The 230,686-nt window shown below is 63.2% G+C and carries 191 protein-coding genes, 4 tRNA genes and 1 pseudogene (1 of these 196 cut by a window edge); 90 read left to right on the forward strand and 106 right to left on the reverse strand.

Annotated elements, in window-relative coordinates:
• From iolE to VPH40_RS21950, 3 genes are all read left to right on the forward strand, one after another.
• The coding region (gene iolE, locus VPH40_RS21940) for a myo-inosose-2 dehydratase (protein ID WP_328574497.1) at window positions 1-739 on the forward strand (739 nt) is incomplete at its 5' end.
• Window positions 736-1,530 carry a 5-deoxy-glucuronate isomerase gene (gene iolB, locus VPH40_RS21945; RefSeq protein WP_328574498.1) on the forward strand — a complete coding sequence of 265 codons (795 nt, stop codon included), beginning with the start codon at window positions 736-738 and terminating at the stop codon, window positions 1,528-1,530. The genes iolE and iolB, both read left to right, overlap by 4 nt.
• A gap of 13 nt (window positions 1,531-1,543) precedes the next feature.
• On the forward strand, window positions 1,544-3,043 hold the full coding sequence (locus tag VPH40_RS21950) for a CoA-acylating methylmalonate-semialdehyde dehydrogenase (RefSeq protein WP_328574499.1): 1,500 nt from the start codon (window positions 1,544-1,546) through the stop codon (window positions 3,041-3,043).
• A gap of 30 nt (window positions 3,044-3,073) precedes the next feature.
• Here the strand turns inward: VPH40_RS21950 and VPH40_RS21955 are convergent, their stop codons facing one another.
• The 12 genes from VPH40_RS21955 to VPH40_RS22010 all read right to left on the reverse strand — a co-directional run bounded on the left by VPH40_RS21955 (window position 3,074) and on the right by VPH40_RS22010 (window position 17,733).
• Window positions 3,074-4,642, reverse strand: coding sequence for a histidine-type phosphatase (locus VPH40_RS21955; RefSeq protein ID WP_328574500.1), 1,569 nt, complete (start codon window positions 4,640-4,642; stop codon window positions 3,074-3,076).
• Between the two features lie 91 nt (window positions 4,643-4,733).
• On the reverse strand, window positions 4,734-6,353 hold the full coding sequence (locus tag VPH40_RS21960) for a histidine-type phosphatase (RefSeq protein WP_328574501.1): 1,620 nt from the start codon (window positions 6,351-6,353) through the stop codon (window positions 4,734-4,736).
• A 79-nt stretch (window positions 6,354-6,432) separates the two neighbouring features.
• Window positions 6,433-7,833 carry an alkaline phosphatase family protein gene (locus tag VPH40_RS21965; RefSeq protein ID WP_328574502.1) on the reverse strand — a complete coding sequence of 467 codons (1,401 nt, stop codon included), beginning with the start codon at window positions 7,831-7,833 and terminating at the stop codon, window positions 6,433-6,435.
• A 232-nt stretch (window positions 7,834-8,065) separates the two neighbouring features.
• Window positions 8,066-9,052 (reverse strand): LacI family DNA-binding transcriptional regulator, encoded by a 987-nt coding sequence (locus tag VPH40_RS21970; protein WP_328574503.1) that lies wholly within the window; start codon window positions 9,050-9,052, stop codon window positions 8,066-8,068.
• Window positions 9,053-9,234: 182 nt separating this feature from the next.
• Entirely contained in the window at window positions 9,235-11,715 is a 2,481-nt protein-coding gene (locus VPH40_RS21975; RefSeq protein WP_328574504.1) for a TonB-dependent siderophore receptor, read from the reverse strand.
• Window positions 11,716-11,793: 78 nt separating this feature from the next.
• Window positions 11,794-12,798, reverse strand: coding sequence for a FecR family protein (locus VPH40_RS21980; protein WP_328574505.1), 1,005 nt, complete (start codon window positions 12,796-12,798; stop codon window positions 11,794-11,796).
• Window positions 12,795-13,322, reverse strand: a complete 528-nt coding sequence (locus tag VPH40_RS21985) for a sigma-70 family RNA polymerase sigma factor (RefSeq protein ID WP_099666593.1) — start codon at window positions 13,320-13,322, stop codon at window positions 12,795-12,797. Before VPH40_RS21985 ends, VPH40_RS21980 begins: the two co-directional genes overlap by 4 nt.
• A 184-nt stretch (window positions 13,323-13,506) precedes the next feature.
• Window positions 13,507-13,583: transfer RNA gene (locus tag VPH40_RS21990), tRNA-Met, on the reverse strand.
• A gap of 59 nt (window positions 13,584-13,642) precedes the next feature.
• Window positions 13,643-13,719 (reverse strand) — tRNA-Met (locus tag VPH40_RS21995).
• A 91-nt stretch (window positions 13,720-13,810) separates the two neighbouring features.
• Window positions 13,811-14,770 (reverse strand): tRNA (adenosine(37)-N6)-dimethylallyltransferase MiaA, encoded by a 960-nt coding sequence (gene miaA, locus VPH40_RS22000; protein WP_328574506.1) that lies wholly within the window; start codon window positions 14,768-14,770, stop codon window positions 13,811-13,813.
• A 78-nt stretch (window positions 14,771-14,848) separates the two neighbouring features.
• Window positions 14,849-16,756 (reverse strand): DNA mismatch repair endonuclease MutL, encoded by a 1,908-nt coding sequence (gene mutL / locus VPH40_RS22005; protein WP_328574507.1) that lies wholly within the window; start codon window positions 16,754-16,756, stop codon window positions 14,849-14,851.
• A gap of 38 nt (window positions 16,757-16,794) precedes the next feature.
• Window positions 16,795-17,733, reverse strand: a complete 939-nt coding sequence (locus tag VPH40_RS22010; RefSeq protein ID WP_305053110.1) for a peptidylprolyl isomerase — start codon at window positions 17,731-17,733, stop codon at window positions 16,795-16,797.
• Window positions 17,734-17,981: 248 nt separating this feature from the next.
• Between VPH40_RS22010 and VPH40_RS22015 the strand changes: the two genes are divergently transcribed.
• Window positions 17,982-18,632 carry a VTT domain-containing protein gene (locus VPH40_RS22015; protein ID WP_071075583.1) on the forward strand — a complete coding sequence of 217 codons (651 nt, stop codon included), beginning with the start codon at window positions 17,982-17,984 and terminating at the stop codon, window positions 18,630-18,632.
• 99 nt (window positions 18,633-18,731) lie between these two features.
• Here the strand turns inward: VPH40_RS22015 and VPH40_RS22020 are convergent, their stop codons facing one another.
• A complete protein-coding gene (locus VPH40_RS22020) occupies window positions 18,732-18,923 on the reverse strand; it encodes a hypothetical protein (RefSeq protein ID WP_251351786.1) in 192 nt (63 codons plus the stop codon).
• Between VPH40_RS22020 and VPH40_RS22025 the strand changes: the two genes are divergently transcribed.
• Window positions 18,922-19,821 (forward strand): carbonic anhydrase, encoded by a 900-nt coding sequence (locus tag VPH40_RS22025; RefSeq protein ID WP_305055851.1) that lies wholly within the window; start codon window positions 18,922-18,924, stop codon window positions 19,819-19,821. The two genes, VPH40_RS22020 and VPH40_RS22025, sit on opposite strands and share 2 nt — an antisense overlap.
• Before the next feature lie 98 nt (window positions 19,822-19,919).
• On the opposite strand, the gene VPH40_RS22030 is transcribed toward VPH40_RS22025, so the two are convergent.
• The 3 genes from VPH40_RS22030 to tsaE are packed head-to-tail and all read right to left on the reverse strand — an operon-like array spanning window position 19,920 to window position 22,623.
• Complete coding sequence (locus tag VPH40_RS22030) at window positions 19,920-20,756, reverse strand: D-hexose-6-phosphate mutarotase (RefSeq protein ID WP_328574508.1); 837 nt, start codon at window positions 20,754-20,756, stop codon at window positions 19,920-19,922.
• Window positions 20,757-20,770: 14 nt separating this feature from the next.
• Window positions 20,771-22,171 (reverse strand): N-acetylmuramoyl-L-alanine amidase, encoded by a 1,401-nt coding sequence (locus VPH40_RS22035; RefSeq protein WP_328574509.1) that lies wholly within the window; start codon window positions 22,169-22,171, stop codon window positions 20,771-20,773.
• Window positions 22,135-22,623 (reverse strand): tRNA (adenosine(37)-N6)-threonylcarbamoyltransferase complex ATPase subunit type 1 TsaE, encoded by a 489-nt coding sequence (gene tsaE, locus VPH40_RS22040; RefSeq protein WP_034780043.1) that lies wholly within the window; start codon window positions 22,621-22,623, stop codon window positions 22,135-22,137. The genes VPH40_RS22035 and tsaE overlap by 37 nt, the downstream gene beginning before the upstream one ends.
• A gap of 78 nt (window positions 22,624-22,701) precedes the next feature.
• Between tsaE and queG the strand changes: the two genes are divergently transcribed.
• Window positions 22,702-23,793, forward strand: a complete 1,092-nt coding sequence (gene queG, locus VPH40_RS22045) for a tRNA epoxyqueuosine(34) reductase QueG (RefSeq protein ID WP_099666599.1) — start codon at window positions 22,702-22,704, stop codon at window positions 23,791-23,793.
• A 7-nt stretch (window positions 23,794-23,800) separates the two neighbouring features.
• On the opposite strand, the gene VPH40_RS22050 is transcribed toward queG, so the two are convergent.
• Complete coding sequence (locus VPH40_RS22050) at window positions 23,801-24,145, reverse strand: DUF3052 family protein (RefSeq protein WP_328574510.1); 345 nt, start codon at window positions 24,143-24,145, stop codon at window positions 23,801-23,803.
• A 146-nt stretch (window positions 24,146-24,291) separates the two neighbouring features.
• Between VPH40_RS22050 and VPH40_RS22055 the strand changes: the two genes are divergently transcribed.
• A complete protein-coding gene (locus VPH40_RS22055; protein ID WP_305055854.1) occupies window positions 24,292-24,951 on the forward strand; it encodes a PadR family transcriptional regulator in 660 nt (219 codons plus the stop codon).
• Window positions 24,952-24,973: 22 nt separating this feature from the next.
• Window positions 24,974-25,801, forward strand: coding sequence for a siderophore-interacting protein (locus VPH40_RS22060; protein ID WP_328574511.1), 828 nt, complete (start codon window positions 24,974-24,976; stop codon window positions 25,799-25,801).
• A gap of 46 nt (window positions 25,802-25,847) precedes the next feature.
• Here VPH40_RS22060 and VPH40_RS22065 read toward each other — a convergent pair whose 3' ends face one another.
• A complete protein-coding gene (locus tag VPH40_RS22065; RefSeq protein ID WP_034780029.1) occupies window positions 25,848-26,432 on the reverse strand; it encodes a response regulator transcription factor in 585 nt (194 codons plus the stop codon).
• Window positions 26,433-26,464: 32 nt separating this feature from the next.
• Complete coding sequence (locus tag VPH40_RS22070; protein WP_251351766.1) at window positions 26,465-28,483, reverse strand: sensor histidine kinase; 2,019 nt, start codon at window positions 28,481-28,483, stop codon at window positions 26,465-26,467.
• Between the two features lie 145 nt (window positions 28,484-28,628).
• Between VPH40_RS22070 and VPH40_RS22075 the strand changes: the two genes are divergently transcribed.
• The 6 genes from VPH40_RS22075 to VPH40_RS22100 all read left to right on the forward strand — a co-directional run bounded on the left by VPH40_RS22075 (window position 28,629) and on the right by VPH40_RS22100 (window position 33,738).
• Entirely contained in the window at window positions 28,629-29,621 is a 993-nt protein-coding gene (locus tag VPH40_RS22075) for a TRAP transporter substrate-binding protein (protein WP_251351784.1), read from the forward strand.
• 128 nt (window positions 29,622-29,749) lie between these two features.
• Window positions 29,750-30,322: a TRAP transporter small permease gene (locus VPH40_RS22080; RefSeq protein WP_251351765.1), complete on the forward strand. Its 573-nt coding sequence runs from the start codon at window positions 29,750-29,752 to the stop codon at window positions 30,320-30,322.
• Window positions 30,319-31,599, forward strand: a complete 1,281-nt coding sequence (locus tag VPH40_RS22085) for a TRAP transporter large permease (RefSeq protein ID WP_099666605.1) — start codon at window positions 30,319-30,321, stop codon at window positions 31,597-31,599. Before VPH40_RS22080 ends, VPH40_RS22085 begins: the two co-directional genes overlap by 4 nt.
• A 425-nt stretch (window positions 31,600-32,024) precedes the next feature.
• Window positions 32,025-32,537, forward strand: a complete 513-nt coding sequence (locus VPH40_RS22090; protein WP_099668372.1) for a methylated-DNA--[protein]-cysteine S-methyltransferase — start codon at window positions 32,025-32,027, stop codon at window positions 32,535-32,537.
• On the forward strand, window positions 32,534-33,451 hold the full coding sequence (gene xerD / locus VPH40_RS22095) for a site-specific tyrosine recombinase XerD (protein WP_251351763.1): 918 nt from the start codon (window positions 32,534-32,536) through the stop codon (window positions 33,449-33,451). Before VPH40_RS22090 ends, xerD begins: the two co-directional genes overlap by 4 nt.
• Before the next feature lie 80 nt (window positions 33,452-33,531).
• Complete coding sequence (locus VPH40_RS22100; RefSeq protein ID WP_070257461.1) at window positions 33,532-33,738, forward strand: hypothetical protein; 207 nt, start codon at window positions 33,532-33,534, stop codon at window positions 33,736-33,738.
• 65 nt (window positions 33,739-33,803) lie between these two features.
• Here the strand turns inward: VPH40_RS22100 and VPH40_RS22105 are convergent, their stop codons facing one another.
• The 3 genes from VPH40_RS22105 to VPH40_RS22115 are packed head-to-tail and all read right to left on the reverse strand — an operon-like array spanning window position 33,804 to window position 39,289.
• Entirely contained in the window at window positions 33,804-35,081 is a 1,278-nt protein-coding gene (locus VPH40_RS22105) for a TolC family protein (RefSeq protein ID WP_328574512.1), read from the reverse strand.
• The gene (locus VPH40_RS22110; protein WP_328574513.1) at window positions 35,068-38,172 is read right to left on the reverse strand and encodes an efflux RND transporter permease subunit; all 3,105 of its coding nucleotides are present in this window, start codon (window positions 38,170-38,172) and stop codon (window positions 35,068-35,070) included. Before VPH40_RS22110 ends, VPH40_RS22105 begins: the two co-directional genes overlap by 14 nt.
• Window positions 38,165-39,289, reverse strand: a complete 1,125-nt coding sequence (locus VPH40_RS22115; RefSeq protein WP_328574514.1) for an efflux RND transporter periplasmic adaptor subunit — start codon at window positions 39,287-39,289, stop codon at window positions 38,165-38,167. The genes VPH40_RS22110 and VPH40_RS22115 overlap by 8 nt, the downstream gene beginning before the upstream one ends.
• A gap of 235 nt (window positions 39,290-39,524) precedes the next feature.
• Here VPH40_RS22115 and VPH40_RS22120 point away from each other — a divergent pair, with 235 nt between their 5' ends.
• Together VPH40_RS22120 and VPH40_RS22125 are read left to right on the forward strand one after the other, a co-directional pair.
• On the forward strand, window positions 39,525-40,205 hold the full coding sequence (locus tag VPH40_RS22120) for a response regulator transcription factor (RefSeq protein ID WP_328574515.1): 681 nt from the start codon (window positions 39,525-39,527) through the stop codon (window positions 40,203-40,205).
• On the forward strand, window positions 40,198-41,595 hold the full coding sequence (locus VPH40_RS22125) for a sensor histidine kinase (RefSeq protein WP_328574516.1): 1,398 nt from the start codon (window positions 40,198-40,200) through the stop codon (window positions 41,593-41,595). The genes VPH40_RS22120 and VPH40_RS22125 overlap by 8 nt, the downstream gene beginning before the upstream one ends.
• Here VPH40_RS22125 and VPH40_RS22130 read toward each other — a convergent pair.
• The 4 genes from VPH40_RS22130 to VPH40_RS22145 form a co-directional block, all read right to left on the reverse strand.
• On the reverse strand, window positions 41,587-41,898 hold the full coding sequence (locus VPH40_RS22130; protein ID WP_328574517.1) for a hypothetical protein: 312 nt from the start codon (window positions 41,896-41,898) through the stop codon (window positions 41,587-41,589). The two genes, VPH40_RS22125 and VPH40_RS22130, sit on opposite strands and share 9 nt — an antisense overlap.
• Window positions 41,898-42,620: an MgtC/SapB family protein gene (locus VPH40_RS22135; protein ID WP_328574518.1), complete on the reverse strand. Its 723-nt coding sequence runs from the start codon at window positions 42,618-42,620 to the stop codon at window positions 41,898-41,900. The genes VPH40_RS22130 and VPH40_RS22135 overlap by 1 nt, the downstream gene beginning before the upstream one ends.
• Before the next feature lie 360 nt (window positions 42,621-42,980).
• Window positions 42,981-46,097, reverse strand: coding sequence for an efflux RND transporter permease subunit (locus tag VPH40_RS22140; protein WP_328574519.1), 3,117 nt, complete (start codon window positions 46,095-46,097; stop codon window positions 42,981-42,983).
• Window positions 46,098-46,100: 3 nt separating this feature from the next.
• Window positions 46,101-47,333: an efflux RND transporter periplasmic adaptor subunit gene (locus VPH40_RS22145; RefSeq protein WP_328574520.1), complete on the reverse strand. Its 1,233-nt coding sequence runs from the start codon at window positions 47,331-47,333 to the stop codon at window positions 46,101-46,103.
• A 393-nt stretch (window positions 47,334-47,726) separates the two neighbouring features.
• On the opposite strand from VPH40_RS22145, the gene VPH40_RS22150 reads away from it, so the two are divergent.
• On the forward strand, window positions 47,727-50,258 hold the full coding sequence (locus VPH40_RS22150) for a sensor domain-containing protein (protein WP_328574521.1): 2,532 nt from the start codon (window positions 47,727-47,729) through the stop codon (window positions 50,256-50,258).
• Between the two features lie 8 nt (window positions 50,259-50,266).
• On the opposite strand, the gene VPH40_RS22155 is transcribed toward VPH40_RS22150, so the two are convergent.
• Entirely contained in the window at window positions 50,267-51,229 is a 963-nt protein-coding gene (locus tag VPH40_RS22155; protein ID WP_328574522.1) for an endonuclease/exonuclease/phosphatase family protein, read from the reverse strand.
• 37 nt (window positions 51,230-51,266) lie between these two features.
• On the opposite strand from VPH40_RS22155, the gene ybaK reads away from it, so the two are divergent.
• From ybaK to eutC, 21 genes are all read left to right on the forward strand, one after another.
• Entirely contained in the window at window positions 51,267-51,758 is a 492-nt protein-coding gene (ybaK, locus tag VPH40_RS22160) for a Cys-tRNA(Pro) deacylase (protein WP_251351753.1), read from the forward strand.
• A 132-nt stretch (window positions 51,759-51,890) separates the two neighbouring features.
• Window positions 51,891-52,508 carry a glycerol-3-phosphate 1-O-acyltransferase PlsY gene (plsY, locus tag VPH40_RS22165; protein WP_442906682.1) on the forward strand — a complete coding sequence of 206 codons (618 nt, stop codon included), beginning with the start codon at window positions 51,891-51,893 and terminating at the stop codon, window positions 52,506-52,508.
• Between the two features lie 90 nt (window positions 52,509-52,598).
• A complete protein-coding gene (locus VPH40_RS22170; protein ID WP_289898859.1) occupies window positions 52,599-53,264 on the forward strand; it encodes a DsbA family oxidoreductase in 666 nt (221 codons plus the stop codon).
• Window positions 53,265-53,334: 70 nt separating this feature from the next.
• Complete coding sequence (locus VPH40_RS22175) at window positions 53,335-53,625, forward strand: DUF427 domain-containing protein (protein WP_328574524.1); 291 nt, start codon at window positions 53,335-53,337, stop codon at window positions 53,623-53,625.
• A 35-nt stretch (window positions 53,626-53,660) separates the two neighbouring features.
• Window positions 53,661-54,626, forward strand: coding sequence for a DUF2157 domain-containing protein (locus VPH40_RS22180; protein ID WP_328574525.1), 966 nt, complete (start codon window positions 53,661-53,663; stop codon window positions 54,624-54,626).
• Window positions 54,623-56,284, forward strand: coding sequence for a GDYXXLXY domain-containing protein (locus VPH40_RS22185; RefSeq protein ID WP_328574526.1), 1,662 nt, complete (start codon window positions 54,623-54,625; stop codon window positions 56,282-56,284). Before VPH40_RS22180 ends, VPH40_RS22185 begins: the two co-directional genes overlap by 4 nt.
• 61 nt (window positions 56,285-56,345) lie before the next feature.
• On the forward strand, window positions 56,346-57,590 hold the full coding sequence (locus VPH40_RS22190) for a metal-dependent hydrolase (protein WP_328574527.1): 1,245 nt from the start codon (window positions 56,346-56,348) through the stop codon (window positions 57,588-57,590).
• Between the two features lie 159 nt (window positions 57,591-57,749).
• Entirely contained in the window at window positions 57,750-59,447 is a 1,698-nt protein-coding gene (locus VPH40_RS22195) for a cation:proton antiporter domain-containing protein (protein WP_328574681.1), read from the forward strand.
• Window positions 59,448-59,539: 92 nt separating this feature from the next.
• Complete coding sequence (locus tag VPH40_RS22200; protein WP_099666624.1) at window positions 59,540-60,448, forward strand: ion transporter; 909 nt, start codon at window positions 59,540-59,542, stop codon at window positions 60,446-60,448.
• Between the two features lie 49 nt (window positions 60,449-60,497).
• The gene (locus tag VPH40_RS22205) at window positions 60,498-61,478 is read left to right on the forward strand and encodes a 3-oxoacyl-[acyl-carrier-protein] synthase III C-terminal domain-containing protein (RefSeq protein ID WP_328574528.1); all 981 of its coding nucleotides are present in this window, start codon (window positions 60,498-60,500) and stop codon (window positions 61,476-61,478) included.
• A gap of 10 nt (window positions 61,479-61,488) precedes the next feature.
• Window positions 61,489-62,526, forward strand: a complete 1,038-nt coding sequence (locus VPH40_RS22210; protein WP_328574529.1) for an NAD-dependent epimerase/dehydratase family protein — start codon at window positions 61,489-61,491, stop codon at window positions 62,524-62,526.
• Window positions 62,519-63,349, forward strand: a complete 831-nt coding sequence (locus tag VPH40_RS22215; protein WP_328574530.1) for an MBL fold metallo-hydrolase — start codon at window positions 62,519-62,521, stop codon at window positions 63,347-63,349. The genes VPH40_RS22210 and VPH40_RS22215 overlap by 8 nt, the downstream gene beginning before the upstream one ends.
• Complete coding sequence (locus tag VPH40_RS22220; RefSeq protein ID WP_328574531.1) at window positions 63,346-64,650, forward strand: F390 synthetase-related protein; 1,305 nt, start codon at window positions 63,346-63,348, stop codon at window positions 64,648-64,650. The genes VPH40_RS22215 and VPH40_RS22220 overlap by 4 nt, the downstream gene beginning before the upstream one ends.
• On the forward strand, window positions 64,647-65,285 hold the full coding sequence (locus VPH40_RS22225) for a phosphatase PAP2 family protein (protein ID WP_328574532.1): 639 nt from the start codon (window positions 64,647-64,649) through the stop codon (window positions 65,283-65,285). The genes VPH40_RS22220 and VPH40_RS22225 overlap by 4 nt, the downstream gene beginning before the upstream one ends.
• Complete coding sequence (locus tag VPH40_RS22230; protein WP_328574533.1) at window positions 65,282-66,397, forward strand: sterol desaturase family protein; 1,116 nt, start codon at window positions 65,282-65,284, stop codon at window positions 66,395-66,397. Before VPH40_RS22225 ends, VPH40_RS22230 begins: the two co-directional genes overlap by 4 nt.
• Window positions 66,394-67,518, forward strand: coding sequence for a fatty acid desaturase family protein (locus tag VPH40_RS22235; protein WP_328574534.1), 1,125 nt, complete (start codon window positions 66,394-66,396; stop codon window positions 67,516-67,518). Before VPH40_RS22230 ends, VPH40_RS22235 begins: the two co-directional genes overlap by 4 nt.
• Window positions 67,519-67,704: 186 nt before the next feature.
• Window positions 67,705-68,265 carry a GbsR/MarR family transcriptional regulator gene (locus tag VPH40_RS22240; RefSeq protein ID WP_257218865.1) on the forward strand — a complete coding sequence of 187 codons (561 nt, stop codon included), beginning with the start codon at window positions 67,705-67,707 and terminating at the stop codon, window positions 68,263-68,265.
• Window positions 68,262-68,903 (forward strand): DUF4166 domain-containing protein, encoded by a 642-nt coding sequence (locus VPH40_RS22245; protein ID WP_099666633.1) that lies wholly within the window; start codon window positions 68,262-68,264, stop codon window positions 68,901-68,903. Before VPH40_RS22240 ends, VPH40_RS22245 begins: the two co-directional genes overlap by 4 nt.
• Window positions 68,900-70,363 (forward strand): TIGR01777 family oxidoreductase, encoded by a 1,464-nt coding sequence (locus VPH40_RS22250; protein WP_328574535.1) that lies wholly within the window; start codon window positions 68,900-68,902, stop codon window positions 70,361-70,363. Before VPH40_RS22245 ends, VPH40_RS22250 begins: the two co-directional genes overlap by 4 nt.
• A gap of 34 nt (window positions 70,364-70,397) precedes the next feature.
• A complete protein-coding gene (locus VPH40_RS22255) occupies window positions 70,398-71,786 on the forward strand; it encodes an ethanolamine ammonia-lyase subunit EutB (protein WP_328574536.1) in 1,389 nt (462 codons plus the stop codon).
• A gap of 9 nt (window positions 71,787-71,795) precedes the next feature.
• The gene (gene eutC / locus VPH40_RS22260) at window positions 71,796-72,569 is read left to right on the forward strand and encodes an ethanolamine ammonia-lyase subunit EutC (protein WP_328574537.1); all 774 of its coding nucleotides are present in this window, start codon (window positions 71,796-71,798) and stop codon (window positions 72,567-72,569) included.
• On the opposite strand, the gene tsaD is transcribed toward eutC, so the two are convergent.
• The gene (gene tsaD, locus VPH40_RS22265; protein ID WP_251351735.1) at window positions 72,570-73,610 is read right to left on the reverse strand and encodes a tRNA (adenosine(37)-N6)-threonylcarbamoyltransferase complex transferase subunit TsaD; all 1,041 of its coding nucleotides are present in this window, start codon (window positions 73,608-73,610) and stop codon (window positions 72,570-72,572) included.
• 209 nt (window positions 73,611-73,819) lie between these two features.
• Between tsaD and VPH40_RS22270 the strand changes: the two genes are divergently transcribed.
• Window positions 73,820-74,230, forward strand: a complete 411-nt coding sequence (locus VPH40_RS22270; RefSeq protein WP_099666638.1) for a nitrite reductase (NAD(P)H) small subunit — start codon at window positions 73,820-73,822, stop codon at window positions 74,228-74,230.
• Window positions 74,231-74,275: 45 nt separating this feature from the next.
• On the opposite strand, the gene VPH40_RS22275 is transcribed toward VPH40_RS22270, so the two are convergent.
• Both VPH40_RS22275 and VPH40_RS22280 read right to left on the reverse strand, forming a co-directional pair.
• The gene (locus VPH40_RS22275) at window positions 74,276-75,337 is read right to left on the reverse strand and encodes a 3-deoxy-7-phosphoheptulonate synthase (protein WP_099666639.1); all 1,062 of its coding nucleotides are present in this window, start codon (window positions 75,335-75,337) and stop codon (window positions 74,276-74,278) included.
• 150 nt (window positions 75,338-75,487) lie between these two features.
• On the reverse strand, window positions 75,488-76,165 hold the full coding sequence (locus VPH40_RS22280) for a hypothetical protein (protein WP_328574538.1): 678 nt from the start codon (window positions 76,163-76,165) through the stop codon (window positions 75,488-75,490).
• 147 nt (window positions 76,166-76,312) lie between these two features.
• On the opposite strand from VPH40_RS22280, the gene ybiB reads away from it, so the two are divergent.
• The 10 genes from ybiB to VPH40_RS22330 all read left to right on the forward strand — a co-directional run bounded on the left by ybiB (window position 76,313) and on the right by VPH40_RS22330 (window position 87,492).
• A complete protein-coding gene (gene ybiB, locus VPH40_RS22285; RefSeq protein WP_328574539.1) occupies window positions 76,313-77,305 on the forward strand; it encodes a DNA-binding protein YbiB in 993 nt (330 codons plus the stop codon).
• A gap of 56 nt (window positions 77,306-77,361) precedes the next feature.
• Entirely contained in the window at window positions 77,362-78,576 is a 1,215-nt protein-coding gene (locus VPH40_RS22290; protein ID WP_289898840.1) for an NAD(P)/FAD-dependent oxidoreductase, read from the forward strand.
• Between the two features lie 183 nt (window positions 78,577-78,759).
• A complete protein-coding gene (rpsU, locus tag VPH40_RS22295; protein ID WP_008451879.1) occupies window positions 78,760-78,972 on the forward strand; it encodes a 30S ribosomal protein S21 in 213 nt (70 codons plus the stop codon).
• A 195-nt stretch (window positions 78,973-79,167) separates the two neighbouring features.
• Entirely contained in the window at window positions 79,168-79,620 is a 453-nt protein-coding gene (locus VPH40_RS22300) for a GatB/YqeY domain-containing protein (RefSeq protein ID WP_076567823.1), read from the forward strand.
• Between the two features lie 130 nt (window positions 79,621-79,750).
• The gene (gene dnaG, locus VPH40_RS22305; RefSeq protein WP_099666643.1) at window positions 79,751-81,547 is read left to right on the forward strand and encodes a DNA primase; all 1,797 of its coding nucleotides are present in this window, start codon (window positions 79,751-79,753) and stop codon (window positions 81,545-81,547) included.
• 464 nt (window positions 81,548-82,011) lie between these two features.
• Entirely contained in the window at window positions 82,012-84,252 is a 2,241-nt protein-coding gene (gene rpoD, locus VPH40_RS22310) for an RNA polymerase sigma factor RpoD (RefSeq protein ID WP_099666644.1), read from the forward strand.
• A 109-nt stretch (window positions 84,253-84,361) separates the two neighbouring features.
• A tRNA-Ile gene (locus VPH40_RS22315) sits at window positions 84,362-84,440 on the forward strand.
• A 558-nt stretch (window positions 84,441-84,998) separates the two neighbouring features.
• On the forward strand, window positions 84,999-86,255 hold the full coding sequence (locus VPH40_RS22320; protein WP_328574540.1) for an AAA family ATPase: 1,257 nt from the start codon (window positions 84,999-85,001) through the stop codon (window positions 86,253-86,255).
• Between the two features lie 2 nt (window positions 86,256-86,257).
• Window positions 86,258-86,899 carry an RloB family protein gene (locus tag VPH40_RS22325; RefSeq protein WP_328574541.1) on the forward strand — a complete coding sequence of 214 codons (642 nt, stop codon included), beginning with the start codon at window positions 86,258-86,260 and terminating at the stop codon, window positions 86,897-86,899.
• Between the two features lie 257 nt (window positions 86,900-87,156).
• Entirely contained in the window at window positions 87,157-87,492 is a 336-nt protein-coding gene (locus VPH40_RS22330; protein WP_099666646.1) for an FKBP-type peptidyl-prolyl cis-trans isomerase, read from the forward strand.
• Between the two features lie 16 nt (window positions 87,493-87,508).
• On the opposite strand, the gene VPH40_RS22335 is transcribed toward VPH40_RS22330, so the two are convergent.
• Complete coding sequence (locus VPH40_RS22335) at window positions 87,509-87,985, reverse strand: DUF2726 domain-containing protein (RefSeq protein ID WP_328574542.1); 477 nt, start codon at window positions 87,983-87,985, stop codon at window positions 87,509-87,511.
• Window positions 87,986-88,082: 97 nt separating this feature from the next.
• Window positions 88,083-88,796 (reverse strand): YjjG family noncanonical pyrimidine nucleotidase, encoded by a 714-nt coding sequence (locus VPH40_RS22340; protein WP_328574543.1) that lies wholly within the window; start codon window positions 88,794-88,796, stop codon window positions 88,083-88,085.
• Window positions 88,797-88,927: 131 nt separating this feature from the next.
• Here VPH40_RS22340 and VPH40_RS22345 point away from each other — a divergent pair, with 131 nt between their 5' ends.
• On the forward strand, window positions 88,928-89,653 hold the full coding sequence (locus VPH40_RS22345) for a pyridoxine 5'-phosphate synthase (protein ID WP_328574544.1): 726 nt from the start codon (window positions 88,928-88,930) through the stop codon (window positions 89,651-89,653).
• The gene (locus VPH40_RS22350; RefSeq protein ID WP_305053071.1) at window positions 89,641-90,171 is read left to right on the forward strand and encodes a DUF2947 family protein; all 531 of its coding nucleotides are present in this window, start codon (window positions 89,641-89,643) and stop codon (window positions 90,169-90,171) included. Before VPH40_RS22345 ends, VPH40_RS22350 begins: the two co-directional genes overlap by 13 nt.
• A 67-nt stretch (window positions 90,172-90,238) precedes the next feature.
• On the opposite strand, the gene VPH40_RS22355 is transcribed toward VPH40_RS22350, so the two are convergent.
• From VPH40_RS22355 to VPH40_RS22365, 3 genes are read right to left on the reverse strand one after another with little or no spacing between them, the layout of a single operon-like run.
• A complete protein-coding gene (locus tag VPH40_RS22355) occupies window positions 90,239-90,631 on the reverse strand; it encodes an STY0301 family protein (RefSeq protein ID WP_328574545.1) in 393 nt (130 codons plus the stop codon).
• Complete coding sequence (locus VPH40_RS22360; protein ID WP_328574546.1) at window positions 90,628-91,089, reverse strand: BPSL0067 family protein; 462 nt, start codon at window positions 91,087-91,089, stop codon at window positions 90,628-90,630. Before VPH40_RS22360 ends, VPH40_RS22355 begins: the two co-directional genes overlap by 4 nt.
• A 32-nt stretch (window positions 91,090-91,121) precedes the next feature.
• Window positions 91,122-91,616: a DUF4265 domain-containing protein gene (locus VPH40_RS22365; RefSeq protein WP_328574547.1), complete on the reverse strand. Its 495-nt coding sequence runs from the start codon at window positions 91,614-91,616 to the stop codon at window positions 91,122-91,124.
• A 120-nt stretch (window positions 91,617-91,736) separates the two neighbouring features.
• Between VPH40_RS22365 and VPH40_RS22370 the strand changes: the two genes are divergently transcribed.
• Window positions 91,737-92,153: a GFA family protein gene (locus VPH40_RS22370; protein WP_328574548.1), complete on the forward strand. Its 417-nt coding sequence runs from the start codon at window positions 91,737-91,739 to the stop codon at window positions 92,151-92,153.
• Between the two features lie 11 nt (window positions 92,154-92,164).
• Here VPH40_RS22370 and VPH40_RS22375 read toward each other — a convergent pair whose 3' ends face one another.
• Window positions 92,165-92,770: a glutathione S-transferase gene (locus tag VPH40_RS22375; RefSeq protein WP_328574549.1), complete on the reverse strand. Its 606-nt coding sequence runs from the start codon at window positions 92,768-92,770 to the stop codon at window positions 92,165-92,167.
• Window positions 92,771-92,838: 68 nt separating this feature from the next.
• Window positions 92,839-93,558, reverse strand: a complete 720-nt coding sequence (locus VPH40_RS22380; protein WP_035828139.1) for a Crp/Fnr family transcriptional regulator — start codon at window positions 93,556-93,558, stop codon at window positions 92,839-92,841.
• 550 nt (window positions 93,559-94,108) lie between these two features.
• Here VPH40_RS22380 and VPH40_RS22385 point away from each other — a divergent pair.
• A complete protein-coding gene (locus tag VPH40_RS22385) occupies window positions 94,109-95,794 on the forward strand; it encodes a methyl-accepting chemotaxis protein (protein ID WP_328574550.1) in 1,686 nt (561 codons plus the stop codon).
• Between the two features lie 12 nt (window positions 95,795-95,806).
• Here VPH40_RS22385 and VPH40_RS22390 read toward each other — a convergent pair whose 3' ends face one another.
• Entirely contained in the window at window positions 95,807-96,025 is a 219-nt protein-coding gene (locus VPH40_RS22390) for an oxidoreductase-like domain-containing protein (RefSeq protein WP_328574551.1), read from the reverse strand.
• Between the two features lie 375 nt (window positions 96,026-96,400).
• On the opposite strand from VPH40_RS22390, the gene VPH40_RS22395 reads away from it, so the two are divergent.
• Window positions 96,401-97,951: a DEAD/DEAH box helicase gene (locus VPH40_RS22395; RefSeq protein WP_328574552.1), complete on the forward strand. Its 1,551-nt coding sequence runs from the start codon at window positions 96,401-96,403 to the stop codon at window positions 97,949-97,951.
• 213 nt (window positions 97,952-98,164) lie between these two features.
• On the opposite strand, the gene VPH40_RS22400 is transcribed toward VPH40_RS22395, so the two are convergent.
• The 17 genes from VPH40_RS22400 to VPH40_RS22480 form a co-directional block, all read right to left on the reverse strand.
• Window positions 98,165-99,403, reverse strand: a complete 1,239-nt coding sequence (locus tag VPH40_RS22400; RefSeq protein WP_251351718.1) for a lipopolysaccharide biosynthesis protein — start codon at window positions 99,401-99,403, stop codon at window positions 98,165-98,167.
• Between the two features lie 404 nt (window positions 99,404-99,807).
• Window positions 99,808-101,754: a polysaccharide biosynthesis protein gene (locus VPH40_RS22405; RefSeq protein ID WP_099666660.1), complete on the reverse strand. Its 1,947-nt coding sequence runs from the start codon at window positions 101,752-101,754 to the stop codon at window positions 99,808-99,810.
• A 100-nt stretch (window positions 101,755-101,854) separates the two neighbouring features.
• A complete protein-coding gene (locus VPH40_RS22410) occupies window positions 101,855-102,415 on the reverse strand; it encodes a sugar transferase (RefSeq protein WP_305053064.1) in 561 nt (186 codons plus the stop codon).
• Between the two features lie 10 nt (window positions 102,416-102,425).
• Window positions 102,426-103,403, reverse strand: a complete 978-nt coding sequence (locus tag VPH40_RS22415) for a UDP-glucose 4-epimerase family protein (protein ID WP_328574553.1) — start codon at window positions 103,401-103,403, stop codon at window positions 102,426-102,428.
• Window positions 103,387-104,460 (reverse strand): DUF1972 domain-containing protein, encoded by a 1,074-nt coding sequence (locus VPH40_RS22420; protein ID WP_099666663.1) that lies wholly within the window; start codon window positions 104,458-104,460, stop codon window positions 103,387-103,389. Before VPH40_RS22420 ends, VPH40_RS22415 begins: the two co-directional genes overlap by 17 nt.
• Window position 104,461: 1 nt before the next feature.
• Complete coding sequence (locus tag VPH40_RS22425) at window positions 104,462-105,673, reverse strand: O-antigen ligase family protein (protein ID WP_328574554.1); 1,212 nt, start codon at window positions 105,671-105,673, stop codon at window positions 104,462-104,464.
• A gap of 62 nt (window positions 105,674-105,735) precedes the next feature.
• Window positions 105,736-106,875 carry a glycosyltransferase family 4 protein gene (locus tag VPH40_RS22430; RefSeq protein ID WP_289898820.1) on the reverse strand — a complete coding sequence of 380 codons (1,140 nt, stop codon included), beginning with the start codon at window positions 106,873-106,875 and terminating at the stop codon, window positions 105,736-105,738.
• On the reverse strand, window positions 106,872-107,564 hold the full coding sequence (locus tag VPH40_RS22435) for an acyltransferase (RefSeq protein WP_099666666.1): 693 nt from the start codon (window positions 107,562-107,564) through the stop codon (window positions 106,872-106,874). The genes VPH40_RS22430 and VPH40_RS22435 overlap by 4 nt, the downstream gene beginning before the upstream one ends.
• Window positions 107,557-108,819 carry a glycosyltransferase family 4 protein gene (locus VPH40_RS22440; RefSeq protein ID WP_328574555.1) on the reverse strand — a complete coding sequence of 421 codons (1,263 nt, stop codon included), beginning with the start codon at window positions 108,817-108,819 and terminating at the stop codon, window positions 107,557-107,559. The genes VPH40_RS22435 and VPH40_RS22440 overlap by 8 nt, the downstream gene beginning before the upstream one ends.
• Before the next feature lie 45 nt (window positions 108,820-108,864).
• The gene (locus VPH40_RS22445) at window positions 108,865-109,899 is read right to left on the reverse strand and encodes a glycosyltransferase family 2 protein (protein ID WP_289898817.1); all 1,035 of its coding nucleotides are present in this window, start codon (window positions 109,897-109,899) and stop codon (window positions 108,865-108,867) included.
• A 3-nt stretch (window positions 109,900-109,902) separates the two neighbouring features.
• On the reverse strand, window positions 109,903-111,279 hold the full coding sequence (gene wzx, locus VPH40_RS22450; RefSeq protein ID WP_305053059.1) for an O-unit flippase-like protein: 1,377 nt from the start codon (window positions 111,277-111,279) through the stop codon (window positions 109,903-109,905).
• On the reverse strand, window positions 111,276-112,193 hold the full coding sequence (locus VPH40_RS22455) for an NAD-dependent epimerase/dehydratase family protein (RefSeq protein ID WP_218965306.1): 918 nt from the start codon (window positions 112,191-112,193) through the stop codon (window positions 111,276-111,278). The genes wzx and VPH40_RS22455 overlap by 4 nt, the downstream gene beginning before the upstream one ends.
• A 13-nt stretch (window positions 112,194-112,206) precedes the next feature.
• Entirely contained in the window at window positions 112,207-112,740 is a 534-nt protein-coding gene (locus tag VPH40_RS22460) for a dTDP-4-dehydrorhamnose 3,5-epimerase family protein (RefSeq protein WP_328574556.1), read from the reverse strand.
• An 8-nt stretch (window positions 112,741-112,748) separates the two neighbouring features.
• Window positions 112,749-114,074 (reverse strand): lipopolysaccharide biosynthesis protein RfbH, encoded by a 1,326-nt coding sequence (gene rfbH, locus VPH40_RS22465; protein WP_077408253.1) that lies wholly within the window; start codon window positions 114,072-114,074, stop codon window positions 112,749-112,751.
• Between the two features lie 30 nt (window positions 114,075-114,104).
• Window positions 114,105-115,172, reverse strand: a complete 1,068-nt coding sequence (rfbG, locus tag VPH40_RS22470; protein WP_099666290.1) for a CDP-glucose 4,6-dehydratase — start codon at window positions 115,170-115,172, stop codon at window positions 114,105-114,107.
• The gene (rfbF, locus tag VPH40_RS22475; protein WP_099666671.1) at window positions 115,172-115,942 is read right to left on the reverse strand and encodes a glucose-1-phosphate cytidylyltransferase; all 771 of its coding nucleotides are present in this window, start codon (window positions 115,940-115,942) and stop codon (window positions 115,172-115,174) included. Before rfbF ends, rfbG begins: the two co-directional genes overlap by 1 nt.
• A gap of 883 nt (window positions 115,943-116,825) precedes the next feature.
• Window positions 116,826-117,725: a sulfurtransferase gene (locus VPH40_RS22480; protein WP_099666672.1), complete on the reverse strand. Its 900-nt coding sequence runs from the start codon at window positions 117,723-117,725 to the stop codon at window positions 116,826-116,828.
• 213 nt (window positions 117,726-117,938) lie between these two features.
• Here VPH40_RS22480 and dnaE point away from each other — a divergent pair, with 213 nt between their 5' ends.
• On the forward strand, window positions 117,939-121,478 hold the full coding sequence (gene dnaE / locus VPH40_RS22485; protein WP_328574557.1) for a DNA polymerase III subunit alpha: 3,540 nt from the start codon (window positions 117,939-117,941) through the stop codon (window positions 121,476-121,478).
• A gap of 63 nt (window positions 121,479-121,541) precedes the next feature.
• Here dnaE and VPH40_RS22490 read toward each other — a convergent pair whose 3' ends face one another.
• The 4 genes from VPH40_RS22490 to VPH40_RS22505 form a co-directional block, all read right to left on the reverse strand.
• Window positions 121,542-121,772: a DUF6139 family protein gene (locus VPH40_RS22490; RefSeq protein WP_092713976.1), complete on the reverse strand. Its 231-nt coding sequence runs from the start codon at window positions 121,770-121,772 to the stop codon at window positions 121,542-121,544.
• A gap of 177 nt (window positions 121,773-121,949) precedes the next feature.
• Window positions 121,950-122,948 (reverse strand): VirK/YbjX family protein, encoded by a 999-nt coding sequence (locus tag VPH40_RS22495; protein ID WP_328574558.1) that lies wholly within the window; start codon window positions 122,946-122,948, stop codon window positions 121,950-121,952.
• A gap of 54 nt (window positions 122,949-123,002) precedes the next feature.
• On the reverse strand, window positions 123,003-123,542 hold the full coding sequence (locus tag VPH40_RS22500; RefSeq protein WP_143451469.1) for a universal stress protein: 540 nt from the start codon (window positions 123,540-123,542) through the stop codon (window positions 123,003-123,005).
• 103 nt (window positions 123,543-123,645) lie between these two features.
• Window positions 123,646-124,467, reverse strand: coding sequence for a MipA/OmpV family protein (locus VPH40_RS22505; protein ID WP_251350538.1), 822 nt, complete (start codon window positions 124,465-124,467; stop codon window positions 123,646-123,648).
• A 157-nt stretch (window positions 124,468-124,624) separates the two neighbouring features.
• Between VPH40_RS22505 and VPH40_RS22510 the strand changes: the two genes are divergently transcribed.
• From VPH40_RS22510 to VPH40_RS22525, 4 genes are all read left to right on the forward strand, one after another.
• A complete protein-coding gene (locus VPH40_RS22510; RefSeq protein WP_289911354.1) occupies window positions 124,625-125,311 on the forward strand; it encodes a response regulator in 687 nt (228 codons plus the stop codon).
• Window positions 125,308-126,696: an ATP-binding protein gene (locus VPH40_RS22515; RefSeq protein WP_328574559.1), complete on the forward strand. Its 1,389-nt coding sequence runs from the start codon at window positions 125,308-125,310 to the stop codon at window positions 126,694-126,696. The genes VPH40_RS22510 and VPH40_RS22515 overlap by 4 nt, the downstream gene beginning before the upstream one ends.
• Window positions 126,697-126,814: 118 nt before the next feature.
• The gene (locus VPH40_RS22520) at window positions 126,815-128,410 is read left to right on the forward strand and encodes an ATP-binding protein (protein WP_251350540.1); all 1,596 of its coding nucleotides are present in this window, start codon (window positions 126,815-126,817) and stop codon (window positions 128,408-128,410) included.
• Window positions 128,397-129,008 (forward strand): response regulator transcription factor, encoded by a 612-nt coding sequence (locus tag VPH40_RS22525; RefSeq protein WP_077408234.1) that lies wholly within the window; start codon window positions 128,397-128,399, stop codon window positions 129,006-129,008. The genes VPH40_RS22520 and VPH40_RS22525 overlap by 14 nt, the downstream gene beginning before the upstream one ends.
• A 15-nt stretch (window positions 129,009-129,023) precedes the next feature.
• On the opposite strand, the gene VPH40_RS22530 is transcribed toward VPH40_RS22525, so the two are convergent.
• The 4 genes and pseudogenes from VPH40_RS22530 to VPH40_RS22545 all read right to left on the reverse strand — a co-directional run.
• Window positions 129,024-130,124: a glycosyltransferase family 9 protein gene (locus VPH40_RS22530; protein ID WP_099666679.1), complete on the reverse strand. Its 1,101-nt coding sequence runs from the start codon at window positions 130,122-130,124 to the stop codon at window positions 129,024-129,026.
• Window positions 130,125-130,159: 35 nt separating this feature from the next.
• Window positions 130,160-131,893 carry a lipid A export permease/ATP-binding protein MsbA gene (gene msbA, locus VPH40_RS22535; protein ID WP_077408230.1) on the reverse strand — a complete coding sequence of 578 codons (1,734 nt, stop codon included), beginning with the start codon at window positions 131,891-131,893 and terminating at the stop codon, window positions 130,160-130,162.
• A 51-nt stretch (window positions 131,894-131,944) separates the two neighbouring features.
• Window positions 131,945-133,156 carry an O-antigen ligase family protein gene (locus VPH40_RS22540; RefSeq protein WP_305062692.1) on the reverse strand — a complete coding sequence of 404 codons (1,212 nt, stop codon included), beginning with the start codon at window positions 133,154-133,156 and terminating at the stop codon, window positions 131,945-131,947.
• Between the two features lie 252 nt (window positions 133,157-133,408).
• A pseudogene (locus VPH40_RS22545) lies at window positions 133,409-134,647 on the reverse strand (malic enzyme-like NAD(P)-binding protein); the annotation flags it as partial.
• A gap of 207 nt (window positions 134,648-134,854) precedes the next feature.
• On the opposite strand from VPH40_RS22545, the gene VPH40_RS22550 reads away from it, so the two are divergent.
• Both VPH40_RS22550 and VPH40_RS22555 read left to right on the forward strand, forming a co-directional pair.
• Entirely contained in the window at window positions 134,855-135,880 is a 1,026-nt protein-coding gene (locus VPH40_RS22550; RefSeq protein WP_099666682.1) for a LacI family DNA-binding transcriptional regulator, read from the forward strand.
• A gap of 73 nt (window positions 135,881-135,953) precedes the next feature.
• Complete coding sequence (locus VPH40_RS22555; RefSeq protein ID WP_077408222.1) at window positions 135,954-136,493, forward strand: hypothetical protein; 540 nt, start codon at window positions 135,954-135,956, stop codon at window positions 136,491-136,493.
• Here VPH40_RS22555 and VPH40_RS22560 read toward each other — a convergent pair.
• From VPH40_RS22560 to VPH40_RS22610, 11 genes are all read right to left on the reverse strand, one after another.
• Window positions 136,469-137,095 carry a LysE family translocator gene (locus VPH40_RS22560; RefSeq protein WP_328574560.1) on the reverse strand — a complete coding sequence of 209 codons (627 nt, stop codon included), beginning with the start codon at window positions 137,093-137,095 and terminating at the stop codon, window positions 136,469-136,471. The genes VPH40_RS22555 and VPH40_RS22560 overlap by 25 nt on opposite strands.
• 79 nt (window positions 137,096-137,174) lie before the next feature.
• Window positions 137,175-137,963 carry an AraC family transcriptional regulator gene (locus VPH40_RS22565; protein ID WP_328574561.1) on the reverse strand — a complete coding sequence of 263 codons (789 nt, stop codon included), beginning with the start codon at window positions 137,961-137,963 and terminating at the stop codon, window positions 137,175-137,177.
• Window positions 137,964-137,965: 2 nt separating this feature from the next.
• Window positions 137,966-139,429: a ribonuclease G gene (gene rng, locus VPH40_RS22570; protein WP_099666686.1), complete on the reverse strand. Its 1,464-nt coding sequence runs from the start codon at window positions 139,427-139,429 to the stop codon at window positions 137,966-137,968.
• A 41-nt stretch (window positions 139,430-139,470) separates the two neighbouring features.
• Window positions 139,471-140,091, reverse strand: coding sequence for a Maf family protein (locus VPH40_RS22575; protein ID WP_328574562.1), 621 nt, complete (start codon window positions 140,089-140,091; stop codon window positions 139,471-139,473).
• Window positions 140,092-140,098: 7 nt separating this feature from the next.
• Window positions 140,099-140,569 (reverse strand): 23S rRNA (pseudouridine(1915)-N(3))-methyltransferase RlmH, encoded by a 471-nt coding sequence (rlmH, locus tag VPH40_RS22580; RefSeq protein WP_034747108.1) that lies wholly within the window; start codon window positions 140,567-140,569, stop codon window positions 140,099-140,101.
• A gap of 6 nt (window positions 140,570-140,575) precedes the next feature.
• Complete coding sequence (gene rsfS, locus VPH40_RS22585; RefSeq protein ID WP_099666688.1) at window positions 140,576-141,268, reverse strand: ribosome silencing factor; 693 nt, start codon at window positions 141,266-141,268, stop codon at window positions 140,576-140,578.
• Window positions 141,269-141,916: a nicotinate (nicotinamide) nucleotide adenylyltransferase gene (nadD, locus tag VPH40_RS22590; RefSeq protein ID WP_257218867.1), complete on the reverse strand. Its 648-nt coding sequence runs from the start codon at window positions 141,914-141,916 to the stop codon at window positions 141,269-141,271.
• Between the two features lie 20 nt (window positions 141,917-141,936).
• On the reverse strand, window positions 141,937-142,851 hold the full coding sequence (gene hemF, locus VPH40_RS22595; protein ID WP_328574563.1) for an oxygen-dependent coproporphyrinogen oxidase: 915 nt from the start codon (window positions 142,849-142,851) through the stop codon (window positions 141,937-141,939).
• 103 nt (window positions 142,852-142,954) lie between these two features.
• Complete coding sequence (locus VPH40_RS22600; protein WP_328574564.1) at window positions 142,955-143,743, reverse strand: hypothetical protein; 789 nt, start codon at window positions 143,741-143,743, stop codon at window positions 142,955-142,957.
• Window positions 143,744-143,868: 125 nt separating this feature from the next.
• Window positions 143,869-145,137 carry a phosphoribosylamine--glycine ligase gene (purD, locus tag VPH40_RS22605; protein ID WP_099666692.1) on the reverse strand — a complete coding sequence of 423 codons (1,269 nt, stop codon included), beginning with the start codon at window positions 145,135-145,137 and terminating at the stop codon, window positions 143,869-143,871.
• A gap of 70 nt (window positions 145,138-145,207) precedes the next feature.
• A complete protein-coding gene (locus tag VPH40_RS22610; RefSeq protein ID WP_077408206.1) occupies window positions 145,208-145,933 on the reverse strand; it encodes a YebC/PmpR family DNA-binding transcriptional regulator in 726 nt (241 codons plus the stop codon).
• A 155-nt stretch (window positions 145,934-146,088) separates the two neighbouring features.
• On the opposite strand from VPH40_RS22610, the gene VPH40_RS22615 reads away from it, so the two are divergent.
• The 4 genes from VPH40_RS22615 (at window position 146,089) to VPH40_RS22630 (ending at window position 151,005) form a co-directional block, all read left to right on the forward strand.
• Window positions 146,089-148,560 carry an alkaline phosphatase D family protein gene (locus tag VPH40_RS22615; protein WP_328574565.1) on the forward strand — a complete coding sequence of 824 codons (2,472 nt, stop codon included), beginning with the start codon at window positions 146,089-146,091 and terminating at the stop codon, window positions 148,558-148,560.
• Between the two features lie 83 nt (window positions 148,561-148,643).
• On the forward strand, window positions 148,644-149,564 hold the full coding sequence (locus tag VPH40_RS22620; protein WP_328574566.1) for a DMT family transporter: 921 nt from the start codon (window positions 148,644-148,646) through the stop codon (window positions 149,562-149,564).
• A 29-nt stretch (window positions 149,565-149,593) separates the two neighbouring features.
• Window positions 149,594-149,983, forward strand: a complete 390-nt coding sequence (locus VPH40_RS22625) for a methylglyoxal synthase (protein ID WP_034786684.1) — start codon at window positions 149,594-149,596, stop codon at window positions 149,981-149,983.
• A gap of 92 nt (window positions 149,984-150,075) precedes the next feature.
• Window positions 150,076-151,005, forward strand: a complete 930-nt coding sequence (locus VPH40_RS22630; RefSeq protein WP_251350740.1) for a quinone oxidoreductase family protein — start codon at window positions 150,076-150,078, stop codon at window positions 151,003-151,005.
• 308 nt (window positions 151,006-151,313) lie between these two features.
• Here VPH40_RS22630 and VPH40_RS22635 read toward each other — a convergent pair whose 3' ends face one another.
• A complete protein-coding gene (locus tag VPH40_RS22635; RefSeq protein WP_305053042.1) occupies window positions 151,314-151,943 on the reverse strand; it encodes a DUF4136 domain-containing protein in 630 nt (209 codons plus the stop codon).
• A 198-nt stretch (window positions 151,944-152,141) separates the two neighbouring features.
• Here VPH40_RS22635 and pepN point away from each other — a divergent pair, with 198 nt between their 5' ends.
• From pepN to VPH40_RS22650, 3 genes are all read left to right on the forward strand, one after another.
• Entirely contained in the window at window positions 152,142-154,796 is a 2,655-nt protein-coding gene (gene pepN, locus VPH40_RS22640) for an aminopeptidase N (RefSeq protein ID WP_328574567.1), read from the forward strand.
• A gap of 44 nt (window positions 154,797-154,840) precedes the next feature.
• Complete coding sequence (locus VPH40_RS22645) at window positions 154,841-155,842, forward strand: class 1 fructose-bisphosphatase (protein ID WP_328574568.1); 1,002 nt, start codon at window positions 154,841-154,843, stop codon at window positions 155,840-155,842.
• Between the two features lie 115 nt (window positions 155,843-155,957).
• Window positions 155,958-156,033, forward strand: a tRNA-Thr gene (locus VPH40_RS22650).
• A gap of 69 nt (window positions 156,034-156,102) precedes the next feature.
• Here VPH40_RS22650 and VPH40_RS22655 read toward each other — a convergent pair.
• From VPH40_RS22655 to VPH40_RS22670, 4 genes are all read right to left on the reverse strand, one after another.
• A complete protein-coding gene (locus VPH40_RS22655; protein ID WP_328574569.1) occupies window positions 156,103-156,516 on the reverse strand; it encodes a cupin domain-containing protein in 414 nt (137 codons plus the stop codon).
• 77 nt (window positions 156,517-156,593) lie between these two features.
• Window positions 156,594-157,421 carry an AraC family transcriptional regulator gene (locus tag VPH40_RS22660; protein ID WP_328574570.1) on the reverse strand — a complete coding sequence of 276 codons (828 nt, stop codon included), beginning with the start codon at window positions 157,419-157,421 and terminating at the stop codon, window positions 156,594-156,596.
• 84 nt (window positions 157,422-157,505) lie between these two features.
• Window positions 157,506-158,600, reverse strand: a complete 1,095-nt coding sequence (locus VPH40_RS22665; RefSeq protein WP_328574571.1) for a porin — start codon at window positions 158,598-158,600, stop codon at window positions 157,506-157,508.
• 4 nt (window positions 158,601-158,604) lie between these two features.
• Window positions 158,605-160,479 (reverse strand): amidohydrolase, encoded by a 1,875-nt coding sequence (locus tag VPH40_RS22670; protein WP_328574572.1) that lies wholly within the window; start codon window positions 160,477-160,479, stop codon window positions 158,605-158,607.
• 243 nt (window positions 160,480-160,722) lie between these two features.
• On the opposite strand from VPH40_RS22670, the gene VPH40_RS22675 reads away from it, so the two are divergent.
• Window positions 160,723-161,421: a YoaK family protein gene (locus VPH40_RS22675; RefSeq protein WP_305053038.1), complete on the forward strand. Its 699-nt coding sequence runs from the start codon at window positions 160,723-160,725 to the stop codon at window positions 161,419-161,421.
• 15 nt (window positions 161,422-161,436) lie between these two features.
• Here VPH40_RS22675 and VPH40_RS22680 read toward each other — a convergent pair whose 3' ends face one another.
• Window positions 161,437-162,069, reverse strand: coding sequence for a response regulator transcription factor (locus VPH40_RS22680; protein ID WP_099666702.1), 633 nt, complete (start codon window positions 162,067-162,069; stop codon window positions 161,437-161,439).
• 209 nt (window positions 162,070-162,278) lie between these two features.
• Between VPH40_RS22680 and VPH40_RS22685 the strand changes: the two genes are divergently transcribed.
• Entirely contained in the window at window positions 162,279-162,965 is a 687-nt protein-coding gene (locus VPH40_RS22685; RefSeq protein ID WP_305053036.1) for a hydrolase, read from the forward strand.
• Between the two features lie 71 nt (window positions 162,966-163,036).
• Entirely contained in the window at window positions 163,037-163,318 is a 282-nt protein-coding gene (locus tag VPH40_RS22690; protein ID WP_099666703.1) for a XapX domain-containing protein, read from the forward strand.
• Between the two features lie 11 nt (window positions 163,319-163,329).
• Here VPH40_RS22690 and VPH40_RS22695 read toward each other — a convergent pair whose 3' ends face one another.
• The 3 genes from VPH40_RS22695 to VPH40_RS22705 form a co-directional block, all read right to left on the reverse strand.
• Window positions 163,330-163,977, reverse strand: coding sequence for a response regulator transcription factor (locus VPH40_RS22695; RefSeq protein WP_328574573.1), 648 nt, complete (start codon window positions 163,975-163,977; stop codon window positions 163,330-163,332).
• 8 nt (window positions 163,978-163,985) lie between these two features.
• Entirely contained in the window at window positions 163,986-164,729 is a 744-nt protein-coding gene (locus VPH40_RS22700) for a sensor histidine kinase (RefSeq protein WP_328574574.1), read from the reverse strand.
• A 175-nt stretch (window positions 164,730-164,904) separates the two neighbouring features.
• Window positions 164,905-165,879, reverse strand: coding sequence for an alpha/beta fold hydrolase (locus VPH40_RS22705; RefSeq protein ID WP_328574575.1), 975 nt, complete (start codon window positions 165,877-165,879; stop codon window positions 164,905-164,907).
• Window positions 165,880-166,064: 185 nt separating this feature from the next.
• On the opposite strand from VPH40_RS22705, the gene VPH40_RS22710 reads away from it, so the two are divergent.
• Window positions 166,065-166,478 (forward strand): DoxX family protein, encoded by a 414-nt coding sequence (locus tag VPH40_RS22710; RefSeq protein ID WP_328574576.1) that lies wholly within the window; start codon window positions 166,065-166,067, stop codon window positions 166,476-166,478.
• Here VPH40_RS22710 and VPH40_RS22715 read toward each other — a convergent pair.
• A complete protein-coding gene (locus tag VPH40_RS22715; protein WP_328574577.1) occupies window positions 166,475-167,875 on the reverse strand; it encodes an aminotransferase-like domain-containing protein in 1,401 nt (466 codons plus the stop codon). The two genes, VPH40_RS22710 and VPH40_RS22715, sit on opposite strands and share 4 nt — an antisense overlap.
• Window positions 167,876-168,251: 376 nt before the next feature.
• On the opposite strand from VPH40_RS22715, the gene VPH40_RS22720 reads away from it, so the two are divergent.
• The 5 genes from VPH40_RS22720 (at window position 168,252) to VPH40_RS22740 (ending at window position 175,732) form a co-directional block, all read left to right on the forward strand.
• A complete protein-coding gene (locus tag VPH40_RS22720; protein WP_328574578.1) occupies window positions 168,252-168,605 on the forward strand; it encodes a DUF883 family protein in 354 nt (117 codons plus the stop codon).
• A gap of 246 nt (window positions 168,606-168,851) precedes the next feature.
• Window positions 168,852-171,263 (forward strand): catalase, encoded by a 2,412-nt coding sequence (locus VPH40_RS22725; protein WP_328574579.1) that lies wholly within the window; start codon window positions 168,852-168,854, stop codon window positions 171,261-171,263.
• 197 nt (window positions 171,264-171,460) lie between these two features.
• On the forward strand, window positions 171,461-173,155 hold the full coding sequence (locus VPH40_RS22730) for an MFS transporter (protein ID WP_328574580.1): 1,695 nt from the start codon (window positions 171,461-171,463) through the stop codon (window positions 173,153-173,155).
• Window positions 173,142-174,326 (forward strand): HlyD family secretion protein, encoded by a 1,185-nt coding sequence (locus VPH40_RS22735; protein WP_328574581.1) that lies wholly within the window; start codon window positions 173,142-173,144, stop codon window positions 174,324-174,326. The genes VPH40_RS22730 and VPH40_RS22735 overlap by 14 nt, the downstream gene beginning before the upstream one ends.
• The gene (locus VPH40_RS22740; RefSeq protein WP_328574582.1) at window positions 174,323-175,732 is read left to right on the forward strand and encodes an efflux transporter outer membrane subunit; all 1,410 of its coding nucleotides are present in this window, start codon (window positions 174,323-174,325) and stop codon (window positions 175,730-175,732) included. The genes VPH40_RS22735 and VPH40_RS22740 overlap by 4 nt, the downstream gene beginning before the upstream one ends.
• Before the next feature lie 531 nt (window positions 175,733-176,263).
• On the opposite strand, the gene VPH40_RS22745 is transcribed toward VPH40_RS22740, so the two are convergent.
• On the reverse strand, window positions 176,264-176,476 hold the full coding sequence (locus tag VPH40_RS22745) for a hypothetical protein (protein WP_251350580.1): 213 nt from the start codon (window positions 176,474-176,476) through the stop codon (window positions 176,264-176,266).
• Between VPH40_RS22745 and VPH40_RS22750 the strand changes: the two genes are divergently transcribed.
• The 3 genes from VPH40_RS22750 (at window position 176,475) to VPH40_RS22760 (ending at window position 190,604) form a co-directional block, all read left to right on the forward strand.
• Complete coding sequence (locus tag VPH40_RS22750) at window positions 176,475-185,237, forward strand: SdrD B-like domain-containing protein (RefSeq protein WP_328574583.1); 8,763 nt, start codon at window positions 176,475-176,477, stop codon at window positions 185,235-185,237. The two genes, VPH40_RS22745 and VPH40_RS22750, sit on opposite strands and share 2 nt — an antisense overlap.
• A gap of 14 nt (window positions 185,238-185,251) precedes the next feature.
• Window positions 185,252-189,697, forward strand: a complete 4,446-nt coding sequence (locus tag VPH40_RS22755; RefSeq protein ID WP_328574584.1) for an OmpA family protein — start codon at window positions 185,252-185,254, stop codon at window positions 189,695-189,697.
• A gap of 166 nt (window positions 189,698-189,863) precedes the next feature.
• Window positions 189,864-190,604 carry a tetratricopeptide repeat protein gene (locus VPH40_RS22760; RefSeq protein ID WP_251350585.1) on the forward strand — a complete coding sequence of 247 codons (741 nt, stop codon included), beginning with the start codon at window positions 189,864-189,866 and terminating at the stop codon, window positions 190,602-190,604.
• A 22-nt stretch (window positions 190,605-190,626) separates the two neighbouring features.
• On the opposite strand, the gene VPH40_RS22765 is transcribed toward VPH40_RS22760, so the two are convergent.
• The 13 genes from VPH40_RS22765 to VPH40_RS22825 all read right to left on the reverse strand — a co-directional run bounded on the left by VPH40_RS22765 (window position 190,627) and on the right by VPH40_RS22825 (window position 208,077).
• The gene (locus tag VPH40_RS22765) at window positions 190,627-191,598 is read right to left on the reverse strand and encodes a hypothetical protein (protein ID WP_251350586.1); all 972 of its coding nucleotides are present in this window, start codon (window positions 191,596-191,598) and stop codon (window positions 190,627-190,629) included.
• Window positions 191,599-191,729: 131 nt separating this feature from the next.
• Entirely contained in the window at window positions 191,730-194,846 is a 3,117-nt protein-coding gene (locus VPH40_RS22770) for an efflux RND transporter permease subunit (protein WP_328574585.1), read from the reverse strand.
• A 9-nt stretch (window positions 194,847-194,855) separates the two neighbouring features.
• A complete protein-coding gene (locus tag VPH40_RS22775; RefSeq protein ID WP_328574586.1) occupies window positions 194,856-196,031 on the reverse strand; it encodes an efflux RND transporter periplasmic adaptor subunit in 1,176 nt (391 codons plus the stop codon).
• Between the two features lie 13 nt (window positions 196,032-196,044).
• The gene (locus VPH40_RS22780; RefSeq protein ID WP_328574587.1) at window positions 196,045-197,460 is read right to left on the reverse strand and encodes an efflux transporter outer membrane subunit; all 1,416 of its coding nucleotides are present in this window, start codon (window positions 197,458-197,460) and stop codon (window positions 196,045-196,047) included.
• On the reverse strand, window positions 197,457-198,185 hold the full coding sequence (locus tag VPH40_RS22785; protein WP_328574588.1) for a CerR family C-terminal domain-containing protein: 729 nt from the start codon (window positions 198,183-198,185) through the stop codon (window positions 197,457-197,459). Before VPH40_RS22785 ends, VPH40_RS22780 begins: the two co-directional genes overlap by 4 nt.
• A 264-nt stretch (window positions 198,186-198,449) precedes the next feature.
• Window positions 198,450-199,811: a hybrid sensor histidine kinase/response regulator gene (locus tag VPH40_RS22790; RefSeq protein ID WP_099666722.1), complete on the reverse strand. Its 1,362-nt coding sequence runs from the start codon at window positions 199,809-199,811 to the stop codon at window positions 198,450-198,452.
• Between the two features lie 142 nt (window positions 199,812-199,953).
• The gene (locus tag VPH40_RS22795; protein WP_099666723.1) at window positions 199,954-200,688 is read right to left on the reverse strand and encodes a 2OG-Fe dioxygenase family protein; all 735 of its coding nucleotides are present in this window, start codon (window positions 200,686-200,688) and stop codon (window positions 199,954-199,956) included.
• 105 nt (window positions 200,689-200,793) lie between these two features.
• Window positions 200,794-202,830 (reverse strand): TonB-dependent receptor, encoded by a 2,037-nt coding sequence (locus VPH40_RS22800; RefSeq protein WP_328574589.1) that lies wholly within the window; start codon window positions 202,828-202,830, stop codon window positions 200,794-200,796.
• Window positions 202,831-202,852: 22 nt separating this feature from the next.
• Window positions 202,853-203,341 carry a DUF6702 family protein gene (locus VPH40_RS22805; protein ID WP_328574590.1) on the reverse strand — a complete coding sequence of 163 codons (489 nt, stop codon included), beginning with the start codon at window positions 203,339-203,341 and terminating at the stop codon, window positions 202,853-202,855.
• Complete coding sequence (locus VPH40_RS22810) at window positions 203,338-205,713, reverse strand: M1 family metallopeptidase (protein ID WP_328574591.1); 2,376 nt, start codon at window positions 205,711-205,713, stop codon at window positions 203,338-203,340. Before VPH40_RS22810 ends, VPH40_RS22805 begins: the two co-directional genes overlap by 4 nt.
• A gap of 165 nt (window positions 205,714-205,878) precedes the next feature.
• The gene (locus VPH40_RS22815; RefSeq protein WP_099666727.1) at window positions 205,879-206,340 is read right to left on the reverse strand and encodes a MarR family winged helix-turn-helix transcriptional regulator; all 462 of its coding nucleotides are present in this window, start codon (window positions 206,338-206,340) and stop codon (window positions 205,879-205,881) included.
• A 79-nt stretch (window positions 206,341-206,419) separates the two neighbouring features.
• Window positions 206,420-207,238, reverse strand: coding sequence for a sugar phosphate isomerase/epimerase family protein (locus VPH40_RS22820; RefSeq protein ID WP_099666728.1), 819 nt, complete (start codon window positions 207,236-207,238; stop codon window positions 206,420-206,422).
• Entirely contained in the window at window positions 207,238-208,077 is an 840-nt protein-coding gene (locus VPH40_RS22825) for a phytanoyl-CoA dioxygenase family protein (protein ID WP_328574592.1), read from the reverse strand. The genes VPH40_RS22820 and VPH40_RS22825 overlap by 1 nt, the downstream gene beginning before the upstream one ends.
• A gap of 109 nt (window positions 208,078-208,186) precedes the next feature.
• On the opposite strand from VPH40_RS22825, the gene VPH40_RS22830 reads away from it, so the two are divergent.
• A complete protein-coding gene (locus tag VPH40_RS22830; protein ID WP_251350599.1) occupies window positions 208,187-209,146 on the forward strand; it encodes a LysR family transcriptional regulator in 960 nt (319 codons plus the stop codon).
• 25 nt (window positions 209,147-209,171) lie between these two features.
• Here the strand turns inward: VPH40_RS22830 and VPH40_RS22835 are convergent, their stop codons facing one another.
• The gene (locus VPH40_RS22835) at window positions 209,172-210,242 is read right to left on the reverse strand and encodes a hypothetical protein (protein ID WP_328574593.1); all 1,071 of its coding nucleotides are present in this window, start codon (window positions 210,240-210,242) and stop codon (window positions 209,172-209,174) included.
• A gap of 301 nt (window positions 210,243-210,543) precedes the next feature.
• Here VPH40_RS22835 and VPH40_RS22840 point away from each other — a divergent pair, with 301 nt between their 5' ends.
• Window positions 210,544-210,963, forward strand: a complete 420-nt coding sequence (locus VPH40_RS22840) for a hypothetical protein (protein WP_077408133.1) — start codon at window positions 210,544-210,546, stop codon at window positions 210,961-210,963.
• A gap of 200 nt (window positions 210,964-211,163) precedes the next feature.
• On the opposite strand, the gene VPH40_RS22845 is transcribed toward VPH40_RS22840, so the two are convergent.
• Both VPH40_RS22845 and VPH40_RS22850 read right to left on the reverse strand, forming a co-directional pair.
• Complete coding sequence (locus tag VPH40_RS22845) at window positions 211,164-212,678, reverse strand: hypothetical protein (RefSeq protein WP_328574594.1); 1,515 nt, start codon at window positions 212,676-212,678, stop codon at window positions 211,164-211,166.
• Entirely contained in the window at window positions 212,675-213,550 is an 876-nt protein-coding gene (locus VPH40_RS22850) for a hypothetical protein (protein WP_328574595.1), read from the reverse strand. Before VPH40_RS22850 ends, VPH40_RS22845 begins: the two co-directional genes overlap by 4 nt.
• A 168-nt stretch (window positions 213,551-213,718) precedes the next feature.
• Here VPH40_RS22850 and VPH40_RS22855 point away from each other — a divergent pair, with 168 nt between their 5' ends.
• Entirely contained in the window at window positions 213,719-214,642 is a 924-nt protein-coding gene (locus VPH40_RS22855; RefSeq protein WP_328574596.1) for a hypothetical protein, read from the forward strand.
• A 65-nt stretch (window positions 214,643-214,707) separates the two neighbouring features.
• On the opposite strand, the gene acpA is transcribed toward VPH40_RS22855, so the two are convergent.
• Window positions 214,708-216,828, reverse strand: coding sequence for an acid phosphatase (acpA, locus tag VPH40_RS22860; RefSeq protein WP_328574597.1), 2,121 nt, complete (start codon window positions 216,826-216,828; stop codon window positions 214,708-214,710).
• Between the two features lie 166 nt (window positions 216,829-216,994).
• Between acpA and VPH40_RS22865 the strand changes: the two genes are divergently transcribed.
• Complete coding sequence (locus VPH40_RS22865; protein ID WP_328574682.1) at window positions 216,995-218,269, forward strand: cytochrome-c peroxidase; 1,275 nt, start codon at window positions 216,995-216,997, stop codon at window positions 218,267-218,269.
• 137 nt (window positions 218,270-218,406) lie between these two features.
• Window positions 218,407-218,736 (forward strand): hypothetical protein, encoded by a 330-nt coding sequence (locus tag VPH40_RS22870; protein WP_077408123.1) that lies wholly within the window; start codon window positions 218,407-218,409, stop codon window positions 218,734-218,736.
• Window positions 218,737-218,793: 57 nt separating this feature from the next.
• On the opposite strand, the gene VPH40_RS22875 is transcribed toward VPH40_RS22870, so the two are convergent.
• The 4 genes from VPH40_RS22875 to VPH40_RS22890 all read right to left on the reverse strand — a co-directional run bounded on the left by VPH40_RS22875 (window position 218,794) and on the right by VPH40_RS22890 (window position 225,601).
• Entirely contained in the window at window positions 218,794-220,917 is a 2,124-nt protein-coding gene (locus tag VPH40_RS22875; protein ID WP_328574598.1) for a sensor domain-containing diguanylate cyclase, read from the reverse strand.
• A 120-nt stretch (window positions 220,918-221,037) separates the two neighbouring features.
• On the reverse strand, window positions 221,038-222,846 hold the full coding sequence (locus tag VPH40_RS22880; protein WP_328574599.1) for an ABC transporter ATP-binding protein: 1,809 nt from the start codon (window positions 222,844-222,846) through the stop codon (window positions 221,038-221,040).
• The gene (locus VPH40_RS22885; protein ID WP_305053010.1) at window positions 222,836-224,587 is read right to left on the reverse strand and encodes an ABC transporter ATP-binding protein; all 1,752 of its coding nucleotides are present in this window, start codon (window positions 224,585-224,587) and stop codon (window positions 222,836-222,838) included. Before VPH40_RS22885 ends, VPH40_RS22880 begins: the two co-directional genes overlap by 11 nt.
• 165 nt (window positions 224,588-224,752) lie before the next feature.
• Window positions 224,753-225,601, reverse strand: a complete 849-nt coding sequence (locus VPH40_RS22890; RefSeq protein ID WP_305053009.1) for a phasin family protein — start codon at window positions 225,599-225,601, stop codon at window positions 224,753-224,755.
• A 390-nt stretch (window positions 225,602-225,991) separates the two neighbouring features.
• On the opposite strand from VPH40_RS22890, the gene VPH40_RS22895 reads away from it, so the two are divergent.
• The 5 genes from VPH40_RS22895 to VPH40_RS22915 all read left to right on the forward strand — a co-directional run.
• Window positions 225,992-227,266, forward strand: coding sequence for an amidohydrolase family protein (locus tag VPH40_RS22895; RefSeq protein ID WP_305053008.1), 1,275 nt, complete (start codon window positions 225,992-225,994; stop codon window positions 227,264-227,266).
• Between the two features lie 36 nt (window positions 227,267-227,302).
• A complete protein-coding gene (locus VPH40_RS22900; RefSeq protein WP_099666740.1) occupies window positions 227,303-227,821 on the forward strand; it encodes a GNAT family N-acetyltransferase in 519 nt (172 codons plus the stop codon).
• On the forward strand, window positions 227,818-228,348 hold the full coding sequence (locus VPH40_RS22905) for a GNAT family N-acetyltransferase (protein ID WP_328574600.1): 531 nt from the start codon (window positions 227,818-227,820) through the stop codon (window positions 228,346-228,348). The genes VPH40_RS22900 and VPH40_RS22905 overlap by 4 nt, the downstream gene beginning before the upstream one ends.
• A 135-nt stretch (window positions 228,349-228,483) precedes the next feature.
• Complete coding sequence (locus VPH40_RS22910) at window positions 228,484-229,755, forward strand: ABC transporter substrate-binding protein (RefSeq protein ID WP_435526496.1); 1,272 nt, start codon at window positions 228,484-228,486, stop codon at window positions 229,753-229,755.
• Window positions 229,756-229,869: 114 nt separating this feature from the next.
• On the forward strand, window positions 229,870-230,686 hold the 5' portion of the coding sequence (locus VPH40_RS22915) for a carbohydrate ABC transporter permease (protein ID WP_328574601.1). The gene runs 80 nt beyond the window's last position; the window shows 817 of its 897 coding nt (coding positions 1-817); the start codon lies at window positions 229,870-229,872; its stop codon lies beyond the right edge, outside the window.

A 230,686-nucleotide genomic window follows, 5' to 3' on the forward strand; every position in this document is an offset into this window, starting at 1 on the left:
CGTGCTGGGCAAATACCATCTCGCCTGTGTTTCCGGCTGGTATTCGGGACGGCTGGCGCACCGGTCCGTGGAAGAGGAGATTGCCGCCGTCGGGCCGCATCTGCGCTTGCTGGCCGACAGCGGCGCCACCGTCATGGTGTACGGCGAAGTGGCGGACGCCATCCAGGGCGAAGCCCGCCCGTTGTATAAACGTCCGCGTTTCCAGTCGCCGCAGCAATGGCAGGCGTACGCCGACAAATTGACGGCGTTTGCGAAACACTTGCTCGACCACGGCGTGCGCCTGGCCTACCACCACCACATGGGTGCCTACGTGGAAACGCCCGCCGACGTGGACCAGTTGATGGCCTTGACGGGACCGGAAGTCGGTTTGCTGTTCGACACGGGCCACATCACCTTTGCCGGCGGCGACGCGCTGGCGGTCTTGAACAAGCACATCGATCGCATCTGCCACGTGCATTGCAAGGACGTGCGCCCCAATGTGGTGAAACTGGCGAGAAATGGCCACTGGAGTTTCCTGCAGGCCGTCATCAATGGCGCCTTCAGCGTGCCCGGCGACGGCAGCATCGATTTCCCCGCCATCCTGACGCGCCTGTATCTGCACGGCTACGAGGGCTGGCTGGTGGTGGAGGCGGAGCAAGATCCGGCCGTGGCCCCCAGTTATCAGTATGCCAAGATGGGCCACGATTACCTGGCGCGTCTGGTCGACGCGATTCCGCGATTGAAACGGGAGGCGGCATGAGCCCGCTGCTGGTCAAGGCGAGGGCCGGTTCGGCCATCGTCGAAGTGACGCCAGAGTCGGCCGGCTGGACGCACGTGGGCTTTGCCGCGCACCGTCTGGCGGCAGGCGAACAGCTCACTTTGGAGACGGGTAGCCGCGAATTGTGCCTCGTCGTGCTGACGGGCACGGTCACCGTGCAGGCGGGCGGGCAGACCTGGGAAGCCATCGGCAATCGCCAGAGCGTGTTTGAAGACGTCTCGCCCTACGCCGTGTATGTGCCGCTGGAAACCACGGTCGGCATCACGGCCGTGAGCGCCGCGGAAGTGGCGCTGTGCAGTGCGCCGGCCACGACCCATCGCCCGGCGCGCCTGATCGACCCGCAGTCGATGACGCGTTCCGTGCGCGGCAAGGGGGCGAACACCCGCTATGTGTGCGACATCTTGCCGCAGACGGCCGAGGCCGATGGCTTGCTGGTGGTCGAGGTGGTCACGCCGTCCGGCCATTCGTCCAGCTATCCGCCGCACAAGCATGACGATGACAATATCCCGCTGGAAAGTTCGCTGGAAGAAACGTACTACCACCGCTTGAACCCCGAGCAAGGCTTTGCGTACCAACGCGTCTACACGGACGACCGCAGCATCGATGAAGCCATGGCCGTGGAAAACCACGACGTGGTGATGGTGCCCAGGGGTTACCACCCCGTCACCGTGCCGTATGGCTACGATGGCTATTACCTGAACGTGATGGCCGGCCCGAAACGCGTGTGGCACTTTAAAAACGACCCGGCCCATGACTGGCTGATGACGAAATAACAAGGACAAGACAATGACTACCCCGATGATCGGCCACTTTATTGGTGGCAACCCCATGGCGTCGCGCTCCGAGCGCACCAGCGACGTCTTCAACCCCGCCACGGGTAGCGTCACGGCGAAAGTATCGCTGGCGACGCCTTCCGAACTGAACGCGGCCGTGGCCGCCGCCCACGCGGCCTTTCCCGCCTGGTCGCAGACCTCGCCCCTGCGCCGCGCCAGGGTCATGTTCAAGTTCAAGGAGTTGCTGGAAGAACATGCGGATCAATTGGCGGCCCTGATCACGGCCGAGCACGGCAAGGTGTTCACGGATGCAAAAGGGGAAGTCACGCGCGGCATCGAAGTGGTGGAATTTGCCTGCGGCATCCCGCAGCTGATGAAGGGCGAATATTCGGAGCAAGTGGCCGGCGGCATCGACGCCTGGTCGATCCGCCAGGCATTGGGCGTCTGCGTCGGCATCACGCCGTTCAATTTCCCCGTGATGGTGCCGATGTGGATGTTCCCGATGGCGATCGCCTGCGGCAATACCTTCGTCTTGAAACCGTCGGAGCGCGACCCGTCGGCCAGCCTGCTGCTGGCGCAGCTGTTGACGGACGCGGGCTTGCCGGACGGCGTCTTCAACGTGGTGCAGGGAGACAAGGAAGCCGTGGATGGCTTGCTGCACCACCCGGACGTGCGCGCCGTCAGTTTCGTCGGTTCCACGCCGATTGCCGAGTATATCTATGCCACCGGCTGTGCGCAGGGCAAGCGCGTGCAAGCCTTGGGCGGGGCGAAAAATCACATGGTCGTCATGCCGGACGCGGACATTCCGCAGACGGTCGACGCCCTGATGGGCGCCGCCTTCGGTTCGGCCGGCGAGCGCTGCATGGCCATTTCCGTCGTCGTGGCGGTCGGCAATGTGGCGGATCAATTGGTTGAGGCGCTGGTGCCGCGCATCGCGGCCCTGAAGATCACGCAAGGCATGGATTTAACAGCGGAAATGGGCCCGGTGGTGACGCAAGTGCACAAGGACAAAATTGCCGGCTACATCGCCACGGGCGTCAAGGAAGGCGCCAAGCTGGTCAGCGATGGGCGCGGTTTCGTCTTGCCCGGCCATGAACAGGGCTTTTTCCTCGGCGGCAGCCTGTTCGACCACGTCACGCCGGACATGACGATCTATAAAGAGGAAATCTTCGGTCCCGTGCTGTGCATCGTGCGCGTGCCCGATTTCGCCACCGCGCTGGACCTGGTCAACGCGCACGAGTACGGCAACGGCACGGCGATCTACACGCGCGACGGCAACACGGCGCGTGAATACACGCACCGGGTGCAAGTCGGGATGGTGGGCGTGAATGTCCCGATCCCCGTGCCGATGGCCTTCCACAGCTTCGGCGGCTGGAAGCGCAGCCTGTTCGGTGACCACCACGCGCATGGCCCGGAATCGGTGCGCTTCTACACGAAACAGAAGGCCGTCACCCAGCGCTGGCCGGCTTCGACGGCGGCGGGAGCGGAGTTTGCCATGCCGACCTTGAAGTAAGGTGCGATGGCGGCGCGCAGCATCAGCGCGTCAGGGCGCCGCCACGTGGCCGTAGCAGCTTTTCAGCTTTGCGTAGTCATAGAAGATGCTGTCCGGCGCGATGCGGGCGCCGTCGCAACTGGCCTGGAAACCGGTTTCCTTTTCGTTGTACAGCAGGCGCACGATCAGTTGTCCTGCGCTGTTGCGGTACACATCCCACTGCATGTTGGCCGCCAGCGGCGAGACGTTCTGGCCGCGCCATTGATTGCTTTGATAACTGTCGCTGGCCGATACCGGCAAGGGGGCCAGCGCCTGTTGCAAGCCCATGGCCGAGGCGAGCGGAATGATCATCTCGGCGTGCGTGAAACGCAGCTTGGCCGCGTGGCGCAAATCTCCCTTGGCCAGCGCATCGACTTCCTTGAAAAAATCGTCGCGCAAGGCCAGTGCGAAGCGCCAGGTCACGCCGCTGCTTTCCGTGGTGGCCGGCCCTTTCTGGTAAAAATCCTCGTGGTCTGCGATATAAGCGTAGTAGCGCGCATCCTCGGCGGGCATGTAGCGGCCGAAATCGGCCGGCATTTCATGGCGCATGCCGGCAGCGATCGCGTACAGCTCATACAGTTTCGTCGCGGCCGCATGCAAGCTGCGGATGACCGTCTTGCCGCTGCCCGTCATGGTGCGCGTGAGCTGGCCGTCCGCGCTGGTGAAAGTGTAGCTGCCCGTATCCGCAAAACTGGCGCCGCTGCGCTCAAGCTGGTCGAGGAAGGCGGGTGCAAACAGCCGTTCGAGCACGTGGCGCGCATGCGCGGCCGCTTCCGGTTTTCTGGCCGGGGCATCCATCAGGGCGTGCAGCTGCTTGGTTCTTTCATAGTACTGGTAGGCCTGGCTGGCGGCATAGGTGGCGTAATGCGGGTTGGCCCGATCGGCGACAAAATCCGTCTGCGGCGCCAGCTTGTGCGCATACAGCAGGAAGCGGTTCACGCCATCGGGCTGCGCCACTGCCTTGCGTCCCTGCGGATACGGCGCCGGCGCGGGCGGCAGGTATAACAAGGGCGCCAGCGCGGGCGCGTGTTCGAGCAGCGACTGCGTGAAAAAGCGCGCACTATCGCGCGCGCGGTCCACGCCGGAATGAATGGTGACGAGCTGGCGCGGCGCCGTCGCGGCGTCTTGCCCCACTTGCGCGAACAGGGTGGGCAGGCGCGCCAGCATGCGCACGGCCAGTTGCCGGTGTTCCTCGATGCCAGTCCGCGACAGATTGCCGTAGCCGGGCCGCTCGATGCCGGCCACGCCGTAACCGAGCAAGGCGTTCGCCTGCATCAGGGCCAGGATGTCGGGACCCAGTTCGCGCCCCAAAGGCGTGAGCGCATCCTGCGCGGCGGCTTGCTGCCACATCGCATACAGGGCTGCGTCGCTCTTCATGCCGGTTAATCCGCGCGCACCGTGGCGCGCCACCAGCTGCGTGAAGATGGGCTGGAAACCGGCGGGTGGCGCGGAATAGGTGGCCGGGTCCTGCTGCGGCGCATACGGCGTCTTGGTCTGGTAATGGCCTTCCGCGGCCTGGGCGGGAGCGGTGCAGATGGTGAGGGCCAGCAGCATGCTGGACAGGGGGAGCGGTGGGGGCATGGCTTTCCGTAAGTGACGTGATTGGTTCTTACGTGCAAGCCTAGCAGCAAACGTCCAACAGGCGGGCACGGCTGCCCGCCTGCATTCGTACTTACTGCGCCACGTGGCCGTAGCAGGTCTTCAGCTTCGCATACACATAGAAATGGCTGCCGGCGGCAAAGCGGGCGCCATCGCAGGCGGCCTGGAAGTCCGTTTCCTTTTCGTTGTACAGCATTTTCACGAGCACATTGCCGCCGGCGTCGCGGTACACATCCCACTGCATGTTGGCCGCCATCGGCGCCACGTACAGGCCGCGCCAGGTGCTGTTGTCATAGCTGTAGGTCTGCGCCGCAGGCAGCGCGCCGACGACGCTCTTCAGGCCTATGGCCGTGGCCAGCGGAATGATGGCTTCCGCATGCGTGAAGCGCAGCTTGGCGCCGTGCGACAGGTCGCCGCGCGCGATGGCATCCACTTCCGTGAAAAAGTCGTCGCGCAGCGCGCGCACGTAGTTCGAGGTGAGGCTGGCGCTTTCCGTGGTGCCGGGACCCTTGTTGTAAAAATCCTGGTAATCCTGCACGAAGGCCTGGTACTTGGCCGCGTCCGACGGCATGTACTGCACGAAATCGGCTTTCACTTCGTTCGTCATGCCGGCCATGATGGCGTACAGGTTGTACAGCACCGAGGCGGCATCTGCCAGGCCCTTGATGGTGGTGCCGCCGTCGCCCGTGACGGTGTTGGTGAACTTGCCGTCGTCGCTGGTAAAGCTGTAGGTACCCGTGTTGGCGAAGCGGTAAGTGCCGTTGTCGATCTTGTCGACGAAGGTCTTGGTGAACAAGCGTTCCAGTACTTCGCGGCCCAGGGTACGCGCCGTGGCGTCCGTGTCGATGGCCGTGTATTTGGCCAGGAAGCCGGGACTTTCCAGGTAGGCCTGATAGGCTTGGCTATCCTGGTAAGTCTGGTAATGGCTGTCGAGGGTATCGGTGACGAGGTCCGTCTTCGGCACCAGCTTGTGCGCATACAGCAGGAAGCGGTTGGTGCCGTCGGGCTGCACCACGGGCTTGCCGGCCGGGTAGCCGGCCGGCGCGGGTGTCAGGGTAATCAGCGGGGCGACGTTTGGTGCCGTGGCGGCCAGCGACTGCGCAAAGTACGCGGCGCTGTCCTTGGCGCGGTCCACGCCGGAACTGACGGTGACGATCTGGCGCGGTGCGCTGGCGGCATTGCTACCCAGCTGCGTGAACAGGGCCGGCAGGCGCGCCAGCATGCGCACGGCAAGCTGCTTGTGTTCATTGATGCCCGTTTGCGACAGGTTGCCGTAGCCGGGCGCCGTGATGCCGTCCACGCCGTAGCCGAGCAGCGCGTTGGCCTTCATCAGTTTCAGGATGTCGGCACCCAGCTTTTGCCCCAGCGGCGTGAGCGCATCGTCGGCTGCAGCCCGTTGCCAGACGTTGTAGAAGGCGGCGTCATACTTCATGCTCGACAGGCCGCGCGAACCGTGGCGCGCCACCAGTTCGGTGAACACGGGCGCGTAGCCGGCTGGCGCGGCCTCGTAGGTAGCGGCGTCCTGCTGCGGCGTGTAGGGCGTCTTGGTCTGGTAGTAGGTGGCGGGGGCGGCCGGCGTCACGGGCGGCGTTACCGGGGGCGTGACGGGGACGGGCGGCGTATCGTCGCCGCCGCCACAGGCGGCCAGGGAAAGCATCAGGAGAGACAGGGGAAGATGGCGTGCGTGCAGCATGGCGTTTCCTTCAGGTGTGGTTAGCCCAGGCGCGCCGCGCAGACGGCGCACCCGGGGCAGACAGGCAGGGGAATGGGTATTACAGCTTGAGGGCTTTGGCCAGGCTGTTGGCGCGCGCATCGCGCTCGCTCAAGGGCGCCAGGTCATGGCGCTCCTCGATGAACTTCAGGATCGACACGGTTTCATACTCGGTATGGTCGATATGCCCGCCTTCGCTGAAGGGCGAGATTACCAGTGCGGGGATGCGCGTGGCCGGGCCGAAGCGGTCGCCTTTCGGTGGCGCCACGTGGTCCCAGAAACCGCCGTTTTCATCGGTGGTGACGATGATGACGGTGTCCTTCCATTGCGGGCCTTCCATGATGGCGCTGATGATGGCCACGCCTTCGTCGTCGCCGGCCGCCACGCTCGATTTATCCATCCCCGGATGCATGTTCTTCTTGCCCATCGGCTTGTAGAACGAGACGGGCGGCAGCTTGCCTGCCTGGACGTCGGCGAGCATGTCGGCGCGGTCCTTCAGGTGCGTGGCGCGCTGCTGCGGGCTGTCGATGAAGCGCTTGAAGTAGGTGAACGGCTGGTGGTGATACGAGAAATCGTCGGCCTTCTTGCCCGACTTGGTCGAGGCGACGGCGATGTCGTAGCCGTCCGCATAATAGACCCAGGAGATGCCCTTGTCCGTCAGGCGGTCGCCGATGGTGGGCATGGTTTGCGGCGGCAGGAACGTCTGTTTCTTGGTCGGGTCGAATAGCAGCGGGCCCTGCATGGTGTTGACGGCGTAGCCGTCCTGCGTCACTTCCGCTTCCTCGCCCTTCTTGTGGCCCGTGCCGCGCTCATCCTGGGCGACGATGGACTTGGGCGCGTTCGGGAACACGGGCGTGCAGGCGCAGGTCAGCCACATGTGGTTGAGGAAGGAGCCGCCGTAGGCGGACTGGAAGAAGTGGTCGGCCAAGGTGTAACGTTGCGCCAGCGCCCACAGTTTGAGCTTGCTGCCGTCGAAATAGCCCATGGGCAGGGCACCCGTATTGCCCTCGACGACGAAGCGGTCATTCTTGCCGTCGTTGATCTGGCGCTTGTGCGTCCAGAACGCGTGGACGGGACTGGCTGTCTTGTCGCCCAGCGAGACGCTCGGCTCCATGCGGAAGGGCGCGTTGGCGATGTCGGTCTTGAAGCGCTGGTCCAGGCCGCCCTTGTCGAGTGCCACGGCGGGCAGCATGGCATAGGGCTTGCCATCGGGGGCGGTCTGCGTGGTGGTGTCGGGCGCGTGGCCATTGGCGATGCCGTCGGCACCGGGGAAGGTGCCGAACAGGTGGTCGAAGCTGCGGTTTTCCATGTACACGACGACGATCTGGCCGATCTTCGCCAGCTTCGGATCGGCGGCGACTGCGGCGGCCATATTGTGCTGCGTGTCGGCGGGAGTGGTGCAGGCCGCCAGACCGATGGCCCCGGCGCCGAACAGGGCGATTCTTAGAACGTGGTTCAACATAACAGTCTCCTTGATGACGCCTCCATGGACGGGGCGCTTTTTTTGTGGTGTGGCCAGAACTGGCCTGTTTGAAGAAATTGCACACGTGTGCAGCACGCGTGTGCAAACAGTAACCCGGATTTTTTTTGATGTCAACAAGTACAGGCGGGGGACGAAAAAGTGTGGAAAACGGGGAACGGCGGGCGGTGGCGGGCGGGCAGACGGCGTTGCGCCATCTGCCGCATCGAATGGCTTAGCGTGTCGTGCCGCGCCGCACCAGGGTGACGGGCACTTCCTTCAGGCGGCCCGGCATGGTAAATTTTTCCATGCGCTCGACCAGGCTCTTGACGGCGCGGCGCGCCAGTTCGCCCGCGTCCTGGCGGATGGTGGTCAGCTGGTAGGCATCCAGCGCGGCCATGGGAATGTCGTCGAAGCCGATCACCTGCAGTTGCGCGGGCACGTCGATGCCATACTTGCTGCGCGCCGCGTCGATGAAGCCGCAGGCGATCAGGTCGGTGGCGCAAAAGACGCCGTCAGGCAATTTGCCGGAGGCGAGCAGGGCGTCGGCCGCTTCCTGGCCCGCCTGGTAGCCGATGGCGTCGGCCAGATATTCGCCGGCCGTGCAGCGTTTCTTCGCCACGGCCGGCGCCAGGTGGTCGAGGAAGGCCTGGCCGCGCGCGATGCCGCTGAAACTGCTGGCGCGCGTGTTGATGAAGGTCAGCCGTTTGGCGCCGCTGTCGAGCAGGGTGCTGGCCGCCAGTTCGCCGCCGTGGCGGTTGTCGCTATTGACAACGTCCACGCCTTTCAGGTCGCGCGCGCGGTTGATCATGGCCACCGGCACTTGCCGCTGCAGGTATTCCGTGGCGACGGCGGACGGCGGCGAGCCGGACGTCATGATGACGCCGGAAATCTTGTAGCTGAGGAGGATGCGCAGCAATTCGCTGAGGCGCTCGGGGTCTTCCGCATTCATCAGCAGCGGCACCAGCGCATGTTCGCTCAGGCTGCGCGTGACTTCGCCCAGCAGGGCCACGCGGAACGGGTCCGTGAAGCCCGTGATGACGACGCCCACCAGGTTGCTTTGTCCCTGGTTCATGCTGCGCGCCAGGATGTTGACCTGGTAGCCCAGCGATTGTGCGGCTTCCATCACGCGGGCCCGCGTTTCGGGCGCCACGCTGGCGCCGGGTGTGAACGTGCGCGAGACGGCGGAGCGGGAGACGCCGGCCCGTTTGGCGACGTCCACCGAAGTGACCCAAGACTTGTCTTTTTGTTCCATTGACGGTGTAGATGAATGAGAGGCCTATGCACGATGCGGTGCGGCGCAATGCCGCGCCATCATCTTAGCCGAAAATCCCGGCCGCGGCGCAAACTGAATGCCAGTCCCGCGCCATGGCCAGCGTGCCGGTGCTCAGCCTCTCGATCGTCTTACCACTTCGGCGTGTACTTCAGGGTGAACTGCACGTTGCGCGGGTCGCCATAGTAGTTATTCGACCCGGTGGTGTTGTAGGCCGGGATGATGTAGCGCTTGTCGAAGACGTTGTTGACGTTCAGCGACAGGGCCACTTGCGGCGTGGCTTGCCAGGCCATGCGTGCATTCCAGATCGAGACGCCGGCAACCTTGAAGGTGCTATTGGTATCGAGCGTATGGCTTTGCGTGTTGACGCCGGCGCCCACGCTGAATTTGTCCCAGGCGCCGGGCAGCGTGTAGCTGGACCACACGCGCAGCATGTGCTTGGGCGTCCAGGTGGAAAAGACCTTGCCCTGCTCGTCCGGGTCGTTCAGATAGGTCGTCGTCGTATAGGCGTAGCCGGCAGACAGCTGCAAGCCGCGCGCCACTTCGCCCGACACTTCCGCTTCCAGGCCCTGGCTGCGCACCTTGCCCGAGGCGCGCGAGCAGTACCCGTTGGGGCACACCATGCCCGCAGCATAGTCGGTGACGGCACGGTTCTTGTGGTCGTAGCGGAACACAGCCAGCGAGGTGTTGAGCTTGCCATCCATCAGCTCCCCCTTGATGCCCGCCTCGTAGTTGCTGCCCGTGATGGGCTTGAGGACCTTGTCTTGCGCATCGCGGACGCTTTGTGGCGTGAAGATGTCGGCATAGCTGGCGTAGGCCGACCATTGCTGATCGAGCGCGTAGATCAGTGCCGCCGATGGCGTGAACTTGGCGGTGGCGTTGAGCTGTTCTTCAGGACCTTTGGGCGTCGCATACACGAAGTCGTACCAGCTGAAGCGTCCACCCAGCACGGCTTTCAGCTTGCTGGTCAGCTGGCCGTTCCAGCTGCCATACAGGCCTTTCTGGCGTATTTCATAGGTGCTGACGGGACGCACGCCCTTCGGGCGCGCGGCGATGCTGTCGAGGTCTTGCCATGGGCGGTTGTGCCTGATGTTGAAGACGTCCGCACCGGATTCCCAGACGCGGGCGTAGACGTCGTCCGACGCCATCGTGACATAGCTGGCGCCGACGAGGACTTCCTGCGCGATGCCCAGGCCGTCGAATTTGCCGCGCACGTAGGTATCGATGCCGCGCTTGCGGTTGTCGAAATCCATGCCAAAGTCGGCATAGCTCGCGCCGCTGCCGTCGGGATTAATGGGCAAGGCCACGCGCTGGTGCACGGAGCCGGTGTTTTCCTTCATGTTCACGGCGGATGCCTTCAGGCTCCACTGGCTGTTGAAATGGTGTTCCAGATCGAGATACACATTGGTTTGTTTGGCCTCGCTGCGGTTCCAGTCGGCGCCCGTGAAGGTGGAGCGGGGCAGGTTCAGCGCGCTGCCGTCCGCGTAGCGGGGCAGGCCGATAAAGGTGGGACGGCCGTGGTCGTTGACGTTGCTGATGGCCAGGCCCAGGGTGGTGGCCGGTCCCAGGTCGTAGTCGAGCGCCGCGTACAGGGTGCGGTTCTGGCTCCACACCTGGTCGACGAAGGAATGGGTATCGTCTTCATCGACGATGGCGCGTCCGCGCAGGCTGCCGTCCGCATTCAGGGGCATGCTGACGTCGAGCTGGGCGCCGTAATGGTCCCACGAGCCGGCGCGCGCCGTCATGCTGACACTGCGCTCGGCGGTCGGGCGCTTGCGCACCAGGCTGACGGAGCCGCCGGGACTGCCCGTGCCGACCAGCATGCCCGCGGCGCCGCGCAGCACTTCCAGGCGGTCGTAGATGACCATGTTTTCCTGGCCCCAGTTGCCCAGCGCATAGGTATTGCGGTCGATGGGCACGCCATCGTACTGCCATTGATCGATCTGGAAGCCGCGCGCCGTGATCACCACGCCCGGTCCCACGCCATGCACGCCCACCACGCCGGTGACGTTGTTGACGGCTTCGCGCAAGTCCGTGATGCCCTGGTCGTCCAGGCGCTGGCGCGTCAGCACGCTCACGGATTGGGGGATGTCCTTCATCGATTGCTCGCCCTTGCCGATGGTGAGCTTGCGCGCCGTGTAGGAGCCGCTGCCTTCCGTGGTGGCGCCTTGCTCGGCCTGGCCAACGATGGTAATCGAGGGCATGGTGCGTTCGGCCGCTGAAGCAGCGCCGATCGCCGCCGTGGGCGGGGACGCCGGCGCAGCCACCAGCACATAGCCGGTGGACGTCTTGCCGATGGCGTAGCCGCTGCCGCGCAGCAGGACGGCGAAACCGTCATCGATGGCGTAGCTGCCTTGCAAACCTGCACTGGTCAAGCCCTGCACCCGGGATGCATCGATGACGATGGACACGCCCGCCTGCTGCGCATAGCGGTTCAGGGCGCCGGCCAGCGGGCCGGCGGGGATGGCGTAGCTGGCGACAGCCGGGGCAGCCTGGGCGACTGCCTGGGCGTGCAGGCCGGCGCTTGCCAGCAGCATGGCCGCCAGGGCGAGCGGGCGCAGACGCGTGCGCAGGGTGTTCGGGGAGGAAACGGCAACGACTTGAGCGTACATGGTGACAGCCTTTTTTGAATGATCTCAGCTGCCTTGACGCACGAGATGCGCAAAGTGGAACCGCGAACGCACAATTTCTTATTTATTTTTTGCGGAGCCGCTGGCGGGGACGTCGACCATCACCAGGTAGCGCGTCAGCATGCGGATGCGCAGTTGCGGGAAATTGTCGATCAACAGCTGCAGCGCCTTGTCCGTGTCGTCCAGCGGCAGCACGGCGGCCACGCGGATGCCGGCGATCTGCGCGCGGTCGTAATGCAGCTGGCCCGGGCGGTGGCGCGCCAGCTCGTCGAGCACCTCGGCCAGCGGCAGGTCGTCGACCACCAGCTGGTGCGCGCGCCACGCTTCCTGCACGCTGGCTGCATCGATGGCCGTGATCGGCCCCACGCCATCGTCCGTGATGCGCGTGCGCTGGCCCGCCTGCACCACGACGGCCGGATGTTGCGGCACTTGCGCCAGCACCTTGGACTCCAGCATGCTCAAGATGGTGGCGCCGTCTTCCCTGCGCACGCTGAAACGCGTGCCCAGGGCGCGGATTGCCGCCTGTCGGCTGTCGACGATGAAGGGGCGCTGCGCATCCTTGGCCACGTCGACGAGAATGTCGCCCTGCACCAGTTCCACATGCCGCTCGCCCGCATTGAAGTGCACGTTGACGGCGCTGTTGCCGGCCAGGGTGAGCTGGCTGCCATCGGCCAGGGTGTGCGTGGACCATTGTCCCGTGGGACTGCGCAGGTCGGCCAGCAGGTAGGCGGGGCGTTCGCTGAAGACCAGCGCCCCGGTCAGCGTCAGCACGGCCACGGCGCTGGCCGCGGCCAGCTGGCGCAGACGCTGGCGGGGCTTGGGTGCGATGGCAGCCAGGGCGGCGCGCGCGGGGCGATGGTCGCCGCCGGCCGGCTCGCGCACGGCGTTCAATTGACGCAGCAGGTTTTCCATGCCGGCGGCGGCCGTCGCGTGCAGCGGGTCGGCCGCCTTCCACGCGGCGAAGCCGGCCTGCGCGGAGTCGCGCTCGGCCGGGTCGTCGGCGCTCAGGCGCACGATCCACCGTGCGGCCTGTTCGGCGGCGATATCCGTGCGGGGGCTATTCATGCCGCCAGGGCCGGGCAGGCGTGGCGGCAGGCCAGCAAGGCTTGCACCAGGTATTTTTGCACCATGCGCGTGGAGACGTTCAGTTGTGCGGCGACGGCGGCCTGCGGCTGCTCTTCCAGGTAGTGCAGCAAAAAGGCATCGCGCGCCTTGGCGGACAAGGCGGCCAGCGCCGTGGCGATCTGCTCGAGCGCCTGCACGGCCATCAGGACTTCATCCGGCGAGGGTGCGCCGGGCAGGCTGTCGGCCAGCAGGGCCAGTTCCGCCAGGTAGCTGCGCTCGAGTATCTGGCGGCGCGCGCGGTCGAGCAGCAAGCGCTTTGCCGTCGTCGACAGGTAGGCGCGCGGCTCGCGCATGCCGAACAGCGCGTCGCGCGAGGCGATGATGCGCACAAATGTATCTTGCGCCACGTCGGCCGCACCATGCGGGCAGCTGAGTTTTTTGCGCAGCCAGCCGACCAGCCAGCCGTGATGCTCGCTGTAGAGCGACTGCACTTGCTGTTGCAGGCTGGGCTGGATGGCGGACATGGGCGATGAATAATATAAATGAGAATTATTCTCATTGTAAGCGCCAGCGGCGGATTGCCACAATCCCCGATTGCATGTGGATGGGGCTGGTGTTGCGTACAGGCCGCACGCGAGGCGGCACCGGAAATGAAAATACCCGCCGCTGCACGGGGCAGAGGCGGGTATTTTCAATACTGCAAATTCTTGGTGGTGATAGGTGGACTTGAACCACCGACCCCAGCATTATGAATGCTGTGCTCTAACCAACTGAGCTATATCACCAAACAGACCGGTCAAACCGGATGCTCGTTTTGACCAGGCGAAACCTGATCGATGTTCTTTGGTGGTGATAGGTGGACTTGAACCACCGACCCCAGCATTATGAATGCTGTGCTCTAACCAACTGAGCTATATCACCCAACAGCCGAGCATTATCCAGTCTTCCCTTTTTCTTGTCAATGCCGGCGTAAAAAAATGTGCGTTTTTTTCACGCGCCGGCGCTGGCGTGATTATTTTTGTAACGCCGTCAGCAAGGGCTGGATTTGCGCCAGCATGGTGCTGGCCGGATCAGCGCTCAGGCAATCGATGACGAGGCGTTCCGGCATGGAGCGTAACCAGGTCAGCTGACGCTTGGCCAGCTGGCGCGTGGCGATGATGCCCGTCTCGCGCAAGGCGGCGCGGTCGATACGGCCGTCCAGGTAATCCCAGGCCTGGCGGTAGCCAACGCAGCGCATCGAGGGCAAGCCCGGATGCAGGTCGCCGCGGCGGCGCAGCTGCTCCACTTCATCGAGCAGGGCGTCGTTTTTCAGCATGAGGTCGAAGCGCGTGGCGATACGCGCGTGCAGTACGGCGCGGTCCGACGGTTCCAGCGCGAACGATTGCAATTGAAATGGCAGCACGGTTTTTTCGCGCCGGTCCAGCAGAGCCGACATGGGCTGGCCGGACAGGGCGATGATTTCCAGCGCGCGTCCGATGCGCTGCGCGTCCTGCGGCGCCAGGCGCGCGGCCGTGACCGGGTCTTGCTGCGCCAGGCGCGCATGCATGGCGGGCCAGCCGATGGCGGCCGCGTCCTCTTCCAGCTGGGCGCGCAAGGCAGGATCGGCGCCGGGCAAGTCGTCGAGGCCATCGGCCAGGCCCTTGAAGTACAACATGGTGCCGCCGACGAGCAGCGGCAGCTTGCCGCGCGCCGTGATCTCGGCCACCAGGCTCAGGGTATCGTTGCGGAACTGCGCCACGGAGTACGCGTCCAGCGGGTCGATGATGTCGATCAAATGATGCGGTACCTGGGCCAGTTCTTCCTTCGATGGCTTGGCCGTGCCGATATCCATGCCCCGGTAGACGAGGGCGGAATCGACGGAGATGATCTCGGACGGGATGGCTTGCGCGATGGCCAGCGCACTGGCCGTCTTGCCGCTGGCCGTGGGGCCCATGATGGCGACGGCCAGGGGGAGGTGTGGGGTGTTTTTCATGATACTTTTTGATGTACTTGCGATGGGAACCCCAAGGCAAAGGCTGGGGTCAGACCCGGCGGGTCTGACCCCAGAATATTATTGGCCGCGCAGGAACAGTTTATCGAGCGCGTTGATCTCGACCTGCACCCACGTCGGCCGGCCATGGTTGCACTGGTCCGCGCGTTCCGTGCTTTCCATCTGGCGCAGCAGGGCGTTCATTTCCTGTACCGATAAAATCCGGTTGGCGCGCACGGCCGTGTGGCAGGCCAGGGTGCCCAGCAATTCGTTCTGGCGCTCGATCAGCACGCGCGAGCCGCCGTATTCGCGCACGTCGCGCAGTACGTCGCGCGCCAGCGTTTGCGCATCGGCGTTTTTCAGCAGGGTCGGCACGGAACGCACGGCCAGGGTGGTGGGCGACAGGGCGGCGATGTCGAAGCCCAGCGCCTTCAAGGTGTCCTGGTTTTCATTCGCCGTCGACACTTCGATGGCGTCCGCATAAAACGTCACGGGGATCAGCAAGGATTGCACCTGCATGTCCTGGCCGGACACCTGCGCCTGCAGCGCGTTTTTCAGCTGTTCATAGAGGATGCGCTCGTGCGCTGCGTGCATGTCGACCAGCACCAGGCCCTTGGTATTTTGCGCCAATATATAAATGCCGTGCAGCTGGGCCAGGGCAAAACCCAGCGGATATTCTTCGCGCGCCATCGCTTCGGGCGAGGCGATGTAGGGCTCCGCCTGCATGATGGGAGAACTGGCAGCGCCGCCGCCGAACAGGGCGCCATACGACGCTGTGTCTTGCGCCACGCCTGGTGCGTCGGCAAAGAAGGGGCGGGCCGCGCCGGGCGAGGCGGGCGCGAAGGTATTCGTAAATTGCGCGCCGAATGAGGTTTGCGTCTGTTCGCGGCGCCAGATGCCAGGTCCACCCAAACCTGCGCCCGCGGTATCACCGCCGAGGCTGGAGGCGGCCGGCAGGGGCGCCGGCACGCTGCCGAAGGCCGTGGCCGACGTTTGCGCCAGCGCGCGCTGAACCGCGTGGAAAACGAATTGGTGCACGGAGCGGCTGTCGCGGAAGCGCACTTCGATCTTCGACGGGTGCACGTTGACGTCGACCAGCGCCGGGTCGAGGTCGAGCGCCAGCACGTAGGAGGGAAAACGGTCGCCGTGCAGCACGTCCTGGTAGGCCATGCGCACGGCGTGCACCAGCAGCTTGTCGCGCACGAAGCGCCCGTTGACATAAAAGAACTGGCCGTCGGCGCGCGCCTTGGACGCCGTCGGCAAGCCGGCAAAGCCGTGAATGCGCAAGGTGCCGGCCGATTCGTCCAGCGCCAGGCGGGCTTCGGCGAAGTCATTGCCAAGGATGTGGGCGCTGCGCTTGGCCAGTTCGCTGATATTCCACTGGTCGATGGTGCGGCCGTTGTGCGACAGCGAGAACGATACGTCCGGCCGCGCCAGGGCGATGCGGCGCACGACTTCGGCGCAGTGGCCATACTCCGTCTGTTCCGATTTGAGGAATTTGCGCCGCGCGGGCGTGTTGAAATACAGGTCTTGCACGTCGACCGTGGTGCCGTGCGCGCCTGACGACGGCGAAACGCTGCCATTGTGCGAGCCGACGATTTCCCAGGCGTGGGCCGCGTCGGCCGTGCGCGACGTCACGGTGACGGCGGCCACCGAGGCGATCGAGGCCAGCGCTTCGCCGCGAAAGCCCAGGGTACCCACGTTTTCCAGGTCGTGCAGGGACGCGATCTTCGACGTGGCGTGGCGTGCCAAGGCCAGCGGCAGCTGATCTTTGTCGATGCCGCGCCCGTTATCGGTAATCGCGATGCGTTTCACGCCCCCTTCTTCCAGCCGCACCGTGATCTGCGTGGCGCCCGAGTCGAGCGCGTTTTCCAGCAGCTCTTTGACGACGGCGGATGGCCGTTCGACCACCTCGCCGGCGGCGATTTGCGAAATCAACTGGTCAGGCAGGGCCTGGATCGGGCGGTGGGGCGTGATGGGAGCGTTCATCCCCTGATTATAACGGGTTGCGAATTGCCGGGCACCGGCTACTTCGCCACCTCCCGCACCGGTATCGGCGCATTGCACACGTCGACATGGCCGGCCGTGACCTTGCTCCACGGGCCGCCGCGGTGGCGCTGGGCTTCCAGCACGGCCTGGTAGGCGGCGCTGTCGGTACGCATCACTTCCAGGTTGCTGCGCTGCGCCAAAGGCACGCTGGCGGCCAGGCGGATGGCCTTGATCGGCACGTTTTTCTCGGGGCTGTCATAAAAGCCCATGGGGCCCGTGCCGCGGGGCAGGGTGGACAGCAATGGCATGCCGGAGACGACTCTGCCGACGACGGTGATGTCGCGGTCCAGGTGGCGCGGCGATTGGCCGATGACGGCGTACAGCTCCGTGCCGCCGCCGCTGTCGCTGGCGCTGTCGCGCCCCACGCCCACGGTGGCATAACAATGCGTGAGCCAGGCCGTGCCGGTTTTCGGATCGCGCGCGGACGGGAAACCGTTCGAATGGCCGACTTGCGGCGCATAGCCATCGACGTCCGGCAGGCGCGTGAAGTTCTTGACGTTTGTCAAAGGTACCGTAAATTCGCCGGGCAGGGTGCGCTGGGCATGCTGGATCGGTTTTGGATTTTTCTCGTTCGGATCGCCCCACTGCGCCACCCAATTGTCCTGCGCGCGCGTGATGGCCAGGCCGTCGTAATACTGCTCGGCGACCAGGGCCTTGATGTTGGCCACGTGTTTCGGCGCGAAGTCCGGCGCCAGTTCGATCACCACGCGGCCGGCGGGAATGTCCAGGTACAGGGTGTTGTCCGGGTCCAGCGCACGCCAGTCGGACGGCTTCGAAGCCTTGATCACGTCGGCCAAGGTCGCTTTGGCGGGCAGTTCGGCGGGCGCCTTGATCTGGACGGGCGCCGCGTGGGCAGTCAGATGTGCAAGGCCCAGTACGGTGGCCATGGTCAGGCCGCTCAGTGGGTGTCGATACATGTTTTCTCCTGGTCGGCGCGGGTTGCGCCGTGCAGAAAGTGTATACCGGAATGCCAATATTTCGTTGGAAAAACATTGCATATGGTAATCCTGACAGTTGCCTGCCGATAAGGCGTTTCCTTAACCTTTACTTAAAATGCCACGCCGCCAGGGGCGCTGCCGAATTAATCACGAAATATCGGCCCGGGGACTGCCGTTGCGCTGGCCGGGTGGTGTATGATTCCGCCGCTACCTTTAGGGAAAAATATATGGATTTTGTGCAATTCCTCGACATGATCGTGCATGTCGACAAGACGCTGGGTCTCTTGATCGAGCAGTACGGTACCCTCGTGTATGCAGTGCTGTTTGCCATTATTTTTTGCGAAACAGGCCTCGTGGTGCTGTTTTTCTTCCCTGGGGATACCTTATTGTTTATCGCCGGCGCGTTTTGCGCGACGGGACAGATGCACCTGGGCTTGCTGATAGCCTTGCTGGTGACGGCCGCCGTCACGGGCAACACGCTCAATTACTGGATAGGCGAGGCCATCGGGCAAAGGGTGTTTACCCACGATTACCGCTGGATCAACAAGGATGCCATGCGCCGCACGCATGAATTCTTTGAAAAGCACGGTGGCAAGACCATCATCCTGGCCCGTTTCGTGCCGGTGGTGCGCACCTTCGCGCCGTTCGTGGCCGGCATTTCCGACATGACGCATGCGCGCTTCCAGATGTACAACGTGACGGGCGCCCTGTTGTGGGTGGTCGGTCTGGTGACGGCCGGTTACTTCTTCGGCAATATCCCATGGATCCGCGACCACCTGACCTTGATCGTGCTGATCGGAGTCGGCGCCGCCGTCGTGCCGGTGGTGTTGGGCGGCATGTGGAAACTCTACAAGCGTATGGTCGGCAAGTCGGCGTAAGGCCGCATGGATCCGGGGCCAGTGCGCTGCGGCACAGCCCGCAGCCGGCCCCGGATCCCGTTTTTCTCTGTCTTGTTTCTGTTTTGCTCCCGCCCTGATTCAAGTTTTGTTGCTTTCCAGCCGTAAACCAGAGGGTATTCTCACTTTCTGGATTTCCATGCGACATTTGAGCGCCCTGTTAGCTTGCAGCCTTGCCGCGATGGCGGCCATGGCAAGCGCCAAAGATGCCCCCGCTTCGGCGAGCGCCGCTGCATCCGCGCCCATGTCGGCGTCGGCGCGTGCGGCCGCCATGAAAACCCTGACCGAATCGGTGAAGGGCAAGGAGGCCAAGGCGCCTGTCGTCGTCGCGCCGACGGCGCGCGAGAAGGAAGAAGCGGCCGAAGTCGACTTGTCCGAACGCATCGCGGCGCGCCTGGCGGAAATGCGCGCCACCCAGGCGGCCCGCGCCGCCGCCCGCGCCAAGCGCGCCGCCGTGGTGAAGGCCGCGCCGCCGCCACCGCCACCCGTGCCGCGCGGTACGCACTGGTCGTACGAGGGCGACAGCGGCCCGTCCAACTGGAGCAAGATCAATGTCGACTGGGCCAAGTGCGGCAATGGCAACCGCCAGTCGCCGATCGACATCCGCGATGGCATGAAGGTGGAACTCGAGCAGATCAGCTTTGACTACCACCCGTCGTCGTTCAATGTAGTCGACAATGGCCACACGGTGCAGGTGGGCGTCAGCGGCGGCAATTACATCACGGTGCAGAACCGCATGTTCGAGCTGCAGCAATTTCATTTCCACCGGCCGTCCGAAGAGCGCATCAACGGCAAGGCTTTCGAGATGGTGGTGCACCTGGTGCACCGCGATGCGGAAGGCCGGCAAGCCGTGCTGGCGTTGTTGCTGGAGCGGGGTGCGCCGCAGGCGACCATCCAGACCGTGTGGAATAATCTGCCGCTGGAAAAATTCGAGACCATGCAGCCGACCATCCTGCTCGACCCGGCCGAGATGCTGCCGACGCGGCGCGATTACTACACCTACATGGGGTCGATGACGGAGCCGCCTTGCAGCGAAGGCGTGTTGTGGATGGTGATGAAGCAGCCGGTGCAGGCTTCGCCGGCGCAGATGGCGCTGTTCAGCCGTTTGTATCCCTTGAATGCGCGCCCGATTCAGCCTGCCAACGGCCGCATCATCAAGGAGTCGAATTAAGAGCGCCTGCGAAAAGCCCATGGCGTTGTTACCCCGCCTCGTCGTACATGCGTACTGCCTTCGGCGAGGCGCCTAGCCCTGGACTTGTTCAGTCACTCTTATGTAAATTCAAGGCGCTGGCGGCCGGTCCATTCGGCGCCGGCAGCCAGCAGATCGGGCTGGATCAGGGCTGGCTCGATGCAGAGGAAGCGCTGGTACTCGTCGTCGGCCAGGTCGGACAGGGCGGCCGCGTCTTGCGCACCGGGGTTCCACACGACGGCATCCGTAAAGCCCTGCTGTTCCAGGCGCAGGGTATGGCTGCCGGATTGCAGGCTCAAGGCGCCCGGCAACTGGTAGTAGATGCGGTCCAGTTTGTCCTCGAATTGCAGCACCTCTTCCGCCTGCAAGGCGTCTTGCGGCGTCTCGTCCGAATAGCGCACGCGTTGCAGGCCGCCAATGCGCGCCTCGCTCAATTGATCAATCGCAAAATAGCTGTGCAGGGCGGCCGAGAACGGAAACGCCTGTTCGCCCGTGTTGTGCACGGACAGGTGCAGTTCCAGCGATTGCGCCTTGACGGCCACGCGCAGGTGCAGGGTGAAGGCATAAGGCCAGGCGGCGGCGATCGCTTCCGGCAAGTCAGCCTGGGTCAGGACAAATTGCGCCCAGGCTGCGCCATCGGCGTCGCCCGTCGATTCCAGTTGCCACGTCGCCACGCGCGCAAAGCCGTGGCGCATGCCCGTGCCGCGCGCGCCGAACTGGGGGAAGATCACGGGCACGCCGCCACGGATGGCGCGGCTGCCATCGAGGCTCGATGCACGGCTGCAGAACAGGCGCTCCTGGCCATCGCTGCTCCGCCACGAGACCAGGTGGCCGCCGTACAGGGTGACGGTCGCCTGCGCACCGTCGGCGGCGCGGATGGTCACGGCCGGCAGCTGGCCAAAAGTGCTGTTGCTCATGCTAGGCTTTCATGTCAGGTCAGGCGGCTTTTCGCCAGCGGCGGATTCTTGGCAAAGTAATTCTTGATGCCCGTGACGATGGCGTCGGCCATCTGGTCCTGGTAGCCGTTGTCGGTCAGCTTGGCTTCTTCTTCCGGGTTCGAGATGAACGCCGTCTCGATCAGGATGGAGGGAATGTCGGGCGCCTTCAGCACGGCGAAGCCGGCCTGCTCGACGGAACCCTTGTGCAGGCGGTTGATGCCGCCGATTTCGCGCAGCACGGCCTTGCCCAGCTTCATGCTGTCATTGATCTGCGCCGTCGTCGACAGGTCGAGCAGCACGCTGGCCAGCTGCTTGTCGTGGTTCTTCACGTTGACGCCGCCGATCAGGTCGGCCTGGTTTTCCTTGTTGGCCAGCCAGCGCGCGGCCGTCGAGGTGGCGCCCTTTTCGGACAGCACGAACACGGACGAGCCACGCGCCGTCGGCTGGATGAAGGCGTCGGCGTGGATGGAGACGAACAGGTCGGCCTGCACCTTGCGCGCCTTTTCCACGCGCATGCCCAACGGGACAAAGAAGTCGGCGTCGCGCGTGAGCATGACGCGCATGTTGGGCTGCAGTTCCAGCTTGGTCTTGAGGCGCTTGGCGATGGCCAGTACCACGTCTTTTTCGCGGCTGCCCCGGCTGCCCATGGCGCCCGGGTCTTCGCCGCCGTGGCCGGGATCGAGCGCGATGGTAATCATGCGCACCACTTTCTGGCCCGGCAGCGGGCGCGCTTCGGGGCGCTGTTCCGGACGGACGTCGGGTACGGGCGGCACGATGGGCGCTACCGGCGGCGGCACGGCGGCCACGGGCGGCTTGCCGCTTTCGGGCAGGGGCAGCGCGGGCGGCGGCGTATGCGTGCCGGCCATGGGCGGCTTGGCCGGGTCGCTCGACCAGTCGCCCTTTTCGATCATCTGCGCGATCAGGTCCGGCTCGCGCACGGGATACAGGTCGAAGATCAAACGGTGGTTGTAGGAGCCGGCCGGCGGCAGGGTAAACAGCTGCGGCGTGACTTCTTCCTTCAGGTCGAACACCAGGCGCACCACGTTGGGCCGGTTCTGGCCCACGCGCACCTGCTTGATATACGGGTCGTTCGACTGGATCTTCGCCACCAGGCCCTTCAGGGTGGGATTGAGTTCCAGGCCTTCGATGTCGACCACCAGTCGTTCCGGATCCTTGACGATGAAGTGGGTCGCCTTGAGGATGCTGTCATTTTCCAGGGTGACGCGGGTGTAGTCCTCGGCCGGCCAGACGCGCACGGCGAGAATTTGCGCCGCCATCGCCGACATGGGCGCGAACACGGACAACAGCAGGGTGCCGCCGGCCTTGAGCACCGTGCGCCGGGTGATGGGCGAGGAGATCAAAGGTTCGGGGCGAATTTGAGACGGTGAAGGCATGACAGACCCAATTCAGAAGACGCTTGCAATTCTACATCACGTCCTGTACCCGCAACGTTCAAATAAATATTCAGGTCCGCCGGCGGCAGCACCGGTTCGGCTTTCTCCGGCCATTCGACGATGCAGATATTGCGGCCGTCGAAGTCTTCGCGAAAACCGGCGTCGAGGAATTCCTCGGCGCTGCCCATGCGGTACAGGTCGAAGTGGATGACGTTGACGCTCTGGCCATCGAGCTGCACCGTGTACGGTTCGGACAAGGTGTAGGTGGGGCTTTTCACGTGGCCAGCATGGCCGGCCGCGTGCAGCAGCGCGCGCGTGAGGGCCGTCTTGCCGGCGCCCAGGTCGCCGTGCAGGTAGATCGCCAGGCCCGGCGCCAGCGCGCGCGCCAGCGCGGCGCCCAGCGCGGCGGTACCGGCTTCGTCGTGGAGGTGGGCTTTGAAGTGTTCGGTCATTATCTTCTGTATCGCATAAAATGGAGGCTGCTGTCATTGTAACCGCCCGCGCGCCTGCCGTTTTCCGTAAAGTCCCCTATGTCCGCCACCGTCACCGATCTCGCCGCCTTGGCGCGCACCATTAAAGAATGGGGGCGCGAGCTGGGTTTTGCCGAGGTGCGCATCGCCGACGTGGACCTGTCGCACATGGAAGCGCCCTTGCAAGCCTGGCTCGATGCAGGGTATCACGGCGAAATGGATTACATGGCCAGCCACGGCATGAAGCGCGCCCGCCCGGCCGAACTGGTGCCGGGCACGGTGCGCGCCATCAGCGCGCGCATGAATTACCTGCCGCCGGCGCTGGGGCCCGACTGGCGCGAACGCGAGGCGGCGCGCGACGCCGATCCCGCGGCGGCCGTGATCTCCGTGTATGCGCGGGGCCGCGACTACCACAAGGTGATGCGTTCGCGCCTGCAGCAGCTGGCCGAGCGCATCAAGGGCGAAATCGGCGACTTCGGCTACCGCGTCTTCAGCGATTCGGCGCCCGTGATGGAAGTCGAGCTGGCGCAAAAAGGGGGCTTGGGCTGGCGCGGCAAGCACACCTTGCTGATCAACCGCCAGGGCGGCTCCTTCTTTTTCCTCGGCGAGATCCTCATCGACGTGCCGCTGCCGGTCGACCCGCCGGAAACGCCACGCTGCGGCCAGTGCTCGGCATGCATCACGGTGTGCCCCACGCAAGCCATCCTGGGGCCGCACAAGCTCGATGCGCGCCGCTGCATCTCCTACCTGACCATCGAATTGAAGGGCGCCATTCCCGTCGAGATGCGGCCTTTGATCGGCAACAAGGTGTACGGCTGCGACGATTGCCAGACCGTCTGCCCGTGGAACAAGTTCGCTCAGCGCGCCGTGGTGCCCGATTTCGACGAGCGCCACAGCCTGGGCAGCGCCGGCATGGTGGAGCTGTTCGCCTGGACGGAAGAAGAATTCAACCGCCGCATGGAAGGCAGCGCGATTCGCCGCATCGGCCACGAACGCTGGCTGCGCAACCTGGCCGTCGGCATGGGCAACGCGGCCGCCAAGGCCCGGGGCCAGGCCGACATCGTCGCGGCCCTGCTGTCGCGCCGCGAGCACCCGTCGGCCATCGTGCGGGAGCACGTCGAGTGGGCGCTGGCCTTGCACGGCGTCGTTTAACCCCCTCTCAAGCCTGCTTCAGGCGCAGCGCCGACCAGTTTGCGTCGATGGCGATCATTGCCACGCTGTCGAGTCCCATGGTTTGCGCAAAATTGCGGATATCGTCGCGGTGGATGTCGCTGCCCGCCTTCACGCCACCCTTGCGGTACGCCACCCAGACCGCGCCGCCGGGCGCCAGGCGCGCCTGCGCCACCGGCAGGAACCGTTCCAGTTCCGCGCGGCTGCGCGCGAACAGCACGATCCAGTCGGCGCTTTCTCCTTCACTCACCCGCCGCTCGGCCGGCAGCTGCGCCAGCAGGGCCGTATGCTCGCCGCCGTCATTGAGCACGGCCAGGGCTTTGGAATTTTTCACATACATTTTTTCAGCGGCGGTTTTGTCAGGCATGGCAGGGACGTGTCGATTGAAGAAAGACGAGCATAACAAATTTCTCCTTGACTTATCGATATATCGTTATAAAATGGCGATACCTACTAACGATATATCTTTAAAGAGAAAACATGAGAAACTCACACCACGCAGAACACGGCCACGGCGGCCATCATCACCACCACCATCACGGCGAGTACCGTCACGACCACCGCCACGAGCACCGCGGCGAATACGCCATGCACGGCCGCGGTCCGCGCGGCTTCGACGAGCGCGGCGACGGCATGGGCCCTGGCGGCCCCGGTGGCCGGGGCGGGCGCGGCGAACGGGCCGAGCGCGTCTTCGGCCGCGGCGACCTGCCCCTGATCGTGCTGGCGCTGATCGAGATCAGCCCCCGCCACGGCTATGAAATCATCAAGGCCATCGAAGAGCGTTGCGGCGGCGCCTATGCTCCCAGCCCGGGCGCCGTGTATCCGACCCTGACCCTGCTGGAAGAGCAGGACCACGTGACGTCCTCCGAAAGCGCCAGCGGCAAAAAGCTCTACACGATTACGGACCTGGGCCGCGCTTACCTCGACGAGAACCGCGCCCAGGTCGATGGCATCCTGGCCCGCCTCGACATGTTTGCCCGCGTCCAGGCGCGCAACGCCTTGCCTGAGCGCGTGCGCCAGGCCATGCACACCCTCAAGCATGCGCTGTTGCTGAACAAGACCAGCTGGAGCGAAGCGGAAGCCGAGCGCGTCTCGGCCGTGCTGGAACAGGCGGCCAACGCCATCGTCGACGGCCACTGAGCCTACTTTACAAGGATAAGCCATGACTACTGCATCACCAGCAACACCACGCCCGCATGCCATCGAGCGCGTGCGGCATGACTTGAAACTGCGCGTGCTCACCGTCGTGCGCACCGAGCAGCTGACGCCGCACATGCGCCGCATCACGTTGGCCGGCGACGACCTGGACGGCTTTGTCTCGCCGGCGCACGACGACCACGTGAAACTGTTCTTCCCCGCTCCCGGCGAAGACAAACCCGTGTTTCCCGTGCTGGGCAATGGTTCGAATCCCATCCAGTATGGGGAAGGCGCGCGTCCCATCGCTCGCAACTACACGCCGCGCCGCTACGACGCCGCGCGGCGCGAGCTGGAAATCGACTTCGTGCTGCATGGCGACGGCCCCGCGGCCAGCTGGGCGGCGCAAGCTGCACCCGGCCAGACTCTGGGCGTGGGCGGACCGCGCGGCTCGATGCTGGTGCCGCTTGATTTCGACTGGTATGTGCTGGTGGGCGACCAGACGGCCTTGCCGGCCATTGCCCGCCGCCTGGAGCAGCTGCCGGCCACGGCGCGCGCGACGGCCGTGATCGAGATCGTCGAAGACGGCGAACAGATCGCGTTGGAGTGCGCGGCGCAGCTGGATGTGCGCTGGGTGGCGCGTCATGGCCGCAAGGGACCGCTGCTGCTGGAGGAATTGGCGCAGATCGCCTTGCCGCAGGATGGCGATGGCTATGTATGGGTGGCGTGCGAGCATGCGCAGGTGCAGGGCCTGCGCGGGCATTTCATCGACGCCGGGGTGCCGAAGCAGCATCTGCACGTGGCCAGCTACTGGAAGCATGGCGTGGAAGAGCACCATGAGCATCACGATGACTGATTAGATACTTGAAACCTCGATCCGGGGTCTGACCCCGGATTTCAGTCTACTTCAACAACCCCGCAAGCTCCACCGCCGTCTTGACCTGCATCTTGTCGAAGATATGCGCGCGGTGGACTTCCACGGTGCGCATGCTGATGCCCAGTTTGTCGGCCACCACCTTGTTCATCTTCCCCGCCAAAATCAGGTCCAGCACTTCGCGTTCGCGCGTCGACAGGGTGGCCAGGCGCGCGTGCACGGCGGCCAGTTCGCCCGCCTGGCGCGAGTTGGCCAGTCCCTGCTGCACGCGATCCATCAGGTCGTTGTCGTTGAACGGCTTTTCAAAGAAATCGAAGGCGCCCCGTTTCAGGCTGTCGACGGCCATCGGCACGTCGCCGTGACCGGTGAGGAAAATCACGGGCAGGCGCGCCGTCAGGTCGCGCTTGACCAGCTGGTCGAACAGGGCGATGCCGTTCATGTCGGGCATGCGCACGTCGAGCAGCACGCAGTCGCCGGCGGCGTCGAAGCTGCCGTCCAGGCTATCGAGAAATTGCTGGGCGCTGGCGTAGTTGCGCGCCTCAATGCTGCGCGAGGCGGCCAGCCAGGACAGGGAGTCGCGTACGACCTCTTCGTCGTCAATGATGTGCAGCATGGTGTCTCCGGATTGTCGTTATGCGTTATTCGTTAAGGCGAGTGCGGCGCGCGCGGCGCGGCCGGCACGCTGAATGTAAAGATCGTACCGCCAGCGGGGTTGGCGCCGAAGGTCAGCGCGCCGCCGTGAAATTCGATGGCGGTGCGGCAGATGTTCAGGCCCATACCCATGCCTTCGGACTTGGTCGAGAAAAACGGCGAAAACAGCCGTTCGGCCACGTCCTGCGGGATGCCGTGGCCATGGTCGATCACGTCCACTGTCACCATGCCTTGCTGCGCATCGTGGCTGGCCCGCAGACGCATGATACGCCGTCCCGGCGCCGCATCCTGCATGGCCTCGATGGCGTTGCGCGTCAGGTTCAGCAGCACTTGCTCGATCATCACGGGATCGGCGCGCAGCAGCGGCAGGTCCGGCGGCAGTTCTTCCTGGATGGTGACATAGTATTTGCGCGCCTGCAGGTCGATCAGCGCGCGGATGCCGTCGATCAGGGTGCGGATGGCGATATCCTGGCGTTGCGGCTCGCTCTTGCGCACGAAATCGTGCACGCTGCGGATGATCTGGCCGGCCCGCTGCGCCTGCGCGCTGGCCTGTTCCAGCGCCGGCTTCAGGGTGCCCGGATCGACGGGGGCGTCATGCTCGATGGCGCGGCGGATCAGGTTCAGCGCGCCCGTCGTGTAGCTGGAAATGGCCGCCAGCGGCTGATTTAATTCATGCGCCAGCATCGACGCCAGCTCGCCCATGGTGGCCAGGCGCGAGCTCGTTTGCAGTTTTTCCTGCTGCTGGCGATTCAATTCCTCGACCCGCTTGCGGTCCGAGATGTCGAGCACGGACCCCATCCAGCCCGTCTGCTGGCCGTTCTTGTCCACCAGCGGCGCTTCGAAGATCAGCACGGCCACGCGCGTGCCGTCGGGCCGCTGGAAATAGGTTTCGAACTGCGGCGTGGGATTGCCAGCCAGGGCCTTGACGAAGCGCTGCTGGTATTCCTCCAGCGCCTCGGGCACCCAGTAGGGCATGGGCGGCAGACGCCCCAGGATTTCCTCGGGCGGATAGCCGACGATCTGGCAGAACGCGGGATTGACGTACGTGACGCGGCCTTCCAGGTCGCGTGCGCGCATGCCCGTCACCAGCGAGTTTTCCATCGCCGTGCGAAACAGCATCTGCTGGCGCAGCGCGCCTTCGGCCACCAGGCGGCGCGAGATGTGCCGCCACAGGGCCAGCAAGCTCCACAGCAGCCCCAGCGACAGGGCGATGACGGAGCCGACCAGCAGATTGGGCAGCAGCTTGGGCTGGCTTTTCACGCTGTCGGTAAACAGGGTGATGGTGGCGCCGGGCACGTCGAGCGCGCGCTTGTGCGTGTACACGCCGTGGCCAGGCCCGGCGGCGGCGCGCCGCGCCAGCACCTTGTCGTCGCGGTCGATCAGCGAAATCTGGTTGTCCTGGGCGAACCACCACGGCACCATTTCATCGAGCAGGCTGCTGATCTGGTAGGTGGCCACCAGGCTGCCGACATAGCGCTGGCCGTCGAACAGGGGCTGGTGGTAATCCATCAGCATGGCGCCCGGCGGCGCGTCGGGAAAGCCGCTTTGCTGCGAAGGCTGGGCATATTGGCCCCGGTGCAGGCGGCGCGCATTGTCGGCCGCCGTCAGCGAGGCTGGCGAAAACGACAACGCATGCGGCAGGCTGTTGTCGCTGGTCGCCAGCACCTTGCCGCTGGTGTCGAGCCACAGCACGCGCTGCAATTCGCGGCCATTGCGCAACATCTGCTGCAGCCGTTCGTGCACTTTTTCTGCGCCCAGCGAGGCGCTGGCGATGTCCACGCCCAGGTTGAACAGGCTTTCCTCGTTGCGCGCCAGCTGGAAGCGGATGGTTTGCTCCACCCACAGTGTGTCGGCGATCAGCTGCTCCTGGCGCTCGTTGCTTTCCATTTGGCGCGCCTGCCAGGGCAGCCAGAACAGGATGGACAGGAACAGCAGCAGCAGGATGACGGGCAGCAGCCAGCGCATCGGGCTCGATAGCTTGAAGCGGCGCGCAAAGGTGGGGGAAGTCGGCATGGCTGGCAGGGTAGCGGCTTATCGGGAGCCGGCTATTGTGGTTAACCACAATAGCCGGAGTAGTTTCTTTGGCACAATATCCAAGTAGACAAAAAATAAAGTTTTTTAAAAAACCACTCAGGAGACAAAAATGCAACTGCCGCCAATGAAAACCCTGTTCGTCGCGCTGTGCGCCGCCATCGGCGCCACCGCCGGCGTCCACGCCTACGCGCAAGCGCCCATCGTCATCAAATTCAGCCACGTCGTGGCCACCGATACGCCGAAAGGCCAGGCCGCCGAGCGCTTCAAGCAGTTGGCCGAAAAAGCCACGAATGGCAAGGTCAAGGTCGAACTCTACCCGAACAGCCAGCTGTACAAGGACAAGGAAGAACTCGAAGCCCTGCAGCTGGGCGCCGTGCAGATGCTGGCGCCGTCGCTGGCCAAGTTCGGCCCCCTGGGCGTAAAGGAATTCGAAGCGTTCGACCTGCCCTACATCTTCCCCACCAAGACGGCGCTGTACAACGTCACCGAAGGCGAAATCGGCAAGAGCCTGCTGAAGAAACTGGAACCCAAGGGTATCACGGGCCTGGCCTACTGGGATAACGGCTTCAAGGTGATGTCGGCCAACAAGCCGCTGCATACGCCGGCCGATTTCAAGGGCCTGAAAATGCGCATCCAGTCGTCCAAGGTGCTCGACGCGCAGATGCGCGCGCTAGGCGCCAACCCGCAGGTGCTGGCCTTCTCGGAAGTGTATCAGGCGCTGCAGACGGGCGTGGTCGACGGTACGGAAAATCCGCCATCGAATATGTACACGCAAAAGATGCATGAAGTGCAAAAGCACGTGACCGTGTCGAACCACGGTTACCTGGGCTATGCCGTCATCGTCAACAAGAAATTCTGGGATGGCTTGCCGCCCGAAATCCGCGGCCAGCTGGAAAAAGCCATGCGCGAGGCGACCACGTTTGAAAAAGCCATCGCCCAGCGCGACAATGACCAGGCCCTCGACGCCATCAAGAAGGCGGGCAGGACGCAGATCTATACCCTGACGGTGCAGGAGCAGGCCGAGTGGCGCAAGGCGCTGGCGCCCGTGCAGAAGGCCATGGAAGCGCGCATCGGCAAAGATCTGATCTCGGCCATCAACAAGGAAAGCGCGAAGTAAGCCGCAGGCTGTAGCGCGCCGCGCCGCGCCGCCTGGCGCGGCAGGCAGGGCACCCTGCCAGTCCGTTGGAACGACTCCTGCGCGTCCTGCGCGGGAGTGCGTGTACCCGCATTCTTTGAAAGTCCACCATGAAATTTCTGGATCACCTGGAAGAGTGGCTGATCGCGACCCTGATGGGCGCGGCCACCTTCATCATCTTCGTCGCGGTCGTGCACCGCTATCTGGCCGGCTTGCCGATACCGGTCGTGCAAGACTTCCTGATTCAAATCAATACCAGCTGGGCCCAGGAACTGTGCATCTACATGTTCGTCTGGATGGCCAAGTTCGGCGCCGCGTACGGCGTGCGCACGGGCATCCACGTGGGCGTCGACGTCTTGATCAACCGCATGAATCCCCGCTGGCGCGACCGTTTCATCGTCTTCGGCCTGGGGGCCGGCGCCCTGTTTACGGGCATCGTGGGCACCCTGGGCGCCAGCTTCGTGTGGTCGATCGGCCACACGGACCAGACGTCGGCCGACATGGAAGTGCCGATGTGGCTGGTTTACCTGGCCGTCCCGCTGGGTTCCTACCTGATGTGCTTCCGCTTCCTGCAGGTGATGGTGCATTTCATCAAGACGGGCGCCTTGCCGAAACACGACCATTCGCATGTCGAGGGGCTGGAAGACGAATTGACGGCTGAAGAAAAAGGAGCCAAGGCATGAACGCGCTGATCATCTTTGTATTGCTGCTGGCGCTGATGCTGACCGGCATGCCCATTTCCATTTCGCTGGGCCTGACGGTACTGACGTTCCTGTTTACCATGACCAGCGTGCCCATCGAATCGGTGGCCCTGAAGATTTTCACGGGCATCGAAAAATTCGAAATCATGGCCATCCCGTTCTTCATTTTGGCGGGCAACTTCCTCACGCATGGCGGGGTGGCGCGGCGCATGATCAACTTCGCCAGCTCCATGGTGGGCCACTGGCATGGCGGCCTGGCGCTGGCCGGCGTGATGGCGTGCGCGCTGTTTGCCGCCGTCTCCGGTTCCAGCCCCGCCACCGTCGTGGCGATCGGTTCCATCATCCTGCCGGCCATGGTCAAGCAGGGCTATCCGCGCGGTTTCGGCGCCGGCGTCATCACCACCTCGGGCGCCCTGGGCATCTTGATACCGCCATCGATCGTGATGGTGATGTATTCCGTCAGCACCAACACGTCCGTTGGCAAACTGTTCATGGCGGGTGTGATTCCCGGCATGATGCTGGCCATGCTGCTGGGCCTGACCACGTGGTTCTTGGCGCGCAAGCACAATTATCCGCGCATGCAGAAGGCCAGCTGGGGCGAGCGCTTCGTGACGTTCAAGAAAAGCGCCTGGGGCTTGTTGCTGATCGTCATCGTCATGGGCGGCATCTATTCGGGCGCCTTCACGCCGACGGAAGCGGCCGCCATGGCCGCCGTGTACGCCTTCATCATCGCCGTCTTCGTCTACAAGGACTTGAAGATCAAGCAAGTGGGCAAGGTCTTGCTCGATTCGGCCGCCATGTCGGCGATGCTGTTGTACATCATCACGAATGCCGTGCTGTTCTCGTTCCTGATGACCAGCGAAAACATCCCGCAAGCGATGGCTGAATGGATTACGGGCAAGGGCCTGGGCGTGATCAGCTTCTTGTTGGTGGTCAACGTGCTGCTGTTGTTGGCTGGTAACGTCATGGAACCGTCGTCCATCGTGCTGATCATGGCGCCGATTCTGTTCCCCGTGGCCATGAAGCTGGGCATCGACCCTGTGCACTTCGGCATCTTGATCGTGGTCAACATGGAAGTGGGCATGTGCCATCCGCCCGTGGGCCTGAACCTGTACGTGGCGTCCGGCATCACCAAGATGGGCATCTCGGAGCTGACCGTGGCCGTGATGCCGTGGCTGCTGACGATGCTGGGCTTCCTCGTGCTGATTACCTACGTACCACAAATCTCGCTGTGGTTGCCAAATTTAATTTACAACTAAAACAGTTGTCCCCGTCATGGTGCAAAAAAAGTCGATCCGGCCGAATAAATGCGCTATGATGGGCAGCCTTAAGGGGAAACACGTATATGCATATGCGCCCTGGTAGCAAGGCTGAAAGACAGAATTGGTAACAAGGTTAGTGGGGGAGTGGTCTATAAAAACGGTATTGATACCGGGGATATATTGAGGAGACACACGTTTCACAGAAGTTGTTGAGTCATAGCTGTCTGCGGCCACAAGCCGGCACCGGCGGACCCAAACGACCGGGAACGTGAAGCAATATTTGAAGCGCACCGTCTGGTGCGCTTTTTTTTCGTGCGGGGGAAACGTCCGCCGGCACGCCCAAAGTCGGTGCATAATCACCGGGGCGCAGCCAGATGCGCCGGCAGGTTGTATATATGCCACACTTGAACAATGATCAGCAGATGAAAAAACAACAGGGCAGTGAACTGTTCAGCGCCATCGTGGCCGCGCCGTTCGGCGCCATGGGCGTGCGCGCGCAGGATGGCCAGTTATGCGAACTGGTGTATTTGCCGCCGCACTTCGCGGAAAAAGACGCGCAGGATGCCGTCTCCGAGCGGGCGTGCCAGCAACTGGCGCGTTATTTCCTTGATCCCGATTATGTCTTCGACCTGCCGCTGGCAGACGCGGGCAGCGCCTACCAGCAGCGCGTATGGGCGGCGATTGCCGGCATTCCGCGCGGCCAGGTGCGCACGTATGGCGATGTGGCGCGCCTGATCGGCTCGGCCCCGCGCGCCGTGGGCCAGGCTTGCGGCGCCAACTGGTTTCCCGTGGTGATCCCCTGCCACCGGGTCACGGCCGCGGGCGGCCTGGGCGGCTTTGCCCACCACGACGATGCGACAGGCTTCCACCTGGGCGTCAAGCGCTGGCTGCTGGCGCATGAAGGTGTCGAGGGCATGGGATGGTCCAAACGATGATGAACAGCCTGCTGGCGCCCGACAACACTACCCTGATCGATGAATTTTGCGACAGCCTGTGGCTGGAGGACGGCCTGTCGAAGAACTCGCTGGACGCCTACCGGCGCGACATGCGTCTGTTCGCGCGCTGGCTGGAAGTGAACCGGCCCGGGCGCGAGGGCCTGTACGAAGTATCCACGGCTGATATCGACGCGTATTTCGCGGCCCGCCACGACGAGAGCAAGGCGACGTCGTCGAACCGGCGCTTGTCCGTGCTCAAGCGCTTTTACCAGCTGGCCTTGCGGCACAAGCATATCGCGGCCGATCCGTGCCTGAAGATGGTCTCGGCCAAGCAGCCGGCGCGCTTCGTGCACACCTTGAGCGAAGCGCAAGTGGAAGCCTTGCTGGCGGCGCCCGACGTCAGCACGCCGCTGGGCCTGCGCGAGCGCACCATGCTGGAGCTCATGTATGCGAGCGGCTTGCGCGTGTCGGAGCTGGTGGACTTGAAATCGGTGGAACTGAGCCTGAACGATGGCGTGCTGCGCATCACGGGCAAGGGCAGCAAGACGCGCCTGGTGCCGTTCGGCGAGCAGGCGCGGCTGTGGATTGAGCGCTACCTGAAGGAAGCGCGCGGCGTCATCCTCGATGGGCAGATGGACGATGCGCTGTTCGTCACGCGGCGCGGCGGCGCCATGACGCGGCAAATGTTCTGGGTCATCATCAAGAAACACGCGCTGAGCGCCGGCATCACGGCACCGCTGTCGCCGCATACCTTGCGCCATGCGTTCGCCACGCATTTGCTCAACCATGGCGCGGACTTGCGTGTTGTGCAATTGTTACTGGGGCACTCCGATATTTCCACCACGCAGATTTACACGCATGTGGCCCGCGAACGGCTGAAACTGCTGCATGCGCAGCATCATCCGCGCGGCTAAAAATTTTGTATTTGCTCCAACTGCGTCATAATGTGCCCTATGTGCTTATCTGTAACAATAAAAAACTAAAGAGGTAGTAAATGGCCAAGACAAATTTCCAATACGAAAAACGGCAAAAAGAGCTGGAAAAGAAGAAGAAAGCCGAGGAAAAAGCCAGACGCAAGCTGGAAGCGAAGAACAATCCGAAGCCGGCCGACGGCGGCGAAGGCGATGAGCCGGAAGCGGACGACGCCGACGTCGATGCAGATCCGGCCGCCGAGGGCGACGCACCCGCCCAGCCCCAGTAACTCCCCGTTCCTGACGACCGGTGCGGCATCGCCGCGCCGGTATCTCCTCGTTTCCCCTTCCCCCGCTACAAGTGCGGCCGCTGGCCAAGCGCCAGTTGCAGCTGCGTGCTGGCCATGGCCGCATCGGCGCGCGCCTGCACATAGCCCTGGTACGCTTCGTCGGCCGAGCGCTGCGCCGCCAGCCATTCCAGCAGCGAGGCATTGCCGCTGAAGTAAGACAGGCGCACGCCGTCGACCACCTTTTGCGCATCGACCAGCACGCCGTCGCGGTAGCGCGCCAGCCTGTCCTGCGCCGCATGCAGCTGTCGCTGCGCCGTGCGCACTTGCGTCTCCGCCGTCAGCTCCGCCTGGCGCAGGGCCAGCATCGCTTGCGTGACCCCCGCTTCGGCCTGCACCACGTCGCCCTTGTCGCGCCGCGACAGGGGAATCGGGATGGCCAGCGAGATGGACAGCGCACGGGAGCGGGGCGCGCCATCGACGGGATTGCCGCTGGCGTCGATGCTGTCATGGTAGCCGCGCGCGGCGGCCAGGCCTACGGTCACGGTCGGGTCGACGGCGCGGTTGGCGCGCACCAGCGCCGCACCGTCGCGCAGGTTGTCCAGCGTGGCGCGGGCGATGCGCACGTCGTTGCGGGCCTCGAGCGCCTGCGGCACCAGCACGCCGGCGTCGCCGCCCTCGTACGCGGCGAAGTCGCACGCCAGTTGCGCCTGCGGAAACAGACCATCGAACTGGCGCCCCAGCGGCGGCGACAGGGCCAGCATCGCGCTATCGGCCTCGCTGCGCGCCTGCGCCAGGTCGGCCTGGAACTGGTCACGTTCCACGCGCGACTGCAGCAGCTCGATGCCGCCCACGTCGCCCGCCTTGCGCCGCACGGTATTCGCCTCGACTACCTTCGACAGGGCCGCCATGGTCTGTTCCTTGCGCGCGAGGACCTCGCGCGTGCGGCACGCTTCCGTGAACGCGGCGGCGGCCGTGCCATACAGCTCGCTCCTGAAACCGGCCACCGTCTCCTCTGCCAGCGCGACATTGCTGTGCGCCGCCTTCAGGCGCGCGGCGCGCTTGCCGCCCGTCTCGATGGCCATGCTGATGGCCGGATTCCACGTGACGGGACGGTGTTCGACGCTGCGCACGGTTTCGCGCGTGGCGCCCAGGGTAAACTCGGGATCGGGACGCAGGCCGGCGATGCCGATGCCGGCCTTGGCCGAGGTGATGCCTTCCTGCTGCGCCTGCAATTCCAGGCTGTGGCTTTCCACGGCGGACAGATAGGTTTCAAAGCTCAAGGGTGCGGCAATGGCGCATGGAGCAATCAGCCAGGCCGCCAGCAGTACATTAAAACGTGTCATGGGTCTCTCCTTCGGTGTCGGTCCGGCGTTTTTGCAGGTGCGCCTCGATCAGGTAATACAGGGCCGGCAACAGCAGCAGGGTGAGCGCGGTCGCCGTCACCAGGCCGCCCACCACCACGGTGGCCAGCGGGCGTTGCACGTCGCTGCCCAGGCCCGTCGCCAGCATGGCCGGCGTCAGGCCCAGGGCGGCCACCGTGGCCGTCATCAGTACGGGACGCATGCGGTCGCGCGCGCCTTCCAGCACGGCCTCGCGCAAGCTTTTCCCCTCGTCGCTGCGCAAGCGGTTGATCTGCGCCAGCATCAGGACGGCATTCAGGACGGCCACGCCGAACAGGGCGATGAAGCCGACGGCGCTCGACACGTTCAAGGTCATGCCGCGCAGGTGCAGCGCGGCCAGGCCACCGAGCATGGCCAGCGGCACGGCCAGCAAGACCAGCGCGGGCTGGCGCAGGTTGCGGAACTGGCCAAACAGCAGCAGGAACATGGCGCCCAGGGTCATCGGCAGGATCAGCGCCAGACGGCTTTGCGCGCGTTGCAGGTTTTCGAACTGGCCGCCCCATTCGACGCTGATGCGCTGGTGTTCATCTGCCACGGCTTGCGCCACCAGCGGGCGCGCTTCGGCCAGGAAGCTCGCCAGGTCGCGCCCGCGGGCATTCAGGCGCACGATGATGTGGCGCCGTCCCATTTCGCGCACGATCACGCTTTCGCCCGAGGTGGTGCTGATGGTGGCCACCTGCGCCAGCGGAATCCTCGCGCCGTTGGCGGCGTTGAGCTTCAAGTTGGCGATGGCGTCCGGGCTGGAACGCGTGGCCGGCGGGAAGCGCACGGCGATGTCGTAGCTTTTCTCGCCCACGTACACCTGGCCGATGGGCGCACCGCCGATGCCGGTGGCAATCAGGTCGGCCACGTCGGCCGCGTTGATGCCGTAGCGGGCCGCCTTTGCCCTGTCCAGTTCCACCTTCAGGTTGGGCAGCGGCGGCTCCACGTCCACCGCCACGTCGGAGGCGCCAGGGATAGTCTTCAGGACATTTGCCACCTTGCCGGCGATGCCGCGTACCTCGTCGAGGTCATTGCCGAAGATTTTCACCGTCAGGTCGCTGTGCGCGCCCGACAATTTATCTTGCACGCCGTCTATCATCGGCTGCATGAAAGCCACCGTGACGCCGGGCATGCTGGCGAAGCGCGCGTTCATTTTGGCGATCAGCTGCTGCTTGCTCATGCCCGACTTCCAGCTCTTGTATGGATGCAGGCCCACGCTCGCTTCGATGTGCGACGGCGTCCAGTAATCGGTGCCGTCGTCGTTGCGCCCCGTCTGCGTGACGATGGTCGATACTTCGGGAAATTCCAGCGCGGCGCGCCGCAGTTCGCTGGCCATCTCGGATGCCTTGTCCAGGGTGATCCCGGGCGGCATCTGCACCTGCAACCACAAGGAGCCTTCATCGAGGTAGGGCAGGAAGTCGCGCCCGATGCTGCCGCCCAGCAGCGCCAGGCACGCCAGCGAGGTGGCGCACACCATCGCCACCCAGCGCTTCCTGCCCACCATGCGTTCGAGGAAACGCCCGTACGCGCCCGCCAGCTTGTCCAGCGCGCGGTTATGGAAGGTGCGGCGCGGCTTGCGCAAGGCCAGCCAGGCCAGGCCCGGGATCAGCACCAGCGCCACCACCAGCGCGCCCACCAGCGCCGCGCCCACCGCATACGCCATCGGCGAGAACAGCTTGTATTCGATGCGCTGGAAGGCGAACAGGGGTAAATAAGCGGCGATGATGACGGCCATGCCGAACATGATGGGACGTGCCACCTGCAGGGTCGCATCGATGGCGTCCTGCAGGGTGAGAGGCCGTTCCTGTTCCCGTTCGCGGCGGCGCAGCATGTTTTCCAGCACCACCACGGAACCGTCGACGAGGATGCCGAAGTCGATCGCCCCCAGCGACAGCAGGTTGGCGGGAATTTTAAAATGGTGCATGAAGATGAAGGCGATCAGCAGGGCCAGCGGAATCGTCAGCGCGACGATGGCGGCCGCGCGCGGGCTGCCCAGATACAGCAGCAGCACGAGGGCGACGAGCAGCATGCCTTCGCCCAGGGTGTAACTGACCGTGTGCAGGGTGGCGTCGATCAGCGAGCTGCGGTCCAGGTAGGGCACCACTTTCACATCCTTCGGCAGCACATTGGCATTCAAGTCATCCACGGCAGCATGGATGCCGGCCAGCGCTTCGGACGGATTGAAGTCCTTCAGCAGCAGGGTGATGCCTTCGATAGTGTCGGGATTGTCGTCCTTGCCCAGGATGCCGCGCCGCTCCACGTTGCCGTAGGCGAGCTTGCCCAGGTCCTTCACCAGCACAGGCACGCCATCCTTGCTGCTGACGACGACGTTGCCCATGTCATCGAGCGAATGCAGCAAGCCCACGCCGCGCACCACGTACGATTGCTGGCCGCGGTCGATGACGCTGCCGCCGCCGCTGATGTTGTTGGCGTTGATGGCGTCCTTGACCTGCGCCAGCGAGAAGCCGTAGCTGTCGAGTTTTGCGGGGTCGAGTTCCAGCATGAATTGCGTCGTCAAACCGCCGAAATTGCTCACATCGGCCACGCCGCGCACCTGCTGCAGGCGCGGGATCACGGTCCAGAACTGCAGCTCGGACAGTTCGCGCAGGCTGCGGCTTTTCGATTCCAAGGTGTAGCGGTAGATTTCGCCCGTGGGCGAGGTATAGGGATCGAGTCCCGGCTTGGCGTCATACGGCAGGTTGACGCTGGCGAGGCGTTCCTGCAGCCGCTCGCGCGTGAAGTAGCCGTCGCTGCCATCCTCGAACACCACCGTGATCAGCGACAGGGCGAACAGACTGCGCGTGCGCAGCACGTGCATGCCGGGCGTGCCGAGCAGCGCGCGTTCGAGCGGAATGGTGATCTGCTGCTCGATTTCCTCGGCGCCCAGGCCCGGCACCTGCGTGACGATTTGCGAGGTGACGTCGGCGATGTCGGGATACGCTTCGATGGGCAGCTGCTTCCAGCAGTAGACGCCATAGGCGGCGACGAACAGCAGCACCAGCCAGACGATGCCGCGCCGCTGGCAGCAGGTGGCGATGAAACGGTCAATCATTGAGCAGCACTCCTTCCTTGACGACGATGCGTTCGCCCGCTTTCAGGCCGGAGACGATTTCCACCTGGTCGCCATGGCTGGCGCCCACTTCCACCGCGCGCGGCGAGAACACCAGCGCGCTGCGTTCGACCATCACGCGCGTCGAGGGCCCGCTTTGCAGCAGGGCGGACGCGGGCACGAGGAGGGCGCGGCGGCTGGCGCCGGCGAACCCCGCGTGGGCGAACATGCCGGGCTTGAAGGCGCCGCTGCGGTTGTCGATGGCCACGCGCACCTTCACCGTGCGCGTCTCGGGGTCGAGCACGGCGCCCACATACGCGACCTTGCCTTCGAAAGCCTTGCCGGGCCAGGCGTCGACGGTGATGCTGGTCGTTTGTCCCACGGCGACCTGCGCCAGGTCCCTTTCGGCCACGTTGGCCGACAGCCAGACGGTGGACAGGTCGGCCACCGTCATGACGGGCGCGTTGATATCGTTCCAGTAGCCGCCCTGGGCGCCTTCCATGGCGATCACGGTGCCGGCGATCGGCGAACGCAGCACATAGTCGCGGCGCGACCCGCGCGCTCCTGCTCCGTACTGCGCCAGCTTGTCGGCGCTGGCCTGGGCGTCGCTGCCGGCTTGCGCAAAACTGGCCTGCGCCGCTTCGTACTCCTTGCGCGCGGCGATTTCCGCCTCGAACAGGGTTTTCTGGCGTTCCAGTTCCTGGCGTGCCTGCAGCAGGGCGGACCTGGCTTTGCTGTCGTCCGCGTAGGCGGCGCTCAGTTCCGCCGAGTCCAGCGTGAACAGCGGATCGCCCGCCTTCACGCTGTCGCCCAGGGCGCGCTGCAAGCGCGTGATGCGCCCGGCCAGGGGCGGCGTGATCTTCACCAGCTTCTCCGGCATGGCCTCGATGCTGCCCGGCGCCTCCGTCTGCGTGGCGATGTTCTGTTCCAGTACGGCGGCGATCTGCAGGCGCTGGCGCAGCGGCGACATCTTGTCGACGGCGATGCTGCCGTCGTCCTGATGCATCGATTGGGCGACAGGCGTGGCTGCCGCCGTCGGCTTGGCGCAGCCGGCCAGGGCCGAGCAGGCGAGAGCGAGGGCGCAGCTGGCGCCCAGGGCGTTGCGGGTGGTCGTGTTCATCCCGTGTTTCCTTGTTATTGATGGTGAGGGGGCATGCGTGGATGCCGTGCCCAGGCGGGCAATGAGAGGGGCGCAGGTGGCGCAGGCAGCGTCACAACAGCGCCGGGAAAGCATAGCAATGTGGTCCTGAAGAAGCGCCCAAGAACGCCTGAATCATTCTTCAGGTTCCGTGCGCGCACGGTGCGGCGCGGTAAAATACCAGCATGGAAAACACGGCGCAATGCGAAAGGCAGGCATGAGAATCCTCCTGGTGGAAGACGACCGCAAGGCGGCGCGCCTGCTGGCGCGGGGCTTGCAGGAAGAAGGCTTTGTCGTCGACGTGGCGCACAGCGCGGAAGAGGGCGAGGACGAAAGCTACGCCGTCGACTACGACGCAATCGTGCTGGACTGGATGTTGCCGGGCAAGCAGGGCATCGATTTTTGCCGCGACTTGCGCGCGCGCGGCATCCAGACGCCCGTGCTGATGCTCACGGCGCGCGACGCCACGGCCGACCGGGTGACGGGCCTGAACACGGGCGCCGACGATTACCTGACCAAGCCGTTCGAATTCGAGGAGCTGCTGGCGCGCATTCGCGCCCTGTTGCGCCGCTCCGACATCAGCCGCCCGCTGGTGCTGGCGCTGGCCGACCTGACGCTCGATCCCGTCAGCCACCAGGCAACGCGGGCTGGCGTGCCGCTGGTGCTCACGCCCAAGGAATACGCGATCCTGCTGATCCTGCTGCGCCAGGCGGGCGAAGTGGTCAGCCGCGCGCGCCTGGCCGAGCAGATCTGGCAGGCGGACCTGATCGGCATTGACAACCTGATCGACGTCCACGTGCGCAACCTGCGGGGGAAAGTGGATGCGCCGGGCTTGCCGGCCTTGATCCACACGGTGCGCGGACGCGGCTTCCGCCTGGCGGAAAACAACGGTGGCTAGCTTTCGCAAGCGATTGCTGCTGGTGCACCTGGCCGTCATCCTCGCCATCGTCGCCTGTACGGCGCTGGCCGGTTACTGGGGTCTGTCGCGCGCCGTGCACGGCCAGCTCGATGCGGCCCTGCTGGCGCTGGCCGAGACGGAAATGGCCATGCTGCCCGCTGCGCCGCGCCAGCCCGTGCAGGTACACGAGGTGGCGCCGGGCCAGGCGCCGCCGTCATTGACGCGGCTCGACCGCCTGGTGCAGATCATCGATGGCGAAGGCCGCGTGCTGGCGCGCAGCCGCAACCTGGAGGCGGCGCAATTGCCGGCGCCACCGGCCTTGCTGGCGCGCCTGGCGGCCGGCGAGACCATTTTCGAGACCCTGCCGAAGTTCGGCGAAGAGCCGCTGCGCATGGTCTCGATTCCCGTACCTTCGTCCGGCGCGCGCCTGGCGGTGCAGGTGGCCGGTTCGCTCGACGACACCAATCACGTGCTGGCCGCGGCCACCGTACTGTTTGGCGCCATGGCGCTGGCCCTGCTGGCGGCCGTGGGCCTGGCCGGCGAAATGCTCACGCGCCGCGTGCTGGGCGCCATCGACGACGTGGTGGACCAGGCGCATTCGATCGGCGAAGCCAGTTTGCACCAGCGCCTGCCCCATCCCGGTACGCAAGACGAGATCGGCCGCCTGGTCGATACCCTGAACGCCATGCTGGACCGCCTGGAACACGGCTACGATGCGCAGCGCCGCTTCACGGCTGACGCTTCGCACGAATTGCGCTCGCCCCTGTCGCGCCTGCGCACGGAAATCGAAATCACCCTGCGCCGCCCGCGCGAGTCGCCCGAGTATGTCGATGCGCTGGCATCGTGCCTCGATGAAGTGCAGCGCCTGACGACCCTGGTGGAAGAGCTCTTGATGCTCACGCGCCTGGACGTGGGCCAGGAGCGCAACGCGGTGGAAACCATCGAGCTCAATCCGCTCGTGCGGGCGGCAGCGCAGCGCCTGGAAAAGGCGGCAGCGCAGCGCGGCATCCGCATCGTCTTCGATGCAAGTGTCGACGTGCAGGCCAGGGTGGCTGCCGGCCCGGTCGACCTGGTGCTGGCCAATTTGCTGGATAACGCCGTGAAATTCTCGCCGCCCGACAGCGTCATCAGCGTGCACGTGGCGCGCGACGGCGCGCATGCGATCGTCGGCGTGGCCGATGCGGGACCGGGTATCGGCGTGGAAGACTTGCCGCATCTGTTCGAGCGTTTCTACCGGGGCGCCCAGGCGCGCGCGGGCGAGGCGCCCGGTTTCGGCCTGGGCCTGGCCCTGTCGCAAGCCATCGTGCACGCGTATGGCGGCAGCATCGAGGCGCAGAACCGCCCGCAAGGCGGCGCGCTGTTCCTCATGCGCCTGCCCGCCTCAAGCTGAAGGCGCGACGCCTTCCCAGCGCACTTGCCGCACTTGCGGCCAGGCGCCCGCGCGGTTGACGAAGCGCACCAGCACGGTGCGCTGCACGGCCTGGCACAGCACCGTGGCGATCAGCTGCACCACCTGCCTGGCCGCGTCCCAGCTGCGCAGCATTTGCGACGGCGCCAGGCCCGCGCCCTTGAGTTCGGCCAGCAGCAGGCGCACGACGTGGTCGGCCTGCGCTGCGGGGCAGGTGACGGTCAGACGGTAGGTGGCGACAGCCGGACCACGTTTGACAAACCACAGCATCCATTTTTTCATCATCACACTCCCCGTTCGGCGACAAATTCCGCGTTGTTCACCAGCGCCCAGCGCACGGCCGAGACGCTGCCTTCCAGGCTGACCTGGCTGACGATCTGCTCCAGCAATCCCAGGCTGGACAGGGGCGTGAGCAGGTCGGCCCGCACTTCGATGCGTCCGGCGTGCGCGGCATCCTCGCTGTGCAAGGATTGCAGCATCAGGGCCGGCATGCCGCTGATCATGCGCAGCATCAGGTTGCGCACGAGGATTTCCTGCTCCGCCTCGCATACGGCCGTCACGCGGTAGATGCTTTCCGTCTCGATGCCCGCTTCGCTGCCGTGCGCGTTGATGCGTTGCGCCAGGTGGCGCAGCACCAGGTTGGCGATGAGCACGAAGCCCGTGCCGATGGCCGCCTCGAGGGCAAACCCCAGGCCGCACAGGATGCCGATGGCGGCCGAGCACCACAGGGTGGCGGCCGTGTTCAAGCCGCGCACCGTCATGCCTTCGCGCATGATGACGCCGGCGCCCAGGAATCCGATGCCGGAGACCACCTGCGCGGCGATGCGCATATGGCCGGCGCTATCGCCTTCGAGCACGGAAACCATCACGAACAGCGAGGCGCCGACGGACACCAGCGCGTTCGTGCGCAGGCCCGCCATGCGCTGGCGCAGCTGGCGTTCGGCGCCGATCATGGCGCCCAGGGTCAATGCCGCGGCAACGCGCAGCGCAAAGTCAAATACCACCATCAGTTTCTCCCGGCTGGGGAGGAACAGGCGAGTGCGGGGGCGAAGACAATTCGCCCCGAAAGGGGGCAGCAGACGATAACGGTGGAACGATGAGGAGGGAAGTGGCGGCGAGAGAGTACTGCCGCTGATAAAACCGCACCTTGCCATGGGCAGGGCGGGCGGAATGCGCGCGTCTTGCCTAAGGCCGATCGCCGATGGTCAATCGACTACTGTCACTGGAACAAGCACCCACGAGTCACTCCATATCATTGATAACGGGGACAGTCTAGCCAGTGGGGCAGCTTTGGTCAACTGAAGCTCTCTTCAGGAAGCCGCCGCGTCGTCCCCGCCAATGCGGGGACGGTGAAGGCGACCGGTCAATCAGTGGGCGTGTGCCTTGCCGTCGTCGGCGGATTCGGCGTGCTCGCCGCTGCCGCCGAAAAAGCGCGCGGCGCGCTTGCCCAGGCTGTCGAGGTAGGTGTAGGCGACGGGCACCACCACCAAGGTCAACAGGGTCGAGGTGATCACGCCGCCGATGACGGCGCGGCCCATCGGCGCCTGCGATTCGCCGCCGTCGCCCATGCCGATGGCCATCGGCAGCATGCCGAAGACCATGGCCAGTGTCGTCATCAGGATGGGCCGCAAGCGCACTTGCCCCGCTTCCATCAGCGCCTCGAACTGGCCCAGGCCTTCGCGCTGGCGCTGGTTGGTGAAGTCCACCAGCAAGATCGCATTTTTGGTGACTAAGCCCATCAGCATGATGAAGCCGATCACGGAGAAGATGTTCAGGGTGCTGCCAGTAATGAGCAGGGCGGCCAGCACGCCGATCAGCGACAGCGGCAGGGACACCATGATGGCGATCGGCTGCAAAAAGCTGCCGAACTGCGACGCCAGCACCAGGTAGATGAAGATCACGGCGATCCCCAGCGCCATCATCGCGCCGCCCATGGTTTCGGCCATCTGCTGCGCATTGCCGGCCACGTCGAAGCGCACGCCGGGCGGCAGGTCGATGGACTTGATGGCTTTCTGCACGTCGGCATCGACGTCGCCGGCAGGGCGGCCCTGCGTGCCTGCATAGATGGCGACCCGGCGCTGCAAGGCCTGGCGCTTCAGCACCTGCGGGCTTGATGACGGCACGAAGTCGACCACTTGGCGCAGCGGGATCATGACGGGCTTGCCGTTCGCGTCAAGCTTGCTGGAGGCCAGCGACAGGTCGGCCAGGTCGGCCACCTTTTGCCGGCCCGACTTGGGCAGCTGCACGTTGACGTCGTAGTTTTGCCCGTCGCTGGCTAACCAGTGGCTGACCGTGTCGCCCGCCACGAACGGACGCAGGGCGTTGCCGATCTGCTGCACCGACAAACCCAGGTCGCTGGCCAGTTCGTTATTGATCTTCACGGTGGTCGACGGATTGGCGCCTTCCTGGCTGTACTCCATGTCGGCCAGGCCCTTGATGCCGCGCATCTTGTCCATCAGGGTGTGCGCCACCGCATCGAGCTTGCCTTCGTCCGTGCCCAAAATGGCGATGAAGATGGGACGCTGTCCGACGGACAGGGTGATGCCGGCGATCGGCGCCAGGCGTTCGCGGATCAGCTTTTCCAGCTCCTGCTGCGAGCGGCGCTTGTGCTTCTTGATGTCCGTCAGCTTCAGGTTCACCTCGGCCGTGTTGCGCCCGTCCTGCGTACCGATATTGGCCACCAGGCTGTCGATTTCTGGGAATTCCTTCAGGGCCGTTTCGATCTGGCGTACCTTGGTATCCGTGTATTCGAGGCTGGAGCCGACGGGCGTCTTGAAGCGTAGGTTGACCCAGCCCTGGTCCGTTTCCGGGAACATCTCGCCGCCGATCATCGGCACGAGCATCAGGCTGCCCGCGAACAGGGCGACGGCCGTGGCCAGGGTCGTCTTGCGCCAGCGCAAAGCGACAGCCAGCACCTTGCCATACCATACATGCAGGCGGTCGATGCCCGTCTCGATCCAGGCCATGAAGCGGCCCAGCCATGGCGCGTACTTGAAGCGGTCCTTGACGGGGTCGCGCCAGACGGACGACAGCATGGGGTCGAGCGTGAAGCTGACGAACAGGGAGACGAGAACGGCGACGGCCACGGTGATGCCGAACTGCAGGAAGAAGCGGCCGATGATGCCGTCCATGAAGGCAACGGGGACGAACACGGCGACGATGGCGAACGTGGTGGCCATCACGGCCAGGCCGATTTCATTGGTGCCGTCGTTGGCCGCCTTGTAGTGGTTCTTGCCCATGCCCAGGTGGCGCACGATGTTTTCGCGCACGACGATGGCGTCATCGATCAACAGGCCGATGCACAGCGACAGCGCCATCAAGGTGAGGAAGTTCAGGGTGAAGCCGAAGGCCTTCATGGCGATGAAGCTGGCCAGCACGGAGATCGGCAGGGTCAAGCCCGTGATGATGGTCGAGCGCCACGAATGCAGGAACAGGAAGACGATCACCATGGTCAGCACGGCGCCTTCGATGATGGTGCGCTTGACGTTATCGAGCTGGCTTTGCACGCGCTCCGATTCGTCGTCCAGCACGCGCAGGGTGATATCGGGCGGCAGCGTCTTTTGCAGGTCTGCCGCCACTTTCAGGATGCCGGTGCCCACTTCGACCACGTTGGCGTCCTGCACCTTGGTGATTTCCATGGTCACGGCCTGCTGGCCGTTCATGCGCGAGATCGACAGTTCTTCCTGCTCGCCGTCGACGACGGTGGCCACCTGGTCCAGGTAGACGGGGCCGACGGCGCGGCGCGCGACGATGATCTTGCCGAATTCGCGCGCATCCTTGATCTTGCCTTCCACGCGCACCAGCTGTTCGGCCGCGCCATGGCTGATGGAGCCGGCCGGCAAATTGGTATTCGTGGCCTGGATGGCGCGGATCACTTCATCGACGCCGATGCCCTGGGCATTGAGTTCGATCGGCTTCATGCTGATGAGGATCTGGCGCGCGCGCAGGCCGCGCAGCTTGACTTGCCCCACGCCGGCCACGCCCTGGAAGCGCTTGCTGATGATCTGCTCCGTCATGGTCGACAGCGAGCGCAGGTCATGCCCGGTGGACGTCAGCACGATGGTGGCGATGGGGCGCTCGTTGTCGCCCTCGGCACGGGCGATGAACGGGTCCTTGGCTTCCTTCGGGAAGCGGGGGCGCACCAGGGCCACCTTGTCGCGCAAGTCCTGCATGGCCTTGTCCATGTTCGTCGACAGCTCGAATTCCAGGTAGACGCCGGCGCGTCCTTCCCACGAGTTGGCGCGGATGGTCTTGATGCCGCTGACGGTGTTGACGGCGTCCTCGATGGGGCGCGTGATGTCGTTTTCCACGGCTTCGGGCGAGGCGCCCGGGTAGTTCACTTCAATGGCGGCGAACGGGAACTGCACGCTGGGCATGCTTTCCACGCCCAGGCCCCGGTAGGAGAAGATGCCCAGCACCACCAGCGCCACCATGACCATGGTGGCGAAGACGGGGTTCTGGATACTGACTTTGGTCATCCACATGGCTTAATCCTTCCGTGCCAGCACGGCTGCCGGCGCGGCAGGGGCGGCGGCGGGTGCGGCGAAGGTCACGCCATGGCCCGGCTTGACGCCATCGAGCCTGGCGATGATGACTTTCGCGCCCGGCACCAGGCCGGACGTCACTTCCGCATAGCCTTCATCCTCGTTGCGCAGTCCCAGGGTAACTGGCTGGGCGACCACCTTGTTGTTCACCAGCGCATACACGACGGGGCCCTGCTTTTCGTTGCGCACGGCCGTCAACGGCACCAGCGGCGCCACGTTTGATCGCTTGGTGACGATGCTGCCCTTGGCGAACATGCCGCCGCGCAGCGCGCCATCGCCATTGTCGACGGCGATGTAGACCAGCATGGCGCGCGAGCCGCTCTCGGTGGTGGGGTTGATGCGCGTGACCTTGCCGGCGAAGTCGCGTGCGCCGAAGCCGTCGACCTTGAAGTGCACGTCCTGGCCCAGCTTGATGCGGGGAATTTCCGCGCTGGGCACGGGCGCTTCCAGGGTCAGCTGCGCCAGGTTGACGATGGTGTAGACGGGCATGTCGGGCGAGACTTTTTCCCCGGCCTGCAGGTGGCGCTTGCTGACGATGCCGGCCATCGGCGCGCGGATCACCGCATCGGCCAGCGCGATGCGGGCGATATCGACCATGGCGGCGGCGGACTTGACGTTGGCGCGCGCCAGCTCGACTGAGTTTTGCGTCGTGTCGTACGCCGTCTGCGAGATGTATTTTTGCTTGAGCAAGGCCTGGCTGTTCGCTTCATTCTTGCTGGCCATCGACAAGCGCGCCTGCGCTTCGTCGAGCATGGCTTGCTGCTGCGTCAGGCGGGCGCGCAGGTCGGCCGCGTCCAGGCGCACGAGGATTTGCCCATTCGCCACTTGCTGGCCTTCCTGCAAGGTCGTTTCCTGGATCACGCCGGAAACCTTGGCCTTGATGGTGGCCTGGGTCACGGGCGCCAGCGAGCCGGACAGGGGCAAGCTGATGCTGAGCGCGCGCGCCGCGATGGCGGCCACGTCACCCTGCGCCAGTTCATGCACGGGCGTCTTGGCCTGCTCCTTCTTCTTGCTCGCTTGCAGTTCGGCCGCCTTGGCGGCTTGTTGCTTCGATTGCATCACCGTCCAGCCGCCGCCGGCCAGGCCCAGCACGACCAGGATCAGCACGGGGGTGCGCCAGCGCCGGCGGCGCGTGGCTGCAAGGGGAGAGGCGGGGGGCAGGGTCTCGTTTTTCATAGGTATTTTTGGTCAGGAGCGGCGCAGGGGTTCGGCGCCAGGTCTCGGTGCGGACCCGGCCTGTCGCTGGCCGGGGGAATTCGGGTAGCGCATCACCGTGGCGGCCGCAGACAACACGCCTGCCGCTGCAGCCGTTCACGGCGATGCGCATGTTGCCACTTTAGGAAGAATCCAGCCCGGCCGCCATCGCCGTGCGACAGATTGCACAAAATCGGGGCTGGAATGCAAAAAACGGCGACCAAAGACACTGCCGGCATCGATGCCGTGCACGTCACGATGCTTGCGCATCCTCAAGAAGCCGATTCGCCGGCGCGCAAGAATGGGTGGGATGGTTGCGCCACCGGACAGGCCATTCGCCCGCCGGTTGCCGTGCGGCCGCGCCACGGGGGGCTGATGTCTGAACGGATTGCCGGAGCCGCCCCGTCGCCGGGCCGTTTGCTGGCCGCTGCCGAACCGCAGGCGGGAGCGGCCGGCAAGGCGCTCGATTTGCTGTCCATCATCGTTGCCGCCGTCGAGCAGGCACCGGGCCTGGCCGTGCGCGGCATCGACCGCGATGGCATCGTGCGCTACTGGAGCTTGGGTGCGGCGCGCCTGTATGGCGTGACGGCCGAGCTGGCGCTGGGCCAGCCGTGGGCCAGGGTGGCCGCCTCTCTGCCGGATGCCACCCTGGCCGAGGAGGTTGCCGGCGAACTGGCGGCCGTGTGGGACAGCGGCAAGGCGCGCAGCACGCGCCTGTGGAAGCTCGGCGCCGATGGGGCCGCGCCGCGCTGCATCTGTTCCACCGTGTTTCCTGTCATCCAGTCCGGGCGAGTGCGGCAAGTGGTCTGCATCGACGTCGACATCACGGCCAGCGGCCAGGATGGCGCCGCGCAGGGCGCCTTGTTGCTGATGGGCGACAATTTCCGCCAGTTGTACGAGAAATCCGCCGATGCCATCCTGCTGCTGCGTGACGAGCATATCGCCGACGCCAATCCGGCCGCCATCGTCCTGTTTCAATGCGAAGACCGGCCACGGCTGCTGGGGCGCCGCCTCAGCGATTTTTCGCCCTTGCGCCAGCCCGATGGCGAATTGTCAGCGTTGCGGGGAACGCAACTGGCGGCGCAGGCCCACGCGGACGGCAACTGCCGCTACGACTGGCGCTACCAGACGTGCGCGGGCGAGCTGTTCTGGGGCGAAGTGCTGCTCACCTCCGTCACGCTCGACCACACCTATCTGTTTTACGCCGTGATCCGGGATATTTCCTCGCGCAAACTTGCCGAGCGCGCCCTGTACCTGTCGGCGCAGGTGGTCGAGCATGCGCGCGAAGCCATCGTCGTGCTCGATCCGCAGCAGCGCGTGGTCAGCATGAATCCCGCATACAGCGAGATCAGCGGCTACAGCCTGGACGACATGCTGGGCAAGCCCTTCGTCCTGCACGGGGCGGAGCCGGACGCGCCGGCGTTTTTCGACCACGTGTGGGACGAAGTCGGGGACAACGGATATTGGCAAGGCGACATCGTGGGCCAGCGCAAGGCGGGCGGGCGCTACCCGGCCTGGCTGTCGCTGACGGCCATCCGCGATTCACAGGGGCAATTGAGCAATTACCTGGCCATCCTCAGCGATATCAGCGAGCGCAAGAAAAACGAGGAGCACACGCGCCACCTGGCCGAGCACGATTTCCTCACCGACTTGCCGAACCGGGTGCTGTTGCTGGACCGGCTGTCGCTGGCGCTGGCGGCCGCGCGGCGCAAGCTGAGCATGCTGGCCATTTTGTACCTGGACCTCGACCACTTCAAGCACATCAACGACAGCATGGGCCACCACGTGGGCGACTTGCTGCTCAAGGAAGTGGCGCGGCGCCTGGTGCGCTGCGTGCGCGGCGTCGATACGGTCAGCCGGCATGGCGGCGACGAGTTCGTCATCATCCTGGCCGAGGTGGGCGGCATCGACCAGGTGGCCCACGTGGCGTCCAGCCTGCTGCATGCCGTCACGCAGCCCTATCAGCTGGGAGAATACGAATTGCATGTGTCCACTTCGATCGGCGTGGCCATCTTTCCCAGCGATGGCGACAGCATCGATAGCCTCGTGCATAACGCCGACATCGCCATGTACCACGCCAAGGAAAGCGGGCGCAACAATTTCCAGTTTTTCAATGCCGAGATGAATGCGCAGATCGTCGAGCGGGCCAGCCTGGAGCAAGGCTTGCGCGAGGCGCTGGGTCGCGAGGAATTCGTGCTGGAATTCCAGCCTGCGCTCGATGTCGCCAGCGGGCAGATCGTCGGCGCCGAAGCGCTGTTGCGCTGGCGCCACCCGCAACTGGGCGTGCTGCCGCCCGAGCGCTTCATCGCCGTGGCCGAGGAATGCGGCTTGATGGTGTCGATCGGCAACTGGGTGCTGCGCCACGCCTGCCTGCGCGCGCGCGCCTGGCACGACGCGGGCCATGCCTGGCGCGTGGCCGTGAATCTGTCGCCGGCGCAATGCCTGCACAATAACTTGTTGCTCAGCGTACAAGAGGCGCTGGCCGTGTCGGGCTTGCCTGCCGGCTGCCTGGAACTGGAAGTGACGGAGTCCTTGCTGATGAAGGGCGGCGCGCGCCTGGCCGGCGTGCTGGCGCAACTGCGCGCGTTGGGCGCCAGGCTGGCCATCGACGACTTCGGCACCGGCTATTCGCGCCTGGCCAATCTGCGCCATTACCCGGTGGATAAGCTCAAGATCGACCCCTCGTTCCTGCCCGCCGCGGCGGACGGCGCGGCGGGCGAGTCCGACACGGCCGTGGCCGCCACCATCATCGCCATGGCGCGCGAGCTGCAATTGACGGTGATCGCCGAAGGCGTGGAAACGGCGCAGCAACTGGCGTATCTGCGGGGGCAGGGCTGCCAGCAATATCAGGGGCGCTATGCCAGCGCGCAAGTGGAGGGCAGCGCGCTGGCGAAGTTGCTTAATTAGCAGCTAAGTTAGTCAATATTTCCCAGCAGCTTGATGCGTGCCAGTACCTGGCCATGGTCGGAGGCGTACCGCAAGCCCAGCAGCAGATGGTCGTTGAGATAAGTCACTTCCTGCAGCACGCCGATGGCGCGCGGCGAGGCGGGATGAAAGTGTTCGGACACGAGGATGTGGTCGATCGTCATGTAGGCGCTGTCGTGGATATTCGTGTAGCCCACGTGGCGCAGGGCGTCCTGGCGCTGCTGGATGGCGTTGGCGTCGTACAGGCGTTCGCGCATCTCGGCACCCGCTTCGCACGGCGCGCCCGCCCCCATGACGATGGCCGTGGTGACGGCATTGGCGATGTCGTTGAAGTCGCCCAGCACGATGCGGGGACGGCCGCTGTGGCCCAGTTCGCTTGCCAGCACGCGCAGGGCCACGGCTTCCGCGCCGCGCCGCTGCAGCGAGCGCAGGTTGGCCAGCGCGTAGGCGGTGGCATCGTTGCCGTCGCCATGGCGGTAGTCGGGGCGGCGCGATTTCAAATGCACCACGACCACATCCGTGAGTTGTCCGCCAGGCAAGATGACCTGGACATGCAGCGGCGCGCGGGCGAAGCGGCCAGCATCGTCGTCGGCAGGCACGCTCACGCCGGCGGGAAAATTCGCCCAGGCAACACCGGCGCCGGCCAGCGGCAGCCGCGACACGAGCGCCACCGTGGGCAGCATGCGTCCGGCGGCATCGATGGCATCGTAGCCGGCCAGGGTGGCTGCGCGGTAATGGCGCGTGCGCGACAGCACGTCGCGCAGGGCCGCCTGCGAGAAAATTTCCTGGAAACCGATCACGTCGGCGTCGAGCAGGTCGATTTGCCGCGCCGTCCATTCCGCCTTGGCTTCGTATTGCGCCGGGCTCAACGGTTCCAGGTTGTCATACAATTTCGCCCCGGCGGGGGCAAGGTTGCAGACATTGAATGTGGCAAAGCGGATTTCTTCCTGCATAATTAGCACTCCTCACTGAACGATCAGCGTATCACGCATGGCTAAAAAAGAGCATATTTCCGAAACCCAGGCGACGCAGTTGCTGCGCAAGCATCAAGTTTCCTTCGAAGAACATCCGTATCCTTACGAGGAGCACGGCGGCACCAGCGTCTCGGCGCGCGAATTGAACGTGCCCGAACATGCGGTGATCAAGACCCTGGTGATGCAGGACGAGGCGGCCAAGCCGATGATCGTGCTCATGCATGGCGATTGCAAGGTGTCGACCAAGAATCTGGCGCGTGGCATCGGCTGCAAGTCCGTCGAGCCGTGCAAGCCCGAAGTGGCGCAGCGCCATTCCGGCTACATGATCGGCGGCACCTCGCCGTTCGGCACGAAGAAGGCCATGCCCGTGTACGTGGAGCAATCCATCCTCGCGCTCGAGCGCATCTATATCAATGGCGGGCGGCGCGGTTTCCTCGTCTCGCTGGCGCCGCAGGTGCTCGTTGATTTGTTGCAAGCCAAACCGGTGCAGTGCGCCTTGCAGGATTAAGAGAGCAAGAAAGCGGTGCTCCGCCCTGTCCCTGGACGGGGCGCTGGTGTATATTCTGCTGCGCCAGCCTCGATGCTGGTGCAATAAACACAATAAAGGGAAGAAATGAATCCACTAATCACAACCGTGGCAATGACAGTGGCCGCTTACTTGCTCGGCTCGATATCGTTTGCCGTGGTGATGAGCAAGGTCTACGGCATTGCCGATCCGCGCACCTATGGCTCGAAAAATCCGGGCGCCACCAACGTGCTGCGTAGTGGCAACAAGGGCGCCGCCATCATGACCCTGCTGGGCGATGGCGCCAAGGGCTGGCTGGCCGTGTTCCTGGCCGACCATTTTGCCAGCGCGCTGGGTGTGGGCGACACGGCCGTGGCCCTGGTCGCCATCGCCGTCTTCCTCGGCCATCTGTGGCCCGTGTTCTTCCGCTTCGTCGGCGGCAAGGGCGTGGCCACGGCCCTCGGCGTGTTGCTGGGCATCAATCCCTGGCTGGGCCTGGCGACCCTCGCCACCTGGATGATCATTGCCTATGCCTTCCGCTATTCCTCGCTGGCAGCCCTGGTGGCGGCCCTGTTCGCGCCGTTTTACTATGGCTTGCTGTTCGGCGTCGATCCCATCTTGCTGGCCGTCATCGTCATGAGCGTGCTGCTCGCTTACCGCCACAGCCAGAACATCGCGAACTTGCTTTCTGGCAAGGAAAGCAAGATCGGCGGCAAGAAGGATGGGGCCAAGGCGCCCGCCAAGAAAAAGTAAGCGCTTGATTTCCCGCGGACCGCACGCATATGCTGTGCTTGCGGCGCCGCGCGGTGCGGCCGCCACCGACTCGCGCAAAGGCTGCCCACCATGAGTTCCACTCCCGCCACACCTACCCCCATCCGTATCGATTTCGTTTCCGACGTTTCCTGCCCCTGGTGCGTGGTCGGCCTGAAATCGCTGGAGCAGGCGCTGGACACGCTGCAAGGCACCGTCCAGGCCGACATCCACTTCCAGCCCTTCGAGCTGAACGCCAACATGCCGCCCGAAGGCGAGGATGTCGGCGAACACATCGCCCGCAAATACGGTTCCACCCCGGAACAGATGGCGCAATCGCGCGAAGCCATCCGTGCGCGCGGCGAACAGCTGGGCTTTACCTTTGCCATGGACAAGCGCGGCCGCATCTACAACACGTTTGACGCGCACCGTCTGCTGCACTGGGCCGGACTGGAAGGGCGCCAGAAGGCATTGAAAATGGCGCTGTTCGATGCGTATTTCACGCAGGGACAGGATCCGTCCTCGCACGCGGTGCTGCTGGCCGTGGCCGGCAAGGTGGGGCTCGATGGCGTGAAAGCGGCCGAGGTGCTGGCCTCCGGCGCGTATGCGGACGAGGTGCGCGCGCAGGAACAGTTCTACCAGCAGAACGGCATCAATTCGGTGCCCGCCGTCATCATCAACGAGCGCCATCTGATTTCCGGCGGCCAACCTCCCGAAGTGTTCGAACAAGCCTTGCGCCAGATCATCGCCGGCGCTTGAGCGGGGCGCCAATGGCGCGCGCCATGGCGGACTTTTTGCGCTACACTCGGCGCAGAAGGAGGATAGTCAAATGCCAACAGCCAGCTGGAATGGCGCCGTCATCGCGCAAGCCACCGATGCGCAGGTGCAAGTCGTTGAAAACAATGTATATTTTCCTTTCGCTACCGTGACGCAGGAATACCTGCGTCCCAGCAGCCACACGAGCATCTGCCCATGGAAGGGCACGGCCAGCTATTACGATCTCGTCGTCGATGGCCAGACGAATGCCAACGCGGCCTGGTATTACCCCCAGCCCAAGGATGCCGCCAAGCAAATTGCCGGCCACGTCGCCTTCTGGCGCGGCGTCAGCGTCGAGCGCTGACGCTTTCTTACGACCAATCAACCTGAAAGCAGACGATGGATTTACGCCTCGCCGTGTACCAACTCGCCTCGGACTATGCGCTCGATGCCCAACAAACCCGGCAGCTGCAGGAAGTGGCCGGCTTCCAGCGCGAACCGGCGCGCCTGGCCTACTGGCTGCCGCGTGGCGTGGCCGTGCTGGGCGCCGTGTTGCTGGGCATGGGTTTGATTTGCTGGGTGGCCGCCAACTGGGAAGACCTGGGCCGCATGGGCCGCTTTGCCCTGCTGCAAGGCGTGCTGGCCGCCGCCTGCGTGGGCGCGTTTGCCGTGCCGAAAGCGCGCGTGCCCTTGCTGCTGCTGGCCTTGCTGGCCATCGGCGGCCTGTTCGCGTATTTCGGCCAAACGTACCAGACGGGCGCCGATCCGTGGCAGCTGTTCGCCCTGTGGGCCGCGCTGGCCTTGCCGCTGTGTCTGGTGGCGCGCAGCGACGTGCTGTGGACGCCGTGGATGCTGATACTGTCGACGGCCGCCACCCTGTGGATGCAGGCGCATGCGCACAACAGCTGGCGCGTCGATTCGGCCGATCTGCCCATTTTCATCGGCGGCTGGCTGGCCGTGCTGGCTGGCTGTGCGTTCGTCTCGCCCCTGCTGGCGCGCTGGACGGGCGCGGGCAACTGGGCCTTGCGTCTGGGCCTGGTGCTGGCCACCATCCTCATCACGGGCACGGCCGTCAGCGCCCTGTTCGGCAGCGAGATCGAATCGCCGTACTGGGCCGGTCTCGGCTTGCTGGCCGTCGCCGGCGTCCTGCTGGCCACGCGCCGGTTCTTTGACGTGTTCGGCCTGAGCGCCGTCGCGCTGGGCCTGAATACCTTGCTGGTGTGGGGGCTGGGGCACGTGCTGTTCCATGGCGGCGGCAATGGCGATGGCATCGGCAGGCTGGTGATGCTGGGCTTGTTCGCGGCCGTGCTGCTGGCGCTCACCGTGCAAGGCATTTTGTGGCGCACGCGCCGGGAGGCGGCATGAGCCATATCAATAGTCAGCGAGCCGATGCGCTCGCCTCCCTGATCGACGACGCCACGCGCGCCGGCCTGTTGCCGTCCGGCGCCGCCCGTCCCGTGCAGGATGTACGGCCGTGGCCGCTGGTGCTGATGACGGCCCTTGGCGCCTGGCTGGCCGCCATCCCTCTGGTCCTGGCACTGGGCGCGGGACTGGAAAGCGTCGTGCGCCACGGCCCCGGCGCGTATGTCGTGGCCGCCATCGTGCTGGTGGTGGCCGTGCTGCTGATCCGCACGCGCGGCGTGGCATTGTTTGTCGAGCAACTGGCCGTGCCATGCCTGCTGGTGGGCGGCAGCCTGCTCGGCTATGCCCTGTTCCGCGACTATGCCACGCAGACGGCGTCGCTGCTGATGTGCCTGGCGTGCCTGCTGACGGCCGCCGCCCTGCCGCGCGACTGGCTGCGCGTGCTGCTGGGACTGGTCGCCTGCGGCTTGCTGGGGCTGGGCATCATCGATAGCACGCGCGACTGGATTTTCGAGAACGACCCCACGCAGCTGTACAGCGCCTGGATGCTGGCCCTGGCACTCTGGCTGGGCGCTCACTGGCTGCAAAAGCAGGCGTTCAACGATGGCCGCGGCGCGTCCATCGCCGCCTTCCTGGAATCGCTGTCGACGGGGTGGGTCCTGGCAATCTTGCTGGGGCTGGTCTTCTGGTCCGGCATGACCTTCATGCTGGGCGGCGCGCTGGGAGGCGGTATTGTCGGCGACGTGGCGCGCGAAGTGACCCGGCACCAGGCCGTTGCCTGGTATGCGCAAGTGTTGAATGGGGTGTCGCTCGTGCTGGCCACGGCGGCGGCCGCCTGGACGGGATGGCGCTGGCCGGCCCTGCGCCAGTTGCCCGCCATCGGTGTGGCGCTGGTGCTGATCGTGCTGGCGTGGTTCATGCCGGCGCTGGGGCCCGTGCTGCTGATCCTCGCGTATTGTTTGACGAGCGGGCGTTCGCGCGTGGCCGTGGCGGCCGCGCTGGCGGCGGCGTGGATACTCGGCAGCTTTTATTACCAGCTTGCCTGGCCGCTGGCCAGCAAGGCGGCGCTGCTGGCCATGGCCGGCGCGCTGTTGTGCGCCCTGTCGTGGCTGGCCACGCGGGGCGCCGTGCTGCACCTGGTGGAAAGCAAACCGGCGGGCGTGGTTCTTGAACACCGCGCCGCGCGCCTGGGCGTGCTGGGGGGCTTGCTGCTGGTGTTGCTGGTCGCCAATGGCGGCATTTGGCAAAAAGAGCAGCTGATTGCCAAAGGACAAGCGATCTTCGTGGCGCTGGAACCCGTCGATCCCCGCTCGCTGATGCAGGGCGACTACATGCGCCTCAATTTCGTCAACCTGGGCGTCCTGTCCACCCTGGCCAGCGTGGACCGGGCGCCTGGCCGGCCCCTCGTCGTGGCGATGCGCGATGCGCGCGGCGTGGCGGAATTGCTGCGCCCGTACACCCAAGAGGCGCTGGCGCCCGGCGAATTCCTGCTCGAACTGACGCCGAAGGATGGGAACTGGGTGCTCGTCAGCGATGCCTGGTTCTTCAAGGAAGGCGACGCGGCGCGCTGGGAAAAGGCCCGCTATGGCGAGTTCCGCGTGCTGCCCGACGGCCGCGCCTTGCTGGTGGGCATGCGTGGCCCGGAGCTGGAGAAGCTGTAGCTTTGTCGCGCAGGCAGTCGTGCAAGAGCACGCCAGGGCGGGCATCCTGTAAAATTGCCCTATGGATAATATTACGCATTCGGTCATCGGCCTCGGGGTCGGCGAACTGGTACACCGCAGCCTGCCGCCCGAGCCGCAGGCCCCCGCACAGCGCACCCGGCGCGCGCTGTTTTTATTTTCGGCATGGTTTGCCAGCAACGCGCCCGACCTCGACCTGGTACTGACCAGGCTGCTGCCGCGCCCGTTCGGCTACATGTTGCACCACCGCGGCCACACGCATACCTTGCTGCTGGCCTTGCCGCAGGCGCTGCTGTTGCTGGCCTTGCTGTGGCTGCTGTGGCCCGGCGCGCGCCGGCTGCTGAAAAGCAGCGTACCCGCCCGCATCGGCCTGGCCGCTTGCCTGCTGCTGGGCTTTTGCTTGCACATGGGCATGGATTTCCTCAATTCCTATGGCTTGCACCCGTTCTATCCGTTTGACAGCCGTTGGCTGTATGGCGACATGGTCTTCATTGTCGAGCCCATGTTCTGGGTGCTGCTGGGCGTGCCCGTGATCATGTCCTTGCACTACGGCATCGTCAAAAGCGTGCTGCTGGCGGGGTTGACGGCGGCCCTGTGTTTCTTCACCTATAAAACCTATCTGGCGCCCGCTTCGCTGGTCATCCTGCTGGGGCTGGGCGTGGTCCTGGCCGTGCTGCAGGGGCGGGCCGGCGAGCGGGGGCGCGGACCGTTGCTGCTGGCCTTCGCGCTGGCCGCCACGTTCATCGGCACGCAGGGCGTGGCGTCGGCCCTTGGCCGTGCGCGCATCGAGGCGGCCGTGCAGCGCCTCGATCCCGGCACGCGCGTGTGGGACGTGGCGATGACGGCGTTTCCCAGCAACCCGCTGTGCTGGATCTATGTCTCGCTCGACAGCAAGACGGACGTGTACACCTTGCGGCGCGGCACCCTGAGCCTGCTGCCGGATGCGCTGGCGCCGGCCGCCTGCCCGGCCGGCCTGGTGGAAACGGTTAAGCAAGGCCAGCAACTGGCGCCCGGCATTGCCGTGTCGGCCAAGGCGGAGGGCAGCCTGGCCGCCTTGCGCGCGCTGCAGGAAGACAATTGCTATGTCGACGCCTGGTTCCGCTTTGCCCGTATGCCCAGGTTGAATGCGGACAAGCTGACGGATGTGCGCTTCAACCCCGGCATGCTGCCCAATTTCACGACCGTCGAACTGCAGCAGTTCCGCAACCGGCCGTGTCCCGCCTACGTGCCGGGCTGGGGCCGCCCCCGCGCGGACATGCTGGCGCCGCCGCAAGCGGTGCGTCCGTAGGGAATTTGTTGCCTTGTGGCAAAATATCGTGTGTGCACTTACTTCGCCATGGCCGCGCATGCGACACGACCAATTCAGCATGAATGATATTTAGTTAGGATTATTTTGGAAGAGCAACACGCCTTACCGTATTTGCGGGAAACCCTCCTGTTTCTCGCCTTGGCCGGGATTTTTATTCCGTTATTGCAACGCCTGAAGGTCAACCAGGTCCTCGGTTTCCTGGCCGTCGGCGCCCTGTTCGGCCCGTTCGGCTTCGGCCTGTGGGCGGGCGACTTCACGTGGCTGACATATTTCTCGTTCGTGCGTGCCGAGCAGGTCAGCGGCCTGGCCGAGCTGGGCGTGATGTTTTTGATGTTCATGATCGGCCTGGAACTGTCGACGGAACGGCTGTGGGCGCTGCGGCGCTGGGTATTTGGCGCGGGCGTGGGGCAGGTGGCCGTCAGCGCCTGCCTGATCGGCGGCGTCGCGTATTACTTTGGCCTGTCGCTGGAAGCGTCCATCGTGCTGGGCCTGGTGCTGTCGCTGTCGTCCACGGCCGTGGTGATGCAGCTGCTGACCGACCAGCGCTCCCTGCAGACGCCGGCCGGCCAGGCGGGTTTTTCCATTTTGATGTTCCAGGATTTGATGGTGGTGCCGCTGTTCATCCTGATCGACGTGTTCGCCAGCGGGCGCAGCGACGATCTGGCGTATCTGCTCAGCTTTGCGGCCGTGAAATCGGCCGGCGCCATCCTGCTGATTTATCTGCTGGGGCGCCGCGTGATTCGTCCGCTGTTCCAGTTTTTCGTCAAGAAACGCCAGCCCGACGTGTTCATGGCCTTGACCCTGCTCAGCACCCTGGGCATCGCGGGCTTGACCTACCTGGCGGGCCTGTCGATGGCGCTGGGCGCCTTGCTGGCCGGCCTGCTACTGGCGGAAACGGAATTCCGGCACGAAGTGGAAGTGACGATCGAGCCCTTCAAGGGCTTGCTGATGGGCTTGTTCTTCATGTCGGTGGGCATGCAGATCGACGTGCGCGAAATCCTCAAGTCGCCGGTGTTGATCCCGTTGGCCGTGCTGAGCCTGTTTGCGCTGAAAACCCTGGTCATCAGCGTGATTTTCCGCATCGGCGGCTTCCACTGGGGGCGTGCCGTGGAAACGGGCGTGCTGCTGGGGCAGGGCGGCGAATTCGCCTTCATCGTCGTCGCGTATGCGCTGGGTACCAAGCTGATCGGCCCGCAGGTGGCGCAGTTCGTCATGCTGGTGGTGGGCCTGAGCCTGTTTGCCACGCCGGCGCTGGCCAAGGCGGCACGCGCTTTCGGCAACTGGTGGGAGCAGCGCCACCACCATCAACTGGCCGACCTGGCGCACGGCGCGCCGCCGCCCCAGGGCAGCACCGTCATCATCGCCGGGTTTGGCCGGGTGGGGCAGTTGCTGGCCAAGGTGCTGACGGAGCAGGATATCGCGTATGTGGCGATTGAAAATGACGCGCGCCTGGTGACGACCCTGCATCCGCGCGGCTTCCCCGTGTATTTCGGCGATGCGTCGCGCGCGGAATTGTTGCAAAAGGTCAATGCGGACCGGGCCGCCGCCGTGGTGCTGACGATGGACCATGCGGCGTCCGTGCTGCATGCCGTGAAATCGATCCGCCGCGAATATCCGCAGCTGCCCGTGTATGCGCGGGCGCGCGACGAGGCGCATGCCGTGGCCCTGATACAGGCGGGCGCCACCCTGGTCGTGCCCGAGGCGCTGGAATCGGCGCTGCAGCTGACGGCCACCGTGCTGCACACGGTGGGCCTGTCGGAAGCGCGCACGGCGGACATCGTGCAAGCCGAGCGCGACCGGCGCAATGCCGTGCTGCTGGCGAAAAAGCTGTCGTAGTGTTGTTGTAGTGAAACCTGTAGCGCAACCGTGCGTGTCGCCGTGCTTTGTCAATTATCTATACAATAATAGTATATGAGCACATTACCCACATGAAAGCCGCGACGAAGAGCGGAGCGGCGCCCTTGACGCCGCAGCAACTGGCGGCGCAGGAAACGCAGCAGAAATATGGCAAGCCCGAGCGGGGCTGGCGCGAGCAGGTGTACACCGTCATTTTCGAGGCGGAAACGCGCACGGGCCGCGCCTTCGATTTGCTGCTGATCGCCGCCATCCTGATCAGCGTGACGGTGGTCGTGCTCAGCAGTGTCGCCTCCGTGGCCGAGCGCTATGGCACCTGGTTGACGGCGCTGGAATGGTTTTTCACCATTTTATTTACCATCGAATATTTCGCCCGCCTGTCTTGCCTGCAGCATCCGGTGCGCTATGCCAAGAGTTTTTTCGGCATTATCGATTTGCTGGCCATCGTGCCGACCTACATCGGCTTGCTGCTGCCGGGCGCGCACGTGCTGATCGACGTGCGCATTTTGCGCCTGCTGCGCATGTTCCGTATCCTCAAGCTCACGTCGTATGTGCATGAATACACGGTACTGGGGCGGGCCTTGCTGGCCAGCCGGCGCAAAATCCTCATTTTCTTGTCTTTTGTCATGATGGTGGTCTTTCTGTTGGGTACTGTGATGTACGTGGTGGAAGGACCGGAGAACGGTTACAGCAGTATCCCCACGTCGATTTACTGGGCCATCAGCACCATGACCACCGTGGGTTTCGGCGATATCACGCCGAGGACCGACATCGGGCGCACCATCGCTTCCCTGATGATGTTGCTCGGCTGGGGCATCCTGGCAGTGCCTACCGGCATTATCAGCGCGGAAATGACGGTGCAGCGCAGTTCCAAGCTGGTCACCACGCGTACCTGCCCCACGTGCCTGAAGGAAGGGCTCGATGACGATGCCAGTTTCTGCAAGAACTGCGGTGTTGCATTGCCGCCGCTGGCACGTGATTAGCGCATAGACCCTTCATCAACCGTATTTATTTTATTTTGTTAAGGCCAACATGATTCCAGTTCGCCTGATCGCGACGGGCAAGGCCGTGCCGTCGCAGAGTGTGACTTCCGCCAGCCTGGACCAGACATTGGGCCATCCGGCTGGCTATACCCTGCGCAAGAGCGGCGTGCTGTCGCGCTTTGTCGCCGCGCCCGATGAATCGCAAAGCCAGCTGGGCGCCGCCGCCCTGCTCGACGCGCTGAAGAATGCCAGCCTGCGTCCGGCCGACATCGACTTGTTGATCTGCGCCAACGGCGTGCCCGAGCAAGCGTTGCCGAATACGGCTTGCTTCGTGGCCGAACATGCGGGATTGCCGCCAGGCACGCAAAGCTTCGACGTCAACGCCAGCTGCCTCAGCTTCATGGCCGCCTTCCGCGTGGCCGCGTCCATGCTGGCGGGCAGCGCCTACCGGCGCATCGCCATCGTTTCGTCCGACCTCGCCTCGCGCGGCGTCGACTGGAGCGAGCCGGAAGCGTCGATGATCTTTGGCGACGGCGCCGCCGCCGTCATCGTCGAGCGCGGCGATGGCAGCGCCGGCATCCGCGCCTACAAGATGGGCACGTATCCGGAAGGGCGGCGCTACTGTGAAATCCGCGGCGGCGGCACCGAGCGCAACCCGCGCAACGGCTGCGAACCGGGTGATTACCTGTTCCGCATGGATGGCAAGGCCGTGTTCCGCCTGGCCGTCAAGGTGATGCCGGATTTCCTGGCGGAACTAATGCAGGAATCGGGTGCGGGACTGGAAAAAGTCGACGTGGTCGTGCCGCACCAGGCCAGTCCATTGGGACTCGCGCATGCGGCGCGCATCCTCGACGTTCCCGATGCTAAAATCATCAAGATCTTTGAAACGCATGGCAACCAGGTGGCCGCGTCCTTGCCCACCGCCCTGCACGAGGCGGTGATGACGGGGCGGGCCGTGGCAGGCCAGCGTTTGCTGATGATGGGCACGGCCGCGGGCCTGACCATCGGCGGCATGATTCTTGACCTGTGAAGGTGGTGTGATGAGGCGGATACTGGTCACGGGAGCGACGGGCGGCTTGGGGCGCAATGCCGTGCGCACCCTGCTGGCGCAGGGCGTGGAAGTGCGCGCCACGGGCCGCAACGCCGCCGTCGGCCGCGAACTGGAACGCATGGGCGCGCAATTCGTCGCGCTCGACCTGGCGCAGGCATCGCCACGCCAGGTCGATGAACTGGTGCGCGGCATGGACACCGTCTGGCACTGCGCCGCGCTGTCGTCGCCGTGGGGGCCGGAACGCGACTTCATCGCCGCCAACGTCACGGCCACGGGCCAATTGCTGCGCGCGGCCGCCAGCCTGCACGTGGCGCGCTTCGTGCACATCTCCACCCCGGCCATCTATTTCGACTACCGCAACCACCTCGAAGTGCCGGAAACCTTCCGCCCCGATGCCTTCGTCAACGCGTATGCGCGCAGCAAGGCGATGGCGGAAAAGCTGGTGCAGGATTGCGTCGACCGCCACCGCGGCATGACGTGCGTGATCCTGCGCCCGCGCGCCATCTTCGGACCGCACGACCAGGTCCTGATCCCGCGCCTGGCGCGGGTGCTGCAGGAGCGCGGCGGCAAGCTGCCCCTGCCCAACGGCGGAGCGGCCACCATCGACATCACCTATGTCGACAATGTCGTGCACGCGATGTGGCTGGCCACCGTGCACAAGACCATCGCTTCCGGCGCCGCCTTCAACATCACGAATGGCGAACCGGCGCGCCTGTGCGACATCTTGCGCCCCCTGTTCTGCGACCATCTGCAGCAGCCGTTCGAGATCGTCAGCGTGCCTTACCGCGTGCTGGCGCTGGTGGCGCGCCTGATGCAGTTCGCCTCGCGCTTTACCCGCCGCGAACCGTCGCTCACGCCCTACAGCATCGGCGCGCTCAGTTTCGACATGACGCTCGATAATGCCAAGGCGCGCAAGGTGCTCGGCTACCGCCCCATCGTCAGCCTGCAGGAAGGCATCGCCCTGACGGCGCAGTGGATGCGCCAGGAAGCGGCGGCGCACAAGGTGGGCAAGGAGCGCAATGGCTAGCATCACCGCGTTTCGCGTCGGCCACTGCACCCATCCTTCGTGCATGGTCTTGAAAGGCAGCGGGCTGGCCAGCCGCTGCTTCCCCTCGCGCGCCTATCTGATAGCGACGCGCGCGGGCCTGTACCTGTGGGACACGGGTTACGCCGAGCACTTCCGCGCTGCCACGTCGAAGGGCGTGTACCGCATGTATGCGTGGGTGACGCCGATTTCCTTCGATGAGAGTGAATCGTTGCAGGGCCAGTTGCGCGCGCATGGCGTGGCGCCCGGCGATATCCACACTCTGTTGCTGTCACACTTCCACGCCGACCATATTGCGGGGCTGCGCGACTTTCCCGGCGCGCGGCTGATGGCTTCCCAAACGGGCTGGGATGCCGTGCGGGGACTGTCCGGCGTGGCTGCCGTGCGCCAGGCCTTCGTGCCCGAACTGCTGCCAAACGACATAGCCGACCGCCTGGATTTCGTGGAAAGCGTGCCCGAGACGGCCTTGCCGGCGGCCCTGCTGCCATTTACGCACGGGCGCGATGTCAGCGGCACGGGCGAAATCTACATCGTCGACTTGCCCGGCCATGCCATTGGCCACCTGGGCGCCTTCGTGCTGCAGGATAGTGGCTGGACCTTGTTGGCGTCGGATGCGGCCTGGGTGCCGGAAAGCTTTCAGCAGCTGCGCGGACCGTCCGAACTGTCGTTCCTCATCCAGCACAAGCGCGCGCCGTACTACGCTACCCTGAACCGGCTGCACCAGCTGCACCGGTCGGGCAATGCGCACATCCGCATCACGCATGAAGACACGGCGGACTATGTTCCTGTGGCGGGCCGCCCGTGAAGCGTATTGTTTGGTTACTGCTGTCGTACTGGCGCACGCGCCGCCTGCGGTTCACAAGCCGCCCGCAGCTGGGCGCCTACCAGCGCAAGCAACTGGCGCGCTTCACCGAGGTGCTGTGCGCGCGCAGCACCTACTTCGCCCCGTTCCGCGATCTGCCCCTGGCGCAGTGGCCGACGATGAACAAGGCGCTGATGCTCGAGCATTTCGACGCCATGAACACGCAAGGCATCACGCTGGCGCAGGCGATGGACGCGGCCATGGCGGCCGAACAGAGCCGCGATTTTACCCCCGCCGTGGGCGACATCACGGTGGGGCTGTCGTCGGGCACCTCGTCGCGGCGCGCCGTGTTTACCGTCAGCCCCCGCGAAAAGGCGCAATGGGCGGGCGTGATGCTGGCCAAGGCGCTGCCCGACGGCCTGTTTTCCGGCGAACGGGTGGCGCTGTTCCTGCGCGCGAACAGCAATCTGTACACGGCCGTGCGCTCGCCGTGGCTGACCTTTGCCTTCTACGATTTGTTCGAACCGTTCGACAGCCTGTGCGCGCGGCTTGCGCAATATCAACCTTCCGTCATCGTCGCGCCGGCCCAGGTGCTGCGCCAGCTGGCCTTGCGCGTCATCGACGGCAGCCTGGCGCTGGCGCCGAAAAAAGTCATTTCGGTGGCCGAAGTGCTGGAAGCGCAGGACCGCGCGCTGATCGTGCAGGCGTTTGGCGCCGTGCATGAAATCTACCAGGCCACCGAGGGTTTCCTCGCCAGCAGCTGCGAGCATGGCGTGCTGCACTTGAACGAAGAGTACGTGCACATCGAGCCGCAGTGGCTGGACGCTGAACAGAGGCGCTTCGTGCCCGTGATTACGGACTTCACGCGCATCACGCAGCCTATCGTGCGCTACCGCCTCGACGACATCCTGCTCGCGCGCGCCACGCCATGCCCGTGCGGCCGCGCCACGCGCGCCATCGACGGCATCGAAGGGCGCTGCGACGACATGCTGTTCTTGCCATCCTTGCCGTCGGCGAACGGCGGCGCCCCCGTCGCCGTGTTTGCCGACGTATTGACGCGCGCGTTTGCGCAAGCCTTGCCGCCGGACGCCGATTACCGCCTGGTGCAGTCGGGCGACGCCTCCTTGCAGCTGCACGCGGCCCTCGATGCTGCCGGCCTGGCCGCCTTGCGCGCGCACCTGGCAGCGGTGTTGCGCGGCTTGGGCGTGGCCGTCGACGGCCTCGCCTGGACGGTGAGCGGCGAACTGCCTCCCTTTGACCCCACCATGAAACGGCGCCGCATCCGGCGCCTCGCAAGCGCATGAACCCTTCTTCCATGACCGTACGCGGCCGCCTGCTGCACCTGCTGGCCGGCTGGGGCAGCGTCGGCCTCGTGTATTTTTCCAGCGACTTGCTGCAAGGGCAGGGCGTGTTGCTGCCGGAAACGGCCATCGACCGCGCCATCCCCTACACGGATGCCGCCATCTGGCTGTACCTGTCCTTCTTCATCCTGATCCCGTACGCCTACCTGGCGGCCGATGCGGCAAAGGTACGCTGGCTGGCGCGCGCCATGGCGCTTTCCGCGCTGGCTTGCGGCGTGGTCTTCCTGCTGTACCCGACCACGCTCGCGTATCCGCCCGTGGGCGAGGGCAGTGCCTGGAGCACGCAGGCGCTGCGCCTGCTGCAGGCGGCGGACTCCGCGCAAAACTGCCTGCCGTCGCTGCACGGCGCCCTGACATTGCTGTGCGTGTGGGCCTTGTGCGGCAGGCGCCACCTGCTGCGCTCCGCGCTGGCCGTGATGCTGGGCGTGGCCATCTGCTATGCCATCATCGCCCTGCGCCGGCACGTGAGCATCGACCTGGCCGCCGGCCTGTTTGTTGGCGTCGCTGGCGGCATCCTGGCCAAAATGCAGGTATCCTTGGCTGCCCGCCGCGCCGTTTCCATAAAAACCGCATCATGATGAATCCCTTTGCCCTGTCGTTTTTGATCATGCTGGCCTTCGTGCTGGCCGAACTGCTGATCCTCAAATGGGTGCGCAAGACCCCCGTGCCGTGGAAGGACGTGATCTTCAACCTCAATTCCGGTCATATCCTGATGTGGGTGTTCCGCGGGGTGGAGGTGGCGGCGTTCGCCCTGCTGCTGCGCCATGCGAACCTGCACCTCGTCGACCAGTGGCCCGTGGCGGCGCAATGGGTGTTCGCCTTCTTTGCCTGGGACCTGTGCTTTTACTGGATGCACCGGTTGCACCACAAAATCCCCCTGCTGTGGGCCGTGCACGTGGTGCACCACCAGGGCGAGCATTTCAACCTGTCGCTGGGCGTGCGCAATTCCTGGTATTCGTCGCTGACGAATTTCCCCTTCATCGCCATCCTGGCCGTGCTGGGCGTGCCGCTGGAAATCTTCCTCGTCGTCTCGTCCCTGCATTACACGGTGCAGTTCTACAACCACAATGCGCTGGTGAACAAGTCCGGCATCCTGGATAGCTTCATGGTCACGCCGTCGCACCACCGCGTGCACCACGGCACGGATAAACGCTACATCAACCGCAATTTCGGCGGCACGCTGTTGATCTGGGACAAACTGTTCGGCAGCTTCCAGCCCGAACTCGAGGGCGTGGAAATGCGCTATGGCGTGAAGGGCATGACACCCACGCACAACCCGCTGCTGGCCAGCAATGGCAAATTGTTCACATGGCTGCACGCGCGTTTCCCCCACTGGCAGTCGCGCGGCACTTTCCACGTGCCCGAGCTGTTCATCGGCACCGGCGGCGTGATCCTGTTTGGCCTGGTGATCTATTACGTCAACCATGAAGCGCTGCTGGCGGGCGCGCAGCAAGCCATCCTGTTCGCGCTGATCTTCGGCGGTACCCTGGCGCTGGGCGGCCTGTCGGATGCGAGACGCTGGGGCGCCATCGCCTGGGTCGCCATCGCCTTGGCCATGCCGGCCCTGTATCTGGGCTGGTATGGCGCACGCGATGCGTGGGGCATGGTTTTCCTGGCCGCGCTGCTGGCGCATGGCCTCGACGGCGCGCGCCGCCTGTGGTGGCCGGCAGCGGCGGGGACGCGCGCGTGACGCAGCCTGTACCTTCGCTGCCGCCGCTGCGCTTCCAGCCCGCACGCGATTCCGCCTTCCGCCGCGAATTGCGCGCGCGCGCCGACGCCTACCTGGCGGACGAAGGAAAACACCGCTTCGGCGACGCGCGCCTGCATGCGAAAACCGTGTTCCTGGCCGCGCTGACGGTGGGGCTGTATGCACTGGCGCTGCGCGCCGAAAGCACCTGGCCGTTTGTCGCCAGCTACGTGGCTTGCCTGGTCGCGGCCATGACCTTGGCCATGAATACCTTGCACGATGCGGCCCATAGCGCCGTCTTCCGCCAGGGAGCCTGGAACCGCGTGCTGATCCGCCTGGTGGGCTTGCCCGTGGGCGTGGATACGGATTTCTGGACCATCCGCCACGTGCATTTCCATCACACGTATGCCAACGTGGAAGGCTATGACCTGGACACGGAACCGAATCCGTTTTTGCGCCAGACGCCGTTCCAACGCTGGTCGCCGCAGTACCGCTATCAATACCTGTACTGGCCCGTGGTGGCGGCCCTGTCGCTGCCTTATTTGAACTGGTATGGCGACTGGCTGGACCGCTTCGGCAAGACGCCCGTGGCGGCGCACAGCCGGCTGCAGGGCTGGCGCGGCTGGCTGTCGTTCCTGGGCTGGAAGCTGGGCCATGTGGCGCTGGTGCTGGCGCTGCCCATGTGGGTGCTGCAGCAGCACGGCATCGGCTGGGGCGTGGTGCTGGGCGCGTATTTCGTGGGCCAGATGATCGCCTCGTGCGCGCTGGTGGCGCTGATCCTGGGCACGCACTGGGCCGAAGTCGAGTTTTTCCAGCCGGGCGCGGACGGTACGCTGCCGCACGACTGGTACCAGCACACGTTTTACACGGCTTGCGACTGGACGCCGCAGCCGCGCCGCCTGCGCTGGCTCGGTTACTGGCTGGGCGGTTTGAACCTGCACCTGACGCACCACTTGTTCCCCACCTGGAACCACCGCCACTACCCGGCGCTGGCGCGCATCCTGGCCGAACTGGCGCCGCGCCACGGTCTCGTGTACCGCGAACTCGGTTATGGCCAGCTGCACGCGTCGCAGCAGCAATTCCTGCGCGCCATGGGCCAGCCGCCCGCCGGCAGGGACCTGTAACGAATCGCACTTGACTCGGTTTCCGTTCCGTCTTACATTTCTGTAGCGACAGAAATAAGAGAAAATCATGAAATCAAGAACGCCTAACAGAACCGTAGCGAGCGGCAGTGATTTGTGGCCGAGAAGCGCAGCTGTGCTTGAGCACAGTGAGCATCGCAGACCGCAAAGCGCGACGCGGAGTAGATTATGGTAGGCGTTCTGAGTCCGACCACGCAAAAATATATTCTGCACTGGGGGGAAATGGGCACCCGCTGGGGCGTCAACCGCACGGTGGCGCAAATCCATGCGCTGCTGTTCCTGGCCAACGAACCCTTGACGGCGGAAGACATCGCGGCCAGCCTGAACGTGGCCAGGTCCAACGTCAGCAACAGCCTGAAGGAATTGCAAAGCTGGGGCCTGGCGCGCATCACGCACGTGATGGGGGACCGGCGCGACCATTTCGTCGCCCTGCAGGATGTGTGGGAAATCTTCCGCGTCATCATGGAAGAGCGCAAGCGGCGCGAGATCGACCCTACCCTGACGGTGCTGCGCGAATGCGCGATCGAGGGCGAGCACGATGCGGCGATACCGCCGGCGACGCTGGAGCGCATGGGCGAAGTGCTGGCGTTTCTGGAAATGCTCAGCAGCACCTACAGCGACTATAAGAACCTGCCGCCGGCGACCCTGCAGCGCATGCTATCGATGGGCGGCAAGGTGGCCAAGTTCCTCAGCCCGGAAGACAAACCGGGCAAGCGCGGGGAATCATGAACGGCCCCTCGGAAGGAGAACTGTTCAAGAAGGTGATGGGCGAGCAGTGGCTGACCCTGCACCCGGACATCCGCCGCCGCTTCGAGAAAAATCCCGCGCCGGGCCAGCCCCTGTATTACCGCGGTGAACTCAGTGAGCTTACCAGTTCGCGCCTGGGAAAATGCCTCGGCTGGCTGACGCGCCCCTTCATCGATGGCGCCCTGATTCCGCATGACGACCACGACTTCCCCGTGGATATCGAAGTCTATTCGCGCCCCGGCTGCCCCTTCATCTTCAAGCAGCGCACCTACCGTTTGCATGGGCGCGCGCCGATCCGCTTCACCTCCTATATGGCCGAAAGCGCCAGGGGCGAAGTGCTTGAATACGTGGGCATGGGCCTGGGCATGAAGCTGCTGCTCCACGTCGAGGATGGCAATCTGCACTTCACCAGCGACGGTTATTTTTGGGACCTGTTCGGCTGGCGCATGCCGCTGCCCGGCGTGCTCACTCCCGGCAAGACCTATCTGTGCCACCGCAACGAGACACCGCAGCAGTTCAACATCCGCATCGAGATACGCCACGCGCTGTTCGGCACCACGTTCACCCAGGCGGGCGTGTTTCGCGAGTCCGCCGCACCGGAAATGAAGGAAACACCATGAATACGCATCTGCTGGCCCTGCAACTGATGGCGGCGCAAGGCTGCCTGGGCGCCTTCGACACCATCTACCACCATGAAATCACGGAGGCGCTGCCGCAAAAGACGTCCGCAAGGCTGGAATTGACCATCCATGCGACGCGCGCCCTGATCTACAGCTTGCTGTTCGTGGGCCTGGCCGCCTGGGAGTGGCATGGCGCCTGGGCCTGGGTGCTGGTCATCGTGTTTGGCGTGGAAATCGTGCTGACCCTGTGGGATTTCGTCGTGGAAGACCAGACCCGCCTCTTGCCCGCCACGGAGCGGGTCACGCACACGGTACTGGCGATTAACGCGGGCGCCTTCATCGCCTTGCTGGCCCTGAACAGCAGCGAGTGGGCCACGTTGCCGACGGCCCTCGTGTGGCAGCCGTATGGCTGGCTCAGCGTCTTCCTCGCCCTGTGCGGCGTGGGCGTGGGCTTGTCCGGCCTGCGCGACGCGTATGCCGTGTGGCAGCTGGGCCGGCGCAAGGTGCAGGAAAAGCAAGAGCAGGAAGAGCACCTGCGCTTTGCCGCCGCGCCGCAGTCCGTGCTGGTGACGGGCGCCACGGGTTTCATCGGCCAGCAACTGGTCAGCGCCTTGCTGGCCGATGGGCATGCGGTGACGGTGCTGACGCGCCAGCCGAAACAGGCCGCGTGGACCTTCGATGGCCAGGTGCGCTGCATCGACTCGCTGGACGCATTGGCGGATGCGCAGCGCATCGACATGGTGGTCAATCTGGCCGGCGCGCGCATCGTCGGGCGGCGCTGGACGGAGGCGCGCAAGGCGGCGCTGCGCCGCAGCCGGGTGGCGCTGACGCAGGAACTGGTGGCGTGGATCGCCCGCGCGCAGCACAAGCCGCGCGTACTGCTGTCGGCGTCGGCCATCGGCTATTACGGCGTGCAGCCGCAGGGCGACGCGACGGAGTTGACGGAGGAGAGCGCGCCGCAAGCCATCTTCATGTCGCAGCTGTGCCAGGAATGGGAAGCGGCCGCGCGCCAGGCGGAGGCATTTGGCGTGCAGGTGGGCTGCATGCGCTTTGGCCTCGTCTTCGGCCACCAGGGGTCGCTGCCGCAGATGCTCTTGCCGATCCGCTTCGGCGTGGGCGGCCCGCTGGGCAGCGGCAAGCAGTGGGTCACGTGGGTGCATGTGCGCGACGTGATCCGCGGCATCGCCCACCTGGCGCGCCGCAGCGAAGAGCACGCGGTGAGCGGCGCGTATAACTTCTGCGCGCCGGAAGCCATCGAGCAGCGTCGCTTCGCCCAAGTGGCGGGCGCCGTGCTGCACCGCCCCAGCTTCCTGCCCACGCCGGCCTTCGTCATGCGCACCATGCTGGGCGAGCAGGTCGACTTGCTGGTGGAAGGCCAGCGGGTCGCGCCGCGCCGGCTGCTGGGCGAAGGCTTTGCCTTCCGCTACCCACAGCTGGAAGGGGCGCTGCGCAGTTTATAAGTTGGCGTAAGATGGGGATGGGAGGAACCGAACCATGCCCCGTTTCAGCCATACGATAGACCACCATACCTATGCCTTCGCCAGCCTGAAGGAGCTGCTGGCGAAGGCCACGCCGCCCCGTTCGGGCGATGTGCTGGCCGGCGTGGCGGCAGCCAGCGCGCGCGAACGGGTGGCGGCGCAGCTGGCGCTGGCGGACGTGCCCTTGTTGACCTTTCTCAATGATGCGCTGGTGCCGTACGAAGACGATGAAGTCACGCGCCTGATCATCGACAGCCACGAGCGCGCCGCCCTGGCGCCGATTTCCCACCTGTGCGTGGGAGATTTCCGCGACTGGCTGCTCGACGACGCGACGGATACGCCAACGCTGTCCCAGGTCGCCGCCGGCATCACGCCGGAAATGGCGGCCGCCGTCTCAAAAATCATGCGCCTGCAGGACCTGGTGCTGGTGGCCCGCAAGTGCAAGGTCGTCACGGCCTTTCGCAATACCCTGGGCCTGGAAGGCCGCCTGTCCACGCGCTTGCAGCCGAATCATCCGACGGACGACGCCACGGGGATTGCCGCCTCCATCCTCGATGGCCTGCTGCTGGGCAGCGGCGACGCCGTGATCGGCATCAATCCCGCCACCGACAATGTGGCGCAGGTGGTCGCGCTGCTGCACCTGCTCGACGCCGTCATTGATCAATATCAGATTCCCACGCAGTCGTGCGTGCTCACCCACATCACCAATACGCTCGAGGCGATACGTCGCGGCGCACCCGTCGACCTGGTATTCCAGTCGGTGGCGGGCACGCAGGCGGCCAACCGCAGCTTCGGCATCGACCTGTCCCTGCTGGCCGAGGGCCAGGCGGCGGCCCTGTCGCTGGGGCGCGGCACGGTGGGCAACAACGTCATGTATTTCGAGACGGGGCAGGGCAGCGCCCTGTCGGCCGGCGCCCACCACGGCATGGACCAGCAAACGTGCGAGGCGCGCGCGTATGCGGTGGCGCGCGCCTTCCAACCGCTGCTGGTCAATTCCGTGGTGGGCTTCATCGGCCCGGAATACCTGTACGACGGCAAGCAGATCCTGCGCGCGGGACTGGAAGACCATTTCTGCGCCAAGCTGCTTGGGCTGCCCATGGGCTGCGACGTGTGCTACACCAACCACGCGGAAGCGGACCAGGACGACATGGATGCCTTGCTGACCATGCTGGGCGTGGCCGGCTGCAATTTCATCATGGGCGTGCCGGGCGCGGACGACATCATGCTCGGCTACCAGAGCACCTCGTTCCACGACGCCCTGTATGCGCGCCGCGTGCTGGGCCTGCGTCCCGCGCCCGAATTCGCGGCCTGGCTGGCGCGCATGCGGATCACGGATGCGCAGGGCCGTTTGAACGCGGCGCTGGCGCCCGCCTTCCAGGCGGCCCTGCTGCGCCTGGGCGACTAGGGAGGATACATGGACGAGAAAAGCCCGTGGCAGGCGCTGCGCGCGCATACGGCGGCGCGCATCGCGCTGGGGCGCCGCGGTGTGAGCGTGCCGACCAGCGCGCAGCTGGCGTTCCAGCTGGCCCACGCGCAGGCGCGCGACGCCGTGCACCTGGCGCTCGATGGCGGCGCCCTGGCGCAGACGCTGGCAGAACAGGGGCAAGCCTGCGTGCAGCTGCACAGCGCGGCCGCCACGCGTGCCGACTATCTGCAGCGGCCCGACCTGGGCCGCCGGCTCGACGATGCTTCACGCGTGCGGCTGGCCGCCTTGCCGCAAGGCGTGGATCTTGCGCTGGTGGCGGCCGATGGCCTGTCGGCGCTGGCCGTGCAGCGCCACGCGGCGCCCTTCCTGGCCGCCTTGCGCGAACGGCTGGCGCTGGAAGCGTGGACGCTGTCGCCGCTGCACATCGTGGCGCAGGGACGGGTGGCCATCGGCGACGAAATAGGGGAGTTGCTGAAGGCGCGCGCCGTGCTGGTGCTGATCGGCGAGCGACCGGGATTGAGTTCCCCGGACAGTCTGGGCCTGTACCTGACGTGGGCGCCAAAAACAGGCTTGCTGGACGAGCGCCGCAACTGCATCTCGAACGTGCGCCCGGAAGGGCTGGCGTATGCGCAGGCGGCGTACCGGCTGCATTATCTGCTGTCGCAGGCGTTCAGCCGGCAGCTGTCGGGCGTGGGCTTGAAGGATGAAACGGTGGCGGAAGGCGCGGCCCTGGCGGGCGCGCGCAACTTCCTGCTGGCGTGATCAGACTTCGCGGATTTCGTCCAGCGGCCAGCGCGGGCGCACGTTGAACGAGTAATCGTGCTTGGCCGCCTGCGGGTTGATTTGCAGGCGCATGGCGCCTGCAAAGGCGATCATGGCGCCGTTATCGGTACAGAATTCCAGCTCCGGGTAATACACCTTGAAGCGCTTCTTGGCGGCGGCCGCGTTGAGCGAGGCGCGCAATTGCGCGTTGGCGCCCACGCCGCCGGCGATCACCAGGCGTTTCAAGCCCGTGTGCTTGAGGGCCGCCACGCATTTGGCCGTCAGCACGTCGACGATGGCGTCGACGAAGCCGCGCGCGATGTTCGCCTTGTCCTGTTCGCAGATATTCGCGATGACTTTTTCTTCATGGTTCTTGACCACCGTCAGCACGGCCGTCTTCAAACCGGAGAAACTGAAATTGAAATCCTTCGAGTGCAGCATCGGGCGCGGCAGTTTATAGGCCAGCGGGTCGCCGAATTCGGCCAGGCGCGAAATGGCGGGGCCGCCCGGATAGCCGAGTCCCAGCAGCTTGGCCGACTTGTCGAACGCTTCGCCGGCCGCGTCATCGAGCGTTTCGCCCAGCATCGTGTACTGGCCCACGCCATCGACGCGCATCAGCTGCGTATGGCCGCCGGACACCAGCAGGGCGATGAAGGGGAATTCCGGCGGTTCCGACGCCAGCAATGGCGACAGCAGATGGCCTTCCAGGTGGTGGATGCCCAGCACCGGCTTGTTGATGGCCAGGCCCAGGCTGCAGGCTACGGAGGAACCCACCAGCAGCGCGCCGGCCAGGCCGGGCCCCTGCGTATAGGCGATGGCGTCGATCTCGGGCAGGGTGATGCCGGCCTTGGCCAGGGTTTCATCGAGCAGCGGGATGGCGCGGCGGATATGGTCGCGCGACGCCAGTTCCGGCACCACGCCGCCATATTGCTCGTGCATGGCTACTTGCGAGTAGAGGGCGTGCGACAGCAGGCCGCGTTGCGTGTCGTACAAGGCCAGGCCGGTTTCGTCACAGGAGGATTCGACGCCAAGAACAATCATGAAGGTACTGAATAGGGAGGAGTAATCCGCCATTGTAAAGGAAAGCCGGCTGGTCCACCGTGCGGCGGGCGCACCATTTCGGCGGCAGTGTGCACTTGCGCAGTGCGCCGCGGCGGGTTTTTCCCCCGCATTTTGGCCATTTTTCGCCTGTGCGGCACTGGCACCGCTCTTGCTTAGAGAGGCGTGTGCCTTTCTCAAGGGAGCTAGCGATGTCGGAACAATGGAAAATGATTTGCCGCCTGAAGGACATGCCGCCGGCGGGTGCGCGCATGGTGCAGCGGGGCCTGGCCTGGCAGGATTTGCCGGGCGTGGCGCTGTTTCGCGCCCTGGATGACACGGTGTATGCCTTGCTCGACACGGTGCCTTGTCTGGGCGGCCCGCTGGCGCATGGGGTGCTGATGGAGAAAAACCTGATGGGGCCGAAGAACAGCTGGATCATCGAACTCGATTCGGGCCGCCTGGTGGCGCCCGTGCAGGGCATGGCGCGCACGTACGCCGTGCGCATCCTGGACGGACGCATCTACCTGGACGTCAATGAACTCAATATCCCGGCCAGCAAGGCGGAGCAGGCGCTGGCGGGATCGTTCGCCGTGCTGCCGCATGTGCAGATGGCCGTGTGAAAAAAAACGGCGCACAGGGCGCCGTTTTTGGTCTCCGCGAGAGGCTTACGCCGGGCGGTTCAACAAGTGCGCATGCGCGTCGCGCAGCATGGTCGCCGTCGTGTCCCAGTCGATGCAGCCGTCGGTGACGGAGCAGCCGTAGGTCAGTTGCGACAGGTCTTGCGGGATCTTCTGGTTGCCGCCGACGATGTTCGATTCGATCATCACGCCCACCAGCGAGCGGTTGCCCTGGCGGATCTGGTTGACCACGTCGGCCATCACCAGCGGTTGCAGTTCCGGTTTCTTGTAGCTGTTCGCGTGCGAGCAGTCGACCACCAGGTTGGCGGGCAGCTTGGCCTTGGCCAGCGCCTGTTCGGCGATGGCGATCGACACGGAATCGTAGTTCGGACGGCCGTCGCCGCCGCGCAGCACGACGTGGCCGTACGCGTTGCCGCGCGTGCGCACGATGGCCACGTTGCCTTCGCCGTTAATGCCCAGGAAGGAGTGCGGGTGCGCCGACGACAGGATGGCGTTGACGGCGATGCTGATGTCGCCATCGGTGCCGTTCTTGAAGCCGACGGGCGTCGACAGGCCGGACGACATTTCTCGGTGCGTCTGCGATTCCGTGGTGCGCGCGCCGATGGCCGTCCAGGCGATCAGGTCGCCCAGGTATTGCGGCGAGATGGGGTCCAGCGCTTCGGTGGCGGTGGGCAGGCCCAGTTCGCACACGTCGAGCAGGAACTGGCGCGCCTTTTCCATGCCTTCGTTGACCTTGAACGAGTCGTCCATGTACGGGTCGTTGATATAGCCCTTCCAGCCCGTGGTGGTACGCGGTTTTTCGAAATACACGCGCATCACCAGCAGCATCGTGTCCTTGACTTCCTCTTGCAGCGCTTTCAGGCGGCGCGCGTAATCGAGGCCGGCGACGGGGTCGTGGATCGAGCACGGGCCGACGACGACGAACAGGCGCTGGTCCTTGCGGTCGATGATGTTGCGCAGCGCTTCGCGGCCGCGGCTGACGGTGTCGAAGGCGCTTTCCGACAGGGGCAGCTTGGCGTGCAGTTCGGCCGGTGTCGGCATGGGCGCGAAAGAGGTGACGTTGATATTTTCGATGTCTGGCGTATTCATGATTCTGGCTCGGCTTTCGCTATTGCGTTCTTTAAGAGGCAATAGTGTAGCGGAAATGCGGCCTGGCGGCGGGGATGGGGCCAAAACGGGAATGGCTGAGTTGTTTTTATGGCAGGGCCGGCACGCCGCCGGCCCCTTGCTTCCGGGCGCTCAATGACCGCCGGCCAGGCTGGCGCCAACGCTGTAGCGGGCGATGCGCGGGTAGTTGCCGGCCAGCTCGGGTGGCCGGGACAGGCCGGGATGGCGCCGCACATGCGCAAGTATGGCGCTTTCGTGCTGGCGTATCTGCGTATCGAGGCAGGCGATCTGCTGGCGCAGCAATTGATGCAGCGCAATCTGGCCCGCATGGAAATGGGTTTCCAGGCGCGCCATTTCCTGCCGGCGCAGCTGCCGCACGGCTTGCAGGCGGCGCAGCCACTGGCGCAGCTCCACGTAGGCGGGTGAAGGCGGCGTCCAGGGGACAGGGCGTGCCGCCGCGCAATACTTGGCCAGCACCACGGCGCCGCGCACCGCGCCGCCGGGCAAGCCGCAGCCGCGCGCATACGCTTCCAGCCGGCCGGGCTCGGCATCGCAGACCAGCATGCCCATGCCGGCCAGCGCGCTGGCGGCCGCCTCGCTGTGCGGCTCGTTCACGCGCATGCAGACGCGCAAGCCCATGACGGACACGTCGTTCCTTTGCAGCCAGCTGCTCAGCCAGCGGTAGCCGGCCATGTCGTTTTCCAGCACCTTGCACAGCACTTCGCCGCCCGAGAGCAGCACGGCTTTCAGCAGCAGCTTGCTCGTTTCGATGCCGACGAAGGCCGTTTCCTGTTTGCTTGCGTGTTCCATGATGAGTCCTCCTGTGCAGTCTTATACGCAGCGGTGGCGCGTTTGGATGCAGTTCCATCCAAGAAATAGCTTGAAAGACTGTTGCATTGGCGTCCATGGCGGCTTCCAGCCCGTCTGCAAGGGGGAGAATCCGTGTAAACTGGCGCCATGACGACTGTTTCCATCCCCCATACCGATGTGGCCGGCGAGCCATTCCCCGCAGCACGTTTCATCAAGGAAATAGGGCGCGGCAAGAACGGCGCGCGCAGCATGACGCGCGATGACGCCCGCGCCCTGTACCGCGCCATGCTCGAGGGCCGCGTGTCGGACCTGGAATTGGGCGGCATTTTGTTGTCGATGCGCATCAAAGGCGAGTCCGTGGACGAGATCGCCGGCTTCCTCGACGCGGCCGAAGCGTCATTCGTCCCGCTGGCCGCGCCGGCCGGCGAATTCGCGCCCATCATCATTCCCAGCTACAACGGCGCCCGCAAGATGGCCAACCTGACGGCCTTGCTGGCGCTGCTGCTGGCGCGCGCGGGGGCGCCCGTGCTCGTGCATGGCGTGACGGGCGACCCGGGCCGCATCACGACGGCCGAAGTGCTGGCCGCGCTGGGCGTGCCCGCCTCGCCGGACCATGCGCAGGCCGAGGCCGCCATGGCGCGGGGGGAAGCCGCCTTCCTGCCCATCGCTGCGCTGGCGCCGCGCCTGGCGCACATGCTGTCCCTGCGGCGCGTGCTGGGCGTGCGCAATTCCACGCACACCCTGGTGAAAATCATGCAGCCGTTCGCCGGTTCCGCCCTGCGCCTGGTGTCGTACACGCACCCGGAATACCTGGAAATGCTCGGTGAATATTTCCTGACAGCATCAGATCCTGCGCGCGGCGACGCTTTCCTGATGCGCGGCACGGAAGGCGAAACGGTGGCCAATGCCAACAAGGCGCAGCAGATCGACTGGTTTCACGGGAGCGAACGCACCGTGCTGGTGGAAAAACAGTTGCTGGTGGAAGAGTTGCCGCACTTGCCGGCCGAGCGCGATGCGGCCACCACGGCCGCCTGGATCGCCGCCGTGCTGCGCGGCGAGGTGCCCGTGCCGCCGTCGATCGCCGAGCAGGTGGAGCAATGCCTGATGGCGTCGCGGCAGATTGCAGCACGGCCGCGCTAGCCGCGCCGCCGCAGTTTACAATGGCGTCTTTGTAATCAGCGGTGACCGGAATTCTTATGGCAAAACAATTTGATGTGGCAGTGATCGGCGCGGGCGCGGCCGGCATGATGTGTGCGGCTGTTGCCGCCCAGCAAGGCAAGCGCGTGGTGTTGATCGATCACGCGGCCAAGCTGGCCGAAAAGATCCGCATCTCGGGTGGCGGGCGGTGTAATTTCACCAATATTAACGCCACGCCACAAAATTTCCTCTCGGAAAACCCGCATTTCTGCAAGAGCGCCCTGTCGCGCTACACGCCGCAGGATTTCCTCGCGCTGGTGAAAAAATACCGGATCGGCTACCACGAAAAGCACAAGGGCCAGCAATTCTGCAATGAATCGGCCGAGCAGATCATCGACATGCTCAAGGACGAGTGCGCCGCTGGCGGCGTGCATTGGCGCATGCCGTGCAAGATCGACAATGTTGTGCAGCAGGAAGATGGCGGCTTCGTGCTGCAGACCGATAGCGGCGACATCGAGACGGCCAGCATCGTCATCGCCACGGGCGGACTGTCGATCCCGAAGATCGGCGCCACGGATTTCGCCTACCGCATCGCCAAGCAATTCGATTTGATGATGGTCGAACCCCGTCCGGCCCTGGTGCCGCTGACGTTCGACCCGGCCAGCTGGGCGCCGTTCGCGGAACTGTCCGGCATCGCGCTGGAAGTGGATGTGGAAACGGGCAGCCTGAAAGGCCGCAAGGCCACGGGCGCGCGTTTCCGCGAAGATTTGCTGTTCACCCACCGCGGCTTGTCGGGCCCGGCGATTCTGCAGATTTCCAGCTACTGGCTGCCGGGCGAGCCCATCGTCGTCAACCTGTTGCCGGAAGTGGACGTGGCGCAGACCTTGATTGAAGGCAAGGGCACCTTGAAGAAGCAGCTGGGCAATATCGTCGCGCAATGGCTGCCGCAGCGCCTGGCGGACTGTTTGCTGGCCGTCAACGGCCTGGCGCCGGATGCGCGCATCGCCGACATGCCCGACGCGCAGCTGCGCAAGCTGGGCCAGGCCATCAATGCCTGGTCCATCGTGCCGAACGGTTCCGAAGGCTACCGCAAGGCCGAAGTGACGCGTGGCGGCATCGACACGCGCGAACTGTCGCAGCAGACCATGATGGCGAATAAGGTGCCGGGTCTGTATTTCATCGGTGAATCGGTCGATGTGACGGGCTGGCTGGGCGGCTACAACTTCCAGTGGGCCTGGGCTTCCGGCGTGGCGGCAGGTATTGCCTTGCAGTAAGCAAGTCTGTAGGATGGGGTTCTGGCGCCCGGTGCGCCGACCCCGGTGCGTGGTTTACGCCACATTCCGGCAGCGACCGCAGGCTGCATGCCGCACGCAAGTGGGGGAGGGGCTTCCCTTTCCGAATAAAAGCTGCTACTATCTATCTCTTCCTATACACCACCTCAACGGTTTGAATTTTACATGACCACTATTCGCCTTAAAGAAAACGAGCCGTTCGAAGTCGCAATGCGTCGCTTCAAACGCACCATCGAAAAAACGGGTCTGCTGACCGAATTGCGCGCACGCGAATTCTACGAAAAGCCAACAGCTGAGCGCAAGCGCAAGCTGGCAGCTGCTGTCAAGCGTCATTACAAACGCATCCGCAGCCAACAACTGCCGAAAAAATTATTCTAAGACTGTTCAGTCAGAACCAACCCGGGTAGTTCGGCGCATTGTTCGCCACGGGTTTTGTTTTGATTCGCCTGAAGTGATACTTCAGATGAGTCGCATACCCGCTCCGGTTCGCCGCAGCGGGTTTTCGCTTTTGTGGCTGCCTGCTTGGAGTACACAGATCAGCATCGAGCCCTACTTACCAACACGAGGATTGCCATGAGCTTGAAAGAACAAATTACCGAAGACATGAAAAACGCCATGCGCGCCAAGGAAGCGGGCAAGCTGGGCACGATTCGCCTGCTGCTGGCGGAAATCAAGCGCAAGGAAGTCGACGAGCGCATCGAATTGACGGATGCCCACGTGACGGCCATCGTGGAAAAGATGATCAAGCAGCGCAAGGATTCGATCACCCAGTTCGAAGCCGGTGGCCGTGCCGACCTGGCCGACATTGAAAAAGCCGAGCTGGTGCACCTGATCGGCTACATGCCTGCGGGCCTGTCGGAAGAAGAAGTGGCGGCTGAAGTGGCTGCCGCCGTGGCCGCCTCGGGCGCCGCCGGTCCGCAAGACATGGGCAAGGTCATGGCCATCGTCAAGCCGAAGCTGGCTGGCCGCGCCGACATGACGGTGGTGTCCGCCCTGGTCAAGAAAGCCTTGACGCCGGCAGCGTAAGCATACAATAGTAGCAAGGGCTGCCAGCCGTCGCGCTGGCAGCCTGTTAACAGCCCACACGTTGACCTGGCTCAACCTCAGGCCGCGTGCGGTAGTATAGTCTGACCTATAACAAGACCCGCCCTAGCCAGTGATACCTCAATCCTTCATTTCCGATTTGCTCAACCGCGTCGATATCGTCGACGTCGTGGGGCGCTATGTGCAACTGAAAAAAGGTGGCGCCAATTTCATGGGCTTGTGCCCGTTCCACAGTGAAAAATCGCCCAGCTTTACCGTCAGCCCCACCAAGCAGTTCTATCACTGCTTCGGCTGTGGTGCGCATGGCACCTCGATCGGCTTCCTGATCGAGTACTCGGGCATGGGCTTTGTCGACGCCGTCAAGGACCTGGCGCAGAACGTGGGCATGGTCGTGCCGGAAGCGGACGATAAAATTCCGCCAGCCCAGCGCGCGCAGATCCAGGCGCAGAGCCTGGCCCTGTCCGACGCCATGACGCAGGCCTGCGATTATTACCGCGGACAATTGCGCCACGCGCCGGAAGCCATCGCCTACCTCAAAAACCGGGGCTTGACGGGCGAAGTGGCCGCTCGCTTCGGCATGGGTTTCGCGCCCGGCGGCTGGGACAATCTGCGTTCCGTCTTCCCCGACTACGACGTGGTGGCCCTGGCCGAAGCGGGCCTGGTGATCGACAAGGTCGATGAAGAGGGCAACAATCGCAAGCGTTACGACCGTTTCCGCGAACGCATCATGTTTCCGATCCGCAATACCAAGGGCCAGGTCATCGCCTTTGGCGGCCGCGTGCTCGACCATGGCGAACCGAAATACCTGAACTCGCCGGAAACCCCCTTGTTTTCCAAGGGTTTCGAACTATATGGGCTGTTCGAGGCGCGCCAGGCCATCCGTGACGCCGGCTATGTGCTGGTGACGGAAGGCTATATGGACGTCGTTGCCTTGGCGCAAATGGGTTTCCCGCAAGCCGTGGCGACCCTGGGCACGGCGTGCACGCCCACCCACGTGCAAAAACTGCTGCGCCAGACGGATAACGTGATTTTCAGCTTCGACGGCGACAAGGCCGGCCGCCGCGCTGCCCGCCGCGCGCTGGAAGCGAGCCTGGCCCACGTGTCGGACAATAAAACCATCAAATTCCTGTTCTTGCCGTCGGAACACGATCCGGACAGCTATATCCGCGAATTCGGCGCTGAGGGCTTCGAGCAGCAAGTGCATGAAGCCATGCCGCTGTCGCAATTTTTGCTGAAAGAAGTGTCGGGCGAGCATGATCTGTCGGAACCGGAAGGGCGCGCTCGCGTGCAGTTCGACGCCAAGCCATTGCTGCAGCTGATGGCGCCGTCGTCCCTGCGCCTGCAGATCGTACGGGGACTGGCGCAGCTGACGCAGTCCACGCCGGCCGAGATCGAAGCCCTGTTCGAGCTGGCGAAACCCGTTGCCGTGGCGCACCGCGCGCCGCCGAAATCGGGCCGCCCCGTGCCTGTCGGCCTGGAATTGAAGATCATGCGCATGCTGGTGGCGCATCCGCCGCTGACGATGCGCATCGACGAAGCCGCCCTGGCCGCCTTCCAGCACCTGGGGCCGGACGCGGCGCACAGCCTGGGGCAACTGGTGGCCGTGGGCCAGGCTCTGGGCGAGCACGGCAGTTTTGCCGCGCTGGCGCAGCAGTTGAAGGAGCTGGGCAGCGAGTATGACGAGATCATCGGCGAGATCGCGGCCGGTACGGAATCCGATTACGACAGCGAATTGTCGTGGCTGGTGAGCACCATCCGCGAGATCAAATTGAATGCCTTGAAGGCGGAATTGCAGCAATTGTTTGCGTCGGGTTTGCCATCCGAGAAAATTGGTGTACGCTACCGCGAAATCATGCAGGAGCAGGGGGCGCTGGAGCGCGAGCGCGATGCCGAGTTGGTGAATCGCTAACCTTGCCTTGAGGGTATGGCGCGCACTGGAAAAACATTTTTCGCGTGCTATAATTAAATGCTAAGTATTGTGTGCTTTGGCAAGCTAGTTCTGTTTCGTAAATAGTATTTGTTTTCAGTAAGTTAGGCTCTTGATCGGCGCGGTGGATCGTGTCGGCAGCCAGGGCCAACTGGCGTTTTCGGCGTTGCGGGCAAGGCTCGCAGACGCTGGCAAGCCGCGCCAGGCTCTCGCTCCCAACGCGGTCGATGCAGGAATTTTTGCCGAGGCGGCTGGCAACAGCCGGTGGACAGGAATTGCTGCGCTTCCCGCGGATCGTGGCCGATGAGGTGTAAGTAACGTAACAGTGTCGAATTTGCGTAGTCGGCAGGTTCGAAGATGGTGGTTCCCGCAGGTAGACAGGGAACTGGCAGCAAACTTTATCCTAATCCACCGTAAAGCAAGTCGTTGTGTAATCGAAAGCGCCTGTGCCAATCAAGAAACCCGAATCCAAAGCGGCTGCAAAGCCCACTAAAGTTACCACGAAAGCCGAAAAGGCGCTCGACCGGCCAGAAGCGCGCGTTACCAGCGCGCCCGTGGTCAGCCAGACCACCGACGCTGCCACCCTGGCAGCCATCGATACGTCCGGTTATGTCTTGCCGTCGGTAAAAGTGCCAGGCCGCCGCGGCCGCAAGCCAAAAGAATTCCAGCCAGAAAATGATGAAGTCGCCGCCCTGAACGCCGTCGAGCGGGCCGAACTGAAGGCCGTCGACAAGGCCAAGGCCAAGGACCGCAAGGCGAAAGAGCGCGCGCTGCTGAAGGACGCGTTCTCGTCCGATACGGAAGCGAGCGAGGAAGAACTCGAGCGCCGGCGCCAGAAACTCAAGACCCTGATCAAGTTCGGCAAGGAACGCGGTTTCCTGACGTACGCGGAAATCAACGATCACTTGCCTGAAAACATCGTCGATCCGGAAGCCATCGAAGGCATCATCGGTACCTTCAATGACATGGGCATCGCCGTCTACGAGCACGCGCCCGATGCGGAAACGTTGTTGCTGTCCGATAACGTTGCCGTCGTCACCAGCGATGACGAGGCGGAAGCTGCGGCCGAGGCCGCATTGTCGACCGTCGATTCCGACTTCGGCCGCACCACCGACCCCGTGCGCATGTATATGCGCGAAATGGGCTCGGTCGAGCTGCTGACGCGCGAAGGCGAGATCGAGATCGCCAAACGCATCGAAGATGGCTTGAAAGACATGATCCAGGCCATTTCCGCCTGTCCCGTGACGATCGCCGAAATCATCGCCGCCGCCGACCGCATCGCCAACGAAGAGATCAAGATCGACGAAATCGTCGACGGTCTCGTCGATGAAAACGAGCCGGTCGCCGCCGCTCCTGTCGTCGCCGCCCCCGTCGAAGAGGACGAGGAAGAAGGCGAAGCGGAAGAAGAGGAAGAAGAAGAGGAAGAAGAAGCGAGCGCGTCGGGCGCCGCCGGTTTCTCCGCGGAACAGCTGGAAACCCTGAAACGCACGGCGCTGGAAAAATTCGCCGTCATTTCTCAGCAGTTCGACAAGATGCGCCGCGCCTTCGAAAAAGAAGGCTACAACTCGAAGCCGTACGCCAAGGCGCAGGAAGCCATTTCGCAAGAATTGCTGGGCATCCGCTTCACGGCCAAGGTGGTGGAAAAGCTGTGCGACACCCTGCGCGGCCAGGTCGACGAAGTGCGCCATATCGAGAAGCAAATCCTCGACGTGGCCGTGAACCGCTGCGGCATGCCGCGCGCCCACTTCATCAAGGTCTTCCCTGGCAATGAAACCAACCTCGACTGGGTCGATGGCGAAGTCAACGCAGGACATGCGTACAGCGCCATCCTGGGCCGCAACATTCCGACAGTCAAGGAACTGCAGCAGCGCCTGATCGACCTGCAAGCGCGCGTCGTCTTGCCGCTGCCGGACTTGCGCAATATCAACCGCCAGATGGCGGCCGGTGAAATGAAGGCGCGCAAGGCCAAGCGCGAAATGACGGAGGCCAACTTGCGCCTGGTCATTTCGATCGCCAAGAAATACACGAACCGCGGCCTGCAATTCCTCGATCTGATCCAGGAAGGCAATATCGGCCTGATGAAGGCCGTCGACAAGTTCGAGTACCGCCGCGGCTACAAGTTCTCCACGTATGCGACCTGGTGGATTCGCCAGGCCATCACGCGCTCGATCGCCGACCAGGCGCGCACGATCCGTATTCCCGTGCACATGATCGAGACGATCAACAAGATGAACCGGATTTCCCGCCAGATTCTGCAGGAAACGGGTGCGGAACCCGATCCGGCCACCCTGGCGATCAAGATGGAAATGCCCGAGGACAAGATCCGCAAGATCATGAAAATCGCCAAGGAACCGATCTCGATGGAAACGCCGATCGGCGACGACGACGATTCCCACCTGGGCGACTTCATCGAGGACAACAACACCCTGGCGCCGGCCGATGCGGCCCTGCACGCGTCCATGCGGGGCGTGGTCAAGGACGTGCTCGATTCCCTGACGCCGCGCGAAGCGAAAGTGCTGCGCATGCGTTTCGGCATCGAGATGTCCACCGACCACACGCTGGAAGAAGTGGGCAAGCAATTTGACGTGACGCGCGAGCGCATCCGCCAGATCGAAGCCAAAGCGCTGCGCAAGCTGCGCCACCCATCGCGCTCCGACAAGCTGAAAAGCTTCTTGGAAGGCAACTAGAAGCCAATAGGGCTTGACGTGCGCCCCTGATACCCCTATCCTCGCGTGTCCGTTTCCAAAACGGCCGCGCGAGGCGGGTATCAACAGCGCCGCCACGCCGCAGTCCCCCGGGCCTCTAGCTCATGCTTGGTTAGAGCAGCGGACTCATAATCCGTTGGTGCCGTGTTCGACTCACGGGAGGCCCACCAGAATTTGCAGCAATAGAAAAAGCCCCGGCGGGTGACTGCCGGGGCCTTTTTTATGCGCGAGACAATCACCTCATGGTTTTGTGATTCGGGCAAAGCTAGTCGGTTTTGCCACCAACTTCATCTTTATAACGATACGGCGCGCATAAGAGGCGTTGCGTTTTGCCTGCCGTTTGACCTTGTATTTGCAATTACGTACGCTACAGGCCATTATCGTTATTTAACGTGGCTATGGTTGGGCTTGTGTCTGAATGGCGGACCTGACCCTGCCACTGCTCATTGCCTATGATCTGATTGCGGCGGGCTGTTGTTTTATGGTTCGCCAAACTCTAGCTAACTCATGGCGACTCAAAAGCTTGGGGGCAAAGTAGTCGGATGCTGAGGGCGTATGGCCATTTTTCTGCAGATCACGTGGCCGAGAATGTGTCTCGACTCCCAACTTTGCTAAGTATAGGGCGGTATGAGGTATGTGTTAGGTCAATAGAGCTGTAGAAAAACTGCAGATCATCTAAAATTCGTTCATAATCGATAGGTCAAATTTACTCTTAGTGAGACTTCTCCATGTTGATCGAATTCTCAGTCAGTAACTTCCGTTCTTTTCGGGAGAAGCAAACATTCTCCATGGTTGCTGCTCCTCGTTTGCACAGGCGCGACAACGTATTTACCCCAGATGTGGTGGGTGAGAAGCTACCTGATCTGCTTAAAGTTGCTGCTATCTATGGTCCTAATGCCTCTGGAAAGAGCAATCTTCTTAAAGCCTTAGACATAATCCGTACTATGACGGGGATGTCCCCAGCTGACTACGTGCCAGTTAAGCCTTTTAGATTTGACAAGAAATTGGTTAGTGCTCCTAGTTCATTTGAGTATCATTTTGTAAATAATAAACTTCGCTATCAATTCAACTTGTCAGCGACTGCTAGTCGTATTTTAGAAGAACGTTTAGTATCTTTTCCTGGTGGCGAGGCTGTTACTTTATATGAGCGCCAATATAGTGAAGAATATGGTGAGGTATATAGCTTTTCAGATCAATTGGAAGGTGGAAGCGAGTTGCATAAAGTTTGGACGCGCTTGACAAATCCTACTACTTTGTTTTTGGCTCAAGCGGTTGCAAATAGTAGTGAGGAAATAAATCAGTTGTCATTCCCGCTTGACTGGTTAAGAAGAGGACTATTTGTTGTTGTAAATAAAATGGAAGAATTAGCGATGTCGTGTAAAAATCTGGTAAAAGAAAATCCGATTTTTGCGCAAGAAGTTGCAAATTTTTTACAGGAAATAGATGTTCCTGTGACCGCTATCCGTACTGAGGATTCCTCTAAAGTAGCCGTCAAAAATATGTTGTCGTTACTATATTCAGAGAAGGATTCAAAGAATAAAAATAACCTGACTTCTACTACGACGTTTACGCATAGAACAGCGTTGGGGGAGGCCGATTTTGATTATGATGAGCAATCTGAAGGGACGAAGAATTTATTCGGTTTCTTCTTACCATGGGGGATTATAGAAAGTGGTGATAGCTTCTTTTCAGTTATGGGAATTGATGAATTAGATAGTAGTTTGCATCCGGAAATAGTTGCAAATCTGATTGAGAGATTTTTGAAACGAACAAAAAATACCCAGTTGATTTTTACAACGCATGACACTCATTTGATGGATACGAAATTGCTTCGACGCGATCAAATATGGTTGACGGAGCGAGATATGAATGGTGCTACTCAGCTTCGTTCTGTTTATGAGTTTGAAGGACGTGAGAGTGAAGACGTTGAGAAGCGTTATTTTGAAGGCCGATATCGTTCTTTGCCAAATATACGTAAAGGTTGAATATGGCGCAAAAGATAAAAAGTGTTGCGTCCTTTTCTAGGAAAGGGTCATCGATAAAAACTCAGCCTAAGATATTGATTATTTGCGAAGATTCAAAATCAGGGCGGCGTTATATAGAGGATGCAACGCGATATTTCAAGGTTCATGTTTCAATTAAAGTTGCTCATTGTGGAAAAACTGATCCAAAGGGAATTGTTTTTGAGGCAATAAATCAAAAAAATAATTATGATAGTATATTTTGTGCAATCGATCGTGATACTCATTTGAATTATAATGAAGCAATAAATCTAGCTCGCACAGTAGAAAATATTAAAGTTATTTCTTCTCATCCATGCATAGAGTATTGGTATTTTTTGCATTATGGATACAGCAGGAAAACATTCAATGCTTTGCCTGGGAAATCCCCTGGAGATCAAATGGTTGCAGAATTAAAGGGGGTTATGCCAGGTTATGATAAGTCATCTGAAGGTAACCTATTTATGGATTTGTTTCCGAAGTTGGATGATGCAAAACGTTATGCAAGAAAAGTTCTTGAGCATTCCAATGCGGATGGTAGTTTTGATCCAAGCACGAAGATGCATGAGTTGATTGAGCTGTTTGAGAAATTATCTGTTCCACAATTGAAGGATGTTGTTGTTAAATAATGGTTATAATTATTTTTTAAGTTTTATTTGAGATATAAAATTTATTTTTTCGAATATCTTAAATATTTTTTGAGTTATATATATATAGTGATAAAGGCTATAGATGATGTGTCTCACAATCCGTTGGTGCCGTGTTCGACTCACGCGAGGCCTACCCGAATTTGCCGCAATAGATCAAGCCCCGGCGGGCAACTACCGGGGCTTTTCTTTTGCTGTCGTACAATCGCGGCATTGTGATTTATCAAGGGTGAAATGAGATGACGGCTGAAGTGAAGATGGACGATATCGTGGTGGGCGATGGCAAGGCGGCGGCGCGCGGTGCGCTGATCACGGCCCACTACCGGGGCTGGCTGGAAGATGGCACGGAGTTTGACTCGTCGCACAAGCGGGGTGAACCTTTTCGCTGCGTGTTGAGCAATAACAAGGTGATCCAGGGCTGGATTCTGGGTTTGCACGGCATGCAGGTGGGCGGCAAGCGCAAGCTGTGGGTGCCGGCGGCGCTGGCGTATGGCGAGCGGCAGGTGGGCTTGATTCCGCCAAACTCCAATTTGGTCTTCGAGATCGAATTGCTGGAAGTGCTGACGCGCGATTGATGTTTGGATGGTGTCATCAGGCCGATACGACGCCGGCTTTTTTCAGCAGCAGTTGCTCGACATCGGCGCGCAGCGCCTGCTGCGTGGGGAAGTTGGCATAGCGCAAGGTCACATAGCCGGCCAGCCTGAGCATGGCGTCGCGCTCCCTGTCCTGGCGTTCGCGGCCGTTGTGGCTGCTGTCGTCGAGCTCGATCACGGCGATGACGTTCAGTTGCTGGCTGCACAGGACAAAATCGGCCACCTTGCGGTCGAAACGGTTTCTGTTCGCCCATCCCTTCGCTGTCACCAGCGCGGAAAACGCCACTTGCGCCAGCACCGTGCATTCCGGCAAGGCCGTTTGCAGCAGGTGGTACATCTGCTGCTCGCGCGCCGTCATGACGGGTTTTCTGTGCAGCCGCAGCGGCGCACGGGACTTCGCGTTTCCGCGCACGGCCAGCATGGCAAAGAGCAGGAGCAAGGCCGCGATGACGAGCAGGACGGTATAGGAAGGCATGGGCTGGCATCAGGATGGACGAGTACTGATGGTACGCGAACAGAGGCGTGTTTTCGTGCCGCTGCCGGCGTATTTCAGGTGCAGCCTTTGTTGAAGATCAAGCCTGTTTCAAGTTGATCTGCATCACGTCCAGCGCCGGCACGATGTCTTGCAGGCTGGCCACTTCACAGGTAGGGATGGCGGCCGAGGTATTGGCCATGCTGTCCGGGTTGAACCAGCAACTGTCGATGCCGTAGCGGTTGGCGCCCAGGATGTCGGCGTCGAGCCGGTCGCCGATGATGATGGTAGTGTGCTTGCTGCATGCGCGCGCCATGTTGGCCGCGTATTCGAAGAAGCGCACATCCGGCTTGGCGTGGCCGCACGCTTCCGAGGTGGCGACGAAGGAAATGTAGTCGCCCAGGCCGGATGCGGCGATGCGGCGGTTCTGGATGGACTCGACGCCGTTGGTGATGATGCCCACTTCGCCGATGCGCGACAGGGTTTCGCACACTTGTTTGGCGCCATCGATGAGCACGACCGTGTCCGGCAGGGAATCCAGATACAGCCGGCTGGCCAGTTCCGGGTCGATGGCGATGCCGTTCAGTGCAAACGTCTTGCGGAAGCGCTCCACCTTCAGGAAATCCTTGCTCACGTCACCCGTTTCGAAACGTTTCCACAGGTCGACGTTGATCGCCTGGTATTGGGAAAACAAGCCGTCGATGCCGTCGCGCAAGCCCAGTTCGTGCATGGTGTGCAGGAACGAGCGTTTTTCGGACGCCCGGAAGTCGAGCAGGGTATCGTCCAGGTCAAACAGGAATAATTTGTATTTCATGGCGTGTTGTTGAAAGCGTGGAAATCTATCTTGCATCGTAGCACGTAGCGCTGAGTTCGGTTGGTCGTGCCCTGCGCGGGCGATCCGCTACAATCGCTGCCACACCTGTTACCCTCATTCCATACCCGCACATGACCCAGCTCTCCGTCAACGTCAATAAAATCGCCTTGCTGCGCAATTCGCGCGGCCGCAACTTCCCGGACCTGCTCGCATTTTCCGCGCGCTTTCTCGACCTGGGCGCCGCCGGCATCACCTTGCATCCGCGCCCTGACCAGCGCCATGCCCGCTACGACGATGTTGCCCCGTTGCAGCGCCTGTGCGCGGAGCGGGGGCGCGAGCTGAATGTGGAGGGGTATCCGACGGCGGAATTTCTGGAAATAGTGAAAAGCGCGCGCCCGGCGCAATGCACCCTGGTGCCGGACATGCCGGGGCAATTGACGTCCGATCACGGCTGGGACATCGAACAGCACGCAGCGCTGCTGCGGCCCGTCATTGCGGAATTGAATGACCTGGGCATCCGCGTCAGCCTGTTTGTCGATGCCGACTACCCGGCGCTGGAATGGGCGCGCGAAGTGGGCGCGGCGCGGGTCGAGCTGTACACGGAGCGGTTTGCCGAAAGCCATGGCAGCGAGCACGGCGATACCGTATTCGATACCTATCTGCAGGCGGCGCGGCGGGCGCAGGCGCTGGGCCTGGGCGTGAATGCCGGGCATGACCTGGATTTGCACAACCTGGCGCGCTTCCTGGACATTCCCGGCATCCTGGAAGTGTCGATCGGCCACGCGCTGGTGGTCGAGTGCATCGAGCAGGGCATGGACAAGGTGCTGGGCCGCTACCTTGAGATATGTCAATCGTAGGGGACTTGGGCGACGATGCTGGCCGGCCGCTGCAACCTGAAGCGGACTGGCCGTTTTTCGATGCCGATTTCTCCATCCCCGCACAGATGCGGGCGCAAGTACAAGCGCTGACGCCCCACGCCGCGGCGCAGTTGTGGACGCGCCATGTGTCGGCCCAGCCCGATGAAACGCACCCGATGCAGTTGCGCGATGGACACCGCCTGCAGCCAACGGTATCGGGGCCGGACTGGCTGGCCGAGTTTGACGCCGTTTCCAGCGAGCGCCCGGCGCAATCGGGACGCGTGGCCGCGTTTCTCGCTTCCCACTTTCACGCTGCCGTGGCGGCACCCGTCTTGTTCATGGCCAGCCGGGCGCGCGCCTATGCGCTGACACCCGCCGCGCTTGCCGCATGCTGGCCTTGCTTGCTGGCCATTGCCGATGAAAGTCCCTTGCTGTACCAGCCAGTGACAGGCAAGTTCGTCTGGTGCCGGCCGCATGGGGCGCTGGCGGGTGGCGAGGACGGGCCGCAGTCCATTTAACGGGAACGATAGATTCATGCGTCCATTCGGTAGCGGTATCCACTGCGCTGAATGCCAGGTGCGTTGTCTAATTGCACTGAAACCTGACCATTTTCGTTCGCTGTGCAATGGCTACGACGCACTGTTTGACGCCTGGCAATGCCATGCGCAGGTAGCGTTCGGTACCCGCATACAGGCAGTCCACCTGAAACAGATACTCGGGCGCATCAAAATTGATGTCCCAGCGTTGATGCAAGGTGCCGTTGCGTGTCCATTCCTTGTCCGGGGCCAGGATAGGCAAGGCTTCGCCAGCTGCTGGCGGCTGATCCGACGGATAGGACAGCACGCGTACGCCATCGAGTTTGCTGTCCGGCAGGTTCCAGCTTGAGGGAGGTGCTTGCGGGCAAGAAAGGGGGACTGCGGCAGCTGGCCGCATCGCCGCGGCAGCGATGGTCAATGCCAACAGTGCGAGCAGCTTCATTCCACTACCGAATAGAGTTCGGGACGATTCGATGCCCCGGCCGCCGAACGCCCAAAGTAGATCACGCGGGCGCCGGGCTTGTGGTGACGCCACTGGTCGAAAATTTCTATGCCGCCAGGTACCTGGCGGATGAACAGCGCCGCATGATTGCCCTGCCGCAGATTCTGATAGCGGCCATTGACGAAGGTGGCAATCAGCGTGCCTTTCGCGATGCCGCCGTGTTCCAGCAGGTCCGGCACTTTGTCACCTTCGCGCCAACGCGAAGAGGCACGGGCGCCGGTGAGGCGCCTTGCCAGCGTGACGCACTCGCCATTTCCCACGATTTCTTTTTGCTTCGCATAGTCGGCGCGCGCAATGTAGGGCATATCGTTGCTCTCTGTGGTTGACGATAGAGAGAGCGTATGCAAGGCGCGGGCAAGCAGCTTGATGTGTGCCAGAGCAATACAGAACATTGACATGTGTCATGGCCCTGCCTGGCGCACGGGCATGCTTACATATCCACCCACCAGTTGAGCAAGGTTTCATCATCGTCGTCATCGAGGTTGACGTAGATATTGGCGAAGTACCATTCCACGCCCGTCGCTTCGCGGAAGGCGTCAAAGGGACCGTTGACGTTGTAGATGCCGTGGTGTCCCGGCACGCTGAAGGTGAGGTTGCCCTTGTACTGGCCATCCAGGGTGCCGCCCAGCTGGCTTTGCACGTCGCGTTCGAGCTGGTCCACTGCCTCTTGCGACACGTCGTCGGCGTCGTAGATATGGATGCAGAAGTTGCCGCCGCGCTTTAAGACTTCGGCGGGGGAGAGCGGGTCGGCGATGTTGACGATGTCGCCGCGCGCCAGGTTCAGGGTCAGGCCGGGCGAGGCCAGCAGTTCGTAGACGTGCTCGTCGATCTGGCGCGCCGGCAGGGTTTCATAGACGGGACCGCTGGTGTTTTCGCCTGCCAGTACGCGGATGTGCGGCAAGCCTTCGCAATTGATGTCTTCCATTTATTCTTTCATAGTGCCGGCGGCACGCACTTTGGGCTGCGCCAGGGTGGGTTTATGGCAATATTGTACCGGGTAGGTATCTGCAGGCAGGGCACGCAACGGTGCAAACGAGGAGAAACGATGGAGAATGTGGTGCAAACAGGCGGCTGTCTGTGTGGCGCGGTGCGCTTTGAAGTGACAGGCCAGGGCAGCAATCCGCACAGCTGTTCCTGCCGCAATTGCCAGCAGCATACGGGCGCGCCGACGGTGGCGTGGGTGGAGTTTGCGCGCGATCAAGTGCGCTGGACGGGGACGGCCGGTGCACCGGCAACATACCGTTCTTCCGAATATTCCAGCCGGGCATTTTGCGCCGCGTGCGGCAGTTCCGTCGGCGCCATCGACGATGCGCCGACGGTGGCCTTGCTGGTGGGCAGTTTTGATGATCCTGCCCGGGCGGCCTTTGCGCCCGACTATCACGCGTTTGACGATGTCAGGCCGCTCTGGTGGCACTTCGATCCGGCCGCCGCTGTACCCGGGCCGGGCGGCGCAGGCAAATAGTCCCCGGCGCGTCAGACTGGCGGCGTGGCCAGGAAGGCGGGCAGGGTTTCCGCCGAGCGCGTGTAGGCGTTGATGGCCGGGTAATCGCTGGGTTTGACGATATCGGGCGTTTCCAGCTGGGCGAAACTCCAGCCGACGGCGATGGTCACGCCCGCTTGGTCGATACTGCCCGTCTCGCCAGGCAGGGGCAGGTGCGCGCATTCCTGTTCCAGCGCGTTCCAGGCGGCATGCAGTTGCATGCTGACCCGTTCCAGCCACGGCGCGTGTTGCTTGTCGAGCGGACGCAGCTTGCGTTCGTAGACGATCTGCACGGCTTTTTCATAGGCGGCCAGGGCAAGGCCCGTCAGGCGCAGCGCGCGCACGCTGTCGGCCAGGGCGGGGATGGCGGTGTCCGGACGCAGCAGCGACAGATATTGCAGGATCAAGGTGGAATCCATCAGCACTTGCCCGTCGTCCAGTACCAGGGTCGGTACCTTGATGACGGGGTTGATCTCGCGCACGGCATCCATGTTGCGGAACACAGATAGCGGCAAGTGCTCGTAGGAAATTCCCTGCAGTTGCAAACAGATGGCGACCCTGCGCACATAGGGCGAGTCGAGCATGCCGATCAGTTTCATGGCCAGTCTCCGGGGTAGTCAGGAGTATCTACGATACCCGCTTGCCTGCCCGCTGGCCAGCGTCGTGCTTAATTGTGTGCGCTGATGCCGCTGCGGAATTGTTCGAAACCGGCGCGGGCTGCCTTGTAGCAATTGCCAGCGGCCGCTTCCAGGCCTTCGCGGTCGAGCACTTCGACCGTGCCGCGGCGATACTGGATCAAACCTTCGTCCTGCAGCTTGCGGGCCGTGACGGTGACGCTTTCGCGGCGCACGCCCAGCATGTTGGCCATGGTGTCTTGCGTCACCTTCAGCTCGTTCGACAGCGAACGGTCGAGGCGGTCTAGCAGCCAGCGGCACAGCTTTTGCTCGATGCTGCAATGACGGCCGCCCACCACGTTCTGTGCCATTTGCGCAAACATGGCGCTGGTATAGCGCATCAGCAATTGCGCCAGCGCGCCGCCTTCATTGAACACTTCACGCAGGAAGGCCGTTTTCAGGCGGTAACCGTAGCCGGCCGTTTGCACGATGGCCGTGCAGGTGGCGCGCTCGGCTTCGTACAGCACCACACCGGCCACGCCTTCGCGGCCGATGACGGCGATCTCGGTGGTGGCGCCGTCTTCCATCACATACAGCAGGGAAACGATGGCGTTGGTGGGAAAATACGTGTATTCAATCTTGCCGCCGCAATCGAACAGGTGCTTGCCGGCAGGCAGGGCGACCAGTTCCAGTTGGCAAAACAGGCGCTCCAGATCGGCGCGCGACAAGGCGCGCAGCAATTCGTTCTGTTGCGCGCCCGTGATGCTGATCATGGGCGTGGCGGGAGCGGCTTGCCAGTTGTGCTGGACGGCGGCGTGGGTATTCGTTGCTGGTGTCAGGTTGCTATAAGCTTTGTACATGGTAGGGCCTCGTCTTCTGATTTTGTTGGATGGCGCTGCTTTTCTGGCTTGCTAGCGTTGTGCTGAATCTTGTATCCACTATAGAACCGGGGGCTGCGGACGGGCATCGGATGAGCCGACGCGCTTATGTAGGCTAGGAACATTGCCTCGTGTCATCCGACTCCTACGCCTGTTCCTGCATTTTTCCCTGTGGAAACAGCAGCACTTGGGCAAAAATACGCCACGCTATCCGCGAACTTTGGCCGCATGCCGCGATCAAACCACTCTGCGTCTGGTGCGACGGTGATAAAATGTTGCACTGCGGAAATTTGGTTTGTGCCGGTATGAGTTGCTGCACTTGCTCTCCACCACTGCTCCTTTTCCCGCAGCCTGCCCTTACTGCGCGCGCCGTGCCTTTGCCAGCGCGCGGCTGTCTTGTCCCGCGGTCTTGTCCCGTTTACCCGTTTATGAAGGAAAGCAACGCATGAAATGGTTTTTTGATTTGAAAATTGCCACCAAGCTGATCTTGTCGTTTGGCGCCGTGCTGTTGTTGACGGCCGCGCTGGGCGTATCGGCGATCTTTTCCATGGCGCGCATCAATACCGCGTCGACGGATCTGTCTGATAATTGGATGCCCAGCGTGCTGGCGGCCATGTCCATGCGCAGCGACGTCAGCGATTTCCGCCGCTGGGAACTGGCGCACATGCTGGCCGCACAGGATGCCGACATGGCGCAGAATGAAACGCGCATGACGGAAACGCAGGCCAAGCTGAAGGTGGACGGCGACAAGTACCGCAGCCTGATTTCGGAATCGGGCGAGAAGGAAGTGTTCGAGCGCTTCCTGGCGCTCAACGATGAATTCATGCGCCTGCATGCAACCATGCTGAGCCTGTCGCGCGAGATGAAAAAGGAAGAGGCGCGCGCGCTGGCCGTGGGGCCGTCTGCCCAAGTCATGACGGACATGATGACGGTCCTCGATAAACTGGTGTCGATCAATACGGATGGCGGCGTGCGCTCGAGCGCCAGCGCCGACGCAACCTATGCGGCCTCGCGCGCCAGCCTGATCGGCTTGCTGGTGGGCATCGTCGTCATCGGCATGCTGCTGGCGCTGTGGGTGGCGCGCAGCGTGGCGCGTCCGCTGATCGCGGCCGTCGGCGTGGCGCGCCAGGTGGCGGCCGGCGATTTGACGGCGCACATCGTTGTGCAATCGCAAGACGAAACGGGGCAATTGATGCAGGCCCTGAAAGACATGAATGCCAGCCTGCAGACGCTGGTGGGCCAGGTACGCAGCGGCACCGATACCATCGCCACGGCGTCGAGCCAGATTGCTGCCGGCAACCAGGATTTGTCGTCGCGTACGGAAGAGCAGGCCAGTTCGCTGGAAGAAACAGCCTCGTCGATGGAAGAGCTGACGTCGACCGTGAAGCAGAATGCGGACAATGCGCGCCAGGCCAACACCATGGCGCTGACCTCGTCGAGCATCGCCATCGAGGGCGGCAAGGTGGTCGGCGAAGTGGTGGGCACGATGGCGTCGATCAATGCTTCATCGCGCAAGATCGTCGACATCATCGCCGTCATCGACGGCATTGCTTTCCAAACCAATATCCTGGCCCTGAACGCGGCCGTAGAGGCGGCGCGCGCGGGCGAACAGGGGCGCGGCTTTGCCGTCGTCGCCACGGAAGTGCGCAACCTGGCGCAACGCTCGGCCGCCGCGGCCAAGGATATCAAGGTCCTGATCGGCGATTCGGTCGAGAAAGTCGAGGCGGGATCGAAACTGGTGGACCAGGCGGGCCGCACGATGGATGACATCGTTGCCAGCATCACCCGCGTGACGGACATCATGAGCGAGATCACGGCCGCCAGCAGCGAACAGAGCGCCGGTATCGAGCAGGTGAACCAGGCCATTGCCCAGATGGACCAGGTGACGCAGCAAAATGCGGCCCTGGTGGAAGAGGCGGCGGCAGCGGCCGAATCGATGCAGGAGCAGGCCGCCAGCCTGAGCGCCGTGGTCAGCATCTTCAAGCTCGACGCGGCCAGCACATTTGCAACCGGGCCGCGCCCGCCCGCCGCCGTCAAGGCGCCGGCAGCCGTGGAACCGGCAGCGGCGCCGCGTCAACTGGCCAGCACGGCGCGACGTGCTGCGCCGGTGGATGAGTGGGAAAGCTTTTAATTAAGTAATAAATTAAGCGCGCTTGCGCGCTTTCCTGACGCCCTGAGGGGCTGGGGCTGCCGCGGCTTGCTGGCGCTGTTGCCACGCCCTCAGGGCCTCTTCGTAGGCGGCCAGGTCTTCCTGGTACATTTCCAGAATGCAAAAGGTGCAGCCGCTGTGGCAGCACTCGTCATTGCCCGGTTTGCTGGGCGCTTGCGGTGGCGGATCGTGGGGCAGAGGCGGGGTGGGCATGGTGAGGGCAGGGGGCGGCGGAAGATGCATCGGAGCTGGCATCGAAGTTGCCATCATACGGCATCCCGGCGGGCCTTTGCTGGAACGCTTTTTGCTCAAAAATCACGGTTTCCGTGTACAGTTGCGGTGAATTAGGGTATCGTTTACAGCACTGATATTGTATCTTCTGCGCGCGATGTTCCGCCGGCGCGATCTCCGCCGCCATCGCAGCACATCTCTTCGACGCTCCCGCATACGCCCTACAGCATGTCCCGGAGCACGGAGGTGCCGCAAGAACAATGATCCATGGCTTGCAAGACGGAGCTGCCTGTGCCCCGAAATGTTGTTTATTGAGAAAGCATGGCTTCCGCAGTGCGGAGGCACACCAGAAAATTTATGTCTGAAACCGAATCGACTCCTACGCCCAGCCCGGCGATTGCCCCTGAAGCGGCGCCCGCCGCCGCTGCGCCTGCACCAGCACCTGCCGCATCCGCTGCTCCCAGCCTGACTTTTGCCGACTTTGGCCTCGCGCCTGAAATCCAGCGCGCACTGACCGACCAGGGTTACACCCATCCGACACCGATCCAGGAACAAGCGATCCCCGTGGTGCTGCAAGGCCGCGATGTGATGGGTGCCGCGCAGACGGGTACCGGCAAGACAGCGGGTTTCTCTTTGCCGATCATCCAGTTGCTGATGGCGCATGCCAGCAGCAGCATGTCGCCGGCGCGCCACCCGGTGCGCGCGCTGATCCTGACGCCGACGCGTGAACTGGCGGTGCAGGTGGCCGAAAACGTCAAGGCCTACGCCAAGCATACGCCGCTGCGTTCGACCGTCGTCTTCGGCGGCATGGACATGAAGCCGCAAACCGTCATCCTGCGCGGTGGCGTGGAAATCGTCATCGCCACGCCGGGCCGCTTGCTCGACCATATCGAGCAAAAGAACATCAGTCTGAGCCAGGTGCAGATGCTGGTCATGGATGAAGCCGACCGCATGCTGGACATGGGTTTCTTGCCGGACTTGCAACGCATCATCAACTTGCTGCCGAAGCAGCGCCAGAACCTGATGTTCTCGGCCACGTTCTCGCCAGAAATCAAGAAGCTGGCTGCCACGTTCCTCAACGATCCGCTGACGATCGAAGTGGCGCGCAGCAACCAGACGGCCGACAAGGTCACGCAGGTGGTGTACAAGGTGACGGAAGGCGATAAGCATGCCCTGGTCGCCCATCTGCTGCGCCAGCGTGACCTGAAGCAGGTCATCGTCTTCTCAAATACCAAGATCGGCGCCTCGCGCCTGGCCCGCGTGCTGGAACAGGAAGGCATGAGCGCCACGGCGATTCATGGCGACAAGAGCCAGCAGGAACGCATGGCGGCGCTGGAAGCGTTCAAGAAGGGCGAGATCGATGTGCTGGTGGCCACCGACGTGGCGGCGCGCGGCCTGGATATTTCCGACTTGCCTTGCGTCATCAACTTCGACTTGCCGTACAACGCGGAAGACTATGTGCACCGTATCGGCCGCACGGGCCGCGCCGGCGCTTCGGGCGACGCCATTTCGATCTACTCGGATAAGGACGAGCGCTTGCTGGCCGATATCGAGAAACTCATCAAGCAAAGCATCAAGCGCGGTGAATTGACGGGCTTCAATCCGGCTCCTGCCCGCAGCAGCGACAGCGAGCGCCGTCCGCCGCGCCGCAGCGAAGGCGGCGAGGCGCGTCCTGCGCGCGCACCCGAGAGCCGCCATGTGGGCGAGAGTCGCGACAGCCGCTCCGCCGAGCGCGGTGCGCGTCCCGCCTTTGGTCCCGGCGCCCGCCGCGAAAAGGCCGATCCCTGGTTCCTGAAGCCGTATGAGCCCGCCAAGGCAGCAGCCCCGGCTGCCGCCAGCATGGCGCCTGCCGCGGCCAAGCCGAAGCAGAAGGTGGCGGCGTTGCTGGGTGGCTTGTTGAAGAGCTGACTGTCGCGACTGACTGCTACCCATGGTCGTTCGGGTAGCAACAGTGCCTGAATTGATGAATGAAACCCAAAAAGTTCAATGCGCACTTTTTGGGTTTTTTTTATGATGAAGAGGCGGAGATGCTACCGCCGGCCTTGAGATGGTCGTGGCCGCCGGATATTGACGGCTGTCGAACCAGTTGGTGGCGCCGGCGTGCGCGTTGTACTATCGCAATCAGCCTTGCAGCTGTTGACGGTTATTCTGCCACCAACGACGCCCCAGCACGAACAAGATGGAGATGCTCAAGCCTGCCAGCAGGCTGCCTAGCAGGGCAACTGAGGTACGGGTTGTCCGATTCTTGGGCAAGCTGGGGCCAGCAATAAAGCGTGTTTTTTCCAGATAGAGACTAATGGCGGAACTATTATCGACACTGATCTTGTTATAGACTTCCTTGATCGTTTCGTCTTCCATATCCTTGCCGCTAAAGACGGTTTTCTTGATTGGTTCCAGTCCGCGCAGAATAGCTTCGCCAGATTTTGTGCTCTCGGCCAATGCTTTCGCGCGATCATAATACTCTGCGAGTATCATATACTGCTTTTGTTCCCGCTTTGCCTTGTAGATGGCTTCATTCGCTTCAGTAATCTCGACTTCGCTGGTCATCAGCTGGCTGAGCGGCGACAGGTAGCGCGCCGTATCTTCGGTGATTGATACAAGCTGGCGGGAAGCCTGGCTGGCAGCGTCCGGATAGCGCGTCACGATTTGCTTGAGCCTGACGCCTTTGCGCTGATACGAGTCGATTTTTTCCTTGTTTTCAATGATTTTATTATCCAGCTTGGTAATGGCAGCGGAAATTTCGGAATTTTTAAAGCGCAAAATATCCGTATAAATCATGTAGACAATGGTGTCGACTGTATATCGGCCAAGCAAGCTCACTGCTTGTTGCGCGCTTTCCGGTGTCTTGGCCGCGTAGTTGATGGAAACGGCGATGACATTGTTGTCAGCATCCTTGGTGCTGCTCATCAATTCTTTGGCATCAAGCTTGGTGAACGGAAAGATCGGTTCGATCACCTTGGCAATCCCCCCGCGGGCGGCAAATGTCTGGCTCAACGCGATGACAGTAGGGTCATTCTCTATATTGTTTTGCCTGACAAATTCATTAAAGCGTTCGCTGGTGTTTAATGGCGATGAAAAGCGCTTGTAGTCAGCCAAAGCGATACCGGGCGCCTGTTCTTTGACTTCCTTTCCATCTTTCTCTATTTTTTTCTCGGGAATGGCGCCGCCGAACTGTAAAAAACCTTCACTTTGGTATTTTCCAAGGAATAAGGCACTGGACGTGCCGAGTATCGCCACCAAGGCGGTTCCCGCCAGAATAACGCCACGCGACTGCCATAAGATAGTGAGGAAATTTGTCAAATTGAAGTCATCATCTTCAACGTAAACTTCCGATTCATTCAATTCGTCATGCTTTTCCATAAGTTCTCTTTTTTAATTTTCCAGCTCGCCATTTTCAAGATAAAAGTGGCGAGGATGTTTCAAAGGGCTAGTCTGCCATGTCGCTCAGTCCTGCCTGAGGATGCCGGGCGAATATGATTTCGCGGTATGCATTACCTGAGGGGCATGAGTTCTCTACGGTTATTCTTGAGGAACAATTTGATTGCTATTGAGTGAAAAAAATGTGCCAAGGACAATAATCGATGTTGGTTCTTATATTGCGAGCTTCATTTTTCGGAGAGCAGATTTTTTCACAAAATATTATAGGGGAATAATGGGAGACGTGAAAATAGGCATTTGTTACAATTTGTTAGCTTTCTTGTCTCGTTACCCATATATTCCCCGCCCCATTGTTATTTGAGGCAGGCTTCAGTCGGTCGCTCGGATCATGTCAAAAAATTACTATCCTTGAGCGGTGGCGACTTATCTTCCGCGGTAGCCTGTCGACGCCGCTGCTCCGACCAGATCAGGTCTTCGATACCACATTGCGGTACATATTCGTGAACTGCCCGCAGCAGCAGATTGCGTAGCGCCTCGAAATTGAAGTCATTGCATGCAAGATCCATTTCCTCCAAGATCTTTTTCAAATCTTGCCAAGGCACTTCCGATTCCTCTGCCCGCATGATGAGGGGATGCTCGGTACCTTCCACATTGCCCCCAATCAATAGCTCTTCATAGAGCTTTTCTCCGGGGCGCAGACCTACATGCTGTATTTCAATACCGTCCGGTGCCGACTTGCTCTTCACTTCCAGGCCACTCAAATGGATCATGCGTTCAGCCAGATCCATGATCTTCACGGGCTCGCCCATGTCAAGAACGAACACATCGCCGCCCGTGCCCATGGCGCCGGCTTGCAGCACAAGTTGGGCGGCCTCAGGAATGGTCATGAAATAGCGTGTGATTTCCGGATGTGTCAGGGTGATCGGACCACCGGCCTCGATCTGTCGGCGGAACAGGGGAACGACCGAACCAGACGAGCCCAGGACATTGCCAAAACGAACCATGCAAAAGCGCGTGTGGCTCTGTTCGCGTGTAAATGCCTGCAAAATCAGTTCCGCGAGGCGCTTGGTCGTGCCCATCACATTGGTCGGCCGTACCGCCTTGTCCGTGGAAATCAGGACAAAATATTTGACATGGGCTGCCATTGCCGCCTTGGCAATGCTGAGCGTGCCGAAGACATTGTTGCGTACCCCCTCTACGGGGTTATGCTCCACCAACGGCACGTGTTTGTAGGCTGCCGCATGATACAGCGTCTCCACCGAGAAGGATTGCAAGATGCGCTGACATTTTTCGGTATCGAGCACGCTGCCGAGGAAGGGCAGGATGTCGACGCCCAGCTCATATCCTTCATTGATGCCTTTTAACTCCTGCTTGATGGAATACAGGGCAAATTCGGACATGTCCAGCAAGACGAGGCGGGCAGGTTTCAATCGGATGATCTGGCGACACAGTTCGGAACCGATTGAGCCGCCAGCGCCCGTGACCATGACGGATTTGCCGATAATGCAACTGGATATCAGCGACAGATCGGGCGATACCTGGTCACGGCCCAGCAAATCTTCAATTTCGATGTCGCGGACATCTTGCACGCGTAACTCGCCACTGACCAGGCTTTCCACCGGCGGGGTAACCTTGATCTTGACTTTCAGGTGTTCAAGGCTATTGAGGATTTTTTTCTGTTCGCCTTTGTTCAAGGCAGGCATGGCCAGCAGTATCTCGTTTACCCCATATTTCTCGATCACGTCGGCCAGCGCATTGGACGGATGGACTTTAATGCCAGAAATAGTTGCATCGCGCAATTCTTTCATATCGTCGATGAACGCCACTGGCATGTACTCGCGGCCTGCGCGCAAGGCGCTGGCCAGTTGCACGCCCGCTTTGCCCGCGCCATAGATGGCGACGCGCGTATAGCGACGTCCCATCTGGTGCAGTAGCACACCCCGTGCGAGAAAGCGGCTGGCCACCACGTAGGTCAAGGCACTCACCCAATAAATGCCGAATACGCCGCGTGAGACTCCTGCCATATGCGTCAATAGCCCCGCCAGTGCCAGTAAAACAGCAACCGACAGCGTGACACCGAAGACGACCACATACACGATTTTCTGATCGATGAAGCGGATGACGGCGCGGTACAGGCCAATTTTGATAAAGATGGGGATGGCGACGATGGGGGCCGCAACGATGATCCAGAAATAGCTGAGGAACAAGTTCAGGTTAACGACATCGTAGCGCAAAATAATCGCCAGACAAAAGGTCAATGGCAAGAATATCAAATCAGCAGTAACAGCAATGAGCTGTTTCTTGAATCGTGATAAATCAATAATTAGTTTCATTTTGACGAATAATTACTTTAGAAAGGATAAGGGCAGCGTTGGCTTTGCTGCAAACCGTTGGAATATCGCAAAAACAATACTGTTTCCAATGTAAAACTCATCAATGCGTGACGCCATCGCGGCGTACTACCTTGAGCGCCGTCAGGAGGATAATTTTCAAGTCGAAGAAGAACGATTGCTGCTGCATATAGGCCAGATCGAGTTTGACCTTTTCCGGAATCGGCAATTCATCGCGGCCATTGATCTGCGCCCAGCCGGTCAGGCCTGGCAGTATGCGGTCGACGCCGTATTCTGTCCGCAGCGCGATCAAATCCTGCTGGTTGAACAGGGCGGGACGGGGCCCGACAAAGCTCATGTCGCCGCGCAGGATGCTCCACAATTGCGGTAACTCGTCAAGGCTGGACTTGCGCAGGAAGGAGCCTATCGGCGTGAGGAACTGCCCGGGATTCGTGAGCAAGTGCGTTGCCACGGCCGGTGTGTCTATACGCATCGTACGGAACTTTGGCATGCGGAAAATCTTGTTGCGCACCCCGACCCGGTCCGACCAGTAAATGGCAGGCCCTGGGGAGGTGAGCTTGACAAGTATGGCAACGATGAGAATCGGGATGGCAAAGGCCAGCAGCACTACGGAAGAAAGGGCGAAATCAAATAATCTTTTCATTGGAGTATTTTTATTGTTTTGAAGTAAAAGAAGTCACCGTCTTGTTGATGGCGTCCTGCATTGCATGGGGGGGCTGCCAGTTCAGCATGCGTTTGGTCTCGCTAATATCTACTTGCAATGAGTCAAGCAAGCGGCTCGCATCCATCGATTTTCCTGCCAGGCGCGCCAACGCCACAAGCAGGCAGGGAGGAACGGGTATCAGCCAAATATGTTTTTTCATGCCGCTTGCCAACATGCGCAGTAACTGTGCAATGCTGACATCGTGGTCATCTGATACAAGGAATATTTTCCCCGGTGCCTGTGCATGCCATGTGCTGAGCGTAATCAAATCAACAAAATTATCCAGTGCAACCATACTGCGGACATTGTGTACGGCGCCGAGTGGCAATGGTACACCGCGCTGTACCAAACGCATCAATCGTTCAAAATTTGCGCGTACGCCAGGCCCGTAGATCAGCGGTGGACGCAGTATAACGATTTCCATGCCCGTTTCGCGACCAATGGCCAGCAGGGCCTGTTCGGCTTCGTGTTTGGACGTGCCGTAGGGGTCTTGTGGATTCGCTGCATCACTGGCCTGGAACGGGCGACCAGGAAGCGTTTGCTCGCCATTCACCTTTAACGAACTGATGAAGATGAATCTGCGGATGCCGGCATCCGCTGCTTGGCGGGCCAGATTGATGCTGCCTTGCACGTTGATACGACGAAATTCGTCCGCAGGAGACGCTGCCGTGTCGCGCATGACGTGAACCCTGGCCGCAAGATGAACGACCACCTCTACACCATCGAGCGCCGCGTGCCACTCCTGTGTTTCAAGCGCATCGTCGCACTGGAAGAACGTCATGTTTGGCGCCGTGCATGGGATGTGGCTACGGGCTGCGCACACCACGCGCGTCCCGGCCTGGACGCCAAGATGCTGTGTCAGCGCCCGGCCGACAAAGCCCGAGGCGCCCGTCACGAGAAAACTGCGGGGGTTAAAAGATGTCTGCATAGCCGCTCGAAATTCTGTTCCATGTATACAATTGATCCGCCAATTGTTTCATCTGATGACCCAAGAGCGTCAACTTGGCTTCGGTCAGGCTGTTCAGCAGTTCAGTTAATTCTGCAGACGTGTCAAAAAAATAAGCCTGCTGGTTGGTGGTTTCGCGGTTGAAGATGCAGCCATAGGCAAGCACCGGCAAGCCCAGGCTCATCGCTTCGACCAGCGAAGGATTGGTTCCGCCAGCGCTGTGGCCGTGGACATACACTTGGCAGGCAGCGCGTAGCTGATTCAGGATAGTGTGATCGTAGATGGGGTCGAGCAAATGCAAATGGGCAATTCCGGCATATTTTTGCCGTAATTGCTTGCCATATTCGCTATTGTCCCAGTTGCCCACGATGACAAGATCCATCGTGGGGGCGCTGGCGAATGCCTCGATGATCATGTCGATATTGTTTTCAGGCTCGATGCGGCATACTTTAAATGCGTACTTCACGCGATCGAGCTCATATTTTGCCAATATGGCATCATCCCGCTGTGGACGTACAGCATGGTCGCCACCATAGGCGATCAGTGCGCTATCGCGTCCATATTGCGTTTTGACATAGTCCTGGATCGCTTTGTTGTCCGTCACGACCTGGTCGGCATAGCGTACGGCGGCCGATTCCGATAGTTTCAGGAACCATTTGGCAAAGCCGCTCCATTTGGCCCGGCGCCACTCGAGGCCATCAATATTGATGACAAATTTTTTGCGCGATATGAGCTTCAGCACAGGCATGAAGACGCAGCCGGAAACGCCCAAGACCACGATCGTATCGGCATAACGGATGGCTTTCAACATCGACCACAGGTCATAGATGATGCTTTGCATGCCGTTGGCATCGAGGTTGATGTAGACCAGTTTGGCGCCATTATAGGTTGCCAGCTTCTCCGGGTATTTTTCAGCACAGCAATACACGGTGAAATCGAAGGAAGTGGACAAGTGCGCCGTCAGGTGGTCGACAAGTGTTTCCCATCCTCCATATTTGGCTGGTAATCCGACGGAACCTACGATAGCGATTTTTTTCATATTAATGTGAACCTGTTTTTTTTGTTGCAAGAAAACTTGAGAAATAACCTAACACGATGTAACAAAATACGGATTCATTGCTGAAGATGCCGCAGATGACCATGTTGGACAGCAACAGTCCCGCGATGCTGCCGAGTATCATCATCCTGCCATGGGGGGCCGTGCAGTGTTTGGCACGCCTGAACATTTTCAGCAAAAAAATGAAATAACACAGCAGGCCAGCCAGGCCGCTCTTGACGAGAATGTACAGATAGCCATTGTGCATCCATGGAATTTCCGAATATTCGGCACCGCCCAATGGAACTGGAAAATCGAGATGCACTAATGCGCCGAATCCGCCGCCAAAAATCTCGTTAAGGACGGGATAGTTCTTGAATTCGCGAAATGACGCAAAAATTTCGTAGGCGCGATAGCTGGTGCCGATGTCCTCCTGAGTCCATTCTTCATTAAAATGCAGTTCTGAGATTGCCTTGTGCAGTGTTTCACCGATCAAATCATACAGGCCAAAGGCGCCTGCAACGGCAGCGGCAAGAATGAAAAGGGCCAAGGCGCGCCACATTATTTTGGCGTCGATGATTTTTCTGCCCGAGAGAAGAAAAAAAGCCGCCAGGATGAGAACATAGGTGCGCGAAAACTGAGCGAGAAAAACGGCATGTACCGCAATAAACCAGGGGTTGTGCAATACTTGTTTCCAGGACTTTCGTTTTTCATACAGCATGACAATGCAGTAGACCAGCAAGAAGCTGCCGGGGCTGACAAAATCACGTATTTGCAGCACCCCGATAAAACCCATTTCAAACCAGAAGAAACACAGCAGCAGAAAAAATATGACGCAGTATATTTTCGAATAACCAAAAATCAGCTGGCGGATATTCCCACCTTGCTTGAAAAATCTTTTCCCTGCCATGAAGTAAATGTACGGAATCAGAAAGAATAGGATATCCCGAACCGTATCGGCCAGCTGGTTTTTCCATGCAAAGAGCAGGCCAATGATGCATGGTAGTAACAAGTAGAGTTCCAGCTTCTCACCGCGATAGCGCCATACTTTTTTTACCGGTAGCGCGATATACAGCGCCGTCAAAAACAGGCTGCCCAGTTTGAGATAGTTGGAACTGAAAAAGAGAGCAAGTACAGATAGCAGGAGGCCCCAGAACAGTAGTTGCGAGGGTGCACCGATCTGACGTGGCGTGTGGATTATTTTACCGATTAACAAACTATTTCCCGTGATATTGGATGGAGCACGTCTTTACAGTGAAGGAAAGTGTATTGGTCGCATCATCTCAGCATCCCCACGAGCCCCCTGAGCGCCTGGGAAAACTTCTCTTGTGAAAAGTTCTCGGCCCTGGCGCGTGCCGCTTTCGACATGGCATGGCACAGGGCGGTATCGTCTGCAAGGGCCAGCGTTCTTTGTTTTAACAGTGCAAAGTCACGTGAGTCGACCAGAAATCCTTCCTGCATGTCGTTGACCAGCTCTGCCGGCCCGCCCAATGGTGGTACAAGCACGGGTAGGCCAAAAGCCATGCCTTCCAGCACCGTGAGTCCGAAGGTTTCAATCCAGCTATCCACGCGCGAGAGGTTGAGCAGCATGCCAGCGCGCTGATAAAACATGGCGGGATTGTCGGTGCGAGGATATACGCGCAGATTGGGCGTTATCGGCATATGGGCAAAATATTGCGTGATGGCCGCCTGATCGTCGTTGACCACCAATTCAAATTGCACGTCTTTGCGGTCGGCCAGCGCGGCGGCCAGCGCCACCATTTCCGGCACACCCTTGTAATCGCGCAGCGATGCCAGCATCAGTATCGTAAAGATGCCATCGTGACGCGGTTGATAGCTGGCTTGCGCCGCGACAGCCGTGAAGTCCGCGTCGAGCGTATTGTAGATTTGCACGGCCGGCACGTCGGCGATAGGCAAGGCTTCCGCGTGCGACTTCGACACATAAATATTGTAGGCCGAACACATGCGCGCGATCGTGCAGAGCAACAGACGCAAGGGCTTGGGTTCTATGGATATTTCATGGACATGATAGATGACCTTGCGCCCGGTGAGCTTGCCATATAGCGCTCCACCGAAAGGCAGCAGGGTATTCACATAAATCACAGCATCCTTGGCGATGTTGCGTTGGCAGAGCAAGGAGAACAGCAGAAATATCTGGCTGAGTAGCAGATTGCAGAGAGTAATGATACGCAACCGCGAACGGTGGTACCAATATCGGCTGAGGGGAATGCCGCACGTTTCCAGGACGCCACGACCCTGGGAGCCAACAAAGAGCATCGCGCGAGCGGGATCGTCAACCAATGCCCGGATGGTGCCTCGCAGTACCCGCGGACTGCCGGATGCGTCATTGAGCAAATGGCAGAACACCAGGTCGATTTTTACGGACTCCGCTGAGGAGACGGGAGGTATGTGCGTCATGCGATAAGTGATTTTAATTTACGTGCCGGAATGCCGCCATATACGGCGTTGCCTTCATACTTCCCCGCAGTGACGACCGCACCGGCGGCAATCACGGTATTGTCGCCAATCTCGGCACCGTCCAGGATGGTGGCCTTGGCGCCGATCCAGCAGTTGTTCCCTACGCGTATGCCTTGCTGAGTGACGCCTTGCAGACGGATGGGGACGCCGCTGTCCTCAAAATTGTGATTTTCAGAATGCATGCTGACAAAATTGCCCAGTATGGTGTCATCACCGATGCTGATGCCGCCCGCACAGCCCAGGAAGCTGAAGGAACCAATTCCTACATTATTTCCTGCAGAAAATCCCTTGCCCAGGGTGGCCAGCGATCCTGTGCATTCAATGGATGCACCACGTCCCAGGGAAAAATTATTCCCCAGATGAATTCCATCGCGCGACAGGGCATCCACATAGCATTCGGATGCAAATTTGATGAAGCGGCCGGTACGGATTTTCGAGGTACACAAAATCGCTGTCTTCCTGCCGACAAAAATGCGCGCGTTCAGGCGTCGAAACACGAGAATGCCGCGCAAGAGGTCAATGACCTTGCCAGCGAAAAAACGCAGCAGATAGGCCTTGGGAACGTCCGGATCGATGGCGAATTTCTCTTTTCTTGCGCGTGACGCCAGCGTTGAAAAAAAATCACTCATGCGTCACCTTTTCATAAATGTCGCGCACCTGACGTATTGTCACATCCCAGTGCAGTTCCGCCTGGCGCTGCAGGACATTGGTTTTCATGTGATCGAGCGCTGCATGATTGTTCAGACAAAATGCCATGTGGTCCGCCATCTGCTCAATGATGCCCTCTACAGTGTTGAGCGTTACCTTGAAGCCAGTTTCTGCTGTTATCAGGTCACGTGCGCCAAACTGGTCGAGCGCGATACTGGGCAAGCCCATTTCAAACGCTTCCAGCAATACGGTGGGATTGCTGTCCATCATAGACGGCATGACGTGGACATCGGCTTCACGCATGATGTCGAGCACCTGCTCGCGCGGCACCTGTCCATGCCACATGATTCGCTCATCGAGTTTCAGCGCCGTGGATTGGGCCTGCAGCACTGCTTTGCACGGTCCGTCACCGATGACGTGCAAGCGCCAGTCCTGTCGTCCGGACAAGTGCGCCAGGGCGCTCAGCACGAGGTTCAGGGCCTTGAGTTCGTCGATGCGGCCAGCCCAGACAAATTGCACCTCTGCACCTGTCGGCTTGATCGTCTCCCGTAGATTCAAGAGCGAGTTTTCACGAATGATCTGGCAATCCACATGCAGAAAATGCTGGAGATTATCGCGATCAGCCGAGGTGGCCGAAAAAATTGCCTTTGCTGCCATTGCCGCATTTTTGACGCGTGCCGAGTATTGCAGGAAGTAGCTATTTGTCCAGTTTCTCAACTTGTGCCGAAGAAAGTTTCCTTTGCCCAATATAGGGAAAAATATATCGTTCAAGTTCGAACTTCCACCGACCGGCCCCCAGACAAAGGGGAGATCGAGTTTCCACAGAAAACCCGGATGCCGAAATCCTATCGTGTTCAGTTGGTGCACGAGGCTGTAATTTTCATTTGCCTGCATTTTTCTTGCGGTGGCTAGTACCTGGCGTTGCCACAACATGTAAGAAAATGAAAAGAACAGGGGGGTGATCGAACGATTCATCCAGTCGAACAAACGCACTAATCGGTTCGGCTCGACATACACATAGTTGACGCCATCGTCTGGATTGCTTTGGCGATATTGAAGCATCGCCTCATGATTTCCCATGCAGACACCGGACGTTCCGTACAGCACGGTAATGTCGTAAAACGCGCTCAGCTTGGAAACGAAGTTCCATCCTACGCCAAATTCGGAGCCTGAATACGGTGAGATGGCGTAAGCGGCAATGAGTATCTTCTTCTTCGGTGTATTTATTTTTGTCATAAAAATATCATTGAATCATGTTGTTGAATTCGAATTCAAATTCAATTATTTTTTCCGAGAAAAGAGAAAGCACAGGCGCAATACAAGTCTGCTTAGGTGAAAAAATGGCGTGGCTGGCAGTTTGCTCAAGCCATGTTCCCGGCGCAGACGGGGGAGATCAAGGTCTATATTCCAGAAGTTTTTATATTGTTTTATCGTGACCAATGCATAGAACTGAGCATACTGACGTAGCAGCGATGGTGGTACATCGACGTGTTTTTCCAGCGCCCTACGCAATTGTATGTTTTTTGCAATAAACCCTTCGCCGGTGGCGGGATTGGCGGTTTCGTTTTCGTGAATGCGATAATACGCCAGGGTCTTGTTCAGTCTGCTTGCACCGAAATTCAGGAAATACATTGTGAAAAATACATAGTCTGAACTGGGAAAGGCAGACGCCTTGTAGCCACCAATTTGCATGGCATGACTACGTTTGAAAATCAGGCCAAGGGCGCTCGATGGCGCATCCATATAGACGTGGGAAATCGGGATGCGGCTCAACTGCGGCAAAAACCATGTATTCTTGATATTTTTCAGACCTTGTTTGATTCTGTTTTTGAGCTGCTGGTTAAGACTGCCACGGGCATCCATAAAAATGGAGCGGCAGTATAGCAGGCTGATCGAAGGATCTTTTTTCAGCACCGAGAACATTTCAGCGACAAAATCCGGATGCAGTAAATCATCGTCATTCAAAATGGAAATCCATTCACTGCGCGCCAGTTCAATACAGCGGTTCCAATTGCCGAACATGCCCAGATTTTCGCTGTTGCGGAACAGGCGCAGGCGATCATCTGCAAATTGACGAATCAGTTCGTCAACTTGTTCGCTCATCGAATGGTCGTTATCCACGACGACGATTTCGAAGTCAATATCGCTTGCCTGGGCCAGTACCGAGCGAATCGCCTGCGCCAGCATGTCCGGGCGGCGATAGGTCGGGATCATGATGGACAGTGTCGGCATGAGGCGCTTGCCTCCATCAATGATGAGTGACGAAGGACGATCTGCACAAATGGCAAACTGGTCTTCAATATCGAGAATGTTCAAACGTTACACTTTCATTTGATGGGGCGAGGAGGTGGCAGGCGACGCTTTATTGCGATACAGTTCGAGCCAGACCATGTATGGCCATTTCCAATTGTTATAGACGAGTTGTACCGTAAATTGACTTGCTATGAGCCACGTCAGGCCCATCCCTCCCAAACGCAGGCCTAGCCATGAGAGCGTGACAATAGCCAGCCCGGAAACGAGCGCAGGTTTGACAAATGGCACACGGTTACCTGTGACAATGACGCTGGCTGCCAGCGAGTGGTTCAATTCCAGCAGAACCATGATCCCGACCCAAATCAGCAGTGGCAATGCCAGCAGCCCGGTTTGACCGCCGATCCATTTGATCATGGTCGGGCCAAAACACACCAGGATGATCGCGCCACAGAGAAAGATCCCGAGTGCACAACCGATGCCGAGCTGTATGGTGTGACGCAGGCGCCCTGGTTCATTCGCGACACGGTATTGCGCAAGTTTGGGTTGCTGGATATTGAACAGAACCATCGACATGTTTTGCAAGACGGAATAGACCTGCAGCGTCAGTGCATAAGCGGCGGTGGTGGCCAGGCCCAGATAAGCGGACGACAGCAGCGTATTGGCCCTTAGTATCAGGAAGGCGCCGATGACCCCCAGGCCCATGCGCCATGCGTTATGCCAGAGAATACCGAAAATATCCCGCGTGGAGATGCTGGAATGCGGCGCCTGACGCAGGGCTGCCTGGAAAGACTGGTCGTGAAAATAATACCAGCTGAGCCAGCGTCCAATGAGTGCCGAAGCAAGGTATCCCAGCGCCACTGCCACTAAGGTCAGTCCGCATTGCAAGAGTATGGCTGTCACAATCACGAAACCGAGATTGGACAGGGCACTCGATTTATAGAAGGCGGCATACAGGCCGCGTCCTTGCAGTAATGGCGTATAGTATTTGTAATACAGATTGATAACCGTAGCGACAACAAACACACCCCAGGCAAGCAATACCGCTTGCGTGGCGATCTGCCCTTGCGATACATGCACGATGTACCAGCTACCCAGGGTGGCCAGCAACAGGAAGGCGCAGCCGGCCAATACCATGAAGATGCGCCGTGCCGCATGAATGATGGCATTGAACAGGCTATAGTCGACTGGGGATGGTGTGCTCAGCACTTCGAAACCATCCTTGAGCAGGCGTTTCGCGCCGCCCAGGACATAACTGACATTGCGCGCCAGCGTGGGCGTGAATCCGAGGTCGAGCATCGTCACCAGCGCCGATATCGTCATGAAGACGTACCAGATGCCCAGCTCGGCACTGCTCAGTTTTCTCAGCAATAGTGGCAGAACCAGCAAAGCTGCTCCATACTGCAAAAACTGAGACAGATAGCCCCAGAGCATGTCTTTTTTCATTTACCTGGTCCGGCAAGCAAGCCGTCGATGAGCGTGTCGGCTTCCATGCGCGCGATCCCCTGTTGCAACGTAATTTGCGGCTGCCAGCCTGGCAGGCGAGGTTGGCGCGTACTCGGTTGCATGGTTTCACGTGGACGGTAGGGAAGGCCGCCCCATTCGATCTGCAGGTCTTTGCCTACGACGGCGCCATAGACCCGCACCAGATCTTTCAAGGTCAGACGAGCGGGGTTGCTGACGGCATAGCATTCCGCTGCGCCAATTGAGGGCAGGCGCTGCATGGCCAGGAGGTAGGCATCGAGTACGTCATCGATGTACACGAGGTCGAGCAGTTGCTCTCCCGGCGACATGCGCAGGTTGACGCCGCTGCGGGCTGTCTTGCGCAACAAGCTGAACAGTTTTGCACGAGTATCGCCGGGGCCGTAAGTGTCGAACAGCTTCAGTGTGATGGCTTGAAAACCGTGCGCGGATACATAGTAGGCCAGCAAGTCCTCGAATGCTTGCTTGGTGGCCGCATACAGGTTAACGGGATTGTATGCCGCGTCCTCGAAGTGCTGCCAGGACGTGCCGGTATTAATCAGGCGACGCAAGCCCAACTGTTGCATAGCCTCAAGCAACTGCGTCGGCATGCCGAGATTTGACTCGATCAGGCGGTTCACATCTTCCGGCTTGTGCTGTGCCAGGAACAAGGAGGCAACGTGGCACACGACGTCTGGCCGAGTTTGCTCCAATGCCGCATATAAGGTGGAATAGCTGCCATCATGGATATGCACGCTAATCTTTGGCAAGGCATCCTGCAATACGCTGAGATCGGAATGCTGGCGTACCAGGATGGCAACCTCGTGATTATCGGCGAGCAGACGTTTGACCAGCTGACTGCCTATAAAACCGGTAGCGCCAGTAAGAAATACTTTCACGGAATATATCCTACTAAAACGGAGAAATGAAATCGGCAAGGGCGCCGTGCTGCTCATCGCGCACCGACATGATCGGTGCTGTCACTTGCCAATCGAACCCGAAGCTGTCCCAGCGTATACCGCAGTCGGCAGACGGCGTGTGTACCGTGCTGGTCTTGTACAGCATCAACGCTTCCTCTGTCAGCGCAACAAAACCATGAGCTACTCCCTTGGGAATAAAGACCATCAGCCCATTTTCTCCAGACAGGTCGACGGATGCCACTTTGCCGTAGCCGGGTCCTTTTCGCAGGTCTAACAGTACATCGCGGACGGCGCCGCGGGTACAGTAAACCAGCTTGTCGTGATCGTGCGGCGGCAGCTGAAAGTGCATGCCGCGAATGACGTCCTTGCGTGAAATAGAATAGAACTCCTCCTGGATATCCAGATTGGCGCCTAAACTTTTACAGATGCCTTCATGATAGGTTTTAACAAAAGTGCCTCGCGCATCTTCAAAGTGGCTAGGCTCAAGCAAAAAACAGGCGGGAAGGAGTTCTTTCAGTAGTTTCATAATATGATTTAGAAATTCACGCCAAAGAATTCTTCGATCTTGCTGATCGAGAAATCCATCATTTCGCGGGTCAGGCCCGGGAAGACGCCGATCCACAGCGTGTCGTGCATGATGCGGTCGGTATTCGTCAGCTCGCCCGAGACACGGTAGTTACGCCCGATCATGTACGGCTGGCGCGTCAGGTTGCCGGCAAACAGCAGACGCGTACCGATCTTGTGCTGGTCCAGGAAGGTCAGCAGGCTGACACGGTCCACGTTCGCTTCCGGACGCAGGGTGATCGGGAAACCGAACCACGAGGGATCCGAGTTCGGCGTCGCTTCCGGCAGGATCAGGAACTCCGCACAGCTCTGCAGGCCATTTTTCATGTAGTTGAAATTGTCCTTGCGCGCCTGCACGAAACCGGCTGCGCGGTCCATCTGCGCCAGGCCGCAGGCGGCCTGCATGTCGGTAATCTTCAGGTTGTAGCCCAGGTGGCTGTAGGTGTACTTGTGGTCATAGCCGTCCGGCAGCGTGCCCAGCTTGCAGCAGAAGCGCTGGCCGCAGGTGTTGTCCTTGCCTGGCGCGCAATAGCAGTCGCGGCCCCAGTCGCGGAACGATTCGGCAATCGCTTTCAGTTCCGGATTGTTAGTGAACACCGCGCCGCCTTCACCCATGGTAATGTGGTGCGCAGGGTAGAAACTCATGGTGCCGATATCGCCGAAGGTGCCGCACATCTGGCCGTTGTACGTGGCGCCCAGGGCGTCGCAGCAATCTTCCACCAGCCACAGATTGTACTTTTTGCACAGCGCGACGATGACTTCCAGGTTGAACGGATTGCCCAGGGTATGGGCCAGCATGATGGCCTTGGTTTTGTCCGTGATGGCCGCTTCGATTTTGCTGGCGTCAATATTGTAGGTGCCCAGTTCCACGTCGACGAAGACGGGTACCGCACCATATTGCAAAATCGGATTGACGGTGGTCGGGAAACCAGCCGCCACGCCGATGACTTCGTCACCGGGCTGGATGGCGCGCGCGCCGAGTTTCGGCGACGTCAGCGCCGAGAAGGCCACCAGGTTGGCCGACGAGCCGGAGTTCACCGTGATCAGGAATTCGACGCCGATAAACTTGGCCAGACGCTGTTCGAATTCGTCATTGAAACGCCCCGTGGTCAGCCAGGCGTCGAGCGAGGCTTCGACCATCAAGCCCATCTCGGGGGCGCCGACGACTTTGCCGGCCGGTGGAATCACCGTCACGCCCGGCTCGAAGGGTTTCGGCACGCTGGCCAGTGCGCCGTATTGCGCCACCAGGGCAGCGATCTGCTCGCGGATTTGTTGTTGGGTCAGTTGTTCGCTCATGATACAGCCTTCAATTTATTAGGTAATTAATCAGGTATTTTGATAGGTGGCGATTTGCGCCAGCGTCATTGCCCGCATGTCCGCGCCCTGGTCGCAGGCCTTATGCCATTCGACGATCTTGGCGATGGTCTGGCCGATGTCCCAGCGCGGATGCCAGCCCAGCTGGCCGCGTGCCTTGGAACAATCGAGCTTCAGATAGGTCGCTTCATGCGGATGATCCTGGCCATCGAGCGACCAGGAGGCGCCCGCGCCCCATTCTTGCGTCATGCGCTCGATGATCCATTCGACGGGCTTGGCGTCGGTATCGTGCGGACCGAAGTTCCAGCCTTCGGCATGCACGGGGCCTGCCGTATACAGCTTTTCCGCCAGGGTCAGATAGCCGCTGAGCGGCTCGAGCACATGCTGCCACGGGCGGATTGCATGGGGATTGCGGATCATTACCGGCTCGCCGGCGCCGATCGCGCGCAACATATCCGGGATCAGGCGATCCAGCGCCCAGTCGCCGCCGCCGATGACGTTGCCGGCGCGGCCGCTGCCCAGAGCCACGCCGTGTTCGGCGTATTTGTCGGCATGGAAGAAGGAACTGCGGTAGCCGGCTGTCACCAGTTCGGCGCAGCCCTTGCTGTTGCTGTAGGGATCGTAGCCGCCCATGGCCTCGTTTTCGCGGTAGCCCCACGGCCATTCGCGGTTTTCATAGCACTTGTCGCTGGTGACGTTCACCACCGCACGCACGCCAGGCGTGGCGCGCACGGCTTCGAGCACATGCACCACGCCCATGACGTTGGTGGAATACGTTTCCACCGGATTGGCGTACGAGTAGCGCACCAGCGGCTGGGCGGCCATGTGAATGACGATGTCCGGGCGCGCGGCGGCCATGGCGCGCTTGACTGCGTCGCCATCGCGCACGTCGCCGATGATCGACTGCATGCCACTGGCCACGTCGGCGACCTCAAACAGGCTGGGGGTGGTCGGTGCCGCCAGCGCATAGCCGGTCACGTCGGCGCCAAGCTGCTGCAGCCACAGGCTCAGCCAGCCACCCTTGAAGCCGGTATGGCCGGTGAGGAAAACACGTTTTCCTTGCCAGAATGCGGGATTCATCAAGCCGCCTTCCAGGGGGCCTTGCCCGATTGCCACAGTTCTTCCAGATGCACCTTGTCGCGCAGGGTATCCATCGGTTGCCAGAAGCCATGATGGAAGAAGGCATGCATTTCGCCTTCCCGCGCCAGGCGCTCCATCGGCGCCTTTTCCCACACGGTACTGTCTTCGGCGATATAGTCGATGACTTGCGGCGACAGCACGAAATAGCCGCCGTTGATCCAGGCGCCATCGCCTTGCGGTTTTTCCTGGAAACTGTTGATCTTGTTGCCATCCAGATTCAGCGCGCCAAAGCGGCCGGGCGGCTGGGTCGCGGTCAGGGTGGCGAGCTTGCCGTGCGCCTTGTGGAAGGCGATCGATTCAGTAATGTTGACATCGCTCACGCCATCGCCGTAGGTGAAACAGAATGCCTCTTCGCCTTCCAGGTAGGGCTGGACACGCTTCAGACGCCCGCCGGTCATGGTCTCGTCGCCCGTGTCGACCAGCGTCACTTTCCACGGCTCGGCATTGCGCGCATGCACTTCCATCTGATTATTCTGCATATCGAACGTCACGTCCGACGTGTGCAGGAAATAATTCGCGAAATATTCCTTGATGACATAGCCCTTGTAACCGCAGCAAATCACAAAGTCGTTGATGCCATGGCTTGAATAGCTTTTCATGATATGCCACAAAATTGGCTTGCCGCCAATTTCAATCATGGGCTTGGGTTTGGTGTGGGTCTCTTCGGAGATCCGGGTGCCGAGGCCACCCGCAAGAATGACTGCTTTCATTTTTATTATTCCTATTGAACGAATTAAATTTGCCTGCCTCATTGGTTTGCGGGCTGGCGCCCGTACAACTGATCGGCCAGCGCAGTGCCTGGTGGCAAAGTATAAGTTCGGTGTACAGGTCAGGCCACACGCTACCATGTCTGCTCTTGTCCCTGCTTTTCCGCATCGCTCAAGTTGATACCTTGATGCTTGCCACTAACTCGCCGGCCCATGGCCTGATCGCGTAGCGTTGTTTTTTGGTATGGTAATTTTCGCAACGCCGGGCGTCATGAATAGAAAACCGGCTGGAAAAATAGCTCGGTAGACTGGATACCTGTTGCGCTAATTTTCCGAGCAAGCTTTCCGAGCAAGCGTGCTTATCACATCAGTTGCTGGTTCATCGTTCCGTGCAAGCCGAGTCAGCATGAAGTGAAATTATAAAATAATAAACTTCGGCTCTCCTGTTACCAAAATCATCTAAAATTTCCCATGCGACAAAAAACAATTAGCTCTTGATTATAATTCAGAACACATGGAATTGCCATGTATGCATCGCTTCAACGGACACCGTCCGGTTACAGGTGGATCGGAAAGAATGTGAAATAAAGCACGCAATAATGCCTGATATTAAAAATATCCAAACGGCAATTATTATTGTGGAGACGAACAGTGTTTATTAAAGCTCCAAGCAAATCCAATGTTGTTACATTTGCTTGCGTTTGGCGCGAGAGTCGGACGTGTATGTGGTGGAATATGTAATGATGTTAAAAGATTCTCTATCTAAACATTGCATGGCAACCATTTCAGGGTGCTGACTGCAATGTCTTGGAGCGTCAGGTTAGGCGTGCTGCGTCATGTGTGGCCACCAAGCCACACATTTCTTCACCATGATTTTGGGCTGACGTTATTGAGCGATTTTCTTGCCGTAGCAATGCGGGCATGACACTTCATACACATATTCCGGCGCCAGCTGCTGGCGCGGCGTGACGACGGCGCGGCAGACGAAACATTGCACGGTTTCCGTTGGTTCCAGTTTCGGGTTCAGCGCCGTGCGGTAATCGAAGACGAAGCAGTCGCCCGTGTAGTGCTCGCCGCCCACTTCCTCGAAATACTTCAGGATGCCGCCGTCGAGCTGGTACACGCTGTCATAGCCGATTTCCTTCATGTGGATGGCGGCCTTTTCGCAGCGGATGCCGCCCGTGCAGAAGGTGACGACGGTCTTGCCTTCCAGCTCATCCTTGTGGGCGGCAGCCACGGCCGGGAATTCCGTGAACTTGTCGATGCGGTAATCAAGCGTGTTGTTGAACGTACCCACGTCCACTTCAAAGGCGTTGCGCGTTTCCATCATGACCACGGGTTTGCCCGCATCGTCGACGCCGGCGTCGAGCCAGCGCTTGAGCGTATGCGCGTCGACGGACGGGGCGCGGCCCAGTTCCGGCTTGATCAGCGGCATGCGCATGGTGATGATTTCTTTTTTCAGCTTGACCAGCATGCGCTTGTGCGATTGTTCGTTCGACAAGCTTTCCTTCCACTCCAGATCGGCCAGACGCGCGTCGCTGCGGACCCAGGCGAGGAAGGCATCGATATGCTCGCGCGTGCCCGACAGGAACATGTTGATGCCTTCCGGCGTCAGCAGGATCGTTCCCTTCAGTTCCAGCGCCAGGCATTGCTCCTGATACAAGGGACGCATGGCTTCCGTATCGTCGAGCGTAATGAATTTATACGCGGCGATATTGACAAACGTGGTGGCGGACGGGCTGACGGCGGCGGAAACGGCGGGTGTTGCTGGGGTGATGGCTTGCATGATGGCGATCGGCTTAGACTGAACAGCCGATATTATAAGCCCGACAGGCCCGGCGGGATACCCGGCCAGCCACGTTTTGCCGTGCCGGCGGGCTGTGCACGGCAGGAATTTCTTGCCCGCAACCGGGGGCCGCACCGCCGGTCCGGGGCCGCGACGCGGTAGAATAGACCCCATTGAATTTTGCACGAAACGGTACACAGGATGGAAATGGTAATGCAAGAGGCCGGCGCTCCGGCAGGTTCACAGCAAGCGATGCAGTCCGGCCCTGCCTTCGTCCATTTGCGCGTGCACTCGGAGTACTCGATCGTCGATGGCCTGGTGCGCATCGACGACGTGGTCAAGGCGGCGGCGAAGGACAAGCAGGTGGCGTTGGCCGTCACCGACCTGTCGAACCTGTTTGGCATGGTCAAGTTCTACAAGGAAGCGCGCGGCAAGGGCATCAAGCCCATCGTCGGCGTCGACGTGTGGATCACGAATGACGACAACCGCGAAAAGCCGTCGCGCTTGCTGTTGCTGGCGAAGAACCGCATGGGCTATCTGCAACTGTGCGAATTGCTGTCGACGGCCTGGCTGACGAATCAGTACAAGGGCCGCGCCGAGCTGCGCATCGAATGGCTGCAGGCGCTGGCGACGAATACCTATGAGCTGTATCCGGGCGAAAGCGCGGCGAATGGCTTGATCGTCCTGTCGGGCGCGCACTTCGGTGATGTTGGCACGGCCATCGAAAATGGCAACCTGGCCCTGGCCGAGCGCAATGCGCAACGCTGGGCCGAGATTTTCCCCGGCCATTTCTATGTTGAAATCCAGCGCGGCGGCCAGGCCAACCAGGAAGCGCAGGTACGCCATGCGGTGGCGCTGGCAGCCAAGCTGGGCTTGCCCGTGGTGGCCACCCATCCCGTGCAATTTATTTCCCCAGAGGAATTTATTGCCCATGAAGCCCGCACCTGTATCGCCGAAGGCGAAATGCTGGCCAATGCCAAGCGGGTAAAGCGCTTCAATGACAGCCAGCGCTTCCTGTCGCAGGCCGACATGGCGGAATTGTTCGCCGACTTGCCGGCCGCGCTGGCCAATTCCGTGGAAATCGCCAAGCGCTGCAATCTGACTTTGACCCTGGGCAAGCCGCAATTGCCGAATTTCCCCACGCCCGAAGGCATGACGATCGACCAGTTCCTCGTCGCCGAATCGCAGGCGGGCCTGGAAAAACGGTTGCTGCAGCTGTATCCGGATCCGGAAAAGCGCGAAAAGGAGCGTCCGCGCTACGAGTCGCGCCTGAAATTCGAGACGGACACGATTTGCAACATGAAGTTCCCCGGCTACTTCCTCATCGTGGCCGAGTTTATCCAGTGGGCCAAGGAAAACGGCGTGCCTGTCGGCCCGGGCCGCGGTTCGGGCGCGGGCTCGCTGGTGGCGTATTCGCTGCTCATTACCGACCTGGACCCGTTGCAGTACAACCTGCTGTTCGAGCGCTTCCTGAATCCCGAACGCGTCTCGATGCCCGACTTCGATATTGACTTTTGTCAAGAAGGGCGCGACAGAGTCATCCAGCACGTCAAGGATTTGTATGGCAAGGAGGCCGTCTCGCAGATCGCCACCTTCGGTACCATGGCGGCCAAGGGCGCGATCCGCGACGTGGGCCGCGTGATGGATTTCGGCTATAACTTCTGCGACGGCATTTCCAAGCTGATCCCGTTCAAGCCCGGCAAACCCGTGTCGATCGCCGACGCCATCGAGGAAGAACCGCTGCTCAAGGAACGCTTGGAAAACGAGGAAGAGGTCAAGCAGTTGCTGGACCTGGCGCAGCAGGTCGAAGGCATCACGCGCAATATCGGCATGCACGCGGGGGGCGTGCTGATCGCTCCCGGCAAGCTGACGGATTTCTGCCCGCTGTACACGCAGGGCGGCGATTCGGGCGTCGTGTCGCAGTACGACAAGGACGACGTGGAAGCCGTCGGCCTCGTGAAGTTCGACTTTTTGGGCTTGACCACGCTGACGATTCTCGACCGCGCCGTGCGCTACATCAAGCAGCTTGACCCTGCGCAAGCGAATTTCGACCTGGCGACCTTGCCGCTGAACGACAAGCCGTCCTACGACCTGTTGACCAAGGCCAAGACCGTGGCCGTGTTCCAGCTGGAGTCGCGCGGCATGCAGGGCATGCTGAAAGACGCGCGTCCCGACCGCTTCGAAGACATTATCGCGCTCGTGGCGCTGTACCGTCCGGGCCCGATGGACCTGATTCCCGACTTCTGCAAGCGCAAGCACGGTGAGCGCTTCGATTACCCCGATCCGCGCACGGAATCGATTCTGTCCGAAACCTACGGCATCATGGTGTACCAGGAGCAGGTGATGCAGATGGCGCAGATCGTCGGCGGCTACTCGCTGGGCGGCGCCGACATGCTGCGCCGCGCCATGGGTAAAAAGAAGGCCGAAGAGATGGCGGAGCACCGCGAGATCTTCCGCGCCGGTGCGGCAAAGGATGGCTTGACGGCGGAAAAGGCCGACGAGATCTTCGACTTGATGGAAAAGTTCGCGGGCTACGGTTTCAACAAATCGCACGCCGCCGCCTATGCCTTGCTGTCGTATCACACGGCTTACCTGAAAGCGCACCACACGGCCGCCTTCATGGCCGCCAACTTGTCGCTGGCCATGGACGACACGGACAAGATCAAGATCCTGGTGGAAGACTCGCTGGAAATCTGCAAGCTGACCTTGTTGCCGCCGGATATCAACGAATCCGATTACCGCTTCATGCCGAGCGGGGCGGCGCCATCCGTGAGCGGCAAGAAAGTCACGCAGATCCGCTATGGCCTGGGCGCCGTGAAGGGTTCCGGCCAGAACGCCATCGAAGCCATCATCGCCGCGCGTGAGGCGGGCGGGCCGTTTACCAGCCTGTTCGATTTCTGCAAGCGTGTTGATAAAAAGCAAATCAACCGTCGCACCATCGAATCCCTGATCCGCAGCGGCGCCTTCGACTGCCTGAAGGTCGACCGCGCCATCCTGCTCGCCTCCGTGGCCTTCGCCATGGAGTGCGCCGACCAGGCGGCCAAGGCGGCAAACCAGGTGAGCCTGTTCGGCGGCGACGACAGCGACATGGTGGCGCCGCCCGAGTACGTCAAGGTGCCCGTGTGGACAGATAAACAGCGCCTGACGGAAGAAAAGATCGCGCTGGGCTTCTACCTGTCCGGCCACTTGTTCGATTCGTATGCGCCCGAGGCACGCCGTTTTGCCCGCACGAAACTGTCGGAACTGTCGCCGTCGCGCGAACCGCGCATGATGGCGGGCGTCATCACGGGTTTGCGCACGCAGATGACGCAGCGCGGCAAGATCCTCATCGTTACGCTCGACGACAAGAGCGGTACGGTGGAAGTGACGGTGTACGGCGAATTGTTCGATTCCAACCGGAAAATCTTCAAGGAAGATGAATTCCTCGCCGTCGTGGGCAAGGTGTCGGAAGACCGCTTTTCGGGCGGCTTGCGCATCACGGCCGAGAGCGCCTTCGACATCATCTCTGCGCGCGTGCAGTATGGCCGCCAGCTGGGCTTGACTCTGCCCACGACGCTGGACATGAAGCGCATCAGCGACGTGATCATGCCGCACCGGGCTGCGGACGGACTGCCGATCGCCGCCAAGGTCAGCCCGCAAGGCGTCAGTTGCGTGCTGCAGTTCGGGGACGAATGGAAAGTGGCGCCATCGGATGAATTGCAGATGGCGCTGGAGCAAATGCTGGGTGCGCAAGAAGTGGCGGTCGAATACTGACCGGCACCGCCCGGCGCATGCAACAAAGCCAAACCGCAGACATGCTGGTTTGGCTTTGTTCGTTTACATGTCTTTCAGGCCCGTGATCGCATAGCCCTTGGCGGCGATCTGCTGGTGCGGCTGTTCGATATGGTAGTTTGGCAAGATCTCGGCATCGTCGGCCACTTCGCTGGCGCGTACTTCCAGCTGCCAGTCGGTATTGGTAACTTCTTCCGGAATGAGCTTTCCTTCCGGCACGGCGAGGTAGGAAAAAATGCCGTCGTGCTCGGCCCGGCGGTAGATGTCTACGCGCATGACTTGCCTCCTAGTAAGCGTTGGGGGAACCGGCGCACCGCAGTGCATGCCGATAGTGCTAGCGTAACAGGATTGAGCCGTGCATGGGTTGAAGCGTGTGTTGCAGGAGGGGCGGCGGTGCGGCAGCGATGGCAAACAACGATGCGGGGGCGGGGCATCGTGCAGTGGCCGGGGGACTCAGGCGATAGCGGAAGCGTAGTCGTCGTCATCCAGATCGACCGCTTGCCGTACTTCGTTGGCGGCTGCCGCAGCGCCTGCCGTGGCGAGCTGCACCGGGCTGCGATGGGCGTCGAGGCCGTTACGCAGGCTGCTGATCATGGCCAGCGTCAGTTCGTGGCGTTTGCGTGCTTCCGAGCGCTTTTTCGAGGGAATGTCTTCCAGGGCAGGCAGGGGCAAGTTTTCGCATGGCAACTCAAAATCGCCATCCTTGCGTGCCTGAGCGCCGAGTTCTTGCCAAAGGGCATTGTAGTCGGCGAACAAACGGCCTTTTTTGGCGGAATGGTGGACGGCGCGGTTGACGTTGCCTACAAGCACCATGTTACGGCAGCCATGTTCATGTCCCAGCTGGCGCACCAATCGCACCATCAGGGCCTTGGGGCGCATGCCATGCAGGTCGCGCGTGGCTTCGCGCACGCGGCGCAAGCCTTCCGCGCCGCGCGGGCCCTGGATGCAACCGATGCCCACGCTCATGCTGGCGCGCGCGCGCGAACCGAAAAAGCTAAATGCGACCGAGTAGATCACGTCATCGCCGTGCGCCAGTTGCAGGACCATCTCGCCTTCGCGGTCCATCGGTTGTAGCGAACACAGCTGCAGGTGGTAGGGCGCGCCCGATTTTCCCGGCACGGTGCCCAGCCGCACCGGCGCGCGCGCCGCCTGCGTCATCAACTTGCCCCAGCCCTGTTGCAGGATGAAATGATAGTGTTCGACCAGCAAGGCGACGCGCTGACGGCACGACAGGTTCGTGCTCAGGTAAGGGCGGTACACCTTGTGCATCAGGCGCGGATAGGCTTGCAGCAAGTCCTGGAACACGGGGTGGGAATTGAGCAGCTGCAGCCAGATGCGCGTCTGGCGGCGCTGCAGTTGCGCCCGCAATTGCAGCTTGAGCAGCTCGCGCATGCGGGACATGCCTGGCGGCATATTGCTCAGGCCCGCATGCAGGGTAATAGCTTGTGTCATCAAAGAGTTTTCATGTGAATGTGGATGGGCTGGGTGCGGGGCGCTGGCGGCGCTTCAGGCCGGCGGCGGCCCGCTCATGCCGTCGGTGTCGGCCAGCAATACCGTGGCGCTGCGCGTAGCGCGCGCCAGCTTGCGCGCGAGCGCACCGGAAAAACGACGCTGCCAGGGACTATGACGCAGGGCCGGCAGGACGATTTCGTGGCAACCGAGCAGTTCAGCAGTATCGAGGATCGTAAACAGCAGCTCGCCGGCAAAAATATGGGTATTGAAGGCGAGTTGAGAGCGGCTCAGGTACAGTCCCGCCTCGTGCATCATGTGCTGCGTGGCCGGGTCCAGCGCATGGCATTCGCCGGCGTTGTGCTGGGGCAAGCCATCGGCCCGGCGCGCTGGCGCCGGTGTCACGTGCAGCAGGCTGACGCTGACCTGGATACCCCATTCCTGCAGGCGCCTGGCGTAGCGCGCACCGTAGATGATGTCGCTGGCGCGCTTGACGGGCAAGAGCAGCAGCAAGGTATCCTGGCCCGGCTTGCCGCCCGTGCCCGCGGCGCTGTCCGGGGCGCGGTGACGTTGCGGGGCAAGGCGCGATGCATGCATGGAAGGGATCGCCATAGTGGGAAAACCATGTCATCTTATCCATGCCATCCCCCTCTGTAAATTGGCGAAACAGCGTACGGGTTTCCCTTATGCCGTCACGGTTTTAATAGCGGTAAGTGACGTACACGGCGCCGACCGGGGAGGTCTTGCGCTGCACGATGGGGCTCTTGGCCGCGTCGCCCAGGCGGCTCTCGACGCCGACCAGGGTATTGATGCCCCAGCGCGCATCGAAGCGGTGCTCCCAGTTGATGGTGGCCTGTGCTTCATAGAAACCGCCCTTGGGCGTGTATTGCTTGAACGAGGTGTTCGCGGCCTGGGTGGCCGTCACGCCATACATGGTCTGCACGTACTTGCGCTCGCCCCAGCCCAGCTGCCCGCCGATGGTTACGCTGTCCTGCTGCGCGCCCTTGGCATCGGTCCGGCCATAGATCTGGCCCGTCGCGCCGAAATGCACATTCGCGCCATTTTCGCGGTTCGACAGGGGAATGTCGCTCGACACGCTCAGCGACAGGCCCGGCAAGGGCGAATACCCCGCGCTGAGCAGGGCGCTGGCGTTGCCCTTGACTTCGCCCATGCCCTTCAGGTAGTCGCTGCCGCCCCAGCCATTGGCGCCATTGCGCTTGTGGTCTTCGCGGTTGCCGCGGTAGCCCAATGCCGCGCTGTAGCTGAAGGGGCCGGCCTGGCCGCCATAGCCGATGCCGCGCGAAGTGCTGAAGAACAGGCCATTGGCCATGGCGTAATCGAGGATGATCAGGGGCGAGGCCGACAGCTTGTCGGCGCCGGAATAGCTGGACACGGCAGCGACGCCGCCGCCGATGGTGAAGACATTTTGCGGGGCCGGTTCGGCCGCGGCGGCGGCCAGCGGGTTGAGGATCATGCCGCTGGCGAGTGCCAGCGCGGTCAGCAGGGTTGTGGGTGCGTGCATGGAATTTTCCGTCAGGTGGAGAACCGAGTCCGGAGTGGCTCGATTGACTGCCGACAGTATCCATCCTTGCCATGAAGGAAAAATGAGCCTTTTATTAAGATTGGATGAAGAACGCTTCTTTACCCATTCTTCAGCTTGCGGTGGTTTAATACTCACCATGAAGATACTGCTGATTGAAGACGATATGGACCTGGGCAATGGCGTGCGGATCGCCCTGCGCGACCAGGGCATGCAAGTGGTCTGGGTGCGCAGCCTGGAGGATGCGGCGCGCAGCATCGAGCACGACAGTTGCGAACTGGTGCTGCTGGACCTGGGCTTGCCCGACGGCGATGGCCTCGATTTGCTGGCCCGGCTGCGCGCGGCGCGCCTGCCGGTGCTGATCCTCAGCGCTCGCGATACGCTGGAGCAGCGCTTGCGGGGCCTGGACGGCGGCGCCGACGATTACCTGGTGAAGCCCTTTGTGCTGGCCGAGCTGCTGTCGCGCGTGCGCGCCCTGGCACGCCGCAGCTATGGTTTCGATGGCGACACCATCGAGTTGCGTGGCCTGCTGTTGCAGGTGCCCACGCGCAGGGTCAGCGTGCATGGACGGCCCGTGGAACTCACCGCCAGTGAATATGCCCTGCTGAAAACCTTGCTGATGCGCGCCAACCGGGTGATCACGCGCCGCGTGCTGGAAGAGCATATCCTGCCTGGCGGACTGGCCAATGCCAGCAATACCCTGGATGTGCATATGGGCAACTTGCGCCGCAAGATAGGCGAGGGGTATATCCGTACCGTGCGCGGCGTCGGCTATGTCATCGATCAGCAGGGCGAGACATCCGTCCCGCCGGGTGCCGGCGCATGATGGGGCGTTTCTGGGCCATGCTGCGCCGGCCCACCCTGGTGCGCCGCCTGATGATGGCGCAAATGCTGATGCTGACCGTGCTGTGGAGCCTGGCCGTGGCGTATGTGCTGTTCGAGGGCACGAGCGAAGCGAGCAATGTGACCCGCGGGGTCTTGCACGCCATTATCAGCGTGGCCGACAACCTGGCTGACCAGCCCGTGCGCCAGGAGCAAAGCTTGCGCGCCATCGACGAAGCCTTGCGCGAGGAATTTGAAATGGGGAAGGTGCCGGAACTGGCGCCGCGCATCCTGGTCTGGCGCGAGGGCAAGCTGGTCTACAAGTCGCCGAGTGCGCCCAGCGGTATCCGCAGCGCCGGCCCGGAACAGATGGAAGTGGTGTACGTCAAGGGCCAGGCCTGGCGCAGCCGTAGCCTTGCCGAAGGGGCCACCCGCGTGACCGTGCTGGAAGTGGGCGGCGCCTGGCAATTTTTCATCACGATCAATTCACGCGGCTACTACCTGCTGCCGTTGCTGATCAGCCTGCCGTTCCTGCTGGTGCCGGCCTGGCTGTCGATCCGCCTTGCCATGCGCCCGTGGCGCAAGGTGGCGCAGGAGGTGGCGGCGCGCGGGCCGCAGGATCTGCGTCCGCTGACGTTCAAGCCGCCGCATGGCGAACTGGCGGCGCTGGTCGACAATATCAATGCCTTGCTGCAGCGGGTCGATGCCAGTGCCGCGCGCGAACGCAGCTTCATCGCCGACGCCACGCATGAGCTGCGCACGCCGCTGGCGGCCATGCGCGTGAATGTCGAGGCCTTGCAGGGACAGGCGCATGATGCACGCCAGCAAGAGTTGCTGGACGGTATCTTGAACAGCGGCAACCGGGCCGCGCGCCTGGTGGGCCAGTTGCTGCAGCTGACGCGCAGCGAAGTGCAGGCGGGCGGGGGCGAGCTGCCGCGGCGCCAGGCGCTCGATACCTTGCTGCAGGATCGGCTGGCGGCCCTGTCCGGCCTGGCGCAGGCGGGCGATATCGAGCTCGAATTGCAAGCCAGCGTCTCGCTCAGCGTGCCCGGGCAGCGCGAGAGTCTGGTCTCGCTGATCGACAATCTGGTGGAAAACGCCATCAAGTACAGCCCGCGAGGCAGCAGCGTGACGGTGTCGCTGCATGCGGAGCGGGGCCAGGCCGTGTTGCATGTGGCCGACCAGGGGCCGGGCATCGCGCCGGCGCTGTATGAACGCGTATTCGACCGCTTTTTCCGCGCGCCGCAGCAGGTGCAGCCGGGCAGCGGCCTGGGCTTGTCCATCGTCGCTTCCGTCGTGCAACAGCATGGCGGCACGATTCAGTTGCACAGAGGCAATGGCGGCCTGGGCTTGCTGGTGGAGGTGCGCCTGCCGCTGGCCGAGGCCTGATTCTGTCGGCGCGCCTTGCGATATTGCATGAAAATTATTTTGTGTGCTTATAACGCAAGATGGCATGGCGTGGCGCACGCTTGCGATGCATAATGCGGGACAGTTAAAAAACACCGTTATGCGCCCACTCCTGTCCCGCTACCTGCCGTATCCCGCCTTTGTCGGCCTGTATCTGCTGTTTGACTGGGCCACGTATATCGATCCGATGTACGGGCTGAACATCACCCCCTGGAATCCCGATCCCGCGCTGGGCCTGGTATTTTGGCTGATTCACGGCCGCAAGGCGGCGCTGCCGTGGTTTATCGCCCTGGTGGCCGGGGAGGTGCTGGTGCGCGGCATGCCGGCGGGCCTGCCCCTGACCTTGCTCTGTTCGGCGTGGCTGATGCTCGGCTATGGCGGTATCGGCGCAGTCTTGCGCCGCAGTTTCAGCAGCAGCGACATCTTCGACAACCGGCGCCGCCTGAGCGCCTGGGTTGCCATCGTGCTGCTGGGCACCGTGCTCAATGCGCTCGGCTACATTTCCCTGCTGTCGCTGACGGGACGCATCCCGGCCGGCGAATGGGGGACGGCAGTCTGGCGCTTCGGCATCGGCGACATGGTCGGCATGCTGGTATCGATGCCGTTGATCTGGGTGCTGTTCAGCGAGCGGGGGCGCGAACGCCTGCATGCCGCCGTCTGGCGCTGGGAAACCCTGGCGTATCTGGCTCTCGCCAGCTTCGTGCTGTGGAGCCTCTTCGGTTCCATCGTGCGTTCCGAATACAAGCATTTCTATTTCCTGTTTCTCCCCGTGATCTGGGCCGCCTCGCGCCAGGGCTTGCATGGCGCCGTGCTGGCCGTGTTTGTATTGCAACTGTGCATCATTACTCTGGTGAAATGGACGCATGCGGTCGATATCCAGTTTTATGAATTGCAGCTGCTCGATGCCGTGCTGGCGCTGGTGGGTTTTTTTATCGGCATCGTCGTCGATGAAATGCGCCAGGTGGCCGACGAATTGAAACACACGATGCGCCTGGCCGCCGCCGGCGAGATGGCGGCGGCGCTCGCGCATGAGCTGAACCAGCCGCTGACGGCCTTGTCGACCTATGGCAAGGCGTGCGAATACTTGCTGGAACGGGGCGAGACCGGCGCCCTGCTGCAGGGCGCCGTGGGGCATATGATCGTCGAATCGGGCCGCGCCGCGGACGTGGTGCGCCGCCTGCGCGACTTTTTCCGCACGGGCGCGATGCAGCTCGAAGCGGTGGAGGCGAGCGTCTTGATCGAGGGCATGGCGCGGCAGTTCACGCCGCTGTTCCATGAGCATGGCATCGAACTGGTGCTGGCGCCGCCGTCGCCGCTGGCCGTCAACGCCGACCGCCTGCAAATCGAGCTGGTATTGCGTAATTTATTGGCCAATGCGCAGGATGCGGTGATGGGCCAGCCGCGCGGCCGGCGCCGCATCACGGTCTCTGCCGAGCGGCTCGAAGGCGGGCGGCTGCGGCTGTCCGTGGAGGATAGCGGCCCCGGCATTTCCAATAGCCTGGCGGCACGCCTGTTCGAACCGTTCGTCTCGACCAAGGCCAGCGGCCTGGGTCTGGGGCTGGTGCTCAGCCGCAGCATTGTCGAAGCGCATGGCGGCCAGTTATGGGCCGAAGTGGGCAAGCATGGCATTTTTCGTTTTGTCCTGCCCCTGGCGTGTGCCAGCGCGGCCGCTACAGGAGAGTATGGTGACAAGTAATTTGACGGTGTTTATCGTGGATGACGATCCCGCCGTGCGCGATGCGCTGGGTTTGCTGCTGGGCATACGCGGCTACCGCACGGCCCTGTTTTCCTGCGGCGAGGATTTCCTGCACAGCTGGCGGCCCGAGTGGGCCGGCTGCCTGCTGATCGATATCCGCATGTCCGGCATGGATGGCCTGAGCCTGCAGCGCCGTTTGCTGGAGTTGAAATGCATGCTGCCCATCATCATTATCACGGGGCACGGCGACGTCACCCTGGCACGCCAGGCTTTCAAGGCGCAGGCCAGCGATTTCCTGGAAAAACCGTTTGACCACGACAAGCTGCTGGCCGCCATCGATGAAGCGTTTTCGCGCGAGGCGCATGCGCGTGGCCAGTTGCTGCGCCAGGTGGAGGGGCAAGCCTTGCTGCGTGCCCTGACGCCGCGCGAGCGGGAAGTGATGCATCTGGTGGTGACGGGCCAGCACAACCGCGATATCGCCCCGGCACTGGGCATTTCCGTGCGCACGGTGGAAGTGCACAAGGCGCGCCTGATGGACAAGCTGGGTGTCGACAACGTGGCCGACCTGGTGCGCATCAGCATGCTGGGCACCGGCTAGCCGCTGCCGCGTTGTCTAGGCAATGGTCTGCAATACCTGATCGACCGAGATCGCCTTGACCCAGTCGCTGCGCCGGGCCACCGTGATGACGGTGCTGTTGGCGCTGTCGAACGGCGCCCATTCCGGATTCTTCTTGCGCATCAGCGCCACCACGGGCACATGCACGGCGTTCGCCAGATGCATGATCGACGTTTCCACCGAAATAATCAGGTCGCATTGCGCCAGCATGGCCGGCAGCTGGAAAAAGTTGTCGACGGCGCTGAAGGCTTGCGTGCGCGGCAAGTTGTGCGCCTGCACGACGGCATTCACCTTGGCCAGTTCCTGCGGCATGGCATTGATCAGGAAGCAGGCATTTGCCCACTTTGGCATCGCCTGCATGCGCGCGATCAGTTCGGCGATGCGCTCCAGCGGCCAGCCGCGCTTGTGCGACTTGGCAAACGGATTCAATAGCACCAGCGGACCCTGGCGCGGGGCAAAGCCCCAGGCGGCCAGCTGCTGCTGCGCCTGCTGCAACGCGTGCTCGGGAATGTGCACGAAGGGATAGCGTTCGGCCACGGGAATGTCGAGTCCCGTCAATTGACGGAACCAGTCCGCATAGACGCTGCTGATATGGTGCTCGCCCGCATCCTGTCCCGCATACGAGGCCAGTACGGCATCGATCTTGCGGTAGGCCAGGTAATGCCAGGGGCGCAGCGGACTGAACGGTTTGCGCGTGCCGATTACCAGTCCATTCGGGCTGATCGCGCGGGCAAGATCCGCGTATTGCTGTGGCCGTACGTGGGCCAATGACACGACGACAGGATAGCGTTCCGCCTTGGCCTCGCGCAGGGATTCTTCGTACAGCGCCGGGCTGTAGGTCTTGCGGTACACCTTGGCGAACAGGCCCGATTGCTCCACCCAGTCGTACAGCGAATAGGTGCGCAAGCCTTCCCATTGCCTGGAGTCGGACGTGCGGCGGACTTCATCGACCCACAGGTGGATCTGGATATGGGGATAGGCCGCGGCAAAGGCGCGGAAACCGTTTTGCAGGTAGGTAAAGTCTCCCAGCGCCAGATGGGCGATGAAAAGAATTTTGTCCGACTTTTGTAGAAGTTCGGCGGGAATCAAAGGCGTCATGTATCAGTACGATTTCAGGTATTCGGTCGATGGTGTCAAACCACTTGCTGGGAAAATTGCAGGCGATGCAGATTGGCATACGCGCCGTTGGCATCCAATAATTGCTGGTGACTGCCGGTTTCCATTATTTTCCCATGTGACAATACCACGATACGGTCCGCACGTTCAATTGTTGATAGCCTATGAGCAATAACTAAGGTGGTTTTTCCTTGCATCAGGTGTTCCAGTGCCGCTTGTACGGCCCGTTCCGCCTCCGTATCCAGTGCCGAGGTGGCTTCATCGAGGATCAGGATGGGCGCATCCTTGTAGATGGCGCGGGCGATGGCCACGCGCTGGCGCTGGCCGCCGGACAGGCGCGAGCCGTTGTCGCCCAGGCGCGTGTCCAGGCCATCGGGCAAGCCGTCGATGACGTCCGACAGGAAGGCGGCGGCCGCCGCCGCTTCGATGCGCTGCCGGTCCGGCGCCGCATCGCCATACGCGATATTCGCAGCCAGGGTATCGTCGAACAGCACCACCTGCTGGCTGACCATGGCGATCTGGCTGCGCAGGCTGGTCAGGGCGATGGCATCGATATTCTGCCCATCGAGCAAGATCTCGCCACTGCTGGCCGAGTAAAAGCCGGGCAGCAGGCTGACCAGGGTCGATTTGCCGCCGCCGGACATGCCGACAAAGGCGACCGTTTGTCCTGGCGCAATGCTCAGGTCGATGTGCCGCAGGGCTGGTTCCTGATGTCCGGGGTAGGCAAAGCTCACGTCCCTGAACTCGATGCGGCCTTTGCTGCGGCCAGCGAGCGGCGTGCCGCCCGTGCGCTCTGGCGTCTTGTCGATCAGTAAAAAGACTTCTTCGGCGGCGGCCATGCCGCGCTGCAGGGGGCCGTTGACTTCGGCCAGCTGTTTTAAGGGCGTCAGCAGCATCAGCATGGCCGTGATGAAGGATACGAAGCCGCCGACCGTGATCTGCCCCTGCTCCGACTGGAACAGGGCCATCACGATGACCAGGGCCACGGCGGCGGCCGTGATCACCTGGGTGATGGGCACGGTGGCGGAAAAGGTCGTGGTCATGCGCATGCTGTAGCGGCGCAATTGCTCGGCACGCTCTTCGAAGCGCGATTTTTCGTAGTCCTGGCCACCGAAGATCTTGATCACTTGCTGGGCGCGCGTGGTTTCCTCGATGACCTGGGTCAGCTCGGCATTGACGGCCAGCGAGTCGCGGTTGAGTTTTTTCAGGCGCTTGCCCGTGGTGCGCACGACGATGGTCAGCAGGGGCAGCAGCACCAGGGTCACGAGGGTCAGCACCCAGTTCAGGTACAGCAGCCACGCCAGCAGGCCCAGCACGGTCAGCGAGGAGCGCACGATCGAGGTAAACACCTTGGTCACCATTTCGATGATCTGCTGCACCTCGAACATGATGGAGTTGATGACTTTTCCCACCGTGTGCGTGTTGTAAAAGTCGATGGGCAAGTTGAGCATGCTGGCAAACATCCTGCGCCGCAACTCGTTGAGGATGCGCGTGGAGACGTAGCTCATCAGATAGCTGCTGGCGAACGTCGACGCGCCGCGCATGGCAAAGATGCCGATGACGATCAGCGGCACCAGCCAGAAGGAAAAATTCACCTTGCCGCCAAAGCCATTGTCGAGCAGCAGCTTGAGCGCATACGGCAGCAGCGGTTCCGTGGCCGCCGTGACGACCATCGCCAGCAAGGCCAGGGCCAGGTGTTTCTTGTAGGGCGCGTGCAGTGCGGTGAGGCGCTTCAGGTCGGGCGTGAGCATCGGTATGGTTCCTTGCAGGGGACAGCAAAAACGGTCAGGCGAAAAACGAACTCAGGCAATGCGTTCTTGCTGGCGCAGCATGGCCCACAGTATCACCATCGGGAAGACCAGCATGATGATGCCGATATTCAGGGTGAGCGAGCTCGTCGTCAGGCCAAAAATCATGTAGCAGGTGCACAGCATCACGCCGGCCAGCGCAAATGGTTGCGCGCTTGCGGGGCCGTGACGCAATGCCCTCGTGAACAGAGTCAGCGGTAGCAGGAATAGCAGCAGCAGGGCCAGCAGGCCGAAGATGCCACGCTTGACCAGGGAGTCGATGTAATCGTTATGCGCGTTGGTGTAATGCAACACAATTTCGCTCATTTTTCCTTCCGCCGACAGTTTTTTCTTTGCCTCCAAGTAGCCGTTGCGTCCCATGCCGAACCAAAGATGGTCATTGGATAAAGTTAATGCTGTACGCCACATTTCCAGCCGTTGGCCGACTGACGTGCTGACGTTGTCGCTGTCTTCAAATTTTTTCAAATCTTCCACGGCATCCGTCGCGCGTTCAAGCACGGGGGAATTGGGCACTATGTAGGATAGTACCGCCACGGCCAGCAGCGCCGCCAGCAGGCCAGTCATATAGTGCTTGCCGCGTGTTCTCGCGTAGTGGACGACAAATATGCATCCGCAGACGGGCAGCGCCAGCCAGCCACCGCGGCTACCGCTGATGATGGAGCCGAAAATTCCGATTAAGCCGCCTGCCAGCAATAGCACGCTCCAGGCGATTCGATGGCGCTGTTTGATGGCCCACTCGATCCCACATAACGTCAACATGCCAAACAGCATGCTGACATTGCCATAGTGAATAGCGTTACTGGTGGCGGCTTGTGGCCGGAAGGGGCTGCTAGGAATATATTGCGTAGCCGCCAAGGCTGCCCCCGCGATGGCGCCAATTGCCAGGCCGCTCCACCATGCCGCCGCCCGCGGCGGATAAGCAATCAGCAGCAGCAGCACGGGCAAGGCCAGCAGCACCCGCAAGGGCATGTCGAGTTCTCGCGCCGGATCGGCGTGGTACAGCATATTGGCGGTGAAAATAAGGAAGTAGGCCAGCATCACGCCCATCAGCAGATAGTCCCGGCGCTGCAGATGCAGGCGGGGGCGCTTCCATAGCAGCCAGCTGCTGGCCAGCAGCAGGACCAGCGCGCCAAAGGAATATCCGCTGTTGACAGCCAACGCCAATGCCGAAAAGAGAAAAACACAAACAGAGGTCAGGCCGAGCATGAATATCCTTGTTAACGCACATCGTCGCCATTATGGCAACTGTAGCAACATAAAGTAGGCGTCATTGTAATCGAAGGTGGCAGCAAAAACGTCCCTGGGAGATTTACTCTTCGATAACTGTATAGGCGATCTCAAGGGGGAAATGAAAAAAACCATGGTTTTTAGACATGGTTTTTTTGTAAGCAATGGTAACTTGCTGTTATTTTGCTAAGGCCGCAAGGTCGGTCATGCGTCTCAGGCGGTGGCTGGCACGCGGGTGGCCACGCCGGTGGCGATGGCCGCTTGCGACACGGCAGGCGCGACCCAGCTGCGCAGGCGTTCGTCGAACGGCGATGGAATCAGTTGCAGCGGCGTCAGCGCGCTGCTCTCGTGACCCGGCAACGGTTCCTTGGCCAGCGCGGCGATGGCGCGCACACAGGCCAGCTTCATCTCTTCGTTGATGGTGGTGGCGCCCACGTCGAGTGCGCCACGGAAGATGTACGGGAAGCACAGCACGTTGTTGATCTGGTTCGGGTAGTCCGAGCGGCCCGTGGCGACGATGGCGTCGTCGCGCACGGCATGCACTTTTTCCGGGGCGATTTCCGGATGCGGATTGGCCAGGGCGAAGATCAAAGGCTTGGCGGCCATCGATTCGACCATCTGCGCGCTCACCACGCCGCCCTTCGAGACGCCGATGAAAATGTCGGCGCCAACCATGGCGTCGGCCAGGTCGCGGTCGCTGGTGTCGTTCGCGTAGCGCGCCTTGTTCTCTTCCATGTTGGCATCACGGCCCGGGTAGATCACGCCCTGGCTGTCGCACACTTTCAGCAGCGATTTATTCAGGCCCAGCGAGACGAGCAAGTCCAGGCAGGCGATCGAGGCCGCGCCGGCGCCCGAGACGGCCAATTTCACGTTGCCGATATCCTTGCCCACCAGTTCCAGGCCGTTCAGGATGCCGGCCGCGACGATGATGGCCGTGCCATGCTGGTCGTCGTGGAAGACGGGAATGTTCATGCGCTTGCGCAATTGCTGTTCGATGTAGAAGCAGTCCGGCGCCTTGATGTCTTCCAGGTTGATGCCGCCGAAGGTCGGCTCCATGCGCACCACGGTGTCGATGAACAGGTCGGGATCGTTCTCGGCCAGTTCGATGTCGAACACGTCGACGTCGGCAAATTGCTTGAACAGGCAAGCCTTGCCTTCCATCACCGGTTTGCTGGCCAGCGGACCGATATCGCCCAGGCCCAGCACGGCCGTGCCGTTGGTGATCACGGCCACCAGGTTGCTGCGCGACGTGTAGGTGCCGGCCGTGCGCGGATCTTCCACGATCGCTTCGCAGGCGAAGGCCACGCCCGGCGAGTACGCCAGGGTCAGCGCGCGGGCGTCGCCCAGCGGTTTGGTTGGCGTGACGGAAATCTTGCCTGCGCGAGGTTCCGCGTGATAGGCGAGGGCGGCTTCTTTCAGGTTGAAGGTTTCGCCGTTCTGTTCGGCGTGCTTGCTGTGCGAAGTAGACATAGGAATTCTGGGAAGGGCATACAGGGCCCGAGTGGTCAATCCGAGTCATGTTATGCAAGCGTTTGCACGCTGTCAAGGCTGGATTGTACTTAAGAGTGTCAAAACCGCTTTGGGAAACGGCTTTATCTCAATGCAAGCGTTTGCTCGGTTTTTGACGGGATGGGGAATTTTTACGATAAAATCACGGTATTGCGATCCGGGAAGCCCATGACAAACAAGAACCCCACCTTAAGCGACGTCGCGCGGGCCAGTGGCGTGCACTTTTCCACCGTTTCACGCGTGATGAACCCGGCAACGCGGCAAATGGTCAGCGCCGAGGTGGCCGCGCGCGTGCTGGCCGAAGCAGGCCGGCTCGGTTACCGGCCGAACCGCGCTGCCTCCACCCTCGTCACGCGCAAGTCGCGCATCATCGGCGTGGTCTTGCCCGACATTACCAACGCGGTTTTTCCGCCTATCCTGCTGGGCATCGAGGAAGGCTTGCGCAAGCATGGCTACCTGGCCATCGTCGCCAATGTCGGTGCCGACGAGGAAGAGCAGCTGTTCGTCATCAACCGCCTGCTGGGGCAGCAGGTCGATGGCTTGATCCTGGCCACGGCGCGGCGCGACGATCCCGTCATCAAGATGTGCATCGACCAGAATGTGCCGGTGGTGACCGTCAACCGCAGCGACGAGACGGGCGTCGCTTCCTGCGTCGTCAGCGACGACGTGGTCGGCATGCGCCTGGCCGTGGAACACTTGCTGGCGCTGGGCCACCGGCATATCGCGCACATTGCCGGCCCGGAAAACCTGTCCACCGGCCACGTGCGCCGCCTCGGTTTCCTGGCCGCCATCCAGGCCAGCGAACTCGATCCCTCGCAAGCCTTCGTGTTTGAAAGCAGCGGCTATTCGCGCGAATGCGGCAAGGCCGCCCTGCTGGAACTGCTGCGCCAGTCGCCGCGGACGACGGCCGTGGTGACGGGCAGCGACCTGGTGGCCCTCGGCTGCTACGACGCCATCCGCGAACTGGGCTTGAGCTGCCCCGAAGATATTTCTGTCGTGGGCCACAACGACATGCCCTACATGGACATGATCCGTCCACCCCTGACTACCATCCGTATCCGCCACCACGGCATCGGCACGGAAGCGGCCCGGCTGATCCTGCAAACCATCGATTCGCCCGATTCCGCCGTACTCGACGTGCGCCTGAAACCCGAGCTGGTGGTGCGTGAATCGACGGCCGCTCCCCGGGGCTGAGGCCGCGCCTGGGGCCGCGCCGCTGCAAGGTGGTACACTGGCGCCCCTCAACGTATTTTGCCCCTCTATCGCCATGACCAAAACCAACACGCCTTCCCCGAAACGCCGCGAAGAGGGCGTCGCCAAGCTGACCGTCAATCCCTTCCTCGATGCCGAGTTTTACGCGCGCATGCGCGACTACACGGAGCGCGATGCGGCCATCATCAAGGAATTGAAGGCGATCGCCGAGATTCGCGCCGGCAACAAGCAGCCCGACCCCCGCCTGGCGCCGTCGCTGGAAGCCCTGCGCAGCACCGTCAAGAAAGGCTTGAGCTTTGGCGAGATGCTGGAGCGCATGGCCGCCGGCAAGGAAAAAGGCTTGTGGGAGCCGTGGATGACGACCTTCGGCATTGAAATTCGCGCCGTCAACTACGGCGCCGGCCCGCGCAACGCCTGCCTGGTGCTGGACCTGGCCGCGAATGCCCCCGCGCACGCCATGTTCGCCAAGGCGGGCATCCAGAACTGGCGCAGCCTGGCCGCCGACGACTGCTCCGTCGTGCGCTCGGAAAAGGCGACGGAAACCACGCCCTTGAAAGTGTATGCCGTGTTTTATCTGGACCCGCTGCCAGCCTGATCCGCCAGCAGCACCAGCGCCAGCACGATCAGCACCACGCCCGACAGCCGTTCCAGCGACGGCAGCGCGCGCGCAAAGCGCTGCCGCAGGGCGGCGCTGCCGATGGCCAGCGCCACCGCCATATCCCACGCCAGCACGGCAAAGACCATCCACGCGCCATACGCCACCATCGCAACGGGACTCGTCTGCCTGGCGGCCAGTACGGTGGCCAGGCTGACATAGAACAGCGCATTCTTCGGGTTCAGGATGGCGGAGACAAACCCCATCGCGACACCGCCGCGCCAGCGTGCCTTGCCGGTGGCGGGCTTTGCCTCCAGACTGCTCTTGCCCGCATGGCGCAGGAACAGCCAGCCCAGGTACAGCAGATAGGCGCATCCCGCCAGCCGCACCAGCATGAATGCCGTACTGCCCGCCCGCAGCACCGATAGTCCCGCAAACGCCGCCACGATAAACACCGCATTGGCCACGGTAATGCCCATGCACGTGCCGGCGGCGCCGCGCCAGCCGTGGGCCAGCGAGGTGCGCGCGATCAGGAAAAAATCGGGACCGGGCGACAGCAGGGAAAGAAAGTGGGCGGCGGCGATGAAGAGAAAATCCTGCATGGAGTTTGGCTCCGGCAATGGCGATGCGCGAGTATGCCGGGGCTGGCGACAGCCTGTATTGAAGAAAATTGCAGGCGTTCTAGCTGCGCTGGCCGCGATAGCGCCCCGGCGTGATGCCCGCATGCGCCTTGAACACGCGCTGCAGGTGGCTCTGGTCGGCAAAGCCCAGTTCATGCGCCAGTTGCGCCAACGCCGTCCCGGCCTGCAAGCGGTTGCGCGCGCGGTTGACGTGCATATTCAGCTGGTAGGCATGCGGCGTCAGGCCCGTGGCGGCGCGAAAGGCGCGGATCAATTGATACGGGCTCAGGCCTGCCGCCTCCGCCAGTTGCCGCAGGCTGGCCGAGGGCAGCGCCTGCAGCGTTGCGAGCACGGGCGCCAGCTGCTGCGGCACTGGCTTGCGTTCCGAAGGCAGCAGATCCGCACAGACGCTGCTGCAGGCGACCAGAAACGCCAGCAGCGCCGCATTTTTCTCCACCGCGCTGACCGTTGAAAACAGCAGCGCATTCATGGCGCAAAACTGCGCGTACAGCAGCGGGCACTGCAACACCGCCGCCGTATCGCCATCGAGCGCCGGCGCGTGTGCTTGCAGCCACTGCGCATCGAGATGCAGCATCTGGTAGCTCCACAGGGTGTCAGGCAGGGGATTGCAGGCGTGTACGCAGCCGGCGGGCACCAGCACAAGGCTGCCATTGCCGAGTGCGACCTTGCCGTCTTTGCTGCCCGTAAAGATGCTGCCGCCAGAGTCGACGGCGCCGATGGAAAACGTGGGATGGCTGTGGGGCTTGTAGCAAGCCCGGCTGTGGCAGGCGCGCCGGCTCTCCACGTGAGGGAGAGACGGGTCGCGCCAGAAGGCGGTGGTGCCCGGCATGACTACATCAAAATCACGTCGTACTGCTCCTGGTGGTAGGCATTCTCCACCTGCAGCGAAATCTTCTTGCCGATGAAATCGCCCAGCATGGCCAGGTGCTGTGATTCTTCTTCGAGGAATAAATCCACGACTTCCTGCGAGGCGAGGATGCGGAATTCGCGCGGGTTGAACTGCTTTGCTTCGCGCAGCAATTCGCGCAGGATTTCATAGCAGATGGTGCGCGAGGTTTTCACTTGTCCCTTGCCGGCGCAGGCGGGGCACGGTTCGCACAGGATATGGGCCAGCGATTCGCGCGTGCGCTTGCGCGTCATTTCCACCAGGCCCAGCGGCGAGAAATTGCTCACCGAGACCTTGGTGCGGTCGCGCGACAGGGTGCGTTTCAGTTCGGCCAGCACGGCGTTGCGGTGCTCGGCGTTGTCCATGTCGATGAAGTCGAGGATGATGATGCCGCCCAGGTTGCGCAGGCGCAGCTGGCGCGCGATGGCGTGCGCCGCTTCCAGGTTGGTCTTGAAAATCGTGTCGGCAAAATTGCGTCCGCCGACGAAGCCGCCCGTGTTGACGTCGATGGTGGTCATCGCTTCCGTCTGGTCGACGATCAGGTAGCCGCCCGATTTCAGGTCGACCCGGCGGCCCAGCGCGCGCAAGATCTCTTCTTCCACGCCGTACAGGTCGAACAATGGACGCTCGCCCGTGTAGTGCTGCAGGCGCGTCAGTTCGCTGGGCGTGTAGATTTCCGCGAATTCCCGCAGTTTCACATAATTTTCGCGCGAGTCGACCTGGATGGTGGCCGTTTCATCGCCGACGAAGTCGCGCAGCACGCGCTGCGCCAGGCTCAAGTCTTGGTGCAGCAGGCTGGTGGCGGGACGTGTGCGCGCACCGTGCGTGATCGTGCTCCAGGTTTTTCTCAGGTAGTCGACGTCCGCCTTCAAGTCCGCGTCGGACGCGTCTTCAGCCATGGTGCGCACGATGTAGCCGCCCTTTTCATCGGTGGGCAGCAGGCTTTGCAGGCGCACGCGCAGCTGCTCGCGCTCCGCTTCCTTCTCGATTTTCTGAGAAATGCCGATATGTTTATCCTGCGGCAGGTACACCAGCATGCGCCCGGCGATGGAAATCTGCGTCGACAGGCGCGCGCCCTTGGTGCCGATCGGGTCCTTGATCACCTGTACCGTCAGCACCTGGCCGTCAAACAGGATTTTTTCGATGGGCGCCGGCGTGGCGTTCTGGCCGTCGTGGCCGCGCGCTTCCCAGATGTCGGCCACGTGCAGGAAGGCGGCCCGTTCCAGGCCGATGTCGATGAAGGCCGACTGCATGCCCGGCAATACGCGCACCACTTTGCCGGAATACACATTGCCGGCCAGGCCGCGCGTGAGCGTGCGCTCGATGTGCAATTCCTGCACGGCGCCCTGCAGGATGAGGGCGACGCGCGTTTCTTGCGGCGTGATATTGATCAGGATGTCTTCGTTCATGGAGGCGCGGGAGTGGAGGCAACGAATGACATCATACCCGATCAGGGCAGGGGCAAACCTGCCAGTCGTAGCAACTGTGCAGTTTCGTACAGGGGCAGGCCCATGATGCCGGAATGGCTGCCTTCGATGTGCTCGACGAACAGCGCGGCGCTGCCCTGGATGCCGTAGCCGCCGGCCTTGTCGTACGGTTCCGGCGTGGCGCAATACGCGGCGATCGAGGCGGGCGACAGCACGCCGAAGCGCACTTGCGAAATCTGCGTGCGCTGCTCGGCGAAATCCTTGTAATGCACGGCGATCGAGGTGAACACCTCGTGCGTGCGGCCCGACAGCTGCTGCAGCATGGCCACGGCCTCGGCCCGGTCGGCCGGCTTGCCGAGGATGACCCCATCGATGGTGACGGTGGTGTCGGCTGCCAGCACGGGGCGCGGGGTCAGGTGGCGGCGGCGCACCAGGTCCCAGGCGAAGGCGGCTTTTTCATTCGCCACGCGGGCCACATAGTCGAGCGCCGACTCGCCGGGGAGGACTTCCTCGGTGACGTCGGCGCCGCGCGGGCCGTCGCTGCGCAGCAGCAGCAATTCGAAATCGACGCCGATCTGGCGCAGCAATTCGCGCCGGCGCGGGCTTTTGGAGGCGAGATAGATCTTGTTATCGGCCGGTTTCATGGGGAATTCAGACGCGGTGGTAGGGGTGGTTTTGCGTGATCGACCAGGCGCGGTACAGCTGCTCGGCGAGGATCACGCGCACTACGCCGTGCGGCAGGGTCATGCTGGAAATGCGCAGCATGCCTTCGGCACGTGCCTTGAGTTGCGGATCGAGGCCGTCGGCGCCACCGATCAGGAAGGCCGTGTCGCGGCCATCCTGTTGCCACGCCATCAACTGCTGCGACAGGCCGACGCTGGTCAGGTCCTTGCCGCGTTCGTCGAGGGCGATGATGCGCACGCCCTTGGGCAGGACGGCTTCGATGCGTTCGCGTTCCAGCGCCATCGCCGTGGCGGCGGTCTTGCTGCCGGAACGCTCCACCGGCTTGATTTCCTTCAGCACGATGCGCAATTCCGGCGGCATGCGCTTCGCGTATTCCGCGAAGCCCGTCTCTATCCAGGCCGGCATTTTATGGCCGACCGCAGCGATGATGAGCTGCATCGAGGCTTACGCTTCGACTTTTTTGATACGCTTGATCACGGTTTTTGCCGGTGCAGCATCGGCTGCCGGCTTGGCCGCGCGTGGGGCGCGTACTTTTTTCTCCGGCAGCGCTTTCAGGGCTTTCACTGCGGCTGCTTCGGTCTTGGTTGGCGCGACTTTCACGGTCTTGCCGACGGCTTTGGAAGCGGTGGCTTTTTTCGCCGGGGCTTTCTTGGCGGCGGTGGTGGCTGCCGCGGCTTTCTTGGCAGGCGCCTTTTTCTCGATCACGGGCGTCGCTTCCACATTGGCCTTGCTTGCTGCCAGGTGGCCGCTGACCTTCTTCGGCTCGTCGCCGGCCGCTTTTTTCGGCGCGCGCTTGGCGGCACCCAGCTTGACCGGGGTGTCGCCCCAGATTTCTTCCAGGCGGTAGTAGGCGCGGATAGGCGCTTGCATGATGTGGACGATCATGTCGCCCAGATCGACCAGCACCCATTCACCGGTGTCCTCGCCTTCCATGCCGATGATGTCGCCGCCGGCGTCCTTGACCTTGTTGCGCACCGAGGCGGCCAGCGCCTTGGTTTGACGGTTCGAGGTACCGGAAACGATCGCGATGCGGTCGAACAGGCTGGTCAGGTGACTCGTTTCGAAGACGGCGATGTCTTGGCCTTTGACGTCTTCAAGGGCGTCAACGACGAGGGTTTGCAGTTTTTTGATGTCCATTTAGCTTTTGTATAAATTATGTTGTTCAATATAGTCTAGCACTAGCGGGGAAACAAGCGGGTTTGCCCGATTCCCCCGTTGTAATGCCGCACGTATTTCGGTGGCGGAGATATCCACCGCGAAGTCCTGTGCCAGATAAGTCAGACCGTGCGGCGTGTTGCGGATGCTTTCCAGTGACCCCAGGCGGCGCGAAAATTCTTCGGCGACCACTTGCGGCACTGCGGTGTCATTCAGCGCGAAGCCTGGGCGGGCCGCGACGCAGATATGCGCGTATTCAAATAATTGCTGCCATTCGCGCCATGTCGCGAGCCGCTGCAGCTGGTCGGCGCCCATCAGGAAAACGATGGAAGCGCGCGGACCCAGCTCGGCGCGTACCTGGCGCAAGGTATCGATGGTGTAGCTGGCCTGGCCATGTTCGCTGCGCGCGATTTCCTGGCGGTCGATCACGACCGGCAGGGGCAGGCCGGCAAACGCCAGGCCGGCCATCTCGGCGCGCTGCTGGCCGGTGGCGCCCAGCTTGCTTTTTTGCCAGGGCGCGCCTGCCGGAATCACGCGCAGTTCATCGGCGTGCAGCAGGCTGGAAAAATGCGTGCCCAGCGCGACATGCCCCATATGCACCGGATCGTAGCTGCCACCGAGCAGCGCCACGCATGCCCTGCTACCTGGGTTCACGCCTGCAGCCAGTCGCGATGCACGAGGAAGTCAGTATACAACGCCGCTTCGGGACTGCCCGCTTCCGGGTGCCAGTCGTAGCGCCACTTGACCACGGGCGGCATCGACATCAGGATCGCTTCGGTGCGTCCGCCCGACTGCAAGCCGAACAGGGTGCCGCGGTCGAACACCAGGTTGAACTCGACATAGCGTCCGCGCCGGTAGCACTGGAAATCGCGTTCGCGTTCGCCGTATGGCGTGTCCTTGCGGCGCGCCAGGATAGGCACATAGGCGTCAATGAAGGCGTCGCCGGCGCTGCGCATCATCGCAAAGCTGTCGTCAAAGCCCAGGGCATTGAAATCGTCGAAGAAAATACCGCCCGCGCCGCGCGCTTCGCGCCTGTGCTTCAGGTAGAAATAATCGTCGCACCACTGCTTGAAGTTCGGATGCAGTTCCTCGCCAAACGGCGCCAGCGCATCATGGCACACCTGGTGAAAGTGCTTCACGTCGCCCGCGTCGCCATAATACGGCGTCAGGTCCATGCCGCCGCCGAACCACCATACGGGTTCGCCATCGGCATTCACGGTGGTGAAGAAACGCACATTCATGTGCACCGTGGGCGCATACGGATTATGCGGATGTAGCACCAGCGACACGCCCATCGCCTCCCACGCCTTGCCACCGAGTTCAGGGCGCGCGGCCGCTGCCGATGGCGGCAATGCGGCGCCGGTGACGTGCGAAAAATTCACGCCGCCACGCTCGAACACATTGCCTTCCTCGATCAGCCGCGAAATGCCGCCGCCGCCCTCGGGGCGCTGCCAGGCGTCGGTCAGGAAGGGCTTGCCGTCCTGCGCTTCGAGCGCCTGCACGATACGGCTTTGCAAATCGAGCAAATAGGCCTTGACGGCCGAAGGAGAGGGAGTTGACGACATCGCGTGGGCCGACGAGGCCGAAATAAAAAAGTAAGGACGGATTGTACCCTGTTACGCGTTTTTGTGATAGGGCGGCGCTTGCGCAGTGCGTTTGTGTTGTGGATCAGCGTGCCGGTGGCGTGGCATCGTCCTGCACTACCGTGATGGACAGGTCCGCGCCGGCGCCGGGCAGGCGCGCGCTTTCCACGGCGTGCGCGGCGCGCTGCTGCAAGTCGGGCCGCTCGACGCCCTGCCCGGCGACGGCGGCGGGAGAGGGCGCCTGCCCGGGGAGGATGGCGCGGCCGGCAAAGGCCAGTACCAGCACCAGCAGCGCGGCCATCACCCACGTTCCCGGGCGCGCATAGGCGGGGCGTTCCCGGCGGGCCTGGCGCGCGGCGCCATCGACGATGATGCGGCCCAGCTCCGAGCCGTGCTGGCGCGTGCGCAATAGCTCGAATTGCTGCGCCGTCAAGGTGCCTTGCCGGAGCATCTCGCGCAGTGCGTCAATCGGCGAGGCGAGCAGGCGGTTCTCCGGCAAGCTGGCGTGGGCGGCGTCGCGCTGCCACTGGTTGATCAGGTCTTCGTCGTACAGGGTGTCGATGGCCTGGCCGTTGACCAGCTTTAGCGCGTCGGCGACCAGTTGCTGGCGCTCGAGCAGGGCTTCGCCGCCATGCCGGCGCGGCAGATCCTGTACGCGTCGCAGGAAGTCGTCCTGTGGCAGCAGGTCAGTGCGCAGCAGCCATGCCAGGGCCTCGGCGGGACCGGCGCCGGCGGCCAGTCGTGGCATGTCGACGTCGTCTTCCTCGTTCAGGGCGAGGATTTCCAGTTCGGCGATGGCGTCGTCGAGTTCATTGTCCGTGATCAGGAGGAGTTGGCGTACCTGAGCGAGGGCGGGATGGACGTGGCTGGTCATGGGTTGCAACTTTGTCTGAAAGGCAAAATCTTAGCGCAAGGTCCGCTTTCCTGGCGCGCCAATCAAAACAGGGCCGGGGCGGATGCATTCCGCGCCGGCCCTGCCGTTTGCCGTCTGGGGCGGGCTTAGTGCTTCAGGCCGCGCCAACCGATGTCGCGGCGGTACTGCGCGCCGTCGAAATGGATTTTTTCCACGGTTTCATACGCCTGTTTCTGCGCCATCTTGATGCTGTCGCCCAGGCCCACCACGCACAGCACGCGGCCGCCGTTGGTCACCAGGCGTTCGCCCTCGATGCGGGTGCCGGCATGGAAGGTGACGGAATCATGCGTTTCGGCCGGGATGTCGCCGATGGACGTGCCCTTGACGGGATCGTCCGGGTAGCCGGCGGCGGCCATCACGACGCCGACGGCCGTGCGGCGGTCCCATTCCAGTTCCACGGCGTCGAGCGTGCCGTTGACCGCGTGCTCCATGACGGTCACCAGGTCGGTCTTCAGGCGCGCCATGATGGGCTGCGTTTCCGGGTCGCCCATGCGGCAGTTGAATTCCAAGGTCTTTGGCGTGCCCTTGTCGTCGATCATCAGGCCCGCATACAGGAAGCCCGTGAACGTGATGCCGTCCTTGGCCATGCCCTGGATGGTTGGCACGATGATTTCGCGCATGACGCGCGCATGCATGGCCGGGGTGACGATAGGTGCCGGCGAATACGCGCCCATGCCGCCCGTGTTCGGGCCCTGGTCGTGGTCTTTCAGGCGTTTGTGGTCCTGGCTGGTGGCCAGCGGCAGGATGTTCTTGCCATCGCACATGACGATGAAGCTCGCTTCTTCGCCGGCGAGGAATTCCTCGATGACGATGCGCGCGCCGGCGTCGCCGAACTGGTTATCGGACAGCATCATGTCGACCGCCTGGTGCGCTTCTTCCAGGGTCATGGCAACGACGACACCCTTGCCGGCGGCCAGGCCGTCGGCCTTGATGACGATGGGCGCGCCCATGGCGTCGACATAGGCATGTGCGGGAGCGACGTCGGAGAAGGTCTGGTAAGCGGCCGTCGGGATGCCGTGGCGCTGCATGAAGGCCTTGGCGAAGTCCTTCGACGATTCCAGCTGTGCCGCTTCTTTTGTCGGACCGAAGATTTTCAGGCCGCGCGAGCGGAACAGGTTGACGATGCCGGCCGCCAGCGGCACTTCCGGGCCGACGACGGTCAGGCCGATGTGTTCCTGTTGAACGAAGTCGGCCAGCAATTGCGGGTCGCTGATGTCGAGATTGACCAGGCGCGCATCGCGCGCGGTGCCGCCGTTGCCCGGCGCGACATACACCATCTGTATGCGTTCGGACTGGGCCAGTTTCCAGGCCAGGGCGTGTTCGCGGCCGCCAGAGCCGACTACCAGAATTTTCATAGGAACCGTTCGTTCAGTGTGGGTTGCAGGGCGGTGCTGCCGCCCTTGAGGTGTATAGCTTATTTTTTGCTTAGTTTTCGATCAGGGCATTCGTAAACACTTCCTGCACGTCGTCCAGCAACTCCAGCGCATCGATCAGCTTTTGCATCTTGATGGCGTCGTCGCCCGTGTAGACGGTTTCCGTCGCCGGTTTCATGATGACTTCGGCCACTTCGGCCTTGAAGCCGGCCGCTTCCAGCGCCTCCTTGACGGCGGCGAAATCATGCACGGGAGTGACCACTTCGAAGCCGCCCTCTTCATCGGCGATGACGTCGTCGGCGCCCGCTTCCAGGGCCGCTTCCATCAGCTTGTCTTCATCGGTGCCCGGCGCGAACAGCAACTGGCCGCAGTGCTGGAACATGAAGGCGACCGAGCCTTCGTTGCCCATGTTGCCGCCGTTCTTGTTGAAGGCGTTGCGTACTTCAGCCACCGTGCGTACCTTGTTGTCGGTCATGCATTCGACGATGACGGCTGCGCCGCCCACGCCGTAGCCTTCGTAGCGCACTTCTTCGTAGTTGGCGCCATCGACGCCGCCGCTGCCGCGGTTGATCGCGCGCTGGACGTTGTCTTTTGGCATGTTCGCATCGGCCGCCTTGTCGACTGCCAGGCGCAGGCGCGGATTGGTGATGGCGTCGGCGCCGCCCATGCGGGCCGCGACCGTGATTTCCTTGATCAGGCGCGTCCAGATTTTGCCGCGCTTGGCATCGGTGGCAGCCTTTTTATGCTTGATATTGGCCCATTTGCTATGTCCTGCCATGTCGAATCTTCCTTAGACGGGTGTTCAATTGTGGCCGACATTTTAGCATATCGGCCCCCTGCGAAGCGGCGCGGCCCCGTCATCAGGATGACACAATCTGTTGCTAAAGTGACGCGCTTTCACCATATCGAGGGCGCGACATCATGGCAAGTCAAATGGACAGGCGGCAATTTCTGAAATTGGGCGGCTTTATTACCGTCTCCGTGGCCACTGTCGGCCTCGCCGCCTGCGGCAGCACCGATTACAGCGATCCTGGCGTGCCGCTGGCCTCGGGCAGCGACTGGAAATTCCCGCAAAGCGTGGCTTCGGGCGACCCGCGTGCCGATAGCGCCATGCTGTGGACGCGCGTCGTGCCCGCCAGTTTCGACGCCGTCGCGCCCGCCGTGGCCGGCAAGTCCGACGTCGCCGTGCGCCTGATCGTCAGCGCCAGCGATAATACGGCCGCCCTGGGCGGCAACACGGCCCTGGTCGGTACGCCCATCGTCGATGCCAAGTTGCCATTGAAAGCCGATTTCGACAATACCCTGCGCCACAAGGTGACGGGCTTGCAGCCGGGCCAGGTGTATTTTTACCAATTCATCGCCGGCGACGTGCGCTCGAACGTGGGCCGCTTCAAGACGGCGCCTGCCGCGACCAGCGACGTTGCTCAGCTGCAATTCGCCTACCTGACATGCCAGGACTGGAGCATCAATCACTGGGGGGCGCTGTCGCACATCGCCGCCAACGAATCGCTCGATTTTATCGTCCACCTGGGCGATTACATCTATGAAACGGTGGGCGAAGCCTTCCAGAGCGGCGCCGTGGAAAGCCGCCACGACCAGCTGAAATTGCCTGACGGCACGTATAAAAGCGGCACGTCCGGCGCCAAATACGCGACCACCGTGGCCGACTACCGCTACCTGTACAAGAAATACCGCACCGATACGCGCCTGCAGGCCGTGCACGAGCGCTTTGCCTTCATCGCCATCTGGGATGACCATGAATTCACGGACGACGCCTGGCAGGATGCGTCCACCTATGAAGGCATCGTGGCGGCCGACGGCAGCGATTTGCACCAGCCGGCCCGCCGCCGCAGCGCCAACCAGGCGTGGTTCGAATACATGCCGGCCGACGTCACGTTCGACGCGGCCGCGACGACCTTCCAGAATATCCAGATTTACCGCGATTTCCAGTTCGGCAAATTGATGCAGCTGGTGATGACGGACGAGCGCCTGTACCGCGCCGACCATGCGATCGCCGAGTCGACCATCAATCCCGCCACGGGCAAGCCGCTGGGCAGTATCGGCAGCCGCTACCTGGTGCCGCAAGCGCTGTTCGACAGTGTGGAAGGGCAGAAAATGGCGGCCGCCACCAAGGCCGGCGCCGATCCGCTGGCGGCAGTGGGCATGCTGGGCAACACGCAGCGCGACTGGTGGAAGGGCAAGATGAAGGCTGCCACGTCCACCTGGAAGCTGTGGGGCAATGAAGTGTCGTTGCTGCGCATGGGCTTGAATGGCACGGATGCGATCGCCACCCTGCTGGCGCTGAGCGCCATGGCCAACGTGGGCAAAGCCATCGCCAGCACCCTGCCATTGGTGGGCGGCAGCGTGCCGCTGGCCTGCGCCATCGTGGCGGCCTCGACGGCGGGTGCATCGTCAAGCGTGGCGCAGGCCGCCGCCATGGCGATTGCCGGCGCGGCAGCCAATGCCGGCGCGCAGGGCGCCGCTGCCGTGGGCGCCGGTTTGAGCGCGGCCCAGGCCGGCATCACGGTGGCTGCCTACAACAGCGCTTCGCCGGCGGCGGCCGCGCAAGTGATCGCCGTCGGCTGGATCAAGCCCGACGTGCAGGCCAAGGGCGCCGCATCGAGCTTTGTCGCCGCTTCCGGCCAGCAAGCCGCGCTGACGCCATTCTTCACGCGCTTCCTGCTCAATTGTGACCAGTGGGATGGCTACAACAGCGAGCGCAAGAACCTGATGGCACACCTGAAAACCAATGCCATCGGCAACGTGGTGGCCATCACGGGCGATATCCACTCGTTTTTTGCGGGTACGGTCAGCGACGATTTCGACGCGGCCGGCGGCGGCACGCCCGTGATGGTGGACCTGGTGTCGGCCGGCGTCAGCTCCGATTCCTTCTTCAGCTACCTGAAGTCGGCCGCCGGCAGCATGGGCGATATCGGCACCCTCGTCAGCTATCCGCTGGCCATTCCCGTCACGGGCCTGGGCACGGTCAATCTCGACATCAACCTGCTCGACTACACCATGGGCAAGGCGGCGCCTACCGTCGACAGCCTGCTGGAACAGTTGCGCGTGCAGCTGCGCGGCGCCCTGGCTGCCAAGGGTGTGCCGGAAGCCCAGCTGGACGGCACGGTCGCCGCCGTGCAGGCTGGCTTGAAAGCAAGCACTGACTTCAGCGTGACCCTGCTGGGCCTGGCGCAGCAATTGTCCGGCCTGGGCAACAACCCGTGGATCAAGCATTTGAACACGGATGCGCAGGGCTACACGGTGGTCACTTTGACGCCCGGCAAGCTGGTGGCGCAGTTCAAGCAGGTGAATAAACTGGTCGGCACGGCGGCGCCGTCGAACGTGATTGCGCGCGTGACGACGGCGACGGTGGCGGCGGGTGCGGCGGCGGTGGTGGTCTCTTAATCCGCCGCCGGTTTTATTCGGGGCCAGACGGGGACGCCGAGTCCTGCCGGGTCTGGCCCCGGCTTTTGCCTTACAATCTGGGCATGAGCTCCAGTTCCCCGCAAGCATCTCCTCTCCCGATTCCCCGTTCCGTCTACCTCGGTGGCCTGGCCATCGCCGTAGGCGGGGCGGTACTGTTTTCCACCAAGGCCATCGTCGCCAAGCTGCTGTACCGCTACCAGATCGATGCCGTCACCCTGATCGCCTTCAGGATGATCTTTTCGCTGCCCGTGTTCGCCGTCATCGCTTGCTGGAAGATGCGCACGGAGCCGCCGCTGTCAAACAGCGACCGTTGGCGCCTCGTCGGGCTGGGCCTCGTCGGCTACTACCTGTCCAGCTATCTGGACTTTCTTGGCTTGCAATACATTTCCGTGGGCCTGGAGCGCCTGATCCTGTTCCTTACGCCTACTTTCGTGCTCCTGATTACCACCGTGTACTTCAAGCAGCGCATCAGCCGCCTGCAGTGGCTGGCCCTGTTCACCTCCTACTGCGGCATCGTGCTGGTGTTCGTGCACGACTTGCAGGGCGGCGCCAGCAACGTGGCGCTGGGCTCGACCCTGGTGCTGGGCTCGGCCTGTGCCTATGCCGTGTACCTGCTCGGTTCGGGAGAGCTGGTGAAACGCATCGGCTCGATGCGCCTCGTCAGCTATGCCATGTGCGTGGCCAGCTTTGCCTGCATCGCCCAATTCTTCATCCTGCGCCCCGTCGAGTTGCTGATCCAGCCCATGCCCGTGTATGGCTTGTCCTTGCTCAATGGCATCTTTTGCACGGTGATGCCCGTCTTCATGACGATGATCGCCGTCGAGCGCATCGGCGCGCCCGTCGCTTCGCAGGCCGGCATGATCGGCCCCGTGTCGACCCTGTTCCTGGGCGCCATGATCCTCGATGAACCGATCACCAACTGGCAACTGGCTGGCACCAGCCTGGTATTGGCCGGCATTTACTTGCTGTCGAAAAAGAAATAATTCATCCACCCACTGAAAATGTCCCCACCATGAAAACACGCATCGCCCTGATTGCCCACGACAAGAAAAAAGATGACATGATTACCCTGGCGGGCGAATACCTGGACTTTTTGAAGGGTTGCGAACTGTCGGCCACGGGCACCACGGGCGGCCGCCTGATCAATGAGCTGGGCCTGGCGGTCGAGCGCAAGCATTCCGGCCCGTTCGGCGGCGACTTGCAGATCGGCTCGCTGCTGGTGGAAGGCTTGATCGATTGCGTGATCTTCCTGCGCGACCCGATGACGCCGCAGCCGCACGAGCCGGACATCAATGCCCTGGTGCGCGCCTGCGACGTGCACAACGTGGCGTGCGCGACCAATCTGTCGTCGGCGCACCTGGTGCTGTCGCAATTGCAGGCGCGGGCCAGCGCTGCCGCCTGACGTTTTCCCGATTCTTCTTCAAGGAGCATATTGTGAGCGCAACGATTACCACCAAAGCCATCCGCGTACAGCGCGTGGGCGGCCCGGACGTGATGGAATATGTGGATGTGGAACTGCCGCCGCCGGGTCCCGGCGAGGCGCGCGTCAAGCACGAGGCCATCGGCCTCAATTTCATCGACGTGTATTTCCGCACGGGCTTGTATCCGCAGCCGCTGCCCAATGGCCTCGGTGTCGAGGGGGCGGGCATCGTCGAGGCGGTGGGCGAGGGCGTCACGGAAGTGAAGGTGGGCGACCGGGTGGCGTATGCGGCGCGCATCAATGGCGCGTATGCGCAGCAGCGCAACCTGCCTGCGGCCCTGCTGCTGGTGTTGCCCGAGCGTATAGGTTTCGATACGGCCGCCGCCATGATGCTGCAAGGCTTGACGGTGCAATACCTGTTCCACCGCACGGTGGCCCTGAAGGCGGGCGACACCATTTTGTTCCACGCGGCCGCGGGCGGCGTGGGCCTGATCGCCTGCCAGTGGGCGAAAGTGCTGGGCGTGAATCTGATCGGCACGGCCGGTTCCGATGAAAAGGCGGCGCTGGCCAAGGCGCATGGCGCGGCCCATGTCATCAATTACAACACGGAAAACTTCGTCGAGCGCGTGCGCGAGATCACGGGCGGCAAGGGCGTCTCCGTCGTCTACGATTCCATCGGCAAGGACACGTTCACGGGTTCGCTCGACTGCCTGGCGCCGCTGGGCATGATGGTCAGCTTCGGCAACGCGTCCGGTCCCGTGCCGGCCTTCACTTTGAGCGAACTGGCATCGCGCGGTTCGCTCTTCATCACGCGTCCGGCCCTGTTCAGCTATGCCTCGAACCGTGCGAACCTGGAAGAGATGGCGACCTCGCTGTTCGGCGTCGTCAGCAGCGGCGAAGTGCAGATCGAAATCAACCAGCGCTACGGCCTGGCCCATATCGCCCAGGCGCATACGGACCTGGAAGGGCGCAAGACGACCGGTTCGACCATCATCGTGCCATGAGCGGCGGCAATGATGGCACGCCGAAGTTCGGCCGATTGCTGATCGTGCTGTTATTGGCCGTGGCCCTGATCGGCGCGCTGACCTTTGCGGCCGAGGCGTATTATTCGTAGACATAAAAAAACCGGCTGGCGCATCGCTGCACCAGCCGGTTTTTTAAAGTACTCCAGACTTCTCGCGCCTGACAAAACCGTAGCGAGCGGCAGTGATTTGTGGCCGAGAAGCGCAACCGTACTTTAGTACGGGGGCGCCGAGCCGGTGAGCATCGCCGGCCGCAAAGCGCGACGCGCAGTAGGTTTTGGCTGGCGCTCTCAGTCTATCTTGACTTCCACCTTGCGGGGAACGCCGCTTTGTCCGGGGAAGTCGGCAAAGGCGCTGGCGACCATGGCGGGCATTACTTGCGACGTGGCGCGCTTGTTGCTGGTCGATTGCACGGTTACGTCGTAGAGTTTCTTGCCGTTGCGGTCATTGATCGTCACGCGCAATTCGCGTTCGTATTTATGGCGTACGGTTTCTTCCACGTCCATCGGACCATACCAGTAGGGGTTGTAGCCAAAGCGACCATAGCCTGGCCATGCGCCGTAGCGGTAGCCGTAGCGGCCAGGCCAGTAGCCGGGGCCATACCAGAATGGGTCGCTGGCTTGCAGCACGCGCTCAGGGTAGTCGACGGTGGAGAAATTCATTGCCACGCGCAAATTGGCTGCCGCGGGGCCGGACGCTTCGCCGAAACCGTGTTTGGCCAGTTCCGCGCGCACCAGGTTCTGGTAGCTGCGGTATTCCAGCGTGTCGTCTTCGGCCGCCGGCGCTTCAAATGCATATGATTTGTCCTGCAATTGCGCAGGCCACTCATGGAATACGGTCACATCGCTGCGTATGGTGGTGGCGCATCCGGTGAGCAACACGGTCAATGCGGCCATCATGATGGTGAGATATCGTTTCATTGCATGACCTCCTGATTAGTAGACGCAATTCTTCGCTTAGTATTATAAGAATAGTTCTATTTGTTTCTATTCATTATTACAGAATGTTACCTGGCATGTCTGCGTGTAAGGGAATCCAACATTCCTGACCTGAATCGCGACTATCGGGGGCTGGTGTTGGTAAAATAGGCTTTTGCCTCCGCTCCCACCCAAATCCCTATGCGCACAGACAGCCCTCAGACGATTTACCGCAAAGATTACACGCCGCCCAGCTTTTTGGTCGACAGCGTCGAACTTGGTTTCGATCTCGATCCCGCCCGCACAGTGGTGGCGAGCCGGATTCAAATGCGCCATAACCCGGCCAGCACCAGCCGCAGCATCGAATTACACGGCGAACACATCGAACTGGTGCTGGTGCGCCTGAATGGCAAGGTATTGAAGCCGTCGCAGTACAAGCTGACGGCGGGCATGCTGACCATCCCCAAGGCCCCGGATGAGGTGACGCTCGATATCGAAACCGTGCTGGCGCCGCAGGACAATACCTCGCTGTCCGGCCTGTACGTGTCGAACCATAATTTCTTTACGCAGTGCGAGGCGGAAGGCTTCCGCCGCATCACCTTCTTCCCTGACCGCCCGGATGTGATGGCCAAGTACACGGTCATGCTGCGCGCCGACAAGGACAAGTATCCGGTGCTGTTGTCGAACGGCAACCTGATCGAAGAGGGCGACCTCGGCGATGGCCGCCATTACGCCAAGTGGGAAGACCCGTTCAAGAAGCCGTCCTACCTGTTCGCCCTGGTGGCGGCGCGCCTGGTATGCCAGGAAGAGCGCTATACCCTGAAGTCGGGCCGCGAAGTGCTGCTGCAAGTGTGGGTGGAAGACGGCAACCTGGATAAAACCGACTACGCCATGCAGTCGCTGAAAAACTCGATCCGCTGGGACGAGGAGCGTTTTGGCCTGGAACTGGACCTGGACCGCTTCATGATCGTCGCCGTGGGCGATTTCAACATGGGCGCCATGGAAAACAAGGGGCTGAACATCTTCAATACCAAGTATGTGCTGGCCAATGCGCGCGTGGCGACGGACGTCGATTACGCGGGCATCGAAGCGGTGGTGGGCCACGAATACTTCCATAACTGGACAGGCAACCGCGTGACGTGCCGCGACTGGTTCCAGCTGTCGCTGAAGGAAGGCTTGACGGTCTTCCGCGACCAGGAATTCTCGGCCGACATGATCGGCACGGACACGGGCCGCGCCGTCACGCGCATCGACCAGGTGCGCACCCTGCGCCAGGCGCAGTTCCCGGAAGACGCGGGCCCGATGGCCCATCCCGTGCGTCCAGACTCTTTCGTCGAGATCAATAACTTTTATACGGTCACCATCTACGAGAAGGGCGCCGAAGTGGTGCGCATGTACCAGACCCTGGTGGGCCGCGACGGTTTCCGCAAGGGCATGGACCTGTACTTTGAGCGCCACGATGGCCAAGCCGTGCAGTGCGACGACTTCCGCGCCGCCATGGCCGACGCGAATGGCCGCGATTTTACGCAATTCGAGCGCTGGTACAGCCAGGCGGGTACGCCTGTCGTGACGGCGTCTACGCGCTACGATGCGGCCAGCCGGACGTTCGAGCTGACCCTGGCGCAAAGCTGCCCCGCCACGCCGGGCCAGCCGAAAAAACTGCCTTTCCACATCCCCGTCACCGTCGGCTTGCTGGCCGCCGATGGTCGCGACCTGCCGCTGCACGTCGATGGCGTCGTGTCGAACGGCGCTGCCAGCGTCGTGCTGGAACTGACGCAAGCGTCGCAGACTTTCCGCTTCACGAATGTGACGGAGTTGCCCGTGCCGTCGCTGCTGCGCGACTTTTCCGCGCCCGTGGTGCTGGAATACGATTACACCGACGAGGAACTGCTGCACCTGTTCCGCCACGACAGCGACCCGGTCAACCGCTGGGAAGCGGGTCAGCGCCTGGCCATGGAGCGCCTGCTGAAACTGACCGGCGCCGTCGCCGCCGGCGAGCACCTGGCGCTGGACGACACCTTCATCGAAGCGCAACGCGCCTTGCTGGCCGACGACACGCTCGATCCCGCCTTCCGCGAGCTGGCCCTGATCCTGCCGTCGGAAACCATCATCGCCGAGCGCATGGCGCAAGTCGACCCGCAAGCGATCCACGCGGCGCGCCAGTTCATGCGCCGCACCATCGCGGCGGCCCTGAAACCTGAACTGCTGGCGCAATACCACGCCAACCAGACGCCGGGCGAGTACAGTCCCGACGCCCTGTCGGCCGGCAAGCGCGCGCTGAAAAACCTGGCCCTGTCCTATCTGCTGATCGCGCCGGGCGAGCAAGAGCTGGCCCTGGCGCAGCAGCAGTTCGACGGTGCCGGCAACATGACGGACCGCGCGGCAGCGCTGGGCGCCCTGATCCATTCGGGTTCGCCATCGCACGCGCAGGCGGCGCTGGCCAGTTTCTATGCCGACTTCGAGAACGAAGCGCTGGTGGTCGACAAGTGGTTCGCCATGCAGGCGGCCGCGCCATCGACCGATGTGCAAGCCGTGCGCCAGCTGATGACGCATCCGGCCTTCACCTTGAAAAATCCGAACCGCGCGCGCAGCCTGATCTTCAATTTCACGAACGGCAATCCGTCGCAATTCCATGCGGCTGACGGCAGCGGCTACGCCTTCTGGGCCGAGCAAGTCATCGCGCTCGACGCCCTGAACCCGCAAGTGGCAGCCCGCCTGGCACGCTCCATGGACCGCTGGCGCCGTTACGTGCCCGCACTGCAAAGCCACATGCGCGACGCGCTGGAAAAAGTCGCCGGCCAGGCCAGCTTGTCGAATGACGTGATGGAAGTCGTTTCCAAGGCATTGGCCAATTAACACCGTAAAAATTTATCAAAAAGCTATTAAAACAGAGGGATTTCATGAAACGCATCAGTCTTACGCAATACCTGGTTGAAGAGCAGCGCTCGAACAACAGCATTCCGGCCGAACTGCGCCTGCTGATCGAAGTCGTTGCGCGCGCCTGTAAAACCATCAGCCACGCCGTCAGCAAGGGCGCGCTGGGTGAGGTGCTGGGCACGGCCGACACGGAAAACGTGCAGGGCGAAGTGCAGAAAAAGCTCGACATCATCTCCAACGAGATTTTGCTGGAAGCGAATGAATGGGGCGGCCACCTGGCGGCCATGGCGTCGGAAGAGATGGAATCGATCCACCCGATCCCGAACCGCTATCCGAAGGGCGAATACATGCTGCTGTTCGACCCATTGGATGGCTCGTCGAACATCGACGTCAACGTCTCGATCGGCACCATTTTCTCGGTGCTGAAGGCACCGGAAGGCATGGGCGAGCCGACGGAGCAGGACTTCATGCAAGCCGGCAGCAAGCAAGTGGCGGCTGGCTACGCCGTGTACGGTCCGCAAACCATGCTGGTGCTGACCTTCGGCAATGGCGTGAACTGCTTCACCCTGGACCGCGAGATGGGTTCGTGGGTTCTCACGCAAAGCAATATGCAGATTCCGCCGACGACGAAGGAATTCGCCATCAATATGTCGAACGCGCGCCACTGGCATCCGCCCGTGAAACGCTATGTCGACGAACTGCTGGCCGGCGACACGGGTCCGCGCGGCACCAATTTCAATATGCGCTGGATCGCCTCGATGGTGGCCGACGTACACCGCATCCTGAACCGCGGCGGCATCTTCATGTACCCGGCCGACCTGCGCGACACGTCGATGCCCGGCAAGCTGCGCCTGATGTACGAAGCGAACCCGATGGCTTTCATCGTGGAGCAAGCCGGCGGCGCCGCCACCGATGGCCAGCAGCGCATCATGGATATCGCCCCGCACAAGCTGCACCAGCGCGTGCCCGTGTTCCTCGGCTCGAAAGACGAAGTGGCTCGCGTCACCGTCTACCACGCGGAGTAAAAGCCGCACTTTTCCACGATTTTTAGCGGCCTGCAGCCGGGCCGCTAAAAAAATGCAAAAAAGTTCGCGTTGACACTAGCAAATTTTGTGCATTGTTTGTAGAATGTGGGTCTTCGCCGTTGTAGCTCAGTTGGTAGAGCAGCACATTCGTAATGTGAAGGTCGCCAGTTCGATTCCGGCCAACGGCACCAAGTTTCATCAGAAAACCCGCTTACTTGCAAAAGTCAGCGGGTTTTTTGTTGTCTGTCACGCTACCTGGCTCAGATCCACTGATCGTTCTCCACCGTGCGCTCGCCCGCCTCGCCGTCGCCCGTGTTGACCACGCCGCGCGGCTCGATCAGCAGCAGCCTGGTTTCGGCAGGCGCGCACGGTTTATGTTCGACCCCCTTGGGCACCACCGCCATCTGGCCGGCATGCAGCACGATGGCGTGTCCTTCCGCGTAGCCGGGGCCGCGCAGGGTGATGCGCAATTGCCCTTCCAGCACGATGAAGGTTTCGTCCGTATCGGCGTGCCGGTGCCACTGGAATTCGCCCAGTACCTTGACGACCTTGAATTGGTAGTCATTCATTTCGGCGATGACGCGCGGCTGCCAGTGCCCCTCTAACAGGGCGACCTTACCCGCCAGATCGATGGACTGGCCCTGGCCGCGCGTGGTGATGGTAGTGGTGGACATGCTGTGCTCCGTTCAAGTGGCGATGCAGCCAGAATACGCATGCACTTGCGGGCCGTATTGAACGATCGTGGGTGTTTTCAGCTCTTGACGCTACCGCCGGCGAAGCGCAGCCAGCGGCCAGGCGTCAGTCCATGAGTTTTCAGGAAATGCCGTGTCATGTGGCTCTGGTCGGCGAAGCCCGCGGCCATGGCTGCCGATGCGAGCGTGGCGCCAGCCAGCAGCAGGCGGCGCACCATTTCCAGGCGCCGCATCGTCAGATAGCGGTACGGGCTGGTGCCATAGAACACGCGAAAGTCGTGCGACAGGCTCCAGCGGTCGCGTCCCGTTGCCGCTTCAAGTTCCGCCAGGGTGACGGCCTGCGTGCAGTGCGCCTGCAGGTAGTCGCGCGCGCGGCGTGCCGCCAGGAAGTCGCCTCGCAAGCGCCGAGCCGGCGTGCCGGCCACCGCCGCCAGCGCATGCGCCAGTTTTACCAGCGCCTCGCTCTGTTCCAGCGCTTCGAGCGGGTGGCCGTCGTGCGGCAGCAAGGCGGAGGTGGCGGCCGCCAGGCGGGAATCGGTCGACACGCCGCCTTCGATGAAGGGCAGCGCGCGTCCGCCCAGCACATCCTGGAACAGCGCCGGTTCGATATACAGCATGCGGTAACGGAAGCCTGCGTCGGTACCCGCCTGGCCATCGTGCGCCTCGTCTGGATGCAGGATCATGGTATTGCCGGGCAGGCTGTCGCGCTGCCCACGACGGTAGCTGAAACGCTGCACGCCCGCCAGCGTGCGGCCGATGGCGTAGGTGTCGTGGCGGTGCATGGCATAGGCCTTGCCCTTGAACCACGCCTCGATGCGTTCGACCCCTTGTACCGGTTCGGCGCACTTGACCCAGTCGCTGCGCGCTGGCGCTGATGCTCGCTTCATGATGTTTGTCCGTGGATGTCCGCCCTGGTTGCCGATTGCTGACTGTACCCGCCGCGCGCGGGGCTGTCCACGAAAACAGCCGAATCAGAAATTGTGCCGGATTCCCAGCGCCACGCCCGACATGGTGGCGCCCTTTGTTGCTGCATCGCGTCCCAGGCTGTTGATGGCAAAGTCGGCGACGCCGTTGCCGCCGTTGGCCAGGCGCGTGTAGTAGGCATACAGGCTACTGCGTTTCGACAGCTGGTAGTCATAGCCGACGGTGGCGTGGGTGGCGCCCGCACCGGCTCCCGCGCGTACGTTGCCGATGCTTTCCAGCGCGCCGCCTGTGGCGCTTTGCGCATGCGCCAGGCCGAAACGCAAGCCATGGCGGCCGAACTGGCGCGTGGCGGAAAAGTAGACCGTGCGGCGGCGCAGTTCGCCCGTGGGCGTCGCATAACGCAGGCTTTCCAGCGCCACCGCCAGCTGCGTGGCGCTGTCGACATGCCAGGCGAGGGCCAGCTTGCTGCCACGGTCGGTCAGTCCCCGTCCCTGGTAGTTGTGATGGTCTTCCTGCGCCAGGGTGGCGTACAGGGCGCCGCCGTCGTAGCTCAATGCGGCCGAGGTCAGTGCCGGATGCGCGCCGCTGGCGGGCCGCTCTTCCCCCATACCGCGCGCCACGCGCAGCGACCAGCCCTGCCACTGCGGCGTCCAGTAATGTACGCTGTTCTGCTGGCGCCGGTCGAAGGAATACGTGTTGCTGGTATGGCTTTCGCTGGCGCCGGCGCCGTTGCTCATCAGGCTCATGTAGCCGGCCGTGGTGGGGTAGAACGGGTCGAGCGCGGAAGTGGCGCTGTTGTAGGGCAGGGTCCAGTTCCCGCCAAACAGCGTGCCCCACGGGCCGGCAATGCCGACGCGCGTGTCGCGCGCGGCGATGGATCCCGCGCCCGTGTCGGGCGCCAAGGTGCCCTCGACCTGGAACAGCGCCTGCCAGCCGCCGCCCAGGTCTTCGCTGCCGCGAAAACCGAGTACCGAGCGGTTGTTGGAGACGCGCTGCACGCTGTCGCCGCTGCCTGACGAGTGCAGCGCTTCGAACGCCACGTTCAGGCGGCCGTACAGCTGCACATTTTCTTGTGCCGCGGCGGGCAGGGCCGCCGCCAGCGCCAACGCGCCGGCAGCCAGCAAAGGCAATCGCGTCAGCATGGCATCAAAACGCAAAGCAGCTGCATCCCAGCGCGCCCCAGAAGCCGGAATGGCTGGAAACAGGGACGGAACTCTTGCGCGCCACGTCGTGGGCGTGGGCGTGCACGCCGCAGGCGCCCTGGCACTGATGCTGTTGCATCACGCTGGCCGTTTGCGGCGGCGCGGCGCGGTAGTGGCCAGCCACGTTTTTCACGGGCGACCAGTCCGGCAACACAGGGATGGGAGGCGGCGCCAGTGGCGTAAATTCCGCCTGGCCGTAGACGATCTTGCCGCCGACGATGGTGAGCACGGATTCGATCGACTTGATCGCCTCTTCATCGATGCTGAAAAAGTCCGCGCTCAGCACGGCCAGGTCGGCCAGCATGCCTTCCTGGATGCGTCCCTTCTTGCCTTGCTCGCTGGAGAACCAGGCGCTGCCCGCCGTCCACAGTTCCAGCGCCGTGTCGCGCGACAGGCGCGAACCTGCGTCGTACAGGCGCAAGCCGCCCACGGTGCGCCCGGACACGAGCCAGTACAGCGCCGTCCAAGGGTTGTAGCTGGCGACCCGCGTGGCGTCCGTGCCTCCGCCCACGGGCACGCCCGAGGCAAGCATGCGTGCGATCGGCGGCGTCGCCTTGGCCGCCTCGGCGCCGTAGCGGTCGACAAAATATTCGCCCTGGAAGGCCATGCGGTGCTGGATGGCGATGCCGCCGCCCAGCGCCTTGACCCGGTCGATGTTTTTCGGCGTGATGGTTTCGCAGTGGTCGAACATCCAGTACAGGCCGTCGAACGGGATATCGCGGTTGACCTTTTCAAACACCGTCAGCATGCGGTCGATCGATTCGTCATAGGTGGCGTGCAGGCGGAAGGGCCAGCGCTTGGAGACCAGGTGGCGCACCACCTTTTCCAGTTCGTCGTCCATGCCGGGTGCCAGCTCCGGGCGCGGCTCGAGGAAATCCTCGAAGTCTGCGGCGGAAAACACCAGCATTTCGCCGGCGCCGTTATGGCGGTAATAATCGTCGCCCTGGCCCGGCGTGACCATCTGCGTCCATTTTTCAAAATCTTCCAGTTCGCGGCCCTTGTTTTGCGTGAACAGGTTGTAGGCGATGCGGATGGTCAGCTGCTCTTTTTGCGCCAGCTCGTCGACGACGGCGTAGTCTTCCGGATAATTCTGGAAGCCGCCGCCCGCGTCGATGGCGCTGGTCAGGCCGAGGCGATTGAGTTCGCGCATGAACTGGCGCGTGGAATTGACCTGCAATTCGCGCGGCAGGGTCGGGCCCTTGGCCAGGGTCGCATATAAAATCATGGCGTTCGGCCGGGCGATCAGCATGCCCGTGGGGTTGCCGGCAGCGTCGCGCACGATCTCGCCGCCGGGCGGGTTCGGCGTGTTCTTGTCGTAGCCGACCACGCGCAGGGCGGCGCGGTTCAGCAGGGCGCGGTCGTACAGGTGCAGGATGAAGACGGGGGTGTCGGGCGCGGCCGCGTTGATCTCGTCGAGGGTCGGCATGCGCTTTTCCGCGAACTGGAATTCCGTCCAGCCGCCCACCACGCGCACCCATTGCGGATTCGGCGTGCGCAGCGCCTGTTCCTTGAGCATGCGCAAGGCGTCGGTCAGCGAAGGCACGCCTTCCCAGCGCAATTCCAGGTTGTAGTTCAAGCCGCCGCGGATCAAATGCAGATGCGAGTCGTTCAGGCCGGGAATCACCGTGCGGCCACCCAGGTCGATCACGCGGCTGTCGGGCGCGCGGTGGCGCATGACGTCTTCAACGTCGCCGACGGCGAGGAATTTGCCGTCGGCGATGGCCACCGCGCTCGCTTGCGGGCAGCTCTTATCGACGGTGTGGAAGCAGCCATTGAGCAGGATCAAGGGTGCGGCGGCGGGGAGGGTGTGTTCTGGCATGGTGCAGCTCCATGGTTGCGGTGCGGGGAGGGCCGGCGTGCGCGGCGCGAAAGTCACGTCGTCCAGTGTAGCGGGCGGGCGGCGCTTGAACACGGGCCAAAAGATCAGGTGGAGCGGGCGCACTGGCCGAAGGACGGGGGCGGCGACCGGCCACATGGCTTACCATGCAGGCAGCGGCACCGGGGCGTTTTCCTGGCGCGTTTTTCGTTTTTTAGTGCATTGCACGGTATCAGGAGTCATTCGATGGATCAGCCACCACACAGCCGCTTGTTCGGCACCAGCCTGGGATTTTTAGCGGGGTATGTCGATACCCTGGGTTTCATTGCCCTGTTTGGCCTGTTTACGGCCCATGTCACGGGTAACTTCGTGCTGATCGGCGCCGCCCTGGCGGATGCATCGCGCGCGTCCATCCTGTTGAAGTTTCTCGCTTTCCCCGCCTTTATCGCCGGCGTCGCCATCACGCGCCTGATGGTGCTGGCCGTGGAGCGCCGCGCCGGCCCGTCACTGACCCTGGCGATGCTGCTGCAGTGGGCCTTGCTGGCCGGCTTCATGGTGTTTGGCTGCCTGGCTGAACCGATCGGCAAGGATGTCAGTTCCATGGCCATGGCGGCCGGCTTGCTGGGCACGGCCGCCATGGGCGTGCACAGCGCCACCAGCCGGCTGCTGCTGGCGCACCTGGCGCCCACTTCCATGATGACGGGGAACGTGACGCAGATCGTCATCGACACCGTCGACGTGCTGCGCGGCGCGGCTGATGGCGCCACCCATGCGCGCTGCGGGAAGTTCTTCTGGCCGTTGCTGGCCTTTGCCCTGGGCGCCATCGCCGCCGCCTTTGCCTACCTGGCCGTCGGCTTCGTGGCGCTGGCCGTACCCCTGATTTTGCTGGGCGCCCTGATCGTAGTGCAGCAACGCAGCGTGCGACCGGCCGTGCCGGCGGCTTGAGCGTGCTGGCGCCGCTCAGGCGTCGAGGATGCCGCGCCGCAGCGCGATGGTGACGGCGTGGGTGCGGTCCCGGGCGCCCAGCTTGGCCAGGATGGTGCTCATGTGCGCCTTGACGGTTTCTTCCTTGATCTGCAGCAAGGCGCCCGTTTCGCGGTTGGAATTGCCTTGCGCAACCTGCTTGAGCACGTCCAGTTCGCGGTTCGACAGCACGTCGCTGCAGGCATACAGCGCCAGTTCCGCCTCGATCTCGGGCGTGATGTGGCGCCGCCCCGCGTGCACGTTCTGTATCGCCGCCAGCAATTCGTGGCGCAGCGCGCTTTTCAGCACATAACCGCATGCGCCCGCGCGGATGGCGCGCAGCACCTGCGTGTCGCCCTTGTAGGTGGTCAGCACGATGATGCGCGCCTGCGGATGGCGCGCGCGGATGGCGCCGATGGCGTCGAGGCCGCTCATGCGCGGCATCTGCAAATCCATCAGCGTGACATCGGGCTGCAGCGCGTCAAATTGCTGCACCGCCTGCTGGCCATCGGTGGCCTGGCCCACCAGCGCCACGCCGGGAAAGGCACTGAGCAGGGCCGCGATGCCGTCGAGTAGCAACTGGTGGTCGTCGGCGATGAGGACGCGTATCGGCGCCGTATCGCTGCGCATGATGTTGCCTGGCAAAGAGGAGTTATCGATCAAGAGTCGTCGGAACAGGGTGAGCAAAAGGTATTTTACCGCAGCGCTTGCCGGGCTGCAGGGGGGACTCCCCAGAGGCGAGCTTCATGTCAGCCTATATTTAGATAGTGGTGCGGGCACGCGGCCAGGCATACGATGCACGGCAGTACCCACTCAACCCTCTCTGCATGGATGACATCATGACCAATCCGAAACTGGAAGTCCTCACCCCCGACAATTGCCAGATCATCTTCATCGACCAGCAGCCGCAAATGGCGTTCGGCGTGCAATCGATGGACCGGCAAGCGCTGAAAAACAATACCGTGGGCCTGGCCAAGGCCGCCAAGGTGTTCAACATCCCCACCATCATCACCACGGTGGAAACGGAAAGCTTCTCCGGCCACACCTATCCCGAACTGCTCGACGTCTTCCCCGGCCAGGATATCCTCGAGCGCAGCTCCATGAATTCGTGGGATGACCAGAAGGTGCGCGATGCGCTGGCCGCCAACGGCAAGAAGAAAGTCGTCGTGTCGGGTCTGTGGACGGAAGTGTGCAACAACAGCTTCGCCCTGTGCGCGATGCTCGAAGGCGACTACGAAATCTATATGGTGGCCGACGCCTCGGGCGGCACGTCGAAGGAAGCGCACGACTACGCCATGCAGCGCATGATCCAGGCTGGCGTGGTGCCCGTGACGTGGCAGCAGGTGCTGCTGGAATGGCAGCGCGACTGGGCGCACAAGGCAACCTATGACGCCGTCATGGCCATCGTGCGCGAACATTCGGGCGCCTACGGCATGGGCGTCGACTACGCCTACACGATGGTGCACAAGGCGCCGCAGCGCATCCATGGCGAACACGCCACCCTGGCGCCGGTGCCGGCCAAGTAAACGCCGGGTACAGTGCCATGCGCCGCGCGCCTGACCGTGCGCGGCGTTTTTTTCATCGAAAGGAATGCGCCATGAAGTTATATGTGATTTCGCTGGCGGTGGGCTTGCTGGTTGGCATTATCTACGCCGTCTTGCAGGTACGCTCGCCGGCGCCGCCCGCGATAGCCCTGATCGGCCTGCTGGGCATGCTGATTGGCGAACAGATCGTCCCCGGCGTCAAGCGCCTGATGGCGGGCGAAGCCATCACGGTGTCGTGGCTGCGCAGCGAATGCGTGCCGAAGATCAGCGGCGTGGAGGCGAAGCCAGCGCTGGCCAGGGCAGAACCGCAGCAGAAGGATGACAGCGCCGCTTGATATCCGTGGCGTCAGAACGCGCCCAGCAAGCCGCGCCGGGCGGCCACCGTGGCCGCCTCGGTACGGCTCGATACATTGAGCTTGGTCAAAATGTTGTTCACGTGAAATTTGACCGTGCCTACCTCGATGCCTGCGCTGCGCGCGATCATCTTGTTGCTCTTGCCCGCGGACAGGTGCAGCAGGATGTCGTGCTCGCGTTTCGACAGGCGGTTCGCCTCGATGCGGCCGGCCTGCTGCGCCGCCAGTTCCGGCGGCAGGTAGTGCCTGCCGGCAGCCACCTGGCCGATGCATTGTGTCAGTTGCAGGAAGCCGGAATCCTTCAGCAGGTAGCCGCGCGCGCCGGCGCGCAGGGCCCGGTGCACATTGTCCTCGCCCTGGTAGGTGGTGAGGATGATGATCTTTGCTTGCGCGTCGTCTGCGCAGATGCGCTCGATCGCCTCGACGCCATGCATTTCCGGCATGTTCAAATCCATCAGCACCACGTCGGGCCGCAGTTCGCGGTACAACTCCACGGCGGCGCGGCCCGTGCCGGCCTGCCCCAGCAGGCGCAAGCCGGGCAAGGATGCGATCAGCGAAGCCAGGCCGGCCAGGATCAGCGGGTGGTCGTCGGCGATCAGCAGAGTAGTCGGCGGATCGGCCGGGGGGATGGTCGTGTGCATGGCTGTGCTCATGGTGCTGGCAGGGTGAAGTGGAAGACGCTGCCGTGGGGTGCGCCGGGGGCATGCCACAGGCGGCCGCCATGCGCGTCGAGGATGCGGCGGCAGATGGCCAGGCCCATGCCCATGCCGTCCGGCTTGCTGGAATACAGGGCGTGGTACAGGCGGCCGGCCGCCTGCGGCGCGATGCCGGCGCCATTGTCGGCGATGCTGAAATGCTGCACGCCCCCATCCAGGCGCGAGGACAGCAGTACCGTGCGCGGCCGGCCGCTGGTGTCCTGCAGGGCTTCGATGGCGTTCATCAGCAGGTTCAGGATGACTTGCCGGAATTGCACCGGGTCGGCGTGCAGCAGTGGGCGGCCCGGCGCCAGCTGCGTTTCCAGGTGGATGGCGTGGCGTTGCAATGGCGCGCGAAGCAGCGGCAGCAGGTCTTGCACGGCGTCGTCAGCCACAAAATGATCGTGGCTGCCCGGCGCGTTGCAGGCCAGGCCATGCACGCTGCGCAGCACGGCGCTGGCATGGCTGCCGGCGCTGGCGACCAGGGCCAGCGCCGCGCGCGCCTCGTCGAGGCGGGGCGGATCGTGGTCGAGCCAGCGCAAGGCGGCATCGGCATTGAGCGCGATGGCCGCCAGCGGCTGGCGCACCTCGTGCGCGACCGATGCGGCAAATTCGCCCATGCCGTCCATCCTGCCCATGCGCTGCGCCTGCGCCAGGCCGGGGTCTTGCTGCTGAGGGAAAGAATGCGTGCTGGCCATCGCGGGACTCCTGTCGTTCGCCGCGGCTCATGCCGCGCGGCAACAAGTATGCATGGCCCGGCAGGCAAGGCAGTTATACGAATGGGGGAGGCGGGCGTTTTTTTGCGCGGCGGGGGCGCCGGCGGGGGAGATAGACACCGCCGGGCGGGCCGGCGGTGCGGGCAGCGCAGAGCGGTCAGGACTTGATAAAGGTCAACAAGTCTTCGTTCAGGCGATCCTTGTGGGTGGCTGGCAAGCCGTGCGGCGCGCCTTCATAGATGACCAGCCTGGCGTTCTTGATGAGCTTTGCCGCCGCCTTGCCGGAGGCGTCGATCGGCACGATCTGGTCGTCGCCGCCGTGCACCACCAGGGTCGGCACGGAGATTTTCTTCAGGTCGGCCGTGAAATCCGTCTCGGAAAACTGCTTGATGCAGTCATAGGCGTTCTTGATGCCGCACTGCATGCCCTGCAGCCAGAAGGTGTCGCGCATGCCTTGCGACACCTTGTTGCCGGGACGGTTGGCGCCGAAGAACGGCACCGTCAGGTCCTTGAAGAATTGCGAGCGGTCCGCCAGCACGCCGGCGCGGATGCCGTCGAAGACGGACATCGGCAAGCCGCCCGGATTGGTAGCCGACTTGACCATCTGCGGCGGCACGGCGCCCACCAGCACGGCCTTGGCCACGCGTTTTTCGCCATGGCGGCCGATATAGCGCGCCATTTCGCCGCCGCCCGTCGAATGGCCGACCAGGGTCGCGCCCTTGATGTCGAGCGCGTCGAGCAGGGTGGCCAGGTCGTCGGCGTAGGTATCCATGTCATTGCCCTGCCACGGCTGGCTGGACAGGCCGTGGCCGCGGCGGTCGTGCGCGATCACGCGGTAGCCGTGGCTGGCCAGGAACATCATCTGGTCTTCCCAGGCGTCGCCCTGCAAGGGCCAGCCGTGGCTGAAGACGACAGGCGTGCCCGTGCCCCAGTCCTTGAAGCGGATGACGGTGCCGTCCTTGACGGTGACGCTATTGACGGTGAGCTTGCCCGGCGCGGCAGCAGCGGCAGGCTTGGCGGCGGCGCTGGCGCCACCGGCGGCCAGCAGTCCTGCGCCGGCGGCCACGCCGGCGACGCTGACGAGCAGCTTGCGGCGGGAGTTGACTTCTTCGGCTTCGATTTTCTTCGACATGATGCATTTCCTTCGGGGATGGGGGAGGGGCCAGCCATGGCGTGGACCAGTGACGGCATCGGCCAGTCTAGGCCTTCGCGCGCGCCGGCGCCTCTGCCAAAAGACCAGTCGCGCCCAGGCGTCCGCCTGCCTATGATGGCTGGCAGCGGCGCGCCGCGCCACCTGGCTTTCCCACTGGAGCGATCATGAAGAAAAACTGGAGGGCGGCGCTGACGGGCCCCTTTTTACCCGATGCAGGCTTGCTGTTTGCGCGCGTGGCGGGCGCGCTGCTGGTGCTGCACGTGCACGGCTTGCCCAAGCTGCTGCATTTTTCCGAGGAACTGGCGCGCATCGACGACCCGCTGCACCTGGGCCGCGCCGTCACCCTGTACTGCGCCCTGTTCGCGGAAATCCTCTGTCCGCTGTTGGTCGCCGCCGGCCTGCTGACGCGCCTGGCCTGCCTGCCCCTGCTGTTCCTGCTGGGCGTGTCGATGCTGCTCGTGCACCCGGACTGGAGCATCGCAGACGGCCAGTTCGGCTGGCTGCTGATCATCGTCTTCGGCACCATCGCCATCGGCGGCGCGGGCAAGTATTCGCTCGATGCGCGGTTGCGCCGCTAAATGACGAATTCCCGCCGCACGGCCGGCTTGTGCGCCAGCAGCAGCGATAATTTCTTCAATGCGCTGGCCAGGCGCGCGCGGTCGCGGATGCTGCCCAGCGAGATGCGGATGGCGTTCGGCGGACGGTTGTCGTAGAAGGCGTCGGACGCCGTGACGGCCACGCCCTGGGCGCGGGCGGTGGCGGCCAGTTCGCGCGAGGTCCAGTAGCCGGGCAGCGAAAACCACACGTGGATGCCATCGCTGCGCGGGTGAGTGGCGCCCGTCAGGATGGTGCGGATGACGTCCTGGCGCGCATCGGCTTCGCTGCGTATGCCGGCCAGCAGCGCGTGCGCGGAGCCGTCGTGTATCCATTGCGTCGTCAGCGCCGTCGTCACGGGCGTGGCCATCAGGCTGAAAGAGCGCAGGGCGTCCAGGAAGCGTTCGCGCAGCTGCGTGTCGGCGATCAAGGTATAGGCCATGCGCAGGCCCGGCGCCAGGCATTTCGACAGGGTGGCGATGTAGGATACGTGGGCGGGCGCATAATGCGCCAGGGGCGGCGGCGCATCGGACGCCAGCAGCCAGTACGGGTCATCCTCGATGATGTGCATGCCGCAGCGCTGGGCCACTTGCGTGATGGCCAGGCGGCGCGCGGCCGGCATGGTGTGCGCCGTGGGGTTTTGCAGGGTGGGATTCAGATACACGAGGCGCGCGCGGTGCTTGCGGCCGGCTTTTTCCAGCGCTTCGGGCAGCATGCCATCCGCATCCGTTTCCACGACCACGGCCTTACGGTTCAGCTGCCCCGCCGCCGAGCGCAAGCCCGGATACACGGCCGGCTCCGTCAAGATGGCGTCGCCGGGCCGGCTCAGGGTCAGAATCAGCGCCGCCAGCGCCGCCTGCGCGCCGGGGCAGGCGACGACGTGTTCTCCATCGACGTTGCCGAACATGGGCGCGAGCCAGGCGGCGCCCGCCGCGCGGTCGGCCTTGCTGCCGCCGCCCAGGTGATAACTCATCAACATATCGCTGTCCGTGCGCATCAGTACCTGCGCCACGCCCTGTTTCAGCAGGTCGTCGAAATCCACGCCCACGGGCGGCGGCGGGATGTTCATGCTCAGGTCCAGCATCTGCGTCAATTCCACCTTCGGCGCCGCCACGTAGGTGCCGCGCGCGCCGTGCCCTTCCAGCAGGTTGCGGCGCTTGGCTTCGTCGTAGGCGCGCGTCACGGTCGTCAGGTCGACCTGGAACAGGGCGGCTAGGCTGCGCTGCGGCGGCAAGCGGTCGCCCGGGCGCAGGCTGCCGCCGGACAGCGCGCGCTCGAGCATGTCGGCGATCTGCAGGTAGCGCGGACCGCCGTGCTGCACGAACGGCGTGACCCACGCGCTTGCATGGTCATCTTTTTGTATGGATTTAGACGGAGGCATTTTGTCTTGATGTATGTATTTTAGTGCCTACATTATGCGTAAAATCTGCATAAAAATCCATGCATTTGTATGGGGCCGGCTTTCTCTTCTGGGCCGACCATGCATCAGGCAGCGTTACTCCCCGCCCGCCGCACCAGGCCGGCGGGGATTGTTATTTCTGGCAGGCATTTAAGTCTGGCCTTCAAGGTGTGGCAGCGCACGGTGGCGCATGGCAGGCGCGGTTAAGGTAGTGCCAACAGCTTGCTGCTGATCCACTGTTTGATATGGCTCAGCCCGGCAGCGTTTAGCCGCTTCTTTTTCCCTGAAGCGAGGAGAATCATGATTCGGTCACGGCATCGAGCATGGTTGAAATTATTCACTGTTAAAGGAAACCATCATGAACGCGATTGAAAAAACCGGCTCCGATATCAACGGTACCGCCCAGGATACCCGCCAGGACTTGCACCGCACGATCGACAAGGTGGCAAGCCAGGCCCAGCCCCTGGCCGACAAGGTGGCCACGCGCGCCCACGACGGCGTGGACCAGGTGGGCGACCGCATCGACCAGGTCAGCGACAGCGTCAGCAAGGCTTCCGAACGCCTGATGGCGCGCGGCAAGCAATTGGGCGCCGCCTGCCAGCGTGCCGGCGAGACGGGCCGCGATTACGTGCGCGAACGGCCGGCCGTGTCCCTGCTGATTGCGGCAGCGGCCGGGTATGGCCTGTCGAAATTGCTGGGTTCGCGTAAATAAGTTTTACGCCTTCCTGGCCGGTATTTGTCGTGGGCGCTGTTTCCTTCGCCGTGATGGCGGAGGAAGCAGCGCCCACGCGCATAAGGTAGTAGTTAGTAGCAGGCCGTAAAGGAGAGTGAAGATGCGCTCCATTTTGTTGTGGTTGATCGGTGTACCTATTCCCATCATTGTTTTGATTGCCCTGTTCGTGCGCTGAATGAGGGAGTTGTAGCGTTCTCCCGGGGCAGACTACTCACAGGAGATGTAATGGCTACCAACAAGAAAACGCCGTCCACGGACGGTGCTGGTTCCGTATTGAGCAGCATGTCCGGCCCATCCGATAGCAATGCGCCGAACAGCCTGGGGGCGGATAATGACCTGACCCGTGCGCTGCTGCAAAAGACGGCCGCCGGCCAGCAACTGTCCGCCGCCATGGCCGTCAATCCCAAGGAAGAGGGCCAGTATGGCGAGGCGGCGCGCATGCCGGCCGAAGGCGTGCATGTGGCAGCCGGCGAAGCGCTGGCCACGGCGAGCACCACGGGCGAAACGGTACCTTCCCCGAAGACGGGCGATGGCCAGCCCGCGCTGGGCGAGAATGCGTTGAATAATTCGCTGGATCACGCCCGCAGCGACGACAGCGGCTGCGTGCTGACGACCAACCAGGGCGTGCCCGTGGGCGACAACCAGAATTCGCTGAAGGCGGGCTTGCGCGGCCCCACCCTGATGGAAGATTTCATCCTGCGCGAAAAGCTCACGCACTTCGACCATGAGCGCATCCCCGAGCGCGTCGTGCATGCGCGCGGCTCGGCCGCCCACGGCTATTTCGAATGCTACAAGGAGCAAAGCAGGCACACGCGCGCCGCGCCATTCGCCAAGGCGGGCAAGCGCACGCCCGTCTTCGTGCGTTTTTCCACGGTGGCCGGCGAACGCGGTTCCACCGATACGGCGCGCGACGTGCGCGGCTTCGCCGTGAAGTTTTATACGGACGAGGGCAACTGGGACCTGGTCGGCAATAACATCCCCGTCTTCTTCATCCAGGATGCGATGAAGTTCCCCGACCTGATCCACGCCGTCAAGCCCGAGCCGCACAACGGCATGCCGCAGGCGGCCAGCGCGCACGACACCTTCTGGGACTTCGCCTCGCTGTCGCCGGAAATCACGCACATGCTGATGTGGGCCATGTCGGATCGCGCCATCCCGCGCAGTTTCCGCATGATGCAGGGTTTCGGCGTGCATACCTTCCGCCTCGTGAATGCGAAGGGCCAGTCCGTCTTCTGCAAATTCCACTGGTCGCCCATGGCCGGCACGTATTCGCTGGTGTGGGATGAAGCCGTCAAGCTCAGTGGCGCCGATACCGACTTCCACCGGCGCGACCTGTGGGAAGCCATCGAGTGCGGCGCGTATCCCGAATACGAGCTGTCCTTCCAGCTCTTCACGGAAGCGCAGGCCGAAGCGTTCCCCTTCGACGTGCTCGACCCCACCAAGCTGATTCCCGAAGAACTCGTGCCGCTGGTCCCCGTCGGGAAGATGGTCTTGAACCGCAATCCCGATAATTTTTTCGCCGAGACGGAGCAGGTGGCGTTCTGCACGGCGCACATCGTGCCCGGCATCGATTTCAGCAACGACCCGCTGCTGCAGGGGCGTATCCACTCCTACGTCGACACGCAGATCACGCGCCTGGGCGGCGCCAATTTCCATGAAATCCCCATCAATTCGCCGCTGGCACCGTTGCACAACAACCAGCGCGACGGCATCCACCGCCAGGCCATCAACCGGGGCCGGGTCGCGTATGAACCCAATTCCCTGGCGGGCGGCTGCCCGTTCCAGGCGGGCGCGAAAGGCTTCAACAGCTTTCCCGCCGCGACCGAAGGCGACAAGGTGCGCGGCAAGCCCGAGAAGTTCGCCGAGCACTTCGGCCAGGCGCGCCTGTTCTGGATCAGCCAGACGCCGGTGGAACAGGACCATATCGTGCATGCGTTCCGCTTTGAACTGAGCAAGGTGCAGACGGTGGCCATCCGCAAGCGCATCGTCGCCATGCTGCGCAATGTCGACGAAACCCTGGCGCAGCGCCTGGCCGACGGCCTGGGCCTGGCGCTGCCGCCCGTCATGCCGCGCGCCTCGATGCTGCCGATCCCCACGTATCCACCGTCGCCGGCCCTGTCGCTCTTTTTCCGCCCTGGCAAGACGGGCATCCATACCCTGCGCGTGGCCATCCTGGTGGGGCCGGGTAGCGATGGTGCACAGGTGCGCAATATCTATGCCTCGCTGCTGGCCGATGGCGCCGTGCCGCGCCTGGTGGGCAGCCACCTGGGGAAAGTCGATACCAGCGGCGGTGCACCGCTCGACGTGGAAATCTCGCTCGAGACGGGACCGTCCGTGCTGTTCGACGCCGTCGTGCTGCCAGACGGCCAGGGCGCCGTGCAGCAGCTGGGCGGCGACGCCAACGCGCTCGACTTCCTGCGCCTGCAATACCGCCACTGCAAGCCCATGCTGGCTGTCGGTGCGGGCAAGGACTTGCTGGACAAGGCGGGCGTGCCGGTGACATTGCCCGATGGCAAGCCCGATCCCGCCATCATCGTCGCGCCGTCCGGCGACGTGGTGAAAGCCGTGGCGGCCTTCAAGAAGGCGCTGGCCGCGCACCGGGCGTTTGCGCGCGAGACGGACCCGCCGCGGGTGTGAGTGGCGGTATCGGCAACGGGGCCGGATCCGCCGGCCCCGTTGCATACGCTGTTTGAGCGACATGCGCAACGCCATGCAACAATGTAAACAATAAAAACGTCCTGCGGTGATATGCTGCTGGCTAGAACTGTTCATTTGCAACTATTTATATAACGGCAGCAAGGAACGGCTTCAGCAAACCGGATCGCGATTACCGCATGGACAAGTACACACCTCGCACCTGGGGGCCGGGCGAACGCCCGACCTTGCCCGGGTCGCCATCGATGCCCGAACATTCGACGCCCAAGCGTGTCGCGTACTTCATCGTCGGCCTGATCGTCGCGCTGACGGGGGGGCTGGGCAACGGCCTGGTGACGGCCAATCTGCTGAACCTGCAAGGTTCGCTGGCCGCCTATGCCTACCAGATGCAGTGGCTGCCGGCCGCCTACGTGATGACCATCGTGTCCATGAATCTGCTGCTGGTGAAGTTCCGCCAGCAGTTCGGCCTGCGCCTGTTCACGGAAGCGTTCCTGGTGCTGTATGCGCTCGTCACCTTCGCCCACTTGTATGCGAATACCTTGCCGTCGGCGATCGCCGTGCGCGCCGCGCATGGCATGGTGGGCGGCGCGCTGGGCGTGCTGGGCCTGTACTACACCTTGCAGGCGTTTCCCGCGCGGCACCGCCTGAAAGGCGTGGTGCTGGGCCTGGGTTTTGCCCAACTGGCGCTGCCGCTGGCGCGCATCTTCACTTCCGAACTGCTGCAGATCGGCGAATGGCACGGCCTGTACCTGTTCGAACTGGGACTGGCCCTGCTGGCGCTGGGCTGCGTGCTGGCCCTGAAACTGCCGCCCGGCGACAGGGTGCAGACGTTCGAGCCGCTCGATTTCCTCACCTTCATCCTGTTCGCGCCCGGCGTGGCCCTGCTGTGCGCCGTGCTGGCGCAGGGGCGCACGGCGTGGTGGATGGAATCGGAATGGGTGGGCGTGTGCCTGGCAGGCTCCATCGTGCTGATCGCCGCCTCGCTGGCCATCGAGCATAACCGCGCGCGCCCGCTGCTCAATACGCGCTGGCTCACCACGGGCAAGATCGCCAAGCTGTTCTTGTCCGTGCTGCTGTTTCGCATCGTGCTGTCCGAATCGACGGGGGCCGTGGGCTTCCTGCAGGCGCTGGGCTTGAACACGGACCAGATGCAGAACCTGTTCATCGTGCTGCTGCTGGGCAGCGTGGCTGGCCTGGTGGTCAGCGCGCTGACGATCAATCCGGCCACCCTGAACCGCTCGCTGATGTTCGCGCTGCTGCTGATCGCCGCCGGCGCACTGATCGACGCGCACGCCACCAGCCAGACGCGCCCCGTCAACATGTATGTCAGCCAGTTCCTGCTGGCCTTTGGCGGCACGTATTTCCTCGGCCCTACCATGGTGGCCGGCATGGGTGCCGTGATCGCCGAACCGCGCAACCTGGTGAGCTTTTCCGTGATGTTTACCATGACGCAGAACCTGGGCGGCTTGCTCGGCTCGGCCATCGTCGGCACCATCCAGACGGCGCGCGAAAAATACCATTCCAGCTACCTGGTCGAGCATCTCACCCTGCTCGACCCGCAGGTGGCCGTGCGCGTGCAGTCCGGCGCCGCGAGCTACGGCGGCGTGCTGACGGATCCTGCCTTGCGCAGCGCCCAGGGCGTGGCGCGGCTGGGCGCCATCGCCACGCGCGAAGCCAATGTGCTGGCCTATAACGATGTCTTTTTGATGATTGCCGGCGTCGCCATCGCCACCTTGATCTGGATGCTGGTCAGCCAATCCTGGACCCGCATCACCACCGGCGCGCGTCGCCTGGTCGGCCCCGTGCGCGATGCGCAGACGGCCATGGCCATCGTCCCCATTACCAATTCGGAACCGAGCAATGACAGAAAATAACAATCCACCGCCACCTCCCGCACCTGCATCGGCGGCGCCTGCAGCCGCACCCGCCGCCCCTTCCACGGCGCAGCCGGACCGGCGTCACCAGTGGCTGTCCGCGCTGGCCTTTGCCGCCGTGGCCCTGGTGGGCGTGCTGATCGTGCTGTACGCGTGGCGGCTGCCGCCGTTCACCAGCCCCGTCGTGACGACGGAAAACGCCACCGTGCGGGGGCAGGTGACGATCATCGGCACGCAGCTGTCCGGCTACGTGGTGGAAGTGACGGTGCAGGATTTCATGGACGTCAAGGAAGGCCAGCTGCTGGTGCGCATCGACGACCGCATCTACCAGCAGCGCTACGAGCAGGCACAGGCCCAGCTGGCGGCGCAGCAGGCGGCGCTGTCGAACTGGGCGCAGCAAAAGGCCAGTGCGCAGGCGGGCATTTCCGTCAGCGAGGCGGCGCTGGCCAATGCGGAAGCGCAGGCGCGCAAGGCCAGCGCCGACCTCAATCGCGTGGAACAATTGGTGGCCGACGGTTCCCTGTCGCAGCGCGAACACGACCAGTCGCGTGCCACGCAGGCGCAGATGGCGGCCGCGCTGGCGCAGGCGCGCGCCAATCTCGACATCGCCCAGCAAAGCGTGCATTCCGTGGTGGTCAACAAGCAGGCCCTGGAAGCGGCCGTGGCGAACGCGCAGGCGGCCGTCAAGGCGGCGAAGATCGACCTCGATAACACGCGCATCATTGCCCCTTCCGATGGCCAGCTGGGCCAGGTGACGGTGCGCCAGGGCGCGTACGTGAATTCGGGTGCGCAACTGATGGCGCTGGTGCCGCGCCAGATGTGGGTCATCGCCAATTTCAAGGAAACGCAGATGAACGGCGTGCAGGAAGGGCAGAGCGCCACCTTCCACGTCGACGCCCTCGACGGCGCCGTGCTGACGGGCCAGGTGGAGCGCATCTCGCCGGCCACCGGTTCCGAATTTTCCGTGCTGCCGGCCGATAACGCGACGGGCAATTACCTCAAGATCGCCCAGCGCATTCCCGTGCGCATCCGCATCGACGCGGGGCAGGCGAATGCGCGCCGGCTCGTGCCCGGCATGTCGGTGGTGGTCAGCGTCGACACGTCCGCCGTGCTGAACGACTCGGCGGACAATCCGGCGCCGCCGCCAGCGCCGAAGAAGGCCAAGCCATGAAGCGCCATGTCCTGCTGATGGCCGGCGCACTGGCGCTGGCCGGCTGCGCCGCCAACGCGCCCTTGCAGCCGCCATCGGCATTGCAGCTGCCGTCCGGCTGGCGCGCGCAGGCGGACGGTGCGCCGGCGCTCATTGCCGCCTCCGATGGCGCGCAGGTGGAGCAGCTGTGGTGGCAAGCCTTCGGCGATCCGGTCTTGAGCGACCTGGTGGGCGAGGCGCTGGCGCGCAACGGCGACTTGCGCGTGGCCCGCGCCCGGGTGCAGGAATATCGCGCGCGCCTGGCGCAGGCCGATGCGAACCGCGCGCCCAACCTGGCCTTCGACGGCTCGCCCACGCGCACGCGCACCCTGGCGTCCAGCGGCAAACCGTATGTGACGAATGTCTTCCAGGCCGAACTGCAGGCCAGCTATGAAATCGACGTGTGGGGCCGGCTGGCCAGCTTGAGCGATGCTGCGGGCGAGAGTTACCGCGCCGAGCAGGCCAGCCTCGATGCAGCAGCCCTGTCGATCGCCGCCAGCGTGGCGACGAGTTACCTGAATCTGCGGGGGCTCGACGCGCAGCTGGCGCTCACGCAATCGACCCTGCAGCTGCGCGAACAGTCGCGCGAGCTGGCCCGCAAGCAGTTCGAGGTGGGATACAGCTCGCGGCTGGAATGGCTGCAGGCGCAATCGGAATACCATGCGGCGGCCGAGCAGGTGCCGCAGCTGCAGCGGCAGATCTTTGAACAGGAAAACGCGCTGGCCGTCCTCGTCGGCGGTAATCCCGGTCCCATCGCGCGCGGCTTGCCGCTGACCGAACTGGCGGCGCCGGGCGTGCCGGCCGGCCTGCCGTCCGAATTGCTGCGCCGGCGGCCCGACATCGCGCGCGCGGAACACAACCTGGCGGCGGCCAACGCCAGCCTGGCCGCCACGCGCGACCAGCTGCTGCCCTCGTTCAAGCTGACGGCCGTCGGCGGCGGGCAAGCCACGACGCTCACCGATTTCCTGCATGCGCCCACGGCCCTGTGGCGGCTGACGGCGCTGGCGGCCGGTCCCCTGTTCGACGGCGGGCGCGTGCAGGCGCAGACGGATGCGGCAGGCGCGCAGCGCGACCAGCTCGCGTACACCTATGAAAACGTGGTGCGCAACGCCTTCGCCGAAACGGAGAACAGCCTGGGCGCCATCTACCGCCTCCAGCAGCAGGCCGTGGAAAACGACGCGCGCCGCGCCACGGCGGCGGACACCCTGCGCATCGCGCATAACCGCTACCGCAATGGCTATGCCTCGTACCTGGAAGAGCTGGACGCCCAGCGCACCCTGTACAGCGCTGACGTGGGGCTGCTGCAACTGAAGACGCGCATCCTCGTCGCCTCGGTCGACCTGTACCGGGCCATGGGCGGCGGCTGGGCGGCAACGGCCCGCCCTTAACGCCTGTCCCGGCTGTCCCGGCAGGGGATGGATCCCTCTGCCGGGACAAGCGCCTGCTCCCTCCTGTCGCAGCATCCGGTTTTTTTGCCTGGATGCAGGCGCTTCGGTAACGTCTTGCCGCCCTATCCCAAAACTCCCCGCATTTCCCCTGTCCGCGGCGGCGCGCCGCCGATCTTTTTTTGTTGTATTTTTACAACTTTATTTTCACGTTGCTGTACATAAAAATTTCCACATGGAATTCTTTTGCGATTTCTGCCGTGCTGCGCCTGTGATACCAATAAACATTGTCATTTGAATTATTTTTAGTATCACATGGGAAACACTTTTCTTTCTGATATGTACGCTAGAGTACATAGTGGCATATTGAGCGAAATTGGCATCTTTAGCCTCGCTTTCTATCATTTCAAGGGTGTGAAGCCAAAAAACATGCCGTAGTACCAATTTCAAAAAATAACAAAATAGACACATTTGTTGGCATGAGTGCAAGTGCCTGTGAGTGATTTTTTCATTTCCTTGCTTAATCTCAATTGATTAATTTTTTAATATTTTTATTGCTTGTAAAGCATTAAAAAATGCACCAGAATGTCGCAAATCATCAATGTTGTCATAAATTACACATTGAATATTTGTTGACTTTCGTGCCGCCTTGCCATGTCCGCAGGGTGAAAAAGCAGGCCGTTCGCTGTTTTTTCTGGGCCGGAAGTGCCGTTGCAGCACACCGCACAACCCCCTGACGACTGCCATGCCTATGTCCTCCTTTTTGCGCACTATCTTTTCCTGTCTGATCTCCTGCAAGCGGGGAGGGCCGCGCGGTCTCCTGCAGCGCCTGTTATGGCTGATCGCCTGTTTCTGCACCCTTGGCGCGGCGGGAGCGGCGTCGGCGGCGGCAATCGATTTGTCCGTTTCCGCCTACCTGCAGGCGCCGGACCCCGTGCCGCGCGGCGGCAAGGCCAGCTTTTCGGTGGTGGTGACGAACAATGAGGACCTGGTCGATGCGACGGGCACCGTGCGCCTGGCGGTGGAATTGCCCGCCAATGTGAATTTTGCGTCGAGCACGGCGCCGGCCGGTTGCGCCTTCAATCTGGCAGCCAGTCCGCAACTGCTCACTTGCACGCGCAGCGGACTGGGCAAGACCGCGAACTGGACGGTCAATTTCAGCGGCACGGGCTCGGCGGCGTCTGCCGTGGTGACCAAGGCCAGCGTGTCTTTTGTCAACGTGGACACGGACGGCAACAGTTTCAACAACGATTCGATCAAGACGGTCACCGTCATCAAGGGCGCGGACCTGAGCGTCGCCGCCAGCGGCACGACGGGCTTGAGCGGTTGTCCCGCCGCCTGTACGGCAGCGGCCGGCGCAACGGTGGGCTACCGGGTGGACGTGGCGAATGCCGGTCCGGACAGCGCATCGCAATTCAAGGTCACGTACAACTTGCCGGCCAGCGCGGATTTTACCTACGCGTCAGCGTCCGGCACGGGCTGGGCATGCGCCCGTTCGGGCACCGTGCTGACCTGTACCTACAGCGGCGCAGCCATCGGCGTGGGGCAGCAAGCTCCCCCCATCACGATCGGCGGGCGCATCGTCAAGAGCATCGCCGGCACCATCACCAACGGCGCGTCGGTGGCTTCCAGCGACTTGCAGACCGGCGATCCGGAAGACGGCAACAACGGACCTAGCCAAGTCATCGTCACGGTCAAGCCGGGCACCGACCTCGATGCCCGGCAAACCCTGGTGTCGAACGCCAGCGGCCTGAGCTCGTTGACGCAGGGCGAGGCGGTCAGCCTGAACCTGTGGGCCGTCAATAGCGGCACGCAGGACGCCAGCGGCGTCACCGTGAAGACGACGGTGTCCGGCGATTTCACGATCGGCACCTTGCCGGCCGGCTGCGCCAAGGCTGGCCAGACGATCACCTGCAATGTCGGCGCGCTGGCGCTGGGCGCCACCTCTTCCAAGTTCCTGATTCCGCTGACCGTCGCCACCGGCGCGACGGGCGGCGCGAATGTGGTGGACGTGGCACGCAGCGCCCCGCTCGACGGCTTGAACAATCCCGCCTCGGCCACGTACACCATCGTCGCGCCATTCGCCCACCTGACCCTGAGCAAGAGCAAGTCGCCAGGACTGGTCGCGGCGAATGGCCTGATCACCAATACCATCACGGTCACCAATGCGAGCACCTCCACCAGTGCCGCCAGCGGCACCGTGACCGTGACCGATACCTTGTCGCCGCAAGAAAGCTATGTGAGCGCCAGCGGCGCGGGCTGGACGTGCAGCGCGGCGGGACAGCTGGTGACCTGCACCTACACGATTTCCGGCAGCCTGGCGCGCGGCGCGAAACTGCCTGCCCTGGTTCTGACCACGCGCGCGCAAGCGGGGTTTTCCGGCACCTTGAGCAATACCGCCTGTACCGGCATGGCCGCCGGGTCGGCGCACCAGCCGCCGGACAATGCGAGCACGGGCAATTGCGACACCGCCAGCGTCACGTCGACGCCGTTGAACGTCGACCTGGCCATCGTCAAGACGGCGTCCCTGGTCAGCTTGCCGGCCGCCTCGAATACCTTCAGCTATACCCTGGTGGTCAGCAATGCTGGCCCGGACAGCGCACCGACCGTCAAGGTGGTCGACGCCTTGCCGCACTGGTACAACGGCAGCGGCGGCACCACGGGCGGCAGCGTCGTGCTGGCCGGCAGCGGCGCAGGCGAAAGCTGCAGCTTTGCGTCGACCATCACGTGCACGCTGCTGAACCTGGGCAATGGCGCGTCGCGCACCATCACCATCACGCTCAATCGCCCGTTGAAGGACGGCGCCTTGCTCAATACCGCCACGGTATCGAGCCCGGATGCCATCGACACCGATGCGGCCAATAACAGCTCCGGCGCCACCGTCACCGTGGTGCCGCAGGCCGACGTCGGCGTCACGGCGATGGCTGGTGCGCCGAATCCAGTGCGCGTCGGCGTGCCGCTGGTGTTCACCACCTCGATCCGCAACAACGGGCCCAGCAGCGCGGCCAATGTGGTGCTGCGCCAGGTCATCGATCCGGCCCGCATGGCGTATGTGGCCGGTTCGGCCAGCATCGCGGGCAGCGCCGCGCAATGCACGCTGGTGCCCGCCTTCAGCGGCGCGCCCTATGCGGGACAGTCCGGCATCGAGTGCCGGACCTTTGGGCTCGGCGATGGCGAGACGCGCCAGCTGATCTTCTCTGTCATCCCCGTGTTCCCGTACCCGGATGCGCTCGACGCGACCTATGCCAGCAGCGCCACCATCAGCACGACGACCGACGACAGCAACGCGGCCAACAACAGCAACAGCACCACCGTCACCGTGATCAGCAAGGAGCTGGACCTGAGCGTGTCGGCCGTCGATACGGGCTACGAACAGAGCCCGTTCGGCGATGCGCTCATGTACCAGGTCACCGTGCAAAACAATGGACCGTCGCTGGCCACCGGCCTGAAGCTGGTCATCACGCCCGTGCCGCCGCCGCAAAATGGCGCGGCCGTGCCGTATACCATGCTGTGGAATGCCGCCGGCAGCACCTTGCCGGCCGGCGCCTCGTGCAGTCAGCCGGGCGGCGCGGGCACAAACCTGGTGTGCTACCTGGCCAGCGTGCCCGGCGACAGCACGCTGTCCAGCGGCGCCAGCCGCGTGTTCGCCCTGAAATTCGATACGGGTCCCGTCAGCAATGCGCCGCTGGGATCGATCACCTACAAGATCAACGCCAGCGTCGAATCGCTGGAAACGGGCGCGGCGCCGTTTGCCGGCGACAAGCTGGCGACGAACAACGTGGTGGAAGAAACCACCACCGTGCTGCCGAAGACCGATTTGATGCTGGTGTCGAAAACCGTTTCGCCCGCATCGCCGTTCAGCATCAACCAGCCCTATACCTATACCCTGGTGGTGGGGAATCTGGGACCCGCCCTGGCGGCCAGCACGGTCGTCACCGATGTGCTGCCGGCCGGCTTCGTGCTGACGGGCGCACCGACGGCACGCCTCGGCTCGGGCGCTTCGCTGACCTTGAACAACTGCGTCAGCAGCGGTTCGCCGGTCACCGTGACCTGCACGCTGGGCGTGCTGCCGATTGCATCGGGCGCAGCCGACACGGCCAACCTGGTCAGCATCACCATCCCCGTGAAGGCGCCGTACCCGGCCTATGCGGGACCGTTCGCCAGCAATATCACGAATACCGCCAGCATCGTGCCGACGCCGGGCACCTCGCGCGATCCGAACGCCGGCAACAACAGTGCCAGCGTCGACGTGCAGATCGTCAAATCGAGCATCGCCGGCTCCGTGTATAACGATGCGAACCGCAGCAACGGCATGGATGCCGGTGAAAAAATCACCAGCAGCGTGACGTTCTCGCTGTACGGCCAGGATTTCTGGGGCAACGATATCGGCACGGCGGGTGCGCCGCTGACCCTCAGCACCAGTAGCGGCGACTTCCTGTTCGACCGCCTGCCGCGCTCCGCGGCCGGCGGCTATACCCTCGTCGAGACACAGCCGGCCAGCTACGCCGACCTGTTTGAATTCGCGGGCACGGCCGGTGGCACGCCGCCGCCGGCCAGCTGCGACAACGGCGCCAACTGTTCCGCCAGCGCGGTGCACAACACCATCGGCCAGATCGTGCTGGCACCGAATACGGCGGCGACGGGCTACCTGTTCCAGGAATACGCGCATGCGGCCATCAGCGGCTACGTGTACGCCGACAAGAACAACAACGGCTTGCGCGATGCGGGCGAAAATGGCATCGCCGGCGTGCAGGTGAAGCTCTCCGGCCTGACCTTCTGGGGCGCCGACGTGTGCGCCGCGATGGGCAGCGCGTGCACAGCCACCACCGACGCCAATGGCAAATACAGCTTCACGAATGTCCCGCCTAGCCGTCTGGGAGAATCCTACACGGTGACCGAACTGGCCCAGCCTGCCGGCCATGCGGATGGCAAGGAGCAGAATGGCGCCGGCAATGTCGTGGCGAACAGCGCGGGACGCGCGGCGCCGGAAGGCATCGTCATCGGCAGCATCGAACCGGGCCTGAGCTACACCGAGCGCAATTTCGGCGAACTGGCGCTGGCGTCGATTGCCGGCAGCGTCTACATGGACAGCAACCGCGATGCGGTGCGCCAGGGTGGCGAAAGCACGGGCGTGGCCGGTGTCACGCTGACCCTGAGCGGCAACGACCATCTCGGTCATCCCGTCTGTCCGGGCATTGCCGTGCCAAGCTGCACCTTCCAGACGGGCGCGGACGGCAGTTACCTGATTGCCGGCCTGACGCCGAGCGACGCTGCCGGCTATGCCGTGACGGTCACGCCGCCGGCCAGCCTGTATCACACGGGTGCGCAGGCAGGCAGCCTCGGCGGCCTGATCGACGGCGCCGTGCGCGTGCCTGGCACGGGCGTGCCGGGTGCGGCTATCCGGACTGCCGGCGCCATCGTGCTGCTGCCCGGCGCCACGGCGACGGGCTACCATTTCGGCCAGGCGCCAGGCGCGGCTGGCGGCGTGGCGCAGTCGCTGTCCGGTTACGTGTATATCGATGCAAACCGCAACGGCCGCAAGGATGGGGGCGAAACGGGCATCGCCGGCGTGACGGTCACGCTGTCGGGCACCACGGCGGACGGCTTCGACGTCTGCAGCGTGATCGTGCCTGCCTTGTGCACGCTGCAAACGGCGGCCGACGGTGGCTACAGCTTCACGGGCCTGCCGCAAAGCGACGGCAACGGCTATGCCGTGGCTGAAACCCAGCCTGCCGCCTACCTCGATGGCGCGGAAAGCGTGGGCACGGTCAATGGCGTCGCGACAGGCCGCATCGGCGGCAGTGCGCCCCGTTTCGACCAGTTCAACGGCATCGTGCTGCCGAACGGCGGCAGCGCGCGCGATTACAATTTTGGCGAACTGACGGGCAGCATCGCCGGCAAGGTCTACCTCGACGTCGACGGCAATGGCGCGGCCGGCAGCGGCGACACGCCGCTGCCGGGCGTGACCTTGACGCTGACCGGTGGCGCAGGCGGTCCCGTGACGGTACTGACCGATGCCAACGGCGCCTACCATTTCGACGGCCTGCTCGCCGGTACCTATGCCGTGACGCAAACGCAGCCGGTCAATTACGCCGATGCGGGCCAGGCGGCCGGCAATGGCGGCGGCAATGCCAGCGTGGCCAACGTGGTCAGCGCCATCGCGCTGGCGCCGGGCGCGCAATTGACGGGCTACGATTTCGGCGAGAAGACAGGCGCCATCAGCGGCGCCGTCTACGTCGACGCGAACGACAATGGCGTGCGCGATGCGGGTGAAACCGCGGGCATCGCCGGCGTTACCGTCACCCTGACCGGCATCGCCCGCGATGGCGTCACGCCGGTCAACCGCACGGCCATCACGGCCGCAGACGGCAGCTACAGCTTGCGTGACCTGCCGCACGCGAATGCGGCCGGCTATACGCTGGTGGAAACGCAGCCGGCCGCCTATCTGGACGGACGCCAGCGCAAGGGCCTGATCGACGGCGCCGCCGCCTGCGCCAATCCGGCCTGCGACATCGGCACGGCCAATACGATCGAGCGCATTCCATTCGATGCGGCGAAGAGCTATACGCGTTTTGACTTCGGCGAACTGCAGGCGGCGAGTATTTCCGGCCGCGTGTACGGCGATGCGAACGACAGCAGCAGCTACGAGAAGGGCGAAGGCTTGCCGGGCGTGAGTCTGACGCTGAGCGGCATCGACAGCCACGGCAAGCCGGTCAATGTCACCGTCGTCACGGACGCCGATGGCAGCTACACGTTCCCTGGCCTGTATCCATCGGGTCCTGCCGGCTACACGGTCACTGAAACGCAACCGGCCGGCCTGGGGAATTATCCGGGTGCGACGGGTACCTTTGTCGGCAGCATCAACGGCAAACCGGTCGGTACCGGCGTGGTGGATGTCGTCAGTGGCATCGTCCTGCCGCCGCAGGGCAATGGCAGCGGCTATGATTTCCGCGAACAGGTGTCGTCGTTGCGGGGTTTCGTGTATCGCGACCTGAACGACAACGGCGTCATGGACGCGGGGGAAGCGGGCATCGCCGACATTGAAATCACTGTGCGCGGCGCGAACGGCTTGACCCGTACGGTGGTGACGGGAAGCGATGGCAGCTACCGCTTCGACGGCCTGCCTGCCGGTACCTACAGTCTGCTGGAAAGCCAGCCTGCCGTGTATCTCGACGGCCGCGAAACGGCTGGCAGCGCCGGCGGCAAGGTCAACAACGCCAGCTTCGGCGCGGCGCCGGAACACAACACGATCGGCGACATCGTGCTGCCGGTGGCGACGCAGGCGAGCGGCTACCTGTTTGGCGAACGCCATATGCTGGGCAAGATCGGCGGCGTGGTGTATGCCGACCTGAATAACGACGGCATCCGCAACGATGGCGAGTCAGGCATTGCCGGCGTGACGGTGGTCCTGAGCGGCACGTCCGTCGATGGCAAGTCGGTCAAACTGAGCGTGCTGACGGGCGCCGACGGCAGCTATCTGTTCGACACGGTGCCAGTCAGCGACGCTGCCGGCTACACCCTGACGGAAACGCAGCCGGCCGGTTATGTGGACGGCAAGACGTCGGTGCTGCCAGGATCGGTGGGCACGGCCAACGCCAGCAAGCCTGTCGGCGTGGGCAACAAGGATACGATCACCGGCATCAAGCTGGCGGCGGGCGACGACATGCGCGGCTATCTGTTCGGCGAGAAGGGCATCCCGCAATTGAAGCCGCCCATCATCAACGGCTACGTATGGCTGAACCACGACGGCAGCCGTGTGCGTCCGCTCGACGGCAGCCAGGCTGGCGTGGCTGGCTGGACGGCCGAGCTGCACCAGGAAGGCAAATTGATCTGCCGCGCCATCACGGACGAGAAAGGCTTCTACCAGTTCGACAACCTGCATTGCCCCGGTTACGAGGCGAGCGGCTTGCCGACGGGTTCCGGCTACGCGATCACCTTCCTCAAGGATGGCAACAACATGCCGAATGTGCCCGTGTCGACGGGGGGCGAAGGCGTGGTGGTGCCAGGCGGCAGCCGCATCACCAACCTGACCTTGCGCGACGGCGACCGTGTCGTCGAGCAGAATCTGCCGCTCGATCCGGCCGGCGTGGTGTACGACTCCGTGACGCGCAAGCCGGTGGCTGGCGCCGTGGTGTCGATCAGCGGCCCTGCCGGTTTTGACAGCGCCACGCACCTGGTCGGTGGTGTTGCCGAGCAGACGCAAACCGTGGGCAGCGACGGCATGTACCAGTTCCTGCTGCAGAACGGCTTCCCCAGCGGCGTGTATACGCTGAGCGTGGTGGCGCCGGCGAATTACCTGCTGGCGCCGTCCGGCAGCCTGCCGGCCTGCAAGGGACCACTGACGGTGGGCCTGGTGCCGGATCCGGCCTTTATCCAGGCCAGCGAGCTGGCGCCGGCATTGTCGACGAAGATGGAACTCGATCCGAACAACTGCACGGGACTGATCGCCGGAGGCGCCAGGACCACGCAGTACTACCTGAGCTTTGTCATCACGAATGGCGGTTCGGCTCCGATCCTGAACAACCATATCCCGCTCGACCCGCTGGGCAGCGACAGCATCATGGTGACGAAGACGACGCCGATGCTGAACGTCACGCGCGGCGACCTGGTGCCGTACACGATCACGGCCAGCAATCCGCAGGCGGCGACTCTGGGCGCGATGGAGGTGCGCGACCTGATACCGGCCGGCTTCAAGTACCGCGTCGGCAGCGCGACCCGCAATGGCGTGCCGGCGGAACCTGTCGTCGATGGCCGCAGCTTGCGCTGGAAGGAAAGCGGTTTCGCGCCGAAGGAGAAGAAGACCTACAAGCTGATGCTGATGGTGGGCAGCGGCGTTGGCGATGGCGAATACGTCAACCAGGCCTGGGCAGCGACGGGCGAGACGCGTATTTCCAACCTGGCTACCGCCACGGTGCGCGTGGTGCCGGATGCCACTTTTGATTGTCCCGACATCATCGGCAAGGTCTTCGACGACCGGAACGCGAATGGCTACCAGGATGACGGCGAGGCGGGCATTGCCGGCGTGCGCATGGCGACGGCGCGCGGCTTGCTGGTGACGACGGATGCGGAAGGACGCTTCCACGTGGCTTGTCCGGCGATTCCGAATGCGGACCGCGGCTCGAACTTCGTCATGAAGCTCGATGACCGCACCCTGCCGAGCGGCTACCGCGTCACGACGGAAAATCCGCGCGATGTGCGCCTGACCCGAGGCAAGGTGGTCAAGCTGAACTTCGGCGCCACCATCCACCGTGTCGTGCGTCTTGAGCTGAGCGACGCCGCATTCGTCGCGGGCGAAACGGCCTTGCAGCCGGAATGGGCCGGACGTATCGAAGGACTGGTGGCCAGCCTGCGCGCCAAGCCGTCGGTACTGCGCATCGCGTATGCCGCTGGCGGCGATGCCGCGCTGGCGCAGCGCCGCAGCAAGGCGATCGAAAGCGAGATGCAGGCGCGCTGGCAGGCACTGCAAAACGAATATCCCCTCGTCATCGAGATCGAGGGCGCACAATGAAACCGAAAATGACCATGAACGTTAGCAATCAAGGCACCTTCACAGCGGCGGCCAGGCCGGCCCCCAAGCGGCTCGTGTATTTGCTCGGCAGCATAGGCTTTGTCTGTCTGGGCGCGCATGCGCAAACGGCAAACGAGCACGCGCTGCGCGGGAAAATGCTGGACCGGGGCCACAGCATGGGGGCGCAGCAGCCCTCGAGCGGCGAGCAGGAGTCGCCCGCTTTCAGCGGCCTGGCGCCGTCTGGCCTGAGCCGCGCCGAGCGCCGCGTGATCCTGGAAGCGGTGCCGCCAGCCACGCCGGCGCAGCAGAGCGTGACCTTTGACGATCTGCTGTCGGGCACCAATTTCGAGTCCGGCCGTGATGTGCTGCTGCCGGCCGCCACGGCCCGGCTTGACGCGCTTGCCGCACGTTTGCGCGGCAAGCAGAAGGTGCGCGTGCAGGTGATCGGGCATACGGACAACCAGCGCATCTCCGCCTGGCTGAAGCCGACCTTCCCGACCAACCAGCATCTGTCGGAGGCGCGCGCGCTGGCCGTCACGGCCTATCTGATGCGTGCACTGGACTTGCCGGCATCGGCCTTTTCCGCCAGCGGCAAGGGAGAGAGCGAAGCGATCGCGTCGAACGTCACACCGCAAGGCATGGCGCAGAACCGCCGCACGGAAATCCGTGCCTGGTACGAGGAAGCCGTCGAACTACCGGCTGTCGCCGCCGCACCGCCGAAGCGCATCGAGACGGTGGTGCAGGTCGACGATTGCGCCGTCGCCAGCCAGGTGGCCAACCGCGATGCGGTCTTCTCCATCAGCATAGACGGCGTGGTGCAGGACACCGATACGCCGCAGCAGGAGGCGGACCGCCAGCGCTGCGTCGACGTCGCGCTGGAGCGCTCCGACATCCAGGTGAAGTACGACCCCCTGAACGTCGCGCCGGCCTTGAATGTCTGGCTGGCGGCGCCTTATGCGCAGCGCCAGGCGCCCGTGCGTTTTGGCACGTACACCAATTATGCATTTTTCCAGCAGCGCGCCGAGATCCGCATCTTCGCCCAGGGGCAGAGCACGCAGGAGCAGCCATTCGCCATCGTGCCCGCGACGATGGGCGAAGCGACGGCCTGGCAGGCGCCGGCCGATGCGCCGGAGCAGATCGGCTACCTGCTGCGCGTGTACGACGCAGGCGGCAAGTTCGACGAGACGCGTTTGCAGCCACTGCGCCTGCTCGATGCGGCGCCACCCGAAGGGCCGGGCAGGAAGGCCGGCGGCGACGCCTTGGCCGGCTGGGGCGAGTCGAGCCTGATCTTGCGCAATATCGATGCATCGGGCGGCAGCGTCACCATCAGCGGCGAGAAGATCAAGCCTGGCCAGCAGGTGACGGCGCTGGGCATGGTCGTGCCGGTCGACGCCAGCGGCAAGTTCGCCATGCGCCAGATCATGCGTCCTGGCCCGCATACGGTGGAAGTGGCCGTGAAGGATGGCAGCGGGGCCGGCATGACCTTCCGCCGCAACCTGAACATCGCCGACAGCGACTGGTTCTATGTGGCGCTGGCCGACCTGACCATTGGCCGCGACCGCACGAAAGGGCCGGCGGAACTGGTCACGGGCGACACGCAGCACTACAGGAACGAGACCTGGGCCGACGGCCGCGGCGCGTTTTACTTGAAGGGCAAGATCAAGGGCGACTACCTGCTGACGGCCAGCGCCGACACGCGCGAACAGCCGCTGCGCGACCTGTTCCACAACTTCCAGAGCAAGGATCCGAACTACCTGCTGCGCCGCATCGATCCGGACAAATACTATCCCGTGTACGGCGACGACAGCACCACCGTCGACGATGCGCCTACCCAGGGGCGTTTTTACGTGCGCCTGGAAAAAGGCGATTCGTCTGTCATGTGGGGGAATTTTCAGACCACCTGGAGCGGCTCGGAACTGGCCCAGTACAGCCGCGGCCTGTATGGTGCCAACCTGCTGTGGAATGGCGCCGCCAGCACCAGCCATGGCGAAAAGGCCAGCACGGTCAACGCCTTTGCCGCTTCGCCGGGCACCTTGCAGTCGCGCGAGGAGTTTCGCGGCACGGGTGGTTCGCAATACTATCTGCGCCACCTGGACCTGACGCAGGGTTCGGAACGCCTGTGGGTGGAAGTGCGCGACAAGGATTCGGGCCTGGTGATCGAGCGCATCCAGCTGACGCCTTCGCAGGATTATGAAATCAACTACCTGCAGGGACGCCTGACCTTGCGCTCGCCGCTGTCCTCCGTGGCCGATGGCGGCGCGCTGGTGCAAAGCGCCAGCTTGAGCGGCAACCCCGTGTACCTGGTGGCGACGTATGAGTATGTGCCGGGCCTGAGCGCCATTTCCGGTACCTCGGTAGGGGTGCGCGCCAGCCACTGGTTCAACGACCATGTGCGCATCGGGGCCAGCAATTATCACCAGGGCGAACAGGGTTCGGACCAGACCCTCAAGGAACTGGACCTGACCTTGCGCTACAGGCCGGGTACCTGGATCAAGGCCGAGGCAGCCCGTTCCAGCGGCGACGCCAGCAGCGTGCTCAGTTCATCGAGCGGAGGCTTCGATTTCAACCAGACGACGGCGGGCGGCCGCCCCGCCAACGCGAAGCGCTTCGACGGCGCGCTGGACCTGGCCGACCTGGGCGGCGCGGCGCGCGGCCGCATCGCCGCCTACTGGCAGGACCGCGAAGCCGGTTACGCGGGACCGGGCATGCAGACCCTGAACGGCGAGGCCGTGCGGCAAACGGGCCTGGCGGCGACGGTGCCGCTGGGCGAGCGCACGGAAGTGTCTCTGAAGGCGGATGACCGCACGGCCACCAGCCAGGATGCACGCGCAGTGGAAGCGGCGCTGCGCCACAAGCTCGATGCGGAGTGGGGCGTGTCGGCAGGTCTGCGGCACGACCGCCGCGACAATGCGGCTGGCAGGGACAATGCCAGCGCCATCCTGAGTCAGGATGGCGGGCGCAGCGACGCCGTGCTGCGCGTCGACTATCGGCCATTGCAGGAGGGCCAGCAAGCCCGGGATGGCGCGCTGGAAAGGACACCGGCGTCGAACGCCGTGCCGCAGCAGGGACTGGAAGGCGGCATCACGGGCCAGCTCGTGACGCAGGGACGCGAGGCAGGCATGGCTGGCGGTCCGCAGTACGGCCCCGACACCACGCTCGCTTCCGGCGTGGCCTCGGCGCGCGTGGCAGGATTGCTGTACGCGCCGTGGGATATGTACGGCTTCGTGCAGCATACCTTGTCGCGCAGCCGCAACCGCGCCCTGAATGACCGCGCGGGACTGGGTGGCACCTACCAGGTGAGCGAACGCCTGCGCCTGGGGGCGGAAGCGTCGGGCGGCAGCGGCGGCGCGGGCGGCCAGCTGTTCGGCAACATGCAGATGGATGAGCGCAGCAGCGTTTACCTGAACTACCGCATGGAGACGGAATCGCCGGATGTGAACTACAGCGGCCGTCAGTCCACGCTGACGGCGGGCAGCCGCTACCGCCTGAACGACAAGGCGGGCCTGTTTGCGGAAAGCCGCTGGGGCAATGGCGCGGGGCCGCAAAGCCTGACGCACGCGTTCGGCGTGGACCTGGCGCCCACCGAGCGCTGGACCACGGGCATCAAGTTCGAGACGGGCACGCTGTCGAATCCCCTGTCGGGCGACTTGAAGCGCGACGCCATCGGCCTGACGGCGGCATATGCCTACGAGCGGCTGAAGTTTTCCAGTGCGCTGGAGTTCCGCACGGACCGCACGAAGTCGCTGGGGACGGTCGATGGCAGTTGCGCCACCATGCCGGCTGACGGCGGCTGCGTCACGGACGCGAACAGCGAACACCGCAAGGTGTGGCTGACGCGCAATGCGCTGAGCTACCAGCTGGACCGCGATTGGCGCCTGCTGGGCAAGTTCAACCTGTCGCGCAGCAGCTCCACGCGGGGGGCCTTCTACGATGGCGACTACACGGAAGTGGTGACGGGGGCGGCCTATCGCCCGGTCGACAACGACCGCTGGAATACCCTGTTCAAGTACACGTACTTTTACAACCTGCCATCGCCAGGCCAGGTTGACGGCGTCACGGGTGGGGTGCTCGACTATACGCAGAAAAGCCATATCCTGAATGTCGATACGACGTATGACGTGCGGCCATGGCTGTCGTTGGGCGGGAAATTCGGCGTGCGCACGGGCCAGTTGCGCGCGTCGAAGACGCAAGGCGAGTGGTTTTCCAGCCGCGCGGAATTGCTGGTGCTGCGCGCCGACTTCCATATCGTCAAGGAGTGGGATGCCTTGATCGAGGGACGCAGGCTGAAGGCGCGCGAGGCGGGCGATGCGCGTGCCGGCGCCCTGGTCGGCGTCTACCGGCATGTGGCGAAGCACGCCAAGATCGGCATCGGCTACAACTTCACGACCTTCTCGGACGATTTGACGGATCTGTCGTACCGCAGCCGGGGCTGGTTCCTGAACGCCATCAGCACGTTCTGACGCCCATAGGCGGGCCAGGAAAGCAGGACGGTCTCGCGGCTGTCCTGCTTTTTTTTCGCCGTTCGCGTGTCTCCCCGGCGGGCTTGCCGTGGTGGCCGGTGTAATATTGAGCCAGGGAAAGCGGCGGCATGGTGCCAGCGGCTCCCGTCACGAACGAGGTTGTAACATGACGATTTTTGGCATAGGCATCCACATCCTGATCGCGGTATTTTTTGCGATTCACGTGGTGCGCAACGGGCAGCAGCTGTACTGGCTGCTCATTTTATTCATGTTCCCGCTGCTGGGCAGCGTGGTGTATTTCTTCGCCATCTACCTGCCCAATTCGCGCCTGCCGCAAGGCGCGCGCAAGGTCGCGTCGGTGGCCGTGCAGGTGCTCGATCCGAACCGGGAATTGCGCGAGGCGAAAGCCGCTTTCGAGTACACGCCGACGGCGCAGAACCAGATGCGCCTGGCCAGCGCGCAGCTGGAAGCGGGCGATGCGCAGGAAGCTGCATCGACGTATGAAGCCTGCCTGCAGGGTGCGTTTTCCTCGGACCTGGAAATTCGGTTGGGCGCGGCACGCGCCTACCTGGAATGCGGGCGCGGCGCCGAGGCCTTGACGCACCTGGAGTTCATCCGTCGCACGGATATCCATTTCCGTCCCGAGATGGTGTCCCTGCTGACGGCGCGCGCGCTGGCGCAAAGCGGGCGCCAGCCGGAGGCGAAGGCGGAATTCGACGATGCGCTGGCGCGCTACAACAGTTTCGAGTGCCGCGCCGAGTGCGCGATCTGGGCGTTGCAGCAGGGCGACAAGGTGCTGTCGGAACGCCTGCTGCTCGATATCGACAACGCCATGGCTCGCTGGAGCAGCCATACGCGTGCCATGTATGCGCCGCTGCTGGCGCGCCTGGAGGCGGCGCGCCGCTGATTTTTTACCACCGGTGCCTGGCTCAGACGCCAGGCACCGTGTTCTTGCCCTCGATTAGCTTGTAGCCCTTGCCATCGAAGCCATAGCGCGCGTGGCCGTTCAAGGGCGTGGCGATGCGCGGCGGGTCCTGATCCGGCTTGATCGTGACGCCCGGCTTGATCTTCTCTGAGGCGCCCTTGAAATCGATCAGCAGATCGTCGTAGGCGCCGCCATTGCGCGCGGGAGCGAAGCGCCACTTGCCGTCGACCATCCAGCACTCGTCCGTGTCAGGCCCGCAGGCGCCCATATTGTCCGAATACAGGTCGATGCCGCCATCGATCGCCGTCACCTTGCCATCGCCGATTTCAAACAGGGCCAGCTGCGTGATGGTGTAACCCTGGCCCGTGTAGCCATGGCGTATCGCCAGTCCCGGCTTGTTCGCACCCAGCATGACCCAGTGCACTTCGCCGAGCTGCCCTGAGGAGCCGAGGGTGGCGATGTTTTCCAGGCGTTTCACGACTTGCCACTGGCCGTCTTCCGGCTGGCCCTTCGGCGCCAGGAAAAACACGTTCAGCAGTCCCGGCGAGGCATGCGCCGATTCGGCCGTGCCTTCCGTGTTCGCCGTTTCCGCATTCGCCACCAGGATGGCACGGCCATCGGGCAGCAGCTTGTGGCTGATGGCGCTGACCACGTAACTGAGTTTGTCGACATGGTTGTCAGGATCGGACAGGTCGGCCAGCGCATCGTCGCTGTCGCTGCGGTAGTCCTTGCCGAAGACGGCGCGCATCATGCCCACTTCGAGCTCGCGCGCTTGCGGCGTGTTCATTGCCTCTGTTCTGGGCGCGGTGGCGGCCGGCGGCGGCACGTGTTCGGTCGATGCCGTGTCGGCTGCGGCGGCAGGGACATCTGCTGCCACGTCAGCCGCCGGGTCGGCGCTGGCGGGGGCGGTCTTGTCCGAGCAGGCGCCGAGCAGTGCGGATACCAGTAGCAGGACGAGCGGGGTGCGGTAATTCATAGGCAGGGCAGATTGCGTTCATGGAGAATGGGCGCAGTATGCCAGATAGATGGAAGCGAGGGAGCGCGGCCTGGTGGCCGGTCCTTCGCTTCCTTGCCCGCAGGGGGCGATTTTGCAAACGGTGGCGGCGCTTATTTTTCCAGCGCCACCTTGTCATCGCGCCGCAGCGGCGCCTTCTGGCGGCGCAGTCTGGCCATGCCGCGCTTGAGCAGGTGCTCCAGGTCGTCGATGTAGGTGAACACGGCCGGCACCACCAGCAGGCTCAGTAAAGTCGAGGTGATCAGGCCGCCGATGACGGTAATGGCCATCGGCGAACGGAAGCTGGGGTCGGCGCCCCAGCCCAGCGCCAGCGGCATCATGCCGGCGCCCATGGCGATCGTCGTCATCAGGATGGGCCGGCTGCGCTTGTGGCAGGCGTCGACCAGCGCATCGAAGCGGTTCATGCCGGCCTGGCGCGCCAGGATCGCATAGTCGACCAGCAGGATCGAATTTTTCGTGACGATCCCCATCAGCATGATCAGGCCGATCATCGACGGCATCGACAGGGCGCTGCCCGTGATCAGCAGGGCCACGAAGGCACCGCCGATCGACAGCGGCAGCGCCGCCAGGATGGTCACCGGCTGCATGAAGTCCTTGAACAGCAGCACCAGCACGCAGTAGATGCACAACACGCCGATCAGCATGGCCAGGCCGAAGCTGGCGAACAGCGAGGCCATTTCCTGCGCGTCGCCCAGTTCGGCGATCTTCACGGACGGCGGCAGATTCTTCATCGACGGCAGCGCGCGCGCTTCTTCGTTCAGTTCGCCCAGGGTGCGCGAACCGAGTTCCACGTCGAGGGTCACGTTGCGGCTGCGGTTCAAGCGGTCGATCTGCGCCGGGCCGCTTTCCATCGTCACGCTGGCCACGTTCGCCAGGCGCACCGGACCATTTTTTCCGGGCACCGTCAGGCGTTCGATGGCGGCCAGGTCGGCGCGCACGCTGTTGGGCAGCTTGACGCGGATCGGCACCTGCCGCTCGGGCAGGTTCATTTTCGTCAGGTCCGTATCGTAGTCGCCGGCCGTGGCCACGCGCACCGTCTCGCCGATGGCTGCCGCCGTCACGCCCAGGTCGGCCGCCTTGGCAAAATCAGGGCGTACGATGATTTCCGGGCGCACCAGCGAAGCGCTGGAATTGACGTTGCCGATGCCTTTCAGGCCGCGCAGTTCGCGCTCGACCTTTTGCGCCGCCGCCATCAGCGCTACCGGGTCTTCCGAGCGCAGCACCAGCTGCATCTTGACGCCAGTGTCGGGCGGCCCCACCGTGAAGCGCGCGCCGGGAATGGCATCGAGCTTGTGGCGCAGCTGCGTTTCCAGGCCCGCCATCGATTCCTTGCGCTCCGTGCGGTGCACGGTGGTCAGAGTCAGCACGGCGCGGCGCGCCTCGGCAGCCGCGCCGGGAGCGAAGGCGTCGCCGCTGGAACCGCCGCCAATCGAACTGAAGACGCCCTGGATGCCTGGCGTGCGCATGGCCGCATCGCGCGCCAGGGCCGCCACGGCCTGCGTTTCGCCCAGGGTGGAGCCGGGCGGCAGTTCCAGGTTGATCTGCGTCTGCGCGCGGTCGGCGGCCGGCACGAAGCCCGTCGGCAGCAGGGGCACGAGCGCGATGGCGCCGACAAAGAACAGGGCAGCGGCGATGGCCGTGGTGCCGCGGTGGTTCAGGCACCAGCGCATGACCTTCAGGTAGCGCGTCATCAGCCAGCCATCCTGTTCTTCCTTGTGCGGCAGCGGTTTCAATATGTAGGCCGCCATCATCGGCGTGAGCAGGCGCGCCACCACCAGCGAGGCCAGTACGGCCAGTACGGCCGTCCAGCCGAACTGCTTGAAGAACAGGCCGGGAATGCCGCTCATGAAGGCCGTCGGCAGGAACACGGCCACCAGCGCGAAGGTGGTGGCGATCACCGCCATGCCGATTTCGTCGGCCGCTTCCATGGCCGCTTCCATGGGCGACTTGCCCATGCGCAAATGGCGCTCGATGTTTTCGATTTCGACGATGGCGTCGTCGACCAGCACGCCGACGACCAACGCCAGCGACAGCAGGGTGACGGTGTTGAGCGTGTAACCGAACCAGTAAATGCCGAGGAAAGCCGGCATCACGGACAGGGGCAGGGCGGCGGCCGCTACCAGGGTGGCGCGCCAGTCGCGCAGGAACCACCACACCACCAGCACGGCCAGCAGCGCGCCTTCGTACAGCAGCTCCATCGAGCCCTCGAAGTTTTCCTCGACGGGGAAGGCATTGTCGATTGACTGCTGCAGCACGACATTCGGGTTTTCCTTCTGCAGGTCGGCGATGGCGTCACGCGCGCCCTTGGCCACGGCCACTTCGCTGGCGCCCTTGGTGCGGAACACTTCAAAGGCGACGACGGTCTTGCCATCCTGCTCGGCCAGTGCGCGCGGTTCGGCGACCGTGTCGTGCACGGTGGCCACCTGGTCCAGGCGCACGTGGCGGCCGTCCGGCAGCGGCACTTCCACGCGCGACAGTTCATCGGCCGTCTTGACGGTGGCGATGGTGCGCACCGACTGCTCGGCGCCGCTGATGTCGCCCCGGCCGCCAGGCGCTTCGCGCTGCACCAGGCGCAACTGGCGCGAGACGTCGAGGGCCGACACTTTCAAGGCGGCCATGCGCGCCTCGTCGAGTTCCACCTGGATCTCGCGGTAGACGCCGCCCACGCGGGTGACGGCGCCCACGCCGGGCACGGTCAGGAGGCGCTTGGCCACCGTGTTGTCGACGAACCAGGACAGGTCGGGAGAATCGAGCGGGTTGTCGACGCCTGGTTTTGCCGTGGCGATAAAGGTCAGCACCACGCGCCCGGCCGTGGACGCCTTGGTGACGGTGGGGTCGCGCAGCTCGGCCGGCATGTCCGCCTTGACGCGGGCGACGGCGTCGCGCACATCGTTGACGGCTTCGGCGATCTGCTTTTCCAGGATGAATTCGACGGTCACCGTGACGACGCCATCGAGCACCTTGGTGTAGATGTTTTTCACGCCTTGCAGGGTGGCGACGGAATCTTCGATCTTGCGCGCCACTTCCGTTTCCAGCTGGGCCGGCGCGGCGCCGGGCAGCACCGCGCTGACGGTGACGATGGGCAGTTCGATGTCGGGGAAATCCTGCACCGGATTGGCCTTGTAGGCCAGCAGACCGGCCAGGGTCAGCAGCACGAACAGCATGATGGCCGGGATCGGATTCTTGATCGAGAGGGAGGAAAAATTCATGGTTTTTCCTTACTTTTTCGCTGCGGCCGGCTTGGCAGCCGCTGCGACCGGGGTTGCCACCGAGTTTTGAACATTCCGCACCAGGTCTCCGTCATTGAGGAAGCCGGCGCCGCTGACGACGATGGTGGTGTCGGCCGTGATGCCGCCTAAAATCTCGATGCGGTCGCTCAGGCGCCGTCCGGCCTGCACCTTGATCTGGCTGACCCGCTGGTCGGCATTCAGGCGGAAGACATAGCTGAAGCCATCGCGCACGGCAATCGCCTGCTGCGGCACCGTCAGCGCGCCCGAGGTGCCCAGTTCGAATTCGCCGCTGGCGTACATGCCGGCCTTGAACGGCGCATTGTTGTCGGTGCTGGCCGGCAGGTCGACGTACACGAGGGCCGAACGCGTCTGCGGGTCGACGGTAGGGGCGATCATGCGCACCTTGCCGGTCAGGACGCTGCCGTTGGCAGCCTTGACCTGCGCCAGGGTGCCCGCTTTCAGGTTCAGCAGCTCGGTGGCCGTCACTTCGGCACGCCATTCGAGGCGGCCCTGGCGGATCATGCGGAACAGTTCCGTGCCGGCGCCCACGACGGAGCCGACGGTGGCCGAGCGCGAGGAAATGATGCCGCTGTCGGGCGCCACCACCTGCGTGTATTTCAGGCGCAGCTGCTGCGACGCCAGCTGCGCCTTGGCGGACGCGATGCGCGCGTTGGCCGTCTGTTCGGCCGTCAGGTACTGGCTGATTTGCTGTGCGCTGATGGCGCCCGTGCTTTGCAGCGAACGGGCGCGCTGCGCGTTCGCGGCGGCTTCTGCCGCATTCGCTTCCGCTTCCAGCACGGCGGCCTTCGCCTGCGCCACGTCGGCATTGACCGTGTCGTTCGAGAACACGGCCAGCACCTGGCCGGCGCGCACCACGTCGCCGACATTCACGCGCACCTCTGTGAGGCGCAAGCCGTTCGATTCGCTGCCGATGACGGCTTCCTGCCAGGCGGCCACGTTGCCGTTGGCCTTCAGCTTGATGGGCAGGCTGGCCGTCTGCGGCTTGGCCGTGGTGACGGTGAGCGCCGGTTTTTGCGCCGCGTTCTTATCCTTGGCGTCGTCGGCCGCCGTGGAGGAAGAGGAGTACAGGGCCACGCCGGCGCCCAGCACCATAAAGAGGGCGGCCAGCGCGAGCGTCATCGGTTTCAAGGTCATTTTTTTCATGTTGTCGTATCCGTCAGGGGGCGTTGTTGGCGATGGCGCTGCTGCTGTTCCAGCCGCCGCCGGCGGCGCGGTACAGCGCCACCCAGGCGGCGCTGCGTTCGCGCTCCAGGTTGACCACGGTGTTTTCGGCGGCCAGGCGCGTGCGGCGCGCGTCTTCCAGTTCGATCAGGCTGGCCAGGCCATTCTTGTAGCGGTCCTCGGTGGCGACAAACGACACGCGGTAGCCTTCCAGGGCCGTTTTCGCGTGGCCGCTGCGCGCGTCCGTGCTGGCCAGGTTGACCAGCGCTTCTTCCACTTCGCGCACGGCCTGGCGCACGCCGGCACGGTACTTCACCACGGCTTCGTCGTAGCGCGCCGTGGCCGCATCGACCTGGGCGCGGCGGGTGCCGCCGTCGAAAATCGGCAGGCTGACTGCCAGCGGTCCGATGCTCCAGGTGCTGGCCGTGATGCTGGTGCCGCCGGCGCGGAGATTGCCCTTGCCGATGGAGCCGGAAAGGCTCAGGCGCGGGTAGCGCTGCGCTTGCGCGCCGCGCACTTCAAAGCTGGCGGCCGCCACTTCGCGTTCGGCGCTGTAGATGTCGGGACGTTGGCCCAGGGTTTGCGCCGGCAGCTCCGCAATCGCCACGGGCGAGGGCAGGATGGCCGGGCTGGCCACCAGCTTCTCGCGCAGCGACGCTTCCGGTATGGCCGACAGGGCCACCAGCGCCTTGACATTCACGTCACAGGCGGCGCGCTGTTCGATGGCGCGGCTGGCGCCTTCGGCGGCGCTGGCGCGGGCCAGGGCGGCGTTGGCGGGCGGCTGGAAGCCGGCGCCGGCGCTCAGCTCCGTCAGGCGTGCCGAGTCGCGGCGCGAGACGGCATCCTGTTCGGACACTGCCTGCAATTGCTGGCAGGTGCGCAGGGCGTAGTACTGGTTTGCCACTTCGGCGGCCACCGAGACGCGGGCCTCATGCCAGCCCGCGCGCGCGCTGTCGTAGCGCTCCTGCGCCGCATCGCGCGTGGCGCGGTTGGCGCCGAAGACGTCGATTTCCCACGACGCCTGCAGCGCGGCCTGCGAGGTGGTGCCGCCGGGCTGCGCCGATTGCTGGCTGGTGCGCACCACGCTGCCCGTCGCATCGAGCGTGGGCGCCAGCGCGGCGCCGCTGGCGACTCTGTCCGCGCGCGCCTGCACGATGCGCGTGCGGGCGGCGGCGATGGTGGGGCTGACCTGCTGCGCGTCGGTGATCAATTCCACCAGCAGGCTGTCACCCTGGCCCTGCCACCAGCTGGCCAGGTCCGTCAGCTTGCCGTTATGCGGCAGTGGCGCCTGCCACTGCACGGGTGCGCTGGCGGCCACCGCTGCGGGCGGCCCCTGCAGGGCGCAACCGCCCAGCACCAGCACGATGCTGGCGGCCAGGACACGTTGAACGGTGCATCGAATAGTCGTCATGCTGGTCCTTCTGCTTGTCGTTGAGCGGTAGGGGGAGAGGGAGGAATGGTCAGGCGCCGGCGCTCCACGTCGGCCATGGCCAGCGCGTAATCGGTCATGCGCGCCAGCCAGGTGTCGATGGCCTGCGGCGATTCCAGTAGTTGCGGGCGCAAGGTTTGCAGCACCTCGGCGCCCACCATGTGCTGCAGGGCCAGCGAAGCGATGGAAAAGGCCAGGCGGTGCATGTCGTCGCTGTCGTCGGGTGCGCCCAGGTGGCGCGCCAGCACGCGCGTGAGCGCCTCGTGTTCGGGGCGGATGTTCTGGTCGATTTCGCGCGCCCACAAGCCCGTCGGTTCGAGCATTTCGCGGCACCACAGGCGCATGCAGTCGCGCGCGATCTCGCCCTGCTGCATGGGGGCTAGCAGCTGCGCATAAAAGCCTTCCAGGCTTTGGCGCAAGGTGAAATGCGGTTGTTCGTACAGGGCGATATTGTCTTGCGGGTTGGCCGACTGCTGGGCGAAGGCGGCGCGGTACAGGCCCGCCTTGTCGCCAAAATAGTAGCTGATGGCTGCCGCGTTCGTGCCGGCCGCCTGCGCCAGTTCGCGCGTGGACGTCTTGGCGTAGCCCTGCTCGGCAAACAGGCGGATGGCGCTATGCAGCAGGCGCTCGCGCGACTGTTCGCCGTCGGAACGGGGCTTGCGCCCTTCGTCGGCGTGGGAAGTGGGGATGGCGTTTTTTTCAATCATGCCGGAGATTTAATCACATATCTCAAACGATTGATATAACTAAATCGTTTGATTTAGTTAAGGAAAGGTGAAGGTGAGGGAAAACGCAGGCAAAAAAAAGCCCGCGGTTGTATTCGCGGGCGTAATCCAATGTTCGGAGAACGAATTGGAGGAGACAGTTCTACTATAGCGCTGAAAATGGTGCGGTGCAATACCGTAGAACTACTGTATCGGTCAGTCCTGGATGGCAAAAAGTCAGTATTCCATGCTGCGGCGCACAGAAACTCAGGCCTTGCTGCGCAGGGCCAGTGTAAACGTGCTGCCTGAGCCGTAGTCGCTGTTGAAAAACAGGGCGCCGCCGATGGCGTTGGCCAGGTTCTGGCACAGGTACAGGCCCAGCCCCGCACCTTCCACGTGGCGCGTGGAGGTGGAATCGAGCTGCGAGAAGGCCTGGAACAGCTTGGCCTGGTCTTCTTCCTTGATGCCGGCGCCGCTGTCGGCGATGCTCATTTCCGTCACCAGCACGCCGTCTTCGTCGCGCTGGGCAAGGCTGATGCGCACCGTGCCCTGTTCCGTGAACTTGATGGCGTTGTTGAGCAAGTTGATGAGGATTTGTGTCAATGCGCGGCGGTCCGTGTCGATGATGGCGGGCGGCTGGCCTTCTTCTCCCAGCGCCATTTCCAGCGCCAGGCCCTTTTGCTGGGCCAGGGGGCGCAGGGTGTCGGCCACGTCGGCCATCAGTTCCTGGCAGTGCACGGGTTCGATCGACAGGGTCAGCTTGCCCGCTTCGATCTTGGCTACGTCGAGGATGTCGTTGATCAGCGAGAGCAGATGGCGCGCGCTGGCGCGGATGGTGTTCAGCTGCTTGTCCTGGTCGGATGTCAGGGGGCCGGGCAGTTTCATCAGCAGCGCGCCCGTAAACCCGATGATGGCGTTGAGCGGCGTGCGCAATTCGTGCGACATGTTCGCGATGAAGGCGGACTTCATGCGGCTCGCCTCGGCCAGCTCCAGGTTTTTCAGGGCGATTTCGCGGTTGATGGTTTCCAGTTCGGCCGCATGGTGCGCCAGGCGCATGTTCAGTTCGATCACCTGGCGTTCGCGCGCCTGCAGTTCGCCGTTGACCTGCACCGCCTGTTCATAGGTGGAAATGAGCAGGTCGAGGATTTGCTGGCGCTCCGCATTGATGAAATGCTTCTGGTCGCCCAGGTACAGGGCGATGCCGATTTCCACATTCTGGTTCTTGCGCAGCTTCTGGTTCATCAGCATGTGGCTGATGCGGTTGAGCAGGTAGTCTTCCGCGTAGGGCTTGCGGATGAAATTGTCGGCGCCGCACTCGATGCCGCGGATGATGTCCTTCGGATCGTTGAGCGAGGTGACGAGGATCACGGGAATGTCGCGCAAGGTCGGATCGGACTTGATGGCGCGGCACAGGTCGTAGCCATTCATTTCAGGCATGACGATGTCGGACAGCACCAGGTGCGGCTTGCGCTCGCGGATGGCGGCCAGGGCCAGCTGGCCATTGGCCGCCACGCGCGCGTTATAGTGCAGGGACTGGATCAGGCGGCGCAAGCGCTCCGCCTGGGTCGGGCTATCCTCGACGATCAGGATCTCGATTTCGTCAGGCTTGATTTGGTTGTTGGAGTCCACAGACCTCTCCTAGAATTTCAGTGTGGTGATGCTGGGCGCGGTGAGCGCGCAATATCGACATCGTATGACTATATCGGATTTAGGTCTGCAAAAGTAACTTCCAAGTAACTATTTTGGCCACAGGGAATGCTGTGGCCGCTTGTCAGTTTTCGCCCTGGAACTGCCCTGCGCGATAGGTCAGCACGAGCGTATCGCGGTGGCCATGTTCGCCGACCGGCTGGATCGGCGTCGATTCGTGGATGACAGACGCATCGTCGAGCAGCAGCAGCGACCACGGCTCGGTCAGGGTAAAGCGCTTGCCGTTGGGGCCATTGGCCTCGAAGATGCGCGTCTCGCCGCCCTTGACCTGTTCGCGCCCGATCAGCAGCACGGCGACGAAATCGACGCCGTCGCGGTGCGCACCTTCCGGCGTGGGGCGGCCGATGCCATCGGTCGTATCGATGCGGAACTGGTGCGCCTCGATGAACCACGGCTGGCTGCCCTTGACCTGTGAGCAGGCGTTGCCCAGCGCGCGGATCAGCTGCTGCCAGGCCGCTTGCGCAACGATAGCCGCTTCGACCGGTTCGAACAGGCGGTGCATGCCGCCGTGCAGGGCGTTGTATTCCACCGGTTGCCAGTGCGGACGGTGCGCCGTCTGCGTCAGGCGCTCGCCATCCTGCACGAAGCACGAGTGGCGCCGGCGGCGATAGCGGCCGCCATCCTTCAGGTAATTGTCCAGCGGGAGGGTATTCCAGCTCCCTTCCAGCGCGCGCAGCGCGGCCAGCGGGCAGCCGGCCAGCGCGGCCACGTCCTGCGGGCGCAGGACGGCATAGCCGTCATCGCGCAAGGCTTCCTTGACGTGGGAAGGGTCGGTAAAGATCGGTGCGGAAGTGCTCATGGCGGTGCCGGCCGCAATGCGGCCTGTCTCAGTTTATCCAGCCTGGCATTCTACGACTTCGCGGCAACTCTTGTGTTAGGTCCGATAGGAATTATTCTTGTTGAGTTAAAAATTCTTTACCAGGGTCAGGCGCAGCGAACGCGATTCCACCGGATGGAAGTGGATATCGTCGACGGGCTGGGCTTCGCCGGGCAGGTGCGAGGCATAGTAATAGTCGATGGCCGAGTCGCGCCGGTTGGCCAGGTTGTAGCCTTCGACTTCCACGCGCAAGGTCTTGTCGATCTGATAGGCGATGCGTCCGTTCAAGCCCACGCTGGCCGCCGAGCGCACGCTGTTGTCTTCAATCAGCGGGCGCGGGCCGAAGTAGCGCAGACGCAAGGAACCCGACCACGGCCCCGGCGGCGTCACCGTCATGGCCAGCTGGGCCACGCCTTCGATGGCGCCGGGGATGAAGTCGCCCGCCGGGTCGCTGCCGCGCGAGCGCGCCCGTGCATATGCCAGGTCCAGGTCCAGCGACAGCCAGCTGGCCGCCTTGTAGTAGCTGGAAAACTCCACGCCGTAGCGGCGGCTGGGGCGGCCCGCCTCGGTGGCGCCCGCGTCGCCGATGAACAGCAGCTCGGAATCGAAGTCCAGGCGGTACAGCGACAGCGAGGTTTGCAGGCCGGCGATGGCGGCGCTGCGCAAGCCCAGTTCCAGCCCGCGCGAACGCACCAGGGGCGTGACCTTGTCGGCCGCCTCGCCCGTCTTCGGGTCGACGGTGATCGTCGTGCCGCGCGCGTCGTTGCTGTGAAAGCCATTGCCGATGTTGAGATACGCTTCCGTATCGCGCCACGGTCCCGCGATCACGCTCAGGCTGGGACTGAACAAATGGTCGCTGGCCGTGCCCGAATTGGCGGCGCGGTCGCTGCGCACGTCGAAGCGGTAGGCGTCCGCGCGCAGGCCGGCCACGGTGCGCAGCCAGCGCGACCAGCGCGTGCTGTTTTCGCCATACACGCCGATGCTCGACTCGACGATGTGGTCTTGCCGCGTGGTCGACAGGATCTGCCGCTGCCGCGTGTTGTACAAGCCATTGTGGATATTGTCGTTCTGCAGCTGCAGACCGATGGTGGTGTCGCTGCTGCCCCTGTCCGTGTGGCGGTGCCAGGTGTGGCTGGCGTCGAGGCCGGCCGTCACGCGCCGGTCGGGCTGGGCGAACTGGTCGCCGTTGTCGGGATCGTCCAGCGCATACGTAAAATTCGAGAACAGGGCCAGGCGGTTGGCGATCACATACGCGCTGACCCTGGACGACACGTCGTCCGTCGTCTGGCGCCAGGCGCCCGACAGGCTGTAGCGCTGCGCCTTGCCGCCGTCGCTGGCATCGATGGCGTCGAAGCGGCCCAGGGTGCCTTCCTTTACGGCGCGCAGCGGAATCTGGTCGGTGGCGTTCCAGCTGGCGTCGTACGCCATGGCCGTGACGTTGAAGCCGTTGTTGGCATAGCCTTCGCTGTAGCGCAGCACGCCATTGAGCTTGCGGTAGCGGTCCGGCTGCGTGAACGGGCCATCGTTATGCTGCGCTTCGAGCGCGTACAGCAGGCTGCCGTCGCCCGCATCGGGCGAATCGGCCAGCAGGGCCCGGCGAAAGCCGTTTTGTCCGAGTCCCACGCTGGCGACGCCCTGCGTCAGGCGGTTCGCATACACGACGGACGCCGCCCCCGCCGAGGAAAAGTCGCCTTGCGCCGCCGAATACGGTCCCTTCTTGTAATCGAGGCGCATGGCCAGTTCGGGTATCAGGAAGTTCAGGTCCGTCCAGCCCTGTCCGTGGCCATGGCTGCGCTGGTTGACGGGCATCTCGTCGACGGTGGTGCGCAAGTCCGTGCCGTGATCGAGGTTGAAGCCGCGCAGGTAGAACTGGTTGGCCTTGCCCTCGCCGCTATGCTGGCTGACGATCAGCCCCGGCACGGCTTCCAGCAGTTCGCCGGGCCGGTAGCTGGTGCGCGCATCGAGCTGCTTTTGCGTGACGCTGCCCGCGTTGGCCGAATCGGCCACGCCCAGCTGGTTCAGGCGCGAACCGTCGACCAGCACGCGCTGGAAGATGTCGTCGGCGTGGGCGGCGACCGGTGAAAACAGGGCGGCGAGGAGAAAGGCAAGATGGCGTGGCGTCATGGGTCTTTGGAAGTGGCGGAGCTTAGCGGATCGGCAGTTCCGTGTTCTGGCGGTCGAAAATCAGCGTCTGGATGCTGCCGCTGTCCTGCACGTTGAGGGTGTTGCGCTGGCTGGGCAGGAAATCGATCAGCAACTGGTTGTGGATGCGTGTGGCGGGGGCCAGGCGCGTGCGTTCGAGCTCCTGGAAGATCACCACGTTGTCGGCATTGACCTTCATGCCGACCCAGTTCAGGCGCAGGCGCTTGCCGTCCGGCGCCACGAGGTAAAACTGTTTTTCGACATAGCGGCGCAGCGCCGCTTCGCTGTCTTCCTGGCCCAGGTCGAACTGGCGCTGGTACAGGTTCGTCAGCAGCGCCTCGACGTCGTGGCCAGTGTAGGTGTGCACCACTTCGGTGCTGCCGCTGGCCGCGTTATAGCTGATATCGGCGATGCCCATATGAAAATTATGGGCACCCGCCGCCATGCTGGCGCAGGCCAGCGTGGCGCAAGCGAGCAGGCGCCAGCGCTTCACGCCTCGTCGCCCTTGGCCGAGCCGCCGTTCTTGCCTTTCAGCGGCGTATGAAAATCGCGCATCAGGTTATCCTTGGGCGATTTCTCGCTCTTGAACAGTTCCAGGCGCGACGGCGTGATTTTTCGCGGCCAAGCGTTGTTGCTCGTGTCGATATCGGCCGTTTCCCAGTACGGGTCCTGCACCAGGCCCACCATCGGTTCATCCGTGATGACGACCTTGGTGATTTTCTTCGGCGAGTAGCGCCACACTTCGGCCGGCACGCGCTCGACGTACTTCTTGCCGCTTTTCAGTTCGATTTCGAGTATCAGCGGCATGACCATACCGCCCACGTTCGACAGGTCGACCAGGTACAGGTGCTTGCCCTGTTTCAGCAAGTCCTTTTCCCACGGTTCCAGGGCGGCCAGCGTTTCGGCGTAGGCGTTGCGGTCCTTGTTGGTCACCGTGAAATCGTCGTGCTGGTTGTAGAAATCCTTCAGCTCCGGATGCGCCTCGACCCGGCGCGGCATGCCCTTGTTGGCGCGGCTCGTGACGGATTCCGGCTGGGCGTCCTTTTGCGCCTTCTTCCACGCTTTTTCCGTTGCCGGATCCTTTGAACTCACGCCATATTCGCTGATGCCGTCGATGCTGATGTCGACCGGGTCGGTCGTATAGAACCAGCCGCGCCAGAACCAGTCCAGGTCCGTGCCGGAGGCGTCTTCCATGGTGCGGAAAAAGTCGGCGGGCGTGGGACGCTTGAACTTCCAGCGCTGCGCATATTCCTTGAAGGCGTAGTCGAACAGTTCGCGCCCGAGGATGGTTTCGCGCAGGATGTTCAGGCCAGCCGCCGGCTTGGCGTAGGCGTTGTTACCGAACTGCAGCAGGGACTCGGAATTGGTCATGATGGGCACCTGGTCGCGGCTACGCATGTAGTCGACGATCTCGCGCGGTTCGCCGCGCGAGGCCGGGTAGTTTTCTTCCCACGCCTGCTGCGCCAGGTATTGCACGAAGGTGTTGAGGCCTTCGTCCATCCACGTCCACTGGCGCTCGTCCGAGTTGATGATCATCGGGTAGTAGTTGTGGCCCACTTCGTGGATGATCACGCCGATCAGGCCATATTTGGTGCGCTTGGAGTAGGTCAGCTCGCCCGTCTTCTTGTCTTTCACCGGACGGGGGCCGTTAAACGAGATCATCGGATACTCCATGCCGCCCACGGGGCCGTTGACGGAGATGGCCGTCGGATACGGATAGTCGATGCTGTACTTGTTGTACTGTTCAATCGTGTGCACGATGGCTTGCGTGCTGTACTTTTCCCACAGGGGATTACCCTCTTTCGGATAGTAGGACATGGCCATCACATCGCTGCCGCCCTTCTTGTAGCCCTGCGCATCCCAGATGAACTTGCGGCTCGAGGCCCAGGCGAAGTCGCGCACGTTGGCCGCCTTGAAGTGCCACGTCTTTTGCGCGCGGCTCACTGTTTTTTCGGCCGCTTCGGCTTCCTTCTGCGTGACGATGACGACGGGCTTGTCGCTGCCGCGGGCCTTTTTCAGGCGCTCGCGCTGCGCGGAAGACAGCACTTCCTGCGGGTTTTGCAGCTCTCCCGTGGAGGCGACGATATGGTCGGCAGGAACGGTCAGCTGCACGTCGTAGTCGCCGAATTCCAGCGTGAATTCGCCGGAGCCGAGGAACTGCTTGTGCTGCCAGCCGGCCGCATCGTAATAGGCCGCCATGCGGGGGAACCACTGCGCCACTTCGAACAGGGCGTTCTTGTCGTCGAAGACTTCATAGCCGGCGCGCCCGCCCAGCACCTTCTGTTCGTTGATGCGGTAATCCCAGTCGATCTGGAAGACGAAATCCTGGCCCGGCTTCAGGGGCTGCGGCAAGTCGATGCGCATCATGGTGCGGTTGATAACGTACTTCAGGGGCTGGCCATCCGCGCCTGTCAAGCGGCGGATATTGAAGCCGCCCTGGAAGTCGCCGCGCGCGAGGATGCCGCGCAAGCCTTCGAACTTCATGGTCTCTTCGCCCGTCGTCTTGGCCCACGCCTGGCGCGAGGGCGCCGTGGTCATGCGGCGCGCGTCGGAATCGGGCTTGTAGATATTCTGATCCAGCTGCACCCACAGGTAGCCGAGGGTGTCGGGCGACTGGTTATGATAGGTGATGGTGCCGCTGCCGGCGATCTCGCGCCTGGCTTCGTCCAGCGTCGCGCGGATAGTGTAGTCGGCGCGCTGCTGCCAGTAGGCGTGGCCCGGCGCGCCGGAGGCCGTGCGGTAGGTATTCGGGGTGGGCAGCACCTCTTCGAGCTGGCGGAACTTGTCGTCGAATGGTTCGGCCGCGAAGGCCGACACGGTAAAACACAGAGCCAACGAGGCTACGGAGCCGAAAGAGATGCGCATATTCACCCTGATGTTGTTGTAAGGAAATAGTGGCAACTATTCTATACGCAGGGCGGGGCCATCCATGTATCGATTTGTAATAAAGAAAGGCGGATTTCACGCCAGCTTTTGCCTGGCGCTGTCAGGGGGATGCTTTACCTGATTTTGCTCGGAAAAGCGGCGCCTTTACTCACTTTTCATCAGGCTGTCGCGCAATTGGTTCAGCTGTTGTTTCATGTCCACAACCTGTTCCACGCTGCACTGGCTGGCCGTCAGGATGGCTTCGGGCAGCAAGGCTGCTTCATGGCGCAGCTGGTCGCCCTGTTCCGTGAGGGAAATGATGACTTGCCGCTCGTCGCTGGCGGCGCGCGTGCGCGTCAACAGGCCCGATTGCTCCATGCGCTTGAGCAGGGGCGTCAGGGTGGCCGAGTCGAGGAACAGGCGCTCGCCCACTTCCGACACCGTCAGGCCGTCGCGTTCCCACAACACCATCATCACCAGGTATTGCGAATAGGTGAGACCGAGCTTGCGCAGGAGCTTGCGGTACAGCTTGTTCATGGCAAGCGAGGTCGAGTACAGCGCAAAGCACAGCTGGCTGTCCAGGCGCGGCACCTGGTGCAAGGGATTGGGGGCGGTGGTGGTATCCATGGGCACAGTATATATAGCGCACTACCTAATTGCAATGCGCGGCGCCGGACCTGGCGATCCGGCACCGGGGCGCATAAGCTTAGCCGGCGTAGCGCGTGCGCAGCAGATCGAGCATGGCGACGTTCTGTTCCCACGCGTCGCTCACGGGCTGCTGCGTCCAGGGCAGCGTTTGCGTGTACGGCGCGGGGCCGAATTCCGGCGTGAACGTCATGCGCTCGGCTCCGGCCGCGCGGCGCAGGGCGACGATGGCATCCCACCAGGCCAGGTGGGCGTCGAGTGCCGGTTTCGCTTCCGGCGCGCGGAAGTCGGCGACCTGCGGCCCTTGCGCATGGCCCACGCGCGCATGCACGTGGCGCACCAGCGGCAGCACCTGCGCCAGGGTCTGCGGCTGGTCTTCCAGCAGCGATTCGCAGGCGCAGCACCAGTGCGACAGGTCGGCCGTCAATGGCAGCTCGGGATACTGCTGCAGATACGGCAGCAGCAGCATCGGATGGCCGGAAAAGCGGCTGCGGTGGATTTCATGCACGATGGGCACGCCGTGCCTGGCCGAGATGGCGGCGGCCAGGTCGAGCAGCTGCGCGTTTTGCGCCAGCGTATAGAAATCCTTGCCCGTGTGCGTGTTGACCAGCACGGGGCGCGCCAAACAGGCGTTTTCCAGCAGTTCGGCCAGGGCGGCGCGGTGCAGATCGAAGTCGCTGTGGAACACGGTTTCCCACTGCGCGGCGATCAGCTGCAGTCCCGCCTTGGCGATGCGCTCCGTCCACTCCTCGCGCTGGGCGACGTCCAGCGGCAGCGACATTTCGATGCCGTCGAAGCCGGCCGCCAGTACCTTGTCGATGAAGACGTCGGGCGGCAGGTCATTATTGCCCCAGTGGGCGGCAAAGATGTCGATGCGCATCAGACGAAGCCCCGCACGGGGAAGGCGTCGCCGCGCTGGATCCAGTTGTGGGCCGCGTATTCCGTCTGGCCGTCGGTGGCGTGCAGGGTGTAGGCGTGGCGCGAGACGGGCGAGCGGTTCGGCGCGCTGTAGTGGGGCAGCAAGCCATGGAAGCAGACGAGGGCGCCGGCCTTGACTTCCAACGGCACGGCCGTGCTGTCGTCGGGCCACGGCATGGCGTCGAGTTTTTCCACGCGCACGGCGTCGCCGTTGCGGATGAAGCGTTCGCGCAGCGGGCCGCGGTGGCCGCCCGGTTCCGCCCACAGGCAGCCGTTGTCCAGGGTGGCGTCTTCCAGCGCGAACCAGAAGGTGGTCACGCTGATCGGCGTGGTCTCGAAATACGTGGCGTCCTGGTGCCAGCGCACTTCGCCGCCGATGCCGGGCTGCTTGAAGATGTACATCGATTGCCATACCTGCGCATCCGCCAGGCCCAGGTCGCGCGCCACTGCGGCCAGTTTCGGGTCGGCCGAAAAGCTGCGGAAGACGGGGTCCAGGTCATGTATGGCGTGGCCGATCTTGTTGATCGACAGGGACTTGGCCTGCTTCAGCTGGCCGTCCGGTCCAAACGCCTCTTCCTCGAAGAAGCAGCGGATGGTGTTGTCGGAAGCGAGAAAATAATCGTTGGTGTTCTTCGCCTGGTCGCGCGTGGTGAAGATGGACTGGCTGACGCTGGGATCGAATTCGTTGACAATCTGCTCGGCGCGCGCGCGCAAGGCGGCGATTTCGTCCGCCCCCTTGAAGCCGGGCAGGATGATGTAGCCGTCGCGTTGGTATTGTTCTTGTTGTTCGATCGTTAGCATGGCGGCGGCTCCGGAGGTCAATGGAAAGCGCCATTGTAGGATGGGCGAGGGCGGCAAACAATTGCCCTGCGGTTGACAGATTGTCGCCAAAGCGAAGACAATCTTTGACATGGATCAACTAAAAGCGATGGAAATCTTTGTCGAAGTGGCGCGCCAGCGCAGCTTTACGGTGGCCGGGCAGCGCCTGGGACTGACGCGCGCCATGGTCAGCAAGACCATCATGCAGCTGGAAGAACGCCTGCATGCGCGCCTGCTGCACCGCTCCACGCGCGAAGTGAGCCTGACGGACGCGGGCCGCGCCTACCTGGCACCGTGCATGGCCACCGTCAGCCAGGCGCAGGAAGCGGCGCGCATGGTGGCGCACGTGGCGCAGGCGGGAGCCGGGGCAGAGCTGGCCGGGCCGCTGCGCATCCAGGCGCCATCGAGTTTCGGCAGCGCGTGGCTGGCCGACGCCGTCGCCCGTTTCAGTTTGCTGCACCCCCAGGTGCAGGCCGAATTGTTTGTCGACGATGCCCTGCTCGACCCGATACGCCACGGTTTTGACTTGACGATACGCGTGGGCGGCATCCCGGACAGCAGCGCTCTGGCCATGCGTCCGCTGGCGCCGTGCCGCGCCGTGCTGTGCGCCAGTCCCGCCTACCTGGCGCAATGGGGCGTGCCGCAGACGCCGCAAGAGCTATTGAAGCACCAGTGCCTGCATTTCAGCCACCTGACGGATGGCACGAACTGGCATTTCCAGCGCGGCGAGGGAGACCGGCAAGAAGCGGTGAGTGTGCGCGTGCAGGCGGGTTTTACGGCGAACAATGGCCTGGTGCTGCACCAGGCGGCGCAGCGGGGACTCGGCATCGTCTACAGCACCACGTTCCTCGCCTGGCGCAACCTGCTCGATGGCAGCCTGGTACCCGTGCTGTCCGGCTGGGAGCTGCCCCTGAATCACTTGAGCGCCCTGTATCCTGCCAGCCGCCAGCCCTCGCCCAAGGTACGCGCGCTGATCGATTTCCTGGTGGCCGAATACCAGCCCGTGCCGCCGTGGGACCGCGAGCTGGCAGCTGCCGGATTTTTCAGCTGAGGGTCAGCCAAGGTTCAATTGAGGCTCAATTGAGTGCGACGGGTTCCACCGTCCACGCGCCATCCGCGTACACGCGCTCGTCGTCCAGATAAACGGCTTGCGTGACGGCGAAGATATCGACGTGATAGCGCGCATCCTTGCGCTTGAATTGCGGCTTGGCGTAGACGCCGTGCTTGGCGCCCAGCGACAGATGGATGCCGCACATGCGTTCATACGTGCCGATGTCGTTGACCAGCTGTTCGCGCGAAAAGGCGCGGTTCATGCCGAAGCCCAGTTCGCGCACCCATACTTCGCCTTCGTGCGCGCGGATGATCTCCAGCATGGCGGTAAATTCCGGCGTGGCGTGTTCCGTGCCCGTCACGCGCCCCTTTTCGATGATCAGGGTGATCGGTGTGTCGGGGCGGTTGACCATGAAGTGCGTGTCGCCGAAAACAAAGATGCGCACGCGGCCATTGACCGCTTCCAGGTCCTGCGCTTCCGTAAACACTTCGCCCAGGGGGAACTGGCCACCGATATTGTTCATGCCGCTGTAGTCGCCGATATTGAGCTTGGCCGATTCGAACGGGGAAGCGAAGACCAGCTGCTCGCCGCCGCTCTCGACCATGCCGTGGCGGGCGCCGTCGATGCGCGTCTTGAGCGCATGGCCCACGCCGCGGTAATAGGCAGGGTCGTAGGCCAGCGAGGCGATGTAATGCAAGCCCTGCACGCCGGGCATGCGCGACAGGTGCACGTGTTCGATGACTTTCAGGCCCCGCTTGAACAGCTCGATGCGGATGCGGAACGCTTCCAGGCGGAAGCTGGTCGACTGGATCAGCACGACGAGGCTGCCCGCCGGCAGTTCGGCAAACGCGGCCAGCACGGCGTCGGGCGTGACGTCGTCGAAATCGATGAAGGCGGCGTCCGGCAAGGCCTGGCGATACGCTTCCGTCAGCACGACATTGAGCCAGCTGCGCTTGTCGCAGACGATCAGGGCCGGTTCGTCGGGGCGGTGGCAGATGGCCATGGCCAGCAGGTCGGCCACGTTTTGCGCGGCCACTTCGGTGGCGGCGGCGCTGATGGCGTCGAGCCGGCTGGTGTCATTCTCGGGAAGCGTCATGGTGCGGAGGTGGGGGACGTGAAGTAATCGCAGCATTATAAGGTGATTGCCACTGGCCACACCATTCCCCATCCGGCGGAGGGCAGGCGGCTGCCGCGCCCCTGATTACTTGTGTAGTGCTTTCCAGCAATGTATTATTTGATAAATGGTATTGCAGGGCATGGCAGCGAGCCTGGGAGTGGCCCGGCGCAGCGGCAAACGCATGCGCACGGCGGCTCGCTTCCAGTGATGCAGGGACAACAAGCCAACAGGCGATGATGAAGAGTGTGAAGTGATGAGCATAATCGGACAAGATATTCCCATGGAGCGGCCGGATACGGATGGGCGCGCCGCCGTCTTCGTTCCCGTCACGGGCGTCAAGGAAGATGTCCTGTTGACCATACGCAAGGGTGCGGCCATCGTCGGCTTTGCCAACCACGACCGTACCATCACCGTGTATTTTGAAAGCAACCGCTTTGACGATCCCGTGCTGGCCAAGTGGGAACACAAGGCGCGCAAGGCCTACGACCGGCTGGTCGATAATGCGCCCACCGTGTCGAAACTGACCACCAGCCCTGCCAATTTCGAGCAGATCGGTTATATCAATGGCAAGGGCATCACCATCCGCCGCATGGAAAGCCTGCAGCGCTGGCTCGCGTATTCGGATGCGATGGAGACTTGCCCGGCAACGGATATCATTCCGCGCACGGTGATAGCGAAACCTGAAAGCGTTAAAGTTTAAGAGCGGCGGATACAACGCCCTGGGCGTTGTTGCCAGCCCTGCATTTACCTCGCTGTACTGAAGTACTGTCTTCGGGGCGGCACCTGGCCCTGGGCATTTTCTCAGCGGCTCCTGGTCTGCGCGCATGAGTATCCAATGGCGCCGCTGGCGCTAATCCGACCTGCGCGACCTGCGCGACCTACGCCTGACCTCGCTTATCACTACACCACCACGATATTCGCCTGCGCCTTGAGCGGGCAGGGCAGGGTGTCGTCGAAGGTGATTTCGATGGCGCTGGCGACGAACATGCCGCCGATGTGCTGGGCGGCGATTTCGGGCGGCGTGCCGGGCTTGGTCAGGTTGACGTCCTGGGCGAAAACGAAGACGCGCCAGGTACCGTAGACCTTTTGATCATATTGCAGCAAGGTGCGGTAAGCCCGCTTCAGGTCCAGGCTGCCTGCGTAGACGCCATCGTTGGCGCCCGGATCGAAGCCCAGACCGTCATCGGTCAGCGATTCGACGAAATACAGGCCCTGCGGTGCCTGGAACAGCACGAAGGCATACAGCTCCGTGCCGCGGAACACATTGCCATTGTCGCGCTTGAAGCTGGCGCGCAGCCACAGCGGTTCGTAGGCTTGCACGACGGCGGGCGTATCCGTTTCCACGGGCCCGGCCAGGTGGATGTTGACCTGCGTTTCGCTCACGGCATGCTGGTAGGTGGCGCCCGTGGTGAAACGTTGATACTCCCAGCTGATGTCGGCCGTGTAGGGCAGGCCCGCGTTCGGCGCTTCCGGCAACACCCATTTCGCCACCACGCGCTCGGCCAGGGTCAGTTCGCCGGCGGCCGGTGGTGTTGCTTCCTGGCCACGCCAGAACGGGTCCGCGATATCGGAGCAGGCGACGGCGATGGCGCCCGAGGCGATGGCCGAGGCCACGCCCGCCACCGTGAATTCGGGCTGGCCCGAGCCGGCGCCTTCCAGCGAGCAGCAGTCGACGCTGGGATCGGTTTCCTCGAACGGACCGCCCACGCTGAAGCTGGCCTTGCCGGAACCGAGCGCGGCCGAAATGATGGCTACCAGCGCGGCGATGATGGCGATGATAATGGCGAGTATCTTCCACCACGGGTCGGAAAACGGCAGCTCGCCATGCGTGCCCGCATAGGCGGGGTTCGGCGTCCAGACGAGGGTCATGCCGGTCGGCACGATGGGCCCCAGGCCGGGCGGGCAGCGGCACGCATTTGCCCCACCTTTCCCATCTGTACCCGTGCTGCCCCAGCGCTTGCCCGGCAGGTGGCCTTGCGGCTTGGACAGTTCCAGTGTGCCTTCCTCGACCGTGCACGTGTACGTGTTGGTGGCGCTGTCGAAGCGCGTCTGCGAGACGAAGATTTGCTGGATCGAGCGGTGCGGCAGGTAGCCGTCCGCCTTGGCGACGAAGCTGACGAGTCTCTTGCCGGGCGCCGCATGCTGGAAATCGGCATCCCACATCACCAGCATGGCCGCGCCGGCCGGGATGCTGGCAAAGAAGAAGGTGCGCGCCACGGGCACGATGCCGGGGTCGCCCACGCTTTCCAGGTACACGGTGACATTGTTCAGGGCGCTGCTGGACATATTGGTGACGTGGGCGGCGATGCGCAAGCCATAGATGGCATTGTCGAAGATGCCATCGGGCAGCATGATGTTGGTGACGGGCTCGATCGCGAACGGCCGCGTCAGCACCTGCAGGGGGGTAGCGCTCATGATGCTTGCTCCTCGGGGCTTTGCTGGTCTTGCGCTTGCTCTTTCTCGAGGTCGGTGACGATATACGTGATGCCGCCCATGACCTTGCCTTCCTGGCTCTCCAGCACGCGCAGCAGCGCATACTGGCGTGGCGGCACGGCTTCGGCGCGCACGCTCAGGTACACGGCCTGCGCCTGGCCGCGCGGCACTTCCAGCGCCAGCTTTTGCTCGCCGGGCGCATCGCCATTGCAGTGGGGCGTGCGCGCCAGGCCCGCTATCAGGCGGGCGTCCCTGGCCGGCTGCCAGCGCTCGAGTCCCAGGGTGGCCAGCAGGTGTTCCGGCAGCTCGCCGCCCTGCTCAATCTGCAATTCCACTTTTTTCGTTGTGCGGGGCAGGGCCGCCACCGCGATGGCCAGCGATTGCGCGCGCCTTGCCGCCAGCACCACGGTGACATTGCGCTGGGCAATCTGCTCGTGCAAGGTGGGCTGGAAGGGAAAGCCGTTGGGCAGGGGATCGGGCAGCGGATTGATGTCGCCCGCGCCGTGGGCCACGGCCAGCAGGCATTCGTGGCCGCCGTTGACGATGACGGGGACCCAGGGCACCAGGCACAGCACTTCCTGCGTGGCGCCCGGCGGCAAGTCGGCAAACGCGGAGCCGATCTGCGTGGCGGCTCCGACGGCGATCTGGCCGGAAGGGTCGGCCCAGTAAAAGTCCACGCGCACGCCGTTCGAGGCGCTGTTGCCCGTGTTGTGCACGCGGCCCCACAGGTAGTTGGCGGTGCCGGCGATGGGCGCGCCGGGCGGGCCATTCGGATCATTGCCCGGCACGACCCAGATATCCGCGCTGTCCCACCACCAGGGCTGGCCGTCTTCGATGATCAGGTGAGCTGGCATGGCGTTCTCCTTGTCCTTGGCCGCTGCTGGTAGCTTAGACCGCTGCGGCGGATGCTTTTTGATCGGTATCAAGGCCATGAAACACGGCGCCGTTGCGCCGTTGCCGTGCTTGCGTAAGGTAATATTGCGGCAGAACGCAGTGGAATGACTCCAGGAAAAGGTTGGAATGTGCTTGAAACAGTGAATGACGTTTGCATCAACGCCGCTTGCGGCCGGACCTTGCCGCTGCGCGTGGCGCATTGCCCGTTTTGCGGCGCGTGCCAGATAGCGCAAGCGCCTGTTCTGGAGAAAGCCGTGGCGCCGCCGCCGGTGCCGCGCATGCCGTCGCCCGTGCCCGTCGCGCCTCCCACGCCTGCGCCTGCTCCAATGCCGCAGCCCGCGCCGCAGTCCGCACCCGCGCCCAAGCCCGTCCCGCCAGCACCTGTCGCGCCGGCCAAGGCACCGCCCGCAAAACCGGCCGTCAAGGGTTCTGTGCCGCCACCGCGCCCGCCCGTGCGCTTGCGCACGTGGATCGCGGCGGCAGTGGTATTGACCGGCATCTGGTTCTTCAACAAGCCGGCGGACAAGCCAGCCAGCGTGGCGGAACAGGTCGAAGCCGCCACGGCGCTGGCGGCGCAGTGCGACCTGGACGGGGCGCGCAGCGCGCTGGCCGTGCTGAAAAGCGCCAAGGCGCCCGCCGCGCACCTGAAACGTTTGCAGGCAAGCATCACCAAGTCCGCGGCCGCCTGCGACAGGCAACAGCAGCGGGCACAGGCGTTGACGGCGCTGCAAGACAGCGTCAGCCAGGCCCTCGATGGGGGCAAGCCGGATCTGGCCGCCACGCGCCTGGCCGCTTACGTGAAACGCTGGGGCGACGATCCCGACACCCTGGAACTCGATGCCAAGGTGAAAGTAGCGCTGGCCAGCGCCCAGCTCGACCTGGCCGACGCCTGCCTGGCGCGTTCGGACCGGGTTTGCCTGGAAAACAGCCTGATCGCCGCCGAGCGCTACAAACGGCCGGAACTGGCGGCGCGCACGCAGACGCTGCGCACGGCGTTGTCGCAATTGCTCGAGCGTTCGCTGCTCGATGCGGTGCCGGGAGCGGGCCAATAACACCAGCATGAAAAACGCCCGCCGCGGCCAGGCCGTGCGGGCGTCGCGCCTGTCGGCGGGCGCGATTACTCTTGCGGCACCAGCGCCAGCGCCGCGCTGAAGTCGCCCATCGGCTTGCCGCCGTTGGCCACCAGCGCCTTGTCGCGCGTGCTCAAGCCATCGAGCACGGGCAACGCAAAACGGTGCGTGATGGCGCGCAGGATGGACGCCGAATCGTATTGCGTATGATCAACTAATCCCTTTTTCACGTACGGCGAGACGAGGATGGCGGGCACGCGCGTGCCGGGACCCCAGCGGTCGCCCTTCGGCGGTGCCGCGTGATCGTAAAAGCCGCCGTTTTCATCGTAGGTGACGATGACCAGCATGTTCTTCCACTGCGGACTCTTTTTCAGCTGGGCGATGACGCTGGCGATGTGCGCGTCGCCGTCGGCCACGCTGGCATAGCCCGCGTGCTGGTTCAAGTTGCCCTGCGGCTTGTAGAAGGTCACGGGCGGCAGCTTGCCGGCGCCCGCGTCGCTGAGGAACTGGCTGTCGAAGTCTCGCAGGTGGGCGGCGCGGTAGGCGGGCGCCTTCACCGGGTCCATGTTGGCAAAGTAATTGAACGGCTGGTGGTGGAACTGGAAGTTCGGCGGATTCGGGAAGCTGCCGGCGCGCGCGCTGGCCGTGGCCAGGGCCGTCGTGTCTTTCCAGGCGCCTGCATACCAGGCCCAGTCGATGTTCTTGCCAGAGAGCAAGTCGCCGATATTCGTCTGCGTTTGCGGCGGCAGGGTGGTGGCCTTGCCCGTGTCCGCATACAGCTTGCTGCTGTCGCCGGACGCCGGGGCGTTGCTGCTGGGCTGGAACGGCGGCTGCATGGTGTTGACGGCATAGAACATGCCCGTGCTGTCGGCCGGCGTCAGCGCGCCGTCATTGGCATACGCAGGCGCGCCGTTCAGCACGGTGCCCGGCGCCGTGGCGGACGGCGTCAGGCGCAGGAAGTTGCCCTTGGCATCGACGTCGATCTTGGCGATCGAGCCCTTGGCCACCGAAGTGTCGGCGTTCGGGTAGGTGGGCGCGCAGGCGCAGATCAGGTACTGGTGCGTGAGGAAGGAGCCGCCGAAGGCGCCGATGAACAGGTTGTCGGCCAGCGCATATTGCCTGGCGATGTCCCACAGCTGCATCTTGCTGCCGTCGTAATAGCCCATGCTCAAACCGCCCGCATCGGAATAGGCCGTAAACTTGTCGTTGGCGCCGCCGTTGATCTGCATCTGGTTGTTGTAGAAGCGGTGCACGAGGTCGCGCGTGATCACCGATTGCGGCAGGTACAGGGGGCTGGCGGCGTCGTCGATCTGGAACGGTTTGTTCGGCAGGTTGGCCGATTGCGCCTGGGTGATGACGGTACTCTGGCCGGCTGCCGTCATGCCGCCCCAGGTGGGCGGCAGCACGGGCAGGGTGCTGCCGTCGTAGTCTTTCTGCGCTACATACGAGGACGTCGATGTCGGATTGACGCCCGGCACGCCGTTCGCGCCCGGGAACAGGCCGTACAGATTGTCGAAGCCGCGGTTTTCCGCGTAGATGACGACGATGGTCTGGATATTGTTCAGCGCCAGGGCGCCGTTCAGGGCGGCCAGCGCATCGGCGGGCGCCGCTTGTGCGCTGGCGCTGGCGATCAAGGCCGTCACGCTGGCGTTTTCCGCCTTCAGTTTCGCCAGCTCGTCGCCGCTGGCCTTGTTGAAGTCGGACGCCAGGCCCGCTTCCGACACGCCCAGGCGCGCGGCCAGCTTGCTGCTGGCGGCCGCAAAGTCGCCGCCGTTGCCATCCATGACTTGCGCCAGCTCCGTCGACAGGGCGCTCACAAACGCGCTGTGGCCGGCGGGCGCGCGCAGCAGCAGTTTTTGCGTCACCTTGCTGCCGCTGTCGCCGATGGCTTCATGGCGGATGGCGTCCGTGCCGATGGTCACCAGCACGGCGCCCTGGCCATCGAGGGTGTAGCTGCCGTCGGCGGCCGTGCGCACGGTGGCGGAGGCGTTGTCGCACGTCAGCTTGGCGGTGGCGCTTTCCAGGCACACCTGGGCGTTTTCATAGTAGCTGCCGATCACCTGGCCTTGGGTGCCGGGTGTGATCGCATAGTCGCTGCCGCAGGCGGCCAGGCCCAGCGACAGTAACAACGGCAGGGGCCGCAGGGAGGGTTTTGCGTGCAAGTTCATGTTCATGCCTTCTGGGTGGAAAACGTCGCATGCTAGGCAGGCAATATGTCAGCTGCGTGACATGTCAGCGCCTGTTACATGACGTAATGTACGAACTTGATACATGAGGTTTTGCGGGGTTTTGTCACGCAGCTGTCACATGCCGTTGCTACGCTGCCAGCCCATGATGAAAACGATACCCCCTCTGCTGCTTGCCCTTTGCATGCTGTCCGCCTGCCAGCCCGCGCCGCCGCCAGAAGCCCAGGCCGCCCCCGCGCCCGCCTACCTGGCCGCGGCCTACGCGCCGAGCCTGAAGCGCCAGCCTTCGGTGGCGGCAATGACGGCCATGGGCCGCGCCATGTTTTTCGAGCCCGGCCTGTCCGTGTCGGGCAAGCTGGCCTGCGCCAGCTGCCACAGTCCTGAACACGCGTACGGCCCGCCGAATGCGCTGGCGGTGCAGCTGGGCGGCCCGGAATTGAAGGATGCGGGCACGCGCGCGGCGCCCTCGCTGCGCTACCTGCAGACGGCGCCCGCCTTCAGCGAGCACTATCACGACGACGATGGCGACGACAGCGTCGACGCGGGTCCCACGGGCGGGCGCAACTGGGATGGCCGTGCCCAGTCCGGCCATGAGCAGGCGCTGGCGCCCTTGCTGTCGCCGCGCGAGATGGGCAACCGCGACGGGGCCGCCGTCGTCGCCAAGCTGCGGGCCGGTCCGCTGGCGGCGCAGTTCCGCCAGACGTATGGCGCGGATATTTTCGAGCAGCCGGGCCAGGCGCTGCGCTGGGCGCTGATGTCGCTGGAAGTGTTCCAGGAAAGCCCGGCCGACTTCTACCCCTACACGAGCAAGTACGATGCCGTGCTGCGCAAGCAGGCCGTCCTGAGCCCGCAGGAAGCGCGCGGCCTGGCCCTGTTCAACGATGAACGCAAGGGCAATTGCGCCTCCTGCCATATCAGCCAGGTGAGTGCCGGCGGCGCCTTCCCGCAATTTACGGATTACGGCTTGATCAATATCGGCGTGCCGCGCAACGGCAAGCTGCCAGTCAATGCGGACCCGGCGTTCTTTGACCTGGGACTGTGCGGCCCGGACCGCACCGACTTGACGCAGCACAAGGAATATTGCGGCAGCTTCAAGACGCCGTCCCTGCGCAACGTCGCCCTGCGCAAGGTGTTTTTCCACAACGGCAGCTTTGACAGCCTGGAACAGGTGCTGCGTTTTTACGTGCAGCGCGACACGGCGCCGCAAAAATGGTATCCAAAGGATAAGCACGGCAAGGTGCGAAAATACAACGATATGCCGCCGGGAATGGAAGCGAACGTGAACGTGGAAGCGCCGTTCGACCGCCAGCCGGGCCAGGCGCCCGCCCTGAACGCGGCGGAGATCGCCGACGTGATCGCCTTCCTGCACACTCTGACGGATGGCTATCGGGCGCCCCGTCCTGCGCAGGGAAAACATGGCTAAAAAATATCAAGATACCATTGCTTACAACTACGCCACAAAAGCGTGTTTTTATGTGCGTTAGCGCACGCTAGAAAATTTTAGGCAGGTGTATATTGCGAACTGATCTGTGTCTTTTGATAACAATGAAAGGGAATATCATGAAAGTAAGCAAAAATTGGATGACCGTGTGCGCCGCCGGGATGATGGTCGTGGCACTGGCCGCCTGCCAGAAGAAGAGCGATGTCGCCGCCGGTCCGGCCGAGCAAGCGGGCCAGAAGATCGATGCGGCCGCTGCCAAGGCTGAAGCCGACATCAAGGCCGCCGCTACCAAGGCTGACGCTGCCGTGAGCCAGGCCGCTGCCGATACGGGCGCCAAGATGGACCAGGTCGCCGCTGACGCCGACAAGAAAATGAGCGAAGCGGCCGACGCCGTCGGCAAGAAAGTGGAAAAAGCGGGCGAAAAGATGCAGGACGCCGCGCACAAGTAATCATCGCGATAACATCGCCAGGGCCGGCCACCGCCGGTCCGCTCCCCGCAGCGGCCGTCAGGAGACGGCCGCTGCGGTCACGCCATCGCTGGCGCCAGCCCGGCTGCCCCGCGTCGCCGTGCCCGTAGCGGCAGTATCGCCCCCGTCCGTTCCCCCCAGCACCACGCTCAGATCGACAAAGCCGTCGCGCCACGCGCGTTCCAGGTCTTGCTCCACCGCTTCCAGGGTCGTTCTTTCCACCTGCTGAAAACCGCGCAAGCCATACGCCCGGTTGCGCCCGTGCGCCTTGGCCAGGTACAGCGCCATGTCGATCAGGTTGACGCTGCGTTCCCACGTGAGCGGGCGTCCCAGCGGCGCCAGCGGATAGGGCGCAAAGCCCACGGAGACGTGCACCTGGATGGCCTGTCCCTGGTAGTGGATGACCTGCGCCGCCATGCCGTTGAGGATGCGCCGTGCGATATCGTCGAGTCCGTCGCGCGCGACGGCCGGCAGGAAGGCGAGGAATTCCTCGCCGCCCCAGCGCACGATCATGTCCGTTTCGCGCAACACGTCGTGCAAGGTTTCGGCGATCGTCGTCAGCACCAGGTCGCCCGCGGCATGGCCGTAACGGTCGTTGATGTGCTTGAAATGGTCGACATCGAGCAGGAACAGCGCGCCCACGACATCGGCGCCGCCGTAGGCCGGCTGCGGCTTACCAGCATGGCTGCGCATGAATTCCTGGAAATGGCGGCGGTTGTACAGGGCCGTCAGCGGGTCGCGCGAACTCTGGCGCTTGAGTTCCTGGTTTTTCACCTTCAGCTGCACGTTCGCGTGGCGCACCTTGCGGTACAGCAAGCCGACGATGGCGGACGCCATGGCCAGTACCAGCGCCAGCAGCCACCACACGCGCTGCTGCAGGCGGCGGTTGTCGATTTCCGTGCTCTTGAGCTGATTTTCGCGGCTCAGCAGCTCGATCTGGCGCTGCTTCTTTTCCGCCTCATACTTTTCTTGCAGCTCATACACGGCTTTTTGCCGTTGTTTCTCGAACAACTGGTTCGAGATGCCCCGCTCGCGGTGGTAGGCTGTCACGGCGCCGCGCAGGTCGCCCGCCTTTTCCAGCGCCGTGCCGTATTCCAGCAGCACGGCCTGCATGTCCGGCTGGTTGGCCGTGCGTTCGTAGTAGGCCAGGCCCGTGGCCACGCTTTGCTTGCCTTCCTGCAGGCGTCCCTGGCCGATCAGCGCCTGGCCGATGTTCAGGCGCGCCGTCGCCTCCACCTGTTCATTGTTGACCAGGCGCCCCGCCGTGATGGCTTCATTCGCATAGCGCAGCGCGCGCACGTAGTCGCCTTCCTTCAGGTAGCTGTCCGACAGGTTGACGAGGGTAACGGCCACCATGCCGCGCGCGTCCAGCTGGCGTTCCAGCGCCAGGGCCGCCAGCAGGGCGCGCTGGCCCCGCTGCGGCTGCTGCGCGTCGAGCGCCAGCCCGTATTCCGTATTCTTCGCCTGCGCCATGCGGCCCGGCGACGCCAGGGTGCCGGATACGGCCAGCAATTCATCGAGCACCGCGAAGCCCTTGTCGTATTCGCGCATCTGCGTGTACAGCAGGGTGAGGGCATTCAGGGCGGCGGCCAGGCTGGTGGGGGAGTTGCTCTGGCGCGCCAGGTCGACGGCCGCCTGCAGCTTGGCCAGCGCAAACGGGAAATTGCCTTCCTCGGCCCACGACTGGCCCGCGCTGATGGTCGCCTGCACGCGCACGGGCAGGTCGTCCGTGCGGTTGGCGATGCGTTCCGCTTCGAAGGCCAGCAGGTGTGAGGCGCGGCGTTCGTTCATGGCAAACGTGATGTAGGCTTTGCAGAGCACGCCTTTCGCCAGCGCCACGTCGTTCTTGTTGGCGCGGGCGTAGGCGATCAGCTCCTCGGCCAGCTGCATGGCGAGGTCGTTCTGCCCCAGGCGCATGCGGACGGTGCTCAGCTGGGTCAGGAATTCCGCGCGCACGGGCAGGGGGGCGCTGCGCGCCTGCGTTTCCACCTCTTGCAGGCGCTGCAGGGCGCGCGCGGGCACGAAGCGGCCATCCTCGCGCACGGCGGCAATCTGCTGCTCCAGGTTGCCGGACTGGGCATGGACTGCGGGCGGCAGCAGGCAGGCCAGTACCAGCAGCCAATGCGCCTTTCGCCATGATGCCCGTCTCTGTCTGCCTGCCAACGTCCCGCTCCCGCAATGACCACCTGTCTTGAACAGATTATATTCTGTTGCAATCAAGAAATATCATGCGGTGCGCAGAAATTTGCGAAAGTGCACACGGCAGGCATTGACAAGGCCCCCTTACTGCGCCAGCTGCTGCAGCAGGTACAGGCGCTGGTACAGGCCGCCTTCGATCTGCATCAGGGCGTCGTGCGGCCCCGCTTCCGTGATGCGGCCGTGATTCAGGACGATGATCCGGTCGGCTTCGCGGATGGTCGACAGGCGGTGGGCGATGGCGATGATGGTCACCTTGCCGCGCAATTCATTGAGGGCCAGCTGCACGATCTGCTCCGTCTGGCTATCGATGCGCGACGTCGCTTCGTCCAGCAGCAAGATGCGCGGCTGGCCGGCCAGCGCGCGGGCAATCGCGATCAGCTGCTTCTGCCCCGACGACAGGCGCGAGCCGCCTTCGCCCAGCGGCGTGTCGTAGCCGTGTTCCAGCGCGGCGATGAAATCGTGCGCATGTGCGGCGCGCGCTGCCGTCTCGATCTGCTGCTGCGTGTAGCCGCGGCCCATGTCGATGTTTTCGCGCGCGGAGGCGGCCAGCAGGAAGGGGTCTTGCGGCACCAGGCCCACGTCGGCGCGGAAATGCTCGTTGTCGATGCTGTCGAGGGCGACGCCGTTGATGGCGATGCTGCCCTGTGTGACGGGGTAGAAGCGCAGCAACAAGGAGAGCAGGGTCGACTTGCCGCTGCCCGTGTGGCCGACGATGCCGAAGAAGGCGCCTTGCGGGATGGTCAGCGACAGGTCGTGCAGCACGGGCTGGTTTTCCACGTAGGCGAAGGTCAGGCGGGAAATGTCCACGGCGGGCAGGTCGACGCCCGCTTTCGCCTGCCGCAGGGCCGGTGTTTCCCTTCCCTGCGCGTGTTCGAGCGCCTGCGCTTCGTCCAACAGGGCCGAGACGCGCGCCGTCGCCACCACAGATTGCTGCAATTGACTGAACTGCATGGTGATCTGGATCAAGGGTTCGATCACGCGCGCGATGTAGCTGATGAACGCGTACAGCACGCCCACTTCCACGGCGCCCATCTCGCGCCGACCGAAGCTGAAGATGACGACGGCCAGCAGCACGATGTTGAGCATGTCGAGCGCGGGGCGCAGCAGCCAGGCGTTGGCGCGCAATTCCTGCATGCGCGCCGTGTAGTGGTCCTGGTTGATGCCCGTGAAGCGCGCGCCGAAGCGCTTTTCCGCGTTATTCGCCTGCAGCACGCTCATGCCGCCGATCGATTCGGCGATCTGTCCGTTGATTTCGCTGCGCAGGGCGCGCGCGCGCGTGACGGCCGGCGCGCTCCAGCGCTGGTACAGGAAGACGATGACCAGCACGGCCGGCAGCAGGGCCAGCACGATCAGCATCAGCCGCCAGTCGAGGAAGGCCATGGCGGCCATGGTGCCGACCAGCACGATGGAGCTGTCGAGGATGACGAACAGCACTTGCACGTACAGAGATTTCACGGCCTCCGTGTCGTTGGTGACGCGGCTGACCAGCTGGCCCGTGATGGCGCGGTCGAAAAAACTCATCGGCAGGCGCAGCACGTGCTGGTATACGGTTTCGCGCAGGCGCTGCACCGAGCGCATGGCCAGGCCGGACAGGCGCACCAGCTGCAGGTAGCGCAGGCCGGAAGCGACCCAGCCCGTCAGCAGGCAGCCGCCCAGCAGCAGGGACATGCGCGTCCAGTCCAGGTTGCGCGGCAGCAGATGCTGGTCGATCAGGGCCTTGCCCAGGATCGGCCCCGTCACTTCCAGGGCGGCGGCGAGGATCAGCCAGAATGTGGCCCAGTACAGGTGGCGCAGGTCGGGCGCGGCGGCGCGACGCAGCAGGCCGATGGCTTGCGCGGCCTGGCGGCGCACGGATTGCGTGGCGGTGGTGGCGTGGTCGTTCTTAGATGGCATCGAGGCTGGCCTCCAGTTGTTGATAGCGCCACTGGCTGGCATACCAGCCGTCGCGCTGCATCAGCGCGTCGTGGTTGCCCGTTTCCGTCACGTGGCCGTCGCGCAGCACCAAAATCAGGTCGGCGTTGACGACGGCGCTCAGGCGGTGGCTGGCGATGATGGCGCTACGCTCGGGGCGGCGCGCGCGCAATTCTTCCAGGTGCTGCAGGATGCGCGTTTCCGTGCCCGTGTCGACGGCCGACAGCGCATCATCCAAGAGCAGCAAGCCGTTGTCGGCCAGCAGGGCACGGGCGATCGCCACGCGCTGGCGCTGGCCGCCGGACAGGGTGATGCCCTTTTCGCCCACGTGGGTCTGGTAGCCGTCGGGGAATTGCAGGATATCGTCGTGGATGTCGGCCAGCTGCGCCGCCCGTTCCACTTCCTCGCGCGTGGCGCCGGGACGGGCCAGGGCGATATTGTCGGCGATGGTGGCGGAGAACAGGAACGATTCCTGCGGCACCCAGCTGATGGCCGCGCGCAGCGCATGCAGGGTGTAGGCGTCCAGCGGCTGGCCATTCCACGTGGCCGTGCCCGATTGCGGCGTGACCTGGCGCAGCAGCACGCGCAGCAGGGTCGACTTGCCGCTGCCCGTGGGGCCCACCAGGCCCAGGGTCTGGCCCGGCTGCAGGCGCAGCGAGATGCCGGACAGCGCGGGCGCCGTCTGGCCTGTGTACGCAAAGCCGATGTCCTGCAATTGCAGGGGGCCGGGCGTCAGCGTATCAATAGTGCCATGGTCGTCGATGGCCAGCGGCGCATCGAGCATCGGCTGCAGGCGCTGCCAGGCGGCGCGGCCCCGTTCGATCAGCGAGAGCACCCAGCCGGCGGCGAACATGGGCCAGATCAGCTGGCCCAGGTACATGGAAAAGCTCGTCAGCGCGCCGATGGTCAGCTGGTCTTGCCACACGAGGTAGCCGCCCAGGCCCAGGGTCAGCGCCGTGGCGGCCGTCAGGGTCAGGCCGACGGCCGGCTCGTACGCCGCTTCCCAGCGCTGCGCCGTCAGGCTGGCGTTGGCCGCGTGGCCGGCCAGGGTGGAAAACTGCTTGCTGCTGCGCTCTTCCAGGCCCAGCGCGCGCAGGGTGCGCACGCCCGACAGCGATTCCTGCACATGGTCGTTCAGCGCGGAAAAGCGTTTCAGCGAATCCGTCGACGCCGTGTGGATATGGCTGGAGATGCGCCAGAAGGCCAGTCCCATCAGCGGGAAGGGCAGGAGGGCGATGCAGGCCAGGCGCCAGTCCACGCCCAGCAGCATGATGCCCAGCACCATCAGCAGGGTCAGGGTGCCGTCGAAGCCGGCCAGCATGGCTTCGCCGGCGGCCATTTCGATGGCGTCGATGTCGTTCGTCGCCAGCGCCATCAGGTCACCCGTGCGCTGGTTCTGGTAAAACGACGCGCCCTGCTGCGACATGCGCGTGTAGAAGCGCGTGCGCAGCATCACGCCCAGCTGGTAGGCGGCCTTGAACAGGGTGATGCGCCAGCCCACGCGCAGGAAGTAAATGACGACGCCCACGGCGAGCAGGGTCAGCAGCTCAAGCCACAGTTCGGCCGCCGTCATGCGGTGTGCGGCCAGGGCGTCGATGATGGCGCCCACGCGGCGCGGGATCCAGACGGTCAGTGTTGCCACGCCTGTCAGCATGACGGCAGCGGCGGCATACGCCGGCCAATGCTGACGCACGAAGCCGGCGATGAGCCTCGATAAACTCATGGTTACCTTTTGTTTTGAATAATGGGGTGTCGCGGGGCGGAAGGACGGGCACGCGGACGGAAAGTACGCGTAGGATACAACAAGGCGGAAAAGCGCGCTGTGGGCGGGCACGCAAAAAACGGGCCGTAGCCCGTTGTTTTGCTGCATCAGTGCCGTGCGCGAGGCTTACTTGCGACCGCTGCCTTTGCCGCCCAGCATGTCGAGCTGTTTCGATGGCGTGCCCTTAGGCGCAACCTTGGCTGCCGGCTTGGCGGCTGGCGCAGGGGCGTGCTTCACGGCGGCCTTGGCCACGGTCTTGCCGGCGGCGCTGGCTGGCTTGGCGGCCGGTTTGCTTGTAGGAAATGGTTTCGCGGCCGGCTTGGCCGGTGCGGGCGCGGCGGCTTTCGCTGGCGCGGCGACGGGCGCCGGTGCGGGCTTGACCGCTTCAGGCTTGGCTGCCGGCTTGGCTTCGACCGCTTTCACGGCAGGCTTGTCGGCAATCTTCTCGGCAACCTTGGCAGGCGCCGCTTCCGGTTTGGCTGCCGGCGCGGCGACTGGTGCGGGGGCTGGCGCTGCCTTGGCGGCAGGCTTGACCACGTCTGCAGGCTTGGCGGCAACGGGGGCAGGTGCCGCTGCAGGCGCAGGTACGGCGGCCAGCGCGGGCTTGGCTGCTGCAGGCGCGGGAGCGATGGCAGGGGCGACCGCATCGAGGCGGGCCTTGGCCGAGGCCAGCAATTCAGCCTGGGTGCTCGAGGCGATGCCGAACAGCTGGCGGCTGTAGGCCAGCACGCTTTCGATGTTCGGCTGGGCCTGGCTGGTGCTGTAGCTGAAGAAGTCGCGCGGATCCTGCGTTTCCAGCAGGTGCTGCGCCGTTTCCGCCGTGTGCGACAGGGCGGCCTTGCCTGCATTCAGGTTCAGGGCGATGATTTTCTCGGCGCTTTCAAAGACTTTGCTGGTGAGGGTGCTGAAGATTTGCAGCTGGTTTTCCAGTTGCGACTTGGCGGCGCTGGAAAATTGTTCAGGAAGCGGAAACATATTTACTCCTTTGTACGGATTAAAATGCTGGCAAAACGCTCTGCAAAATCCCGAAAACCAGAGTTGGCCGCGTTTTGTAAAGTGGGTAGCGCGCTAAAAGCTGATCATGGACTTTTTATGATGCAACGCAATATGAATATTCTAGCGGTGATTCGAGTTAGTTGAAAGCTATTTTCTCAAGGGCGTGCGCCGCATGTTTGCCACGGGCTGGCTGTATTCATGCGCCTGGCAGCATTTGCAGAAAGTTTGCGCGTGCGCAAAGCGTTGTCATGGAATCTATGGCTACGCTTTTGCCAGTGAGTATATTCGTGCACTGCAGCATCCTTGAGGAAATAAGATGACAATGCACTGGAAGCACCAGGTACCGCAGTCAACCGAAGGAGTGTCCGCATGGACCTAGTCATCCGCAATGCCAGCCTGCCCGACGGGCGCCGCGCCATCGATATCGCCATCGAGGGCGGCCGCATCGCCGCCGTCGGCCCCGCCTTGCCCGTGACGGGCGCGCAAGAGATCGACGCCGCCGGCGACCTGGTCACGCCACCGTTTGTCGACGCCCACTTCCACATGGATGCCACGCTCAGCTATGGCCTGCCGCGCGTGAACGCCTCCGGTACTTTGCTCGAAGGCATCGCCCTGTGGGGCGAATTGAAGCCGCAATTGACGCAGCAGGCGCTGGTGGACCGCGCCTTGCAGTATTGCGACTGGGCCGTGGCGCGCGGCTTGCTGGCCATCCGCTCGCACGTGGACATCTGCGACCCGCGCCTGCTGGCCGTCGAAGCGCTGCTCGACGTGAAACGCCAGGTGGCGCCGTATCTGGATTTGCAGCTGGTGGCCTTCCCGCAGGATGGCATCCTGCGCAGCCCCGGCGCCTTCGACAATCTGAAGCGCGCCATCGCCATGGGCGTCGACGTGGTGGGCGGCATCCCGCATTTCGAGCGCACCATGGCCGACGGCGCGGAATCCGTGCGCCTGCTGTGCGAATTTGCCTGCGAACGGGGCCTGATGGTGGACATGCATTGCGACGAGTCGGACGACCCGCTGTCGCGTCACATCGAAACCCTGGCCTTCCACAGCCAGCGCCTTGGCATGCAGGGCAGGGTGACGGGGTCGCACCTGACGTCCATGCATTCGATGGACAATTATTATGTGAGCAAACTGCTGCCGCTGATCCGCGAGGCGGGCGTGGCGGCCATCGCCAACCCCCTCATCAACATCACCCTGCAGGCGCGCCACGATACGTATCCGAAGCGGCGCGGCATGACGCGCGTGCCCGAGATGCTGGCCGCCGGCATTCCCGTCGCCTTTGGCCACGACTGCGTGATGGATCCGTGGTACAGCCTCGGTTCGGGCGATATGCTGGAAGTGGCGCACATGGGACTGCACGTGGCGCAGATGACGGGCCAGCAAGCGATGCACGACTGCTTCCTGGCCGTGACGGAGACGCCGGCGCGCATCCTCGGTCTCGAAGGCTACGGCATCGCGCCCGGCTGCCATGCGGACTTGCTGATCCTCGATTGCAGTTCGACGGTGGAAGCGCTGCGCCTGCGCGCGGCGCGGCGCCTGGTGCTGCGGCGCGGGAAAATCGTCAGCGAATCGCCCCGCGCACAATCGCGCCTGCACCTGCCGGGGCGGCCCGATAGTGTGAATTTCCGCCTGGGGCGCTGATACAATCAGCCATCACTTGTTATCGGGAGCACCGCCTTGAAAGAAATTGACATCCGCCCGGCCACCGAAGCCGATTTTGACGCCATGTGGCCGATCTTCCAGACGCTGGTGGCCGCCGGCGACACCTATACCTTCCCCGCCGATACCACGCGCGAAGCGTGCCACGCCTACTGGTTCGGCCCTGGCGTGCAAAGCTTCGTCGCCGTGATGGGCACGGAGCGGCTGCTGGGCATGTACAAGCTGGTGGCGAACCAGCCGGGCCATGGCTCGCACGTGGCCAATGCCTCGTTCATGGTCGATCCGGCCGCGCAGGGCGTGGGCGTGGGCCGTCTGCTGGGCGTGCACTGCATGGAAGAAGCGCGCCGCGCGGGCTACCTGGCGATGCAGTTCAACTTCGTCGTCAGTACCAACCTGGCCGCCGTCACCCTGTGGAAAAAACTGGGCTTCACGGTGGTCGCCACCCTGCCGCTGGCCTACCGCCACGCGCAACTGGGCTATGTGGACGCCTACGTGATGTACCAGCTGCTGAGCGACCCGATGCAGTGGCCGGCATGAGCGGCGCCATCACCATCTGCGAGACGCCGCGCCTGCGCCTGCGCACCGTGACGCCGGACGATGCGGCCTTCTATCTGGAGCTGGTCAACGACCCGTCGTGGATCGCCAACATCGGCCAGCGCAACCTCCACACCGTGGAGGCGGCCCGCGCGGCCCTGGAAACGGGGCCGATGGCGCAGTTCCGCGAGCAGGGCTATTCCCTGTACATCGTCGAGCGCCGCAGCGATGGCGCGCCTGTGGGCATGGCTGGCCTGGTGCGGCGCGACAGCCTGCCCGGCCCCGATATCGGCTATGCCATTCGTCCCGCCCACTGGGGCCAGGGCTATGCCTACGAGGCGGCGGCCGCCATCGTGCGGCACGCGCAGCAGGTACTGCGCCTGCGCACCCTGTACGGCATCACTTCGCAGCAGAACCAGGCGTCGATCAATCTGCTCAACAAGCTTGGGCTGCGCTTCGAGCGCTTCTCGCGCCTGCCGCCGGAGGGCAGGGAGACGAATATCTACCGCAAGGATTTTCGCCAGGATTGAGCGGCAAATCCGTATCGGCGAAGTGAAAAAAAGTATTTAGAAACCGGCGCCTTTTGTAGTGGTGATGCGCCGTCTTTGTTTTTATAGTGGTTTCACCGGTGGAAAACCGCCGGACTATAAAAATGGAGACGTGTTATGAAAATCATGACTGCTGTTGCATGGGGCGCCCTCATGTCCGCCGGGTTTGCAGACGCCTCGGCGCAAAGCTGCTCGGTGCCCGTGATCAAGGTGCTGGCGCAAAAAAGCCTGGGCCTGACGGTGATGGAAAAGACCCTCGCCGAGTATGAAAAGAAAAGCGGCACCAAGGTACAAATCAGCTATTTCGGCGAAAACGACCGCCGCTCCAAGGCCAGGCTCGATGCTTCCACCAAGGCCGGCTCCTACCAGATCTACTACATCGACGAAGCCAACGTGGCCGAATTTGCCACGGCCGGCTGGGTCGTCCCCCTGCTCAAATACCTGCCCAAGGAAGCCGACTACGACGACTTCCTGCCGGGCCGCCGCGCCGTCGCCTCGTACAAGGGCGTGGCGTATTTCGCGCCCCTGATCGGCGGCAGCGACTTCCTGTTCTACCGCCGCGACCTGCTGGAAAAGGCCGGCATTGCCGTGCCGAAGACGCTCGACGAACTGGTCGCCGCCGTCAAGAAAATGAACAGCCCGCCGAATGTCTACGGCTGGGCAGCGCGGGGCCAGCGCGGCTCTGGCATGAATGTCTGGCGCTGGTCGCCGTTCATGCTGGCCGCCGGCGGCAAGTGGGAAAAGGATGGCGTGCCGACCTTCAATTCGCCGCAGGCCGTGAAAGCGACCACCCTGTACCGCGACCTGTTCAAGTATTCGCCGCCGGGCGGCGCCACCTACGACTGGAGCAATGCGCTCGAAGCGTTCAGGTCGGGCAAGGTGGCCTTCATGATCGAGTCGACGCCCTTCGCCGACTGGATGGAAGACCCGAAAAAATCGTCGGTGGTCGACAAGGTCGGCTACGTGCGCCCGCCCGCGCCGCTGGCGTCGGCCGCGTACGGCCATGGTCTGGCCATTTCCGCCACAGGAGCCAAAGATGAATGCACGCGCCAGGCGGCCGGCAAGTTCATCGCTTTCGCCACGGGAAAGGAGCAGGAACAGGCGCGCCTGAAGGACAACGTCTTCAGCGACTACAACCGCACCAGCACCATCAACAGCGACTACTTCCGCAAGCACGTCAAGCCGCAGATCCAGGCGGGCCTGACGGACACCACGCCCGTCTCGCGCGTCACCATCTGGCCTAGCCCAGAGTGGCCGGACATCGGCGACAACCTGGGCGTGGTGCTGGAAGAAGTGTTTACGGGCACGCGCGGCGACGTGCAGAGCGCGCTCGATGAGGCGAATGAGTATGCGACGGAAGTGATGCAGCGGGCCAACAGGCGTAAATAAGCCCTTATCGCCAACGACTCCACCAGCTAAAACCAGGGGTCAGACCCGACGGGTCTGACCCCAGCTCTTGCTTTTGGGGTAACGCCAGCGCTTGTCCGTTCTCGTTTGAAAGCCATGACCATGCCGCATTCCATCCGTCAAAAACGCCACACCTGGCTGCCGGCCGTCTTCCTGACGCTGCCGCTGCTGATCCTGCTGATACTGGGCCTGGTGCCCACCATCGCCGCCATCAACCTGGCCCTGCAAAACCGCGTGCTGCGCTACAGCGACAGCGACTACGTCGGCTTTGCCAATTTTCTCCGCCTGTTCGGCGACCGCCGCTTCGTCAATGCCGTGCAGGTGTCGGCCATCTGGGAAGTGGTGACTGTGGCCGGCTCGCTGATCGTCGGCGTGCTGCTGGCCGTGTTCCTGTTCGAGCGAGTCAAGGGCCGCACCCGCGACATCATCGCGCTGCTCCTGATCGTGCCGGTGCTGCTGCCGCGCGTGTCGGCCGCCTTTATCTGGAAGTTCATGTATTCGCCGCTGATGGGCATTTTGAACTGGCTGCTGGAAATCGTGGGCCTGGGCGGCACGGCCTTGCTGTCTGACCCTGTCACGGCCCTGTACGCGGTGGCGCTGGTCGACATCTGGCAGTGGGGCCTGTTCTTCGGCGCCGTCATCCTGAAGCTGCTGGAAACCCTGTCCGCCGAACCGCTGGAAGCGGCGCGCCTCGACTACGCCAGCACGCTCCAGGTGTATGCGTACATTGCGCTGCCGATGCTGAAGGTACCCATCATGAGTCTCGTGTTCATCAAGATGGTCGAGTCGCTGCGCTCGTTCGACCTGATTTACGTGATGACCAAGGGCGGCCCCGGCATCTCCACCGAAACGCTGGACATGTACGCGTATGCGCAAGGCATCGGCCTGATGGGCAAGGTGTCGTACGCGTCCA

Origin of the sequence: Janthinobacterium sp. P210005 (assembly GCF_036231865.1) — a bacterium.
GTDB classification, from domain to species: Bacteria; Pseudomonadota; Gammaproteobacteria; order Burkholderiales; family Burkholderiaceae_D; genus Janthinobacterium; species Janthinobacterium kumbetense.

What these genes read in the sequence shown, in the direction of transcription:
- VPH40_RS22520 (WP_251350540.1), top strand. Translation starts at nt 126,815, where the DNA reads ATGCGCCCACTCCTGTCCCGCTACCTGCCGTATCCCGCCTTTGTCGGC.
- tsaE (WP_034780043.1), bottom strand. Translation starts at nt 22,623, where the DNA reads ATGACCGAACACTTCAAAGCCCACCTCCACGACGAAGCCGGTACCGCC.
- VPH40_RS22245 (WP_099666633.1), top strand. Translation starts at nt 68,262, where the DNA reads ATGAACGGCCCCTCGGAAGGAGAACTGTTCAAGAAGGTGATGGGCGAG.
- VPH40_RS21965 (WP_328574502.1), bottom strand. Translation starts at nt 7,833, where the DNA reads ATGTTGAACCACGTTCTAAGAATCGCCCTGTTCGGCGCCGGGGCCATC.
- VPH40_RS22020 (WP_251351786.1), bottom strand. Translation starts at nt 18,923, where the DNA reads ATGGCGGCCGCACGCGCCGACGCCGACATGGGCGCGGATGCAGCGGCG.
- VPH40_RS22335 (WP_328574542.1), bottom strand. Translation starts at nt 87,985, where the DNA reads ATGCCTTCCTATACCGTCCTGCTCGTCATCGCGGCCTTGCTCCTGCTC.
- VPH40_RS22705 (WP_328574575.1), bottom strand. Translation starts at nt 165,879, where the DNA reads ATGTCGAAGAAAATCGAAGCCGAAGAAGTCAACTCCCGCCGCAAGCTG.
- wzx (WP_305053059.1), bottom strand. Translation starts at nt 111,279, where the DNA reads ATGAAAAAAGACATGCTCTGGGGCTATCTGTCTCAGTTTTTGCAGTAT.
- VPH40_RS22530 (WP_099666679.1), bottom strand. Translation starts at nt 130,124, where the DNA reads ATGACGCCTTTGATTCCCGCCGAACTTCTACAAAAGTCGGACAAAATT.
- VPH40_RS22675 (WP_305053038.1), top strand. Translation starts at nt 160,723, where the DNA reads ATGGATCAGCCACCACACAGCCGCTTGTTCGGCACCAGCCTGGGATTT.
- VPH40_RS22815 (WP_099666727.1), bottom strand. Translation starts at nt 206,340, where the DNA reads ATGGATACCACCACCGCCCCCAATCCCTTGCACCAGGTGCCGCGCCTG.
- VPH40_RS22175 (WP_328574524.1), top strand. Translation starts at nt 53,335, where the DNA reads ATGCCAACAGCCAGCTGGAATGGCGCCGTCATCGCGCAAGCCACCGAT.
- mutL (WP_328574507.1), bottom strand. Translation starts at nt 16,756, where the DNA reads ATGAACGCTCCCATCACGCCCCACCGCCCGATCCAGGCCCTGCCTGAC.
- VPH40_RS22280 (WP_328574538.1), bottom strand. Translation starts at nt 76,165, where the DNA reads ATGGAACACGCAAGCAAACAGGAAACGGCCTTCGTCGGCATCGAAACG.
- pepN (WP_328574567.1), top strand. Translation starts at nt 152,142, where the DNA reads ATGCGCACAGACAGCCCTCAGACGATTTACCGCAAAGATTACACGCCG.
- VPH40_RS22885 (WP_305053010.1), bottom strand. Translation starts at nt 224,587, where the DNA reads ATGAGTTTATCGAGGCTCATCGCCGGCTTCGTGCGTCAGCATTGGCCG.
- VPH40_RS22660 (WP_328574570.1), bottom strand. Translation starts at nt 157,421, where the DNA reads ATGAAGCGAGCATCAGCGCCAGCGCGCAGCGACTGGGTCAAGTGCGCC.
- VPH40_RS22760 (WP_251350585.1), top strand. Translation starts at nt 189,864, where the DNA reads ATGACGATTTTTGGCATAGGCATCCACATCCTGATCGCGGTATTTTTT.
- VPH40_RS22565 (WP_328574561.1), bottom strand. Translation starts at nt 137,963, where the DNA reads ATGCCGGGCACCACCGCCTTCTGGCGCGACCCGTCTCTCCCTCACGTG.
- VPH40_RS22110 (WP_328574513.1), bottom strand. Translation starts at nt 38,172, where the DNA reads ATGATTGACCGTTTCATCGCCACCTGCTGCCAGCGGCGCGGCATCGTC.
- VPH40_RS22030 (WP_328574508.1), bottom strand. Translation starts at nt 20,756, where the DNA reads ATGAGCAACAGCACTTTTGGCCAGCTGCCGGCCGTGACCATCCGCGCC.
- rfbG (WP_099666290.1), bottom strand. Translation starts at nt 115,172, where the DNA reads ATGAATCCCGCATTCTGGCAAGGAAAACGTGTTTTCCTCACCGGCCAT.
- VPH40_RS21975 (WP_328574504.1), bottom strand. Translation starts at nt 11,715, where the DNA reads ATGTACGCTCAAGTCGTTGCCGTTTCCTCCCCGAACACCCTGCGCACG.
- rfbF (WP_099666671.1), bottom strand. Translation starts at nt 115,942, where the DNA reads ATGAAAGCAGTCATTCTTGCGGGTGGCCTCGGCACCCGGATCTCCGAA.
- VPH40_RS22250 (WP_328574535.1), top strand. Translation starts at nt 68,900, where the DNA reads ATGAATACGCATCTGCTGGCCCTGCAACTGATGGCGGCGCAAGGCTGC.
- VPH40_RS21955 (WP_328574500.1), bottom strand. Translation starts at nt 4,642, where the DNA reads ATGCCCCCACCGCTCCCCCTGTCCAGCATGCTGCTGGCCCTCACCATC.
- VPH40_RS22865 (WP_328574682.1), top strand. Translation starts at nt 216,995, where the DNA reads ATGAAAACGATACCCCCTCTGCTGCTTGCCCTTTGCATGCTGTCCGCC.
- VPH40_RS22420 (WP_099666663.1), bottom strand. Translation starts at nt 104,460, where the DNA reads ATGAAAAAAATCGCTATCGTAGGTTCCGTCGGATTACCAGCCAAATAT.
- hemF (WP_328574563.1), bottom strand. Translation starts at nt 142,851, where the DNA reads ATGTCGTCAACTCCCTCTCCTTCGGCCGTCAAGGCCTATTTGCTCGAT.
- msbA (WP_077408230.1), bottom strand. Translation starts at nt 131,893, where the DNA reads ATGCTCACGCCCGACCTGAAGCGCCTCACCGCACTGCACGCGCCCTAC.
- VPH40_RS22560 (WP_328574560.1), bottom strand. Translation starts at nt 137,095, where the DNA reads ATGCAGGATTTTCTCTTCATCGCCGCCGCCCACTTTCTTTCCCTGCTG.
- VPH40_RS22750 (WP_328574583.1), top strand. Translation starts at nt 176,475, where the DNA reads ATGCCTATGTCCTCCTTTTTGCGCACTATCTTTTCCTGTCTGATCTCC.
- VPH40_RS22300 (WP_076567823.1), top strand. Translation starts at nt 79,168, where the DNA reads ATGAGCTTGAAAGAACAAATTACCGAAGACATGAAAAACGCCATGCGC.
- VPH40_RS22105 (WP_328574512.1), bottom strand. Translation starts at nt 35,081, where the DNA reads ATGACACGTTTTAATGTACTGCTGGCGGCCTGGCTGATTGCTCCATGC.
- VPH40_RS22700 (WP_328574574.1), bottom strand. Translation starts at nt 164,729, where the DNA reads ATGGCCAGCACGCATTCTTTCCCTCAGCAGCAAGACCCCGGCCTGGCG.
- VPH40_RS22080 (WP_251351765.1), top strand. Translation starts at nt 29,750, where the DNA reads ATGAAATTTCTGGATCACCTGGAAGAGTGGCTGATCGCGACCCTGATG.
- VPH40_RS22800 (WP_328574589.1), bottom strand. Translation starts at nt 202,830, where the DNA reads ATGACGCCACGCCATCTTGCCTTTCTCCTCGCCGCCCTGTTTTCACCG.
- VPH40_RS22025 (WP_305055851.1), top strand. Translation starts at nt 18,922, where the DNA reads ATGAAAACCCTGACCGAATCGGTGAAGGGCAAGGAGGCCAAGGCGCCT.
- VPH40_RS22170 (WP_289898859.1), top strand. Translation starts at nt 52,599, where the DNA reads ATGAGTTCCACTCCCGCCACACCTACCCCCATCCGTATCGATTTCGTT.
- VPH40_RS22725 (WP_328574579.1), top strand. Translation starts at nt 168,852, where the DNA reads ATGGCTACCAACAAGAAAACGCCGTCCACGGACGGTGCTGGTTCCGTA.
- rpsU (WP_008451879.1), top strand. Translation starts at nt 78,760, where the DNA reads ATGACCACTATTCGCCTTAAAGAAAACGAGCCGTTCGAAGTCGCAATG.
- rsfS (WP_099666688.1), bottom strand. Translation starts at nt 141,268, where the DNA reads ATGGACATCAAAAAACTGCAAACCCTCGTCGTTGACGCCCTTGAAGAC.
- VPH40_RS22200 (WP_099666624.1), top strand. Translation starts at nt 59,540, where the DNA reads ATGAAAGCCGCGACGAAGAGCGGAGCGGCGCCCTTGACGCCGCAGCAA.
- VPH40_RS22155 (WP_328574522.1), bottom strand. Translation starts at nt 51,229, where the DNA reads ATGCAGGAAGAAATCCGCTTTGCCACATTCAATGTCTGCAACCTTGCC.
- VPH40_RS22120 (WP_328574515.1), top strand. Translation starts at nt 39,525, where the DNA reads ATGAGAATCCTCCTGGTGGAAGACGACCGCAAGGCGGCGCGCCTGCTG.
- VPH40_RS22180 (WP_328574525.1), top strand. Translation starts at nt 53,661, where the DNA reads ATGGATTTACGCCTCGCCGTGTACCAACTCGCCTCGGACTATGCGCTC.
- VPH40_RS22270 (WP_099666638.1), top strand. Translation starts at nt 73,820, where the DNA reads ATGTCGGAACAATGGAAAATGATTTGCCGCCTGAAGGACATGCCGCCG.
- VPH40_RS22890 (WP_305053009.1), bottom strand. Translation starts at nt 225,601, where the DNA reads ATGTTTCCGCTTCCTGAACAATTTTCCAGCGCCGCCAAGTCGCAACTG.
- VPH40_RS22685 (WP_305053036.1), top strand. Translation starts at nt 162,279, where the DNA reads ATGACCAATCCGAAACTGGAAGTCCTCACCCCCGACAATTGCCAGATC.
- VPH40_RS22010 (WP_305053110.1), bottom strand. Translation starts at nt 17,733, where the DNA reads ATGTATCGACACCCACTGAGCGGCCTGACCATGGCCACCGTACTGGGC.
- VPH40_RS22785 (WP_328574588.1), bottom strand. Translation starts at nt 198,185, where the DNA reads ATGATTGAAAAAAACGCCATCCCCACTTCCCACGCCGACGAAGGGCGC.
- VPH40_RS21985 (WP_099666593.1), bottom strand. Translation starts at nt 13,322, where the DNA reads ATGTCCGCCATCCAGCCCAGCCTGCAACAGCAAGTGCAGTCGCTCTAC.
- VPH40_RS22525 (WP_077408234.1), top strand. Translation starts at nt 128,397, where the DNA reads ATGGTGACAAGTAATTTGACGGTGTTTATCGTGGATGACGATCCCGCC.
- VPH40_RS22755 (WP_328574584.1), top strand. Translation starts at nt 185,252, where the DNA reads ATGAACGTTAGCAATCAAGGCACCTTCACAGCGGCGGCCAGGCCGGCC.
- VPH40_RS22060 (WP_328574511.1), top strand. Translation starts at nt 24,974, where the DNA reads ATGACTACTGCATCACCAGCAACACCACGCCCGCATGCCATCGAGCGC.
- queG (WP_099666599.1), top strand. Translation starts at nt 22,702, where the DNA reads ATGTCCGCCACCGTCACCGATCTCGCCGCCTTGGCGCGCACCATTAAA.
- dnaE (WP_328574557.1), top strand. Translation starts at nt 117,939, where the DNA reads ATGCAAGAGGCCGGCGCTCCGGCAGGTTCACAGCAAGCGATGCAGTCC.
- VPH40_RS21980 (WP_328574505.1), bottom strand. Translation starts at nt 12,798, where the DNA reads ATGAATAGCCCCCGCACGGATATCGCCGCCGAACAGGCCGCACGGTGG.
- VPH40_RS22780 (WP_328574587.1), bottom strand. Translation starts at nt 197,460, where the DNA reads ATGACGACTATTCGATGCACCGTTCAACGTGTCCTGGCCGCCAGCATC.
- VPH40_RS22065 (WP_034780029.1), bottom strand. Translation starts at nt 26,432, where the DNA reads ATGCTGCACATCATTGACGACGAAGAGGTCGTACGCGACTCCCTGTCC.
- VPH40_RS22630 (WP_251350740.1), top strand. Translation starts at nt 150,076, where the DNA reads ATGGAATATGTGGATGTGGAACTGCCGCCGCCGGGTCCCGGCGAGGCG.
- VPH40_RS22710 (WP_328574576.1), top strand. Translation starts at nt 166,065, where the DNA reads ATGAAGAAAAACTGGAGGGCGGCGCTGACGGGCCCCTTTTTACCCGAT.
- VPH40_RS22075 (WP_251351784.1), top strand. Translation starts at nt 28,629, where the DNA reads ATGAAAACCCTGTTCGTCGCGCTGTGCGCCGCCATCGGCGCCACCGCC.
- VPH40_RS22820 (WP_099666728.1), bottom strand. Translation starts at nt 207,238, where the DNA reads ATGCGCATCGACATCTTTGCCGCCCACTGGGGCAATAATGACCTGCCG.
- VPH40_RS22695 (WP_328574573.1), bottom strand. Translation starts at nt 163,977, where the DNA reads ATGCACACGACCATCCCCCCGGCCGATCCGCCGACTACTCTGCTGATC.
- VPH40_RS22330 (WP_099666646.1), top strand. Translation starts at nt 87,157, where the DNA reads ATGACGGCTGAAGTGAAGATGGACGATATCGTGGTGGGCGATGGCAAG.
- VPH40_RS22070 (WP_251351766.1), bottom strand. Translation starts at nt 28,483, where the DNA reads ATGCCGACTTCCCCCACCTTTGCGCGCCGCTTCAAGCTATCGAGCCCG.
- VPH40_RS22735 (WP_328574581.1), top strand. Translation starts at nt 173,142, where the DNA reads ATGACAGAAAATAACAATCCACCGCCACCTCCCGCACCTGCATCGGCG.
- VPH40_RS22460 (WP_328574556.1), bottom strand. Translation starts at nt 112,740, where the DNA reads ATGAAACTACTGAAAGAACTCCTTCCCGCCTGTTTTTTGCTTGAGCCT.
- VPH40_RS22440 (WP_328574555.1), bottom strand. Translation starts at nt 108,819, where the DNA reads ATGACAAAAATAAATACACCGAAGAAGAAGATACTCATTGCCGCTTAC.
- VPH40_RS22825 (WP_328574592.1), bottom strand. Translation starts at nt 208,077, where the DNA reads ATGCTAACGATCGAACAACAAGAACAATACCAACGCGACGGCTACATC.
- VPH40_RS22035 (WP_328574509.1), bottom strand. Translation starts at nt 22,171, where the DNA reads ATGCCTTCACCGTCTCAAATTCGCCCCGAACCTTTGATCTCCTCGCCC.
- VPH40_RS22910 (WP_435526496.1), top strand. Translation starts at nt 228,484, where the DNA reads ATGAAAATCATGACTGCTGTTGCATGGGGCGCCCTCATGTCCGCCGGG.
- VPH40_RS22670 (WP_328574572.1), bottom strand. Translation starts at nt 160,479, where the DNA reads ATGCCAGAACACACCCTCCCCGCCGCCGCACCCTTGATCCTGCTCAAT.
- VPH40_RS22835 (WP_328574593.1), bottom strand. Translation starts at nt 210,242, where the DNA reads ATGACGCTTCCCGAGAATGACACCAGCCGGCTCGACGCCATCAGCGCC.
- VPH40_RS22880 (WP_328574599.1), bottom strand. Translation starts at nt 222,846, where the DNA reads ATGCCATCTAAGAACGACCACGCCACCACCGCCACGCAATCCGTGCGC.
- VPH40_RS22745 (WP_251350580.1), bottom strand. Translation starts at nt 176,476, where the DNA reads ATGGCAGTCGTCAGGGGGTTGTGCGGTGTGCTGCAACGGCACTTCCGG.
- VPH40_RS22435 (WP_099666666.1), bottom strand. Translation starts at nt 107,564, where the DNA reads ATGAGTGATTTTTTTTCAACGCTGGCGTCACGCGCAAGAAAAGAGAAA.
- tsaD (WP_251351735.1), bottom strand. Translation starts at nt 73,610, where the DNA reads ATGATTGTTCTTGGCGTCGAATCCTCCTGTGACGAAACCGGCCTGGCC.
- VPH40_RS22490 (WP_092713976.1), bottom strand. Translation starts at nt 121,772, where the DNA reads ATGCGCGTAGACATCTACCGCCGGGCCGAGCACGACGGCATTTTTTCC.
- VPH40_RS22100 (WP_070257461.1), top strand. Translation starts at nt 33,532, where the DNA reads ATGGCCAAGACAAATTTCCAATACGAAAAACGGCAAAAAGAGCTGGAA.
- VPH40_RS22645 (WP_328574568.1), top strand. Translation starts at nt 154,841, where the DNA reads ATGAAACGCATCAGTCTTACGCAATACCTGGTTGAAGAGCAGCGCTCG.
- VPH40_RS22505 (WP_251350538.1), bottom strand. Translation starts at nt 124,467, where the DNA reads ATGCACGCACCCACAACCCTGCTGACCGCGCTGGCACTCGCCAGCGGC.
- VPH40_RS22390 (WP_328574551.1), bottom strand. Translation starts at nt 96,025, where the DNA reads ATGCCCACCCCGCCTCTGCCCCACGATCCGCCACCGCAAGCGCCCAGC.
- VPH40_RS22090 (WP_099668372.1), top strand. Translation starts at nt 32,025, where the DNA reads ATGAAAAAACAACAGGGCAGTGAACTGTTCAGCGCCATCGTGGCCGCG.
- VPH40_RS22765 (WP_251350586.1), bottom strand. Translation starts at nt 191,598, where the DNA reads ATGAATTACCGCACCCCGCTCGTCCTGCTACTGGTATCCGCACTGCTC.
- VPH40_RS22840 (WP_077408133.1), top strand. Translation starts at nt 210,544, where the DNA reads ATGGAGCGGCCGGATACGGATGGGCGCGCCGCCGTCTTCGTTCCCGTC.
- VPH40_RS22190 (WP_328574527.1), top strand. Translation starts at nt 56,346, where the DNA reads ATGGATAATATTACGCATTCGGTCATCGGCCTCGGGGTCGGCGAACTG.
- VPH40_RS22795 (WP_099666723.1), bottom strand. Translation starts at nt 200,688, where the DNA reads ATGAGCACTTCCGCACCGATCTTTACCGACCCTTCCCACGTCAAGGAA.
- VPH40_RS22355 (WP_328574545.1), bottom strand. Translation starts at nt 90,631, where the DNA reads ATGAAGCTGCTCGCACTGTTGGCATTGACCATCGCTGCCGCGGCGATG.
- VPH40_RS22415 (WP_328574553.1), bottom strand. Translation starts at nt 103,403, where the DNA reads ATGCAGACATCTTTTAACCCCCGCAGTTTTCTCGTGACGGGCGCCTCG.
- VPH40_RS22055 (WP_305055854.1), top strand. Translation starts at nt 24,292, where the DNA reads ATGAGAAACTCACACCACGCAGAACACGGCCACGGCGGCCATCATCAC.
- VPH40_RS22230 (WP_328574533.1), top strand. Translation starts at nt 65,282, where the DNA reads ATGATGAATCCCTTTGCCCTGTCGTTTTTGATCATGCTGGCCTTCGTG.
- VPH40_RS22850 (WP_328574595.1), bottom strand. Translation starts at nt 213,550, where the DNA reads ATGCCAGCTCACCTGATCATCGAAGACGGCCAGCCCTGGTGGTGGGAC.
- VPH40_RS22540 (WP_305062692.1), bottom strand. Translation starts at nt 133,156, where the DNA reads ATGCTCGGCCTGACCTCTGTTTGTGTTTTTCTCTTTTCGGCATTGGCG.
- VPH40_RS22320 (WP_328574540.1), top strand. Translation starts at nt 84,999, where the DNA reads ATGTTGATCGAATTCTCAGTCAGTAACTTCCGTTCTTTTCGGGAGAAG.
- VPH40_RS22600 (WP_328574564.1), bottom strand. Translation starts at nt 143,743, where the DNA reads ATGACCAGCCACGTCCATCCCGCCCTCGCTCAGGTACGCCAACTCCTC.
- VPH40_RS22555 (WP_077408222.1), top strand. Translation starts at nt 135,954, where the DNA reads ATGACCAAAACCAACACGCCTTCCCCGAAACGCCGCGAAGAGGGCGTC.
- VPH40_RS22215 (WP_328574530.1), top strand. Translation starts at nt 62,519, where the DNA reads ATGGCTAGCATCACCGCGTTTCGCGTCGGCCACTGCACCCATCCTTCG.
- VPH40_RS22895 (WP_305053008.1), top strand. Translation starts at nt 225,992, where the DNA reads ATGGACCTAGTCATCCGCAATGCCAGCCTGCCCGACGGGCGCCGCGCC.
- VPH40_RS22870 (WP_077408123.1), top strand. Translation starts at nt 218,407, where the DNA reads ATGAAAGTAAGCAAAAATTGGATGACCGTGTGCGCCGCCGGGATGATG.
- VPH40_RS22085 (WP_099666605.1), top strand. Translation starts at nt 30,319, where the DNA reads ATGAACGCGCTGATCATCTTTGTATTGCTGCTGGCGCTGATGCTGACC.
- VPH40_RS22655 (WP_328574569.1), bottom strand. Translation starts at nt 156,516, where the DNA reads ATGTCCACCACTACCATCACCACGCGCGGCCAGGGCCAGTCCATCGAT.
- rlmH (WP_034747108.1), bottom strand. Translation starts at nt 140,569, where the DNA reads ATGCAGCTCATCATCGCTGCGGTCGGCCATAAAATGCCGGCCTGGATA.
- VPH40_RS22325 (WP_328574541.1), top strand. Translation starts at nt 86,258, where the DNA reads ATGGCGCAAAAGATAAAAAGTGTTGCGTCCTTTTCTAGGAAAGGGTCA.
- acpA (WP_328574597.1), bottom strand. Translation starts at nt 216,828, where the DNA reads ATGAACTTGCACGCAAAACCCTCCCTGCGGCCCCTGCCGTTGTTACTG.
- VPH40_RS22385 (WP_328574550.1), top strand. Translation starts at nt 94,109, where the DNA reads ATGAAATGGTTTTTTGATTTGAAAATTGCCACCAAGCTGATCTTGTCG.
- VPH40_RS22350 (WP_305053071.1), top strand. Translation starts at nt 89,641, where the DNA reads ATGTCAATCGTAGGGGACTTGGGCGACGATGCTGGCCGGCCGCTGCAA.
- VPH40_RS22205 (WP_328574528.1), top strand. Translation starts at nt 60,498, where the DNA reads ATGATTCCAGTTCGCCTGATCGCGACGGGCAAGGCCGTGCCGTCGCAG.
- VPH40_RS22145 (WP_328574520.1), bottom strand. Translation starts at nt 47,333, where the DNA reads ATGAAAAACGAGACCCTGCCCCCCGCCTCTCCCCTTGCAGCCACGCGC.
- VPH40_RS22740 (WP_328574582.1), top strand. Translation starts at nt 174,323, where the DNA reads ATGAAGCGCCATGTCCTGCTGATGGCCGGCGCACTGGCGCTGGCCGGC.
- VPH40_RS22480 (WP_099666672.1), bottom strand. Translation starts at nt 117,725, where the DNA reads ATGCAAGCCATCACCCCAGCAACACCCGCCGTTTCCGCCGCCGTCAGC.
- eutC (WP_328574537.1), top strand. Translation starts at nt 71,796, where the DNA reads ATGGACGAGAAAAGCCCGTGGCAGGCGCTGCGCGCGCATACGGCGGCG.
- VPH40_RS22830 (WP_251350599.1), top strand. Translation starts at nt 208,187, where the DNA reads ATGGATCAACTAAAAGCGATGGAAATCTTTGTCGAAGTGGCGCGCCAG.
- VPH40_RS22150 (WP_328574521.1), top strand. Translation starts at nt 47,727, where the DNA reads ATGTCTGAACGGATTGCCGGAGCCGCCCCGTCGCCGGGCCGTTTGCTG.
- VPH40_RS22240 (WP_257218865.1), top strand. Translation starts at nt 67,705, where the DNA reads ATGGTAGGCGTTCTGAGTCCGACCACGCAAAAATATATTCTGCACTGG.
- rng (WP_099666686.1), bottom strand. Translation starts at nt 139,429, where the DNA reads ATGAACGAAGACATCCTGATCAATATCACGCCGCAAGAAACGCGCGTC.
- VPH40_RS22255 (WP_328574536.1), top strand. Translation starts at nt 70,398, where the DNA reads ATGCCCCGTTTCAGCCATACGATAGACCACCATACCTATGCCTTCGCC.
- VPH40_RS22115 (WP_328574514.1), bottom strand. Translation starts at nt 39,289, where the DNA reads ATGAACACGACCACCCGCAACGCCCTGGGCGCCAGCTGCGCCCTCGCT.
- VPH40_RS22380 (WP_035828139.1), bottom strand. Translation starts at nt 93,558, where the DNA reads ATGATCAGCATCACGGGCGCGCAACAGAACGAATTGCTGCGCGCCTTG.
- VPH40_RS22365 (WP_328574547.1), bottom strand. Translation starts at nt 91,616, where the DNA reads ATGGAAGACATCAATTGCGAAGGCTTGCCGCACATCCGCGTACTGGCA.
- VPH40_RS22625 (WP_034786684.1), top strand. Translation starts at nt 149,594, where the DNA reads ATGAAAACACGCATCGCCCTGATTGCCCACGACAAGAAAAAAGATGAC.
- plsY (WP_442906682.1), top strand. Translation starts at nt 51,891, where the DNA reads ATGACAGTGGCCGCTTACTTGCTCGGCTCGATATCGTTTGCCGTGGTG.
- VPH40_RS22665 (WP_328574571.1), bottom strand. Translation starts at nt 158,600, where the DNA reads ATGCTGACGCGATTGCCTTTGCTGGCTGCCGGCGCGTTGGCGCTGGCG.
- VPH40_RS22360 (WP_328574546.1), bottom strand. Translation starts at nt 91,089, where the DNA reads ATGTCAATGTTCTGTATTGCTCTGGCACACATCAAGCTGCTTGCCCGC.
- VPH40_RS22400 (WP_251351718.1), bottom strand. Translation starts at nt 99,403, where the DNA reads ATGGAAAAGCATGACGAATTGAATGAATCGGAAGTTTACGTTGAAGAT.
- VPH40_RS22620 (WP_328574566.1), top strand. Translation starts at nt 148,644, where the DNA reads ATGAGCTCCAGTTCCCCGCAAGCATCTCCTCTCCCGATTCCCCGTTCC.
- VPH40_RS22130 (WP_328574517.1), bottom strand. Translation starts at nt 41,898, where the DNA reads ATGATGAAAAAATGGATGCTGTGGTTTGTCAAACGTGGTCCGGCTGTC.
- VPH40_RS22015 (WP_071075583.1), top strand. Translation starts at nt 17,982, where the DNA reads ATGGATTTTGTGCAATTCCTCGACATGATCGTGCATGTCGACAAGACG.
- VPH40_RS22615 (WP_328574565.1), top strand. Translation starts at nt 146,089, where the DNA reads ATGGACAGGCGGCAATTTCTGAAATTGGGCGGCTTTATTACCGTCTCC.
- VPH40_RS22410 (WP_305053064.1), bottom strand. Translation starts at nt 102,415, where the DNA reads ATGAAAAGATTATTTGATTTCGCCCTTTCTTCCGTAGTGCTGCTGGCC.
- VPH40_RS22370 (WP_328574548.1), top strand. Translation starts at nt 91,737, where the DNA reads ATGGAGAATGTGGTGCAAACAGGCGGCTGTCTGTGTGGCGCGGTGCGC.
- VPH40_RS22635 (WP_305053042.1), bottom strand. Translation starts at nt 151,943, where the DNA reads ATGAAACGATATCTCACCATCATGATGGCCGCATTGACCGTGTTGCTC.
- VPH40_RS22770 (WP_328574585.1), bottom strand. Translation starts at nt 194,846, where the DNA reads ATGAATTTTTCCTCCCTCTCGATCAAGAATCCGATCCCGGCCATCATG.
- VPH40_RS22140 (WP_328574519.1), bottom strand. Translation starts at nt 46,097, where the DNA reads ATGTGGATGACCAAAGTCAGTATCCAGAACCCCGTCTTCGCCACCATG.
- iolB (WP_328574498.1), top strand. Translation starts at nt 736, where the DNA reads ATGAGCCCGCTGCTGGTCAAGGCGAGGGCCGGTTCGGCCATCGTCGAA.
- ybaK (WP_251351753.1), top strand. Translation starts at nt 51,267, where the DNA reads ATGGCTAAAAAAGAGCATATTTCCGAAACCCAGGCGACGCAGTTGCTG.
- VPH40_RS22225 (WP_328574532.1), top strand. Translation starts at nt 64,647, where the DNA reads ATGAACCCTTCTTCCATGACCGTACGCGGCCGCCTGCTGCACCTGCTG.
- VPH40_RS22715 (WP_328574577.1), bottom strand. Translation starts at nt 167,875, where the DNA reads ATGCCTCCGTCTAAATCCATACAAAAAGATGACCATGCAAGCGCGTGG.
- VPH40_RS22210 (WP_328574529.1), top strand. Translation starts at nt 61,489, where the DNA reads ATGAGGCGGATACTGGTCACGGGAGCGACGGGCGGCTTGGGGCGCAAT.
- VPH40_RS22775 (WP_328574586.1), bottom strand. Translation starts at nt 196,031, where the DNA reads ATGAAAAAAATGACCTTGAAACCGATGACGCTCGCGCTGGCCGCCCTC.
- VPH40_RS22340 (WP_328574543.1), bottom strand. Translation starts at nt 88,796, where the DNA reads ATGAAATACAAATTATTCCTGTTTGACCTGGACGATACCCTGCTCGAC.
- xerD (WP_251351763.1), top strand. Translation starts at nt 32,534, where the DNA reads ATGATGAACAGCCTGCTGGCGCCCGACAACACTACCCTGATCGATGAA.
- VPH40_RS22575 (WP_328574562.1), bottom strand. Translation starts at nt 140,091, where the DNA reads ATGAAACCGGCCGATAACAAGATCTATCTCGCCTCCAAAAGCCCGCGC.
- VPH40_RS22185 (WP_328574526.1), top strand. Translation starts at nt 54,623, where the DNA reads ATGAGCCATATCAATAGTCAGCGAGCCGATGCGCTCGCCTCCCTGATC.
- ybiB (WP_328574539.1), top strand. Translation starts at nt 76,313, where the DNA reads ATGACGACTGTTTCCATCCCCCATACCGATGTGGCCGGCGAGCCATTC.
- miaA (WP_328574506.1), bottom strand. Translation starts at nt 14,770, where the DNA reads ATGAAAAACACCCCACACCTCCCCCTGGCCGTCGCCATCATGGGCCCC.
- VPH40_RS22395 (WP_328574552.1), top strand. Translation starts at nt 96,401, where the DNA reads ATGTCTGAAACCGAATCGACTCCTACGCCCAGCCCGGCGATTGCCCCT.
- VPH40_RS21950 (WP_328574499.1), top strand. Translation starts at nt 1,544, where the DNA reads ATGACTACCCCGATGATCGGCCACTTTATTGGTGGCAACCCCATGGCG.
- VPH40_RS22495 (WP_328574558.1), bottom strand. Translation starts at nt 122,948, where the DNA reads ATGACACAAGCTATTACCCTGCATGCGGGCCTGAGCAATATGCCGCCA.
- VPH40_RS22510 (WP_289911354.1), top strand. Translation starts at nt 124,625, where the DNA reads ATGAAGATACTGCTGATTGAAGACGATATGGACCTGGGCAATGGCGTG.
- purD (WP_099666692.1), bottom strand. Translation starts at nt 145,137, where the DNA reads ATGAAAATTCTGGTAGTCGGCTCTGGCGGCCGCGAACACGCCCTGGCC.
- VPH40_RS22680 (WP_099666702.1), bottom strand. Translation starts at nt 162,069, where the DNA reads ATGCGCAGCGATACGGCGCCGATACGCGTCCTCATCGCCGACGACCAC.
- VPH40_RS22690 (WP_099666703.1), top strand. Translation starts at nt 163,037, where the DNA reads ATGAAGTTATATGTGATTTCGCTGGCGGTGGGCTTGCTGGTTGGCATT.
- VPH40_RS22730 (WP_328574580.1), top strand. Translation starts at nt 171,461, where the DNA reads ATGGACAAGTACACACCTCGCACCTGGGGGCCGGGCGAACGCCCGACC.
- VPH40_RS22905 (WP_328574600.1), top strand. Translation starts at nt 227,818, where the DNA reads ATGAGCGGCGCCATCACCATCTGCGAGACGCCGCGCCTGCGCCTGCGC.
- VPH40_RS22515 (WP_328574559.1), top strand. Translation starts at nt 125,308, where the DNA reads ATGATGGGGCGTTTCTGGGCCATGCTGCGCCGGCCCACCCTGGTGCGC.
- VPH40_RS22430 (WP_289898820.1), bottom strand. Translation starts at nt 106,875, where the DNA reads ATGACGCACATACCTCCCGTCTCCTCAGCGGAGTCCGTAAAAATCGAC.
- VPH40_RS21960 (WP_328574501.1), bottom strand. Translation starts at nt 6,353, where the DNA reads ATGCTGCACGCACGCCATCTTCCCCTGTCTCTCCTGATGCTTTCCCTG.
- VPH40_RS22500 (WP_143451469.1), bottom strand. Translation starts at nt 123,542, where the DNA reads ATGCATGCATCGCGCCTTGCCCCGCAACGTCACCGCGCCCCGGACAGC.
- VPH40_RS22845 (WP_328574594.1), bottom strand. Translation starts at nt 212,678, where the DNA reads ATGAGCGCTACCCCCCTGCAGGTGCTGACGCGGCCGTTCGCGATCGAG.
- VPH40_RS22550 (WP_099666682.1), top strand. Translation starts at nt 134,855, where the DNA reads ATGACAAACAAGAACCCCACCTTAAGCGACGTCGCGCGGGCCAGTGGC.
- VPH40_RS22610 (WP_077408206.1), bottom strand. Translation starts at nt 145,933, where the DNA reads ATGGCAGGACATAGCAAATGGGCCAATATCAAGCATAAAAAGGCTGCC.
- VPH40_RS22405 (WP_099666660.1), bottom strand. Translation starts at nt 101,754, where the DNA reads ATGAAACTAATTATTGATTTATCACGATTCAAGAAACAGCTCATTGCT.
- VPH40_RS22275 (WP_099666639.1), bottom strand. Translation starts at nt 75,337, where the DNA reads ATGAATACGCCAGACATCGAAAATATCAACGTCACCTCTTTCGCGCCC.
- rfbH (WP_077408253.1), bottom strand. Translation starts at nt 114,074, where the DNA reads ATGAGCGAACAACTGACCCAACAACAAATCCGCGAGCAGATCGCTGCC.
- VPH40_RS22720 (WP_328574578.1), top strand. Translation starts at nt 168,252, where the DNA reads ATGAACGCGATTGAAAAAACCGGCTCCGATATCAACGGTACCGCCCAG.
- VPH40_RS22135 (WP_328574518.1), bottom strand. Translation starts at nt 42,620, where the DNA reads ATGGTGGTATTTGACTTTGCGCTGCGCGTTGCCGCGGCATTGACCCTG.
- VPH40_RS22345 (WP_328574544.1), top strand. Translation starts at nt 88,928, where the DNA reads ATGACCCAGCTCTCCGTCAACGTCAATAAAATCGCCTTGCTGCGCAAT.
- VPH40_RS22810 (WP_328574591.1), bottom strand. Translation starts at nt 205,713, where the DNA reads ATGCGCATCTCTTTCGGCTCCGTAGCCTCGTTGGCTCTGTGTTTTACC.
- VPH40_RS22375 (WP_328574549.1), bottom strand. Translation starts at nt 92,770, where the DNA reads ATGAAACTGATCGGCATGCTCGACTCGCCCTATGTGCGCAGGGTCGCC.
- VPH40_RS22290 (WP_289898840.1), top strand. Translation starts at nt 77,362, where the DNA reads ATGGCAAAACAATTTGATGTGGCAGTGATCGGCGCGGGCGCGGCCGGC.